This is a genomic window from Brevibacillus sp. HB1.1, assembly GCF_013332445.1.
Classification (GTDB): Bacteria; Bacillota; Bacilli; order Brevibacillales; family Brevibacillaceae; genus Brevibacillus; species Brevibacillus porteri.
Map to the genome: position 1 here is coordinate 115,344 of NZ_JABMIV010000007.1, position 194,680 is coordinate 310,023.

The 194,680-nt window shown below is 48.2% G+C and carries 177 protein-coding genes, 1 pseudogene, 1 riboswitch and 1 other annotated feature (1 of these 180 running past the window's edge); of the genes and pseudogenes, 132 read left to right on the forward strand and 46 right to left on the reverse strand.

Annotated features, from left to right (window positions below; genetic code table 11):
• Positions 1 to 239: the final stretch of an ATP-grasp domain-containing protein gene (locus HPY27_RS18760; RefSeq protein WP_174225684.1), read on the forward strand. Its footprint begins 781 nt before the window's first position; only the last 239 of its 1,020 coding nucleotides appear in the window; its start codon lies beyond the left edge, outside the window; its stop codon occupies positions 237 to 239.
• A gap of 300 nt (positions 240 to 539) precedes the next feature.
• Here the strand turns inward: HPY27_RS18760 and HPY27_RS18765 are convergent, their stop codons facing one another.
• Both HPY27_RS18765 and ytvI read right to left on the reverse strand, forming a co-directional pair.
• The gene (locus HPY27_RS18765) at positions 540 to 1,766 is read right to left on the reverse strand and encodes a pyridoxal-phosphate-dependent aminotransferase family protein (protein WP_174225685.1); all 1,227 of its coding nucleotides are present in this window, start codon (positions 1,764 to 1,766) and stop codon (positions 540 to 542) included.
• Positions 1,767 to 1,858: 92 nt separating this feature from the next.
• Positions 1,859 to 2,890, reverse strand: a complete 1,032-nt coding sequence (gene ytvI / locus HPY27_RS18770; RefSeq protein ID WP_017250927.1) for a sporulation integral membrane protein YtvI — start codon at positions 2,888 to 2,890, stop codon at positions 1,859 to 1,861.
• Between the two features lie 263 nt (positions 2,891 to 3,153).
• Between ytvI and HPY27_RS18775 the strand changes: the two genes are divergently transcribed.
• The 16 genes and pseudogenes from HPY27_RS18775 to ileS all read left to right on the forward strand — a co-directional run bounded on the left by HPY27_RS18775 (position 3,154) and on the right by ileS (position 18,214).
• Positions 3,154 to 4,428: a cation:dicarboxylate symporter family transporter gene (locus HPY27_RS18775; protein ID WP_017250928.1), complete on the forward strand. Its 1,275-nt coding sequence runs from the start codon at positions 3,154 to 3,156 to the stop codon at positions 4,426 to 4,428.
• A gap of 62 nt (positions 4,429 to 4,490) precedes the next feature.
• Positions 4,491 to 4,691, forward strand: a complete 201-nt coding sequence (locus HPY27_RS18780; RefSeq protein WP_174225686.1) for a hypothetical protein — start codon at positions 4,491 to 4,493, stop codon at positions 4,689 to 4,691.
• 264 nt (positions 4,692 to 4,955) lie between these two features.
• The gene (locus tag HPY27_RS18785) at positions 4,956 to 5,513 is read left to right on the forward strand and encodes a GNAT family N-acetyltransferase (protein WP_174225687.1); all 558 of its coding nucleotides are present in this window, start codon (positions 4,956 to 4,958) and stop codon (positions 5,511 to 5,513) included.
• 106 nt (positions 5,514 to 5,619) lie between these two features.
• Positions 5,620 to 5,912, forward strand: a pseudogene (locus HPY27_RS18790) (phosphoribulokinase); the annotation flags it as partial.
• 268 nt (positions 5,913 to 6,180) lie between these two features.
• The gene (locus HPY27_RS18795; protein WP_174225688.1) at positions 6,181 to 7,089 is read left to right on the forward strand and encodes an NUDIX hydrolase; all 909 of its coding nucleotides are present in this window, start codon (positions 6,181 to 6,183) and stop codon (positions 7,087 to 7,089) included.
• Positions 7,090 to 7,113: 24 nt separating this feature from the next.
• Positions 7,114 to 7,974: a TIGR02452 family protein gene (locus tag HPY27_RS18800; protein WP_174225689.1), complete on the forward strand. Its 861-nt coding sequence runs from the start codon at positions 7,114 to 7,116 to the stop codon at positions 7,972 to 7,974.
• Complete coding sequence (pnuC, locus tag HPY27_RS18805; RefSeq protein WP_017250932.1) at positions 7,971 to 8,684, forward strand: nicotinamide riboside transporter PnuC; 714 nt, start codon at positions 7,971 to 7,973, stop codon at positions 8,682 to 8,684. The genes HPY27_RS18800 and pnuC overlap by 4 nt, the downstream gene beginning before the upstream one ends.
• Positions 8,672 to 9,730 (forward strand): multifunctional transcriptional regulator/nicotinamide-nucleotide adenylyltransferase/ribosylnicotinamide kinase NadR, encoded by a 1,059-nt coding sequence (gene nadR / locus HPY27_RS18810; protein WP_174225690.1) that lies wholly within the window; start codon positions 8,672 to 8,674, stop codon positions 9,728 to 9,730. The genes pnuC and nadR overlap by 13 nt, the downstream gene beginning before the upstream one ends.
• 41 nt (positions 9,731 to 9,771) lie before the next feature.
• The gene (locus tag HPY27_RS18815) at positions 9,772 to 10,359 is read left to right on the forward strand and encodes a DUF1802 family protein (protein ID WP_174225691.1); all 588 of its coding nucleotides are present in this window, start codon (positions 9,772 to 9,774) and stop codon (positions 10,357 to 10,359) included.
• 32 nt (positions 10,360 to 10,391) lie between these two features.
• A complete protein-coding gene (locus tag HPY27_RS18820) occupies positions 10,392 to 11,372 on the forward strand; it encodes a quinone oxidoreductase family protein (RefSeq protein WP_017250935.1) in 981 nt (326 codons plus the stop codon).
• Between the two features lie 72 nt (positions 11,373 to 11,444).
• Positions 11,445 to 11,825 (forward strand): GNAT family N-acetyltransferase, encoded by a 381-nt coding sequence (locus tag HPY27_RS18825; RefSeq protein ID WP_371813449.1) that lies wholly within the window; start codon positions 11,445 to 11,447, stop codon positions 11,823 to 11,825.
• A 205-nt stretch (positions 11,826 to 12,030) separates the two neighbouring features.
• Entirely contained in the window at positions 12,031 to 12,468 is a 438-nt protein-coding gene (locus HPY27_RS18830) for an RrF2 family transcriptional regulator (protein WP_017250937.1), read from the forward strand.
• A 62-nt stretch (positions 12,469 to 12,530) separates the two neighbouring features.
• Positions 12,531 to 12,920, forward strand: coding sequence for an IDEAL domain-containing protein (locus HPY27_RS18835; RefSeq protein WP_069845729.1), 390 nt, complete (start codon positions 12,531 to 12,533; stop codon positions 12,918 to 12,920).
• 29 nt (positions 12,921 to 12,949) lie between these two features.
• Entirely contained in the window at positions 12,950 to 13,513 is a 564-nt protein-coding gene (locus HPY27_RS18840; protein WP_174225692.1) for a thioredoxin family protein, read from the forward strand.
• 31 nt (positions 13,514 to 13,544) lie between these two features.
• Positions 13,545 to 14,750, forward strand: a complete 1,206-nt coding sequence (locus HPY27_RS18845; protein ID WP_174225693.1) for an MFS transporter — start codon at positions 13,545 to 13,547, stop codon at positions 14,748 to 14,750.
• Between the two features lie 55 nt (positions 14,751 to 14,805).
• Positions 14,806 to 15,064 (forward strand) — a binding site (T-box leader).
• Positions 15,065 to 15,133: 69 nt separating this feature from the next.
• Positions 15,134 to 18,214, forward strand: coding sequence for an isoleucine--tRNA ligase (ileS, locus tag HPY27_RS18850; RefSeq protein ID WP_174225764.1), 3,081 nt, complete (start codon positions 15,134 to 15,136; stop codon positions 18,212 to 18,214).
• A gap of 118 nt (positions 18,215 to 18,332) precedes the next feature.
• Here ileS and HPY27_RS30735 read toward each other — a convergent pair whose 3' ends face one another.
• The 3 genes from HPY27_RS30735 to HPY27_RS18860 all read right to left on the reverse strand — a co-directional run bounded on the left by HPY27_RS30735 (position 18,333) and on the right by HPY27_RS18860 (position 20,408).
• Entirely contained in the window at positions 18,333 to 18,464 is a 132-nt protein-coding gene (locus tag HPY27_RS30735) for an immunity protein Imm33 domain-containing protein (RefSeq protein ID WP_483296516.1), read from the reverse strand.
• On the reverse strand, positions 18,428 to 19,708 hold the full coding sequence (locus HPY27_RS18855) for an MFS transporter (RefSeq protein ID WP_174225694.1): 1,281 nt from the start codon (positions 19,706 to 19,708) through the stop codon (positions 18,428 to 18,430). The genes HPY27_RS30735 and HPY27_RS18855 overlap by 37 nt, the downstream gene beginning before the upstream one ends.
• A gap of 229 nt (positions 19,709 to 19,937) precedes the next feature.
• A complete protein-coding gene (locus tag HPY27_RS18860; protein ID WP_173624147.1) occupies positions 19,938 to 20,408 on the reverse strand; it encodes a DinB family protein in 471 nt (156 codons plus the stop codon).
• A gap of 416 nt (positions 20,409 to 20,824) precedes the next feature.
• Between HPY27_RS18860 and HPY27_RS18865 the strand changes: the two genes are divergently transcribed.
• The 8 genes from HPY27_RS18865 (at position 20,825) to HPY27_RS18900 (ending at position 31,828) form a co-directional block, all read left to right on the forward strand.
• Positions 20,825 to 21,376, forward strand: a complete 552-nt coding sequence (locus HPY27_RS18865; RefSeq protein ID WP_174225695.1) for a hypothetical protein — start codon at positions 20,825 to 20,827, stop codon at positions 21,374 to 21,376.
• A gap of 258 nt (positions 21,377 to 21,634) precedes the next feature.
• Positions 21,635 to 22,138 (forward strand): RNA polymerase sigma factor SigV, encoded by a 504-nt coding sequence (locus HPY27_RS18870; protein ID WP_017250946.1) that lies wholly within the window; start codon positions 21,635 to 21,637, stop codon positions 22,136 to 22,138.
• 1 nt (position 22,139) lies between these two features.
• Entirely contained in the window at positions 22,140 to 23,003 is an 864-nt protein-coding gene (gene rsiV / locus HPY27_RS18875) for an anti-sigma-V factor RsiV (protein WP_017250947.1), read from the forward strand.
• 357 nt (positions 23,004 to 23,360) lie between these two features.
• Positions 23,361 to 25,325 (forward strand): acyltransferase family protein, encoded by a 1,965-nt coding sequence (locus tag HPY27_RS18880; RefSeq protein ID WP_174225696.1) that lies wholly within the window; start codon positions 23,361 to 23,363, stop codon positions 25,323 to 25,325.
• Between the two features lie 428 nt (positions 25,326 to 25,753).
• Entirely contained in the window at positions 25,754 to 26,323 is a 570-nt protein-coding gene (locus HPY27_RS18885) for a TetR/AcrR family transcriptional regulator (protein WP_017250950.1), read from the forward strand.
• 94 nt (positions 26,324 to 26,417) lie between these two features.
• Positions 26,418 to 27,674 carry an efflux RND transporter periplasmic adaptor subunit gene (locus tag HPY27_RS18890; protein ID WP_173622330.1) on the forward strand — a complete coding sequence of 419 codons (1,257 nt, stop codon included), beginning with the start codon at positions 26,418 to 26,420 and terminating at the stop codon, positions 27,672 to 27,674.
• Positions 27,671 to 30,769 (forward strand): efflux RND transporter permease subunit, encoded by a 3,099-nt coding sequence (locus tag HPY27_RS18895; RefSeq protein ID WP_174225697.1) that lies wholly within the window; start codon positions 27,671 to 27,673, stop codon positions 30,767 to 30,769. The genes HPY27_RS18890 and HPY27_RS18895 overlap by 4 nt, the downstream gene beginning before the upstream one ends.
• Before the next feature lie 84 nt (positions 30,770 to 30,853).
• Entirely contained in the window at positions 30,854 to 31,828 is a 975-nt protein-coding gene (locus HPY27_RS18900; RefSeq protein WP_174225698.1) for a Gfo/Idh/MocA family protein, read from the forward strand.
• A gap of 78 nt (positions 31,829 to 31,906) precedes the next feature.
• Here the strand turns inward: HPY27_RS18900 and HPY27_RS18905 are convergent, their stop codons facing one another.
• The gene (locus HPY27_RS18905; RefSeq protein WP_174225699.1) at positions 31,907 to 32,497 is read right to left on the reverse strand and encodes a TetR/AcrR family transcriptional regulator; all 591 of its coding nucleotides are present in this window, start codon (positions 32,495 to 32,497) and stop codon (positions 31,907 to 31,909) included.
• A gap of 150 nt (positions 32,498 to 32,647) precedes the next feature.
• On the opposite strand from HPY27_RS18905, the gene HPY27_RS18910 reads away from it, so the two are divergent.
• Positions 32,648 to 33,286: a DUF2306 domain-containing protein gene (locus tag HPY27_RS18910; RefSeq protein WP_174225700.1), complete on the forward strand. Its 639-nt coding sequence runs from the start codon at positions 32,648 to 32,650 to the stop codon at positions 33,284 to 33,286.
• Between the two features lie 93 nt (positions 33,287 to 33,379).
• On the opposite strand, the gene HPY27_RS18915 is transcribed toward HPY27_RS18910, so the two are convergent.
• Positions 33,380 to 34,273 (reverse strand): LysR family transcriptional regulator, encoded by an 894-nt coding sequence (locus HPY27_RS18915; RefSeq protein ID WP_007716122.1) that lies wholly within the window; start codon positions 34,271 to 34,273, stop codon positions 33,380 to 33,382.
• Positions 34,274 to 34,469: 196 nt separating this feature from the next.
• Between HPY27_RS18915 and HPY27_RS18920 the strand changes: the two genes are divergently transcribed.
• The 9 genes from HPY27_RS18920 to HPY27_RS18960 all read left to right on the forward strand — a co-directional run bounded on the left by HPY27_RS18920 (position 34,470) and on the right by HPY27_RS18960 (position 45,455).
• Positions 34,470 to 35,405 carry a dipeptidase gene (locus HPY27_RS18920; RefSeq protein WP_174225701.1) on the forward strand — a complete coding sequence of 312 codons (936 nt, stop codon included), beginning with the start codon at positions 34,470 to 34,472 and terminating at the stop codon, positions 35,403 to 35,405.
• 35 nt (positions 35,406 to 35,440) lie between these two features.
• Complete coding sequence (locus HPY27_RS18925; RefSeq protein ID WP_174225702.1) at positions 35,441 to 36,499, forward strand: DmpA family aminopeptidase; 1,059 nt, start codon at positions 35,441 to 35,443, stop codon at positions 36,497 to 36,499.
• 72 nt (positions 36,500 to 36,571) lie between these two features.
• Positions 36,572 to 37,381 carry an alpha/beta fold hydrolase gene (locus HPY27_RS18930; RefSeq protein ID WP_017250958.1) on the forward strand — a complete coding sequence of 270 codons (810 nt, stop codon included), beginning with the start codon at positions 36,572 to 36,574 and terminating at the stop codon, positions 37,379 to 37,381.
• A 112-nt stretch (positions 37,382 to 37,493) separates the two neighbouring features.
• Positions 37,494 to 37,967 carry a hypothetical protein gene (locus tag HPY27_RS18935; protein ID WP_174225765.1) on the forward strand — a complete coding sequence of 158 codons (474 nt, stop codon included), beginning with the start codon at positions 37,494 to 37,496 and terminating at the stop codon, positions 37,965 to 37,967.
• Positions 37,964 to 38,488, forward strand: coding sequence for a hypothetical protein (locus tag HPY27_RS18940; RefSeq protein WP_017250960.1), 525 nt, complete (start codon positions 37,964 to 37,966; stop codon positions 38,486 to 38,488). The genes HPY27_RS18935 and HPY27_RS18940 overlap by 4 nt, the downstream gene beginning before the upstream one ends.
• A 415-nt stretch (positions 38,489 to 38,903) precedes the next feature.
• The gene (locus HPY27_RS18945; protein ID WP_017250961.1) at positions 38,904 to 40,001 is read left to right on the forward strand and encodes an NAD(P)-dependent alcohol dehydrogenase; all 1,098 of its coding nucleotides are present in this window, start codon (positions 38,904 to 38,906) and stop codon (positions 39,999 to 40,001) included.
• Positions 40,002 to 40,019: 18 nt separating this feature from the next.
• Positions 40,020 to 41,480 (forward strand): aldehyde dehydrogenase family protein, encoded by a 1,461-nt coding sequence (locus HPY27_RS18950; RefSeq protein ID WP_174225703.1) that lies wholly within the window; start codon positions 40,020 to 40,022, stop codon positions 41,478 to 41,480.
• A 632-nt stretch (positions 41,481 to 42,112) separates the two neighbouring features.
• Positions 42,113 to 44,050, forward strand: a complete 1,938-nt coding sequence (locus HPY27_RS18955; RefSeq protein WP_173622338.1) for a sigma-54-dependent Fis family transcriptional regulator — start codon at positions 42,113 to 42,115, stop codon at positions 44,048 to 44,050.
• Positions 44,051 to 44,138: 88 nt separating this feature from the next.
• Entirely contained in the window at positions 44,139 to 45,455 is a 1,317-nt protein-coding gene (locus tag HPY27_RS18960; RefSeq protein ID WP_174225704.1) for a serine hydrolase domain-containing protein, read from the forward strand.
• A gap of 111 nt (positions 45,456 to 45,566) precedes the next feature.
• Here HPY27_RS18960 and HPY27_RS18965 read toward each other — a convergent pair whose 3' ends face one another.
• Positions 45,567 to 45,902 carry a DoxX family protein gene (locus HPY27_RS18965; RefSeq protein WP_017250965.1) on the reverse strand — a complete coding sequence of 112 codons (336 nt, stop codon included), beginning with the start codon at positions 45,900 to 45,902 and terminating at the stop codon, positions 45,567 to 45,569.
• Between the two features lie 86 nt (positions 45,903 to 45,988).
• Positions 45,989 to 46,414 (reverse strand): MarR family winged helix-turn-helix transcriptional regulator, encoded by a 426-nt coding sequence (locus tag HPY27_RS18970; RefSeq protein ID WP_174225705.1) that lies wholly within the window; start codon positions 46,412 to 46,414, stop codon positions 45,989 to 45,991.
• Positions 46,415 to 46,623: 209 nt separating this feature from the next.
• Here HPY27_RS18970 and HPY27_RS18975 point away from each other — a divergent pair, with 209 nt between their 5' ends.
• Genes HPY27_RS18975 through HPY27_RS18985 form a run of 3 tightly spaced genes read left to right on the forward strand, consistent with a single transcriptional unit; the run spans position 46,624 to position 49,745 of the window.
• Positions 46,624 to 47,943, forward strand: coding sequence for an ABC transporter substrate-binding protein (locus HPY27_RS18975; RefSeq protein ID WP_174225706.1), 1,320 nt, complete (start codon positions 46,624 to 46,626; stop codon positions 47,941 to 47,943).
• Positions 47,944 to 47,961: 18 nt separating this feature from the next.
• Positions 47,962 to 48,912, forward strand: coding sequence for a carbohydrate ABC transporter permease (locus HPY27_RS18980; RefSeq protein WP_069845692.1), 951 nt, complete (start codon positions 47,962 to 47,964; stop codon positions 48,910 to 48,912).
• Positions 48,912 to 49,745, forward strand: coding sequence for a carbohydrate ABC transporter permease (locus tag HPY27_RS18985; protein WP_017250969.1), 834 nt, complete (start codon positions 48,912 to 48,914; stop codon positions 49,743 to 49,745). Before HPY27_RS18980 ends, HPY27_RS18985 begins: the two co-directional genes overlap by 1 nt.
• On the opposite strand, the gene HPY27_RS18990 is transcribed toward HPY27_RS18985, so the two are convergent.
• The 10 genes from HPY27_RS18990 to nikC form a co-directional block, all read right to left on the reverse strand.
• A complete protein-coding gene (locus HPY27_RS18990; protein WP_174225766.1) occupies positions 49,742 to 50,620 on the reverse strand; it encodes a phosphotransferase family protein in 879 nt (292 codons plus the stop codon). The two genes, HPY27_RS18985 and HPY27_RS18990, sit on opposite strands and share 4 nt — an antisense overlap.
• A gap of 72 nt (positions 50,621 to 50,692) precedes the next feature.
• The gene (locus tag HPY27_RS18995) at positions 50,693 to 51,139 is read right to left on the reverse strand and encodes a hypothetical protein (RefSeq protein WP_173622342.1); all 447 of its coding nucleotides are present in this window, start codon (positions 51,137 to 51,139) and stop codon (positions 50,693 to 50,695) included.
• A 134-nt stretch (positions 51,140 to 51,273) separates the two neighbouring features.
• Positions 51,274 to 52,167, reverse strand: a complete 894-nt coding sequence (locus HPY27_RS19000) for a DMT family transporter (protein WP_017250972.1) — start codon at positions 52,165 to 52,167, stop codon at positions 51,274 to 51,276.
• Between the two features lie 22 nt (positions 52,168 to 52,189).
• Positions 52,190 to 53,518, reverse strand: coding sequence for a sodium:solute symporter family transporter (locus HPY27_RS19005; protein ID WP_106654362.1), 1,329 nt, complete (start codon positions 53,516 to 53,518; stop codon positions 52,190 to 52,192).
• Positions 53,515 to 54,219 (reverse strand): response regulator transcription factor, encoded by a 705-nt coding sequence (locus HPY27_RS19010; RefSeq protein WP_017250974.1) that lies wholly within the window; start codon positions 54,217 to 54,219, stop codon positions 53,515 to 53,517. The genes HPY27_RS19005 and HPY27_RS19010 overlap by 4 nt, the downstream gene beginning before the upstream one ends.
• A 4-nt stretch (positions 54,220 to 54,223) precedes the next feature.
• Positions 54,224 to 55,012, reverse strand: a complete 789-nt coding sequence (locus tag HPY27_RS19015; protein ID WP_017250975.1) for a sensor histidine kinase — start codon at positions 55,010 to 55,012, stop codon at positions 54,224 to 54,226.
• A 277-nt stretch (positions 55,013 to 55,289) separates the two neighbouring features.
• Positions 55,290 to 56,279 (reverse strand): ABC transporter ATP-binding protein, encoded by a 990-nt coding sequence (locus HPY27_RS19020; RefSeq protein WP_254612938.1) that lies wholly within the window; start codon positions 56,277 to 56,279, stop codon positions 55,290 to 55,292.
• A 2-nt stretch (positions 56,280 to 56,281) separates the two neighbouring features.
• Positions 56,282 to 57,304, reverse strand: coding sequence for an ABC transporter ATP-binding protein (locus HPY27_RS19025; RefSeq protein WP_017250977.1), 1,023 nt, complete (start codon positions 57,302 to 57,304; stop codon positions 56,282 to 56,284).
• A gap of 12 nt (positions 57,305 to 57,316) precedes the next feature.
• Positions 57,317 to 58,237 (reverse strand): nickel ABC transporter permease, encoded by a 921-nt coding sequence (nikB, locus tag HPY27_RS19030; RefSeq protein ID WP_017250978.1) that lies wholly within the window; start codon positions 58,235 to 58,237, stop codon positions 57,317 to 57,319.
• 13 nt (positions 58,238 to 58,250) lie between these two features.
• Positions 58,251 to 59,150, reverse strand: a complete 900-nt coding sequence (nikC, locus tag HPY27_RS19035; RefSeq protein WP_017250979.1) for a nickel transporter permease — start codon at positions 59,148 to 59,150, stop codon at positions 58,251 to 58,253.
• Positions 59,151 to 59,330: 180 nt separating this feature from the next.
• On the opposite strand from nikC, the gene HPY27_RS19040 reads away from it, so the two are divergent.
• The 7 genes from HPY27_RS19040 to HPY27_RS19070 all read left to right on the forward strand — a co-directional run bounded on the left by HPY27_RS19040 (position 59,331) and on the right by HPY27_RS19070 (position 68,867).
• Positions 59,331 to 60,566: an amidohydrolase gene (locus HPY27_RS19040; protein WP_174225707.1), complete on the forward strand. Its 1,236-nt coding sequence runs from the start codon at positions 59,331 to 59,333 to the stop codon at positions 60,564 to 60,566.
• A gap of 15 nt (positions 60,567 to 60,581) precedes the next feature.
• Complete coding sequence (locus HPY27_RS19045; protein WP_174225708.1) at positions 60,582 to 61,805, forward strand: amidohydrolase; 1,224 nt, start codon at positions 60,582 to 60,584, stop codon at positions 61,803 to 61,805.
• 34 nt (positions 61,806 to 61,839) lie between these two features.
• The gene (locus HPY27_RS19050) at positions 61,840 to 63,057 is read left to right on the forward strand and encodes an amidohydrolase family protein (protein WP_069845671.1); all 1,218 of its coding nucleotides are present in this window, start codon (positions 61,840 to 61,842) and stop codon (positions 63,055 to 63,057) included.
• Positions 63,058 to 63,252: 195 nt separating this feature from the next.
• Positions 63,253 to 63,927: an ABC transporter ATP-binding protein gene (locus HPY27_RS19055; RefSeq protein WP_017250983.1), complete on the forward strand. Its 675-nt coding sequence runs from the start codon at positions 63,253 to 63,255 to the stop codon at positions 63,925 to 63,927.
• Positions 63,890 to 65,068 (forward strand): efflux RND transporter periplasmic adaptor subunit, encoded by a 1,179-nt coding sequence (locus HPY27_RS19060; protein ID WP_069845666.1) that lies wholly within the window; start codon positions 63,890 to 63,892, stop codon positions 65,066 to 65,068. Before HPY27_RS19055 ends, HPY27_RS19060 begins: the two co-directional genes overlap by 38 nt.
• A gap of 18 nt (positions 65,069 to 65,086) precedes the next feature.
• A complete protein-coding gene (locus HPY27_RS19065) occupies positions 65,087 to 67,975 on the forward strand; it encodes an ABC transporter permease (RefSeq protein WP_217438041.1) in 2,889 nt (962 codons plus the stop codon).
• A 4-nt stretch (positions 67,976 to 67,979) separates the two neighbouring features.
• Positions 67,980 to 68,867, forward strand: coding sequence for an ABC transporter ATP-binding protein (locus HPY27_RS19070; protein WP_017250986.1), 888 nt, complete (start codon positions 67,980 to 67,982; stop codon positions 68,865 to 68,867).
• 343 nt (positions 68,868 to 69,210) lie between these two features.
• Here the strand turns inward: HPY27_RS19070 and HPY27_RS19075 are convergent, their stop codons facing one another.
• Positions 69,211 to 70,098, reverse strand: a complete 888-nt coding sequence (locus tag HPY27_RS19075; RefSeq protein WP_174225710.1) for a LysR family transcriptional regulator — start codon at positions 70,096 to 70,098, stop codon at positions 69,211 to 69,213.
• Between the two features lie 112 nt (positions 70,099 to 70,210).
• Here HPY27_RS19075 and HPY27_RS19080 point away from each other — a divergent pair, with 112 nt between their 5' ends.
• Positions 70,211 to 71,593 (forward strand): MFS transporter, encoded by a 1,383-nt coding sequence (locus HPY27_RS19080; protein ID WP_017250988.1) that lies wholly within the window; start codon positions 70,211 to 70,213, stop codon positions 71,591 to 71,593.
• A 12-nt stretch (positions 71,594 to 71,605) separates the two neighbouring features.
• Here the strand turns inward: HPY27_RS19080 and HPY27_RS19085 are convergent, their stop codons facing one another.
• Positions 71,606 to 72,490, reverse strand: coding sequence for a LysR family transcriptional regulator (locus HPY27_RS19085; RefSeq protein ID WP_174225711.1), 885 nt, complete (start codon positions 72,488 to 72,490; stop codon positions 71,606 to 71,608).
• A gap of 133 nt (positions 72,491 to 72,623) precedes the next feature.
• Here HPY27_RS19085 and HPY27_RS19090 point away from each other — a divergent pair, with 133 nt between their 5' ends.
• Positions 72,624 to 73,844 (forward strand): MFS transporter, encoded by a 1,221-nt coding sequence (locus HPY27_RS19090; RefSeq protein WP_017250990.1) that lies wholly within the window; start codon positions 72,624 to 72,626, stop codon positions 73,842 to 73,844.
• Between the two features lie 52 nt (positions 73,845 to 73,896).
• Here HPY27_RS19090 and HPY27_RS19095 read toward each other — a convergent pair whose 3' ends face one another.
• A complete protein-coding gene (locus HPY27_RS19095) occupies positions 73,897 to 74,739 on the reverse strand; it encodes a DUF92 domain-containing protein (RefSeq protein WP_017250991.1) in 843 nt (280 codons plus the stop codon).
• Positions 74,740 to 74,893: 154 nt separating this feature from the next.
• Between HPY27_RS19095 and HPY27_RS19100 the strand changes: the two genes are divergently transcribed.
• Entirely contained in the window at positions 74,894 to 75,268 is a 375-nt protein-coding gene (locus tag HPY27_RS19100; RefSeq protein WP_017250992.1) for a nuclear transport factor 2 family protein, read from the forward strand.
• A gap of 35 nt (positions 75,269 to 75,303) precedes the next feature.
• Here HPY27_RS19100 and HPY27_RS19105 read toward each other — a convergent pair whose 3' ends face one another.
• Genes HPY27_RS19105 through HPY27_RS19115 form a run of 3 tightly spaced genes read right to left on the reverse strand, consistent with a single transcriptional unit; the run spans position 75,304 to position 77,327 of the window.
• Positions 75,304 to 76,014 (reverse strand): B3/B4 domain-containing protein, encoded by a 711-nt coding sequence (locus tag HPY27_RS19105; protein WP_173622349.1) that lies wholly within the window; start codon positions 76,012 to 76,014, stop codon positions 75,304 to 75,306.
• A 17-nt stretch (positions 76,015 to 76,031) separates the two neighbouring features.
• Positions 76,032 to 76,670 carry a LysE family translocator gene (locus HPY27_RS19110; RefSeq protein WP_174225712.1) on the reverse strand — a complete coding sequence of 213 codons (639 nt, stop codon included), beginning with the start codon at positions 76,668 to 76,670 and terminating at the stop codon, positions 76,032 to 76,034.
• A gap of 33 nt (positions 76,671 to 76,703) precedes the next feature.
• Positions 76,704 to 77,327: an FMN-binding negative transcriptional regulator gene (locus tag HPY27_RS19115; protein WP_174225713.1), complete on the reverse strand. Its 624-nt coding sequence runs from the start codon at positions 77,325 to 77,327 to the stop codon at positions 76,704 to 76,706.
• 102 nt (positions 77,328 to 77,429) lie between these two features.
• Here HPY27_RS19115 and pdxR point away from each other — a divergent pair, with 102 nt between their 5' ends.
• Positions 77,430 to 78,809: a MocR-like pyridoxine biosynthesis transcription factor PdxR gene (gene pdxR / locus HPY27_RS19120; protein ID WP_174225714.1), complete on the forward strand. Its 1,380-nt coding sequence runs from the start codon at positions 77,430 to 77,432 to the stop codon at positions 78,807 to 78,809.
• A gap of 320 nt (positions 78,810 to 79,129) precedes the next feature.
• On the opposite strand, the gene HPY27_RS19125 is transcribed toward pdxR, so the two are convergent.
• A complete protein-coding gene (locus HPY27_RS19125) occupies positions 79,130 to 80,371 on the reverse strand; it encodes an amidohydrolase family protein (protein WP_173622353.1) in 1,242 nt (413 codons plus the stop codon).
• A gap of 283 nt (positions 80,372 to 80,654) precedes the next feature.
• On the opposite strand from HPY27_RS19125, the gene HPY27_RS19130 reads away from it, so the two are divergent.
• Positions 80,655 to 82,124 (forward strand): amidohydrolase family protein, encoded by a 1,470-nt coding sequence (locus tag HPY27_RS19130; protein ID WP_174225716.1) that lies wholly within the window; start codon positions 80,655 to 80,657, stop codon positions 82,122 to 82,124.
• A gap of 50 nt (positions 82,125 to 82,174) precedes the next feature.
• On the opposite strand, the gene HPY27_RS19135 is transcribed toward HPY27_RS19130, so the two are convergent.
• Positions 82,175 to 82,957 (reverse strand): SDR family oxidoreductase, encoded by a 783-nt coding sequence (locus tag HPY27_RS19135; protein ID WP_174225719.1) that lies wholly within the window; start codon positions 82,955 to 82,957, stop codon positions 82,175 to 82,177.
• A gap of 231 nt (positions 82,958 to 83,188) precedes the next feature.
• Here HPY27_RS19135 and HPY27_RS19140 point away from each other — a divergent pair, with 231 nt between their 5' ends.
• From HPY27_RS19140 to HPY27_RS19205, 14 genes are all read left to right on the forward strand, one after another.
• Positions 83,189 to 84,262 (forward strand): branched-chain amino acid aminotransferase, encoded by a 1,074-nt coding sequence (locus HPY27_RS19140; RefSeq protein WP_069845630.1) that lies wholly within the window; start codon positions 83,189 to 83,191, stop codon positions 84,260 to 84,262.
• Positions 84,263 to 84,439: 177 nt separating this feature from the next.
• Complete coding sequence (locus HPY27_RS19145; protein ID WP_174225721.1) at positions 84,440 to 85,156, forward strand: GntR family transcriptional regulator; 717 nt, start codon at positions 84,440 to 84,442, stop codon at positions 85,154 to 85,156.
• A gap of 25 nt (positions 85,157 to 85,181) precedes the next feature.
• Entirely contained in the window at positions 85,182 to 85,814 is a 633-nt protein-coding gene (locus HPY27_RS19150) for a sterol desaturase family protein (protein ID WP_017251003.1), read from the forward strand.
• A gap of 521 nt (positions 85,815 to 86,335) precedes the next feature.
• Positions 86,336 to 87,940 (forward strand): glutathione ABC transporter substrate-binding protein, encoded by a 1,605-nt coding sequence (locus HPY27_RS19155; RefSeq protein WP_174225723.1) that lies wholly within the window; start codon positions 86,336 to 86,338, stop codon positions 87,938 to 87,940.
• A gap of 313 nt (positions 87,941 to 88,253) precedes the next feature.
• Positions 88,254 to 89,840, forward strand: coding sequence for a glutathione ABC transporter substrate-binding protein (locus tag HPY27_RS19160; protein ID WP_017251006.1), 1,587 nt, complete (start codon positions 88,254 to 88,256; stop codon positions 89,838 to 89,840).
• A 99-nt stretch (positions 89,841 to 89,939) separates the two neighbouring features.
• Positions 89,940 to 91,511, forward strand: coding sequence for a glutathione ABC transporter substrate-binding protein (locus HPY27_RS19165; protein ID WP_174225725.1), 1,572 nt, complete (start codon positions 89,940 to 89,942; stop codon positions 91,509 to 91,511).
• Between the two features lie 36 nt (positions 91,512 to 91,547).
• Positions 91,548 to 92,765, forward strand: a complete 1,218-nt coding sequence (locus HPY27_RS19170) for an amidohydrolase family protein (RefSeq protein ID WP_174225726.1) — start codon at positions 91,548 to 91,550, stop codon at positions 92,763 to 92,765.
• Between the two features lie 833 nt (positions 92,766 to 93,598).
• Positions 93,599 to 95,173: a glutathione ABC transporter substrate-binding protein gene (locus HPY27_RS19175; RefSeq protein ID WP_017251010.1), complete on the forward strand. Its 1,575-nt coding sequence runs from the start codon at positions 93,599 to 93,601 to the stop codon at positions 95,171 to 95,173.
• A gap of 127 nt (positions 95,174 to 95,300) precedes the next feature.
• On the forward strand, positions 95,301 to 95,930 hold the full coding sequence (locus HPY27_RS19180) for an NUDIX hydrolase (protein WP_017251011.1): 630 nt from the start codon (positions 95,301 to 95,303) through the stop codon (positions 95,928 to 95,930).
• A 155-nt stretch (positions 95,931 to 96,085) separates the two neighbouring features.
• A complete protein-coding gene (locus HPY27_RS19185) occupies positions 96,086 to 97,537 on the forward strand; it encodes an MDR family MFS transporter (RefSeq protein ID WP_017251012.1) in 1,452 nt (483 codons plus the stop codon).
• A gap of 148 nt (positions 97,538 to 97,685) precedes the next feature.
• Positions 97,686 to 98,936: a GNAT family N-acetyltransferase gene (locus tag HPY27_RS19190; protein WP_174225727.1), complete on the forward strand. Its 1,251-nt coding sequence runs from the start codon at positions 97,686 to 97,688 to the stop codon at positions 98,934 to 98,936.
• Positions 98,937 to 99,026: 90 nt separating this feature from the next.
• Positions 99,027 to 99,200, forward strand: coding sequence for a hypothetical protein (locus HPY27_RS19195; RefSeq protein ID WP_174225728.1), 174 nt, complete (start codon positions 99,027 to 99,029; stop codon positions 99,198 to 99,200).
• A 77-nt stretch (positions 99,201 to 99,277) separates the two neighbouring features.
• Positions 99,278 to 99,754, forward strand: a complete 477-nt coding sequence (locus tag HPY27_RS19200; protein ID WP_017251015.1) for a PilZ domain-containing protein — start codon at positions 99,278 to 99,280, stop codon at positions 99,752 to 99,754.
• 116 nt (positions 99,755 to 99,870) lie between these two features.
• A complete protein-coding gene (locus HPY27_RS19205) occupies positions 99,871 to 101,013 on the forward strand; it encodes a DUF2087 domain-containing protein (RefSeq protein ID WP_174225729.1) in 1,143 nt (380 codons plus the stop codon).
• On the opposite strand, the gene HPY27_RS19210 is transcribed toward HPY27_RS19205, so the two are convergent.
• From HPY27_RS19210 to HPY27_RS19220, 3 genes are all read right to left on the reverse strand, one after another.
• Positions 101,010 to 101,327, reverse strand: a complete 318-nt coding sequence (locus HPY27_RS19210) for a hypothetical protein (RefSeq protein ID WP_174225730.1) — start codon at positions 101,325 to 101,327, stop codon at positions 101,010 to 101,012. The two genes, HPY27_RS19205 and HPY27_RS19210, sit on opposite strands and share 4 nt — an antisense overlap.
• Before the next feature lie 126 nt (positions 101,328 to 101,453).
• Positions 101,454 to 101,906, reverse strand: a complete 453-nt coding sequence (gerQ, locus tag HPY27_RS19215; protein WP_017251018.1) for a spore coat protein GerQ — start codon at positions 101,904 to 101,906, stop codon at positions 101,454 to 101,456.
• Positions 101,907 to 101,938: 32 nt separating this feature from the next.
• On the reverse strand, positions 101,939 to 102,361 hold the full coding sequence (locus HPY27_RS19220; RefSeq protein WP_017251019.1) for a cell wall hydrolase: 423 nt from the start codon (positions 102,359 to 102,361) through the stop codon (positions 101,939 to 101,941).
• A 168-nt stretch (positions 102,362 to 102,529) separates the two neighbouring features.
• Between HPY27_RS19220 and HPY27_RS19225 the strand changes: the two genes are divergently transcribed.
• The 3 genes from HPY27_RS19225 to HPY27_RS19235 are packed head-to-tail and all read left to right on the forward strand — an operon-like array spanning position 102,530 to position 106,322.
• On the forward strand, positions 102,530 to 102,946 hold the full coding sequence (locus HPY27_RS19225) for a MerR family transcriptional regulator (RefSeq protein ID WP_069845597.1): 417 nt from the start codon (positions 102,530 to 102,532) through the stop codon (positions 102,944 to 102,946).
• Positions 102,943 to 104,514 (forward strand): class I adenylate-forming enzyme family protein, encoded by a 1,572-nt coding sequence (locus HPY27_RS19230; RefSeq protein ID WP_174225731.1) that lies wholly within the window; start codon positions 102,943 to 102,945, stop codon positions 104,512 to 104,514. Before HPY27_RS19225 ends, HPY27_RS19230 begins: the two co-directional genes overlap by 4 nt.
• Complete coding sequence (locus tag HPY27_RS19235) at positions 104,511 to 106,322, forward strand: acyl-CoA dehydrogenase family protein (protein ID WP_174225732.1); 1,812 nt, start codon at positions 104,511 to 104,513, stop codon at positions 106,320 to 106,322. The genes HPY27_RS19230 and HPY27_RS19235 overlap by 4 nt, the downstream gene beginning before the upstream one ends.
• 52 nt (positions 106,323 to 106,374) lie before the next feature.
• Here the strand turns inward: HPY27_RS19235 and HPY27_RS19240 are convergent, their stop codons facing one another.
• Positions 106,375 to 106,941: a YqaA family protein gene (locus HPY27_RS19240; protein ID WP_017251023.1), complete on the reverse strand. Its 567-nt coding sequence runs from the start codon at positions 106,939 to 106,941 to the stop codon at positions 106,375 to 106,377.
• A 188-nt stretch (positions 106,942 to 107,129) separates the two neighbouring features.
• On the opposite strand from HPY27_RS19240, the gene HPY27_RS19245 reads away from it, so the two are divergent.
• From HPY27_RS19245 to rplT, 10 genes are all read left to right on the forward strand, one after another.
• Positions 107,130 to 107,561 (forward strand): hypothetical protein, encoded by a 432-nt coding sequence (locus HPY27_RS19245; protein WP_174225733.1) that lies wholly within the window; start codon positions 107,130 to 107,132, stop codon positions 107,559 to 107,561.
• 123 nt (positions 107,562 to 107,684) lie between these two features.
• Positions 107,685 to 107,909, forward strand: a complete 225-nt coding sequence (locus tag HPY27_RS19250) for a hypothetical protein (protein WP_007728577.1) — start codon at positions 107,685 to 107,687, stop codon at positions 107,907 to 107,909.
• A gap of 146 nt (positions 107,910 to 108,055) precedes the next feature.
• Positions 108,056 to 109,162 (forward strand): cyclic dehypoxanthinyl futalosine synthase, encoded by a 1,107-nt coding sequence (mqnC, locus tag HPY27_RS19255; RefSeq protein ID WP_174225734.1) that lies wholly within the window; start codon positions 108,056 to 108,058, stop codon positions 109,160 to 109,162.
• A 180-nt stretch (positions 109,163 to 109,342) separates the two neighbouring features.
• A complete protein-coding gene (gene ytxC / locus HPY27_RS19260) occupies positions 109,343 to 110,263 on the forward strand; it encodes a putative sporulation protein YtxC (protein ID WP_017251026.1) in 921 nt (306 codons plus the stop codon).
• A 319-nt stretch (positions 110,264 to 110,582) separates the two neighbouring features.
• Positions 110,583 to 112,496, forward strand: a complete 1,914-nt coding sequence (thrS, locus tag HPY27_RS19265; RefSeq protein WP_017251027.1) for a threonine--tRNA ligase — start codon at positions 110,583 to 110,585, stop codon at positions 112,494 to 112,496.
• Positions 112,497 to 112,630: 134 nt separating this feature from the next.
• The gene (locus HPY27_RS19270) at positions 112,631 to 114,685 is read left to right on the forward strand and encodes a methyl-accepting chemotaxis protein (protein WP_174225735.1); all 2,055 of its coding nucleotides are present in this window, start codon (positions 112,631 to 112,633) and stop codon (positions 114,683 to 114,685) included.
• A 212-nt stretch (positions 114,686 to 114,897) separates the two neighbouring features.
• The gene (moaA, locus tag HPY27_RS19275; protein ID WP_174225736.1) at positions 114,898 to 115,917 is read left to right on the forward strand and encodes a GTP 3',8-cyclase MoaA; all 1,020 of its coding nucleotides are present in this window, start codon (positions 114,898 to 114,900) and stop codon (positions 115,915 to 115,917) included.
• 263 nt (positions 115,918 to 116,180) lie between these two features.
• Complete coding sequence (gene infC, locus HPY27_RS19280) at positions 116,181 to 116,684, forward strand: translation initiation factor IF-3 (RefSeq protein ID WP_035291699.1); 504 nt, start codon at positions 116,181 to 116,183, stop codon at positions 116,682 to 116,684.
• A gap of 30 nt (positions 116,685 to 116,714) precedes the next feature.
• Positions 116,715 to 116,912 (forward strand): 50S ribosomal protein L35, encoded by a 198-nt coding sequence (gene rpmI, locus HPY27_RS19285; RefSeq protein WP_017251031.1) that lies wholly within the window; start codon positions 116,715 to 116,717, stop codon positions 116,910 to 116,912.
• A 91-nt stretch (positions 116,913 to 117,003) separates the two neighbouring features.
• Entirely contained in the window at positions 117,004 to 117,363 is a 360-nt protein-coding gene (gene rplT / locus HPY27_RS19290) for a 50S ribosomal protein L20 (protein WP_007728568.1), read from the forward strand.
• A gap of 152 nt (positions 117,364 to 117,515) precedes the next feature.
• Here rplT and HPY27_RS19295 read toward each other — a convergent pair whose 3' ends face one another.
• Positions 117,516 to 118,202, reverse strand: coding sequence for a helix-turn-helix transcriptional regulator (locus tag HPY27_RS19295; protein WP_017251032.1), 687 nt, complete (start codon positions 118,200 to 118,202; stop codon positions 117,516 to 117,518).
• A 192-nt stretch (positions 118,203 to 118,394) separates the two neighbouring features.
• Between HPY27_RS19295 and HPY27_RS19300 the strand changes: the two genes are divergently transcribed.
• The 10 genes from HPY27_RS19300 (at position 118,395) to leuB (ending at position 128,983) form a co-directional block, all read left to right on the forward strand.
• Positions 118,395 to 119,309 (forward strand): R2-like ligand-binding oxidase, encoded by a 915-nt coding sequence (locus HPY27_RS19300; protein ID WP_256436652.1) that lies wholly within the window; start codon positions 118,395 to 118,397, stop codon positions 119,307 to 119,309.
• Positions 119,310 to 119,647: 338 nt separating this feature from the next.
• Positions 119,648 to 119,884 (forward strand): hypothetical protein, encoded by a 237-nt coding sequence (locus tag HPY27_RS19305; RefSeq protein WP_017251034.1) that lies wholly within the window; start codon positions 119,648 to 119,650, stop codon positions 119,882 to 119,884.
• Positions 119,885 to 120,046: 162 nt separating this feature from the next.
• Complete coding sequence (locus HPY27_RS19310; protein ID WP_174225737.1) at positions 120,047 to 120,289, forward strand: hypothetical protein; 243 nt, start codon at positions 120,047 to 120,049, stop codon at positions 120,287 to 120,289.
• A 184-nt stretch (positions 120,290 to 120,473) separates the two neighbouring features.
• A complete protein-coding gene (locus tag HPY27_RS19315; protein ID WP_174225738.1) occupies positions 120,474 to 121,175 on the forward strand; it encodes a phosphoadenylyl-sulfate reductase in 702 nt (233 codons plus the stop codon).
• Positions 121,157 to 122,296, forward strand: coding sequence for a sulfate adenylyltransferase (gene sat, locus HPY27_RS19320; protein ID WP_017251038.1), 1,140 nt, complete (start codon positions 121,157 to 121,159; stop codon positions 122,294 to 122,296). The genes HPY27_RS19315 and sat overlap by 19 nt, the downstream gene beginning before the upstream one ends.
• Before the next feature lie 597 nt (positions 122,297 to 122,893).
• The gene (gene ilvB / locus HPY27_RS19325) at positions 122,894 to 124,630 is read left to right on the forward strand and encodes a biosynthetic-type acetolactate synthase large subunit (protein ID WP_174225739.1); all 1,737 of its coding nucleotides are present in this window, start codon (positions 122,894 to 122,896) and stop codon (positions 124,628 to 124,630) included.
• Between the two features lies 1 nt (position 124,631).
• On the forward strand, positions 124,632 to 125,138 hold the full coding sequence (gene ilvN, locus HPY27_RS19330) for an acetolactate synthase small subunit (protein WP_017251040.1): 507 nt from the start codon (positions 124,632 to 124,634) through the stop codon (positions 125,136 to 125,138).
• 56 nt (positions 125,139 to 125,194) lie between these two features.
• Entirely contained in the window at positions 125,195 to 126,217 is a 1,023-nt protein-coding gene (ilvC, locus tag HPY27_RS19335) for a ketol-acid reductoisomerase (protein ID WP_007728552.1), read from the forward strand.
• Positions 126,218 to 126,273: 56 nt separating this feature from the next.
• Positions 126,274 to 127,812, forward strand: coding sequence for a 2-isopropylmalate synthase (locus HPY27_RS19340; protein WP_017251041.1), 1,539 nt, complete (start codon positions 126,274 to 126,276; stop codon positions 127,810 to 127,812).
• A gap of 76 nt (positions 127,813 to 127,888) precedes the next feature.
• The gene (gene leuB / locus HPY27_RS19345) at positions 127,889 to 128,983 is read left to right on the forward strand and encodes a 3-isopropylmalate dehydrogenase (RefSeq protein WP_174225740.1); all 1,095 of its coding nucleotides are present in this window, start codon (positions 127,889 to 127,891) and stop codon (positions 128,981 to 128,983) included.
• Positions 128,984 to 129,053: 70 nt separating this feature from the next.
• Here leuB and HPY27_RS19350 read toward each other — a convergent pair whose 3' ends face one another.
• Positions 129,054 to 130,400, reverse strand: a complete 1,347-nt coding sequence (locus HPY27_RS19350; protein ID WP_173622370.1) for a TrkH family potassium uptake protein — start codon at positions 130,398 to 130,400, stop codon at positions 129,054 to 129,056.
• Positions 130,401 to 130,486: 86 nt separating this feature from the next.
• Entirely contained in the window at positions 130,487 to 131,929 is a 1,443-nt protein-coding gene (locus HPY27_RS19355) for an aminotransferase-like domain-containing protein (protein WP_174225741.1), read from the reverse strand.
• 175 nt (positions 131,930 to 132,104) lie between these two features.
• Between HPY27_RS19355 and HPY27_RS19360 the strand changes: the two genes are divergently transcribed.
• From HPY27_RS19360 to HPY27_RS19405, 10 genes are all read left to right on the forward strand, one after another.
• Entirely contained in the window at positions 132,105 to 132,611 is a 507-nt protein-coding gene (locus HPY27_RS19360; protein ID WP_173622372.1) for a MogA/MoaB family molybdenum cofactor biosynthesis protein, read from the forward strand.
• A gap of 153 nt (positions 132,612 to 132,764) precedes the next feature.
• Positions 132,765 to 134,543 carry a B12-binding domain-containing radical SAM protein gene (locus tag HPY27_RS19365; protein WP_173622539.1) on the forward strand — a complete coding sequence of 593 codons (1,779 nt, stop codon included), beginning with the start codon at positions 132,765 to 132,767 and terminating at the stop codon, positions 134,541 to 134,543.
• 40 nt (positions 134,544 to 134,583) lie between these two features.
• Positions 134,584 to 135,252: a DNA alkylation repair protein gene (locus HPY27_RS19370; RefSeq protein ID WP_106833012.1), complete on the forward strand. Its 669-nt coding sequence runs from the start codon at positions 134,584 to 134,586 to the stop codon at positions 135,250 to 135,252.
• Positions 135,253 to 135,425: 173 nt separating this feature from the next.
• Entirely contained in the window at positions 135,426 to 136,043 is a 618-nt protein-coding gene (locus tag HPY27_RS19375; protein WP_069845570.1) for a DedA family protein, read from the forward strand.
• 3 nt (positions 136,044 to 136,046) lie between these two features.
• A complete protein-coding gene (locus HPY27_RS19380) occupies positions 136,047 to 136,430 on the forward strand; it encodes a DUF1294 domain-containing protein (RefSeq protein ID WP_069845569.1) in 384 nt (127 codons plus the stop codon).
• A gap of 95 nt (positions 136,431 to 136,525) precedes the next feature.
• The gene (gene kynU, locus HPY27_RS19385; protein WP_017251050.1) at positions 136,526 to 137,806 is read left to right on the forward strand and encodes a kynureninase; all 1,281 of its coding nucleotides are present in this window, start codon (positions 136,526 to 136,528) and stop codon (positions 137,804 to 137,806) included.
• 127 nt (positions 137,807 to 137,933) lie between these two features.
• Positions 137,934 to 139,475 (forward strand): spore germination protein, encoded by a 1,542-nt coding sequence (locus HPY27_RS19390; RefSeq protein ID WP_174225742.1) that lies wholly within the window; start codon positions 137,934 to 137,936, stop codon positions 139,473 to 139,475.
• Entirely contained in the window at positions 139,472 to 140,632 is a 1,161-nt protein-coding gene (locus HPY27_RS19395; RefSeq protein ID WP_174225743.1) for a GerAB/ArcD/ProY family transporter, read from the forward strand. Before HPY27_RS19390 ends, HPY27_RS19395 begins: the two co-directional genes overlap by 4 nt.
• The gene (locus HPY27_RS19400; RefSeq protein WP_173622375.1) at positions 140,625 to 141,755 is read left to right on the forward strand and encodes a Ger(x)C family spore germination protein; all 1,131 of its coding nucleotides are present in this window, start codon (positions 140,625 to 140,627) and stop codon (positions 141,753 to 141,755) included. The genes HPY27_RS19395 and HPY27_RS19400 overlap by 8 nt, the downstream gene beginning before the upstream one ends.
• Before the next feature lie 13 nt (positions 141,756 to 141,768).
• On the forward strand, positions 141,769 to 142,899 hold the full coding sequence (locus HPY27_RS19405; protein ID WP_174225744.1) for a GerAB/ArcD/ProY family transporter: 1,131 nt from the start codon (positions 141,769 to 141,771) through the stop codon (positions 142,897 to 142,899).
• Positions 142,900 to 142,942: 43 nt separating this feature from the next.
• On the opposite strand, the gene sspI is transcribed toward HPY27_RS19405, so the two are convergent.
• Positions 142,943 to 143,179: a small acid-soluble spore protein SspI gene (sspI, locus tag HPY27_RS19410; protein ID WP_007728525.1), complete on the reverse strand. Its 237-nt coding sequence runs from the start codon at positions 143,177 to 143,179 to the stop codon at positions 142,943 to 142,945.
• A gap of 171 nt (positions 143,180 to 143,350) precedes the next feature.
• Between sspI and HPY27_RS19415 the strand changes: the two genes are divergently transcribed.
• Positions 143,351 to 144,004 (forward strand): potassium channel family protein, encoded by a 654-nt coding sequence (locus HPY27_RS19415; protein WP_007728524.1) that lies wholly within the window; start codon positions 143,351 to 143,353, stop codon positions 144,002 to 144,004.
• Between the two features lie 4 nt (positions 144,005 to 144,008).
• Positions 144,009 to 144,836 carry a TrmH family RNA methyltransferase gene (locus HPY27_RS19420; protein WP_174225745.1) on the forward strand — a complete coding sequence of 276 codons (828 nt, stop codon included), beginning with the start codon at positions 144,009 to 144,011 and terminating at the stop codon, positions 144,834 to 144,836.
• On the opposite strand, the gene HPY27_RS19425 is transcribed toward HPY27_RS19420, so the two are convergent.
• Complete coding sequence (locus tag HPY27_RS19425) at positions 144,833 to 145,552, reverse strand: DUF2225 domain-containing protein (protein WP_174225746.1); 720 nt, start codon at positions 145,550 to 145,552, stop codon at positions 144,833 to 144,835. The genes HPY27_RS19420 and HPY27_RS19425 overlap by 4 nt on opposite strands.
• 483 nt (positions 145,553 to 146,035) lie before the next feature.
• Between HPY27_RS19425 and pheS the strand changes: the two genes are divergently transcribed.
• The 3 genes from pheS (at position 146,036) to zapA (ending at position 149,867) form a co-directional block, all read left to right on the forward strand.
• Positions 146,036 to 147,070 (forward strand): phenylalanine--tRNA ligase subunit alpha, encoded by a 1,035-nt coding sequence (pheS, locus tag HPY27_RS19430; RefSeq protein ID WP_174225747.1) that lies wholly within the window; start codon positions 146,036 to 146,038, stop codon positions 147,068 to 147,070.
• Between the two features lie 15 nt (positions 147,071 to 147,085).
• Positions 147,086 to 149,509, forward strand: a complete 2,424-nt coding sequence (pheT, locus tag HPY27_RS19435) for a phenylalanine--tRNA ligase subunit beta (RefSeq protein WP_017251058.1) — start codon at positions 147,086 to 147,088, stop codon at positions 149,507 to 149,509.
• An 82-nt stretch (positions 149,510 to 149,591) separates the two neighbouring features.
• Positions 149,592 to 149,867 (forward strand): cell division protein ZapA, encoded by a 276-nt coding sequence (gene zapA, locus HPY27_RS19440; protein WP_007728510.1) that lies wholly within the window; start codon positions 149,592 to 149,594, stop codon positions 149,865 to 149,867.
• A gap of 95 nt (positions 149,868 to 149,962) precedes the next feature.
• On the opposite strand, the gene HPY27_RS19445 is transcribed toward zapA, so the two are convergent.
• Complete coding sequence (locus tag HPY27_RS19445) at positions 149,963 to 150,337, reverse strand: phage holin family protein (RefSeq protein ID WP_017251059.1); 375 nt, start codon at positions 150,335 to 150,337, stop codon at positions 149,963 to 149,965.
• Between the two features lie 245 nt (positions 150,338 to 150,582).
• On the opposite strand from HPY27_RS19445, the gene HPY27_RS19450 reads away from it, so the two are divergent.
• The 6 genes from HPY27_RS19450 to HPY27_RS19475 all read left to right on the forward strand — a co-directional run bounded on the left by HPY27_RS19450 (position 150,583) and on the right by HPY27_RS19475 (position 156,735).
• A complete protein-coding gene (locus tag HPY27_RS19450; protein ID WP_174225748.1) occupies positions 150,583 to 152,940 on the forward strand; it encodes an endonuclease MutS2 in 2,358 nt (785 codons plus the stop codon).
• A gap of 17 nt (positions 152,941 to 152,957) precedes the next feature.
• Positions 152,958 to 153,368 carry a DUF350 domain-containing protein gene (locus HPY27_RS19455; RefSeq protein ID WP_017251061.1) on the forward strand — a complete coding sequence of 137 codons (411 nt, stop codon included), beginning with the start codon at positions 152,958 to 152,960 and terminating at the stop codon, positions 153,366 to 153,368.
• A 284-nt stretch (positions 153,369 to 153,652) separates the two neighbouring features.
• Positions 153,653 to 154,951 carry a nucleotide sugar dehydrogenase gene (locus HPY27_RS19460; RefSeq protein ID WP_174225749.1) on the forward strand — a complete coding sequence of 433 codons (1,299 nt, stop codon included), beginning with the start codon at positions 153,653 to 153,655 and terminating at the stop codon, positions 154,949 to 154,951.
• 148 nt (positions 154,952 to 155,099) lie between these two features.
• A complete protein-coding gene (locus HPY27_RS19465) occupies positions 155,100 to 155,687 on the forward strand; it encodes a sigma-70 family RNA polymerase sigma factor (protein WP_174225750.1) in 588 nt (195 codons plus the stop codon).
• A complete protein-coding gene (locus HPY27_RS19470) occupies positions 155,666 to 156,427 on the forward strand; it encodes a DUF4179 domain-containing protein (RefSeq protein WP_173622378.1) in 762 nt (253 codons plus the stop codon). Before HPY27_RS19465 ends, HPY27_RS19470 begins: the two co-directional genes overlap by 22 nt.
• Positions 156,428 to 156,534: 107 nt before the next feature.
• Entirely contained in the window at positions 156,535 to 156,735 is a 201-nt protein-coding gene (locus tag HPY27_RS19475) for a cold-shock protein (protein ID WP_007728493.1), read from the forward strand.
• Positions 156,736 to 156,920: 185 nt separating this feature from the next.
• Here the strand turns inward: HPY27_RS19475 and HPY27_RS19480 are convergent, their stop codons facing one another.
• Both HPY27_RS19480 and HPY27_RS19485 read right to left on the reverse strand, forming a co-directional pair.
• Complete coding sequence (locus HPY27_RS19480) at positions 156,921 to 157,748, reverse strand: M55 family metallopeptidase (protein WP_017251066.1); 828 nt, start codon at positions 157,746 to 157,748, stop codon at positions 156,921 to 156,923.
• A 163-nt stretch (positions 157,749 to 157,911) separates the two neighbouring features.
• Entirely contained in the window at positions 157,912 to 159,045 is a 1,134-nt protein-coding gene (locus tag HPY27_RS19485; RefSeq protein ID WP_174225751.1) for a glycosyltransferase, read from the reverse strand.
• A gap of 211 nt (positions 159,046 to 159,256) precedes the next feature.
• Here HPY27_RS19485 and HPY27_RS19490 point away from each other — a divergent pair, with 211 nt between their 5' ends.
• Positions 159,257 to 160,606 carry a glycosyltransferase family 4 protein gene (locus tag HPY27_RS19490; protein WP_174225752.1) on the forward strand — a complete coding sequence of 450 codons (1,350 nt, stop codon included), beginning with the start codon at positions 159,257 to 159,259 and terminating at the stop codon, positions 160,604 to 160,606.
• A 150-nt stretch (positions 160,607 to 160,756) separates the two neighbouring features.
• Here HPY27_RS19490 and HPY27_RS19495 read toward each other — a convergent pair whose 3' ends face one another.
• The 3 genes from HPY27_RS19495 to HPY27_RS19505 are packed head-to-tail and all read right to left on the reverse strand — an operon-like array spanning position 160,757 to position 164,463.
• Entirely contained in the window at positions 160,757 to 161,575 is an 819-nt protein-coding gene (locus tag HPY27_RS19495) for a hypothetical protein (protein ID WP_174225753.1), read from the reverse strand.
• Positions 161,568 to 163,196, reverse strand: a complete 1,629-nt coding sequence (locus HPY27_RS19500) for a hypothetical protein (protein WP_174225754.1) — start codon at positions 163,194 to 163,196, stop codon at positions 161,568 to 161,570. Before HPY27_RS19500 ends, HPY27_RS19495 begins: the two co-directional genes overlap by 8 nt.
• A gap of 4 nt (positions 163,197 to 163,200) precedes the next feature.
• A complete protein-coding gene (locus tag HPY27_RS19505) occupies positions 163,201 to 164,463 on the reverse strand; it encodes an O-antigen ligase family protein (RefSeq protein ID WP_017251071.1) in 1,263 nt (420 codons plus the stop codon).
• 188 nt (positions 164,464 to 164,651) lie between these two features.
• Here HPY27_RS19505 and murJ point away from each other — a divergent pair, with 188 nt between their 5' ends.
• The gene (gene murJ, locus HPY27_RS19510) at positions 164,652 to 166,178 is read left to right on the forward strand and encodes a murein biosynthesis integral membrane protein MurJ (RefSeq protein WP_017251072.1); all 1,527 of its coding nucleotides are present in this window, start codon (positions 164,652 to 164,654) and stop codon (positions 166,176 to 166,178) included.
• Here the strand turns inward: murJ and HPY27_RS19515 are convergent.
• Positions 166,153 to 167,529 carry a phenylacetate--CoA ligase family protein gene (locus tag HPY27_RS19515; RefSeq protein ID WP_174225755.1) on the reverse strand — a complete coding sequence of 459 codons (1,377 nt, stop codon included), beginning with the start codon at positions 167,527 to 167,529 and terminating at the stop codon, positions 166,153 to 166,155. The genes murJ and HPY27_RS19515 overlap by 26 nt on opposite strands.
• Before the next feature lie 246 nt (positions 167,530 to 167,775).
• Here HPY27_RS19515 and HPY27_RS19520 point away from each other — a divergent pair, with 246 nt between their 5' ends.
• Positions 167,776 to 169,428: a putative polysaccharide biosynthesis protein gene (locus HPY27_RS19520; RefSeq protein WP_173622384.1), complete on the forward strand. Its 1,653-nt coding sequence runs from the start codon at positions 167,776 to 167,778 to the stop codon at positions 169,426 to 169,428.
• Positions 169,429 to 169,485: 57 nt separating this feature from the next.
• On the opposite strand, the gene HPY27_RS19525 is transcribed toward HPY27_RS19520, so the two are convergent.
• Together HPY27_RS19525 and csaB are read right to left on the reverse strand one after the other, a co-directional pair.
• On the reverse strand, positions 169,486 to 170,337 hold the full coding sequence (locus HPY27_RS19525) for a class I SAM-dependent methyltransferase (RefSeq protein ID WP_069845548.1): 852 nt from the start codon (positions 170,335 to 170,337) through the stop codon (positions 169,486 to 169,488).
• Between the two features lie 24 nt (positions 170,338 to 170,361).
• The gene (csaB, locus tag HPY27_RS19530; protein ID WP_017251076.1) at positions 170,362 to 171,459 is read right to left on the reverse strand and encodes a polysaccharide pyruvyl transferase CsaB; all 1,098 of its coding nucleotides are present in this window, start codon (positions 171,457 to 171,459) and stop codon (positions 170,362 to 170,364) included.
• A 430-nt stretch (positions 171,460 to 171,889) separates the two neighbouring features.
• Here csaB and HPY27_RS19535 point away from each other — a divergent pair, with 430 nt between their 5' ends.
• The 18 genes from HPY27_RS19535 (at position 171,890) to HPY27_RS19620 (ending at position 190,134) form a co-directional block, all read left to right on the forward strand.
• Positions 171,890 to 172,837, forward strand: coding sequence for a 50S ribosomal protein L11 methyltransferase (locus tag HPY27_RS19535; RefSeq protein ID WP_173622385.1), 948 nt, complete (start codon positions 171,890 to 171,892; stop codon positions 172,835 to 172,837).
• A gap of 42 nt (positions 172,838 to 172,879) precedes the next feature.
• Complete coding sequence (locus HPY27_RS19540; RefSeq protein ID WP_174225756.1) at positions 172,880 to 174,055, forward strand: acetyl-CoA C-acetyltransferase; 1,176 nt, start codon at positions 172,880 to 172,882, stop codon at positions 174,053 to 174,055.
• Positions 174,056 to 174,108: 53 nt separating this feature from the next.
• Positions 174,109 to 175,098: an LCP family protein gene (locus tag HPY27_RS19545; RefSeq protein WP_174225757.1), complete on the forward strand. Its 990-nt coding sequence runs from the start codon at positions 174,109 to 174,111 to the stop codon at positions 175,096 to 175,098.
• A gap of 206 nt (positions 175,099 to 175,304) precedes the next feature.
• Entirely contained in the window at positions 175,305 to 177,005 is a 1,701-nt protein-coding gene (locus HPY27_RS19550) for an AMP-binding protein (protein ID WP_069845543.1), read from the forward strand.
• Positions 177,006 to 177,156: 151 nt separating this feature from the next.
• Complete coding sequence (locus HPY27_RS19555; protein ID WP_017251081.1) at positions 177,157 to 177,747, forward strand: fatty acid metabolism transcriptional regulator FadR; 591 nt, start codon at positions 177,157 to 177,159, stop codon at positions 177,745 to 177,747.
• 118 nt (positions 177,748 to 177,865) lie between these two features.
• Positions 177,866 to 178,639: an enoyl-CoA hydratase gene (locus HPY27_RS19560; RefSeq protein ID WP_173622389.1), complete on the forward strand. Its 774-nt coding sequence runs from the start codon at positions 177,866 to 177,868 to the stop codon at positions 178,637 to 178,639.
• Between the two features lie 52 nt (positions 178,640 to 178,691).
• On the forward strand, positions 178,692 to 179,459 hold the full coding sequence (locus HPY27_RS19565) for an electron transfer flavoprotein subunit beta/FixA family protein (protein WP_017251083.1): 768 nt from the start codon (positions 178,692 to 178,694) through the stop codon (positions 179,457 to 179,459).
• Positions 179,460 to 179,479: 20 nt separating this feature from the next.
• Complete coding sequence (locus HPY27_RS19570; protein ID WP_174225758.1) at positions 179,480 to 180,439, forward strand: electron transfer flavoprotein subunit alpha/FixB family protein; 960 nt, start codon at positions 179,480 to 179,482, stop codon at positions 180,437 to 180,439.
• A 108-nt stretch (positions 180,440 to 180,547) separates the two neighbouring features.
• Positions 180,548 to 180,784 (forward strand): hypothetical protein, encoded by a 237-nt coding sequence (locus HPY27_RS19575; RefSeq protein ID WP_254612940.1) that lies wholly within the window; start codon positions 180,548 to 180,550, stop codon positions 180,782 to 180,784.
• Positions 180,785 to 181,018: 234 nt separating this feature from the next.
• Positions 181,019 to 181,336, forward strand: coding sequence for a thioredoxin (trxA, locus tag HPY27_RS19580; RefSeq protein WP_007722428.1), 318 nt, complete (start codon positions 181,019 to 181,021; stop codon positions 181,334 to 181,336).
• Between the two features lie 181 nt (positions 181,337 to 181,517).
• On the forward strand, positions 181,518 to 182,705 hold the full coding sequence (locus HPY27_RS19585) for an ABC transporter substrate-binding protein (protein ID WP_174225759.1): 1,188 nt from the start codon (positions 181,518 to 181,520) through the stop codon (positions 182,703 to 182,705).
• Between the two features lie 148 nt (positions 182,706 to 182,853).
• The gene (locus tag HPY27_RS19590) at positions 182,854 to 183,720 is read left to right on the forward strand and encodes a branched-chain amino acid ABC transporter permease (protein WP_017251087.1); all 867 of its coding nucleotides are present in this window, start codon (positions 182,854 to 182,856) and stop codon (positions 183,718 to 183,720) included.
• Between the two features lie 14 nt (positions 183,721 to 183,734).
• Positions 183,735 to 184,697: a branched-chain amino acid ABC transporter permease gene (locus HPY27_RS19595; RefSeq protein ID WP_026043288.1), complete on the forward strand. Its 963-nt coding sequence runs from the start codon at positions 183,735 to 183,737 to the stop codon at positions 184,695 to 184,697.
• A 1-nt stretch (position 184,698) separates the two neighbouring features.
• Positions 184,699 to 185,460: an ABC transporter ATP-binding protein gene (locus HPY27_RS19600; RefSeq protein ID WP_017251089.1), complete on the forward strand. Its 762-nt coding sequence runs from the start codon at positions 184,699 to 184,701 to the stop codon at positions 185,458 to 185,460.
• 1 nt (position 185,461) lies between these two features.
• Positions 185,462 to 186,175 (forward strand): ABC transporter ATP-binding protein, encoded by a 714-nt coding sequence (locus HPY27_RS19605; protein ID WP_017251090.1) that lies wholly within the window; start codon positions 185,462 to 185,464, stop codon positions 186,173 to 186,175.
• 125 nt (positions 186,176 to 186,300) lie between these two features.
• On the forward strand, positions 186,301 to 186,552 hold the full coding sequence (locus HPY27_RS19610) for a DUF2164 domain-containing protein (RefSeq protein ID WP_106833037.1): 252 nt from the start codon (positions 186,301 to 186,303) through the stop codon (positions 186,550 to 186,552).
• Positions 186,553 to 186,590: 38 nt separating this feature from the next.
• Entirely contained in the window at positions 186,591 to 188,372 is a 1,782-nt protein-coding gene (uvrC, locus tag HPY27_RS19615; protein ID WP_069845536.1) for an excinuclease ABC subunit UvrC, read from the forward strand.
• A gap of 102 nt (positions 188,373 to 188,474) precedes the next feature.
• Positions 188,475 to 188,662: riboswitch (Lysine riboswitch) on the forward strand.
• 230 nt (positions 188,663 to 188,892) lie between these two features.
• Positions 188,893 to 190,134 carry an aspartate kinase gene (locus HPY27_RS19620; protein WP_017251093.1) on the forward strand — a complete coding sequence of 414 codons (1,242 nt, stop codon included), beginning with the start codon at positions 188,893 to 188,895 and terminating at the stop codon, positions 190,132 to 190,134.
• A gap of 49 nt (positions 190,135 to 190,183) precedes the next feature.
• Here HPY27_RS19620 and HPY27_RS19625 read toward each other — a convergent pair whose 3' ends face one another.
• On the reverse strand, positions 190,184 to 190,636 hold the full coding sequence (locus HPY27_RS19625) for a YslB family protein (RefSeq protein WP_017251094.1): 453 nt from the start codon (positions 190,634 to 190,636) through the stop codon (positions 190,184 to 190,186).
• A 429-nt stretch (positions 190,637 to 191,065) separates the two neighbouring features.
• Between HPY27_RS19625 and HPY27_RS19630 the strand changes: the two genes are divergently transcribed.
• Genes HPY27_RS19630 through sdhB form a run of 3 tightly spaced genes read left to right on the forward strand, consistent with a single transcriptional unit; the run spans position 191,066 to position 194,219 of the window.
• Positions 191,066 to 191,677 (forward strand): succinate dehydrogenase cytochrome b558 subunit, encoded by a 612-nt coding sequence (locus HPY27_RS19630; protein WP_007722458.1) that lies wholly within the window; start codon positions 191,066 to 191,068, stop codon positions 191,675 to 191,677.
• 19 nt (positions 191,678 to 191,696) lie between these two features.
• Positions 191,697 to 193,451, forward strand: coding sequence for a succinate dehydrogenase flavoprotein subunit (sdhA, locus tag HPY27_RS19635; protein WP_007722462.1), 1,755 nt, complete (start codon positions 191,697 to 191,699; stop codon positions 193,449 to 193,451).
• Positions 193,452 to 193,469: 18 nt separating this feature from the next.
• On the forward strand, positions 193,470 to 194,219 hold the full coding sequence (gene sdhB / locus HPY27_RS19640; protein WP_007722466.1) for a succinate dehydrogenase iron-sulfur subunit: 750 nt from the start codon (positions 193,470 to 193,472) through the stop codon (positions 194,217 to 194,219).
• Positions 194,220 to 194,680 lie beyond the last annotated feature (461 nt).

Genomic DNA, 194,680 nt, shown 5'->3' on the forward strand with positions numbered 1-194,680 from the left:
AGCTGCGACTTCCTTACCTTTTCAACGTTCAAGTAAAGTACAAAAATGGTGTGCCCAAATTATTAGAGATTAATCCGCGAGCGTCAGGCGGTTTGCATTCTTCATGCTTATCAGGTGTGAACTTCCCTTATCTTGCTGTGAAACTTCTACTGTCGGGGAAGGTTGAGGTAGCTGCACCAAAATTCGGGGTGTATGCGACTCATATTGAAAAAGAGATTGTATTACGACAATTGTTATAGAGAAAACTATCAAAGTGGAGAGTCAAAAAAATCAAGTTCCGTCCCATCCCTCAGTGGGGAACGTACCTTCGAAGGGAATGGGAGTACACAAATAAATTTGACCCGAACAAGATCGTAGACCGGGCAACATATGAGGCACCGATGCAGCAGCCAATGGGTATTCGACATGTGCTGGTCAACGGGAAGATCATCGTGTCAGATGGGCGTCTTACAAATGTGACTAGTGAACGGTAATTCGCAATCAGTTGTGAACATAATAAAAGCCGCTCGGGTATTATATTGACCCGGCGGCCTTTGTTTTTAGCTATGATAAATATCTAAAGCAGCTTGTACAGCCCGTCCTGCATGCACACGCGCTCCATGCCGGATGAGAACCGCTTCCAACGCCCCTAGCACATGCAAAATATTTTTCTTCCGGCAGCTGTAGCCCATTGTGCCAATCCGCCAGATTGTCCCTTTTAGCGGCCCGAAGGAACTGGCAATTTCAATATGAAAATCCTCGAGCAGCATAGCGCGGACTGACTCTCCGTCCAGTCCCTCAGGAATTTTGATGCAGGTCACGACGGGAAGCTTGCAAGCCGGATCGCCGTAGAGCTGCAATCCCATCGCCAATACACCAGCGACCAAGGCTTGTTCATGCAAGCGATGTCTGGCGAATCTCGCTGCCAGACCTTCCGTGAGGGCAATGCGCACTCCCTCGCGCAAGGCGTATAGCATCGTTGTCGCCTCCGTATGGTGGTTCAGCCGTGCAGGTCCCCAGTAATCCATGAGCTGGCTCAAGTCAAAATAGTTGCTGCGGATTGTTCGGGTTTGAGCAGATTTTGGAGTAGAGGGATCAGCGAGACCACGCTCGATCTTTTTCCGCTGGAGCAAGAGCGCTTCGACACGAGAATTAAACGTGATAGGAGCCATCCCAGAGGGGACAGACAAGCATTTTTGCGTGCCGCCAATACATGCGTCGATATACCAATCGTCTACCTTCACTTCTGTCCCGCCGATCGAAGCGACAGCATCGACGACAAATAGGACATCCATCCGGCGGCAAGCTTCTCCGATTTCCTTCAAAGGCTGAACGCATCCGGTGGATGTTTCGCCGTGAACCATTGCTACGATTTTGGGCTGAACTCGCTCGATTTCGGCAATGACGTCCTGCGGTTCAAAGACACTTCCCCAGCGCGTTTCCATCGTAATCACATCTGCTCCGTACCTTTCCGCAATCTCCGTGAGCAAGTGCCCGAAGCGTCCATAAATGGGCACAAGCACCCGATCGCCTGGTTCGATTATGCTACACAAAACGGCCTCAATGCCCGCCCGGGAAGTTCCGTCAATAGGGAATGCCCAATGATTGGATGTCTGAAACAATTTCCGAAGCATTTCCATTGTTTCGTTCATGATGTTCGTGAATTCTGGATCGAATTGTCCCAAAATGGGTGAACCCATCACGCGAAGAACACTAGGCTCGGCCTCGACAGGCCCTGGCGTCATGATCGTCCGTTGTAAAGTGGTCAGTTCTTTGTATGCACACATAAGCGCTCCCCCAGCTCTTTCTATATTAACGGCCGCTTTTCCGATTCATCACCGGAAAAAACGGCCATAGCACTACCTATCTTTTGTGCCCATCAAAAATCTATTTTGAAATTCAAGAATCCAGCTTTCCGCAGCGCCTCGTAGATGATGACGAGCGCTGGACCGAGTATCAGCCCGAAAAATCCCATCACCTGAAATCCAAGGAACAAGCTGACAAGAGCGGCAAGAGCACTAATTCCCAGATTAGATGCGAGTACCTTTGGCTCAATAATGCGGCGGACGACCGTAATCACGAGGAAGATGACGATCAGGCCGATTGCCAAATAAGAGTTGCCCATCAAGAAGTTGTATATGGCCCATGGAACGAGGAACGAGCCTGCGCCCAATATGGGGAGAATATCGACGAAAACAATCATGAGCGAAATGACGGCTGCATACTTGACCTGCAAAATGAGCAATCCCAAAAAGGACAGCGTGAACGTCATCAGGCTCAAGATGATTTGGGCACGTAGAAATCCAACGGTGGCACGGTTCAACTGAGAGATAACCACCTCAACCTTTTCACGAGCAGACACCGTGAACATTCTCATGAAGCCCGCACGCAATTTCGGTAAATCGAGACTGATTAAAAACAAGGCAACCAAGTAAATAATCGTGGAGATCAAAAAGCCCGGAACGATGGCTGCCACACCGAGAATGCCTTTGGCAACCGTGGAGGCTGAAGTAAGCGCCCAGCTCTTGAGACCAGCGAAGACACTCTGGATTTCCGAGACGGTTTCGGCAGGTAGCGACTCATAGTAAGTTTCCCAGCTCATCAAATAGGATTCGACCAACTCGAAAATATGCTGCGAAAAAGCTGGTAATCGCTGAGCCAAATCAATTCCCTGAATCACGATCTGCGTACCGATCCAGTACAGCACGATTCCAAAAGAAATGAGGAACAGGAAAAAGGATGCGATTACCGCACTCATCCGGTTCATTCGTAGCCTTTTGATAAGAAACAAGACGAGCGGCTCAACCAGAATTGCTGTTAACAATGCTAGCAAAAAGGGAACGGAGTAAGGTAAAAGAAACAACCCGACTGCCAGAACCAGTAGCAGGATGATCATTTTCCGAATCGTCATGACTGCGCTCCATTCTTAATGAAAAATCGCTGAAAATTGATTCCCTTATTTTATCATTTTTCCAGAAGCGAACACAATGAGCCCAGTAATATCGCGATTCGATAGCGTATTATCAGAAAAAATAAAGAAATGAAAAGAATATAAAAAAGGGGAAAACACAAAAAGTCATGATATGATTCTCACCTATATACCACTCAAGTTTGATGCGTGTAAGCATATCGACTTGAGAGTCACATCTTAATCTTTCATAGCGAGGTGTCAGAATGAAGCGGTTTGGATTAGCGATGCAGATTGTCGTCGGTCTCATTCTGGGTATCCTGGTGGGTGCTATTTTTTACGGCAACCCGGCAGTGGCGACCTATTTACAGCCTATCGGTGATATTTTTCTCCGATTGATTAAAATGATTGTCGTTCCGATCGTTGTTGCCACGCTTATTGTGGGCGTAGCAGGCGTAGGTGACATGAAGAAGCTGGGCAAAATCGGTGGTAAGACAATTCTGTATTTTGAAATCGTTACCACGATTGCCATTATCGTTGGTCTTTTGGCGGCGAACATTTTTCAACCAGGTGTCGGTGTGGATAGAACAGTTCTTACCAAAACCGATATCCACAAGTATGTAGACACGGCAGAAACGACACAAAGCCACGGCATGGTGGAAACATTCGTCAATATTGTGCCAACCAATGTGTTTGATTCACTGGCTCGTGGCGACATGTTAGCCATTATTTTCTTCTCCGTTCTGTTTGGACTTGGTGTAGCAGCAGCAGGGGAAAAAGGAAGGCCCGTTCTCAACTTCTTCAATGGGGTTGCAGACGCGATGTTCTGGGTTGTAAACACAATCATGCGTTTTGCTCCATTTGGTGTTTTTGCACTGATTGGTGTTACCGTTTCCAAGTTTGGATTGTCATCGCTCATTCCATTGGGCAAACTGGTTATTTTGGTTCACTTTGCCATGTTGTTCTTCATTTTGGTGGTATTGGGCACCATTGCACGTATCAGCGGAGTCAAAATCACTTCCATTCTGCGTGTACTGAAGGACGAGCTGTTGTTGGCTTACTCCACTTCCAGCTCCGAGACTGTACTGCCTAAAATTATGCAAAAAATGGAGAAGATGGGCTGTCCGAAGGCGATCACGTCTTTTGTTATTCCGACAGGCTACTCCTTCAACCTGGATGGTTCCACACTGTACCAAGCACTGGCTGCACTGTTCATTGCGCAAATGTATGGTATTCACATGCCAATTAGCACACAGATCACGCTGATGCTCGTACTGATGGTTACGTCCAAAGGGATCGCTGGTGTACCGGGAGTATCGTTCGTAGTACTGTTGGCTACGCTCGGCTCTGTAGGTCTCCCAGTAGAAGGTCTTGCTTTCATCGCCGGTGTAGACCGTTTGATGGATATGGCTCGTACAGTTGTTAACGTAGTAGGTAATGCGTTGGCAGCAATCGTGATCTCTCGTTGGGAAGGTCAGTTCGACAAAAAGAAAGCAGACGATTATGTTCAGGCAGTAAAAGCCGATCCGACTGCTGCTTAATATAAGCAACAAAAAGTCTTTAAGAAGCCTCCTGTCAGTGAATGAGCTGGCAGGGGGCTTTTTTGCATTTGGTTAAAAAAGTGGCTTTGGTGGTGGAAGAAGCGCATTTCCAGTCTACGCTTCGGCCTACGCCCCTCAAGGGGTATAAATGTCCGCTTCGTAATAAATGGCGAGATCGCTTCAAACTTGACCCGCCATTTATTCCTACGCTGGGGCGGGCTCCAGAGGCACTTGGTCTGGAAATGCGCTTCTTCTACGTGTAGAGAGATAACAAATTTTTAGACTGATTAATAGAGTATGAGACTAGCAGTTTAGAACAATGAACCAAAAAAGGGGAATTGAATATTTTACCGAATATCGAACATTTGGGGGAAACTACTTAAAAGGGGTATTTTATTGAAGAACTATGAAATTAAGAGAGCGACCTTGAAGAAATTATCTTAGGTGGTCTCAAGGAGGAATACATGAATGATATATGCTGTTAGACATGGACAAACAGAATTAATATAGAGAAGGGAGATTACACCATGTCGGATGATATCACAGTGCACCCCGTCACCTGGCCACCTGCCCCGATCAAGACCGAGCGGCTCGTGCTCCGCCAGTCCAAGGCCCGGGACCGAGCGGCGCTGATCGACCTCTTCGCCTCACCAGAGGTGGGCACCTACGTCGGCGGCTCCCGACCGCGTGACGAGCTCGAGCGCGCGCTGCCCGAAGTGCCCGGGCAGCGCTTCGGCTTCTTCGTGGTAGAGCTCAACGGAACAACGATCGGCATGATCACGCTCGATCGGCGCGACCCGGAGCGTAAGGGTCACATCCGTCCAGAGGGCGGGGAGCCCGAGCTCGGCTACATGTTCCTACCGCAGGCGTGGGGACACGGGTACGCCACCGAGGCGTGCGCAGCGGCGCTCGACTGGTTCGCCGACGCGCATCCCGGCGAGCCGGTGGTGCTCTCCACCCAGACCGCCAACGAGGCCTCGATGCGTGTCGCGGTGAAGCTGGGGTTCACCGAGGTGGAGCGGTTCGAGGACTACGGCGCCGAACAGTGGCTCGGCGTATGGTACCCGGGCACGCCGTCCGATTGAGCTCATGCCCGACAGCGCGACGGCTCGCCGAGGCCACCGATCGGCCGTCTTGCCCTGATCGAATGGCTAGCGTGGAGCTGTCGCAAGGACAGATCCTATTTGATGTAATGAAGTGAATTACATTAATACAGATTCGTATATTGTTAGTTCGAACATACGAAAGCATACAATTATCGACTATACATATCAAAACGAAAATCACCGTTATAAAATGACTGCTTGTCATCCATCAGCAGAAGAACCGATATCAACTATTTAAAGCAGTCACATGAAGAACGTCGGATTCAGTACGAAGTGTTTATGCATCCGTACAGTCAGCGGTTTGATATTATTATCAAAGCTTCTGATGAAGGATTATGTCTAGAAAAAAATACATTTGATTTTAAATTATTCAGCTAACGGGATCGATAGTTAAAATGAGTCAGTCTAAAACTAATTTTCAAATATCTAGTGATATAGAAGACCGGAACTCCTTGTACCATAAGGGGTTCCGGTCTAATACTTTATTTTCACTGAACACAACGTAGCTTTTTTGATAACAACCTACTCTGATTTTATTAGTTGACACCAAAAACAGGAAAGAGTAATATGATACCAACAACTTGATAATAACAATTTGTTAATAACAAAAAACAACAACAATTCAGCAGCTAAAAGAGGCGATTGCATGAACGATAAACCTTATGTCAATAAACGAGGTCAAACCGAACGGGAGTACTTGGAGGCTTATGATGTCAGCCAATTCGAGCGGCCGTCTGTGACAGTCGATATGCTGGTATTCACCGTGATGGATGAGCTGGAGGACAATTACCGCAAGCTCTCGCCCAAGTCGTTGAAAATATTGCTTGTGAAGCGTGGGGAGCATCCGTATATCGGCCAATGGGCGTTGCCAGGCGGGTTTGTTACACCTGGGGAGAGTCTGGAGGAGGCAGCCAGACGCGAGTTGCGTACGGAAACAAACGTAGACGACATTTACTTGGAGCAGCTCTACACCTGGGGAGATACGGGCAGAGATCCGCGGACATGGGTCATCAGCACGTCGTACATGGCCTTGGTAGATAGCTCGTCTTTACAGCTGCAAGCAGGGGATGATGCAGATGAAGCGGAGTGGTACCGCATCGAGGACAGGTGGCTGAAAGAAACGAAGACGGCGACATCGGACGGCTCCATTACTGAAAAATGGCTGGAGCTGCGCCTTGTGCACGAGAGTGAAGAGCTGTCTGCCACCATTAAGATCACCAAAACAGTAACGGGCCGTACCGTACGTGAGACCCGCGAAATTGTAGAGACGAACAACATTGCATTTGATCACGCCAAAATCATTCAATACGCACTGGAGCGATTGCGTAACAAGATTGAATACACGGACATCGCCTTTGCCTTAATGCCGGAGCTGTTCACGCTAAGCGATCTGCAACAGGTGTACGAGGTGGTTTTGGGACGTGAACTGTTGGCTGCGGCGTTTCGGAGGAAGGTAGCCGACAAAGTGCTGGAAACGAATCAATATCGAAAACACGCCGGGCACCGACCATCCAAGTATTTCCGCTTTAATCCGGAATGGATGGATCAGACGTAGCCCCGTACTAGGGAGGAAATCGCAATGAATCAGGGACACAATCGAAGCGTGCGCGTGCGAATCGCGCAAGAGACGCTGCAAATCATAGAGCAGGGCTATTACCTGAACAAAGCGGGAGAAAAGAAGAGCATTACGGAGGATCTAGCAGCTGCAATCAGCAAGTCGGTGCTGTATCGTCCAAATGATTTGGAAGCAGACACAGTGCAACTGCCATCGCATCAAACAACGGCTGCACAGCTGCGTGCCAAAGTCGAGGTTACCTCGGAATCCAGCCTGGATGCAGCCAAGCGCCTCGTCGTTCACGAGAAACGAGCAGATGCCGTATGCTTGAATTTTGCTTCCGCCAAAAATCCGGGCGGAGGATTCCTCGGGGGAAGCCAAGCGCAGGAAGAGAGCTTGGCGCGTTCCTCCGGGCTGTATCCTTGCATCGTGCAAATGCAGGAAATGTACACCTATCATCGCCAATTGAAAACCTGCTTTTATTCCGACTACATGATTTATTCACCGCTGGTCCCTGTGCTCCGCGACCAAAGCGACCAGCTTTTGCATGATCCATACCTCTTGTCTTTTGTTACGGCGCCTGCTGTGAATGCGGGGGTTGTTCGTGAGCGAGAGCCTGAAAATATCGCGAAGATTGGCCCTGTCATGAAGGAGCGCATCCGGAAAATTTTGCGGGCAGCAGCCATTCACAACCACCGGACGATCATTTTGGGAGCGTATGGCTGCGGAGTATTCCGCAACAAAGCGGAGGACGTAGCAGATTACTTTGCGACTGTTTTGATTGAGGAGCAGTATGCACAGCTTTTTGACCACATCGTTTTTGCCGTCTATGACAATTCTGCGCGCCAGGAAAACCTGCGAGCGTTCAAGGAGAGATTCGCATGAATGCGAAAAGCACCGGCTTTTTAGCAGACTGGAATTGGTTTGAAAAAATATGGCTCATCTCGTTTACACTCGTTACCCTCTACTTGTATTTCGCGCTGGATGATACATTAATCGGCTTGATCGCGTCTTTGACAGGGATGCTGAGTGTCGTGCTCGTCGCCAAAGGAAAGACGTGGAGTTACTACCCGGGTATCATCAATGTGGTTTTGTACGCATTCGTGGCGTATGGGCAAAAGTACTATGGTGAAGTAATGCTGAATCTTCTCTATTTTTTGCCGATGCAATTCATAGGTCTCTATCTGTGGCGCAAAAACCGCGTGTCCGAAGTCAAACAAAATGACGTCAAGATTACGATTTTGTCCAACCGAGCACGCATCTGGTGGACGATCTTGAGCATCATCACAACGATTGTCTACGGGTTTGTATTGAAGCAAATGGGCGGAGCCTTGCCTTTTGTCGATTCCTTGACGGCTGTTCTCTCCGTCATCGCGATGCTCTTTATGGTGAAGCGTTTGGTCGAGCAGTGGGTGGTCTGGATCATCATTGATTTGTTCACGATCTACATGTGGCTGGTAGCGTTTTTGAAGGACGGAAGTGATATCTCGATGCTGGTTATGTGGTCCGCTTATTTGGTAAATGCCATCTACGGCTTAATGAACTGGGTGAGACAGTACCGCAAGCAAAGGGAGGAGCAGACATGGGGGGCGTAGGCTTCATTGGCGGCAAATTTTTGCCACTGCATCAGGGACATGTATACGCGATTACACAGGCGGCCTGCCGCTGCGACGAACTGTACGTCGTTCTCTCGCATAGCTCGATTCGCGACCGAAAGCTGTGTGAGGAGGCAGGAATCAAGCCAATTCCCTATGAAGTGCGCTTGAGATGGCTGTCCACGCTGGTCAAGGACATGGAAAATGTCCGAGTGCTTGCAGTCGAGGATTGTGCGGATAGCGATGAGAACTACGAATGGGAGGCGGGAGCAGCGGACATCAAGCGCAAGATCGGGAAAAAAATCGATCTGGTCTTCAGCTCCGAGTCCGCCTACGATCCGATATTTCGCCGTTTATACCCGGAGGCATCGCACATCATTCTCGATGAATCACGCAGCCAAGTGCCGATCTCCGCTACCCAAATTCGCAACGAAGGTGTCTACACCCATTGGCAGCACATTCCTGCTGTTGTTCAGCCCTATTTCGTCAAAAAGGTAGTGGTGGTAGGAACAGAGAGCTGCGGGAAATCGACCTTGGCCCGTTATCTAGCGAAAATCTACAACACCGTGTTTGTCGAGGAATATGGACGCACAATCTGCGAAGAGGTCGGGGGCTGCGATACGATTTTGACACCGGAGTATTTTCCGCATATCGCGTACGGTCACAAAATGAAAGAGTACGAAGCGCGCCAGAAAGCCAACAAGCTCTTGTTCATCGATACCGAAGCGATTGTCACCCAGTTTTACTCCGAACTGTACACCGGGCAAACCTTCCCTGTTCTCGACCAGATTGCCAAAGAGCAAGCGTACGATTTGTGGCTGTTCATGGAGCCAGATGTCGCGTGGGTAGATGATGGACTGCGTGTGCACGGAGAGGAGCAAGTGCGCCTGCACAATCATGAAAAGCTGCGCCAGATGCTGGATGAGCGGGGAATTACGTACGTGACACTGCGAGGAAATTATGCCGAGAGACTGCAAGGAGCTATGCAGCATGTCGATCAACTGTTGAAGACGACTTCTCAACGAGCTGGAATTGGGCTAGACTAAAGTCATCAAACGATTCTGACAGTAGAAGGGAGCCGTGCTGCATGCAGTCGTTCGTACAGCCGCTATCCCCCCTTAGCTTGAAGGAATGGGCAGTCGCCGTCAAAGCACTTGGAGAAGGTGAGCAGATCATCACGATCCGCAAGGGTGGATTATACGAAGAAACACAAGAATTCCGCTTGGAAAACAATCAATTTTATTTGTATCCGACCTATGAGCACCAGAAGCGCGACATGGTAAAGGCAGACTACCAACACCTTTTGGACGCGACCCTTGAAGGCTGGACAATGGATAAGAAGACGGTGACGATCGAATATTTTGCCGAAGTAACCGACGATGTAGAGTTGATGGACGAAGCCAAACTGCGTGCGCTATCGCCCTTCCATATCTGGACGGATAATTTTGCAGATGTGCGTTTGCATTGGAAGAAAAAACAGCCGTTGCACATTTTGTTCGTGCGGATGTATCGATTAGAGCAGCCGATAGAAATCCCGATTGACGTTGCTTATCAAGGCTGCAAATCTTGGCATGATCTATTGGTGGACATTCCGCGAGCTGCGTTTACCCCTGTGCTTTCCGACGAGGAGTTCGCAGCGAAAAAAGCTGCGATCATGACCATTCTGCAAAACTAACATTCCATTATGATCTTGCCTGGAGGGTTCTCATGAAAGCGATCTTGGTAACGGAATTAGGCGGGCCGGAAACGATGAAGTATACGGAAGTCGAGATGCCGACCATGTCACCTACACAGGTCCTGATCCGCGTCGAGATGACCAGTGTCAATTTTGCCGATATCAAATCCAGATATGGAAAAAAGGGAGCAGCCAAGCTACCGTTTATTCCGGGACTCGATGCGACTGGCGTGATCGAACAGGTAGGGGCAGAGGTGCAAAGTCTGAAGGTGGGACAACGAGTCATCGCATTTCCGGCCAACGGATCTTACGCTGAGTATATTGTGGCGGATGAGAGCTTGACCTTTGCCTTGCCAGATCACATCAGCACGGAAACAGCAGCCGCTTGCCCAGTCGTGTCATTTACTTCGTATCAGCTGCTTGCGAAGGTTGCACGCATTGCCAAAGGGGAAACCGTACTGATTCACGCTGCGGCAGGCGGAATCGGGACGACGGCGATTCAATTGGCCAAGCTGCTTGGAGCAGGACGTGTCATCGGCACAGTTGGTAATGAAGCAAAGGCGAAACTTGCCTTGTCAGCCGGTGCCGACCATGTGATTTGCAATGATCGCGAAGATTTTGTGGAAAAGGTACGTGAGCTGACAGATGGTGCGGGAGCCGATGTCATTTTGGACTCGATTTCCGGAACGGTGAGCGAGCGTAGTCTCGAGTGTCTCGCATGGTACGGTCGACTCGTCCATTTCGGCAATGCTAGCGGCGAAATCGGTCAGATCAAGACCATCGACCTGCATGCCAGCTGCCGCTCTGTATTAGGCTTCAGCTTTGGTACGACACGTAAGCTGCGTCCAAACTTGTTGCAGGATACAGCGAAGCAAGTCTTGGAGTATTTGGCGAATGGCCAGCTCGACATCAAGATCGGTAAGCATTTTGCATTGGAAGACGCAGCGAGCGCCCATGCGTGGGTCGAGAGCAGGGCGAGCACGGGAAAAGTACTGCTGGATGTGCGCTCGTAATGATGTGGAGCCCTTGCTGACTCACAAGCAGGGGCTTTCTCTTTATCATTTTTGAGAGGTGAATGCTATGCAGTGAAGGGTGAAGATGGTGCAATCAACGGATTTATTTCCTATGTACTCGAAGATCAGGAATGTGAAATCATTTCCTTAGACAGCGTGATCGAAAACAAAGGAATCGGGACCGCCCTTCTCAATCGAGTAGAGCAGACCGCCAAAGAAAAAGGCTGCCACCTCATGAAGCTCGTCACCACCAACGATAACCTGCACGCCATGGGCTTTTATCAAAAAAGAGGCTATCAGCTTCACGAGCTGTACATCAATGCCGTGGACAAGGCCCGCCAAAGCAAACCAGAAATCCCCCTCATCGCAGACAACGGCATCCCCATCCGCGATGAAATCCTTTTTATTAAAAATCTCTTTCAAAAAAGAACCACAGAAGCAATAGCTGTCTGAAAAGCGCAGGTACATGTTTGGAAGGAGACCGCCCGAACGAAGTGAGGAAAAAGGCGACTGGAAAACATGTGCCTGCGCTTCCCCCCGACCACCGCAGATTAAAAACCTCTCGGTTTTAAAAAAAGTTTGCCCCCACACAATTGTTGACATTCGTAACTGTACGAATTATTATTACAGTACTCTTCGCAAGGAGGCCGTCTGTGACGTGAATAGTGAATTTACCATAGCTGTTCACAGCTTGGCTTTGTTGGCTCATATCCCAGAGCATATGGCAAGCAGTGAGCTCATCGCAAAAAATGTATGTACGAATCCTGCCAGAATCCGCAAAATTATGAGCATTCTGCGTAAGAACGGGTTTGTGAAGACCAAAGAGGGAATTGGCGGCGGTTATATACTCGCATGCGACCCGAATGAGGTCACCTTGGCCGAGATTTATTGCTCGATCTCGAACGGTACGCTTAAGCCGCACTGGTGTTCGGGAGATCCGCAAGAAGCGTGTCAGGTTTCTGCGAATATGCACGGAGTCATGGATCAGATTTTTACCGAAGCAGAGATGTACTTCACGAAGTATTTGGAACAAATCACGATCCAGACCGTATTAGATAAGGTCCGTCAAGGATGTCAGGAGAGTTCGCAACAGTAACGTTACAAATTTTTAACATGGAAACTGTAATTATTTCCGTTACAATTAGGAGGTGCACGGGAATGAATCGAGATGAGTTATTGGAAGTCGGAGAATGGGTATTGGGCAAAACCAAATTCGGCGAGTTAGTACAAGGCTTCGTCGAAACAGATGATTCATTGCGAGGTACCGCGAAAGTTTATGTGGTTCAATGCGACAACGAAGAGACGATCGGCAAGCAGGTGGTGATTCCAAGACAGTGGATGGAACGCATTCCAGTAGGTTCTTTTGATGATGAAGAACACATGCATGATTTGATCGACCTCGCCCTCGCAACCAAAGATAGAGAGTGGTTTATAGACCTGACTGCCAAGGCAAGCAACATGAAACAGACGTCAGGGAAAGAAGCCCGCCAAACAAGAAGCTCTTCCATTCGCAATCGCTTGGGAACTTCTGCTATTTGGGAGCAATAATTTTTCACTATACAGGAGGAGTACGGAGTATGTCTAACGTGAATCAGAACAGTTGGTTTGAAAAAGGAATGAGCTTTGCTGCGTACAAAGAAAGCATGAACGTCAACAAAGAAGAGCTGTCTCGCGTATACGATCAGCTCACATTTACAGACGAGGATCTGGCGTTCTTTGGTGATCTCTCCCAACGCAATTGGAAAGGGATCGTGTTGACCGCAGACTGGTGTGGGGATGCTTCCTTGTGCGTTCCTGTCATTCAGCGAATTGCCGAGGAAAGCAACATCGAATTGCGCTTTCTCATCCGCGACGAAAATCTGGAGTTGATGGATCAATACCTGACCAACGGCACAGCACGTGCGATCCCGATCTTTATCTTCCTCGACCAGGATGGCTACGAGGCAAGAGTTTGGGGCCCGCGCTCTCCAGAAGTGCAGGAAATGATTACGACTGCCCGTGCAGGATTGCCGGCTACAGACGCTCCAGATTTTGAGGAAAAGCAAAAGGAGTTGTACCGCAACTTCAAGCAAAAGATATCTACAGACCCTGCCATTTGGCGCACGGTGATTGAAAGTGTGAAAGCGAAACTGCAAGGCTAAAGAGAAAAATCTATAGGATAGGAATGGATAAATGAATATGAGTAAACAAGAGAATAGTCAGCGACCGATTCTCTTCCTAATGATCAACATGTTTATCGCCATGCTGGGAATTGGCTTGATTATTCCAATTTTGCCCGAATTTCTTAAAGAGTTCGGCGCGGGCGGGGAGACAGCCGGATACTTGGTGGCGGCCTTTGGTGTGACCCAATTTCTGTTTTCTCCGATTGCGGGGGAATGGTCAGATAAGTACGGTCGAAAAATCATGATTGTATCGGGACTCGTCCTGTTTACGATCTCCAATCTGGTCTTTGCCTTAGCTGAACAGACTTGGGTGCTCTACCTTTCTCGTCTGATCGGCGGAATCGGGGCAGCAGCGATGATTCCGTCCATGCTGGCGTATGTAGCAGACATCACGACAGAGGATAAACGTGGAAAAGGACTGGGGATGCTCGGAGCTGCCATGTCGCTCGGATTTGTTATCGGACCTGGTATTGGCGGGTTTTTGGCGGAGCTTGGCTTGCGTATGCCGTTCTACATTTCTGCGGCAGTTGGTGCGGTAGCCACACTTGGTTCCATCTTTTTCTTGTCAGAATCACTTCCGAAGGAAAAGCAGCTCGCGGCACGAAAAGGCAAAGAGAAGCAGGAAAACATCTTCGTACAACTCGGCAAATCGTTTCAATCGTCGTACTTCATCATGCTGGTGCTGATCTTTACGATGACATTTGGCTTGGCGAACTTCGAAGTTATCTTCCCGCTGTTCGTCGATGCGAAGTTCGCTTATACTCCGCGTGATATTTCTATCATTATCACAGTGGGAGCACTTGCTGGTACGATTGTGCAGGGAGCGCTAATCGGCAAGCTCATTACTCGTTTTGGCGAGAAGAAGCTCATTAACGTGACGTTCTTCTTGTCTGCTGTATCGATGGTGCTGATGCTGTTGTCTGGTAACTTCTGGTATATGCTGATTATGACAGTTATCTTCTTTACCCTAACGTCGATTATGCGTCCGGCAATCAACACGCTGATTTCCAAGCGAGCAGGGGATGAACAGGGCTTCGTAGCAGGGATGAACAATGCTTATATGAGTCTGGGGAATATTTTCGGCCCAGCAGTGGCAGGTACGCTGTACGGGGTTCATTTGAACGCACCGTATTTGTTCGGCGCGATTATCCTGATTCTCAGCTTGTTCTTGTCGCAGGTGGAAAGCCGTCGCAACGTGAAGCGCGTCGTGGCCTAACCCTTGACATTTTTTTGAAACCAGTGTAAAAAGTAAGGTAATAAACAAAACACCAACAAATTCATTGACGAGAAAGAGTAAGCTAATCCCCTTGTTCCCCAGAGAGTTGGCCCTAGCGCTGAAAGCCAACGTTCAAGACTTAGCCGAAAATCCTCTCCGAGAAGGAAAGCTGAAGCATTTGGAGTAAGCTGACCCGGAATCCCACCGTTACAAGGGACGCGTATGATGGTACGTAGTAGAGGTGCCGGAAAATCATGATTACATGAGCTTTTCGGAACAAGGGTGGTATCGCGAGATCAAATCTCGTCCCTTAGGGGGCGGGATTTTTTTGCGTTCTATGAACCTACACTTCTACGCAAACTACAGAAGAAGGAGTGTACATGATGAGGAAAGTAGACGTAAAAGAAAAAGCAAGGACACGAGAGTTACGTGTTCTGGATCAGTGGAGGAAAGACGATACATTCCGCAAGTCGATGGACAATCGGCTAGGTAAGCCTAATTTCGTTTTTTATGAAGGGCCTCCAACCGCTAACGGACAGCCGCATATCGGTCATGTGCTCGGACGGGTCATCAAGGATTTTATCGGACGCTACAAAACGATGTCTGGCTACCGCGTCGTCCGCAAAGCAGGCTGGGATACACACGGTCTTCCGGTAGAGCTCGGGGTGGAGAAGCGACTCGGCATTTCCGGCAAGCAGGAGATCGAAAACTACGGAGTGGCCAAGTTCATCGAGGAGTGCAAAAATAGCGTATTCGAGTACGAAAAACAATGGCGCGAGCTGACGGAAGGGATCGCTTATTGGACAGATATGGAGCATCCATATGTGACGTTGACCAACGACTACATCGAAAGCGTCTGGCACATCCTTTCAGAAATTCATAAAAAAGAACTGCTGTACAAAGGACATCGTGTCAGTCCGTATTGCCCGGATTGCCAGACGACGCTCAGCTCCCATGAAGTGGCGCAAGGCTATGAAGACGTGAAGGACTTGAGTGCGACGGTCAAATTCAAAAGCAAGACGAGCGATGACATCTTTCTCGCGTGGACGACGACACCATGGACACTTCCAGCAAACGTGGCTTTGGCTGTTAACAAAGAGCTCGATTACGTGCGGGTCAAGTACAAGGATGAAGTGTACGTCGTAGCAAAAAATCTGGCGGAGAAAGTGTTCAAGGAAGGCTACGAGGTTTTGTCCACGCACAAAGGTGCAGAATTCGTAGGGACCCAGTATGAGCCGCCTTTTGGCTATCTAAAGGTAAACCATGGGCATATTGTCGTCGATGCGGATTATGTCAGTGATACGAGCGGAACTGGGATCGTGCATACGGCACCAGCGCACGGGGAGGATGATTATCGCACGACCCGTCAGCATGGACTTGATTTCGTGAACGTCGTGAATTTGGCTGGCCGCTATACCGATCAAATCTCGGATTTCGCGGGTCGCTTCGTTAAGGACTGCGACGTCGATATCGTAAAAGACTTGTCGCATCGCGGTCTACTGTTTTCCAAGGAGCGCTACGAGCATAGCTATCCGTTTTGCTGGCGCTGCAAATCACCGCTGCTCTACTACGCGATGGAGAGCTGGTTCATCAAAACGACAGCGATTAAGGATCAGCTGATCGAAAACAATAGCAAGATCGAGTGGTATCCGGGCCACTTGCGCGAAGGGCGCTTTGGGAAATTCCTCGAAGAGCTTGTAGACTGGAATATCAGCCGCAATCGGTATTGGGGGACGCCGCTCAATCTATGGCTTTGTCAGGATTGTGGCTGCGAATATGCACCAGGCAGTGTAAAAGAGTTGCGTGAGAAATCTGTGGCACCACTCGAAGAGAATCTGGAGCTGCACAAGCCGTTTGTGGATGAGGTGAAGCTTCGCTGCTCCTGCGGCGGTACGATGGAGCGAACTCCTGAGGTCATTGATGTGTGGTTTGACAGTGGTTCGATGCCGTTTGCTCAGTACCATCATCCATTCGGCGACGAAAAGGTATTTCAGGAGCAATACCCTGCCGACATCATTTCGGAAGGAATCGATCAGACGCGGGGCTGGTTCTTCAGCTTGTTGGCGGTTTCTACTCTGTATAACGGAAAAGCGCCTTACAAGGCAGTCATCTCTACCGGCCACGTTTTGGATGAACACGGCCAGAAGATGTCCAAAAGTAAAGGAAACGGAATCGATCCGTGGGAGGTTATCGAAGAATTCGGAGCAGATGCGTTCCGCTGGGCGCTTTTGTCTGACAGTGCGCCGTGGAGCAGCAAGCGGTTCTCCAAGCGGATTGTCGCCGAGGCGAAGTACAAAGTGATCGATACGATCCATAACACGCATGCTTTTTATTCGTTATACGCCTTGATCGATTCGTTCAAACCAGAAGAGCATCTGCCGCAAGCGCCTGTAAACGAATTGGATCGTTGGATACTTTCCCGCTTGAATACCACCGTGCAGCACGTAGTCAAAGGTCTGGAAACCTACGATTTCATGAATCCGGCGGGGCATATCGAAGCATTCGTCGACGAGCTGAGCAACTGGTACATCCGTCGTTCGCGGGATCGTTTCTGGAGTAGTGGGGTGACACCTGACAAAGTGTCTGCTTACCAGACGCTGCGGGAAGTGTTGCTGACGCTGGCGAAGATGATCGCACCATACGCGCCGCTGATTGCTGAAGATATGTATGGCAATCTGGGGGGAGAAGTCAGTGTTCATTTGACTGACTATCCCGTGGTGAACACAGAAGCAATCGACGAAACCCTTGAGCGGGACATGGAAATGGCTCGACACATCGTGGAGCTGGCGCGAAATGTCCGCAACGAAACTGGACTCAAGACCAGACAGCCTCTGGCCGAGCTGATCGTATCGATGGAGCAGCCATTTAATCTCGAGCGTTTTGCTGGTATTATCCAAGACGAAATCAATGTCAAAGACATTCGAGTGGAGCAAAGCGACAGCAGCTTCGTGACGTATCATTTCAAGCTCAACCTGAAGGTAGCTGGGAAAAAATACGGCAAGCTCGTTGGGCCAATCCAAGGGTATTTAAAGGAATTGAACGATGCCGATGCAGAGAAAGCAGTGGACAATGGCTACTTGGATGTGGAGGTCGCAGGGGAGAGCGTGCGGCTTACGCTAGATGAGCTGCTCGTGGAAAAGCAAGGGAAGCAAGGCTTTGCTTCTGCATCTGGCTATCAGCTCCACGTGGCCTTGAATACGACACTCACAGAAGAGCTTGAGCAGGAAGGCTTGGTTCGTGAAGTCATCCGTGTTATTCAGGATGCACGCAAAAAGCTGGATTTGCCTATCGATAAACGAGTCCAGCTCGTACTGGATGTGGACGATGAGCTACGAGCCGCATTGGAGCGTTTTGATCATGTTTTGCGTGAGAGTGTACTCGTTTCGGGCGTGTCTTTTACGAAAATAGCAGATAGGGAGACCGTTTCGTTCGGAGACAAAACATTTGGTTTGTACATTGGGTAACGAAGCGGTTAGATAAGCAACAGCTAGGGAGCATGGTTGGTACACCGGTTCCCTAGCTGTTTTCTTCAGTCATGTAAGATCTCTGGGTCAAACCAAACGTCTTCATAATCGTCCGCAACTAAAATTCTCCAGCCCAAATATACCAACGAGTAGTGTCATGCTCCGGATGGATGCGAAGACCATTAAGAGGTAAAACACCCTCTCTTACATTCCTTAGCTTTCTATAGACACATCTTTTTCCAATGTTAATTCATGAAATGATTTCACACGTAGTTGTAAAAATGGGGTGAACAATAATGTACAAGCCGAAGCTAACAATCCAATGCCACCCACAAATAAAGCGAACCGTAACCCCATTGCCCCCGCTATCATCCCTCCAATTAACGAACCAAGCGGTAAAGAACCCCACGAGATAAATCGAAATGTAGCATTCACGCGACCTTGCAGGGCATCGGGTACAATTACTTGACGTAAACTGATGGTACTAATGCTAAACATGGAGACACCCATTCCGAAAAGAAGCTGTCCGAGCATCATAATCAACGCAATACTTAATTCTGATCCTACTGCTAATGGAGCAAGCAAACCGCCACTTGCTGCGATCGTAGCGGAACCCACAATTGTTGGACCTACTCCAAAACGACGTACAGCCCTTTGGGCAAGCAGAGAGCCAAATAGGTACCCTACTCCTAGCGTTCCATAAATGATGCCAAGAATGCTCGCACTGATTTTGAGTTCTTGCGATGCATATAGAACATAAATACTAAAAATAACATTCCAGGAAAGGTTAAAGACTGTTGAGCAGCGCACCACTCCCCACAGCAACGGTTTTGTGTAAACCGTATGCAGCCCTTCTTTAATTTCCAGCCACATGTTTTTTTGTTTTTTCGCATCTGTCACGACTGTTTCCAACTTGCGAATCCGGGCTATGTACACAGCGGATATAAAAAAGGATACCGACGTGAACAATATTGCAAAAGGAGCCGTGATTAACTGTTCCAGTCCACCTGATAAACCCGGCCCAGCAATTTGTGCGGTAGATTTACTTGTCTCTAGTTTGCTATTCCCATCAACAAGCTGCTCCTTGTTCACAATGGAAGGCAAAAAGGATGTATAGGCAACATCAAAAAAGACAGTACAGATACCTACTATGAAGGCTACCAAATATAGAACGGTCATATTCAGGAATCCAGTTAAGGCTGTCAGCGGCACAATGAGCAGTAATACACCCCTGAAAAAGTTAGCGGCGACAAGAATTGGTCGCCGGGGAAATCTGTCTATCCATACACCAGCGAGCAAACCGAAAATGATAAATGGCGCATACTCGGCAAAACCAAGCAACCCCATTTGCATGGGACTGGCCCCTAAATAGAGAGCTGCCACTAATGGCATTCCTAATAAGGCAACCTGGGTCCCAAACTGTGATGCAGTTTGCCCAATCCAGAGCCTGCGAAAATCTGTGTTAGTTAACAATCCTTCCACCTTGTTACTCATGTTCGTTCCCCCATTTTTCGTCACAACTAATTGCCATTTTTAGTATAGGGGAACTTACGTTTCAAGATCTTGCGTTTTCATTATCGCAAATGAACCTATATCAATTGCCCGCAAATTCTTCCATTATCCTACCGTTAACGTAGAAAAGGCAGCCGGTTAATTCGACTGCCTTTCCATATTGTTATTGAACTATCGACCCCGTTAGTTTAATCACAACTAGCATGTAGTGTTATATCTTATCCTCCTGATATGCCTGCCTTACCCGCTCAATCTGGGCGAGGTGGTCACGGACATGCCGGACGCGAAATTCCAGCAGCTCTTTGAACGTGAACCGCGCTCCATCCGGATATTGCCCGACGCGTTCAAGCTGCTCGGGAGTCAGATTTACCAGAAGCGGCAGCATGCTGGCCCGCAGCATTTGGAACAGGAGCAGATGCTGCTCGCAGTCCAACCGTTCATATCCTAGGTTATCCGCCCAGGCTTCCTGATCAAATGATAGTAGAAGCGGTTCTTCCTCCGCCAAGACTTTTCTCAGCCGATGTGTCGACAGGACTTCGCTATCGGTCACATGGATCACAATCTGATGGATGCTCCATTTGTCCTGTGCAGGTTGGAAACGCAGCTCTTCCTCAGACAATCCTTCGACGGCTTCTCGCAGCAGCGCATAGTCTTGGCTATACTCCTCGATCAACTTTTCCATCCGATCCTCTCCTTCATTATTATTTTTGTGGGAGGGTGCATTCGATAATAATTATTATTCTTCGTTATAGAACAAGTACCTTCTGGGTTTTAGCCAACAATAAGTCACCCTTAAGTGATTTCTTCGAAAAGTCCCAAAATGTTTATTCCACTATTGGGACTTTAGAGATTAAGCAAAACTGCCCGTTAGCGTAATACCCCATGTCAGTCTAATACTATATTTTCTCAGTCTGGGTTTGATATCTTCTTACGCCTTCATATTCAGCAGCATCAGCCAACTATCCCGTCGAGAGCACATGTAATAAAAATGGCATTAGCCCGGTGGCTTTCCATGATTAAACGAAAAACAAACTTTTTAGGGTATCTCATACGTCGTTCATATGTAAGGCAAGCAAATGATAAATGGAGGTTAAAAATATGAAAAATCAACACGTAAAGAAACTTTCTTTTTTGGTACTCGCAGGTTTTATTTGTGCAGCAGGAGTGGGAAAACTCCAAGTTGCTTCTGCAGAACAGACAGCTCAAGCCCCAAAAGTGGAAATTGGTCAAAAATTTATAGCGCCCGAACTTAAACTAAAAGAAAATACGTATGTACTTGATTACAAAATGGCCGATGTGAACGGTGATTCTGTTGAAGACAAAGTGATATTGGTTGGAACAAAAGAAATGATTGATGGAACATTAGATGCTTATGCCGACAATTTATCTATTGTAGTGCAGGATGGAAAAACCCAAGGATACGTAAAACATGATTGGGTGAACAAAGGGACAGATGGAACATTGGATGAGCAGTTTGGAAGAGAACCAAACCTAATTATTGGTGACTATACGGGTGATAAGGTGAACGATATTATTGTAACGGCTCCACAAGGAGGAAATGGTGGATACGTGGATCATCTTGTCTTAGCTTTGGAAGAAAGTAAACTGAAAATGGTTTTTTCTGATAACCAAAGCACTGTAAAACAATAAAACGATTAGTGATACACATTCCCAGCAAACTTACAATTATTCAACAAGAAACTCGATTTCCTTAAAGGGGCATCGAGTTTCTTGTTGATTCAAACTCTTCGTTCGTTAATCCCCCTTTCACTCGAAAATACATTGCGGGTGATTTCAGGGACTCTCATATTTCCCATTTTTGAAAAACAAACTTTTTGGTTAGCTCAGTCGTCTTTTACAGGTAAGGAAAGCAAATGATACGGCGCGTATCAAGGGGAGAATCTTTAAATGGATAGAAAATTGGAAAAATTACTTATCCGTTTTATTACGGAAAATAAACAGAATGTGTATCAGTTAGCTTTCAGTTATGTAAAGAATGCAGATAACGCACTGGATATTGTTCAGGACTCTATCCACAAGGCGTTGTCATCTTCACACACCTTAAAATCCGAAGGTTCGATGAAAGCTTGGTTTTACAGAATCGTGGTGAATACATCTCTCGATTTCCTTAGAAAACAAAAGAGGATTCAACTAGTAGATGATCAGACGTTGGAATTACACGGCCCCATATGTGAAGACGCCTACCATGACATCGATCTGGAGAAGGCTTTGGAGCAATTGCCTCAAGCCTTTCGAACTGTGGTTGTACTTAGATATTTTGAGGATTTAAAAATTGAAGAAATTGCGGAAGTGATGAACGAAAACATCAACACGATAAAAACTCGATTGTATCAATCACTCCGCAAACTTCGAATTCAAATGAGCGACGAAATTTTACAGGAGGTAAAGTAATATGAGCGAACAACTGGAACAATTGAAAAGAAAATATAAGAATACGCCTATCCCCGATGAATTGGATTTCGTTGTGAAGAAAGCTCTTAAACAAAGCAAGAAAAAACATGCGAACAAGAGGACGAAGAGTCTCGTTGGTGTTGGGGCAGCGGCTATTATATTTATAACAGGGATTAATGCTAGCCCCACATTTGCAAATGCCTTATCGGAAGTACCGTTGATTAGCTCGCTCGTCAAGGTACTAACTTTTACAGAATTTAAAGTAGATGAAGAAACGGCCAAAGCCGATATAAAAGTACCTGCCATTACAAACATGGAAAACAAAACCTTAGAAGCCACCTTGAACAACAAATACCTGGAAGAAAGTAAAAAACTGTATAACGATTTCACGGCTGAGATGGAGGAATTAAAGAAAAATGGCGGAGGTCATGTAGGTGTAAAAAGCGGTTATGATGTCAAAACCGACAATGATCAGATCCTTGCTTTAGGTAGATATGTTGTAAGCACGGTTAATGGTTTATCAAAATATACTTACGACACGATAGACAAGAAAAATCAGCTTTTGATTACCTTGCCGAGTTTATTTAAAGATGAAAGTTATATAAGCCTAATCAACGAAAATATAAAAGAACAGATGAGACAGCAGATGAAAGCAGATCCCGAAAAGGTTTATTGGTTAGATGAGAAGGGAGGCAACTTTGAAACCATTGCTAAAGATCAAAGCTTCTATATTAATAATGATGGCAAACTTGTCATCTGCTTTGAAAAATACGAGGTCGCACCCGGATTTATGGGCGTGCGTGAGTTTATCATACCAACCAATGTCATTACCGATGCATTAGTAAGTAACGAATATATAAAATAAAAATCGAAATCGAGTCATAGGTTCCATCGCGTATCCTGTGAAAACGAATCTAATGACTACATTGCCGCGGCTAACTGCATTACCTACGAAGGTCGTGCTGACAGCACCGTATGAAGTCTGGTATTCACTTCGGACCCGAAGTACATATATCGGGTTCGTCGTACATGTATTCTATTAGTTACTCGTCAGCTTAGTTGAAACCTAATTATTGTGATTGAAAGGGTAGAATACAGATGCATAGCATGAAACGAATGAAACAGAACTGTAGTAGCCGACTCGCGGTGGAGAACGGCATGATAAACGAACAACTCCCGCCATTCGCGGCAAACGTCGATATAGATGGGAAGGGCAGCCGGTATGCCTAAGCCGCTGAACGACAATGGCCGCTACATGCCTGGGCTTGACGGATTGAGGGCGCTTGCTGTATTAGCCGTCATCGTCTATCACCTCAATGGCAACTGGGCTCCTGGAGGGTTACTAGGTGTCGGCGTGTTTTTCGTATTGTCCGGGTACCTTATCACGGACATCCTCATTGCACAATGGAAAAGAGACGGGAAGATTGATTGGAAAGACTTCTGGTTAAGACGGGTACGGCGGCTGATGCCCGCGCTGCTCGTCACAATTGCGGTCGTCATGGTATGGATTACGTTACTCGATCGCTCCCAACTGGCACCGCTTCGTGGGGAGGTCCTGTCGACGCTGCTCTATGTCAACAACTGGTGGCGTATCTTTCACGAGGTTTCGTATTTTTCGAGCTTCGGTCCGCCTTCACCGTTTGGTCATTTCTGGTCGCTCGCCGTGGAGGAGCAGTTCTACCTACTGTGGCCGCTGCTTCTTGTTATCGGTCTCCACTTTTCACCGCGGAGATGGCGGCTTCTCGGGTTGACTTTCGGTCTCGCGCTTATTTCGGTGCTAGCGATGGCGTTGCTTTACGAGCCAGGTACTGACCCGAGCCGGGTCTACTACGGAACAGATACGAGAGCGTTCGCCCTGCTCATCGGCGCCGCGCTCGCAATGATATGGCCGAGCCGCAATCTCTCCGTAAAAGCTGCGCCTCAAGCACGTTTACTCATTGATTGCTTCGGGGCGGCTGGTCTGGTCACAATTGTGGTCATGATCTGGCAAACCGATCCGTACGACAGCTTTCTTTACCGAGGAGGATTTGTGCTGCTGTCCGTCGCAACGGCCGTAGTGGTAGCGGCGCTCGTCCATCCGGTCAGCCGACTGGGAAAAGTGTTGGGGTGGAAACCGCTGCGGTGGTTTGGCGTTCGCTCTTACGGTATTTATCTTTGGCATTATCCGGTTATCGTCCTGACAAGTCCTGTGGTCAACACCGGCGGGACCAGTATTGTGCGCAGCATATTGCAGGTAATAGCGAGTGTTGTACTTGCCGCGCTATCGTGGCGGTTTATCGAGGAGCCGATTCGCAACGGCGGTTTGGGTAAAATATGGATGCAGATGAGTGATCGGAAAATGCGGAGGAATCGGGTATCGATCGGTCGCAACATGGCTTCGGTGTGTAAGCTACTCGTACCTATGCTTTTTTTAATCAGTATAACTAGCTGTGCTTATAGCGCGACGACGAGTTCAGTTTCACAAGGCGCCAGCAACCTTCAAACGGATGGGACAGCGTCGCCGAACTCTCAGCAAGAATTCGCTACAGCACTCGACAGCAAAGAACATTCGGGACTTGATGGCTCATTGCCACCGGACCATCCTGCCCGACCGGACGACTATACGAGGCCGGACGACAAACTTATTTCGGAGCCAAACGACTCAAAACAGCCCGTTGAGACTCCGAAGCCGGATACGGGCCAGGGAGTGACCGCGATCGGCGACTCGGTCATGCTCGACATTGCTCCTTATCTGAAAACTCTTCTTCCTGGAAGCACAATCAACGGCAAAGTGGGCCGGCAGTTGTCTGAGGCGCAGGACGTAGTCGATCAACTCAAGACCAACGGCAAGCTAGGCGACGTAGTCATTATCGAGCTCGGCACGAACGGACCATTCTCGGAGAAGACACTTGTTAATCTAATGAATTCGCTCAAAGACGTTCGGCAAATTGTACTTGTAAATACACGAGTGCCGCGTAATTGGGAACAAGTCGTCAACTCAGAACTGGAGGAGGCAGCTAATCAGTTCTCCAATGTGACACTCGTCGACTGGTACGCGGCCAGCGTCAACAAAGATTCGTATTTCGCACGGGACGGCGTGCATCTTGTCGAGGAAGGCGCCAAGGTATATGTTTCTCTGGTAGTGGAAGCGATCAAACCGCAACAAAACGGCGATACCGGAAGCCGCACAACTGTAACCGACCGTTAATTGCGAAAGCTGCCGAGACAAAGAGAAAGTCAGTGACATTCTATATACAGTCTAATACTATATTTTCATCGAACAGTTGAGTTATGTTCAAAAAGGATCTTTCCCTTCGCATCAATAGCTTCATCGCAAGGAAACCGAAACATAGGATAACCGCCTAAGTTAGCAAGATTGTTTAAAGCCGTTAGGATTTCCTCCATTTGCTGTTTACCAGTCGAAATTTGTTCTTTAGCTTTTGCGAGCTCGGATAAATTTTGTTTCTTGACTCAACTGCTCGATTTTCAAGAGAGGCCACTTTTGGCATTTCAACATCTATGTAGCTTACCTAGTCCATTTTACATCTGCACACGGGCCATTTGACACTCCAGTAAAATATATACTATAATTCCTACCAGAATGAAAATTCATTCCGCACGAAAGGAGTCATGACCTTGTCTGAAACCAAGCGCGAAATAATCTTGGAAGCAGCGCTCGTTCTGTTTGTAGAGCGCGGTTTTGATGGAACGACCGTCCCGATGATTTCCGAAAAAGCAGGAGTCGGTGCCGGTACCATCTATCGTTATTTTGAAAACAAAGAAGCGCTCGTTAATACGTTGTTCCAAGAAAGTGTGGGGGAGTTTCTTGAGACACTCCAAGATGGCTATCCTCGTACAAGTGACGACTTACGTGAGCAATTTCGGCATATTGCGAAGCAGACGATTCGCTACTCCAAAAAGAATTTGAACGCCTTGTTGTTTCTGGATTCCCACACAAATGGTCACTACCTGGACGAAGCCAGCCGAGCTGCATACATGAAGCTGCGCACATTTTTATTCGAGTTCATTGAACAGGGGCAAAAAAAGAAGGTCATTCGTCCGTTGCCAGCGGATGCATTGATTGCAATTGTCGACGGTGCATACATCGCATTGAACAAGTGCATCATGGCTGGCGAAATCGAAGAAACCCCCGAATTGCTTGCAGGCGTAGAGGAAGCTTGTTGGGATGCGATCAGAATTCATTAATTCTGATCCTTCTTTTGAACAATACGGAATGAATGTTCATTCCGAATATCTTTATCACAGAAAAAGAGAAGAAACGTATAGGAGTGAGTCGCTTATGGATAAGTCGATCAGAAAAAGTATGGGGCTTCTGGTGCTGGTCTCCCTTGCAGTAATGACGACGGCTTGCACGAACAATCACGATATGACCTCGTCTGCTGGGAGTATAGCCCAAGCTGAGGCCAAATTCGTAGAAGCGCATCTGATTCAGCTGAAAAGCTTTCAATCGACTAGTGAACTGTCGGGGACACTTGCGCCCATGGAAGAAACGACGGTTTCGTTTGAAGTAGCTGGTGAAATCAAGTCGTTGCCGTACAAGGAAGGAGACACAGTCAAAAAAGGAGATGTGCTGGCCCGTCTCCATTCTACTGACTACTCCCTCCAGCTCGCATTAGCAAACGCCAATGTGCATGGCGCAAACGCACAGCTTTCAAAAGTAAAAAATGGTGCGCGCGAACAAGAGGTCCAGCAAGCAAAAGTAGCGGTCGAAGCGAAGAAAATCTCACGGGATCAAGCACAGAAAGATTATCAGCGCATGGAACAGCTCTATAAAAACGGGGCGATTTCCGAAACCGAATTTGAAAGTGCCAAGCATGCGTTTGAACTAGCCGAAAAAGATTACGCCCAGGTGCAAGAGACCTATTCATTGGTGAAAGCAGGCGCTCGTACGGAGGATATCAGTGCCACAAACGCCAGCTACCAGGGAGCCATGGTGACCCGAGATCAGGCAGCAGCTACTTTGGCAAAAACCGAGGTGAAAGCACCTATTCAGGGAACTGTGCTGGCAAAATTGGCTGATGTAGGGCAGTTGGCAAATCCAGGTGCTCCTGTCTACCGAATCGGCAATATCCATCAGCTGAAAACAATCTTGCCTGTACCTGACAAGGACATCTCATCGTGGAAGGTAGGAGATGAAGTCGAGATTCGCTTGTACGAGGAGAAACGAAAAGGAAAGGTAACCAATATATATCCGGCCACGAACGAACAGACGGGCACGATTAGCGTGGAAGTAGTCATCGATAACACCAAGAAAGACTGGTTTGCTGGGCAAGTTGTCACTGTAAAGCGAACCCTGTCGCAAAAGAAAGGGATTTTTGTCCCTGCGGAGGCAGTTTTTAGCCGAGGCTCGGAACCCTATGTCTTCTTGCTAACAGATGGAAAAGCGACCAAAACGACTGTCACGATTGGTCAGTATGTGGACAATCATTTTGAAGTTACTTCTGGCTTGCAGGAAGGGGACATGTTGATTATGAAAGGTGCTGATCGCTTGCTTAACGGGGACTCTGTTACCGTAAAAGGAGGCAATCAGCCATGATCGAGTTTTTCATCCAGAAGCGCAAAATCACCCTCGTTTTCTTTACGATGCTCGTGCTGATCGGTTTGTCCATTACGGTTTCACTGCCGCAACAGGAGCAGCCAGACATCATTGTCAGCATGGCGACCATCACCACCGTGTATCCGGGAGCGACTCCGGAGAAGGTGGAGCAGACGGTCACGAAGAAGCTGGAAGAAAAAATCAACGAAGTACATGGCATTAAATCGATTAGCTCCGAGTCCCGTTCGGGCGTCTCGATTATCCATTTGAAAACCGAGAATGACGTTGTGCCGAAAAAGGTGTTTGAAGATGTACGGAAAAAAGTGAAGGATGCGGAGGCCGACTTACCGGATGAAGCAGAACAGCCTATCATCAATGATGACTTGAGTCGTACGTTCATCCAAACATTTCAAGTCACAACCGATTCTTTTGAAGAGGTTCTCCAATTACGCGATACACTGGATCTGTGGAAGGATCAGCTACGAACCGTTCCGGGCGTTTCCGATGTCACGATTCAAGGATTGCCAGAGCAAGAGGTGAAAATCGCTGTCGATGCCAAAAAGCTGCAACAGTACGGCATTTCCTGGGCGCAAGTAATGAATGCTGTGCAAACCAAAAATGAAACAACGCCGCTCGGTGATGTCAACATGGATACGCGGAAATACCAGCTCACATTACCTGTCAGCACCGATGTGGGGACCTTTGAAAAGGTAGTCGTAACACGTACGCAGGAGGGCATGCCCGTCTATTTGAAGGATATTGCCACCATTTCCGACAGTACCAAACGGGTGGAGTACCGGACGTACTATAACGGGAAGCCTGCTGCGACGATTAGCATCAATGCCGAGCTGGGAAGCGACGTTCCAAAGGTACATAAAGCAGTCAATGAGAAGCTCGCGGCGCTGGAAAAGAGTCTACCGTCATGGGCGAACAGAGAACCCGTGTTTGCGCAGGTGGATCAAATTGACAGTGTTTTTACTGAATTGTACGTGGAGATGATCATTGCCATCGTAGCGGTTCTTTTCATTTGTATGCTTGGATTGAATTTGACGACATCCTTGATGGTCGCATTGGCAATTCCAATCTCGCTGGCCGCAGGGATGGTGATCCTGCCGTTCTTTGGCATTACGCTCAATCAGATGACCGTATTCGGGCTCATCATTGTTCTTGGTATTTTGGTTGACGACGCAGTCGTAGTGAATGACAACATTGAGCGAAGGCTATCTGTATTGGGAGAGGACCCGTATACCGCTGCTGTAGCAGGGACGAAGGAGGTTGCGGTCTCCATCATTACGGCTACCCTGGCTACTATCTCAGCGTTTGGACCGATCATGTTTCTCCCAGGTGATGCAGGCCAGTTTATTTTTCCGGTACCACTCATTATCATCTTTACGATGGGGGCCTCGATGTTCATGTCCCTCACCATTATTCCGATTTACCGGGAATGGAACGAGCGAAGGAACAAGAAGCGGAGCAAAACAGAGACAGACTATCGGAAGCCAGCTGGCTTGCTGGGCAAACAAATCGATACACTGACGAATTGGTATGGCGATCGTGTTCTGAAAGTGATGTTAAAAAAGCCGCTGAAAACAGGAATGAGCGGGGTACTGATTGCTACTGCGGCCTATGGACTCGTTATGTTCGTCCCAGTACAGCTCTTTCCGGATGCTGACAGGCCACAGATGGTTGTGAATATAACGACGCCAGTTGGCGGTAATTTACAGGAAACGGATCGGATTGTTCTTGGTGTTTCCGAATGGATTTCGCAGCAGGCGCATATTCAAAAAGTCTCGTCTTTTGTAGGGGGCAACGCACCACAGATGCTGCCCTCTGCGCCGCCAGTTGGAACCGGAGAAAATGTCGCGCAATTGATCGTCACATTTGACCATAACAAAATGGATGCGCGAAAAGTGCTTGCGCCGTGGTCCGAGCAGTTTAAGATGATGTATCCAGAAGCGAATATCATTCCTTACAGTGCGAAGGATGGTATGTATACGGGAAGTCCGGTAGGGATTCGGGTGTACGGGGATGATTTGCAGGAGCTATACACGATTTCTGAGCAAATCAAGAAGCTCATCATGGAGATCGAGGGAACTTACAACACCAACGACACGCTGGGAAATGAACAGTATTCCCTCCAGTTCCAAGTGAATCAGGGAAAGATGGATAAGGAGCTGATCAATGAAGCGGATTTGACCAGAACATTGCGATTGATCAGCCAAGGCATTCCAATGGGGCAATTTGACAATGGGAAAAACTTGGTCGATATTACGCTGATAGCCGATCAGTCGGGAATGACGACAGAGCAAGTCTTCGCTCAACTCACGGTTCCAAATGCGCGTGGGCAGCTCATTCCGGTTTCACAAATAGCCGAAATGAAGCCAGACTTATCGATGCAGAGTATTCCTCGTTACAATATGTCCCGCAGTGTCACCATCACGAGTGATGTCCGAGATCGGACGGCCGCTGATGTGATGAGCGAAGTGAACGCGAAAATGAAGCAGCTGGAACTGCCGGACGGGTATGCTTGGAATGTGACAGGTGAAACAGAAGAGGAATCGGAAGTATTGCTCGATTTGGGAGTGCTTGCGGTTATTGCGGTCTTCCTTATCTTTTTGCTGATCGTCGTGCAGTTTAATTCCTTGTCTATTCCTGTTTTGGTGATGAGTACGGTATACCTCGCGATCGCGGGCAGCTTGATCGGACTATTCATCACGTCGACACCGATTGGATTCATGACGGTGGCGGGTTTTATCGCATTGGCAGGCATCGTCGTCCGAAACGGGATTGTCTTAATCGAATTCATCGAGGAGGCGAGGCATGAAGGCGTCGCTCTGCACGATGCGGTGATTGGAGCAGGGAAAGCCCGTTTGCGGCCGATTTTACTTACGACCTTCGCCGCAGTAGCAGGTTTGTCACCGATGGCGATTAAGGGGAGTGTGTTGTTTCAGCCGCTCGCCATTACAATCATTTCTGGCTTGCTGTTCTCGATGCTGCTCACGCTGATCGTCGTTCCTTCTCTCTATACAGTTGTAGCCATCCAAAAAGAGAAGAAGCGGGTAAAAAAGGAAGCGCAGAATCAGCTGTCAATCTAAGCTATTCAGGAGGAATGTTCAGACAAATGGAGAAAGGGGTAGAGGCACGAAGACGAACATTCACCAGGAAGCGAGGAAATACAGATGGACCAAGTGAAATGGAACGTTGGGGTTATTGGCGCAGGCGTCATGGGCGAGCGCATGATGAACGCGATCCGTACCCACGAAAAATTTCGAGTAGCCGCAGTGAGTGATGTATCTGCGGAAAGAGCACAGGAAGCCGCGCAAAAGTCCGGCGATGTGCCTTGGTACACAGATTATAAGGAATTATTGAAAAAAATAGAGCTGGACGTCATCTATTTGGCTGTCCCTCCCAAATTCCATCACGCCATTGCGCTTGATGTACTGGCGCACAAAAAGCATTTGCTCTGCGAAAAGCCGTTGGCCAATTCGTTGACAGAAGCGCAAGAAATGCTGGAAGCAGCAAATGACGCAGGGGTTGTCCATGCGATGAACTTCCCGCTCTACTATCAAGGCGTTTTTCCTGAGCTCTCCCGCAGACTCGAAGAAATCGGAGATATCCGCCGCATCGATATCCTGACACATTTTCACCAGTGGCCGCGTCCATGGCAACAAACACCTTGGCTGGCTGGTCGCGAGCAAGGCGGTTTCATCCGTGAAGTGCTACCGCATTTCACTCACCTGACTTACGAGCTCTTCGGAGACCTGCATGTAGTCCGCTCAGAGGTAGATTATCCAGCAGATCATGACCTATGCGAGACAGGTGTATCGGCCTTCCTGCGTCTGACAGATGGTACTCCGGTTACGATCAATGGCTTAGCAGGTATCGCACATGAGGAGCATTTGGATTATCGCGTGTACGGGTCAAAAGGGACATTGAGTGTCGTGAACTGGAGCAATCTGTTTGTGGGTGGACACGGCGAAACGCTCGTTCCGGCTGAAGTTCCACAGCAAGACCGTCTCTCCCTGCTGTTGGATGAGCTGTCCATTGCGATTAACGGTGGAGATGCCCGACTGGTTACGTTTGAGACAGGCGTGAAAGTACAGCAAGTGCTGGAAGCATTGCTTGGACATGAAAAAGTACACTACATCAAATAGAAATTAGCAGGAAAAGTCCACGAAAAAAGAGCAGGTAGGCAGGGGTATCACATCCTGGCGACTGCTCTTTTCTGTTTGTTATGGCTTGTATGTCTGTAAAAGCTGCTCAATATGCTTGATGGCAAAATGGACATGCTTGTTATCGTGTGTGAGTCTGCTTGCCATTATGGCCCCTTCAATCGAAGAGAAGATAACCGAAGCGACGGCTTCTGCGTCCATTGCGGAACGAAATTCTCCCTCGGCGATTCCTTCTTCCAGCAAGCCCTGCATGAACGATATGGTCTCTTGGTAAGCGGCGAGGGCATACTCGCGAAGTACAGGGAACGAGTGGTCACTTTCAACGGCTGTGTTGAGAAGCGGGCAGCCACCTTGGAGCGGGGGATTGTTTACCGCATCAGAATATACCTTTGCCATGGCTACGAGTTTTGCAGTGGCCGTGTCCTGTTTTTCCAGTGCAGTTGAAAAATGCGCATGTAACACTTCACCCGCATATTTGAAGGCCTCTATAGCGATTTCATCTTTACTGGCAAAACCCCGGTAGAGTGCGCCTTTGGTAAGTCCCGTTGCATCCATGATGTCTTGCATGGAGGTTCCAGTATAACCGTTTTGATTAAACAGCTCTGCTGACTTCTGGATAATATGCAGCTTTGTTTTTTCGCCTTTGCGCATCGCGATAGTCCTTTCATTCGGCCAACACGGTCTATATTCGTCCAAGTTATTGTAACATTTCTCGCATGTACGAAAGAAGGCAATCAAGTAAAATCAAAAAGAGACCGAACCGTTCGGTCTCAAAAATCGAACTAAGGGTTGTGTGGCAGGATGAACCGTATCAAACCGTATTCGATTGTTATTTTCGTCGCTTGTATGGCGATCACGTATGCATTCGTGCAAAACTTTATCATCGATCCAGAAGCGAAAGGCTTCCTCAGTCACAAATCTGATTACAACAAAGAGCGAATGAACACATCGATCTGGCTTACGGTCATGTATATCCATTTGTTTTTCGCCCTGATTGCTCTGGTCTGTGGAGTGGCTAACTTTTCGGACAAGCTGCTCGCAGAGAACCGCAAGCTACATAAAGTAACAGGCTATGTCTATCTTTTTAGTGTGTTGGTTGTGGTAGTCACATCCGGATATATGGCCCCTTATGTAACGGGCGGAAAAGTGGCGAGTTGGCCCTTCCATTTATTGAACATTATCTGGCCGGCTATCACCATTACGGCGCTCGTCAAAATTAAAAAGCGTCAAGTCATGAAGCATAAGGAATGGATGGTCAGGAGCTTTGTCTTCTTGTTCACCAACATGCTGATTCATCTATTAAAGCTGATCTTTGAAAAGGTGGTAGGTTTGCCGTATGAGATCAGCTACACAATCGGCGTCTATGTCGCCATGATTGGGCTTGTCTTGACGGCAGAGATGATCATTCGTACGAAACTGCGCGCACCGAAAAAAGCATGAGTGAGACTCAGCGTTTCCTAAAAAGCTTCGCATCAACCAGTTTCATTGGTTCAGATGTGAAGCTTTTTTAGGAGGTAAGCCCATGGTTCTTTCCTACTGCTGCAAAGCCTTGCTCTGCATCAAAAAATCGATAAACGTACGCATAATCCCGTGAACAGGTGTATCCTTGAGGTAAATCAGCTCGAAGTTCCGGTTGATTTGCGGCAGATTCAGGACGTCTACTTCCTGCAGCTCGCCTTCGCTTAAATCTTTGGAGATGGCAAAGCGAGGCAAAAAGGCGATGCCCAGCCGTTGTTTGACCATCCGCTTCACGACCTCGATGTTGTCAGCCTCCATGACGACATTGTTTTGTAGCTGAAAATGGCTGAACGCATTGTTGATCAGCTTCCAGTCGAGCGAACCCCGATTGAACAAGATCAGTCGTTCACGTGCGACTTCTTCAATGGAAACCTGATGGCGGAATCCAAACGGATGATCGGGATAAATCGCTAAGACCATGTCATCCGGCATCAGCTGAATCCGGTTAATCTGTGGATGGGTAACGGCACGAGCAATTCCGAATGACACCTCGTGGTTCAGAACCATATCGAGCACCTGATGGGAATGCCCAGTAAGGATCGTCAGTTTGATTTTGGGGTACAACTGCTGGAATTGCTGGACGAGGTCAGGCAAAATGTAAAAGGCGGAGACAAAAACGGTGGAGATGGTCAATTCTCCCTCTACATCGCCTTGCGATCGTTGAATCGCTTGCTGACCCTCTTGCAGCATATGCATGATGTTTTTCGCATAAGGAAGGAACAGATCGCCTTCTTTTGTAAGAGAAATGGTATGACCCGTACGCTGAAACAGCTTGCAGCCCATAGTCGTCTCGAGTGCTTTGATCCGCATGCTGACCGTGGGCTGTGACAAATAGAGCAAATCAGCTGTTTTGCTGAAGCTCCCGGTCAGGGCGACAAAGATGAATGCTTCAATTTGCTCCATATTCATGAGTAGTGGCTCCATTGTGTGAATTTTTAAACTTTCCGCAAAAAGGCGGTCGCTCCTCCTCGAATAAGCCTCGATAATGTTTTCTTAAGTGACTTATAGCAATAATTTATTGGATTCGCTCTCCAAAATACATTACCTTAACATTAACAGAATAGGTAGTGTTCTCAAAGGAAATTAGCACAAGGGATGGATACAAATGGTCAAAATGCCGATTATCGATTTGCACTGTGATGCACTGCTGAAAATTTGGGAGAAAAATGGGGCTTTGTCCTTTGCGGATGCGGACGAGCTGGATGTCAACAGGAAACGGCTACACGATGGCGGGGTAAAGCTACAGTGCTATGCCATCTGGACATCCCCTGAATTGTCCACGGAGCAACGTTTTCAAAAAGCTTTGGATCAAATTCATTACTTTTATACAGAAGTTCTCGGGAAACATCCAGAAATGAAACAAATCCGTGATTGGAGCGATCTCGACCATTTGCAAGAGGGAGAGATCGGGGCGTTGCTGACATTGGAGGGTGTTGAGCCAATCGGCAACGATTTGAAGAAGCTGCACATTTTGTATCAGTTGGGGGTACGCTCTGTGGGCCTCACCTGGAACTTCGCGAATCTCGCTGCGGATGGTGCGCTGGAACCGAGGAATGCCGGATTGACGACCTTTGGCAAGGAAATCATTCAGTTCCACAATGAGCATAAAATGTTGACGGACGTCTCGCATCTAGGAGAGGGCAGCTTCTGGGATACGATTGAGCTCGCTACATACCCGATCGCGAGTCATTCAAATGCACGAGCGATTTGCGACCATCCACGCAATCTGACGGATGAACAGGCAAAAGCGTTATTTGCCAAAGGCGCGAATGTACATGTCGTTTACTGCACCCAGTTTATCAATGAAACGACACCAACTACGATAGATGATCTGATCAAGCACATCGATCATTTTTGTTCACTCGGTGGCGTGCGACATATTGGGCTCGGCTCTGACTTCGACGGCATTACCGCGAAGGTCGTGGGCTTGGAGCATGCGGGGCAGAGCCAAAACCTGATCAACGAGCTACTCAAGCATTATAAGGAAGAAGAAGTGCGCGGGTTTGCCTATGAGAACTTTCTGCGCAATCGTCCCGTGTAAGCGTTCGGCATAGCCTTACGAAAGGAATGGAATGCATGACGAAAAAAATTCGGCAGCTCGGTGCGACAATCGGGAGACTGCCGGTCGGTGAGAAAAATGACATAACGGATGTAGCCGGAGTCCGAGTAGGACATGTAACGATTCAGCATGAGCTGGACAACGAGGATTATGCATGCACGGGTGTGACAGCCATTTTGCCACATGGCGGTAGCTTGTTTCGTGAAAAGGTAACCGCAGCCAGCTATGTGATCAATGGCTTCGGCAAAACGACGGGACTCGTGCAAGTAAATGAGCTGGGTGTATTGGAATCGCCGATCATGCTCACCAATACGTTTTCCGTTCCAGCGGTTACACAAGGGACTCTGCAATACATGCTGGATACGAACGAAGAGATCGGGGACACGACCGGGACGATCAATATTGTTGTGGGCGAATGCAACGATGGTCATCTCAATTCCATTCGCCGCTGTGTCGTGCGCCCGGAGGATGCGAGAGTAGCGATTCAGAACGCAACGGACCAGGCTGTAGAAGAAGGCGCTGTTGGGGCAGGGACGGGGATGATTGCTTTTGGCTACAAAGGTGGGATCGGTTCGTCTTCTCGTATCGTAGTGGCTGAGGAGCAATCGTATACATTGGGGGCTTTGGTACTCAGTAACTTTGGCAACAAGAATGATTTCTTGGGAGCGAATCTGTTCACAAGCTGCAAAAACAATGAAAACGCAGTAGAGAAGTCCGAGGATGGCTCCATCATCATTGTACTTGCGACAGATGCTCCATTGAGTGATCGCCAACTGCTTCGGGTAGCGAAGCGCGCAGGAATCGGCTTGGGACGCACGGGGAGCCATTTTGGGCATGGGAGCGGCGACATCGTCATCGCTTTTTCCACCGCGCAAACGATTCCACACCAGACAACAGCCGTTACAGAAACACGCGTGCAACTACGTGAGGATCACCCGATCATGAACGAACTGTTTGCTGCTGCGGCAGAAGCGACTGAGGAAGCCATCTACCATTCTCTTGCGCAAGCAGTCACGACTATGGGAAGAAAAGGACGCATCGTTCATGCGTATCCGAGTCAGGACATTGGAGAGTAGTAACATAACCCTACAACTGTTGACATACCTTGAGTGTAAAGAGGTGCATGGTGTGAAACAGGAGGTAGGGTTATGTACATTGAAGTCGAAAAGGGTGTCACGGTTTTTGTGGAAGACCTCAATCCTGGCCCGAATAGCAAAACGATTTTTTTCGTTCACGGCTGGCCGCTCAACCATAACATGTTTTCCTACCAATTCAACGTACTGCCCCAGCAGGGGTTCCGCTGTGTTGCCATGGACATACGCGGCAACGGCCAATCAGACAAACCGTGGAACGGCTATACGTATGATCGCTTAGCAGATGACATCTATGTCGTTTTGGAAGCACTGAAGATACGGGATGCCGTCTTGCTAGGTTTTTCGGTGGGTGGAGCCATTTCGATTCGGTATATGTCTCGTTATGAGGGGCGTCATATTTCCAAATTAGCGTTAGTGGATGCAGTTTCTCCTTCCTTTGTGAAAATGCCGGGTTCTCCATACGGCGTCCCGAAGGAGCAAGCAGATGGGCTGATCAGTCAGATGTACGCCAATTTGCCTGAGTTATTAAACACGGTTTCTTTGCAGTTTTTCAATCGAAATTTAGGGACGGCTACACTCCAGTGGTTTGTCAAAATGGGGCTGGACTCCGCATCCTATGCGCTCATCAAAATCATGCAAGCCGCAGCGAGAGAGAATGTAATCAATGACTTGGGTCAAATCCGTGTGCCAACCGGAATTTTTCATGGGATTCACGATCAATTGATTCCATTCAAAAGCGCCGAGCTCACCCAGCAGCAAATCAAAGGGTCGAAGCTGTTTCCGTTTGAAAACAGTGGGCACGGCATGCCGATTTGTCAGGCGGATGATTTTAATAAGAAGCTGGTGGAGTTTATTAACTCTTGAATGAGTCGAGTTAGAAGGCCAATATTTCTGCCTTGGTGCAGGATATTGGCTATTTTTTATTGAATTTACTAATATATGGTTTTCAATATATATGAAAAAACAACGATTAAGGATGGGGAAATTGAAGAAGAAACTGTGGATTTTTGTACTACTTATAGCAATATTTATGGGAGGTTTTTATTTTCTTGTGAAAGGTAATCCGCCATTGGATATTGGTACCCTTGCTTCAAGCAATGATCATAAATCTGTTGTTGTGGGAATTGGTAATAAGGGTTTTGGTGAAGTGGAAATATTGGGTGTTTCAGTCAATAACGATGAAAAACCATCAAAAACAAAAGTACAAGTTAGTAATGCTTTACAAGGATTCATCGTAACTGACAATTATGATAATAAGGAATCAATACCCTATGGATTTCAGAATATTGAGGATATAGCGATGAAAGCTGGCACATCTACGAAAAACGATGAAATTTATGGACTGAGTGTTATTTATCATGAAGCAATAAACAGAGTGAATATAAAATACAGCTATCTTGGGATTACATTTGATGAAATGGTGTTCTTTAAAGCGGAGGTAAATCGATGAGCCAAATGAAAGTTGTACCTGTCGGAGTTCCTTGGATGATCAGTCCCTCACATGATTTTGCGAGTTTTACTGGTTATGAGGATCGGGAAGTAAGCGTGGAAGTGATGTGTGGATATAATAAAAAGCGCTACGACGAGGTTATGACTAAGCTACACGAGCAATACGGGGATGACATTCCAGACGACGAATACAATAAAGCAGGTAATGCTATGATCAAAATTACATTCAAGGCGATCGGTCTTTTTACGAAATACGGTAAAATGTACGGTTACGAACGATATGATTTCAGCATGCTTGATCCGTACTATGACGGAAGCTTATCTATCAGTGGTGAATGGAACGAAACGGATGTTTGCCCAAATCCTGGATTCTATGAGGTTGTGGAATCTAACGTGAAAGAAGCATTTGGTTTTACATCCCCCAGAGTCAAGCATTGGGTATTATGCGCGCATGACTCATGTATCGATGTGTTGGCCTATTCATTTGAATGGGAAGAGATCGAATGGGGGAAAGCAATGTAAGGGTATCTCTCGGCTGGAAATAATGAGAAAAAATCAAAAGGCATTGCCCGTTCTTGCAAACAAGAGGGCAATGCCTTTGTTTTTCGTCCTGAAATTGAACAATTTGTTCAACATGAGCTAAACGATTTGTTCAAATCGTTCAAAGGCAATCGAACAATGTACGCATAGAAAAAGTACGGAATTCGTTCATTTTCAGTTGAAAAATATGATTGGCATGAAAATTGCTAATAGAATAATCCTCGGAGAAGAGAAACTATATTTTACTCTCGACGCACAACACTCGATTGGATTTTTCTTCATTTCCTACAGCAAGTTGTCATATTCATGTGTCTTTACGAAATTATAAATGAATCTGGTAGGGTAATCCTCGAAAAATGATCGAGTGGTGCGAAGAAATCACCGGAGGGGATATATTATGCAAATGAAAGCTGCTGTTACTCACGCAAAAGGTGAAGAATTTCATATTGAAACGATTCAACTCGATGAACCTAAGAGCGGAGAAGTTCTGATTCGCGTCGTAGCTTCTGGAATTTGCCACACAGATATGATTGCGCGCGATCAAGAATATCCAGTTCCACTTCCAGCGGTTCTGGGCCATGAAGGTGCGGGTGTAGTTGAAAAGGTAGGCGAGGGTGTTACTTATGTACAGCCTGGCGATCATGTGGTGCTCGGTTTTGCCCATTGCGGAAAATGCCATTATTGCTTGAGCGGACGTCCGTATGTATGTGAAAGATTTTTCGAGTTGAACTTCCTAGGAAACATGGAAGATGGGACAAAAAGACACCACTGCGAAGAGAAAGGGTTGTCCAACTTTTTCGGTCAGTCCTCTTTCGGAACGTACACGATTGTAAACGAGCGCAATCTGGTGAAAGTAGATAAAGATGTAGATTTGGCTCTTTTGGGACCGCTTGGCTGCGGTATTCAAACAGGTAGTGGTACGGTCATAAACAAGCTGAAGCCAGAGGCAGGATCAAGCATTGCCGTATTTGGTGCAGGAGCGGTTGGGCTTAGCGCGATCATGGCTGCGAATGCAATCGGCTGCGGTACGATCATTGCGGTCGATGTGCATGATAACCGTCTTGAGTTGGCGAAAGAACTGGGTGCGACCCATGTCATTAATGCGCGAAACGTTGATCCGGTGGAAGAGATCAAGAAGATTACGAATGGCGGCGTAAACTATGCTGCAGAAACTGCTGGTCGACCAGGCGTATTGCGTCAAGCTGTGGATGCCCTCACTTTCTGCGGAGTCGTAGCGCAAATCGGGGCACCGCCACTCGGAACTGATGAGAAAATCGATACGAACGACTTGCTCTTGCTCAACAAAACCATTACTGGCGTAGTAGAAGGGGCTTGCGTACCACGCATTTTCATTCCACAGTTGATCAATTTGTACAAACAAGGGAAATTCCCGATGGACAAGCTGGTGAAATTCTATCGTTTCGATGATATCAACCAAGCGGTGGCCGATTCTCATAGCGGTAAAACAATCAAAGCAATCATCAAGATGGACTAAGCTAGGAGGACACTTCATATGAGCAACATTTTCAGCGAATACACAAAACAATACATGGATGGAGAATGGCAAGAAGGAAAGAGTCAGAATAGCTATACCAACCGCAACCCATACGATCAATCCGAGCTGGTGAGCATCAAGCTGGCTACGGTTGAGGATGTAGAGCAGGCGTATCAATCTGCAAAAGCAGCACAAAAAGAGTGGGCAAAAACAAATGCATACGTTCGCTCTGGCATCATTCACAAAATCGCAGAAGTGGTAGAAAAAAATCGTGAGCTGCTCGTGAGTATTTTAGTATCCGAGACAGGCAGCACATTTGCAAAAGCGAATGCGGAAGTTGATTTTGTGGTCGGCGATATCAAGGAATACGCGTCCTTGCCATTACGAATGAAAGGTGAAATCCTGCCTTCCTTCATTCCAGGCAAAGAAAACCGCGTCTACCATCTGCCAGTTGGGGTCGTAGGTGTAATCAGCCCGTTTAACTTCCCGCTGTACTTGTCTATCCGCGCCATTATCCCTGCTCTGGCTACTGGTAACGGCGTTGTGGTCAAGCCGGATCTGCAAACATACATCTCCGGTGGATTGGTCATCGCAAAACTGCTCGAAGAAGTCGGCCTGCCAAAAGGCTTGTTTAACGTAGTCGTTGCAGATATTGCGGAAATCGGCGATGCCATGATCGAAAATCCGATTCCAAAAGTGATTTCCTTCACAGGCTCTTCCACTGCTGGTCGTCGAATCGGCGAAATCTGCGGCAAAAACTTGAAGAAAGCTTCCCTCGAATTAGGCGGAAACAACGTGATGATCGTCCTGGAAGATGCGGATGTCGAGCAAGCAGCAAGTGCGGCTGTCTTCGGGAAGTTCCTCCACCAAGGACAAGTTTGCATGGCGTTGAACCGCATTATCGTCCATCGCAAAATCTATGATCAATTCGTTGACGCCTTTGCGAAAAAGACTTCCATGATCCAAGCTGGAAATCCACAAGATCCGAACACATTTGTGGGTCCACTCATTAACGAAAGACAAGTGGAAAAAATCCAAGGCTTGATCGATCAAGCAATCGCGGAAGGTGCGCGTGTCGTTAAACGAGGTGAAGTACATGGTACATTGATGAAGCCTGTCATTCTTGCAGATGTCACCAATGATATGGCTACTGCGAAAAATGAAGTGTTCGGTCCTGTCGCTAACATTATACCGGTAGATAGTGAAGAGGAAGCAATCCGCATTGCAAACGAAACTGATTTTGGCTTGAGTGGATCTTTGTTTACACGCGATTTGGAGCATGGCGTAGAAGTCGCTCTGCAAATCGAAACGGGTATGATGCATATCAACGATCAAAGCATCAACACCGAGCCGAACGTACCATTTGGCGGAGAAAAATCATCTGGCTTGGGACGCCATGGCAGCGACTGGTCGCTGCATGAGTTTACATCTCCACGCTGGGTATCCGTTCAGAAGGAAACTCGTCCGTTTCCGTTTTAATAGATAGGAGCCAAATCCCTTCCGTTCAAAAAAACGAAGGGATTTGTTTTTTGTTTGAGGTGCTGTAGTGGGGGGAAGAAGCGCATTTCCAGTCTACGCTTCGGCCTACGCCCCGTATGGGGGATTGACTGTCCGCTCCGGAATAAATGGCGGGAGCGCTTCAAACGTAGAAGTTTCGAGGAAGAGTTCCATAAGTGAAGCTTAAATTCCCCGCCATTTATTCCTACGCTGGGTTGGGCTCCAGAGGCGCTTGGACTGGAAATGCGCTTCTTCTACGCAGCTTCTGTCAAATTCCTCGTTAGTTCATTCATGAGGGAATGCAATAATCTTATAAGTCAGTACAACCACTCAGGCTGGTAAGAGAAAAAAGAAGAAATAAGCGAAAGTCTTTGGGATACCAACCGAAGCGTAATGGAAAAAAGGAAACCTGTCTTTAGCGTCCACCTCTGAAACGCTCCTTTGATGCGCGACTTTGGACGCGGGTTTCGTTTTTTACATGGAGCTGGGCAGGGATGACCCCCTAGCAGGTAGCCCAAGAACTTGAGCGTTTTCTTCTTTTTGCTCTCCACCACTATAGCCCGACATAGAGGTATAATAAAATAAGGAGAGATAACTAGATGGGAGGGTAGGCTATGTACAAAAATCGGATGAACGCCAGAGATACGTTTCTCTCTGCTGGACAGGTAAAAGCTGATGTTCCCGTCAGTATTTCAGAGTCATGGAGCAGGAGCCTGTCCCATAAAATCGATCCGAATTTGCGAAAAACGCCTGAAGTACTCAACCAAATGGATGTCCACATGCTACAGGAATCCAGCTTGTTATACCATGCGTATCAATCGATTATTCCAAAAATCCAATCATTCATTCATACAAAATATTCCATCATACTAGCAGATCATAAAGCGAGATTACTCCATGTCAATGCCGACCACCAATTGATGGAGCTGTTGACCAGCTTCAATGCAGTTCCAGGTGGAGTGTGGAGCGAGGAACTGTGTGGAACGACTGCATTTGGCACTACCCTGGTGGCTGGACAGCCAGTCGTCATCCACGATGCCCAACACTTTTGTGAGAGCTGGCAAAACATTTCTTGTGCGGGTGTGCCGATTTTTCATCCGATTACCAAACAGGTCATTGGCGTATTGGATTTGACGAGCTTTGCAGAGGATTTTCCTGCCCATGCCTTGGTCTTAACGCAAACGGTTGCGAAAAGTATGGAGATGGAGATTTTCAATCAGCTACAGATTCATCGGCTTTATCTGGAAAATACATTTCTCGAAAAAGAGCTAGCCATTTCCAATGATTTACTAGTGGCTATTGATTTGGATGGTCAGATCGTGCGGAGCAATGACCCGGCTACGACAGATCAACAAGAATGGTGCAACCGATTCGAGTGGCTCCACTACTTCCAATCCTGTCAGGAGCAATCCGATCTATCCCTCTTATCCACCATCGTTTCGACTGAGCGGCCTTTGCCTTTTTCACCCGATCCTGCTACAGGCAGACTTCAGCTCGTATCTTACAAAAATCGGCTGATCGGTGCGCTTGTTCAAATGCGCCGTCAACCCTCACGTTCTGCGAAAATCGTTGAAATTGCCGACATTCCATCCCAAAACAGTGGACTGCCGCGCAAGGAAGCTGCGAAAGAAATGGTGGGAGAGTCACCACAGTGGCTTGGCTTGCTGCAAAAATTGGACAAGGTCGCTGGGCGTGATATGTCTGTGCTTTTAATTGGGGAAAGCGGAACGGGGAAAGAAGTGCTATCCCAGTACATTCACGACCATAGCTTGCGAAGACATAAGCCTTTTGTCGCGGTAAACTGTGCAGCCTTTGCCCATGATCTGGTTGCGAGCGAGTTGTTTGGCTATGCACCGGGGACGTTTACGGGCGGCTTGAAGGAAGGAAAAGTGGGGCTGTTTGAAGTTGCAGACGGAGGCACCTTGTTTCTGGATGAAATCGCGGAGCTCCCATTACCCATTCAGGCGATGCTACTGCGCGTATTGCAGGAGAAGCAAGTGACCCGCATCGGAGAATACAAGGCTCGCCCTTTAGATATTCGGATCGTCGCTGCCAGCAATAAGGATCTGAAAAAAATGGCTGACGTCGGACAATTCCGTTTGGATCTTTACTACCGGTTGAATTCAATAGAACTAAAAGTCCCTCCACTGCGCGAGCGAAAAGAAGATATCGTCCCAATGGCCGAACACTTTTTGGGCGCACACAGGCACGGATCTTTTGCATACCGCTTGATGCCGGACACGATGGACGCATTGCGACTGTACGATTGGCCGGGGAATGTCCGAGAGCTGAAAAATGCGATCGAGCATGCTGTCGTCTTTGCGGAGGATGACCGAATCTTCCCATGGCATATACCAGATATGATCCAGGAGTCAACAGGGACAACCGAAGACAGCAAACGGCTTTTGCAGTCCACGCCGCTAGATAATGAACGTGCGCAAATCGTGGAAGCATTGAACGACAGCCGCTACAACTACACAAAGGCAGCCAAGCTGTTGGGGATTTCCCGGGGCACGCTGTACAATAAAATGAAAAAATATGAGATTACGTAGAAAAGGAGTGTTCCTAGAGCATGTTGAATGGCTTTTGGAACACTCTTTTTGCTAACTAGAATCTTAGAGCCAAAGGCAGGGGAATGGAATGGACCACGCATGCGTTTCAGCACTGGAAGCATTTGTGAAGCAGTTCATGGAAAAGGAAAAGGTGCCGGGGCTCTCCATTGGCATCTCCCGGGATGGGGAGACCATCTATCAAAAAGGCTTTGGTGTCACCGATCTGGAGACGAATCAGCCAGTAACACCTGATACCATTTTCGGCATTGCTTCGGTTACCAAATCGTTTACGGCTGCAACCATCATGCAGCTCGTGGCAGAAGGCAAGCTGACTGTTGACGACTCGATTCGCAACTATTTGCCTGATTTACAAGTAAAGGGGGACATACAAACTGACAACATCACGATTCACCATTTGCTCTCTCACACTTCAGGTGTTCCGCCGCTGCTGCGCCGTGAAGAGCTGACGAGACTGCCCGAGCATATTGCCTATTTAAACGAAGTCCAATTTGCCCCCCTTGGTGTGCCGGGTGAATATATCAGTTACAGTAACGACATGTTTCTCCTCCTGGGAGCGATTATCGAGCGTGTCACTGGGCAACGCTATCGTACCTATGTAACAGAACAGCTGCTAGCGCCACTCGAAATGAGTCGCTCGACCTTTAACCTGGAAGAAGTCGCTCGCTTTGCCGATGTCTCCGTCCCTTATATCAAAGGGGAGGATCAGCAATTGAAAAAGGTAACGTGGCCCACGCTCGGCAACTATGAAGTGGGGGGAGGCATCCGATCTTGCGTCGTTGATTTGCTGAAATACGGACAGCTCTATATTAATGCTGGGCGCTATAAAGAGAAGCAGGTAGCAGATGGAGCCTCGCTTAGCGCCATGTGGCAGCCAGTTCATCGAGTGACAAAGGACGCGTGGTATGGCTATGCGCTCAAAACAACTCCCCATTATGCAGGAGTAACGCTAGTTGAGCATGGGGGCGGCCAGCCCGGGGTATCGTCGAACTTCGGGTTTGTACCGGAAAAAGGGCTAGTCGTCAGCGTTCTTTCTAATCTGGAAAACGTGCCGATCCGCAACGTCTGGCTGGCTGTTGTGAATGCTGCCCTTGGTTTACCGCTTGCATACAAAGAAGACGAAGCTCCGCTCTATACGCCAACGAGAGAAGAGCTAGAGAAGCTCGTCGGGACGTACACGTCAGGGGAAGGCGGAAGATTGCGACTCTTCCTTCGAGATGATGCTCCTGTTGCAGAGGTAGCTGGTATTGAGTACGAGTTACGGGCCAGCAGCCACGATACGCTGATCGATGTACAAAACGGTCAACCGCTACGCTTCTTTTTCAAAAAACAGCAGCAAGCATGGGCGGTCCTCATGGGGCTGAGGATGCTTTGTAGGAGCGAGTAGGCTATGTATTTTGTTGACATACCAGCGGCGACCTAAGACATGATAATAAAATCTTTGACTCGCCACTGGTATGACTGTATCCTCAGTTTGGTTGGTATTCCCCTCCCTAGACTAAAAATGATACGTCGAGATTAAAAAGGAGAGACAGCAAAGAACGAGCGCCGGTATTGCTTTCGGAAAAGGATCTCTAGCAATCACAAGTAGGATGAAGGCAGCTACCAACATGGTCACGCCTAAAAGCAATCCTGATAGTAATGCAACGGTCGAAAACCATATGCCAATAATCAAGCCTATGGAACTGATGATTTCAATAAAGCCAGTTAAGAAGTTAAAGAGGGGAGGGAGTCCAAATCGATCAAATTCATTCGCCATTTTACCGGAAATAATTTTTGTACCTGTAAACATAAAGAAGATCGCAACGATGACTTGCAAAATAATTATGGTCATGACGGCTTCCTCACTTTCGTTATTCAGTATCAAATTTAATATATGCTATAGCATGTATTTGATGGAGAAAGTATCTGCCTCTCCATTTATTCATCCTTTACTACTTGATAGAGTTTATCGAGCAAAGCATGCAATTCCGCAATCTCTACATCGGTAAGTTTTTGCGTGACATGATTATGCGCTTCGGTAACGACGGGTATAAGCATTGATTTTAGCTCCATCCCTTTGTCACTCAGCAACAAATTATGAGAGCGTCTATCCTCGTCATTTAAAGTGCGAATGACGATTCCCTTTTTTTCAAGCGAGTAAATCATTCTGACGACGGTGGTTTGATCTCGGTCAATAGCATCCGAAAGTTCCTTTTGTGTTATCGCTCTTTCTCCATCCATTACACTAAGAATTCCCCATTGCTCTGGCGTGATCTCAAATTGTTTTAACCTCTTCTTAAAATAGTTCGTCATTTTCATATCTGTGCGGTGAAGAAGAAATCCGGTCAGATTGAATAATTCCATAGAAAATCCAAGCTCCTTTATTTACATGCTATAGCATATAAAATGCTAGCTTATTTATTCCAGTTAGTCAAATAAAATAGTGTCGGGAAAGCCTCAGTGAAAAAAGAGTAAAGAAAACGAAAAAACTGGTAAAGATATTAAAACTTATAATTCAGAATATTTAATATAATACGAACTATCTCACAAAAAGATCATGAGGGGGTTCGTGTATGGGATTTCGTTCCTGGATTTCTGTGGCGCTCCAATTAACGATGGCGACAGCATTGCTTGTAGGCTGTAGTCAGCCGGCGGCCACTCCTGACTCAGCATCGCCGTCAGGTGCGAATGGCGTCACGCTAAAAATGGTCGAGAGCATTACTAGCCCACAACGAACTGCGCTGTTAAAAGAAATGCTAGCCCAGTTTGAAGCAAAGAATCCGGGGATCAAAGTCGATTTGATTTCACCTCCCTTTGAAGGAGCCGATCAGAAGATCACACAGATGCTGATGGCAAAAGAAGAGCTGGACGTACTGGAGGTTCGTGAATTCAATGCCAAGCAGTTTTCGATGAATGGCTTTATTGAAAATTTGAAGCCCTACACAGACAAATGGAAAAATTACGATCAACTGACCGACGTCGCTAAACGTCGAGCCACTTGGGTGGACAAAACACCTTATTACATTCCGAATGGACTGTACCAGCGCGTCTTATATTATCGGACGGATTGGTTTAAGGAAGCTGGGATCGAGGTGCCGAAGACGTGGGATGAGCTCTTGGTCGCAGCCAAAAAGCTGACGGACCCAGCCAAAAACCGCTACGGATACAGCTTCCGGGGAGGGGCGACTGGGTGGGATTACGCGCTGATCACCATGTGGGCCTACAACGGGACAGAGGTCGACCCTGACTCTGCCTTTTTCATGAAGGATGGACGCACGCTCTTCTCCACGCCGCAATCACTAGAAGCGATGCAGTATTACAAACAGCTTTACAAGGAAGGCTCTCCAAAAGATTCGGTAAGCTGGGGCTTTCAGGAGATGGTACAGGGGTTTGTAGCGGGTTCGACTGCCATGCTGATTCAAGACCCTGACGTCATCGATGGAGCCAAGGAGAAGATGCAGGAAGGGACGTGGGCGACCGCTCCGATTCCGATTGGTCCTTCGGGCGTCGCTCAACAAGTAGTCGGTGGGCCGGGTTGGGGAATGACGTCGTACTCGAAGCACAAGGAAGAGGCGTGGAAGCTAATTGAATTCCTCTCTGATCCAGAACAGAGCACTCATTTTGCGAAAAAGACTTCCACGATTCCTGTCGTGAAAAGCGCGGCAGAAGATGAATTTTACAAGACAGGTTACTACCAGCCGTTTATTGAGATGAGCCAGCAGCCGACGAAGTTCCTCGATGTTTCACGTCCTGTGGACTACAAAGGCTGGGGAGCTTGGCAAAGCACGGCGGATAAAGATATTCAGAGCTTTTTGCTCGATCAGCTCACCGCAGAGGACCTGCTGAAAAAATGGGATCAATACTGGACGAAAGAAAAAGCCGAACGAAAGTAGACGTGGGGGGATGGTAGCTTGGACACACAAAAACCCATCGTCATGACGACGAAGCAGGTTGTGCCGGAAGGGAAGAAATCGTTCCGGATTTCCAAAGAAGGTCGCTTCATATTTTTGTGCCTCTTGCCCGCCATTTTGTTTGTTTCGGTCTTTACGTATTATCCACTCGTGCGTGGAATCATCATGTCTTTTCAGAACTACACGCTCTTTGACTTGATGAATATTCAGTTCATCGGGCTGGACAACTTTGTGAACGTACTGACAAGTCCAGACTTCCCGCGAGTTGCTATGAACAGCTTTTACTGGGTGTTTTTCTCCCTCGTCTTTCAATTGCTGTTTGGCTTTATGCTGGCCCTCTTGATGCGTAAAAAATTTCGCGGAAGAGGGATTTACCAGGCATTTGTCTTTTTCCCGTGGGCGATGTCCGGCTTTCTGATTGGGCTGATTTGGCGGTGGATGTTCAATGCCCAGTTTGGCGTCATTAATGATTTGCTCTTGAAAACGGGTCTGATCGATGCGCCGATTTCCTTTTTGGCGGATGGCACTTGGGCGATGGCTGCCGTCATTATCGCGAATATTTGGTATGGCGTCGCGTTTTTTGCCATCATGATTCTGGCTGCCCTGCAATCGATCCCGGAGGAGCTGTACGAAGCGGCGGCAATGGATGGAGCGGGGCGGATTCAGCAGTTGTGGAGTGTAACACTGCCGTATATCATGCCTACGATGCTGGTGACAATCCTGTTGCGGGTCATCTGGATTCTCAACTTCCCAGATATTATTTATGCGATGACAAATGGAGCTCCTGCAGGCTCCACGCATATTTTCGCTACCTACATGATCGATAAAGTCATCTTTGGACAAGACTACGGGCAAGCCTCGGCAGTAGGTGTCATCATCGTGCTGATTTTGATGTTGTTCACGATCTTTTACGTGAAAGCGACCAAAGTAGAGAAGGGAGGGGACTTCTGATGCACCGTGAACATCTAGGGTGGAGGACTGGCAGAGCGATTGTATTGACCCTGTTTCTTGCTTTTGCGATTTTCCCGCTGTATTGGATTATCATTACGTCGCTCAAAGGTCAAAAGGAAATCTTTTCGCTCCCGATTCAATATTGGCCGGAACAGGTGACGTTGATCAACTACTTGGAGATCTTTCAGATTTCCCACTTTCAGGTGTATATCTGGAACAGCTTTCTCGTTTCCTTGGTCGCTTCGGCTATGGTCGTATTCATTGCAATGCTCGGTGGTTACGTGTTGGCCCGCTTTTCGTTTAAAGGAAAGCGGCAGGTAATGTTCGGATTTCTCGTCACCCAAATGATCCCGATGTTCATTGGCATGGCGCCGTTGTATATGATGATGTCCAAGATGCACATCTTAAACAGCCTGTTTTCGTTGATGCTCATCTACACGGTCATGCTGATTCCATTTTGTACGATCATCATGTCTGGCTTTTTCCAACGGATACCCAACGCCTTGGAGGAAGCGGCGATGATGGACGGCTGTTCCCGGTTGAGCGCCCTGTTTCGCGTCATCGTGCCGATCATGCTCCCCGGAATTGCAGCCACGTTTATTTTCGCGTTCGTCCAATGCTGGAACGAGCTGATTATGGCAGTTCTGTTCATTGATGAAGAGTCAGTCAAAACGATTCCCGTCGCGATGAATGCCTTCATCAAAAAGTACGATATCGAATGGGGAGCGATGTCGGCAGCTACGGTGCTGTCAGTCATCCCGACGATGCTGCTGTTTGCGTTTTGTCAAAAGTACTTGGTGGAAGGGCTCACACAGGGTGCCGTAAAAGGCTAGAAGTAGTCACGCATGCCAGCTTGATACGCTGTCTCATCGTCGTTTTCCAGACCAAACAGCGCTTCTTCCAAGGCAAATGTACTACGGTAAAATCGCATCCTTGTCATCACCTGCTCAAGCTGGGGGTACACCGGAGTGAAGTACTGCAAAAACGGTTCCCCGTAGCTCGCGCAGAGTCCCGCGAGGTCGTATGCCGGATCGCCCACACCCGAGCCGCCAAAGTCAATGATGCCTGTGATGCACTGTTTTATCGGGGAGTACAAGATATTCCCTGTGCCAAAATCTCCGTGAGTCAAGCAAGGCTGAAAATCAAAGTGGGCAGGGTTTGCCAGGTACGATTCGAACCGCTCTGCTACATCCTTTTTCGCTTGCTCACGCATAGCTGGGAACAAGTGCGAAACAATCTGTTCATACAGCTCAGTCAACTGCTTGGCCATGTCAAAATCGCCAGGGATGAGCTCTGGGAGTAAGGAGGAGACGGGAAGCTGGTGCAGTTCATGAAGAAATTGTGCCAGTTGGGCAGCGACAGTCGGTACCGAATTTTGACGAGAGACTACTTGAAAAGCTTCTCGGGTAAAAGGATCACCTTCGAGTAGCGGATATCCGGCAAACACCCGCCCAGGTATTTCCTCGGCAAAGGACAAATAGATCGGAGCCGGAATCGGCAGGGAGAGGTATGGTTTTACCGTGCGTAAAATGTTCGTTTCGACCTTCAGTTGCTCGATTCCGGCGGTATATTTCGGGAAGCGAAACACGTACGCGTCATTGACGATGAGCACATCATTGTTTTGGCCCATCTCGTTAAAGTAGGCGGAAGTGATGGCCAATTCCGGATACGTTGCTTGAATGTGTTGGATATACGCTTGCGTTGTCATCATGGTTCTCCTTCCAATACCCCGCATTTCGAAAAAAGAGCACTCTCCCCTAAGGAAAGTGCTCTTTCGTATTTACGATGCTGCCAGTTCAAATCTGACGAGCGTTTCTTTGGTGTCTGCGAGCTTTTCTAGTTCAACAATTCGCCAGTTATGGGAGATTGTCCTGCGCATCCACGCCAATGCATCGTCTGGTAAGCGAACGTGGTGCAGCGCTGTTTCCTCAACGTGATAATCGTGCTCTGCTTGGATGTTGTAGCGTTTGTTTAGCAAAAACTTAATCCCGTTAAAAGTGGTGAACTTGATCTGGTAGCCTTCGCGAATCGCAGCCTCCAGCGTAGAGGGATCATTTTTGGACAGTTCAAAGAGATGGGTGTAATCGTACTTGCCGCCCTCCACGTCCGAAAAAGGCGTAGGGTCACCTGTTCTCAGCTTGTGGATGATTTCCTCATCGACGAATCCATGGGCACGGGCTGCCTCTAAGAGCATCGTTTCCCACTGGGATAGTTTTACGGTAGACATGGACTGTCCCCTCCTCTTATCACGATGTAACGGTACAGACTCGCCCGCTTTCTCCTAGTATAAAGCAACGAAATTGTACTTCTCAACTACAATTCCGACTGTTTTAGTGTGAAAAGTGCGGCGAACTGCTTTGATTAGGATGAAAGCGAGGAGAGCTTCTTCTTTTCACGCGGCTCCTTTGAGGTTGTGGTCAAGGTCACGCCTGCGATGATGAGAACCGCTCCGAAAAACTGTACAGCCGTTACAGGCTTTGCCAGCAATAGTAAGCCAAACAGCATGGCAATAAACGGTTCCAGATTGGCAAACATCGCGGCTTTGGCAGCGCCTACCTTCTGTAGTTGACTGTTCCAGATTAGGGTCACAATACCGTGCATGATGACAGCGGTGACAAACAAGAGAATCCAGGATGAGAGGCTGGTGCTTACCGTGGCCGTAGGGATGCTGATCAGGACAAAAGGCAGCATCGATCCGAAGCCGATCAAATTGGATACGAGCGTCGTCACGAGTGGAGGGAGTCGATGTCCCAACAACCTGACGAGTATGATCGAGGTCGCGAATGTCAGCATCGTCAATACAATCCAAAGGATACCTACATCAAAATGCAGCTCTGCCCCTGTATAAATGACGAATAAAACGCCTGATGTACCGATCACCGAACCGATTGCCATGCGGCCAGTCAGTGATTCTTTCAAGAACAAGGCAGCCAAGAGAGCGGTTGTAATCGGCGTCAGCGCCAGGATCAGAGCAGAGGTGGTCGGATCAGCCGTTACGAGCCCTTTGTAAAAGGACCACTGGTTGATGAATACGCCGACAACTCCCAGTACCGCGAGCAAGAACCAGTCCGTACGAGTGAGCTTTGGCATTTTCAGACGCCCTCTGGACCAAATGAGCAGAAACAGCACGATAAACAAGAGACGCATAGCCGACAAAAAGAGCGGAGAAAACTCTGCGACGAGCATTTTCCCGAAGACGAAATTGCTGCCCCAAGCGGTTACGCAAAAAATGAGCAGCAAGTAGGAGCGTAGCATAGGATTCGTTCCTTCCTGTGGGTCAGCGAGTGTGATCCGGCGTTCGGATGTACCGTTTCCATAGCCAGGTCATGCACAAGTAGGCCGTTAAGACCAGAGCTGTACATAAGGAGGCAATCCAGATTGCCATCATCGGATCGACGTACATCCGGCTGCTATAGCCTGCGACGAATCCCATAACTGCGCTGATCAAAATGAAAGTAGGTGCCTTCCCCTTCGTCAACACGATGACGACGACAGGCAAAAACAGCGAGGCATACATAATGCCAAAGAAGAACAGCAAATCCAGCAAGGTCGGCTGGAAGTAGATCGTCAAACCATACGAAAGCGCACCGATAGCAATGGCAAGGATGTAGCCCAAACGGATTTTTTGCCGTTCTGAAGCGTCTGGGCGGAACAGCTGATAGACGTTGTTGACCATCAGACTGATCATGGAATGAAGACCTGCACCAAAAGCGGACATGATCGCACCGAAGGCACAGAGGACAAATAATACAAGCAATATCATCGTGTCAATCTTGCGTACGAGATCAAACAACAGCGAGTAAATATCATCAAAGCCGCCCGTAAAAAGAACGATGATGATCAGCGAGGAAAACGCCAGTGGTACGGTGGCAAAAATGAGTCCGGACACCAGAAAGGTAGGGACGATCTTTTTTTCTTCCATCATATAGAGACGCTGCCACGATGCCTGATCGACAAACACTTGACCAAACCCAATCAACAGCCCGGTAATGATAAAAAAAAGACCCTCGTTGTTGTTGAGCACCAGAAGGTAAGGATGGTAAAGACGCAGTCCGTTATAGACATGCTCGACGCCTTTACCGACGAAAAAGTAGACGGGAATCAGGATGATGGCCGCAAACGTAATGACAATTTGCACGATGGCAAAACGATGGATCGAGCGAATACCTCCGATGCCTGCAAACAGCACACAAAATCCAAAAAAGCAGAGCAAGCCGAGCGGGATCGGTAAACCAAACAAGATGTTCAGCAATACGCCCCCAGCCATTCCCTGGACGAACATCGCTTCAATCGTGGTAATCAAAAGGATGATGATCATTAGCCAGTAACCAAACGGATGTAGCTTGTCCCGCATGTAATCCCCAATAGTCATCCCTTCTGATAACTCACGGCGGACCTTACGCCCAAGCAGTCCAAACATACTAAGGGCAAATGCTCCCATCAAAGCGAAGCCGATCCCGCCAAATATCCCGTATTTGACGAGTGCTTCTGGTGAACCGAATATTGTGTTTCCGGTCACCCAGCGGGCGAGGATCGAGACGACGCCAAGCCCAATGCCGATCTTTGCTGCGCCTACCACGTATTCGCGAAAGGATAAGTAGGTCAAGATGCATTCCCCTTGTCCCGGTATTCTTTCGGGGTTTTCCCCACTACCTTGCGAAAAATGGTGCTGAAATAGTGTTGGCTGTTGAAGCCAGTCCGCTCGGCAACCGTCGATATGCTCCAATCAGGATGAGCGATCAGGAACTTCTTCGACATTTGAATGCGGTACTGCATTAAATACTCGGAAAAGGAGACACCCACTTCTTCATGAAAGCGGCGACTCAAATAGGTAGGATTGATATGGACCTCTGCGGCAAGATCAGCTAGATTCAGCTTCTCCGCGAATTTTTGATGAATGATGTTCATCGCATCGGAAATAATTCGGGTGTAAGCGGAGAGGGCAGGGCTCTTCTGATATTTTTTCAGAATGTCGACCAGCTCGCTCTCAATGACGGGCTTCGTGATGTAATCCACGACACCGAGGCGGATCGATTGCTTGGCATAATGAAAATCTTGATAAGCCGTGACAATGATGAGCTCGATGTCTTTGTGCTGGGCTCTCAGCTCTTCGCCAAGCACCAGCCCGGATTTCCCCGGAAGATTAATGTCCAGAAAGGCGAGATGAAGAGGAACCTTCTGGCTGATCGCCATGGCTTGACTGCCATCTGCGGCCTTGTAGAATTTCCACAAGGGGAACATGGGCTGAATCAAATACTCGAGCTGGTCCAGCTCCAATGGTTCGTCATCCACGAGTAGTACGTTCATCTTCTCACCTCAGATCGATTTGTTCATAAGTACAGGGCCACCTGACAGACACAAGAGTTCCTCCCTCAGATATCGGAGCAAGCTCCAGATGTGCATGATCACCAAAACAAAGGTGGAGCCGCCTGCGGATGTTGTCCAACCCGTGACCGCTCTTCTCATGTGGCTGTTCCGTTTCGATCTCACTTTCATTCTGGAAGGCTGTGAGTCCGGAAGAACCGTTGTCGATGACCGTAAGCAGGACATCGTCATCTTTTCGGCTTATGCGGATGTCTAAGATAGCTTCGCCCATTTTCCGTTCCAATCCATGCTTAAATGCGTTTTCCACAATCGTCTGCAAGACGAAAGGGGGAATGGATGCTTGCAAGAGATCATCTGCACAATCAAGTTGAATCCGGAGCCGATCGCCGAAACGCAGCTTTTGAATCTCCAAATATTGCTCCGTGTACGTAATCTCCCGCGCCAATGAAATCAATGGCTCTGTGGATTTATATTTGAATTTGAGAAACTGGGAGAGGACTTCGAGCGCTCTCACCAGTTCCTTCGTTCGGTTCAATCGCGCCAGACTCAGAATGACATTTAGCGTATTAAACAAGAAGTGAGGCTGGATTTGTTGATTCAACTGATTGTAAAGCGCTTGCTGCAACTCTTTTTCCAGCTCGATCTTCAGATTTTTGTTTTCTAACAGATCAATCCGCTTCTCGAAAATGAACAGAAACAATAAAGCAATAGCTCCTATGATAGGAGCCAAAATAAACAGCAGAATGAGCAATGTGAAACCTTCGAAGCTTATCATGAGATCCCTTCTGTTATGGATAGATTTTGCAGTTACCATCATATCATGCTGCTTCGTGATCTCTTGCGATTTTAGAAAATTTTAATCTCTTTACTGTAAAGTTCAAAAAGTCGACTTTTCAGCACCGAGAAAGTGGCGAGAACCTGAAGAAGGAGGAGTGGAGTGTAGTGTAGGAAACCTACATGAGCACCGGACTTCAAAGGTGAACGCCAGTTTCGATGCCGAATTCGCTTACAGAATTGCTTCGTGATCAAAAGTCGATTTTTTGAACAATCGCTTAGATGATGTGGCAGGCTACTTGATGTGTATCGTGTAAACTCGTGAGTCCTGGCACTTCTGTTTTGCAGCGATCAATCGCATACGGGCAACGCGTATGGAAGCGGCAGCCCTGCGGAGGATTGATCGGAGAAGGTACATCGCCGCGCAGAATGATCCGCTCCTGCTTTTTGCTTACGTCCGGTACCGGGATCGCAGACAGGAGTGCCTGCGTGTAAGGATGCTGCGGATTGTCGAACAGCGACTTTTTATCCGCGATCTCTACCACTTTACCGAGGTACATCACCATGACGCGATCCGAGATGTGACGAACGACGCCAAGGTCATGAGAGATAAACAAATACGTCAGTTTGAACTGCCTTTGCAATGATTTCAGGAGATTCAGCACTTGAGCCTGAATGGATACGTCGAGTGCCGATACGGCTTCGTCACAAATGATCAGCTTCGGTTGCATCGCGAGTGCACGGGCAATCCCGATCCGTTGGCGTTGTCCGCCGCTGAATTCATGCGGGAAGCGGTCAATTTGATCCGGACGCAAACCTACATAGCCGAGCAGCTCGATTATACGCTCGCGGCGTTGATGCGCAGGAACGATATTTTGGATCGCCAACGCTTCCCCGAGAATAGCGGATACCGATTGGCGCGGGTTGAGTGAAGCAAATGGGTCCTGGAAAATGACCTGCAAATGCTTGCGCATGTCGCGCATTTGCTTCTTGGACATCGCCAGCAGATCTTGTCCTTCGAATAGTACCGTTCCGCTCGTCGGTTCATCCAGACGGAGGATGGCACGACCGGTAGTGGATTTTCCACAACCGGATTCGCCTACAATACTCAGTGTTTCACCTTCATGGATCGTGAAGCTAATGTCATCCACGGCTTTTACGTGGTTGACGGTACGGCCTAAAATGCCGCCTTTGATCGGGAAGTGCTGCTTGAGATTTTTTACTTCGAGTAGTGGTTTTTTCGTTGGATTCGCTTGTGTCGTCATCATGGTCATACCCCCACTTCCGTAGCAGTCTTGGTGTCGCCGTCCCACTCAGACGTATACATCCAGCAGCGTACTTTGCTTCCGTCTGCATACTCCAAGAGCTCAGGAAGCTTCGTATTGCACAGCTCTGTTGCATGCGGGCAACGTGGAGCGAATCGGCATCCAACTGGCATGTTGAACGGACTTGGTACATTTCCTTTAATCGCTTGCAGCTCTTCCACGTCCTCATCCAGACGGGGGAGGGAGTTCATTAGCCCCACTGTATAGGGATGGCGTGGATTCGAAAACAAGTTTTGTGCAGTCGTGTACTCCACGACTTTTCCTGCGTACATGACTGCAACGCGATCGCATGTTTCAGCAACAACGCCCAGATCGTGGGTAATCATGATAATGCTCATGCCCATTTCGACTTGCAGCTTTTTCATCAGCTCGAGAATCTGAGCCTGAATCGTAACGTCCAAAGCGGTTGTCGGTTCATCCGCGATCAAAATTTCCGGGCGGCAGGCGAGAGCCATCGCGATCATGACGCGTTGGCGCATACCCCCAGACAATTCATGCGGCTCTTGAGTCGCGCGTTTTTCCGGGGAAGGAATACCGACCAGACGCAGCATGTCTACTGCTTTGTCCCATGCTTCCTTACGTCCCATGTTTTGGTGCAGGCGCAATACCTCTGCGATTTGTTCCCCAACCGAATAAACCGGATTAAGCGAGGTCATTGGCTCTTGGAAAATCATCGAAATCTCGTTGCCGCGGATCGCGCGCATGTCTGCTTCTGATTTTTTCGTCAGGTCTTGCCCTTTGAAAAGGATTTCTCCTCCTACAATTTTTCCCGGAGGACTGGCAATCAAACGGAGGATCGAGAGGGAAGTGATACTTTTTCCACAGCCCGATTCTCCTACCAGACCTAGTGTCTCTCCTCTATTTAGAGAGAAATCAACGCCGTCCACTGCTTTACTGACGCCATCGTCTGTGAAAAAATGCGTTTGCAGATTGCGAACGTCCAGGATGATATCTCGTTGTTCCGGCATGGTGATCCCTCCTTAGTTCAGATCAATTCGTTTATTAAAGTAGCGATACAATACATCGACGAGTAGGTTCACGAATACGAAGATAATGGAAGCGATCAGTACGCCGCCTTGTACGACAGGCAAATCACGCATGCGGATCGCATCGACAATTAGACGACCCAAGCCGTTGATGGCAAATACAGATTCTACGAGAACCGTACCACCCAAAAGGAATCCGAACTGCAAGCCAACGACCGTAATAATCGGGATCAACGCGTTTTTCAAAGCATGTTTGTAAATGATGACTGTTTCACGCAGGCCTTTTGCTTTCGCTGTGCGGATGTAGTCTTGACGCACGACGTCGAGCATACTGGAGCGAGTCATACGAGCAACGATGGCAGCCCCAGCGGTACCGAGTGTGATCGCTGGCAAAATCATGTGCTTCCAGGTGCCCCAGCCTGCAACAGGGAAGAGTTGCAGCTTGACGGAGAACGTGTAGATTAAGCTCAAGCCGAGCCAAAAGCTTGGCAAGGATACACCGAGCAAGGCAATAACCATGATCGTAATATCAGCAGCAGAGTATTGCTTGGTAGCAGAGACGATACCTGCGATCATACCGAGTACAACGGTTACAAAAATACTGGCGAGTGCGAGTTCGATGGTAGCAGGCAATCGCGCCATAATCTCATCCCACACGGGAAGATTAGAGCGAAGTGACGTACCTAGATCACCTTGGAACACGTTAAAGACATATTGCGCGTACTGAACCATGATGGGTTGATCCAAGCCGAGTTGTGTTCGCATTTTTGCAATCGTTTCTGCAGAAGCGCCTTCACCGGCGAGCAATACAGCCGGGTCGCCAGGAACCATTTGCATGATCAAAAACACGACCAGAATGACACCGAGCAGGACGGGAATCATCTGCAGCAGGCGACGGATAATGTAAACAAACATGAAGATTTCCCTCCTATTGTTTCATTCGTGGATCGAGAGCGTCCCTGAGGCCGTCCCCAAAGATGTTGAAGCCGAGAACAAGAGTTGCAATAGCGAAACCAGGGAACATGGCTAGATGCGGAGCGGTAAACAAGAAGTCGCGTCCGTTACTGAGCATGGCGCCCCACTCCGGCAGAGGAGGCTGTGCTCCCAGTCCGAGGAACGACAGGCCAGCGGCGGATAGAATCGCGGTAGCTAGGCGCATCGTTGCCTGTACGATAATAGGAGACAAAATGTTTGGAAAAATGTGTCTAAAGATAATCGTGAAGTCATTGGCACCGAGTGAGCGGATCGCATCGATGTACTCCAGTTTTTTCACGGTCAAAGTAGAGCCGCGGACGATCCGTGCAAATACAGGAATCGAGAAGATACCAACGGCGATCATAACGTTAAAGAGACTTGGCCCTAAGGCACTGACAATGGCCAGAGATAGCAGGATTCCCGGGAAGGCGAGCAAAACATCGATGATACGGGAGATGACCGTATCTACCCAGCCTCCGTAGTAACCGGATAATAAGCCAAGAATAATTCCGAAAAATGCACCAATAAAGACGGCGACGAATCCGACGGACATCGAGAGCTGCGTTCCGTATAAAAGACGGCTCATTACATCCCGACCTTTGTCATCGGTACCCATCCAGTGCTCAGCAGATGGTGGCTTCAATTTGTTAACCAAATCAATCTCATAGGGATCGTAAGGAGCGATGAATGGTGCCAACAGGGCAATCGCGATGTAAAAAATCACGATACAGCCGCCTACCATGGCGAGTTTGTTTTTTCGTAGTTTCCTGTAAAAAGTCCGCCATCTGCTAGGGCGTGCAGCCGCTGCTTTCGGCGGAAGAGCTTGATTAGTTGGTGCAATCTCAACCTTCATGGTGTAACCCCTCCTTTGCTTACGTCAAAGTTATCAGAAAAATGTACGAAGTAAAGGCAATTTGAACAAGTCGTAAAAATAGTGAAAATAGACGTAAAGATTGTGCAAATCAAGTCTTCCGGCTTCCTAGATAATGGGGGAGAAAGGAATGGAGAGAGACAAAGAGAGGGTGGATAATGGATGGGCGTTACCTATTGGTTGACCAATGTTCGTTTGGAGACGGGCTACCGTCGGGAAAACGGTGTCGTCACGGGGACAGAGGCATCCTTGTTTCACATTTTGGTAAAAGACGGAAAATTCGCGCGTATTGTACCAGCGACAGAGAAGCTTACAGACGGTATTTTGCAAAAGGATGCAAAAGGCTTATTGGCACTCCCATCTTTCGTAGAGAAGCATGTTCATTTGGACAAAACGCTTCTGGGAGAACCATGGCGGGCAGTCATTCCTGTGTCCAATATTATTGAGCGTTGCGAGATTGAGAAGCGCACACTGCCAGGATTGCCGACAACCACACAAGAGCGTGCGGAGAATCTGTTGGAGATCCTCTTGTCTTATGGATCGACACACGTACGTACACATGTGGACATTTACCCAGAAGTGGGAATCTCCAATTTGGAATCAGTAAAAGCAGCATTAGCAACCTACGCGGATCGAGTCACCCATGAGATCGTCGCATTCCCGCAGCATGGCTTGTTGCGTACAGACGCAAAAGCACTCTTGCGTGAGGCATTGCGCCAAGGTGCGACTCATGTCGGAGGCGTAGACCCAGCTAATGTGGATGGCGATATAGAAGAATCTTTGCACCAGATGATGGAGCTGGCGGTAGAAGCAAACGCAGGTGTGGACTTGCATTTGCATGACCCGGGACATTTGGGAACCTACACAATGAAGCGACTAGCAGCAATGACCGTAGACGCTGGCTGGCAAGGCCGCGTAGCAATTAGCCATGCGTTTGCGCTCGGAGACATCCCTGTGCAGGAAGCAGAAGAGATGGCGACGATCCTGCGGGAAGCGGGCATTACGATCATCACCAGTGTGCCATTTAGCCGCGTTATTCCACCTGTGCAGCTGTTGCACCAAAATGGCGTCGACGTTGCGGTCGGCTGCGACAACATTTTTGACACGTGGCAGCCATACGGAAATGGCGATGTGCTGGAGCGCCTCTGGCGACTTGCTGAACGCAATCGTTGGCTGGACGAGTTGTCTCTGTCACAATCGCTGCGTTTTATCACAGGTGGCAAAACGACGCTGGATGCCAACGGAACACAGCTGTGGCCTGCACAAGGTGAAGACGCTAGCCTGATCCTCGTGGACGCGACCTGCTCGGCAGAAGCGATCGCGCGCCGTGCCGATCGACACGCTGTATTTTTCAAAGGCACTCTCGCTTCTGGTCAAGTGGAAGAAGTGAACGTTTAAGAGGGGGAAAAGCCGGTGAAATCTTCTCCTTATTGGATCGTCAACGCGCGATTGGAAAACGGGTATGAGTGGGAAGAAGGCGTGATCAGTGGAACGCGGACAGAGCTGTGCGATTTGCTCATTGAGCATGGGAAAATTACGCGGATTGTCCCTTCCAGTGAGATTTTGGAGGATGGGCTACCTAAAAAGGACGCGAAAGGCTTACTGATTTTGCCGTCTATGGCTGAGAAGCACATTCATCTAGAAAAAACGTATTACGGCGGTCCGTGGAAGGCAACAACTCCCGTAAAAAACTTGTTCGAACGCCACGCTGAGGACAGAGGGCTGTTGCCAATGTACCTCAAACAGGCTCAGACAGGAGCAGAAAATATTCTCTCGCTGCTGGTGGAAACAGGAGTTACACATGTAAGAACACATTGTCATGTAGACCCACAGGTTGGTCTTGGGTTCTTGGAAGGAATGAAGAAGGCGTTCGAGACGTATGCAGACCGTGTCTCCTACGAAATCGTTGCTTTCCCGCATTATGGCATGCTGCGTACACAAGCGCGAGACATGGTACGTGAGGCACTGCGTCAAGGCGCCACTCATGTAGGCGGCGTCGATCCAGGTGGAGTAGACGGAGACATCGAGCGTTCTCTGCAAACGATGCTAGAGTTGGCAGTCGAAGCGGATGCCGACATTGACATGCATTTGCATGATCCGGGGCATCTCGGCGTATTTACGATGAAGCGCCTCGCTGATCTGACGGAAGAGGCAGGCTGGCAAGGACGTGTCACGATTAGTCACGCGATGGGGTTAGGCGATGTTTCACAGGAAGAAGCCAGAGAGATGGCACAACGACTCGCCTCCCTTGGTATCTCGGTTGCATCGACCGTGCCGATCAATCGCCTGACCATTCCGATTCCGTTGCTGCATCAAGAAGGGGTTGCCGTCATGCTTGGAAACGACAGCTTGACCGACAACTGGACACCTTTTGGCAGTGGAGACTTGTTGGAAAAAGCAGGACGACTGGCTGAACGCTTTCGCTTGACGGATGAAAGATCGTTAGGCGTAGCACTCGGCTTCGTGACAGAAGGGCGGATCACTCTCGATGAAACCGGAAATCGCCTGTGGCCATTGGTTGGAGATGAGGCGAGCCTGATGGCGGTCGAAGCGACATGTTCAGCAGAAGCTGTTGCGAGACGTGCCAAGCGCAAGGTCGTTCTTTTCCAAGGCAACCGGGTAGCGGGTGAGTGGTAGTACTACTTTTAAATAGAAAGGATGTCATGGATAGATGTCTACAGCCTATTGGATTACCAACCTCCGCTTGGAGAGCGGATACCGCAAAGAAAACGACAAGGTGGTTGCTACAGATACTGAAGTGGCGCATCTATTAATCGAAGACGGACGAATTGCACAGATCGTGAGTGGAGCTGCTCCACAAACCGAGCTGCCAACGAAGGATGCCAGCGGTCTGTTGGCACTGCCGTCATTTAGGGATATGCACATCCACATCGATAAAACGTACTATGGCGGTCCTTGGAAAGCCGTGACACCAGTGAAAAACATCTTGGGTCGACTGGAAGAAGAGAGCCAGCTCATGCCGAAGCTGTTGCCAACAGCACAAGAGCGCGCAGAAAAAATGCTGGAATTGCTGCTGTCCGCAGGCTCCACCCATATTCGCTCCCATTGTAATATCGATCCGTACATCGGACTTAAAAACCTGGAAGCGACTATGGCAGCCCTGGAGACCTTCAGCGGCAGATTGCAGTGCGAGGTCGTTGCCTTCCCGCAGCAAGGTCTTCTGCGAAGCAACCAAGTGGAGAACATCCGCCAAGCCTTGAAAATGGGCGCAACCTACGTTGGGGGTGTAGACCCGGCGACAGTGGATCAAAACATCGAGAAATCGCTCGCTACCATTTTTGAGCTGGCAGTCGAAGCGAATGCTCCAATCGACGTTCACTTGCATGACCCGGATCATCTCGGGGTGTTTACATTCAAGCGTCTGGCTAAAATGACCGAAGAAGCAGGATGGCAAGGTCGCGTTACGATCAGCCATGCCAATTCCCTTGCTGACATCAGTCTGGAAGAAGCAGGCGACGTAGCTGAAATGCTCGCTGGATTGGGCATTTCGATCACTTCCACCGTACCGGTGAACAGAGGGACGATTCCCATTCCATTGCTACATGAAAAAGGTGTCTCCGTCTCTCTCGGAGACGACAGTATTACCGATCACTGGTCGCCATTTGGACAAGGCGATAGCTTAGAAAAAGCAGGTCGCTTGGCAGAGCGCTTCCGCATGCAGGATGAGCGTTCACTGTCCCAAGCACTGGGCTTTATTACAGGCGGGAAGACGCCGCTGGATAAAGAGGGCAACCGCATGTGGCCGAATGTTGGCGACGAGGCGGATATCGTATTCGTTCACGCATCCTCGGCAGCAGAAGCAGTTGCACGCCGCGCGAAGCGTCAAGCGGTCATGTACCGTGGTAATGTTGTTTCCGGGGCTTTGTAAAATCGAAAAGGAAAGAATAAAAAGGCAGAACCACAGGGTTTTGCCTTTTTTCTTTTGGTAAGTGTCTATAGTGGCCATAACGTGGAATTTATTTTCGTTTATATTGGTTTATTCCAATTTTATTAAACAATGGATTTTATTTGAGTTACTATTAGTAAAACTCATATTTTTCAGACATGTTTTGGGGGTGTCATTTTGTCGTTCATTGCAGAGACAAAAAACGTAGAACGCACGTTTGGTAGAGGGGCAACTGCCGTCAGAGCGCTTGCGGGGGTAAAAATACGTGTAGAATCAGGACGATTGCTCGTACTAAAAGGCAGATCAGGATCAGGAAAAACGACTCTATTAAACCTTTTGGGTGGTCTCGATCGTCCGACGGCAGGAAGCGTGTACTTTCAGGGAAGAGAAATCGGCCAGCTATCGGATCATGAGCGAACGAAGATCAGGCAAAAGAACATGGCGTTTATTTTCCAGTCGTTTGGCCTGCTTCCGCTGATGTCAGCCGCTGAAAACGTCGAGTTTGGACTCCGCCTGTCAGGGGTGCCTGCTGCCGAATGGAGGGAGCGTGTTCGCGAATCGCTGGATATCGTTGGTTTGTCCAAACGGGCGCATCATCGGCCGTTTGAGATGTCCGGTGGAGAACAGCAACGCTGTGCGATTGCCAGAGCTGTTGCGAACAGGCCGACACTACTATTGGCGGATGAGCCGACAGCTGAGCTGGATAGTAAAACGGGTCTGCAAATTAGCCGTTTGTTTCGCCAACTGGTCGATGAAGGTGCTATGAGCATTGTCATGACGACACATGATCCTGGTGTAATGGAGGTGGCGGACGATGTCTATGAATTGGAGGACGGTCGTATCAAGGAATAGCAAAATAAAATGGGCGTACTTGAGCGTTTTCCTTTTATTGACGGGCTGTTCCCTATTCCCTAAGGAAGAGGAGGTTCTGGCTCCGCCATTAGTGGAGCCGTCGCCTATCAAATACGAGGTGGCAGAAGTTTTACAAGGGCCGATCGTAAAAAGTGTGAAAGGAAACGCCTCCTTCACGACCGTGAAAACGGCGGAGCTCTCTTTCCCAGAGACGAAGGGACTGCGGCTGAAGTCGTTCTCTGTCCAAGGCGGCGATCAGGTGAAAAAAGGACAGGTACTTGCTGAATTGGATGCGGCTGAAATGGAGAGGTCGATCGAGTCGGCCCGGTATGAACTGGAGAAGGCAAAGCTGGAGCTGCTTGAAGCCCAGCAGGATAATCACTACGAAGTCGAATCCGCCAAGCTGGACGTTTTGAAGGCAGAGATGAACGCTAAGGTAGACGAGACCAAGCTAGCCAAGATCGAATTGGAAAAGGTTAAGCTAGACTTGGCGAAATTGCAGGATCCCAAGAAGCAGCAGTACGTGGTGGAGCGTGCCAGGCTGAACGTGAAGCAAAAAGAGATGGACTTGAAGAATCTGCAACAGCGTTGGGCTGAGACCAAGCTGATCTCGCCTTTTGACGGAATCGTGCTTTTCGTAAGCAATCAACAGGTAGGGGATGAGGTGGAGGCGCATCAAAAGTTGGTAACGATAGGCGATCCGAACAAGCTGTTCGTGGTGTATACCGCTCCCGAGAAAGAGGCGCTGCAAGATGTTAGGGAAGGGATGAAAGTGATTCTCTCGGGCAAAGACGGCGAAAAAGGCGAGGGGACAGTTGTTCAGACGCCCCTGCATGTCCCTTCCAATTTACCAGAGGATTTGACGAAGCTGTATCAGAGAAGTCTACTCATTACACCGAAAATCCCTCCAAAGGGCTTAGAGATCGGGACAGGAGTCAGTATTGAAGTGATTGTGGACAAGGAGGATCAGACGCTTTTTATACCGAGAAAAGCACTTCATGAATTATCAGGCAGGAAGTACGTTCGGGTGCTCGACGGGAATAGCAAGAAGGAAGTGGACGTGGAGACTGGTATCATGACCCAGACGGAGGTTGAGATTCGCAAAGGTCTTTCGGCAGGCCAACTGGTTATTTTGGAATAGGGGGACAATGTCGTGGCGATGCTGCAAATGATCTTGCGGAAAATGATGAATAACCGCTGGCTGGTCGGCAGTCTGTTGATTGGTCTAATCGTCGCTGTCGGATTGGTATCGAGTATACCGGCATTCACGTCAGGGGTACTCCAACGCATGTTGACCAAGGATATGGAGGAATACCAGAAGAATGTGAACCGCTTCCCCGGTGGCTTGCTGATCGCGGTCAATCAAAACAAACTGGGAAAGAATGGGGCGGTACTTGTAGACGAAATGACCGCTCATCTACAAAACGAAGTAATCGCTGAACTGGATGTTCCGGTGTATGCAGGAGTGACAGTTTTACGGACCATTCCGTTTCAAGCCATTCAGGAAAACATACAGCCGAAGAGCTTGCTCAGTTCCGACAGTTCGCGGATCTATTCGCTGAGCGGACTTGCGCAGCATATGACGCTTGTCGACGGTCGCCTACCTGCTGCAACACCCGTTGATGGCGTGTACGAAGCACTGGTAACAGAAAAAGCGTTAAAGGACCGCCGGATGGTGCTAGGCAGTTTGTATGAGCTGACCACGAACCAGGTAGAAGGACTCAAGGTGCGAATCAAGCCGGTCGGTGTTTTCAAGGAAAAAGAGGGGAACGATCCGTATTGGTTTGCTTCGACCAGTGAATACTCCAGTGGCTTCGTATTGGATGAACGACTTTTTCGGAGTGTGTTTTTGGAAGAGAAAAATCTGGTCATTTCCACCGAGATGTATACGGCCTTTCACTACCAATCTTTTCGGATCAGCGATACAGAGAAGCTGAATTCATTGGTGGCCGGAATCGAAGGGAAGCTGCAACAGCATGGATTGAAAAAAGCGGAGATCAACGTTCAGTTTCCGGCGGCTAGTCTCGTGGGCAAGTACAATGAGCAAGAGAAGCAATTCAAAACCATTCTCTGGTCACTCTACATCCCCATTTTCATTATGCTGGGCCTTTATCTCGTGATGGTTTCGGGATTAATTGTGGAAAGGCAACGAACGGAAATCGCAGTGCTGGGCAGCAGGGGAGCCAGCAGAATGCAGGTTTTTTCCATTTATTTCATGGAGATCGCCATTCTTGGGGGATGTGCTTTTCTGATCGGTCCCTTAGTGGGGATTCAGCTCAGTAAGATCCTTGGCGTCTCGAATGGATTTCTCGAATTTGTCGATCGCAAAGGTTTGGATGTCACGATCAGTCCGGAAGTATTCGTGTATGCTGCGTGGATGGTGGTTGCTTGTATTACACTTGTTTTGATTTCTGTGTTTCTGGCAACCAGGCAAAATATCGTCACGCACAAGCAAAACATGGCGAGAATGAGTGGATCCGCCATTTGGCACCGGCTGTTTTTCGACGTATTGCTGCTTGCGATATCGTGGTATGGATGGTATTCCTATCAAAACGCCGCCGAAACCGCAGCAAAAACGAGCGAAGGAGCTACGGCGATCTCGATCGATTTCCTTCTCTTTTTTGTGCCCGTTCTGTTTTCGCTCGGTTTTGGCCTGTTGCTTCTCCGGTTGTACCCGTGGCTCCTGCGTCTGATGTCTTGGGCAGGACGCTCCTTCTTCCCGCTTTCTCTGCATACGACGCTGGTTCAGGTAGGGAGAGCTTCACGTCAGTATCATTTTCTCATGCTGTTTGTGACGATTACGGTCGCAGTAGGAATGTTCAGTGCAAGCATGGCACGGACGATCAATCAAAATGCAGAAGAGAGAATCCGTTACCAAATCGGCGCGGATATTCGTTTGAAGGCAGAGTGGCAGAGCGACAAACCGGAAGTAACGGTCTATCGGGGAGGAAGAAATGCGGAAGAAGGTGAGGAAGCAGAAGTGGAACAAGCGCCTGCAGCTCCTCCCGTTCAGTATGTAGAGCCGGATTTCGAAGTGTACAGTCGATTACCTGAGGTTGAGCATGCAACAAAAGTCTTTGTGAACGGCCTGGCGGAGGCTTCTTTTCGGGGCGATCCTGTGAAGGACGTCACCTTGATGGGGATCGAGCCCAAAGAGTTTGCTAAGACCGCTTGGATGAAGTCTGACTTGCTGCCGCATCACTTCCACGATTATTTGAATTTGATAGCAAAAGAACCGCGCGCCCTATTGCTGTCTCGCAGCCTCGCTGACAAGCTGCACGTGGTGGAGGGACAAACCATCCTGCTCGGCTGGGGGGATTCTCGCAGGGTTGAAATGATTGTGTATGCTATCGTGGATTACTGGCCGGGATGGAATCCTGCGCCTGTAAAAAGTACATATGGAAGCAGTATGGAAGAACAGTATTTGGCAGTCGCCAATCTCCCGTTTGTGCAAGACAAGATGCGTCTGGAGCCTTATGAGGTTTGGATTAAGATGAAAGAGGGAGCCTCTTCTGAATCGCTGTACAAGGGTCTGTCACAAGAGGGAGTCAAGCTCGCCATGCTGAATAATGCCAAACAGCAAGTGATCCAGATGAAAAACAGCGCATTTTATTTGGGGCTGAACGGATCGCTGACGCTTGGGTTCCTGCTTTCCATGCTGGTCACCTTTATCGGCTATGTGTTGTACTGGGTGCTTACACTTGGAGCCAGAAAATTGCAATACGGCGTGTTCCGCGCGATGGGAATGCCATTCAGACAGCTTCTTGCCATTCTTGCGTGGGAGCAGCTCTTGACGTTTGGTGTCGCTTTTGCGATGGGAATGACAGCGGGCAAGCTGGCAAATAGCCTGTTTTTGCCTGCACTTAGTCTCTATTTACATGCCGATAAGCAAGTTCCTCCCTTTACCGTTATTTCGATGCTGCAAGATGAACAAATCATTTATACGTTCATTGCCGTGACACTGGTGATCGGAATCGGGATCGGGATCGTTGGTATTCTGCTATCACGGATGCAGATCCATCAAGCCGTAAAGCTGGGGGAGGACTAATCAGATGATCGTATGCGAAAATTTGGTGAAAATCTACAAGGCAAATGATCTGGAAGTGGTCGCGCTGCAAGGGTTGGATTTGCGTGTAGAGACCGGAGAGCTGATGGGGATCATTGGGAATAGCGGCAGCGGCAAATCAACGCTTTTGAACATGCTGGGAGGGCTGGACCGTCCCTCGGCAGGAAAACTTTCCGTCGCGGGAGCTGATTTATTTCGATTGACGACTTCCGAGCTGGTTCAGTATCGCTTGCAGACCGTAGGCTTTGTCTGGCAGAACAACGCCCGCAATCTGATCCCGTATCTATCCGCACTGCAAAATGTGGAGATGCCAATGCTTTTGCGGGGCAAGCGAAAAAGGGAACGCGCCCACGAGTTGTTGGAACTGGTGGGACTGGGCCACCGAAAAAAGAACAAGCTGAGCGAACTTTCCGGCGGGGAGCAACAGCGGGTAGCCATCGCGATCGCGTTGGCGAACGAGCCCAAGCTGCTTTTGGCAGATGAGCCGACTGGCAGTGTAGATACTCGAACGGCAGCTATCATTCTCGATTTGTTTCAAGAGCTGAACCGTTCGTTTGGGCTAACCGTCGTCATCGTGACTCATGATTTGGAGCTGGCGCGCAAAGTAGATCGTGTCGTAGCCATTAGGGATGGGAAAACGTCCAGCGAGTTGTTGCGGCGAAAAGGAACAGAAGAAAACACTTCCGAGTCTTCGGATGAGTCAGCTAACGAGGACACTCATGAGGAATTGGCGGTGCTTGATCAGGTGGGGAGGCTGCAGATCCCAATGGAGTACCTCCAGGCGATCCAGGCGGACGGCAAGCTCCGAATTGAGCTGGAAGAAGATCGAATTATCCTAAAGGCGCCTGTAGCCTCCACCAAAACAGACACGTGAATGTGACGTGTCTGTTTTTTGTTCAGCTAGTGGGATATGCCTGTACCTAAAATGCATGGCACCAGCATAAAGGATCATCTCCCCCACAATGAGGGCAACAACCTCCTGTATATCGAAGGCGAATTTGATCTGAATGGAGCACACCATAGTCGGTAATCGGTTCGACGCCCGGGATTGGTTCGTCTGGGATCTCGCGCACTTTCATGTCCGACCACTTTCCGCTCCAGGAACATATCCTGCACGTTAATCTCTCAGCTGTAGGGTGCAGCGCGTTCTCGATGACGACCATACATTCTTGACTGTTGGTATGACAAGTAGGACAATCGTGAAGCTTCATGATTCATCACCTCTCAAGTTTGCATACATCCCCAAAATAATCGACAACGACATCACGGAAGTCTTGGGCAGCTCGCGAAATGTACCGACTCTTGTGCCATAATAAAGCGATTTCCCGTACCAATTCGTGATTCTCTACTCGAAGATACTTGATTTGTTCACGAGAATCTCTTGCCGTGCTTGGTATGAAGGCTATGCCAATTTCTGATTCCACTAGCTGGATTAGCCTTGCAGGTTCATCTCCCTCATACACATATTTAGGTGTGAATCCAACCGACTTGCATATAGAGTCTACGAAATCGCGTGTCCCGTACCCTTTCTTTACACCGACGAACCATTCATCCTTTAGATCTGTCAAAGATACGATGCTTCGGTCTGCTAATCGATGTCCCCTTGGAACAGCTACGAGAATAGGGTCAATGAAGACGATTTGACATTCAATGCCATCCTCTTGGATAGGAGGGGAGGACAAGCAAAAATCGATCTCTCCTCTATGGAGAAGCGTAACCATTTCCAGCGTGGTGAGCATTTGTACATGAAACTGGATATCGGGTCGCTTTTTCCGAAACTCTCGAAGGATATTGGGTAGTGTGCTTGCCGTAGTCACCGCCAATTCAAGCGTGCCATGTTCCGGGTTGGACAAATCGCGAAGCTCCAGCTTCCCCTGTTCCAATTCAAACAAAGCTCTATCCACCCGGCAGAGGAATTTGCTTCCGAACTCATTCAGACGCAGCTTTCTCCCTTTTCGATCAAACAGCGGGACTCCCAGATCCTCCTCCAATCGTTGAATCGTTTTGCTTAGGGACGATTGGGTCACATGCAGACTTCGTGCAGCTTCGGTCACGTGTTCCATCCGAGCTACCGTGAGAAAGTATTGCAGTTGAAGAAGCTCCATTCAGCACCCTCCATTCATTCCTTCCAATCAATGAAATTATAACGTGAAATGCGTTGGAGTAAATGTTTGATTTCCAGTACGATATCATCAGAACGCTTAAGGGGGCTAAAAAATGGGGGCTCACAGCAGGTGGTTGATGATTTCCGTTGGACTGGGGATATTATTGAACCCATTAAATTCTTCGATGATTTCGGTTGCGATTCCAAGGCTGCAAGATGTGTATCGTCTTGACTTCACGGTTGTCTCGTGGATCATTTTCTCTTTCTACATTGCGAGTGCGATCGCTCAACCTGTTATGGGAAAAGCAAGCGATTTGTTCGGCCGCAAGAAGATATTTCTTACCGGGCTTGTCGTATCCTTCGTAGCCTCAATATTGGCTCCATTATCACCAAACTTTGGATGGCTCATTGTGTTCCGAATTGTGCAATCGATCGGAACCAGCATGATGGTTGCGGTTGGAATGGCTATCGTACGAATTCATATTACGGAGAAACAAGCGACTGCGCTTTCCGTACTGTCCATATTCCTATCCGGAGCAGCAGCGATTGGACCTTTTGTTGGCGGGGTCTTGCTTCATTATTGGGACTGGTCTGCGATCTTTCTCATTAATATTCCGTTCGTGGTGGCGAGCTTGCTAGTAGCCTGGAGGATGATTCCAAAGGATGAATCGGCAGCATCTGCTGCACATAACATGTCCTTTCGAAAATGGTTGGATTTGATAGATGCAACAGGGATCGTGCTCTTCGCAGTGGGTCTGGTTGCATCGCTCGTTGGATTACTGTCAGCAAAATCATCGGGGCATGTCTCATGGTGGCATATCATGGTTGGAGGGATCGGCCTCATTACACTGGGGGCTTTCGTACGACATGAGTTAAAAACGACTTCTCCGTTTATACCTCTACGGACATTCGCCAAGTATCCTGCGATGACATGGGTCAATATCGAATTCATGCTCGTGAACGTCCTTTTTTATTCGCTTTTTTTCGGGCTTCCGTCCTACTTGCAAATGGTTCGTCATGTCAGCGAGTTTCATACAGGAATTCTCATGCTCAGCTTAGGTTTATGCTCACTTGTGGTGTCTCCACTAGCAGGAAGATGGATTGATCAATCAGGACCTCGGCCTGCATTGCTCGTATCCGCCATTCTTATGACATTTGGGTCATTGTGGCTCGTGACGTTCAATCAAGATTCACATGTGATTAGTGTATGTGTGGCGTTAGCAGCATTCGGTATTAGCAACGGGTTAAACAATGTAGGAATGCAAGCAGCCTTGTTCAAAAGTTCTCCAAAAGAAATCATCGGAGTAGCATCCGGATTATTTCAAACCTCCAGATACTTGGGAACCATTCTCTCCTCGTTGTTGATCGGCATTGTAATGGGAGATAAGTTTAGCGCCGAGGGGTTGCAAGCGCTTGGCATTATCCTCACGACAATCGCATTGTCTTTGGTACTGATGAGTTGGCGACGGGAATCAAGGCAAAGGGGGGAGTCGTAGGTTCACCCATCCCTATTCAAAATTGCAGGCATGATTCATCACAAATTGTTTAAATTTTTCAGTGGCAGGTGATAAATATCGCCCTTCTACCCAAGCAATGCCAATGGTACGTTGGCACTTCGGGCTTTTGACAGGGATTTGTGTGATCTTACTCTGGTCCGTTCCCTTTAAATTGGGCAAAAGGGAGATTCCCAGTCCAGCAGCGACTAGTCCTGCAACGGTATCTGCTTCCTCTCCTTCAAATGTAATCGGAGGTGTAATGCCCGCTTCTTGAAACAATTGCTCGACGGTAATACGAAGGGAGTACCCTGCTTTTAAATGGATAAATGATTCATCTGCAATCTCTTCCAACGTAATCGAGGTGCGATTTGCATATTTGTGGTCTTTCGGGACAATCACAAAAAGCTCTTCATTCCAAAGCGGCTTCCATACAAAGGGAGATTTCATATCCATAGGAGCTAGTAGACAAAGATCAAATTCTCCTCCTTGCAACTGATTCATAAGCGTATGGGAGGGACCTTGTCCGAGTCGAAAATGAATGTTTGGGTAGTGGGAGCGAAAAGAAGCCAGTAAATCAGGGATACGACTGGTACTTAACGTGTGCAGAAACCCAAGAGACACTTCACCCTTATCTGGATCAAGTAAATCCATGATTTCTTGTTTTCCTTCATGGAATTCCTTCATCATATTTTCGACTCGCTTTAAAAAGAGATGACCATATTTATTGAGCCGAATCGAACGTCCCTGACGGTCAAATAAGGGCACGCCTACTTCATCCTCAAATCGGGCAATCGAACGACTGAGGGCAGACTGGGAAATCGAGAGAGCTTTGGCAGCATGTGTCACGTGTTGGATTCTTGCCAGTGTCTGAAAATATTCAAACTGTTGCCATTCCATTCGAAAGCACCACTTTCCGTTCGGGTTTTTCATTACATAAATGCATGAAAAACATGATTATAATGAATTATACATCATAGATAAATGGTGATACCATGAAACCATAATCATCCTGAAATGATATGGTGATCACATGATACAACAAGGCACGCCACTCTTCCGCAAAACCAGCTTTGCTTTCTTTGCCGCTGGTTTCAATACGTTTGCTATTCTTTACTGCGTACAGCCTTTATTGCCGGAATTTTCAAAAGAATTTGCGGTTAGTCCAACGACAGCAAGCCTTTCCCTCTCGATTACAACAATGGTTCTTGCCGTCAGTATGCTCATTTTTGGTTCGTTGTCTGAAGTATGGGGACGCAAGCCAATCATGATCGTTTCCATGCTCGCTTCCTCTGTGTTTTGTATTCTCACAGCATTCAGTTCGAATTTTCATGTTCTCCTCGTATTTCGAACGATTGAAGGAATTTCATTGGCCGGTTTACCCTCCATAGCGATGGCGTATCTTGGAGAAGAAATCGAATCCAAAAGTCTGGGAGCGGCTATGGGTCTCTATATATGCGGCAATTCAATTGGGGCTGTGTTTGGCAGGGTTTTCTCAGGAATGATGAGTGACTACTTCGGCTGGCAGATCGCAATAGGGGGAATTGGTCTCATAAGTTTAGCTGCCACACTGATTTTTTGGAACACCTTACCACCTTCACAACATTTCAAAGCACGCCCATTCGTCATTAGAAAGTTAGGTCTGTCTTTAATAGACCATCTAAAGGCTCCACGTCTCATTTGTTTATTTGTCATCGGCTTTTTACTTTTAGGTAGTAATGTAGCGTTGTTCAATTACATCGGTTATGTATTGCTCGAAAAACCCTATTCACTCAGCCAAACCTTTATAAGCTGGACGTTTTTAATTATGATCATCGGAATGTTCAGCTCTGTCTGGACAGGAAAATTAATCGATCGTCACGGTAAGCAAAGGCTGTTATTCATTAGCTTATTCCTTGCATTAATCGGCGTCTGTTTGACCTGGGAAGCGAATCTCCTTATGAAGATAGTAGGGCTTGGGTTTTTTACTTTTGGATTTTTTGGAGCTCATGCCGTTGCAAGCAGCTGGGTGGGACAGCTTGCTTTACAGAACAAAGCACAGGCCTCTTCCTTGTACTTGTTTTTCTACTATACGGGTTCAAGTGTAGGAGGAACACTCGGAGGATTGTTTTGGTCCGCATACGGATGGGGAGGCGTCATCAGCATGAATGTCGGCTTTCTCCTAGTTGGCTTCATACTTTGGGCGTGCGTCTCAAAAATGGTACACAATGCGAAGAAAGTGACGAAAATAGCCAACACATGTGCCCCAAAATAAAGAAACGGAAAAACTCAGTATCGTTTTTGTGATACGAAGTCTTTCCGTTTCTTTATAGGTCAAAAGATAAGCCGATTGCCAGCGCCAATAAGACGGCGAAAGCACCACCTGTAAGCGATCCAGCGACATTGACGGCATCGTTGTTCCAACCAGCGCGACCGCGGATTCGCACGGATGGCTTGCCGCAGTGACGAGCCTGCTCGATTTCACGACCGCAAGCGCCGCAACGGTACATTTGCTGCCAAGTCGCACCGATCCATGAATCAACCAGTGACCCTATCATGCCCGCTAGTCCTGCTATGCCGATCCAAGCTACCAGTCTAAGGGGAGGGGTGATCACATCCGGCGCGGTTTGGCTGGGTAGCGCAAGCAGCAACCACGCTGCACCGCCGATAAATAGGCCACCAGCCAGCGAAGCACCCATGCCCAGGCCAGAAATACCGCCAGAAGTGCCGGGTGGAACACGCTGACCCGTCTTGATCGATCGCGGAGGCTTGCGGCTTAAACCGCCGATTTCTGTTGCCCATGTATCGGCTGTGACCGCCGCCATCACGCCGAGGAACGCGTACCACCAAAGCGGATGCGGCCACGCCCAATTTGCTACACATATCAGGAGTCCGAGCCCGCCGTTTGCTAGCACCTGGCCGGCATCGCGTCTCCCTGTTTTCTCATAACCGCTCTCGGCCTCTTGCTTTTTATGCTTTTTCCACTTGGACAATAAGGTGGACGAGACAAAAAAAGCGATGAGAGAGCCGAACCAGATAGGGCTACCGAGTGCGTACATCACGGTGCCCAGTATCACTGCCGCCAAAAAGCCGGAGCCGGACAGCGACCGTTTTACATAAGCCGCCCCCGCAATCCCAGCGCTACAGGCCAGACCGATTAACCACTCCACAGGTTCCCGCCCCCTTTGCTTTGAACTATTATACCTCAACGCAGCAGGCAAAATGAGGGAGTTTATTGCTAGAACGTTACAACATGCAAAAAGTTGGGCATAGATAGACGTGTTGTACGATCAGGTATCTTATTTAGAGAAAGGGTGATTTGTTATGAAGACTTCTCTCAAAGAGAATGCGGTGTCGTTTTTGCAACTGGTAGCGTCGGGGAATGTGCGAGAAGCATACCAAAGATACACAGGTCCGAATTTCCACCATCATAATCCCTTTTTCCGTGGCGATGCTCATTCTCTTATGCTCGCAATGGAAGAGAACGCCGCAAAGAATCCTCATAAGATTCTCGAAGTGAAACGGTCCATTGAAGAGGGGGATATCGTTGCGGTCCATTCCCATGTGAAGCAAAACCAAGAGGATCTTGGGGGAGCTGTGGTCCATATCTTCCGTTTTCATAACGACCAGATCGTCGAATTCTGGGATGTAGGCCAGGCCATACCGGATGATTCCCCCAATGAGAATGGAATGTTTTAAGAACGGCAGCCAATGCATTTGGCTACCGTTTGACCTTACTCAAAGATGGTCATTTCCTTCTGATTGATATCTAACACTTCCATCTTCACCATACCACCAAGATGATGTGGCACTAAATCAGACAATTCTTTTAGCGCCATATGGAATTCATCACTTCTTGATTCATCTATTAATTCAATACAGAGGAATGCATTTTTCGTGTTTTCTGTTAGCATTGTCCTCTGAGCTTCACGCCAATTCCAGCATCTGCATATGGCACCGTCATCATCTTTATAAACAATTTCCCCTTCATAGGGCGGAGCATTTTCATCCTGTCCCAATGGGAGAAACGGTTCGTTGCCATTTGCCTGCGTCAGGCGAATATCGCCTACAAAAGTGTCGATATCTTCTCCACCACACGGAAGTCCATAACGCAATGAAATGGAATTATAGATGTCAACAAGCGGGTTTATTGTTCCGATGGGGTTGCCATTTTTGACTCTTTTTAATAAAGCTTCAATCGAACACCTTGCGCCTTTCTTTGTCTTGAATTTCTGAAAAGCTTCTCGCCAAACGGAAATGACAGGATTACTACTGAATTCCTCTAGACTTAAGAATTTATGCGCGTCTTTCTCGGCTTCCTTTAGCAGCTTTTCGTAGATTTCAACGTCCCTCATTGAATTATCAATTCCCTGGCAAATCACGATACCTATTTTCGCATGCGGAAATAACGACCAAAAATCATCTTCAATGATAAATCTAGGCATATCCTATCTCTCCATTCTTATGTTTTGGAGGGGCTCGCAAAGGCGGAGAAAATCCCTAGCGCAATATAAAAATAACCAGTTATCTGATTCACTACCTTTGAACTCGCCGTACTACTCACAATCCGCTTTCTCATACTTGCTGCGAGAACGGCATACAGACCATCGCTAACAAAAGCTAGGATAATAAATATCGTTCCTAAAAGCAAAAATTGAACGGTGACTGACCCAGCAGTAGGTGATATGAATTGCGGAAAGAAGGCTAAAAAGAAGAGGGCTGTCTTAGGATTCATTACCTCTACAAGCGCTGATTCGTAAAATATCTTTCGTAATTTTTTGCGAGGGGCTTTTGGAATTTCGGAATCTGTTCTATCAGCTTTAGAAAATAAAGTCTTACACCCCAGATAGATAAGATAAGCAGCACCCAAGTATTTCACGATATGAAAGGCTGTTGTTGATGTCATAAGGATCGCAGAAACTCCAATTGCTCCAGCTAAAACGTGAACAGAACCACCAAGAGACACTCCTAGAACTGATACCAGACCCGCTTTCTTCCCTTGATCGATACTTCTAGCCATAATATAGAACACGGCTGGTCCAGGTATGATTAACAATGTAGAAGCGGCAATGACAAATAGCCAAATAGTTGAAAATTCCATAAGAAGCAACTCCTTGTTGTATCTATAGGCTGATCATTTAAATAACTCTTTCCGTTGCCCACGCATCCACTGAGCAACCTGAATTTCCCCTTGTTCATTTGATTTTTCAAGCTCTGCCACAATCGATTGATAATCGGTGTTGTTGCGATTTTGGCTCATTTTGGCTGCCCCTTGAATAGAGGTGATTTCAATCTCAAAACCAACGATTCCTTTCATTTCTCTCTCAAGCAGCTCAGGATCAAACGTCTCCCAGAGCCGACCATTTTCCCGGTGAGATTCATAGTGGGTAAGCATCGAATCCAAAGCAGATTTCAGTTCATCCTTCGTAAGGATACGCGCTGTCCCATACGCATGTACAGCGAGATAGTCCCATGTGGGAACCTGTTCACTCTCATACCAGCTTGACGAAATATAAGCGTGCGGTCCTTGAAAAATAAGCAAAACATCCCTATCGTTATCCAAGGTTTTCTTCTGCATGTTTCCGTATGCGATGTGCCCAGTCGCATAGATTTTCCCTTCCTCTTCACGAATTTCCAACGGAATGTGCGTAGCCAACGGGCGGTGTTGATCAACCGTAATCAATAAAGCAAACGGGTTAGACTTCATCATTTGAACTGCCTCATCATGTTTCATCTGATATTGCTTAGGAATGTACACAGTAACCACCCTTTCAACGTGTATTTGAACCAAGCGTATGATACAAACTGACATAAAAAAAGATACAATAACAAATAAATATACATGTCAGGAGGGGTGGTAATGAAAAATACCATTTTTACATTCAAAGATCATTCTCCTAAATACAAACAAATCTATGAGAAATTTAAATCATTTATTGAACAAGGCGATATAAAGGCGGATGAGCTATTGCCCTCCATTCGTCAACTTGCAGATTCCTTACATGTAAGCCGTAATACAACATTAATGGCGTATGAACAACTTGTTGCGGAAGGATATATTCGTGGAGAGGGCCGAAAAGGTTATTTTGTAAATGAGTTAGAGCCTGTTTTATTTCAAGAGGCTCGCCGTTCTTTTACTCACAAACAAACAGAGCAGGTATCACCTGTTCGTATAGATTTTCGCGCAGACGTCGTCGATCAATCGCATTTCCCTTTAAAAACATGGCGGAGGATTTCGAATCAAGTATTAACGGCAAAGGACAGTTTTCGGTACGGGGAACCTTTTGGTGAATGGAGCTTACGTGAGCAAATCGCAGCATATTTACTCCAGTCTCGTGGAGTGAAAACAGAACCAGATGCAATTATTATCGGAAGTAGTACCCAACAAATGCTTGTGTATCTCGGTCTTGTCCTGAAACATGATTTTTCTAGCGTGATTGTGGAGGATCCTGGTTATGATGGCGCTAGGGGAGCTTTTCAATTAAATAGTTTTGCACTGGAAACAGTACCCGTTTATGAGACAGGTGCTGATTTCTCACACTTGGAACAAATGAAATCACGATTGATTTATGTGGCGCCGTCCCATCACAGTCCATATGGGGTAAGCATGTCCATTCAACAAAGGCATACCCTTATCCATTGGGCAAAAAATAGGCAAGGATATATTATCGAAGACGATTATGATAGTGAATATCGCTATACTCAACAACCATTTCCGGCTCTCGCTTCCATCGATTCAACGAGGGTGATTTATCTCGGGAATTTCTCGAAGTGCTTTCTGCCAGGAATTCGTTTAAGTTATATGGTGTTGCCACAGCCGCTTATCAACCTTTATAAAAATCAATTCGCACATTTCGAGAGCACCACTTCACTACTTAGCCAATTCGCAATGGCGAAATTTATGGAAGAAGGGGAATGGAATCGCCATATTAAACGCATGCGCCTTGTTTATAAACGAAAAATGCAGCACTTCGTTTGTGAATTAAGGAAGCATTTCAAACAACATATTTCTATCATTGGCGAGCAGTCTGGATTGTACTTATTAGTCAAAGTACACGTGGAGCGTTCAGAAGAATGGCTCATTCAACAAGCTTCCCTTCAGGGAGTGAAAGTCTATCCTACTTCACTCTTCTTCATTAAAAACAAAACCGATGAACCAATCATTAAACTTGGCTTCAGTAATTTATCAAGTGATGAAATCCAACGTGGTGTAAAGCTCTTAAAAAAGGCTTGGTTATAAAAAAGCTTTTAAGCGGGGACAAACACCTAAGCTGGTAAGAGAAAAAAGAAGAAATAAGCGAAAGCCTTTGGGATACCAACCGAAGCGCAATGGAAAAAAAGAAACCTGCCTTTAGCGTCCACCTCTGAAATACTTCGCAGAGGCGCGACTTTGGACGCGGGTTTCTTTTTTTCATGGAGCTGGGCAGGGATGACCCCTTAGGAAGTAGCCCAAGAACTTGAGCGTTTTCTTCTTTTTTCTCCCCACCACCAAAGGCTCGATTTAGACCAAAACAATAAAGGCTTCACTGAAAAATCAGCGAAGCCTTCGTATCCACATGACTACTTTGTTTCTTCCATTCTCTCCAAAGCACCATGCACAATGTTCCCTTTAAACATAACAGCAGCCCGACGAGATTTTCTCGCAATCGCTTCCGCAGAGCAGGAGCTTTCTGCAAACACGATGCTTGCATCGTCGCCAATCATTGGCCATGCACGGTTGCCATCTTTATCGAGCGTTGTTTTTCCTCCGGTGATGAAGTACAACGATTGCACCAATGATTTCTCATCGACCCAACGGTAGCGCTCGACCAGACGGTTTAGCTTATCCAGCATATCGCCTGTTCCATATGGCGACCACGAATCGTAGAATCCATCGTAACCAAGTGCGACATGTACGCCTTTGGCATGAAGCATCGGAACAGGTGGCATGGCACGATTAATCGGAACTGTTGTCATAATCATCGTTCCCAGCTGGGACAATCGGTCTGCCATGTCCGAGCTTTCCTCCATCGACACGTCTCCGAGCGCAAAGGCATGACTGATCGCCATACGGTTCTGCCAGCCAGCTTCTTCAGTCAAATCGAGCAGTCTTTTGATCGTATAGAAGCCGAGTGTCCCCGGATCATGCAGGTGAATATCGACATCCGCATCTGCTTCCACCGCAATGTCCATCATTTCACGCAAGGAGCCTTCCAATTCATTGTCAATCCCAGCCGGGTCCAATCCCCCAACCAATGTAGCGCCTTCCTTCATCGCTTGTCTCATCAAGGAGCTTGCTTGTGTGCGCAGGAGCCCCTGCTGCGGGAAAGCGACGATTTCATACGTCAGACGATCGCTGTACTCTTCCAGGGCTGCACGCACACCCTCCAGGTTTTTCAGCCCGATGTATGGATCGATGTTGACGTGTGTGCGCACATGTGTGGCACCGCCTTTGATATGCCACTGGAGCATTGCTTGTGCGCGTTCTTTGGTCGTCCCAGTCATCAGCGGCATTTCTTTTGCTTCGAACTCCAAGCGATCGATCAATTTTTTCGGAGGGAGGCAAGATTTCCAGGTTGCGCCCGCATACGTTTTATCCAGATGGTTATGCTTCTCGACAAAAGAGGGGAGGGCCAATAAACCTTTTGCATCTTCTTGCGGTAAAGTGGTGTCGAGTGGTTCGCTCGCCGATACGATCTCTGCGATTTTGCCGTCTTCGATCTTCAAATGACAGATTTCTGAGATTGTGTGAAAGACGCCGTCGTCACCTGTTTCAAATCCTTTATCGAGACGAACGTTGGTTAACCAAAAAGCTTGCATCACTAGAAATCAGCCCTTTCTCTATATTGCATGTAGTGGATGAGAGTCCAGTCTAGCTGTCTATGTTAATTGTAGTGAATATTTCGAACAAGGTTGTTCATCTTTTTTACTAGTTTTTGCATGATTTTTACGTATTGCTTGGAATCTTGCCTGTTTTCGAAAAGGAGTAAAGATTGTGCAAATACACGTAAAAGTTTTGAAACAAATTTTACAGAATATTTCCTATAATAACGAAGGATACAATGGAGTGAAAAGGCCGGAACGAGAAAGAGTAGGGAGGATCATCATGAAAAAGAAAATAACCGCAAAATATGTCATCGGTTTTGACGGCGAAGATCATGTGATTATCACAGATGGGGAAGTCGTTTACGAGAATGACACCATTGTGTATGTGGGGCACCATTTTGATGGCGAGGTAGATGAAGTGATCGATGCTGGCAATGCAGTAGTCAGTCCGGGCTTCATTGACCTGAATGCGTTGGGGGACATTGATCACGACATCGTACATCTGGAGCAAGCTTCTGCTAGAAACAAAAACATGCTTTGGTCAGAAGACTACTACCGCAAAGGCTACCATGAGGTAATGACCCCTGAGGAAGAGGCGTTCAAATCTCTTTACGCTTACAGCCAATTGATTCTAAACGGGGTAACGACAGCGATGCCGATTACATCGGTCTTCTACAAGCGCTGGGCGGAAACGTATGAGGAGCTGGCAGCCGCAGCCGATCATGCAGGACGCTTGGGATTGCGTATGTACATGGGGCCGAGCTATCAATCCGGCATGCGTGTCGTGAAGGCAAATGGAGAGATCGAAGTACTGTGGAACGAAGCAGAAGGACAAGCAGGTCTGGAGCGAGCTGTACAATTTGTCAAAGATTTCGATGGGGCTCACAACGGACTCATCCGTGGAATGCTGGCGCCAGAGCGAATCGAGTCACAGTCTGTAGAGAACTTGATCAACACAAAGCGCTACAGCGAGGAGCTCGGATGTCCTATCCGTCTGCATGCTGCACAAGGTCTCTATGAATATACGGAAATCCATCGTCGTCACAACCAATCACCGATTCAGTTCCTGAATAAGATCGGCTTCCTTGGAAAGAAAACGGCAATTCCGCACGCACATTTCATTCCAGGCTTTAGTAAAGCGAAATTCGGAGAGGGAGACGATTTGGCGATCCTACAAGAGACAGGTACGACCGTGATTCACTGCCCGCTTGTAGTTAGTCGTCATGGCGAGGCACTCGAATCGTTTGCCCGTTACAAGCGTCGTGGCGTCAACATCGCGATTGGAACCGATACGTTCCCGCCTGATTTCATCCAAAACATTCGCACAGCCAGCATGCTTTCCCGCTTGGTGGAAGGCGATGTCGCAGATTCCAGCTATGCGGATATTTACCGTGCAGCGACATTGGGCGGAGCACGTTTCCTCGGCAGAGATGATCTGGGCCGATTAGCGCCGGGGGCAAAAGCAGATATCATTGCCATCGATTTGGACGGTTTCCACATGGGTGCGGTTGATGATCCAATCCGTACGATTATCACGTGTGGCTCAGGTCGTGATGTGAAGCTCTCCATCATCGCTGGACGCACCGTAATGAAAGACCGCCTCTTGCCAGGAGTTGATCTGGAAGAGATCAAAGCAAAGGGACAGCGCTACTTTGACAAAATGCGTCTGGGCTACGTCGAGCGCGACTATCAACAGCTGGGCGAAAAAGAGCTGTTCAAGCCTTCTTTCCCAATCGTGAGCAAACGATAGCCTGAACAGAAGCACAATCTGCTAGAAACGGCGGATTGTGCTTTTTTCACTTACCGGATGAACCCGCCTTCGGAATGAAGAATCTGTCCGGTAATCCACTCCGCTTCGTCACTTGCCAGAAAAGCGACAAGACGCGCTGCATCCTCGGGCTGTCCAATCCGTCCCAAAGGAAATCGTTGCAAAATGTTTTGCTTGATTTCGTCGTTCATCCAGCCTGAGTCGGTAGGCCCGGGATTTACAGCGTTGACCGTAATCCCTCGCGTAGCTACTTCGGCAGCAAGTGTCGTCGTCAGGGCATCCACGGCTCCTTTTGTTGCGGCATACGCGATCTCACCGACCATCGCGCCTTTGGACTGACCAGATGTCATGTTGATGATTCGGCCTCCGCGTTGTTGAGAGAAGCGACGTGCAAATTCCACACTGAGCATTGTGGTTGCCCGCACATTGATGGCATAATGTGCGTCCAAACTAGCGATATCCAGTGCCTCGTAGCCGTCACTTGTGGAGTAGCAAGCGTTGTTGACGAGGATGCTTGGTTCGCCCAGTTGTGCTGTAGCTGCGTCGAGCACCTTCTTGTGGGCATCAGGCAGTGACAGGTCGATCTCGATTCCCGCACATCTGACTCCGTAGCGTCTGATCTCTTCCTGCAAGATGGCGGGTTCATCCTTTTGAATCCCATGCGCCATGGATTGGTCATAGGCGGTCCAATACGTATGGAAAATATCGGCGCCGTGTGAGGCCAGCATTTTGCAGATAGCAGCCCCAATCCCTTGAAGGCGGCTGGCTCCTGTTACGATGGCAATTTTTCCGTGTAAGCGAAGATGTGTGGTCATACATATCCCTCCTCATTCTGTCCCTATCCATTCTTTTCGGGGTACCTATTCCTTTCATCCTGCCTACGAAGAAAAAAATCGATCACGAAAATTTTGCGAAGTTTTCGCTAAATAACCATAAATTGTAGGGGTAGCAGAAACTTACGCTGGAAATCATGCAAAATTGTTGCTATTTTGTATATATAGGAAGTTGTTCAAATAGTGGATTTAATACTAAGGGAGATGTAGAAGATGGAGTGTCAGTTAACAATTACCCGGACAGAACAGAAAAAAGAGAAACCAGCTTCTGACAAGCTGGGGTTCGGTGTTCATTTTACCGATCATATGTTCACCATGGATTATACAGAAGGTAAAGGATGGCATGATCCACAAATCGTCCCATACTCTCCGCTGACATTGGACCCGGCAGCAATGGTTTTCCATTACGGGCAAGCTGTATTTGAGGGCTTAAAAGCTTATCGTAATGAAGAGGGCAAGGTTAGCTTGTTCCGACCTGATCAAAATTTCAAGCGTATGAACCGTTCACTGGAGCGTATGAGCATGCCGTTGATCGACGAGGATTTCATGGTCGAGGCATTGAAACAGCTGGTAGCGGTAGATAAAGAATGGATTCCAACAGAAAGCGGACAGTCTCTCTACATTCGTCCCTTCGTAATTGCGACAGAGCCATGCTTTGGTGTGCGCGCTTCGCATACGTACAAATTGGTGATCGTGTTGTCGCCAGTTGGAGCGTACTATGCGGGTGGCATGAAGCCTGTGAAAATTTACGTAGAAAACAACTACGTTCGTGCGGTAAGAGGGGGAACAGGAAACGCAAAAGTGGCAGGTAACTACGCAGGCGGTCTGAAAGCACAAGTAGAAGCAAAAGAAAAAGGCTATGAGCAAGTGCTGTGGCTCGATGGTGTAGAGAATAAATATATTGAAGAAGTAGGCAGTATGAACGTGTTCTTCAAGGTAAAAGGGGAAGTGTGGACCCCAGCATTGAACGGCAGTATTCTCGAGGGTATCACGAGAGATTCGACCATCCAATTGCTTAAGGACTGGGGAATTCCAGTCGTAGAGAAACGGATTTCTATGGAAGACCTGCATACCGCTTACGTCAACGGTGAGCTGGAAGAAGCATTCGGTACCGGAACAGCGGCTGTTATTTCCCCAGTCGGTGATCTGAACTGGAACGGACATCAGATGATCATTAACGGTGAAAAAACCGGGGAATTGACAACGAGACTGTACGATGAGATGACAGGAATCCAGTACGGTGAGCGTGAAGACAAGTTTGGCTGGTCGGTAGAAGTGACAGAATAATCACGCCAGTAACACAAGAGGCATAGCCTTCTCTTTATCAGAAGAGGGCTATGCCTTTTTTGATCGTGTAGGAAAGTTCAATCACTTCATCTCTTGACAGGGAAGAGTGTAAAATACTACCATTTGTGGTAATACCATGAAAAGTGGTTGTAGGACCATCATTACAGGGAGGCGACAATGACAGCGAAGAAAAAAGGGGGAAAGAAAGAACGCTCGTCGGATCAAATTGAGATGAAATTAATCAAGGCAATTTTGACTCGAGAGTATCCTACAGGAGGTACGCTGCGGCCGGAACGGGAGTTGGCAGAATACTACGGGGTAGGTCGGCCAACCGTTAGAGAAGCACTGCAACGCTTGGAAAGAGATGGCTGGATCACTGTGCGGAAAGGACATCCGGCAATTGTCAACGATTATTGGCATCAAGGCAATATAATGACCCTTGTCCATATCATTCAAAACCAAGACGATGTTACAGATGAGTTTATTTCGCACTTGCTGGAACTGCGGATATCGTTGGCGCCTGTTTACATTCGTAACGCAGTTGCTGCTCATCAGCCGAAGGTAGTCGCATTGCTTGCCAATCTTGATCAACTGAAACCTGATGCTGATTCTTATGCAGCGTTTGACTGGGAGCTGCAGAAAAAGCTGACGAGACTTTCCCCAAATCCTATCTATTTACTGATTGTAAACAGTTTTGATTCCTTTTACCTAAATATGGCGCGAAAGTATTTTTCTATCCCAGAACACCGCGAGGCATCTTGGCACTATTACCATGAACTGTTGAACGTCGCTTTACAGGGAGATTTCATCGAAGCAGAGCGTGTAGCCAAAAAGGCAATGGAAAAAAGTTTGGAGCTGTGGAGAAACCGAACCGTGATGGAACAAGGTAAGTGAAGGAACACAAGAGGAGGGCGTTCTGTTGAAGGCAAAGTTTCTGAAAGAATTCTTTACGTTTCCAGATATCCTCATCATGAGCATCCTATTCCTGATTAGCTTGTCTTTCACTATTTCTGAATGGTACGTGTTGGAAACATGGGTGGCACTTGTGGCGGGAATGATTGGATATGCGGCAAGCGAATACTTGATTCATCGATTTCTCTTTCACCTCAAACCGCCTCGAAATCCATTTTTTCTCCAATTGTTAAAGCGCTTACATTACGATCATCATGCCGATCCGAACAACTTGCACCTGTTGTTCTTGCCCGTGTGGTATAGCTTGCCGCTCATTGTAGGAACCGGAGCCATTTGTTTTCTGCTTACTTCCGACTTGATTGTGACCAATGCCTTTGTTACAGGCGTGATAGGATTTCTGCTATTTTATGAATGGAAGCACTATATCGCCCATCGACCGGTTCAACCCATATCTCCATGGGGGCGCTGGATGAAAAAGCTCCATCTATGGCATCACTTCAAAAATGAACATTATTGGTACGGTGTTACCAGCCCTGTTTTTGACGTCATCCTGGGAACTTACAAGAATGAACAGGATGTCGAGAAAAGTTCGACGGTGAGGGATCTGGAAAGACGCTGGGACAAAGATGTTGAACTGTAAATGTTCTTTTCTTTGCCCGTCATTTGTATTCGTATAGAAGAGCACATTCCATCATCTTTTGCACGCCCACCCTTTTTTGAGGGATGGGTTTTTTCTTTCTAAGTTTTAGAAGGTATCGAAAACCGCCAAAGCTAGTGAGAAGAAAAAGCACAGGGCTCGCAGACCTTGACAATGCCTACCCAGTCGGAACTTAAAAAAGGGGACCACGCTTGTCGAACACTTCTTCTTTGAGAAACGTCCGCCCGTAGGGTGGCTTTGGCTCGACGGGCCCCTTTTTAAAGTGGAGACGGCCAGTGAATCCCCCTTGCGGGCATGTCAGAGTCGAAGAGACCTGTGCTTTTTCTTCTCCTCCATTATGTAGCTAGCTTCAATAGAGTTATTTTGAACATTCAAAAACCACATGGTAAAGAAAATGAAAAGAAAGGTAAAGATAATGAAAAGATTAATAGTAAGAAAATTAGTAATATTTAGTCATGTCATATTCTTTTCATTCTATCATCCAGAATAAGGGGGCATTCACAGTGAAGAAGAAGCACATGCTAGGATCTATTCTTGCCCTGTCTGTCTTGCTTTCCACAGTTTTGGCAGGCTGTGGTGGCGGTCAGACATCCAGTGGGACGAATTCCGCGTCCAACTCCAATCAAGCTTCGACTAGCCCCGCGTCTTCATCGGCCGCAGCGGGTGGAGGCGGTACCTTGATTATTGCGCGCTTGTCCGATGCGAATAATCTGGACCCGCATTTCAGTACCCAGATTAATTCCATGGCAGTGACGCAGCACAAGCTCTATGAAGGTCTGGTCATGATGGATCGGAATAGTGAGTACAAACCTCTTTTGGCAAAGGAATGGAAGCAAAAAGACGATGTTACCTGGGAATTTACACTGCGTGACGGTGTTACCTTCCATGATGGGGAACCCTTCAATGCGGAAGCTGTGAAAAAGACAATCGACCGTATTTTGGACAAAGACAATCCGACTCCGAAAGCAAACATGTTTGGCATGATTAAAGAAGTGAAGGTCATCGATCCATTGAAGGTAGATATTATTTTACATTATCCGTTCGCAGGGCTCTTGTCCGTACTAGCGAGTGCAGAGGGTGGCATCATCAGTCCGAAGGCGATGAAGGAATTTGGCAAAGAGTTGTCCAAGAAACCAGTAGGAACGGGGCCGTTCATCTTTGAATCATGGACGCCTGGACAAGAAATCGTCATGGTGAAAAACGAGAAGTATTGGGGCAACCAACCGAAGCTAGAAAAAGTCGTTTTCAAGACCATTCCTGAGGATGCGACACGTGTAGCCATGGTGGAGACAGGTGAAGCTCATGTCGCAGAACAACTACCGGTCACTGAACTGGAAAGGGTACAGAACTCGCAGAGCATGTCTTTAGGCCGGTTCGAATCATTCGCAGTTGACCACATCGGGATGAACGTCAAGCAAAAGCCTTTTGACGATGTTCGCGTCCGTCAGGCCATTGCCCATGCGATCGATAAGGAAGCGATTATTAAAGGGGTTTATAACAATGTCGGAAAAGTAGCCATCTCGTCATTAGGGCCAAAAGTCATCGGCTACAGCCCAAATATTAAAACGCCGGAATACGATTTGAACAAAGCGAAGCAATTGCTCACCGAAGCAGGCTACGCCAACGGATTCAAGGCAACGATCTATCTCAATGACAACAAGGCACGGATCAATGTGGCAGAAGTGCTGCAATCCCAGCTGAAGGGAATCGGCATCGACTTGCAGATTCAAGTGATGGAGTTCGGTGCGTACCTGGAATTGGCGGCAAAAGGTGAAGCGCAAATGTTCATTAGTGGCTGGGGTAATGCGACCGGGGATGCAGATTACAACCAGTACAACCTCTTCCACAGCACGTCAGCAGGTGTGCCAGGCAACCATTCCTTCTATAATAATCCGAAAGTCGATGCGTTAATTGAAGCGGGTCGTAAGGAGAAAGATCCAGAGAAGCGCAAGGAAGTCTACGCAGAAGCACAGCAAATCGAGATGGAGGAGGTGCCATTGCTGCCATTCCGCAGCAGTGAAAACCTCGCGGCCATTGCGAAAAATGTACAGGGAGTGTATATCAGTCCGTCCGGGTACATTGACGTGAGCCAAGTGACGATTCAATAGCAGGAGCTTGAGACCTTCTCAAAAAGAGAGGGTCTTTTTTAGTGGTTGTTCCAAAAGTCGACTTTTTGAACACGCACTGTTCGCATAAAAGTAGAAAAAGTGAAAAAAAGAGTAAAGAAAGTGAAAATACAAGTAAAGAGAGTGAAAATGAAATGACAGAATAGTGGGTAAAATGAGATATGCGCGAATGGTCAAAATATTCAAGTGCATCTGGCGCAAAAAACGGTCACGACCGTTTTTTTGACCGCAAGCGGTCACATCAACATTTATGAAAAACGTCGAGACGTTTTTCACAAAAGAGGGGGATCACTACATGAAAAAGACGCGCTTTTTCCAGACGCTGCTTGCCATGACCGTTGCGGTTTCTACAGCGTTGGCAGGCTGCTCACAAGCACCTGAAGCAGGAGGGAGTACCAATTCTTCAGGGCAAACCAATGCTTCTGCACCAGTCGGCAAAGAAGGCGGGACACTCGTCATCGCCCGTTTGTCTGATGCGAACAACCTTGACCCGCATTTTCTAACGCAAATCAACTCTGCTGCCATCATTCATCACAAGGTATACGAGGGTCTTGTTCGGATGGACAAAGAAAGCAAATATGTAGGCTCACTCGCTTCCGAATGGAAGCAGCTCGATGATGTGACATGGGAATTCAAGCTTCGCTCTGGTGTGACGTTCCACGATGGCACGCCATTCAATGCGGAAGCTGTGAAAAAGACGATTGCTCGTGTCCAGGACCCGGCCGTAGGCTCTAACCGCGCCAATTTGTTTGAAGCCATCAAAGAAGTAAAGGTCGTGGATGATACAACGGTTCAATTCATCCTGCACTATCCATACGCACCACTCCTGTCCGTACTCGCCAGTGCAGAGGGTGGCATTTTGTCACCAAAAGCGATCGAACAGTATGGGAAAGAGTTGACCAAGCATCCAACGGGAACAGGGCCTTACAAATTCGAATCATGGACACCTGGTCAAGAAGTCGTCCTGGTGAAAAATGATAGTTATTGGGGCGACAAACCGAATTTGGACAAGGTCGTCTTCAAGACTGTTCCAGAGGATACGACCAGACTCGCGATGGTCGAGACAGGAGAAGCGCATATAGCTGAGCAATTGCCAGTGACAGAAGTCGATCGGGTGAAAAATTCTCCGAGTATGGCACTTGGTCGTTACCCTGCATTCGCTAGCGATCATATCGGAATTAACAACTCGAAGAAGCCATTCGATGATGTACGCGTTCGTCAAGCGATTGCACATGCGATCGATAAGAAAACCATCATTCAAGGGGTCTACAACGATGTCGGAACGGTTGCTCATTCTTCCATTACCCCGTCCATGGTTGGTTACAGCCCGAATGTAAAAGACTTGCCTTACGATCTGGAAAAATCCAAAAAGCTGTTGGCGGAAGCTGGATACGCGAACGGTTTCAAAGCAACCATTTACTTAAATGATAACAAGGCACGGATTAGCTTGGCAGAAGTGCTGCAGCAACAGCTGAAACAAATCAATATCGATTTGGAAGTGAAAGTGCTAGAGTTCGGTGCTTATATTGAAGCAGCTAACAAAGGCGAAACAGAATTGTTCCTCAGTGGTTGGGGCAATGCCACAGGAGATGCAGACTACAACCAATACAATCTGTTCCACACGAAGTCGCAAGGGGCAGCCGGTAACCACGCTTTCTACAGCAATCCGGAAGTGGACAAGCTGATCGATGAGGGCCGCAAAGAGAAAGACGAAGAAAAACGGAAGCAAATCTACGAAAAAGCACAGCAAATCGAAATGGACGAAGCGGCAATGGTACCGTATCGCTTCTCAGAAAACCTCGCAGCGATTCAAAAAGGTGTAGAAGGAGTTTGGATTAGCCCAGCAGGACACATTGAGATCGACAATATATCATTGCCATAATTTTCAGCAAAAAATGCTTCATGATCAGCATAGCTTCGCCCACTGGGAACGAGCTATGCTGATTGATTATACAAAGAAGAAGTAAATGGGGGCGAGTCTATGAAAAAACAAAAAATGCTAGGTTCAATGCTGGCAGGTATCCTGAGCGTTGGCCTCGTGCTTACAGGCTGTTCATCGGGTACAGAGCAAGGTGCGGCAGGAACTCCGACTGCGAAGGAAGCTCCAGCAACAGATCAGACGCTGGTGATTGCGCGCCAGTCAGACGCAAACAATCTAGACCCGCACTTTATTTCAGCGATCAATGCAGCGAGTGTCGTTCATCACAAAGTGTACGAAGGTCTTGTCCAGCGAGATGATAACATGGCATTCAAACCGATGCTAGCCACGGAATGGAAGCAGTTGGACGATGTCACCTGGGAGTTCAAGCTGCGTCAGGGAGTTCATTTCCACGATGGTACGCCGTTTAACGCCGAGGCGGTGAAAGCAACATTCGCACGCGTCCTCGATGAAAAGGTCGCCTCTCCACGCGCGTCTCAGTTCAAGATGGTATCGGAAGTCAAGGTAGTGGATGATTACACCGTACATTTCAAGCTAGCCTACCCGTATTCCCCATTACTGTCGATCCTCGCCAACCACGAAGGCAGTATCATTAGTCCAAAAGCAATTGAGCAATACGGCAAGGACCTGAGCAAACATCCCGTCGGTACAGGGCCGTTCGTATTCGAATCATGGACACCTGGCCAAGAGATCGTACTCGTGAAAAATGACAACTACTGGGGAGAAAAGGTAAAATTCAACAAGGCCGTCTTCAAAGTCGTACCAGAGGACACGACACGCGTAGCCATGGTCGAGACGGGAGAGGCGCATATCGCTGAACCATTGCCGGTGACAGAAATTGACCGTGTCAGTAATTCCCCTCAAATGAGCTTGTACCGGACAGAGGGCTTGGGGACAGATTTCATCGGGTTCAATACCAAGAAAAAACCGTTTGACGACGTCCGTGTTCGCCAGGCGATCAACTATGCGATTGAGACCGATGCGATCATCAAAGGTGTGTACAACGATGTCGGAACGAAAGCGAATTCTGCAATGAGTCCGAAGGTTCTGGGATACGATGAGGCGTTAAAGGGATACGAATTTGATCCGAACAAGGCGAAGGCCCTGTTGAAAGAAGCAGGTTATCCGGACGGCTTCAAGACAACCTTGTGGACAGGCGATCGCAAGGAACGAATTAATGCCGCGGAAGTGATCCAGTCCCAGTTAAAGGGGATCGGCATCGAAGTAGAGGTAAAAGTGCTTGAGTACGGAGCTTATTTAGATGCAGAAGACAACGGTGAAACAGAACTGTTCATCAGTGGCTGGGGCAATGCCACTGGCGACGCTGACTACAACCAGTACAATCTGTTCCACTCCAGCTCTTTGGGCAAAGGCGGAAACACAACATTCTACGTGAATAAAGAAGTGGACAAGCTGATCGAAGAGGGGCGCCGCGAGCAGGATACGGAAAAGCGCAAGCAAATCTATGCAAAGGCGTTGGAGATTGAAAAGCAAGAAGCACCAATCGTCCCAATCCGCAATCTTGAGCATGTCGCTGCAATCAGCAAAAACATCAAAGGCTTCTGGATCAGCCCTTCTGGGTACATGATGATCAATAGCATTACGATTGAGTAACGCAAATATTTAGAGAGGAAAGGATGGAGACGGAGCATGAACGAAAGCTTGTGGATCAAAAATGCGAGTCTGGAATGTGGTTATACAGAGGCGAATGGCATCGTGACGGGAACAAAGACGGAGCGTTTTCATGTCTTGCTCGCGGACGGTCGCGTGGAGAAAATCGTACCTGCTTCGTTGGATATACCTGATGGGGTATCTGTATGGGATGCACAAGGTCTACTGATGCTTCCTTCTTTCCGGGAAATGCACATTCATTTGGACAAAACATTTTATGGAGGTCCGTGGCAAGCTGTTCTTCCTGCTCCCAATCGTTTTTTTCGAATCGAACAAGAGCAGGAACTGTTGCCTCGGCAGCTTCCCGTCGCCCGTGAGCGTGCAGAAAAGCTGCTGGAGTTAGTGCAATCGCACGGTGCTACCCACGTACGAACCCATTGCAACATTGACCCGGTCATTGGGCTGAAAAACCTGGAAGCCACATTGGAGGCATTGGCAACTTATCGTGAAAAACTTTCCTGGGAAATTGTCGCGTTTCCCCAACATGGGTTGCTGCGCAGTGATTCTGTTTCCCTCGTTCGCGAGGCGATGAAGCATGGAGCTGGTCTCGTCGGTGGTGTCGATCCTGCCACGTTTGACGATGATATCGAGAAATCTCTTGATAAGATGATGGACATAGCGGTAGAAGCGAATGCGGATGTTGACCTGCACTTGCACGAGCCTGGACATTTGGGTGTTTATATTATGAAAAAACTGGCTGCTATGACGAAGGATGCGGGGTGGCAAGGTCGAGTCACTGTCAGTCATGCTTACGGGCTAGGAGAGGTTCCGACTGCTGTGGGAGAAGAGGTTGCGGAGCTTTTTGCCGAGCAGCAAATCGCTGTCATGTCAGCTGTGCCCATTGATATGCCGACCATCCCGATTCCATTGCTTCATGCCAAAGGCGTCCATGTTGGATTGGGCAATGACAACATCACCGATCACTGGGACCCATTTGGAACCGGAGATATGCTGCAAAAAGCAAACCGTTTGGCTGAACGGTTCCGTTGGATCGATGAGCGATCTCTATCGCAAGCACTGGGATTCGTTACAGGTGGCGTGACTCCACTGGACCAAGCTGGGAATCAGGTTTGGCCGAAAGTCGGAGATGAGGCAAATGCGGTTTTCGTCCGTGCCAAATGCTCCGCCGAGGCTGTGGCTAGACTATCTCCGAAGGAAGCGGTGGTTTTCTCGGGCAAGATGGTTTGGCAGAAATAATAAAATTTAAGAAATGTGATCCGATCTTCATAGGGAGGTCGGATTTTTCATTTGTTAGTAATAGTAGCCGTAGTGAAGGAAGAAGTGCATTTCCAGTCTACGCTTCGGCCTCCGCCCCGCAAGGGGTAAAGAAGACTGTCCGCTTCGGAATGAATGGCGGGAGCGCTTCAAACGTAGATAATTTCAAAGAAGTATCTCATAAGTGAAGCTGAAATTCCCCGCCATTCATTCCTACGCTGGGTTGGGCTCCAGAGGCGCTTGGACTGGAAATGCACTTCTTCCAACGTAGTTTTTGTAACATCTTGAAAGGCAGGCAATACAAGATGATAAAAGATTACTTAACGAACTATAAATGATTTTAAAACAAATCCATTCATTAGAATGAGGACAATCATCAAGAACCCTCAATCATTTTCTTATGGCCTTTCATATACAGATCGGAAAATCAGTAAAAGCTACGTCCATGAAGCGTGTTTCCAGTCAGAGCGCCTCTGGAGCCCGACCAAGCGGAGGGATGAATGATGGGAGCGTATTTAGCTTCAACGTGCGAATACATCATCGAGGCTACCACTTTTGAAGCGGCTCCCGTCATTCATACCGGAGCGGACAGTCCTCCCCCTTGCGGGGCGTAGGCCGAAGCGTAGACTGGAAACACGCTTCTCCACCGAAGCTACGAATCCAAGTATCTTTCCATCTGTACGAAATTAAATAAAAGTAAAAATATTATAAATTGATGTAAAGATGCTGAAAGGTTCGATTGAAAATCTACCGTATAATGCAAATAAGAAATACATTCAGAATTTTCGACAGTATTCTACAGGGGGTAGACACAAATGAAGAAAACACGCATGGTCGGTTCCTTGTTGGCTCTGACATTGACGGTTAGTGTTGCGCTGACTGGATGTGGTGGTGCGAGCTCGGAGCAATCCGGTTCGACAAATACAACTGCTGCAGAAGCTCCGAAAGAAGGGGGAACCCTGATTGTAGCCCGCAAAGCAGACGCCAACAATCTGGACCCGCATTTCATCTCCAATATTCCTTCGGCAAACTATGTGTATGGAAAAGTATATGAGAGCTTGGTTTCTCGCGATAAAAACGGCGAGTACAAGCCTACACTCGCAACTGAATGGAAACAGCTCGACGACCTGACATGGGAGTTTAAGCTTCGTGAAGGCGTTACGTTCCACGATGGTACACCGTTTACAGCAGACGCTGTGAAAAAGACGTTCGAACGTGTACTCGATCCAAAGGTTGCATCACCGCGTGCATCCAACTTCTCCATGATCAAAGAAATCAAGATTGTGGATGACAAGACTGTACATTTCGTGCTGGAGTATCCTTTTGCACCGCTGCTCTCCATCTTGGCTAGCTCAGAAGGAAGTATCATCAGCCCGAAAGCAATCGCAGAGCATTCCGATACATTGGCGAAGCAGCCTGTGGGAACCGGGCCTTTCAAATTCGCATCGTGGGCACCGGGCCAAGATATGAAACTCGCAAAAAATGATACCTACTGGGGTGAAAAGCCAAAGGTAGATGAAGTATTGTACAAGGTCGTTCCAGAAGATACGACCCGTGTAGCGATGATCGAAGCAGGCGAAGCGCACATCGGCGACCAGCTTCCTGTGACAGAAGTAGAGCGCGCACAGGCATCTCCTGGCATGAACATGGTACGTGCAGAAGGCTTGGGTGTGGATTATATCGGCTTTAACGTGCAGAAGAAGCCATTTGATGATGTACGCGTACGTCAAGCTGTCGCACATGCTATCGAAAAGCAAGCCATTGTACAAGGGGTATACAACAATGTAGGAACACAAGCGGTTTCCTCGATGTCGCCAAAAGTTATTGGCTACAACCCGAATCTCCAGGATTACTCGTATGACGTCAATGCTGCAAAAGCACTGCTTGCAGAAGCAGGTTACCCGAACGGCTTCAAAACGTCCATCGTGACAGATGACCGTAAAGAGCGCATGAACGTAGCAGAAGTCATCCAGTCACAGTTGAAAGGTATCGGCATTGATTTGGAGATCAAAGTCATGGAATACGGTGCGTATCTGGAGCACACAGACAATGGTGAGCATGCGATGTTCATCGGGGGCTGGGGCAATGCAACAGGGGATGGCGACTACAACCAGTACAACGTCTTCCACAGCACTTCGAAAGGCAGCGCAGGTAACATGGCGTTCTACAACAACCCAGAGGTAGACAAGCTGATTGAAGAAGGACGTCGCGAAAAAGATACGCAAAAACGTAATGAAATTTACGCAAAGCTGCAAGAAATCGAGCTGAAGGAAGTACCGATCCTTCCCATCCGCACGATTGACCATGTGGCGGTTACATCCAAGAATGTAAATGGCTTCTGGCTGAGCCCTGTTGGCTACTTGATGCTAGATGAAGTATCGATCAACTAATGGTGATAGAAGGGATGGCGTTTGTCGCTGTCCCTTCTTTCGTCCATAGAGAGGAATTCACGATCTGGACCGGGAATGTAACTTGGGGAAAAGAAAAGCGCAAGAGACAAGTCATGGGGTGGAAAACATGCAGGAAGAGCAACTAGACATATTTGACGAAGCAGGACAGCACATCGGGGTTGAAGCGCGTAGCGAAGTACACCGCTTGGGGCTGTGGCACCAAACCTTTCACTGCTGGATTTACCGTGTAGTAGATGAACAGATCGAATTGTTGTTCCAAAAAAGACATCCACAAAAGGATACTTGTCCGAACTTGCTCGACATTACCTCTGCCGGTCATCTTCTCGCTTCGGAACAGCCATGTGACGGCGTGCGGGAATTGGAGGAGGAGCTGGGCTTGTCCGTGGGCTTTGAGGAATTGGACAAGCTAGGCGTGATTCGTGATGTAACGGTTGCCCCCTCCATCATTGATAAGGAAATGTGCCATACCTTTTTGTATGAATGCGATCAACCCTTACGTGCGTACCGTGTACAGGAAGAAGAAGTCACGGGGCTCTTTTGGGTCAATCTGCAAGAGCTCGAGCGGTTGTTTGCGAACGAAATCGGGCAGATAACGGTGATTGGATTTTTGCTATTGGAAAATGGTGAGCAAAAAGATACAGCGATGATCGCGGCAAAACCTGACTTTGTTCCACATGAAGTGTATTATTACCAGCAGGTGTTTGCAGCAGTGAAACTACGCGCAGCCAATCGATAACCCTGATCGGAAAAACAATGCCTCGCTTGTCATCGACAAGACGAGGTTTTTCGTTGGGCGAGAAAGATTGGCGAAGACACGTTCTCTAATGTGATATACTAAACAATGCTTTTTCACTGCTCGCAATCATGCGTAGATAGAGAGAGGAGATCGAGATGAGACTACAGATTATGATTGCCCTAATGCTCTCGACATTCCTTGCTGCGATGGAAGGAACGATTGTGAGTACAGCCGTACCACGCATTACGAGTGATTTGGCAGGCTTTGAACAGGTGAGCTGGGTATACGCCATCTACATGCTTGCCACTGCCGTATCTGCTCCCATTTACGGCAAGCTGGCTGATTTATTTGGCCGAAAAAACGTATTGTTAATCGGTATCGGTATCTTTTTGTTAGGTTCCACGCTCTGTGGAGTGGCGACGTCGATGTGGCAGCTCATTGTTTTCCGTGCCATTCAAGGCTTGGGTGCAGGTTCAGTCATGCCGATTACGATGACTATCATCGGAGATTTGTACACCGAGCAGACTGCCAGAGCAAAAGCGCAGGGCTGGATTAGTGCTGTATGGGGACTTTCCGGTGTGGCAGGTCCGTTGGTCGGAGGATTTTTGGTCGATACTCTGACGTGGCGTTATATCTTTTTTCTTAACTTGCCTTTTGGCCTCGTATCGTTTTTCATGCTCGTCTTTATGTATAAGGAAAAGCTTGCCGTCAAAGAAAAGCGTCATATCGATTATCCGGGCGCGCTTATTTTTTCGGTCGGGACCATCGCTTTGTTGTATGCCTTGTTAACAGGTAGCCAAAATCAATCCTGGACCAGTCCGGTGACGATTTCCTTGATCGTATTTGCATTGGTGAGCTATCTAATCTTTGTATCAGTGGAAAAGAAATCGCCTGAGCCGCTGATTCCGCTTTCGCTTTTTACCAATCGAAACGTGACCATGATCAATTTGCTGACACTCTTGACCAATGGAATTGTCATCAGCATGGTGGTTTACTTGCCGATCTGGAGCCAGGGAGTCTTGGGAGAAAGTGCGACAATGGCTGGCTTTGTCCTGACACCGATGCCGGTTTGCTGGACGATCGGCTCTATCCTTGCAGGGAACTTGTTAGGCAAGCTGCGAGCTGAACAGTTGTTTGTCGCAGGAACTGCCGTTCTGACGGTAGCGACAACATTGTTGAGCTTCCTGTCCGCTCAGTCAGCGGGATACCTCATTTATGTGGCTGTAGGCTTAATTGGTTTGGGAATGGGGCTCATTTCTCCGATCATCATGGTAAAAATTCAATCGTCCGTTGCAGTAGACAAGAGGGGCACAGCGGTTGCCCTCAATACGTTCACGGGTACATTTAGCCAAACCTTCGGGGCAGCTGTATTCGGAATGTTGTTCAACATGGTGACTGTAGCAAGTGGTCATGCGAATTTAGGGGCCTCGTTTGAACACGGATCGATTCCAGTGGCACAGCTGGCACAGATCCGAGACTTGTTGGCTAGTGGTGTTCATGTAGTCTTCACAGGCACCTTAGTGCTTGCGATAGCCAGCTTTGTTCTGACGCTTGTGATCGCAAAAGGAAACCGAGTCAAACAAAACCGAGTCAAACAGACACACTAAATTCAAAGACGTCCGCCGAGTGCGGGCGTTTTTCAAATAATTGGTTACAGTTTTCCAAAAAATACAAACTACATATTGCCAGTTGGTACATTCATCGATACTATTTTCCTAGATGCCCAAATTCTTGCGGACAGGAGTGTATGGGACGATGGAGGAGATTCGACCAGTTTCCATTGACGATATCGATGAGGTCGTTAGGATTGCAGCGATGAGCTACCCTGGAAGCAATCTACTGGTTGCAGAAAGCAGACAGCGATTTGCCGAACGCGTAAGGGAGACGATCGAAAACGACCCACATGTCAGCTACCACGGATGCTACCGTGATGGACGACTAGTGGGGATTATGAAATGGTACGATTTTCCTATGAATGTTCACGGCACACCGCTTTTGACTGGCGGGATTGGGCTGGTCGCCGTAGACCTTTTGCATAAAAAGGAAAAAGTGGCCATGTCGATGTTGCGAGGTTTTCTTTCGAGCTATCGGGAGCGGGGAATCTCGCTGGTCTCTCTCTATCCGTTTCGTGTTGATTTTTACAAGCAAATGGGTTTTGGAGTAGGGACCAAGGTTCATCAATACAAGTTCAAGCCGTCCAGCCTGCCGTTTGTAGGCAAGGACAAAATCGTCTATATAGGAAAAGAGGACAAAGAAGAACTGTCTGCTTGTTATCATCGAATCGCCCGTCAAACACATGGCATGATTAAGCGAACAGAGCGGGACTGGGACAGACTCCTCGATGTTCCAGAAATGATTGTCGTCGGCTACAAAAAGGAAGGAAGGTTAGAAGGCTATCTCGCTTTCCAGTTCCAGGGCACCCATGAAAAAAACAAACTCTTCAACAACATAGAAGTAAGAGAGCTTCAGTATGAGAACCGCGAAGCACTCGCGCAATTGCTCTCTTTCCTTCGTAGTCAAGCCGATCAGATTCAACGGATTGAGTTCACGACGCCGGATGAAGACTTTCACTTGTTGTTATCTGATCCGGGTAATGGAACGGATACAATGTTGTGGAGCATATATCATGAGAGTCATGCATCTGGAGTCGGTCTGATGTATCGGATCATTGATGTGCCGGGATTTTTCCGTCAGCTGTCCCACCACCATTTTGGTTCGGAAACGGTAAATGTGAAGCTGACGATCCGCGATTCGTTTCTGCCTGAGAATGCAGGAACATGGCTCATCAAGTTTATCGATGGTAGTCCGGAACTAAGGGAGGCAGTGGAGCCTGACGTTGCGGTGCAGCTAGATATTTCGGATTTTTCTTCACTCGTGATGGGGGTAGTAACTGCCCACAAGCTGTATCAATACGGCCAATTGGAGCTGGATGCTCCAGAAAAGCTTCCGATTTTGGATAGGCTGTTTGGTGTTCCCGAGAAGCCGCGATGTGTGACTACCTTCTAAACAAGAGGATTTGTCACGTTTTTGACACATTTGGTTATCTTATTTTGCTTCCTCCCATATGTTGTTAGTAAATGGGAGGAGGCAGGTTATATGATCTTTCTTACACTGGTTATCTTTTTTGCGTTTCTTTTGATTGTTTGGGTGGTCGTTAGACTCCTCTTCCGGCTGGAAAGGCATGATTCCATCACACATGATGAGAGAGAATTATGGAATCGCTTTCAGGTGAAAGAGAAGGAGATCAAATACCGAAAGCCCAAAAAATAAAAAGAAAGGCGCCAAGGTGACAGGCGCTCTTTCTTTTGCGTATTACCCACTATGAGAAGAGAAAGAAGGAGAAGACAATGCCAGGTAGATCAGAGGGGCATCAACGTGAATTTTTTCGCTTACGTCTAGAATACGCCCTCTGTGCAGACATGACTATTGTGCTGATCAAAGGGAAAACCATGGAGATTGGGAGCACACAGGTATTGATCGAGGATATCGGAGCAGGTGGACTTCGATTTCTCTCTCATCTCAAAATGCCAGCCAATGACCAGCTCGTTCTGCAGTTTGCGACGGAATTGTGCGGACAGGCTCTGAAAATGTACGGCCACGTCGTTCGCACGATTCCGTGGGAAACGGACTATTACGAATACGCCGTACGTTTTACAATGGAAGAGGAACAGCATCTGGAGATCAATCGTATGGTAAACCGCTTGGCGATCCGCTATCGGCAAAACCGGACATCAACAGAGGGGCGTTTCTATAAAGGCGATCGCCTGGTATTTTTAAAAGAGCTGGCCCAAGCAAGTCTTGCGATGCGAGCCAGTGAAGCATAGACAAAGAGGCTTTCTGTTGTGCAAATACACAACAGGGAGCTTTTTTGTTTGACACAAAACAAACGCAGTGATAAGTTATCTATAATAAATCAAACGATTAAAGGTTGTGTTTATATATGAGTCTTCATGAAGCATTTTGGAGCGCTTCCCTTCAAGAATGGAAGCAAGGTTACATCGAACAAGACGAACATTATATGTGTTTGCTCTGTGGGGAACAGGTGGAGAAAGGAATTATTTATCCAGTGGAGGGTGCCCTGTACGAAGCGTCCCGCTTTATGCGCCATCACATCGAGGCTGTGCACGGTTCTGTCTTTACTCACTTGAGCCAGTTGGATAAACGATTGACGGGCTTGTCTGATCATCAGGTTAATTTGCTTCGCCTCTTTTACCAGGGCAAGACAGACGCCGAGGTTCAAAATGAAATGGGGATCGGCAGTGCATCGACGATTCGTAATCACCGCTTTGCACTCAAGGAAAAAGAACGTCAGGCCAAGGTGTTCCTGGTCATGATGGAGTTATTGCATGAAACGGATAAACATCAAACGACCAACGATGCCAAATCAAGCAAGCAAAAGAATACCTCGAAAGATGGCGATGCCGCAGAGTATGCCGCGATCGTAAAGAAACTCTTGCCGAATGGACTATCTGGTCGATTAGAACGATTCCCGCGCAAGCACAAGCATAAACTCATCTTACTCGAAGAGATTTCCAAAAAATTTGAGCTCGATCGTTTCTACACGGAGCGGGAAGTGAATGAGATTTTGGAAGGTCTCTACGACGATTATGTGACCTTGCGGAGATATTTAGTCGATGTTGGTTTGATGGATAGACAGGCTGACGGCAGTCAATATTGGCGGATCGCAGTGGAAAATGAGGGAGAGGAACGAGGGGCGCAACAGATGAATCGCAAGCAAGAGCTCAAGCAGATGTACAAGGAAGTAGAAACCGATGCAGGCGTTTATCAAATTAAGAACAAGCAAAATGACAAAGTGTTCATCGCCAGCACGAATAACCTAAAAACGATCAACGGTAGAAAGTTCATGCTTCAGCATGGCTCACATCCTAATCGTGAGCTGCAAAAAGACTGGGATAAATACGGTCCGGACGCTTTTGAAATCGAGGTATTAGAGAAGGTTGAGAAGAAAGACCATCCGTATTTTGATGGAAAGGATGCACTGGAAAAACTCGAAGATAAATGGATGAAAAAGCTGGCGCCATATGGTGATCGAGGCTATCACGTGCAAAAAGATCCGTCCTAGTCTCGTCCATCATCCAACATACAGAAGCGCTCCAAGTGATCCCACAGACCTTCCTTATGCAAAATCTGAATTTGTTTTTCACCAAGTAAATCAAAATGTGGGAAGGGTGCTCGGTTATGAATGTAGACAGGATCGAGCCCGTTGGCAAGGCACCAGTCTGTCAGTAACGAATAATTGGCACAGCCTACTTTTGTAACGGTTTTGATTCCAGGAAACCGTGGGTCCAGCCAATAGTGGGTGAGAAATGCCAATTCGCCTCGACTAACGGCTTGCTTCCAACGGTTCAGTTCCTCTCGTGTAATCCCAAATGCCACTCTTCCTCATCCTTTGCAAAGCGGTCGTGTTTCTCACTCATTAATAGCATGGAATGGTGTAAACGTCAAAAAGACAGTTCTCCCCCGGGGATAGCCGATGGAAACTGTCTTTTTGTGCTTGGTTGCTTACCGAACTCCTGTTGGAAGCTGAGGCGGAATGTAATTCAACTCTTCGTCCGCAGTGATGTAATCGGTGTTGACCATGAGGAGCAAATAGCGTTTGCCGGTTTGCGGATCGCTGATAATGATGTGGTCGCGGCCAGCTGTTTCGAGGACACCACGGAAAATTTTGGCGTTCCATTGGCTGTTGTTTTCAAACGTTTGGTACACCGTAATGACTTTGCCTCGATTCAGGCGAAGGATGTTTTCGATGTACGATTCTTCCATCACTTGCCCAGGAGTAATGGGCATTCCAGGAATCAAGGATCCGCTTGGCTGCATCGGAACCAGTTGAGGTTGCTGCTGCTGAATCATCTGCTGCTGTTGCTGAGGCATACCGTATGGATACTGGGCGGATGGGTACATGTCGTAGCCGTATTGTTGTTGAGGGAAACCAGTGTAAGGCATTTGTTGACTCATGATGAACTCGCTCCTTTATCTATCTAATTCTTTTAATAGACGCGTGGACAATCTGCTGGTGTTGGAACGAAGAAGCAGTGTGCCTTATAGCGACCGGAGTTTTGTTGATCCCACCAGGTAGGAGGACAGTTTCCGGCAGGACGGTAGAACCACAATGCGTTGCTCGCCGGGCGGGTTTTCTCTCCATTGACTGCACGCTGTGCCAGTCGTTTGTCTCTTTCCCTGGCACGTTGATAGAAATACGGCTTCTGGACCGCTTCGAATCCTCCCGGAGATTGATAGACCATGTCACGCATGCTGCGAATGTTTTTGAAGTCAAGGCAGTTCCCTAAAATCCGATTTACCCCAACGTTGCCAACCATCAACATGCCCAACTCACCTTCACCCTCAGCCTCAGCCCGAATCAGTCTGGCAAGCATATCGACATCACTGGAGTTCGCTTTAATGACGGCCATTGCTTCACCTCCTTCCACAAAAATCACAATAACAATATATGGGCGAATAATAGATTGGTGATTGGCCCGATAAATTTTTCATCAAGTTGACGTTTACGTAAACGGCAGTTACAATCATTTTATTCGGTAAATTTAGAATTTTATAAATGTAAGTGAGGGGCGCTGGACATGAGCAGAGAAGGAATACAGAAGGATGAATCGTGGACCATCTCTGATCTCGCTCAACAATTAGACGTAAGCACCCGAACGATTCGGTACTACGAAGAGCTCGGCTTGATTTTCCCCAGTCGGACAGAGAAGGGAAGCAGGTACTACAACCGAAAGGATCGTGCCAGGCTACGACTCATTCTGCGAGGAAAGCGATTCGGATTTTCGTTGGATCAGATTCGCGAGATGATTGAGCTGTTCGACGAGGACCGTACAGGTCGTGCGCAGCTTTTGCGAACGATTGAGTACGGCAACCAAAAGCTGGCTGAGATCGACGAGAAAATCATGGAACTCCGACAACTGAGAGAAGACATTCTCGTCTACAAGCAAAACTTTGAACAAAAATTGCTTGAAGAAAACGAGGAGGAGAAACGATGAATGTATCAGCTCTGCTCGCAGCAAACGGAAGGAAATACCCTGACAAGTCCGCGCTGATTGCAGGAGATGTAGAGGTTAGCTTTTCCCAGTGGGACACACGTTCTACTCAGTGGGCTTGCCATTTGCAAGAGCTTGGCATCGAGCAAGGGGATCGGGTTGTCATGTTGATGCCCAATTGCCCGGAGTTTGCCATTTTTTACGTCGCCGTCATTCGCAGTGGTGCCCTCGTCGTACCGATCAATGCGCGCTCAACCCAAGAAGAAGTACGACATATATGTGAACATGCCGGAGCAAAGGCACTTCTTGTTCACGATGCCCTCGTGCCTATCGTAAATGAGTGGGTCCTGCAAACATCACAGCTTGTGGCAATTAAAACAGGTGCGAGCCAAGGGAATTGGCATGGAATCGCTGACTGGGATGCCAGTGACGTGTCTTTCGAAAAAATGAATACGCTTTCTTCACAGCCGTATTTGGCGAACATGAACGAAGATAGCGAGGTTAGCATCCTGTATACATCTGGCACGACTGGACGCCCTAAAGGGGTGCTCTATACACATAGAAGCTTGTTGACTGTCGCGAAGATGATGTCGATTGAACTGACGATGACACATCGTTCGCGAATTTTGCATTTGATGCCGCTGAGTCATTCGGCTCCCCTCCATCTCTTTTTCATTGCAGGGCTCATGCTTGGCGCCACCCAGGTAATGGCCCTGACCTTCTCGCCGCAGCTTCTCTTGGATTTGGTGCAGCAGCATCGAATTACGCATTTCTTCGGAGCGCCAGTGGCGTATTTGCTGACGATGAAGCACCCAGAGTTTACGGCGTACGATTTGTCTTCCATCGAATTTTGGATGTATGGCGGGGCTCCGTTGTCCAAAGAGATGGCTTCGCTTATGGAAGAAGCATATGGACGCGATAAACTGGCGTGCGTCTACGGCTTGACGGAGGCAGGGCCGACTGGAATGTGCCTCTTACACCGAGAGCATCCGGACAAAATCGGCAGTATAGGAAATCGTGGTGTATTGTTCGTCGAAATGGAGGTTGTTGACGAGCGAGGAGAGCAATGCGCCAGTGGAGAAGCGGGCGAAATTCGCTTGCGCGGAGAAGGGACAATGAAAAGATACTATAACAATCCGGAGGCGACAGCAGAAACCATAAGGGATGGTTGGGTGTACACAGGCGATATTGCACGCGTGGATGAGGATGGATTTCTGTGGATGATTGATCGCAAAAAAGACGTGATGATTACGGGCGGGGTAAACGTCTACCCCAAGGAAATCGAGCAATTGTTAGAGCGTCATCCGTCGATTGGTGAGGTAGCTGTTGTAGGTTTGCCGCATCCTGAGTGGGGTGAGACGGTTACGGTCTATGTGGTACTGAAACCAGGAGTCGATACCAATCGAGAGTGGCTAAAAGAAATCCAAGGCTCTTTGCGTGGTCATCTCGCCGATTACAAGCTCCCGCGACAGGTGAATATCGTTCCTTCATTGCCGCGGAACACGAGCGGAAAAGTCCTGAAGCATGTACTACGTGATGTCAGTTCCCAAAAGGAAGTGGAACTGCGATGAGTGATTTGCAAACGAGCATTGATCAGCGAACATACAGCGATAACATCCCGCACCCGCGTACGCCACAGGCACAAAACTTTTTCAAAGCAGATCCTAACCTCGATTACTTGCTACAACGCTATCTCCCTGCTTCCATGCATGAATGGGCCAGACAGCAGTTGAGCTGGCTAGGGGCGCAAGTGGCAGGCCCCATCGATGAGCGTGCCGCCTATACAGACAGAGAAGGCAAGCCGAGATTGCGCAAGTACAATCGGCTGGGTGAGGATATTTCTGAGATCATTACCAATGAAGGCTACAAGGAAACAGTAGCAGAAGTTTACGGAGCAGGCATCGTCAGCTACTTGTATCAAGACATTCCTGAGTTGGGGAGAAAAGCGCCGTACAGCTATTCCTTTTTCATGGGCTATCTCGTGAGTCAGTCTGAGCCGGGTTTCTATTGCCCTGTCACCTTGTCGATGTCAGCTGCTTATTTGATTGATCGTTACGGCAGCGAAGAACAGAAGGAGCAGTACCTGACAGGACTGACCTCTCGCGATCGTACTCGCTTGTATGAAGGAGCTACTTGGCTGACAGAGAGACAGGGCGGTTCGGATGTCGGTGCGAATTTGACTGTAGCAGAGCCAGTAGCAGACCGGCCGGGTGTGTACCGATTGACAGGAGAAAAGTTTTTTGCGAGCAATGCTGGCGCATTTGTTGCCACTGTTTTGGCGAGAATCGATGAAGAGAAAACGGGGACAAAAGGGCTCGGACTGTTTTTGGTGCCTTGGATAAAGCCTGACAACGAACGCAATCACATTCAGGTCCGCCGCCTAAAAGATAAGCTGGGCGTTAACGCCGTACCATCTGCGGAGATACTGTTGAACGGGGCAGAGGGCTATTTGATCGGGGAGCCGGAGAACGGCTTCAAGTACATGGCAGAAGCCCTGAACCTCTCTCGCATTTGCAACGCGATTGCTTCGATTGGGATCATGCGTCGAGCTTTTTATGAAGCGAGGTATTATGCCGAGCAACGTCGTGCATTCGGGAAGCCAATCGATCAGTACCCGATGGTAAAAGAAATGCTGGTGAGCCTCTTATTGGATACGGAGGTGAGCACGGGTGCGGTGTTTGATATGATTGCTGTTTATGATCGCTTGCAGTCTAATTCCGTTAGCAAAGAGGATAACGCGCTTGCTCGCCTGCTGATTCCTTTGCTGAAATACCGCACAGGGGAAGAGGCTGTCGAATCGACCCATACCGCAATTGAAATTCATGGCGGTAACGGTTATATCGAGGAGTACGTGACGCCGCGTCTATTGCGTGATGCGCAAGTTTTGACCGTATGGGAAGGCACCTCGAATATACTTGCACTCGATATTTTGCGTGTGATGCAAAAAGAAAACAGCCACGAAGTGTTTTGCAGATTGCTTCGGGAGCGCATAGCTGGCTGGAAGCATGCCTTTTCGCAGCCGTACGCCGAGTTGATTCGGACAGAACTGGCCATCCTGGAGGAGAATATCGCCTATCTCATGCAACAGACCCACGATTATTTGACGTACAAATTAAAAACGCTCGCGGATCATATGGTAGATTTGTACACCTTATCATGCATCGTCGGTGAAGCAGAGGATCAGGTGACCGGGGAGGGAAATGCGCGAAAATACATTTTGGCAAAGCTGTATGCCGAAAAGCATTTCCATTCACAAGAAAAACGGGGGATTCAAGCCGATTCTTTGCTGGATGTACAGTTCTTTACCCAACTGATGGAGTATCAGTCTGTCAGCGTAGAAGAGTGGACCCAACAGTCCGCTATTGTTCCGACCCGATAATCAAAAAGCGCCTTTAGACCACTTGTTGAGGTGGCGAAGGCGCTTTTGATTTTTACGCATACCGCTTGCGGCGCATACTCCAAATGAACCAGATCGCAGCAACCCCTGTTGCGACCGCCAGCAGAGTGATCTCAAAGTATTCATCGATCAGAACCTTGGCGTGTTTTCCATATAAATAAAACAAGGTGCCAATCAAATAAAACTTCAATCCCCGCCCGATGATCGCATAAAACATGAGCTTGGTCAGCGAGTAATTGAATACGCCGGAGAGCACAGTGAAAACCTTGAAAGGAATGGGGGTAAAAGCTCCGATCAGTACGGCAGCATCCCCGTTTTTTGCGAATTTTTCCGTCGCTACGATCACCCATTTTTCAGGGAGAAGCTTGTGCAAAAGTGGTTTTCCTAGCCATCTCCCCAACAAAAATCCGATGGGAGCGCCGAGGACGGAAGCAGTAAAGGCTACTGTTGCAAACTGAATCGCTGAGCCTGGATCGAGCAGACTCATCGCAATTTGCATAAAAAACGGAGGAATCGGACTAATAAATGAGTCCAAAAATGCCATGGCAACAAGTCCCCACATCCCATATTGCATGAATAGCTGTGTGATATGTTCGAGCATGAGCATCTCCTTAGAAGGTTTTTTCTATTGTAGCTATCCTATGCCAGTTTGTCCAAAGAAAGACCACAACTGAAGGTGGATGTCGAGAGGGAAATTAAGGAAATAGGAAGATTGGCCCATCAATCGGTTTCCAAAATATCCCGAAGATAAGTTGGTATGGAAGTCATTACGAAAGGGATATCTTTTACATGAAAATGCCATTATCAATCAAAGTTATTCAAGGGTTAATGCTGTTGCAAGTCATCGTATTGGGGGGACTATATTTTGTGGTTTCACAGGTAGATCCGATGAACTTGAATCACTGGGCCAGTAAAATGGTTTTCAGCGTTGTGACTATGCCAGAAGATATGTTAGATCAAAGCTATGTGTTAGGAAGAATGCAAGGAAGATTAATGCTTCCGCTGATCATCACGACATTATTGTTCATCTTCATACAGATGAGGTTTCTCAAGTCGGCGATTGTCTGCATAAGTCTGGCGATTTTACTGGATATAAGCAACGGAACTTTCTTGATCGTAATCGTGTATGTAACTCTTCTTTTGGTTGTGACCCACAACAAACAATCGAAGGCATATTTTAATCGGAATCATCATCAAGTTACCCAGACGGTTTCAAAATGAGTGGTCCAATGAGCTTATCCTAGGGTCGAATATTGATAATGAAGTCCTTGTTTTTTCATTGACGCTAGGAAAGATTATCCACTAAAATGTAGGGAAACAGGACAAACATCATGGGAGGAACCAATGAAAACATTGGGTTCGGGAAAAGTCGTTTTCTATGCGCCAAACGGGACTAACTTGCAATTGTCAGGGGAAATTGACGTACGTGGTGATCGGGTATCCATAACAGAAATCATTTATTTTAATGGCCAACCAAACGGAGCGCGCGAAACGAATTTGCCACTCGCGCAAACGGTGATTTACTGGGAGCCAGAAGTATACGAACAGATCGGATATGAAGAACAATAAGAATAATGGCGATTCCAAGCCCTGTCTCTAGCAGGGTTTTTTCGCGTATGGCAGCGAATCTGCCAGCACCTCGGGCTATAGCCGATGTCCCGGTATTGTGATATGATGTGGGATGGAATTTACGTATGGTACAAGGAGTGATCCTTATGATCGATTCTATATTGGAACGTGCTCTCGCAGGTGAACGACTGGGTCTTGAAGATGGTCTGGCTTTGTTTGCGAGCAATGAAATCGAAAAGATCGGACATTACGCCAATCTGGTCATGCAAAAGCATCATCCAGAACCGATTACGACTTTTGTTATTAGTCGCAACGTCAATTACACGAACGTATGTGACACCTATTGCCGATTTTGTGCTTTTTATCGAGCGCCAGGCTCTTCGGAAGGATACGTTCTACCCAGAGAAACTATTTTCGAAAAAATTCAAGAGACCGTAGACGTAGGCGGTACGGAAATCTTGATGCAAGGCGGTACCAATCCGGATCTGAAGCTGGATTATTACACCGACCTGTTGCGCGCGATCAAGCAGCGCTTCCCGCAGATTACGATGCACTCTCTGTCTGTAGCGGAAGTGATGAAAATCGCGGAAGTTTCCAATATGTCTGTCGAGGAAGTGCTGAAAGAGCTGAAGGCAGCGGGTCTCGATTCCTTGCCAGGAGCGGGTGGCGAAATCCTCGACGATCGTACACGTCGGAAGATTTCCCGATTGAAAGGCTCTTGGACTGAATGGATTGACACTCAAAAAGCCGCACACCGTGCAGGGTTGCCTGGTACTGCTACCATGGTAATCGGTTTTGGGGAAGAGATGGAGGAGCGCGTACTGTCCCTTTTGCGCATTCGTGATGCCCAAGATGAGACAGGCGGATTCAAAGCGTTCATCGTCTGGACATTCCAACCGGACAACACCAATATGAAGGCAGTCAACAACACGCCAGAGGAATACTTGAAAACACTGGCAATCAGCCGCCTCATGCTGGATAATATTGAAAACTTCCAATCTTCTTGGGTGACGATGGGCCCACATTACGGTCAGCTTTCCCTCTCTTACGGAGCGAACGATTTCGGCCAAACAATGATGGAAGAAAACGTGGTTTCCGCAGCGGCATGTACGTACAAGGTCAACACGAACCAAATTTTGGAGCTCATTCGCGGCGCAGGCAAAATCCCTGCACAGCGCAACACAAAGTATGACATTCTGCGCGTTTTCAAAGACGGCGAGATGTCAGAACGTGATTTTGTCATGCAAAACTAAATAACCTCCAAACGCTTCTCTGCCCCCTCCTAACAAAGGGAAACCGGCAGGGGAGCGTTTTTTGGTTTTTAATTCAGGAATTTTTTACCTGCAACCTTCCCTGAGTTTCCAACCGTTTAAAAGTATATCGCTCCTGACGGGACATATACTGTAACTACAATGGCGGTTGGGGGGATGGTTATGCAGACGTTTCGCGTATTGCTGGAGAATGTCCCTGAGCATTGTGACACGTATCGGGCTATCGTAAATGAGATGACGGAGCGGGTCAACACTGCACCGGTGCGCATTACATACAGGGAGCAAGAAGAGAATGGATACCTCTTGTTCTACTTTCAAAGCTGGTGTGAGACTGAGTATGACGCGCAGACCATCGAGTGGGCGAGAGCCTTCGTTGCTCTTACATTAGCCGAATGGGTCATTCAGGTGAAGGAACCGAAAATTATGGAAGAAATGGCCGCTGACTTACTCGCTGCCGAACAGATGGAGAACGAGTGGGCAGAGATTTTTCCTTATATTCAACGCATGTGCCAAGAAGTCGAGCTTGATGGTAGGGAACTGTTAACAGCTACGACACGCAAGGCAAACGTATATCGCAAAGTTTTCACCTATCTGGAGTGGGAGAGAACGATCAACGTCTTGGGCTTCGTCCGGTTTCGACTGCAGGAGCATTGGAACGAGCTATTCGAGCTCGTGGAAACTGGCATTGATGAATATCTGGAAGACAAGCAATACCAAGAGTTTGTCGAGTTGTTGCGCTATTTCATCGCTGTACAGGAAACGAAGCAGGAAGTCGTTCATGTCGTTCCTAGTGTGGACAAACCTTTCCATCTTTATGACAAAAAAGGGGATCGTCTTTGGCTTGAACAGTTGGATACCGTTCTGAACATGGATGAACAAAAATGCAGGGACGAGGATTATTTGGTCAGTGCTTTGGTTACACTGGCTCCTGAGAGTATCGTGCTCCATATGGCTTCGGAAAAGCCTGGGCTTGCACAGACGATCCGCAGTATTTTTGACAGTCGGCTCGTTACTTGCCACTCTTGTTCGCTTTGCCTATCCGAGCGACGTGTACTTGACGGGAATAATCCCTCTAAACTATAATAGCAACAACAACTTTACATCGCTTATAAATACGATGAGAAGGACACGGACAATAGTAAGGACGCTCTAGAGAGGCGGGCCACAGGCTGGAAGCTCGCTGCGAACTGTTATTGATCTACCACCTTCGAGTAGCTGCCGGGAACGAAGCGTAGGCTTTTACTATCGGTATGCCGGTTAAATACCGTTACATGGAATGAGGAGTCTTTTTTTGTGAACAGACTTGAAGTAGGGTGGTACCGCGAGAACACACTCGTCCCTTTTTGGGATGAGTGTTTTTTTATTTTCTCAACCAAAAAGATACAGGAAGGAAGAATCCGCAGTGGCACAAATTCATGTTACTTTCCCAGATGGAGCCGTTCGTCAATACGACGCTGGGATTACTATCGAAGACATCGCAGGCTCCATTAGCTCTAGCCTGAAGAAAAAGGCAGTAGCTGGTAAAAAAGACGGCAAGGTTGTCGATCTGTACACAGAACTCACAGATGACGCAGCGATTGAAATCGTTACCCTCGATTCTGCTGACGGGTTGGAAGTATACCGCCACAGTACAGCTCACTTGCTCGCTCAAGCGGTAAAACGCATTTACGGCGCTGAAGTGAAATTCGGAATCGGTCCTGTAATCGAAGATGGCTTTTACTACGACATGGATATTCCGGTCTCCCTTTCCCCAGAGGATTTGGGCAAAATCGAAGCGGAAATGGAAAAAATCGTGAAGGAAGACCTGCCGATTCGCCGCAAAGTCGTAAGCCGCGAAGAAGCAACTACGATTTTCCAAGAACTGAACGATCACCTGAAGTTGGAGCTGATTCGCGACCTGCCAGAGGATGCGACTATCACGCTGTATGAGCAAGGCGAATTTTTCGACCTCTGTCGTGGTCCGCACTTGCCGTCTACTGGCTTCATCAAAGCATTCAAGCTGATGAGCGTAGCAGGTGCATACTGGCGCGGTAAAGCAGAAAACCAAGTTCTGCAACGCGTATACGGTACAGCTTGGCCGAAAAAAGCAGACATGGATGAATATCTGCACTTCATCGAAGAAGCGAAAAAGCGCGATCACCGCAAATTGGGTAAAGAACTGGGACTGTTCATGTTCTCCGAGGAAGCGCCAGGCATGCCGTTCTACCTGCCAAAAGGCTTCACTGTTCGCAACGAGCTGGAGCAATTCTCCCGCCGTCTGCAACAATTGGCACAATACACAGAAGTTCGCTCTCCGTTCCTCATGAACGAGCGTCTCTGGAAAGAATCCGGTCACTGGGATCACTACAAAGAGAACATGTACTTCTCTGAAGTAGACAACGCGACTTACGCCTTGAAGCCAATGAACTGCCCGGGTCACATGCTGATCTATAAAAACGAGATGCACTCCTACCGCGACCTGCCGATCCGTTACTCCGAGTTCGGGCAAGTTCACCGCCATGAGTACTCCGGGGCATTGAACGGAATGCTGCGGGTGCGCACCTTCTGCCAGGATGACGCGCACGTATTTGTCCGTCCTGATCAGATCGCGAGCGAAATCAAAGGCATGATCACTTTGATTGACAGCATCTACAAGGTATTTGGCTTCGAATACAGTGTGGCTCTGTCCACTCGTCCGGAAGATTCCATGGGCTCTGATGAGCTGTGGGAAGCAGCAGAAAGCTCTCTGAAAACAGTGTTGGATGAGCTCGGTATGGCCTATGAAATCAAAGACGGAGACGGTGCGTTCTACGGACCGAAGATCGATTTCCAAATTACCGACGCGCTGAAACGCCGTCACCAATGCGGAACGATCCAGTTGGACTTCCAAATGCCTGAGAAATTCGACCTGACTTATGTTGGTCAAGACAACGAGAAGCATCGTCCAGTTGTCTTGCACCGTGCGATGTACGGCTCCATGGAGCGCTTCATTGGTATCCTGATCGAGCACTACGCAGGTGCATTCCCGATTTGGCTGACTCCAATTCAAGCACGCATCATGAACATCAGCGAAGTGCACATGCCATACGCAGAACAAGTAAGAGAAAAGCTGCAACAAGCTGGCATTCGCGTAGAGTTGGATGGCCGCAATGAGAAAATCGGCTACAAAATCCGTGAAGCACAAGTTGAAAAAATCCCTTACATGCTGGTCATTGGTGAAAAAGAGGTGGCTGACGGTACATTGTCCGTCCGCAAACGCGGAGTGGGCGATGAAGGCGCGATGACAGTGGATGCGTTTGTAGAGAAAATCCGCGCTGAAATCAATGAAATGAAGTAATAGCGTATAGGAGTAGAGCCGCCCAGAAGTTTCGGGCGGCTTTTTTCATTATACGTTTACTTGGAAAAAAGAACGGGAAAAGGATGTAGGGTAATTATAGATATGGACATCAAGAAGAACTGCGGGGGATACGTATGCGGGTAAGCATCAAGCAAAGACTGATAGCAGCATTTCTTGCCATTATTTTAATCCCGATTGGAGTGATTAGCTCATTTGTCTATGTCAAAATGGAGGAGCGAATCCAGACTTATTTTATTGAATCCACGACAAAAGAAGTGGCTCAAGTAGACAATGCGATTAACTTGCATTTCGACTCGATTCGTGAAAACGTAAACCTGATAGCAGGCAGTCCCTTATTAAAAAGTGCAGATAACACCATTACGACGTATATGGACAAACCAACCAAAACCAAGCATACGCCACTGCAAAATGGCGGAGTAGAGGCGGCCATTTTTCAAGATTTCCTGCGATTCGTCGATTCTCATCCGAATACTGCATTTATTTATTTAGCGACCAAATACGGAGGATACATACAGTGGCCGACAGATGATGTCATTCCGAATTACGATCCGCGTACAAGAGATTGGTACAAAAACCCAATGGGGAATCCCGGAAAAGTGATCACGACAGATCCGTATCTCTATTTGGGCGATAACAGTCTCGTGATCAGTAACGTGACGATGCTTGCGGATGACAAGGGTGAACCACTGGGCGTTGTTGGACTGGATGTGAATTTAAAAGGGCTAACCGATATTTTGAAAGACATTAAGATCGGAAAAACGGGTTATCTCATGCTGGTTGGCAAAGACGGAACGATTTTGGCTAATCCCAAGAACCCCGAGCTCAATTCGAAGAACCTGAAAGATACGCAAATTCCTGAATTGGCTGCTATCGCAGAGAATACCGCAAGCAGCTTTTCGGTCACGATGAACGATACCGAGTATTTGGCTAACGTCTTTACTTCAGACAAAACTGGCTGGAAATATATTTCGTTTATTGAAAAAGCTGAGCTCTCTGCTGAAGCCAATCAAATCGGTTTCATCATCGGGGCATTGAGTCTTTTGTTTGCCTTATTAGCGGTTATCGCTTCCGTTCTTTTCTCGCACAAATTCACCAAGCCATTGCTTGCTATCGTTGACCAGATTGCGCAGATCGGACGTGGTGACTTTACCGGTGAATTGCCCAAAAACCTTTTGGAAAGAAAAGACGAAATCGGCATGCTTGGTCAGAGCATTCAGGTGATGCAAGTATCCATCCAAGGACTCATTCGGGAAGTCCAAAAAGCGGTTAACACCCTCTCTACTTCGTCAGACAACATATCGGTTCGCTTGGCAGACAATATAGACACTACGAACAAGATTTCTACCACGATACAGGAAGTAGCGAGCGGGGCGCAAAATCAGCTCAGAGGTGCGGAAGAATCCGCAAGAGCGATGGAAGAAATGTCGATCGGCATCCAACGCGTGGCGGAAACAACCTCCATCATCTCAGAATCATCTACATGTACGGCGGATGAAGCGCAGCTAGGAAACCAGTCCATCCAAAAAGCTATCCAGCAAATGGACTCCATCCGTGGCTCTGTGGAACATTCCGTATCCGTCGTCAAGCAATTGGGTGAGCGATCCAAAGAAATTGTGCAAATCATTGACGTGATTACAGGAATTGCTTCCCAAACGAATCTGCTTGCTCTCAATGCAGCCATCGAAGCTGCCCGTGCGGGAGAGCATGGACGAGGTTTTGCTGTCGTAGCAAATGAAGTAAGAAAACTCGCTGAACAATCGGATGAGTCTGCTCGGCAAATCGCCAACCTCATTCAGGAGATACAAACAGATACGACCATGGCGGTCAACTCGATGGATTCTGTCAATCAAGATGTTCAGGATGGATTGTCTACTGTACTGGAGTCAGGGGAAGCCTTCCGACGCATCTTACAAGAAATTCGACAAATAACGGATCAAATTCAGGAGGTATCTGCTGTCTCTGAGCAAATGTCTGCCGGATCGGAACAAGTAGCAGCATCTGTGGACGAGACTGCCCAAATTGCAAGGATTTCAGCGCACAATGCTGAAAATCTGGCTGCTTCCTCCAATGGTCAATTGGCCACTATGGAAGAGTTTGCCGTTTCATTTGAATCCTTGAATCAGATGGCTCGTGAACTGGAAAGAATGATCAGTAAGTTTAAAATATAAGAATGCATAACGGAAAGAGTACGAATGTCGGGAGGTATTCGTACTCTTTTTTTGCAAAAGTGGTCCCATTTATGACACAATGTGCTGTTTGCGTTTGAAAATTTGGCTATTTCGATTTATGATAATAGACTGGTACTAAGTCGAAATGCGATATGATAGTAATGATGAAGGGAAAAAGTCGTCCTATATAGATAAAAGGAGAGTGAACAGCTATGCCAGAAAAAGTGCTTGATTTACGGAACCGTCCTCTCCGAGATTTACGAATATCTGTCACCGATAAATGTAATTTTCGTTGTCGTTATTGCATGCCTGCCGAAATTTTTGGACCGGATTTTGAGTTTTTGCCGCAAAGCAAGTTGCTGACCTTTGAGGAAATTACCCGTTTGACCCAGATCTTTACTTCACTTGGGGTTGGGAAAATCCGCATTACCGGCGGAGAGCCATTAATGCGCAGAAATCTGCCTGAGTTGATTCGAATGATACGTGAAGTAGATGGCGTTCAAGATATTGCCATGACGACCAACGGTTCTCTCTTGTCCCGCCATGCGCAAGCACTAAAAGAAGCAGGTCTGGATCGGGTGACGGTCAGCCTGGATAGCTTGGATAATGAGCGCTTTGGGGTGTTGAACGGAAGAGGCTATCAGGTAGATGCCGTGCTGGAAGGGATTCGCGCAGCGGCAGATGCCGGGCTTTCGATCAAGATAAACATGGTGGTACAACGCGGAGTCAATGATCAAGATATTTTGCCGATGGCACGGTACTTCCGTGAGCAGGGGCACACCCTTCGATTTATTGAATTCATGGATGTGGGAAACAGTAACGGGTGGCGGCTGGATCAAGTCGTTCCTTCCCGTGAAATTGTGCGCATGATCCATACAGAGATGCCGTTGGTAGCGACTGAAGCGAACTACTATGGAGAGGTAGCTTCTCGCTATCGCTATGAGGGATCGGACCAGGAGATCGGGTTGATCTCATCGGTGACCCAAGCTTTTTGCTCCACTTGTACGCGAGCTCGCTTGTCGGCAGAAGGGAAATTGTACAACTGTCTCTTTGCTTCATCTGGAGATGATTTGCGCGAACCAGTCCGCGATGGACGCACGGATGAAGAGATTCGCGAGCTGATACGTGCAATCTGGGAGCGGCGTGACGTGCGCTACTCGGAGGAACGACTAAGTGAAACGCCTGGTCTCGCCCAGCGTGAAAAGGTCGAAATGTCCCATATCGGGGGATAATTAGGTATGAGCCTTGACAAAACCCAAGCTACCTTGTAATATAAATTGCGTGTATAAACACTTCATACTTCGAGAACAAGCAGAGGCGCCCAGCTTCTCACCTGGGTCGACGTCGTATACGACTGTTGACAGGTAACTCTTACGCAAAGATCCTCGGATCTGATGAAATTGCTTAGGTGAGATATGTGCGGGCGCAGAATGCGTTCGCACATTTTTGTTCCTTCTCGAAATTGACGGGGGTGGCAAGTATTAGCAAGGATCAAATGTTAATTAACGAAGCGATCCGTGCCCGTGAAGTCCGTTTAATCGGTGCTGACGGGAGCCAATTGGGAGTCGTACCTTTTAGGGAAGCATTGCGCATTGCCCAGGAAGCTGAATTGGATCTGGTAAACGTTGCTCCTACAGCCAAGCCGCCTGTATGCCGTATCATGGACTATGGAAAGTTCAAATACGAGCAGGCGAAAAAGGAAAAAGAAGCACGTAAAAACCAGAAGATCATCGAGCTGAAAGAAGTGCGTTTTTCTTCTAACATCGAGGAACACGATTTTCAAACAAAGCTTCGCAACGTCCGCAAGTTCTTGGAGGATCAACACAAGGTGAAGTGTACGATCCGTTTCCGTGGACGTGAAATCACCCACTCCGAAATTGGACTAGGCGTTATGGAACGTGTAGCTGCCCAGTGTGAAGATCTCGCTACGCCTGAGCGCAAGCCGAAGATCGAGGGCCGCAGCATGATCATGATTCTGGCTCCGAAAGCGGAAAAGTAAGATAGTAGTTTAGACAGGAGGATTTTTCAGATGCCTAAAATGAAAACCAACAAGGCTGCTGCGAAACGTTTCAAAAAGACTGGAAGCGGCCAATTGAAGCGCGACCGCGCATTTGGTAGCCACTTGTTCGCTAACAAAACGACTAAAGCAAAACGCCACCTGCGTAAAGCTGCACTCGTTTCCAAAGGCGATCAAAAACGCATTGAGCAAATGCTCACTTACCTGTAAGTTATTTTTTATTACACACCATTACGCAGCATGAGCTCCCTAAGCGCCTAGCAGTAGGCCGCCATGCTGGAAAGACCAGGAGGAGTTTAGTATGCCAAGAGTAAAAGGTGGCATTGTTACACGCCGTCGTCATAAGAAAATCCTGAAGCTGGCGAAAGGATACTTCGGTTCCAAACATCGCCTGTTTAAATCCGCTAATGCGCAGGTAATGAAATCCCTGCTGTATGCATACCGTGACCGTCGTCAAAAGAAACGTGATTTCCGCAAACTGTGGATCACTCGTATCAACGCGCAAGCTCGCATGAACGGTCTGTCCTACAGCCGTTTGATGCACGGCCTGAAAGTTGCTGGCATCGAAGTTAACCGCAAAATGCTGGCTGACTTGGCTGTTAACGACAAAGCTGCGTTCAACGAACTGGCAACAGTTGCAAAAAGCAAACTGAACGCTTAATTTTTGAATAGAAGAGCCGATCTTTCCGATTGAGGGAAGGGCGGCTTTTTTGTTGTGGTCTAGATGGTGGTAGAAATCAGAACGTAGATAGGGAAATTTGAGTCAAAGAAAAAACAACCGAAAACACATTCGGTTGTTTTTTCTATTTTTATTCAACAAATGATTCGCTGTCGAATGGCGTCCGCCACACCTTGTGCGCGATTTTGCACACCGAGCTTTTTTAAGGCGGACTTGATGTAATCCTGCACGGTAAACTCACTAATTCCCATCCAGTCCGCCATCTCCTTAACGCTTTCGCCCCATGAAATCCGCTGCATGACTTCGACTTCTCGGCGTGAGAGCTTGACGGTTTTAGGGCGATGGGAGTCGGTTGCCAATACTTTGCCCAGCATCAGACAGTATGCGCTCAAAGATTGTACCAATTGTTGGTTGATGCCAGAACAGCCATCCTGATGCCAGGAGATACCGGCGTAGCCGAGTACGTTAGGCCCGTAGCTGATAGGGAGAATGAGCGCATAAGGGGCGCCGTACACTAAATTGGGCGGGAATTGACGGATCGCCTCAGAATCAAGCAGTACGGCTCTCTGTTCACGGATCGCATGCTGGATAAGGGGCATGTTGCGCATGTCCACCCGTATATCGCGGATGGAGCATAACTCTTGGTCAAGGATCGACCATAGTCCCTCACCCATTTGACTGAGTGTCGAGTAATTGCACAGAATGGCTCCCATGAAAGGAAAGAGATCCACGAAGCCACGTACAGCAAGCACCAGTTTCTCCTCGTAAAATGCCGTTTCTTCGATTCGATCGATGTACATGTTCAGCTCTGGACTGACCATGGAGTGATTGCCACCTCCATTTGAGTGATGAACACCCCCTGATTTTTGGGGATATGAACGACCGTTCAGCCTGACCTATAATCAACCTATAGCGCCTTCATTTTATCAAATGGCTGATCTGAGCGTAAAGAATGGAATTGGTATAAATTAACAATATCATGACTTCTTTCATTCATTCGAAATAGAAGGCGTATGAGAAAAAAGAAAGGTTGGATGGGGATGAGGAATGGTTTTGTTTCGACCAGCCAAAAAGGATTGAATCAGGAGCTGCTACCGTACCAATTGTATCAAAAAGCGAAGAGATACGGCATTTGGAACCCGCAGGACATTGATTTTACGCAAGACCGCGAAGATTACGCGAATATGAATCTGGAGCAGAAGGAAGAAACTTTGGGACGGATTGCTGGTTTTCTGGGTGGGGAAGAGGCAGTCACCCTTGACCTTTTGCCTTTGATCATGGTTATTGCCGAGGAAGGGCGATTGGAGGAAGAAATGTATTTGACGACCTTCCTCTTTGAAGAGGCCAAGCACACAGAGTTTTTCCGGTTGGTTCTCGACAACATCGGTGAGTCAGGAGACTTGCATCATTTTCACGATGATGTGTACAAGCGAATATTCCATGAGATCTTGCCAAATGCCCTCAATCGTCTGCTGACAGATAAATCCCCAGAAGCCATCGCAGAGGCTTCTACTGTCTACAACATGTTTGTGGAAGGCGTGCTCGCAGAGACAGGCTACTATGCGTTTTACGAAGCACTCAGCAAAACGGGGCTCATGCCTGGTTTAATGCAAGGAATTGGGTATTTGAAGACAGACGAATCGCGGCACATTAGCTACGGAACATTTCTGCTGCAGCGATTGATCTGTGAGCATCCCCATATTTACGATGTCATTGCCAAAAAGATGGATGAGCTGGCTCCAATGGCAAGTCATCTGTACGACTGGATGGATGACCTACAAGGGGTGAGTGCATTCGGAGTGAAGGTCGCTGATTTGCAACAGTTTGCGAAAAAGCAATTGAGTGTACGCATGGAGGTACTTGCCCGAGCAAAAGGGCAGACGATGGAAGAACTGTATAAGCATACAAGAACAATGATCGATGTGTAAGAAAAAAGCGATCGAACGTATTCGACGGCGAAAGCATCCACAACGGGTGCTTTTTTTCATGCCTATAGATCCACTTTGACTTGGATTGGGGCATCGATAAATGGTTGACCAACAACTTCGAAAGTGGTTGTCTGTATTGACGGTTGGTTCTGAGGCTGCCCGAACTCGGCTTATTCGTTTTGAGGCGAGTCGTTGCTTACAGAACTGGGCCCTGGTCCTAAAGCAGAATCCGCCCGAGGTCTGAGCAAAAAACAACCTCCCGTCCGTGTTATATAGCTTGGCTGATCCCTTAAAATAAGGCCATAAGAGGAAAACATTGGATAGGGAGAGAGATCAAAATGAGAAAACAAAAGTGGATGATGATGGGAATTACAGCAGTTGTTTGTTCAGCGATGTTCGTGCCAGGGGCGTTTGCCAAAGACAAAGATGACTCATATTCCGTGACGTCTTCTATCTTCGCGCCTGGTCCGTACTCGGCTCCAGTGGTCCAGAAAACAGATGCGGTAGCAGGCAAGCAAACAGCAGGAAGTGCGTTTACTTTCGCTCCAATTGTAAACGAAAAAGAAGAAAACTAATGGGCTTTAAGCATCCGTACAGGATGCTTTTTGTTTGGAATAAAATGGATGTAATCCTCAAGTCTGAGAAAAAAACAATCTTTCGTCCGTGTCGAGCAGACTCCCCAATGCCATACAATAAAAAGCGTTACAGGAAAACATTGGATAGGGAGAGAGACATAGATGAGAAAACAAAAATGGATGATGATGGGTGTAACAGCGATAGTCTGTTCAGCGATGTTCGTGCCAGGAGCGTTTGCGAAAGACAAGGATGATTCTTACTCGGTGCCGCCTTCCTTCGTAAGCCCTGGTTCATATGCGATACCAACCGTTCAAACGGTTCAAGTAACCGATGCCAAAAAGACGCAACAAATCGGCCCTGCGTTTATTTTCGCCCCGGCTGTAAACGAAAAAGATGAAAAATAAAGCAGCAGAAAGCTGTCAGACCCTGTCTGGCGGCTTTTTTTCTGTGAAAAACGCCTCGACGTTTTTCATAAAAGTGGATGTGACCGTTTGGTTTGGGCGAGTTGGATATAGGTGGACGATGCGCCACTTCCAGTCACTAGGCATATGATGGTGGGTGAATCCTAGCAAGAGAGGAGTTTCGCTGATGAGCAATCGCCAGAAAATGGCGGATGAGGAAATACAGGAATGGGCAAGCCGACTGGAAGGTCAAGCGCCGCAGGACGTGCTTGTGAACGCAGTGGAAAACTATGCAGCCAGTCTAATCCTAGCTGCCAGCTTTGGCGCTGAAGATGTCATTTTAATCGACATGCTGCACAAATTAGCTCCCACTATTCCTGTATTTTACCTCGATACCAACATTCATTTTGCTGAAACGTATGATACGCGTGACAAGCTGCAAGCCAGATACGGCACGACATTTATTCAAGTGCAGCCACAGTTGACGTTAGCCGAGCAGGCAGAAAAACACGGAGACAAACTGTGGGAGAGGGAACCGAATCTTTGCTGCGAGATTCGGAAGGTAGAGCCGTTAAAGCGCGTCCTGTCCAACTATCAGGCGTGGATTACGGGCATTCGCCGCGAGCAATCACCTACCCGAGCAAATACCAAAAAAGTGGAGTGGGACGAAAAATTCAACCTGGTTAAATTCAATCCGCTAGCAGATTGGACGGAGGCCCAGGTGTGGGAATATATCCATGCGCATGATGTCCCTTACAATCCATTGCACGACCGAAACTATCCAAGCATTGGCTGCCGAGTATGCACGCGCGCTGTCATGCCTGGCCAAGATTCTCGGTCGGGACGGTGGGCTGGCTTCGAAAAGACCGAATGCGGTCTGCACAAATGAACAGTGCAGGAGGGAAAGATGTGAAGCAAACCATCTTGCCGCACGGGATCAAAAAGGCCATTATCGTGGACAAATGGACCCTGTCGGACATCGAATGTCTTGCTATCGGAGCATTTTCGCCGCTGGCTGGATTCATGGAAGAGGCGGATTACCACACGGTCGTGGAAACGATGCGTCTAGCCAATGGAACGGTTTGGCCGTTGCCAGTGACATTGGCTGTCGATGCAGATGAGCACGACGATCTTGTACCCGGGGACAGTATTCTGTTACGTGGGGAAGATGGAGTGGACTATGCGATTTTGCAGGTGAAAAGCTGCTTTGTGCCAGATAAAATGCGTGAGGCAGAGCTCGTTTTTCGCACGGTGGATCTCGCTCACCCTGGTGTGAAAAAGCTGTTTGAAAAGCCAAACCTATACGTGGGTGGGCCTGTAGAAATACTGCAAAAGCCTAAGCCTGAGCGCTTCTCTGATTTGTATTTGACGCCGGCAGAAACGAGAGAAAGATTTCGAGAAAATGGCTGGCAAACGGTGGTTGGTTTCCAAACGCGCAATCCCGTTCACCGGGCGCATGAATATATTCAAAAGGCGGCATTAGAGATTGTCGATGGTCTTTTTCTCAACCCATTGATGGGGGAAACGAAATCAGACGATGTTCCTGCACAAGTACGAATGAAAAGCTATCTCGCCCTTCTCGAAAATTACTATCCGCACAACCGTGTATTGCTCGGCGCTTTTCCGGCTGCCATGCGATATGCAGGTCCGCGTGAAGCGGTCTTCCACGCATTGGTACGAAAAAATTACGGTTGTACACACTTTATCGTCGGCCGCGATCACGCAGGGGTAGGTGATTACTACGGCACGTATGATGCGCAACACATCTTTTCCGAGTTTGTCCCAGGTGAGCTCGGTATCCAGCTGCTCTTTTTTGAGCACAGCTTTTACTGCAAGGCATGCCAAGGGATGGCAACGACCAAAACGTGCCCGCATGACAAAGAATCTCATATGACCTTATCGGGAACAAAAGTGAGGGAAATGTTGAGAAACGGGATCACGCCACCTCTGGAATTTACACGTCCGGAAGTCGCAACGATTTTGATAGAGGGATTGAAATCCCCGCAATAAAACGGAACCGAAAAAGCAGGAGAGGGACGGCAATGCCGTTCTTTTTCCGATGCAAAAACAGGACGAGTTTTCTTTTTCTTGTATCCGCTTTCACGCAAAAACCGCGCTGTAAAGCCATTTCCAACTGAGCATTCGTTCGGACGAAAGTCCAGTAAAATCTTTTTGTTTTCGTTGACACCCCCTAGGTGCCTAGCTATAATCAGACGTAACACTTTATTCTGACAACAACAATATTGAAAATATTGTTTTAATAGTAGGCCATGACGAGGATGGTGCGCGTTACCCCTTTTACAGAGAGCCCTGATGCTGAGAAACGGGTATAGGGTATGTCGCATTGCTCACCTCTGAGCCGTTTTGCTGAAACTTGCCTTGCAGGTAGTAGGCCAAACCGCTTAACACCCGTTAACGTGTTACAGTCCACATTTGCTGTGACTGGCTGAGATCGGCTGACCGTGAGGCGCCGATAAAGTTGGGTGGTACCGCGAACCCTTTCGCCCCAAAAGACATGGAAATAAAACCGTGTCGGGGCGAAAGGGTTTTTCTATGTGTCTATAGTTATTTTCAATACCTGTTGAGAATTGGGAGGAGGAGAGGTCAATGAGTGTTGAAATGGCCGAATTGCAGAAAAAGAACGGCATTCCACCGATTCAGTTCGGGGAAGAAGTGACAGGAGCAGAAACGCTGCTGCGCTGTTTGATCCTGGAGCAGGTCGAATACATTTTCGGCTATCCAGGCGGGGCGGTTCTCCCCATTTATGACTCCCTGTACGGGAGCTACTTCAAGCACATTTTGACTCGCCACGAGCAAGGCGCTATCCACGCTGCTGATGGATATGCCCGAGCGACAGGCAAACCGGGTGTATGTATCGCTACGTCCGGTCCGGGAGCAACGAACCTCGTAACGGGGATTGCAACCGCTCAGATGGACTCGGTTCCGCTGGTCTGCATCACAGGTAACGTGGCACAGTCGCTGATTGGTACCGACGCGTTCCAAGAAGCGAATATTACGGGAATTACCATCCCGATTACCAAGCACAGCTACTTTGTCCGCGACATTCGCGATCTTCCACGGATGGTGAAGGAAGCTTTCCACATCGCGACAACCGGTCGTCCGGGCCCAGTATTGATCGACATTCCTAAAGACGTCGCCAATGCGAAGGCACCATTTACCTACCCGGATCAAGTGGAGATTCGCGGCTACCGCGCTTCACTCGTACCAAGCGACGAAGAAGTACAAGAGTTTGTCAAAGCCGTTAGCGAAGCGAAGCGTCCAGTCATTTTGGCGGGTGGGGGAATCATTGCAGCTCAAGCAGAGAAAGAATTGCGCGACTTTGCAGAAAAAACACGCATCCCGGTGATCAACACCTTCATGGGATTGGGTGGTTTCCCTGGAACACACGAGTTGTCGCTGGCAATGCCAGGTATGCACGGAAATTACACAGCGAACCAAGCGCTCTTGAATGCGGATTGTGTGATTGGTCTGGGAGCACGCTTTGATGATCGGATCACGATGGGACGCACGAAGGAGTTCGCACCAAAAGCACGCATCGTACATGTCGACATCGATCCAGCAGAGCTGGGGAAAAACGTTGAGACAGCCGTCACAGTAGCGGGCGACGTGAAGAGCACGCTGGAAAAAGCAATTCCGCTCGCAAAAGCTTGTGATTCGGAAGCGTGGATCAGCCAGTTGAAAGAGTGGCGAGAACAATATCCGTACAAGTACAAAAAAGATGGCGACGTATTGAAGCCACAAGCAGTCATTGAACTCTTGTACAACTCCACAGATGGGGAAGCGATCGTCACAACAGACGTTGGACAACACCAGATGTGGACAGCTCAATACTATAAGTTCAAGCACCCGCGCTCCTTTATTTCTTCCGGTGGTCTCGGCACGATGGGCTTTGGCTTTCCGGCAGCAATTGGCGCACAGATCGCTCACCCGGATCGCACGGTAATCTCCGTCGTTGGGGATGGCGGATTCCAGATGACCAACCAGGAGCTGGCAATCGTCTCCCAATACAACATTCCGGTCAAAGTAGCGATTGTAAACAACCAGTGCTTGGGAATGGTTCGTCAATGGCAGGAGCTCTTCTACGATAATCGCTACAGCCAAATCGATCTGACCTGCAGCCCAGATTTTGTCAAGCTGGCGGAAGCATATGGCGTAAAAGGCTTGCGAGCAAGCACGCCGGAAGAAGCCGAAGCAGTTTGGGCAGAAGCGCTTGCGCATGATGGACCAGTCGTGGTGGACTTCCGCGTTGCACAGGAAGAAAACGTATATCCGATGGTTGCATCAGGCAACACACTAGATCAGATGGAATTGGGGGACGATTAGGATGCAGCGACATACCATTTCCGTACTCGTCAACGACCAACCAGGCGTTTTGACCAGAGTGGCGACACTGTTCGGCCAGCGTGGCTTCAACATCGACAGCATTACGGTGGGAGGCACGGAAGAACAGGGGCTGTCCCGGATGATCATTACAACCGGAGGAGATGACCGCCAAATCAATCAGCTCATGAAGCAATTGCACAAGCTGATCGATGTCATCTCCGTCACGAATCTCAGTGAGAACCCTTTTGTATCACGGGAACTGGCGCTGATTAAAGTGACGGCATCGCCTAGCCAGCTGGCAGAGTTAAACGGAATTGTCGAGCCGTTCCGTGCCGCGATCGTTGATGTGGGTCCTAGCTCACTGATCGTGCAAGTAACGGGTGACACCGAAAAGATTGATGCGCTGCTCGTTCTATTACAAAGCTACGGCGTTATTGAACTGACAAGAACGGGTTCAGTAGCGATGGCGCGCAGTATTGTTCCAGCAACAGCCGCAGCAACGGTTTAAATTGCCAAATTTCAGAATAAAAATTCAAACTAAACATTTTTAGGGAGGCTATACAAATGGTAAAAATGTATTATGAAGCAGACGTAAAACAAGAGGTACTGCGTGGAAAAACAATTGCAATCATCGGCTACGGTAGCCAAGGTCATGCACAAGCACAAAACCTGCGCGACAGCGGTTATAAAGTAGTTGTTGGTCTTCGTCCAGGTAAATCTTGGGATGTAGCAGCAAAAGACGGTTTTGAAGTTTTGACTGTAGCAGAAGCAACCAAACGCGCTGACGTGGTTCAAATCCTGATGCCAGATGAGCGTCAAGCACAAGTATACCGCGACGAGATCGCGCCAAACCTGAAATCCGGCGCTGCCCTGTGCTTCTCTCACGGATTCAACATCCACTACGCGCAAATCGTGCCACCAGCTGATGTCGACGTAATCATGGCAGCTCCAAAAAGCCCGGGTCACCTCGTTCGCCGCGTATACCAAGAAGGCTTTGGCGTACCTGGTCTGATCGCGATCTACCAAGATGCTACTGGCAATGCGAAGGACCTTGCACTCGCCTATTCCAGCGGTATCGGTTGCACAAAAGCAGGCGTAATCGAAACATCTTTCCGTGAAGAGACAGAAACAGACCTGTTCGGTGAGCAAGCAGTATTGTGCGGTGGCGCAAGTGAGCTGGTAAAAGCAGGCTTCGATACATTGGTGGAAGCAGGTTATGCTCCTGAGATCGCCTACTTCGAGTGCTTGCATGAGCTGAAGCTGATCGTTGACCTGATGTACGAGGGTGGTTTGGCTCGTATGCGCTACTCCATCAGTGACACTGCTGAGTACGGTGACTACAGCACAGGTCGTCGCATCATCACAGATGAAACTCGCAAAGAAATGAAAAAAGTACTGGCTGAAATCCAAGACGGTACATTCGCTCGCAATTGGATCTTGGAAAACCAAGCAAACCGTCCTGGCTTCACTTCCCGTCGTCGTCTGGAATCCGAGCATGGCATCGAGGTAGTAGGAGAGCAGCTGCGTGGCATGATGTCTTGGATCAACAAAGACACGAAAAAAGAAGAAGCGAAAATCGGCCAATAATTGCCGTATACAAAATCTATATATAATGTAGGGAAAAATGTGGAGGTGAAAAGTTCATGCGGACCATTGAGATTTTTGATACGACACTGCGTGATGGGGAGCAGTCTCCGGGCGTCAATATTAGCACGAACGAAAAGGTGGAGATCGCCCTTCAACTCGAGAAGCTGGGCGTAAACAGAATTGAGGCGGGCTTCGCTGCTGCCTCCCCTGGTGACCAAAAGTCTGTGGCCGAAGTTGCAAAACGGGTGAAGAATGCAACCGTCGTCAGTCTGGCTCGTGCCGTAAAAGACGACATGGATAAGGCATACGAAGCGCTTCGCAACGCACAAAACGCTTCCCTCCACGTCTTTCTCGCAACATCTCCGATTCACCGTCAGTTCAAGCTGAACATGAGCAAGGAAGAAGTCCTTGCTCGGGCGGTGGAGGCAGTTACTTATGCGAAAAAGTACTTTACGGAAGTTCAGTTTTCCGCAGAGGATGCGGCGCGTACCGAGATCGACTTTTTGGCAGAGGTTGTAGAGGCGGTCATCAAGGCAGGGGCTACTACGGTAAATATTCCAGATACGGTTGGCTACATGACGCCGTATCAGTACGGAAACATTTTCCGTGAGCTGAAAAAACGCGTGCCTTCTACCGATCTGATTCGTCTGAGCTGCCATTGCCACGATGACCTCGGGATGGCAGTCGCCAACAGTCTCGCTGCAGTCGAGGGTGGAGCTACGCAGGTCGAGGGCACCATCAATGGAATCGGAGAGCGCGCTGGAAATGCTGCTCTGGAAGAAGTGGCGCTTGCATTGGAGACGCGCAAGGATTACTACCAGGCGACGACCAAGCTGAATTTGAAAGAAATCGCACGGACCAGCCAGCTAGTGAGCCGTTTGACAGGGATGATCGTGCCAGGGAATAAAGCAGTCGTGGGGGCAAATGCTTTTGCGCACGAGTCCGGTATTCACCAGGATGGTGTGTTAAAAGAAGTCACCACGTACGAAATTATCCGTCCGGAATCGGTCGGCTTCAAGTCAAACAAACTGGTTCTTGGCAAGCACTCTGGGCGTCATGCTTTCAAGGAAAAGCTGGTTGATCTGGGCTATCACTTGGAGCAAGAAGAGGTAAATGTAGCGTTTGCAGCGTTCAAAGTATTGTGCGACAAGAAGAAAGAAATCACGGATGACGACATTCTCGCTCTGGTAGACTCCAAAATGGTTCGCGGACCAGAAGCATTCCAGCTGGAATCCGTACAGCTCGCTTACGGCAACATTTCCGTTCCGACAGCGAGTGTGCGACTGGTTCGTGCCGACGGATCAGTATGCGAAGAAGCCGCATGTGGAAATGGATCGGTTGATTCCATCTACAAAGCGATTGACCGCGCTACTGGAGAAGAAGTCTCCCTCGTCGATTACAAAATCCTTTCTGTTACTCACGGACAAGATGCGCTGGGTGAGGTGTTCGTTCGTCTACAGCAAGGCGATCTGATCGTTACCGGCCGCGGCGTGAGCACAGATGTGCTAGAAGCGAGCGCGATCGCCTACGTACGGGCAGTGAACAAGATCATGGAGCGTCGTGGCGAACCTACGCCCGTCAGTGCAACGATATAAAGATAGGTCAAATGTGGATAGGATCATAGGAACCAGCAGCGTTCGGAAACCATTACGTATAGAAAAGGGATAAACGATGAAGAAAAACTATCGCATCGCCGTTCTTCCTGGAGACGGTATTGGACCAGAAATCATGCAGGAAGCGGTCAAAGTCCTTACACTCGTAGGGGAACTTGAAGGAGTCACTTTTACATGTGAAGAAGGCCGGATCGGTGGTATCGCAATCGATACGGATGGAACACCGTTGCCAGAAGAAACGGTAACGCTGGCTAAGCAAGCGGATGCTGTGCTCTTAGGAGCTGTTGGCGGACCGAAGTGGGACCAGAATCCTGGGAATCTTCGCCCAGAAACAGGGCTGCTCGGTATTCGCAAAGCACTCGGTTTGTTTGCGAACATTCGCCCAGCTACCATGCACAGCTCTCTGGTCGATGCTTCCTCCCTCAAACCAGAAGTCGTTTCTGGCGTTGACTTGATCGTTGTACGTGAACTGACCGGGGGGATTTATTTCGGTGAGAAAAAACGCTATGACGGTCCAAACGGTGAAGTCGCAGAAGATCAGTGCATCTATCATGAAGCAGAAGTCGAGCGAATCATTCGAGTCGGTTTCGACATTGCGCGCAAACGCCAAAAGCGTCTCGTATCTGTAGATAAGGCGAACGTCCTCGAAAGCTCCCGCCTCTGGCGCAAGGTAGCCGAGCGAGTAGCGGCGGACTATCCAGATGTAGAGCTGTCTCACCAGTTGGTAGACTCCTGCGCGATGCAACTCGTACGTGAACCAAAGCAGTTTGACGTCATCGTGACGGAAAACATGTTCGGCGACATCTTGAGCGATCAGGCAGCGATGCTGACGGGTTCGATTGGGATGCTGTCCTCGGCGAGTTTGGCAGCAGGCAGTTTTGGCCTGTATGAACCGGTTCATGGCTCTGCCCCTGACATTGCTGGAAAAGGCATTGCCAATCCGCTGGCAACCATTTTGTCCGTAGCGATGATGCTTCGTCTCTCGCTCGGTATGGATGAAGCGGCAGCAGCAGTGGAAAACGCAGTTTGGTCCGTACTGGAAGCAGGACATCGCACTGGCGATATCGCGGCAGACAGAAGCAAAGCGATTGGTACAATCGAGATGGGCCAACTGGTTCGCGACGAGCTGTCCACACAGTGGCAAAAACAATAAATCATACAAAACGAAACCCTGCCAAAGTCCTTCGGGTGCTTTGGCAGGGTTTTCTCCATTTTTATACGGTTTATCCGATCGTGATCTTCCCTTTCGGATAGCGGAAGTATTCCTTTTGTTTGCGCTGTGCGAGGGCAAAGGCAATCGTGAGTGGTCCCACCCGACCAGCAAACATCGTCAATACGATCAGCGTTTTTCCGATCGGAGTCAGATGAGGGGTCAGCCCCATGGATAGTCCAGTCGTAGCAAACGCGGAAGTGACCTCGAACAGGATCATTTCGAATCGGGCGGTTGTCTCCGTAATCGAGAGCACCATCGTCATGACAAGTACAATGGACAGAGCGATCATGGTCAGCGTCAGTGATTTGTAGACCATGTGAGGCAGGATGCGTTGGCGGAAGAAAATGACATCTTCCTTTCCTTTAATTTGGGCGATAACAGCACCAAGCAGTGTGGCAAAGGTTGTCGTCTTGATTCCGCCTCCCGTTGAGCCCGGAGATGCACCGATGAACATCAGGATAATAATGAGGAAAAGTGAAGACTGATACATATCCCCGATATTCAATGTGTTCGAACCTGCCGTACGAGGTGTAACTGACTGATAAAAGGAGCCAAGCACTTTGCCCATCATGGAAAGGGGCTGCAAGGTCTTCGGATTGTTGTACTCCAAAATGAAGATAAGCACGGTCCCAGCCGTAATCAAGAGACCGGTTGTTGCCAATACCACTTTCGTATGTAAAGACAGGCGACGGGTTTGACGATAATCGTATAACTCACTCACAACAATGAAACCAATACCACCAAGAATGATCATCAAACAGACGACGAGATTGACGAGCAGATCATCTACATAAGCTGTTAAGCTGGCGAAATCGCCCATCAGGTCAAATCCAGCGTTATTAAAATTAGAAATCGCATGGAAAAAGCCGAAGTAGATCGCCTTTGACAGAGGAAAGTCAAAGGCAAAACGAATAGAGAGAAGCACTCCACCTATAAACTCAGTGACGGCAGTAAAAATCAAAATCATTTTAGCTAAACGTACGACCCCTTCTATCGATATCTGATTCAGTGATTCTTGAAGGATGAGCCGTTCACGCAATGAGATTTTTTTACGCATAATCAGTGCGAAAAAGGTAGCGAATGTCATAAAGCCAAGTCCGCCAATTTGAATGAGCGACAAAATGACGAGCTGACCAAAGGTAGTGAAGGTCGTTCCAGTATCGACGACAACTAAGCCTGTTACGCACGTAGCAGAGGTGGCCGTAAACAGAGCATCAAGCCAATACAGGCCAAGTCCATCAACGGTAGAGACCGGGAGTGTCAAAAGCAGCGTACCCAGGAAAATAATCAAGGCAAACCCAAGTACAAGCGTTTTTGGTGGATCAAGGTGAAGCTTTTCTACGATTTTTTTAATCATAGCAGGTTATACCTCGGCTTTTTTCGAGTCTTGTGTATGAGAAGAAGGGAAACCCATCTCTTAGTATGGCATTTCCCTTGGAAAACTTACCGAAGAAGAGCAGCGCCCAATCGGTGAAGCCAATGTTTCAACTCTCGCTCTTCCAATGGAGCAAGCGGGAAACGGACAGCCGGGCAGCGCAGAATATCGTCAGGCTCATCCGCTACGCGAAAGGCATGGCCGCCTGTCAACTCGAGACCTTCCTCCCGCAGAATAGCGACGACTCTCTCTTCCTGTTCGGTTGCTCTTGCGGTTGGCGTGCCCCATTTGATCCATGTATTTAAGCCGCCTGTGATGGGGAACATCCGCGCATGATCGGGGAGTGCTTGCCGTCTTTCTTGCCAGAGTCGCAGGAAGCGGGCCTGGAATAGGGAACGTCGATCTGCAAGAAACTCTTCATAAAACCAAGGATCATCAAGGAGTTGAACGGCTGCTTCTACGACGAGCAGAGAAGGTTCCGCTCCGGTCATGGAAACAAGCTGGCTGTAGCGCTCCAATTCATCATCCGATAAATCAGAGGGAAGCATCAACACGCCCAATTGCAGGTCGCGAGCCAGTGTTTTGGACAAAGAATGCAAATAGTAGACCTCAATAGAGTTTTTTGCCTGCGCAGCCATGTGGTACAGTGGAACGCTCGGCTCTTCAAACCAGAGGTCGCCATAATGGTCGTTTTCAATCAGACGTACGTTATGATTATGTGCCCATTCGAGCAGATCTTCCTTTCGTTTCAATGAATAGCTGATGCCCGTTGGGAATTGGTAATGCGGGTTAATCAACAGCCAATTGGCGGGGTAATGCTCCTGCTCTTCATTGAGGGCTTGAATACAGACGCCTTCTTCATCCATGCGAATCGGGCGAACCGTAATACCGCACTGGCTCAGTAAGCGCAGGAATACGGGATAGCTATACTCCTCCACATAGACGACATCGCGCGCATTCATGATGCGCTGTGCTAAAAAGGCGAAGCCGCTCGTGCTTCTGTTAAAAAGCAGAAGTCGTTCAGGTGAGTGTGGCAGTCCTCTGCGGCTGAGATGATCAGCGAAAACTTTGGCAGCCTGCGTTCGCATGATTTTCTTCTTCGCGGACGGTTCATCCAATACGGTCAGGCTCTCATAAAAAGCACCACGCAAACGCTTCACCAGCTCTTCGCTTGGACGAGGGGAGGAATCAGCTAGGGAAGCAATCGGAATATCTGTGAGCGGGAGGCGATTTTCCAAACGAGCTTCTTTGGCAAGCTGCGTCAAGTAATAGCCTTTACCGTGCACAGCTTCCAGCCAGCCTTCCAGCGCAAGATGATCGTATGCTTTTTTGACTGTCTCCAACGAGCACCCGCTAATGGTCTTCATATCTCGCAGTGATATCAATTGTTGTCCATCTACAAGAAAGGCACCACGCAGAATCGCTGTTTTTAATTGTTCAGCGAGTTGTACATAGATTGGTGTGTGCGATTGTTTGTGGAAATGAAAAGAAAAATAAGGTCGCTCTGGCATTCGCGCACGCCTCCTTGTCTGTCGAAAAAATAGCAGTCATCAGCATTATATAGGAAAGCGAAGCATCTCGGGTATAGGGAGTGAAGAAATTGTTGCCGGAACGACGAGGGTATTGGAAACTCGAACATGGTATCATGAGAAAAAGATATATATTGAAGAAATGAGGAAATTACGGATGAGTACGCAGGAACACAAGGCGCTAGCGCCCAAGCAAGTCACATGCATGGTCATTACCGTTTCCGATACTCGGACAGAGGATACAGATAAAAGCGGTCAGTTAATGAAGCAGCTTCTGACTGAAGCCGGTCACAGCGTTGCTCTTTATCAAATGGTAAAGGACGAGCCTGAACAGGTCATTGCGGCGATTGAAGCGGGAATCGCACATGGCGACGTTCAAGTCATTCTTCTCAATGGCGGTACTGGCATTTCGCCAAGAGACAATACCTTTGAGGCTGTTTCTGGCTTGCTTGATAAGGAAATGCCGGGATTTGGCGAGCTGTTTCGGATGTTGAGCTTTACAGAAGACATCGGTTCCGCAGCGATGCTCAGTCGTGCGATTGCAGGGACACGGAAAGGGAAGATGATTTTTTCCACACCAGGCTCGACAGGTGCGGTGCGATTGGCGATGAATCGGTTGATCGTGCCAGAGCTGGGGCATGTGGTGCGCGAATTAAATCGGTAACCATTCGGGTTCAACAATCTTGTAAGCGGATGGATTTGCCGTTAGTAGTCTCGTATGGTACTGTTACGAAAGGATAAAGATCGGTCAGACCATGAACCATCGATTGCAGATGGTTTTTTGGTGCCGAATTTTGCAAGGAGAGTAGGCCCATCCATGAAGATTTTACTATCGACCTTAAACGCCAAGTTTATTCACTCCTCACTTGCTTTGCGCTATTTGCGAAGCTATGCCCAGGAAGCATTTCCTTCGATTGAGGTGGTGGAGTATACCATCAACGATGTAACGTTAAATATAGTAGCAGATATACACAAGCGCAAGCCGGATGTCGTTGCATTTTCCTGTTATATCTGGAACATTCGCGAGACCCTCAGTGTCATGCGCACGCTGAAAAAGATTTGCCCGGATGTTCCGATTATCCTCGGGGGACCAGAAGTGACCTACGATGCGGATGAATGGATGAAGAAGCATCCTGAAATCGATGTCATCTGCATTGGTGAAGGGGAGCAGACCTTCTTGGAGCTTTTGCAGGTGTATCAGGAATCCTTGCAAACCAAGCAGCCTCCACGCCTGCGTGATGTAGCCGGGATCGCTTATCGCGAAGAGGAGTACGTGCGTTTTTCCATGCCGCGTGCGCAAGTGGAAGAGATGGACAGCATTCCTTCCCCATACGCGGACCATCTGGACGAGCTGAACAACCGCGTCGTCTATTTTGAGGCGTCCCGTGGGTGTCCGTTCAAATGCCAATACTGTCTGTCTTCGATTGAAGACGGCGTACGCTATTTCAGTCTGGAACGAGTGAAAGAAGATCTCATGCGCTTGATCAATCACGGGGTCAAAACGATCAAGTTCGTGGATCGCACGTTTAACATCAATAAAAAATATGCGTTGGAAATCTTTCAGTTTTTGATCGACAACCACAATGGCACAGTCTTTCAATTCGAGATCACGGCAGACATTTTGCGCGCGGACGTACTCGACTTCTTGACCGAGAATGCACCTCCAGGCATTTTCCGCTTCGAGATTGGGGTTCAGTCCACAAATGATGAAACGAACCGCCTTGTTCAGCGGATTCAGCGTTTCGATCGTCTTGCGCGGACAGTGACACAGATCAAGGATTCGAAAAAAATCGATCAGCATCTGGACTTGATCGCTGGTTTGCCTGAGGAAGATTATGCATCCTTCCGCAAAACCTTTAATGACGTGTTTGGTTTACGCCCGGAAGAGCTTCAGCTCGGCTTTTTGAAAATGCTGCGAGGGACAGGTGTTCGTGCGCGTGCGGCTAATCACGGCTATGTTTTTATGGATGAGGCTCCTTACGAAATTTTGGGGAACAATGTCCTTTCCTTTGATGACATGCAAAAAATCAAGCGTGTAGAAGACATTCTAGAAAAGTACTGGAATGCGCACCGGATGGACTATACAGTGGAGTGGCTGTTGGCGAATCAATTTGAAACAGCTTTTGACTTCTTCCAGACATTTGGCGACTATTGGGAAAATCAAGGCTGGAGCCGTATCGGTCATCAATTAGAGGATTTGTTCGTGCGTTTGCAGAAGTTTTTGCAAATCCAGCAAGTGGACGGTATGGGGCATGTGCTCAGCATGATGAAATTCGATTTCCTGCGAAATCAGAAGCATCGCCCGCGCAAGCTGTGGTGGGAGGATGTCATGGACAAGGAAGAGATGCAACAGACGTTCGCTGTCCTAACCGAGCAGCGTGAGCGACTCCGCGATGATTTTGCGGCACATGCTGCGTTGGAAAAAGATTACTTCAAGCACACGCTGACTGCCAAAGTGACCTTTGACATTGAAAGATGGATGGAGACCGGTGAGTTTGTCGAGGGAGATTTTACACTCGTTGTGTATTATCCGTACAAAGATGAAGAGCAAAATGCTTTTGCTGTCGTCAAGCAGGACGTCCAAGTAGCAGGCTAATCCACCGGATGATGAGATGAGTGGAAGGGGGGAGACGCAGATGAACGCAAGCGAGTATACGGAGGCTGTCGAGGAACTGTTGCGTGCACATGGTGATTCGATTGTGGCTGGCCCAATGGAGCAGTATATGAAAAATCATTTTCCTTTTCTGGGGATAAAATCACCACAGCGCAAAGAACTGACTAAACAAATCTTTCGAGATTATGGCGTACCCGAAAATTGGGAGCAGGTCGTTAGTTCCTTGTGGGCTTTGTCAGCGCGCGAGTACCAGTATGTAGCGCTTGACGTACTCGAGAAGTCCAAAAAGCGTCTCACCCCTGACCATCTCCCGTTCGTAGTCGAACTGATCACAACAAAATCGTGGTGGGATACCGTGGATTATTTGGCTTCCCATACAACGGGCAGATTGTTTGCCTTGCATCCCGAACTGATCGAACCGAATACGACAGCCTGGATGAATGGAACCAACATGTGGCTGCAACGAACGGCGATTTTATTTCAGTTGTCATACAAAGACAAGACAGATCAGCGGCTGCTCTTTTCCTTGGTGGAGAGATGCGCGGATTCCAAAGAGTTTTTTATTCAGAAGGCAATCGGCTGGGCGTTGAGAGAGTATGCGAAAACAAATCCCGACGCCGTACGTGAATTTGTAGAAGCGACGCCACTCGCGAGTTTGTCCAGACGTGAAGCGCTCAAACATCTGTCATGATAGAGTCGTCTGGCGTATCTGTGCTTGATAAAATACGTAAATCTATTGCAAAATAAACAAGTACCTTTTTTGAGGTTCATACGTAATACATAGAGTCAGATATCGTGCGATGCCATAGCTGCTAGTATGTCAAGAAATGACCGCACTGTGGCAAGGATAGGGGATTTTGCCTCATGGAAGTCGACCTGCTGATGTCAATCATAGAGCAATACGGTTACGTGGCGATTTTTTTCCTGCTCTGGCTGGGGATTGTCGGTTTGCCGATTCCCGATGAGCTGGTTGTCGCCACAGGAGGATTTCTTGCCTCCATCGGCGTGCTAAACCCATGGTATTCTTTTTTGGCGGGATATTTAGGGGTTGCCTCCGGATTGACGATTGGCTTTTTACTTGGAAAGTATTTTGGGAAACCGATATTGCAATGGCTATGTAAAACCGAGAAAATGAGGAACGCTGTGAATCGATCAACGGGCTTGCTAGAGAAGTACGGTACTACTGCTCTTTGCATCAGCTACTTATTTCCGGTTGTCCGTCATGTCGTCCCTTATTTGGTCGGACTGGGCGGTATGACGTTCCGACGTTATGCGATGCTGTCTTATCCGATTGGGTTGGTTTGGACCGTTGCTTTCTACTTTCTCGGCCATGTATTTGGTAATAATGTAGAAGCGATTATCGAAGTCATCCGTAAATACGGTTTTTATGCTTTGCTGGTGATCGTGGTTGTTTTAGGTGTGGTATTCTTCGTACGCAAGCAGTTTATGGGAAATCGGGCATATCGGGCAAAAGGAGAATAAGAAATGTACCATCAACAATTAGCTGCCCATCGCCGCAATTTCGTGCTGATGCTCGTCATAAGCTGGGTCCTCCTGTTGGCAGGATACTTCAATTCGAATGTCTGGGTGCTGGCTGCGGGAGCTTTACTGCTAAATGGTTATGCTTATTACCTGATGCAGACAGACAAGCGTCTGGCGAAAGAAAAAGGTTTTCGGGTTCCAGAACTGAGCCTTTTGTTAGTCGCATTTTTAGGAGGAGGGATCGGTGCGCTTGAGGGCATGCTTATTCAACGGCATAAGACCAAGCATATGTCTTTTCTCATCCTGCTCCCGCTCTTTTGCATCGCGCAAATCTTGCTAGTCATTTGGTTGACGCAGCTATACTTGGATAAAAGTCTCGTGTCGTAGGTGGCACGGGATTTTCTTTTTACGAATGGGATTCCGCTGTTTGAAAATTCAGCCTATAATAGAGGGGAACGATAGAACAAGCTGAGGAGGTAGCTATGTCTCAATCAAGCCCCCTAACGAAAACGGACGCACAGCAATTGGATGCACAGGATGAACTCGCGAGCTATCGCGAAGAGTTTTATCTGCTTCCGAGCCTGTATTTGGATGGCAACTCGCTTGGCCTCATGTCAAAAAGAGCGGAAAAGAGTGTCATGGATATGATGCAGTCTTGGAAGGAGCTGGGTGTGGAAGGCTGGACAACGGGTAACCATCCGTGGTTTTTCTTCTCGGAGAAATTGGGAGAGATGAGCGCAGCACTTGTAGGGGCAAGCCCCGAGGAAGTGATCGTAACGGGTTCTACGACGATTAACCTCCATCAGCTGGCAGCTACCTTCTATCATCCGGTTGGGAAAAGGACGAAGGTCGTTGCCACTGAGCTGGATTTCCCTACCGATATATACGCACTCCAGAGTCAAATGAAGCTCCATGGGCTGGACCCGGAAGAGCATTTGGTTCGGGTAGCGTCAAGAGATGGCCGTCTGATCGAGGAAGAGGACATTATCGATGCGATGACTGATGAAGTAGCATTGGTAGTCCTCCCGACGGTCCTGTATCGCAGCGGCCAGCTGCTCGATATCGAACGGTTGACAGCAGCTGCACATGAGAGAGGTATTCTGATTGGTTTTGACGGATGTCATTCTGTAGGCGCGATCCCGCATTCCTTCAGCAAATGGGGAGTGGACTTTGCATATTGGTGCAACTACAAATACGTAAATGCAGGGCCCGGAAGCGTGGGCAGCCTATATGTCAACCGCAAGCATTTTGGCAGGGCTCCGGGATTGGCCGGGTGGTTCAGTTCGAAAAAGGATAAGCAATTTGACATGGAACATACACTGGATGCATGCGAAAATGCGGGCGCTTACCAGATTGGTACCCCCCATATGCTGAGCCTCGCACCACTGTTTGGTTCCTTGGAAATGTTCCAGGAGGCATCCGTGGAGAAGCTTCGTACCAAGTCGCTCGGCTTAACGCGGTTCATGATGGATTTGATCGAGGTGGAGTTGGCAGACATGGGTTTTACGATTGCGAACCCACAGCAGGATGATCGCCGAGGTGGGCATGTCAGCCTTGAACACGATGAGGCCATACGTATATGCAAGGCTTTGAAGGAAGCGGGCATTATTCCTGACTTCCGTGCACCGAACATCATCCGATTAGCCCCCGTTGCTTTCTATACAACTTATACAGAGGTTTGGGAAAGTGTCCAGATCTTAAAGACGATCATGCAAGAGAAGAGCTACGAGAAATTTGAGAACAAGCGCGAGGTAGTTGCTTAACAGGTCCGACTTAGGTTGGACCTGTTTTTCTTTTTGAATACGCCTTTTACGGGATTTCCTTTCCATGTATTGGGCACACTATCCGTACCTGTAGGCAGGATACATTCCATGGATAAGGGTGAGCAGCTTGAACCAGTTTTTTCAAGCATGGCAAAAAAGAAAAGAAGCCCTCCAGTCAAAAGGGTTGGATCAGCACTCCAACAAGAGCATGGAAAGCGTATTGGATGTTTCGCTCACGACAAATGTGGAAGAAAACATCCAATTGATTCAAGCGCAGTTTGGAAAGTGTGACGATCTCGTCGTTCGTCGTTTTCAAACAAAGTCGAAGGCTCAAGCCGCTATCGTTTTTATAGATGGCATGGTGGATCGCAATGTCATCAGTGATTTTATTATTCGCTATATGACGACTCCCGATATCACCTATCAAGATCCGGCGACAAATGAGCTGGATTTGACAGACAAACTGAGGCAGATCGTCCGAAATATTTTGTCTGGATGTGCGGTACTGATCATCGATGGGTGTCAAAATGCTTACTTGAATAACACGAGAGGTTGGGACAGGCGTTCAGTGGAAGAGCCTCAGACGGAATCAGTCGTACGAGGGCCACGCGATGGTTTTTGTGAAACGTTGTGCGTGAATGCAGCGCTGATCCGCTTCCGCTTGAAGGACCCCAATCTCAGAGTGCGTCATATGGTTGTCGGGGAACGAACACAGACTGACATTTACGTCATGTACATCGACGGCATTGCGCATCCCCCGATGGTCGAGGAAGTGATTGCGCGAATAGAGAGCAGTGTTCGTGTGGATTCTGTGCTGGAGAGCGGTTACATCGAACAATTGATCCAGGATCGGAGATGGTCCCCATTCCCGCAGATTCAAAATACGGAGCGCCCTGACAAAGTAGTGGCCAATCTTTTGGAAGGGAAGGTAGGCATTCTGGTAGATGGGACTCCGTTCGGTTTGATTGCTCCCGCTGTATTTTCGCAGTTTTATCAGAGTCCCGAGGATTATTACGAGCGATTTTATATCGCGACCTTGATTCGGTTCATTCGGATTATTAGTATCAGCATTGCCTTGCTGTTGCCGTCTCTTTATATCGCTTTTAGCGCGTTCCATCCTGAGATGATCCCTTCTCGACTGGTCATTGCGATGGCGGCAGGACGATCTACGGTTCCATTCCCTTCTTTAATCGAAGCCCTGTTTATGGAGCTGGCCATTGAGATATTGAGGGAAGCAAGCGTGAGGCTACCGGGGCCAATCGGTCCTACGATCGGGATTGTTGGAGCACTTGTGGTCGGAGAAGCAGCGGTAACGGCCGGGCTTGTCAGTCCTGTCATGGTGATCATCGTAGCTGTGACGACAATCGGCTCGTTCGCATCCCCGAGTTACAGTGCTGCGATTGCCATTCGCATGCTCCGCTTCCCGGTGATGATCTTGGCAGGGATGTTTGGTCTTTACGGTATTATGCTGTTTTTGATCGTCATCCTCATTCACTTGTCTTCACTGAAATCGTTCGGCGTACCCTATATGAGCCCGCTTAGTCCTCTCAACCTGAATGGAATGAAGGATTTGTTCGTACGGGCCCCCCATCATCTGATGAAAGCAAGACCGATGATGTTTCATGTTCAAGATAAAATCCGGATCAGAGAGGAGGATAACCAGAAATGAACAGGAGGGAGGGGCACAGCTGGCACCAGGCTCTATCGATGTGGCAGCAAATTTGTCTCATCACAAGTACCTTAATTGGTGTCGGCGTATTGACCCTTCCTCGCACAACCAGCTCGAAATTATTTGAGGCAGGTTGGATCGCTCCTCTGATTGGCTCAGCAGGTGCGTATGTCTCCTTATGGTTAATTGTCAAATTGAGCAGGCGTTATCCGGGGGAAACCTTTATTGAATACAGTCACAAGGTATGGGGATCTGTCAGAAGGCCTTGGGTGGGCAAAGTATTCAGCCTCCCTTGGATTTGTATCTACTTGGTATACCTGTATTTTTCCACGGCAGTTGTATCGCGTGTATTTGGTGAAGTGGTTGTGACTTCCGTTCTTTTGCAGACTCCGCTGGAAGTTGTGCTTATCACAATGTTTTTGCTGGTACTATTTTTGTGCATGCATGAGGTGGAAGTAGTAGCGCGAGTGAACGAGCTGCTGTTTCCTTTTATTATCTTGCCACTTCTTTTTATCGCGATTGCTTCGTTCCAAAAAGCGGAATTTGGGAATCTCCTGCCGATTACTCATGTGTCGTTCCATTCAATGGTAGAGGGGGTATACGAAGGAATTTATTCTTATTCCGGTTTTGAAATTATGTTTATCTTTTTCGCCTATGCACAACAAAATACGAACAGGGAATTGGCGGGATTTTACAGTCTGTTAATTGCAGCGTTGCTCTACATGTTAATTGTGGTGGCTGGCATTTCAGTGTTTGGGTACGAAGAGCTGCAGAGGGTGACGTGGCCGACACTTGAATTGGTCAAGACGACGCAAGTGCCTGGATTGATCTTGGAACGATTGGAGTCCGCTTTTTTGGCCGTGTGGGTGTCGGCTGTTTTTACTACGGTAGCCAATGCGTATTACGTTGTTGTGTATTCACTGAGACAGTTGTTTCGCAAGGGAATCAGGTTTCAAAGAATCGTGGCTTCTGCCCTTTTCGTCCCTTTATTCTTCTTTTCCCTCATTCCCCAAAACATAACAGAAGTATTTAAGTGGGCGTCGTTGCTGGGGTTGTCTAGCCTGGTTATTAATTTGCTGTTTCCCGTCGTTTACTGGGTAGCAATCCTCATCCGTGACATGGTGACCCGACGAGAGGGGCGGAATATCGATGGGTAAGTCTTTTAGATACTTCGCTTTGCTGATCTTCTGTACAATCTTGCTGACGGGGTGCTGGGACAGACGGGAATTGGAGGAACGCGCATCGGTATTGGCTATTGCGATTGATCAGGATGAAAAGAATGAAAATCTGTACAAAATGACCGTCCAAATTCCGATTCCCATTAAAATCGCGGGGAGTAGCGGGAAAGGTGGAGGAAATGATGCGAATGCCGTGAAAATCATGAGCGTGACAGGAAAAACGGTGACAGATGCTTCCAACAACCTGCAAATGCGGCTGAACCAGCGAGTGTTTCTTGGGCATACGCGTATTCTTGCAGTAAGCGAGGAGGTCGCTAGAAAGGGAATCCAAGACATCATGGACAGCTTTCGTCGCGAGCCGCAAATAAGGCGACTCCTGTGGCCGATCGTCGTGAGAGGCAAAGCGTCTACCTTGCTGGAAATCAAACCGAGGATCGAGCCGATTCCAGTCGTCTTTTTGATGGGGCTGATCGAAAATGGCATGAAATTAGGAAGGATTCCGGACCAAACGTTGGGCGACTATTTCAATCAGACCTCTAATCTAACCATGGAGCCGTTTTTGAATTATGTTGAGGCAAGTAAGAATGAGGTGAGCTGGAAAGGGGTTGCTGTTTTTCGCGGGCACAAGATGGTGGGGATACTTGATCACATGCAGACATGGGTATTGCTCCAACTGCGCAATGAAAAACCGGGTGGAGACATTCTGATTCCGTTGCCGAAGACCAAGAACGGATATGTTAGTTTTCGTCCGCATTTTGTAAAAAAAAAGGTGATCATTCACAAATCCTCTTCCGCTACCTATCATTGCGAGCTCCAAGGAGATATTGTCGAACTTACAGAAGACCTGAAAATTCCAGCAGAGCAATTCGTCCTACAAATGCAAGCGCTTATCCAAAAAGAAATGGAAAAGCGCGCCAAGAAGTTACTGCAGCAAGTACAAAAGCAGTACAATAGTGACATTTTGAAGCTGGGCCTTACACTGCGTGCGAAGCATTACCAAGACTACTGGAAAACGCACAACTGGAAGGAAGATTTCAGGGATTTTCCGGTTCGCGTTACATACACAATCAAGCTGCGCCGTCTCGGTATGGAAATGCAATAGGAGAGCGATCACTGTGGAGAATCAGCAACGTAATTTTGGTACCTGGCAACTGACAAGCATTATGATCAGTTCGATGATCGGGGTGGGTATTCTCATCATCCCGAGAACGGCAACCGAACTTCTTCATCAAATGGGATGGTTGGGACCCATTGCAGGTGCTTTCGTAGCATCTGTGGCTGTGGCGGCCATCGTTTATTTAGGTAACCAGTTTCCTGGCCTTACCTTTGTTGAATTTATGCCGAGAATATTTGGGGTTGCCATCGGTACCCTGTGTGTGTTTCTTTTCATCCTCTATCAATTCCTCAATGCGGGAATCACAGCCAGATTGTTCGGGGAAGTCGTCGTGACCTCCGTATTACCGCAAACGCCACTGGAAGTAATTATCATCACGTTGCTATTGTTGGTCATGTTTCTTTGTTGTCATGAGATTGAAGTTGTGGCGAGAGTGAATGAGCTGTTGATTCCTTTCCTCCTGTTTCCGTCTCTCTTGATTCCGCTCGTCTCCTTCATGAACGCAGATTGGTACAATTTATTGCCATTCCAAGTAGAGTCATGGAAACAGGTCATGAAAACGGGTCTGAATACGTATACGCTCTATACCGGGTATGAGCTGTTAATGGTTTACTTTGCCTTCGCTATTCCCGGGGCAAGGCTAGGGGTGGCCAGCATGACAGGTATGAGCTTTGCTCTTGTCGTTTATTTGCTCACAGTTGTCGCAGGCATTACTGTATTTGGCTATGAAGAATTGCAGAGGCTGGTTTGGCCTACGCTTGAACTGGTCAAGGTAACGCAGAGAACTGGTTGGTTTTTGGAGCGTTTTGAGTCCGCCTTTCTTGCCATTTGGGTTGCTTCTGTATTTACAACGATCGGCAATATGCTTTACGCGACGATTTTTTCATTGCGGCGCTGGTTTCGCAAAGGAATTCGTTTTCAGCAAATCACCGCGATTGTAATCATGGTGCCACTATTTTTCCTAACATTACTGCCGCAAAATATAGTCGAATTGTTTTCTTATACACAGCATTTGACTGCCGTGGGATTTTTGATCACCATCATCATTCCCATTTTGCTGGCAATCACCCAAATCATGCGCAATCAGTTCAACAAAGGTCGGGAAGTGAACAATGAAAAGGGAGGGACATAAGAGTCCCTCCCTTTGTAGCTTGCTTTTTTCAAAGAAGATGTGGTTAGATCGGTTTTTCGGCTTGCTCAGGCAAGTGTTCCGCGATCGTCGTAATCATGGATTGTCGTGAGGAAGCATCGCTGTTTTGCCACAGCACTTCAAACAAAACGCCTAAACCCGGGAGCGTCTTCTCCTGACCGCTCGAGATGGCATCACTGATGGTTTCTTCGACTGCGTTTGGATCTGAGCCTTGCATTTTGTACATGATCGCTTGACGTAAGTTGAGTGAGGCAATATTCATGACCGTGCTTACACCTCTCTTGTGAGAATGAATTCAAGAAATAGTATTTGTAAACGCTGATTTGTGCATACCATGCTTTTCGAACAAAACGTTCATGACCGTTTTGTGGCGGATGTTTTGGATGTGCTATAATGCTTGATATTGGTAAGTTCCGTAAAGGAGAAGATTAACATGTCCAAGCAATTTGCCATTATCGGGATGGGACGTTTTGGTTCTAGCGTGGCGAGAACGCTGTACGAGATGGATTATGAAGTCATGGGAATAGATGAGAACGAGGAGCGTATTAACGAAAATATTCAGTACGTAACGCACGCGGTAGCGGCTGATTCTACGGATGAACGGGCCTTGAAGGAAATCGGCATACGCAATTTTGACGTAGTCGTCGTGGCCATTGGGGTCGATATTCAGGCGAGCATCCTGACAGTATTGACACTGAAAGACTTGGGTGTCAAAAAGATCGTGGCAAAAGCACAGAATGAGCGTCATGGACAAGTATTGTACAAGGTAGGAGCTGACCGTGTCGTATTCCCTGAGCGCGACATGGGGGTGCGGGTTGCCCACAATCTGATCTCCTCTAACGTTCTTGACTTTATTGAGCTGGCAGAGGACTACAGCGTGGCGGAGGTCGTCGTGTCGTCCAAGCTGGTCGGTCAAAACTTGCGGCAACTGGATATTCGGAAAAAATACGAGGTCAACGTTATTGCCATCAAAAGCGGAGATAAATTCAACATCGCTCCTAGCCCGGATGAAGTCATCCAATACGGCGACGTGCTTGTGGTGATCGGGAACAACAAAGACTTACGCGAATTTGAGGAGCGGGCATAGGTTTATGACAAATGAAATCATTACTTCGGTACAAAACCCTCTGGTAAAGCGATTGCACCAGTTGCTGTCACGGAAAGGACGGGAAGAGCAGCAGCATTTTCTCGTGGAAGGGGCGCATCTGGTAGAGGAGGCGTTAAAAAGCGGGGCGGAGGTAGTCACGGTTATTTATGATCAGCAGCGTGACATGGACCCTGCCTGCCAACGTGCTCTGGCTAATCATCCGGAAGCTGTTCAGGTCATTGCGGCATCAGAGACAGTGCTGGCGAAGCTGTCCGAAACCAAGTCACCACAAGGAATTGTGGCCGAAGTGAAAAAAACAGCAGCAGATTGGGCAAAATGGGTAGATAAGAAGAGAGAGGAACAAGACAGTTTGTTGCTTCTCTTTTTGGACGAAATACAAGACCCGGGCAACCTCGGCACGATTTTGCGTACAGCAGAGGCGGCAGCAGTCGATGGTGTCGTACTTGGAAGTGGCAGTGTCGATATTTACAATGGAAAAGTGGTACGTGCCACAATGGGGGCACTGTTCCGCATCCCAGTCTTTACACAGTCGTTAGTCGAGACAGCAGATGAATGGAAGGCAAAGGGAGGGCGAGTTCTGATCTCTTCCTTGGAGCAAAACAGTGTTTCCTATGACGAGGCTGATTATGCTGGTCTGACAGCAATGGTCATCGGAAATGAAGGAAGAGGCGTCTCTAAAGAGATGTTTGCCAGGGCAGACCAATTCGTTCACATCCCGCTTTATGGCGGCGCAGAGTCATTGAATGCAGCTGTCGCGGCAGGAATTTTTGTATACGAGGCACAGCGCAAAAGAAAAGATCGGCATACTTAGCCGATCTTTTGCTCACTTTTTTTCTCTTTATACTCTTCGCGCGCGAGTTGCCATTGATCTTGCGCCATCCGGATAATACCGCTCTCAATGGTGTGGTTGCGAAAAGCCAGTGCCTTACCGAAATACTTGATGGCTAAGTCAAACTTTTCGAGTCTGCGGTAGAGCTCACCAATCAAGTACAGCAAGCGAACTTCGGTCATTTCTTTGTCGCCACGTGTATAGTCGGAATGAATATACGATTGTTCATATTCTTCCACGGCCATATCGATAAAGCGCATTTCCTCCGAGACATTTGTCTGGAATCGATAAAGCCATGCGAGGCGCAAATACAGACCCGCTTTTACGGAATGGGGCTGATCCGTTAGTTCAGCTGCGTAAATGGCCAGCTTGTAGCTGACAATGGATTCTGGTATATGACGAACCTTGCCAAAATCTTTTGGCTTCCATTTCGAGGAGATTTGTTCATCCACAATCTGCTTTTGCCAGGGGGCGAGCTTGTCCCGGAATTGATCCGTAAAGGCGAAGCCGCATTCAGGGCAGACATTGACGGTATATATAATGGGATTTAAAGATTGCTCTTTAAAAGTGGTATAAAAATCGCTGTCGCGATTGACCATCGTCAACGTGCCGCTTCTGATCCTTTTGGTCGAAAAGGTCGCTTGACAATGGCGGCAGTTGATTGTCTTATCGTAAAGGGCGGAAACATTATCAATCATGTCAAAATCCCCTTTCGAATGGTAACATACACATGAAAACACTCTCTTGATATGTAACATTTGTAGAATTGAAAGTTCTCTCTTGTTGCGCTATAATTTTCCTTACATCACAATTATAACGTAAAGCGATGACGGAGACTAGTACGCAGGACCTATCTGTTTTTTCAGGGAGAAGATGTCACAGACTGCGAGCATCTTTAACATGATAGCTGCTGAATTCACTCCAAAGCCGCACTCTGAACCGCTTTTCGCGCAGTAGGAGCAGCCGGGTCATACCCGTTACCAATGATCTGAAGTGAGACAAATGTCTCTTTCCACTAGTGATATTGTCATGGATTTGTCACAGGGTGGAAGCGAATTGTCTAACAAGGGTGGTACCGCGAGAAAAAAGTAACTCGTCCCTTTTTTGGGGCGGGTTTTTCTTTTTTTTTACGTTAGCCTTGATAGAGGTTATTTTATCAAACGAAAAAGGAGCGATTCGAAGTGCAAACTCGGTTGCAAGAAATGAAAGAGTCCGCACTGGGCCAAATCAGCCAAGTGACAGAAGCCGCACAACTTCAGGATTTGCGCGTCAAATACCTGGGGAAAAAGGGCGAGTTGACAGAACTGCTGCGCGGAATGGGTGGCCTGTCCCCAGAAGAGCGTCCAGTTGTCGGTCAGCTGGTGAATGAGGTAAGGGAAGCGCTGGAAGCAGCGTTCTCCGGTAAACAAATAGCTTTTGAAGAAGCGGCTCTGAATGCCAAGCTTTCTTCTCAAACGATCGATGTGACACTGCCAGGACGTCCAGTACCAGCAGGCACCATGCACCCGCTCTCTCGGATTATTGAAGAGATCGAAGACATTTTCATTGGCCTGGGCTTTGAGGTGGCAGAAGGTCCTGAGGTTGAAATGGACCACTTCAACTTCGAGATGCTGAACCTGCCGAAAGATCACCCGGCACGCGATATGCAAGATACGTTCTACGTCACAGAAGAGCTGTTGCTCCGTACGCAGACATCTCCTGTGCAAGCACGTACGATGCTGAAAAAAGAAGGCAAGACCCCACTCAAAATGATCTGCCCGGGTAAAGTGTACCGCCGCGATGATGACGATGCGACACACTCCCACCAATTCACGCAGATCGAGGGTCTCGTCATTGATAAAAAAATCGGGATGAGTGATTTGAAAGGTACCCTCTTGACGTTTGCCCGTCAAATGTTCGGGGAAAACCAGCAAATTCGTCTGCGCCCGAGCTTCTTCCCGTTCACGGAGCCTTCCGTAGAAGTAGACCTGCAATGCTTCAACTGTGGCGGTCATGGCTGCCGTGTATGTAAGCAAACAGGCTGGATCGAGATTTTGGGTGCTGGTATGGTTCACCCGCGTGTACTGGAAATGGCCGGCTACAACCCTGAGGAAGTCAGCGGCTTTGCATTCGGTATGGGTGTAGAACGAATTGCGATGCTCAAATACGCGGTGGAGGACATCCGCCATTTTTATACCAACGACGTTCGTTTCCTGCGTCAATTCAATCGAGGTTAGAGAGGAGAGGCAAAGATGAAGGTATCGTACCAATGGTTATCTGAATATGTCGATCTGAGTGGAACGACGCCCCAGGAGCTGGCTGAAAAGCTGACTCGCAGCGGGATTGAAGTAGACGCAGTTGAATCGCGCAACGCAGGTGTATCCGGTGTTGTGATCGGTTATGTAAAAGAACGCAGCAAGCACCCGGATGCAGACCGTCTCAACGTATGCGTCGTTGATGCAGGACAAGGGGAAGACCTGCAAATCGTTTGTGGAGCAGCGAACGTAGACAAGGGACAAAAAGTTCTCGTTGCCCTGATCGGTGCGAAGCTCCCAGATGGTTTGAATATCAAGCGTTCCAAGCTGCGCGGTGTAGAATCCCAAGGGATGATCTGCTCGGCAAAAGAATTGGGCTTAAACGACAAGCTTCTGGCAAAAGATCAGCAAGAAGGCATTATGGTCTTGCCAGCGGATGCGGAAATCGGAATGGATGCTATTTCGTACCTCGGCTTGGATGACTATGTGCTGGAATTGGGACTGACGCCGAACCGTTCGGATTGCTTGAGCATGCTGGGGGTTGCTTACGAGGTAGCCGCTATTTTGGGCAAAGAAGTGGTATTCCCACAAATCGAGCTGACCGAAAACGGTGGCGACAACCCGATCCAAGTCAAGATCGAAGCGACGAATGAAAGTTATCAATACCACGGTCGTCACTTCACCAACGCCAAAATCGCGACATCTCCGCAATGGATGAAAAATCGCCTGATGGCAGCGGGAATTCGTCCGATCAACAACGTGGTAGACGTGACCAACTACGTCCTGCTCGAGTACGGTCAGCCGCTGCATGCTTTTGATGCGACACAGGTAGCTGATCGCTCTATTGTCGTTCGACTGGCAAACGAAGGCGAAAAGCTCGTGACATTGGACGATCAAGAGCGCACGCTGGATGAGCAAACCTTGCTGATTGCCGACCAGACCAAAGGCTTGGCGATCGCAGGTGTAATGGGCGGGGCTAACTCAGAAATCACAGGCGAGACGAGCGAAATCATTCTTGAAGCAGCTTGGTTCACGCCAAAAACAGTACGCCGTACAGCTCGAATGCTCGGCATGCGTACAGAAGGCTGCGTACGTTGGGAAAAAGGCGTTGACCAAGCACGTGTGCAGGAAGCGGGAGAGCGCGCTGCTGCTCTGATTCAGCAATTGTCTGGGGCAACGGTATCCAAAGGAATCAGCTCTGCTGTTGTAAGCGAAGCTACGCCTGCCGTTGTTTCTGTTACGCTTGCAAAAATTAATCAGCATCTCGGAACCGACATGGCGGCTTCTGAGGTATCGCCGATTTTCGAGCGTCTGCAATTCCCATATGAAGTAGCGGGCGAAAAATGGACGGTCACGGTTCCAACAAGACGTGGCGACATTACGCTGCCAGAGGATTTGGTGGAAGAGGTTGCACGTCTGTACGGCTACGACAACATTCCGACCAGCTTGCCTTCCGGTTCGACCACACAGGGACAGTTGACAAAAGAACAGCAATTGCGTCGTACCATCCGTCATCACCTGATCGGTACTGGCATGAATGAAGCGATTTCCTATGCACTGGTTCATCCAGATCGTGTCGAGGCAGTAGCCGGTCTGCATCAGGAGAAAGTAAACCCTGTTGCCCTCATGATGCCAATGAGTGAAGACCATAGCGTTCTGCGCACGAGCTTGATTCCAAGCCTCTTGGAAACAGTTGCTTACAATAAAAACCGCCAAAACCACGATGTCGCGATTTTTGAGTTGGGCCGTGTGTTCTTGACGAAAGAAGAAACACTCACGCAGCTTCCAGAAGAGCGTCTGTATGTAGCGGGTGCATTGACTGGACAACTGCTCACACAAAACTGGATGGGCGCTAAGCAGCCTGTTGATTTCTTCCAAACCAAAGGGATTGTGGAATCACTCTTCGCTCGTTTGGGTATCCAAGCTGCTGAATACAAAGCTGTACAGGACATCGCGGGTATGCACCCAGGACGTACTGCTGAAGTATGGGTAGGAGAAAAACGACTGGGCTATTTGGGGCAAGTTCATCCGGGTACAGAAAAAGCGTATGATCTGTCCGAAACGTACGTATTCCAGCTGGATGTAGCTACTTTGATTGATGTAGCTGCCGAGGTAGGACATTACAATCAGTTGCCGAAGTCCCCAGCGGTAACGCGTGACTTGGCTCTCGTTGTGGATCGCAGTGTAGCTGCTGGTGCATTGGAAGCAACGATTCGTAAAGCGGCAGGCGAGCTGCTCGAGTCCGTAACCCTGTTCGATGTATACATGGGTGAGCGTATTGCCCAAGATAAGAAGAGCATGGCATTTGCCCTTGTATTCCGTCACGCAGAGCGTACCTTGCAGGACGAAGAGATTCAACAAGTGACCACTGCTGTCGTCGAAGCCTTGAAAAACAACACAGGCGCTGAACTGCGCATGTAAGATTGCTTGACGAAATCTGACATTTTCAGTAACCTAAAAAAGGATAAAGTAGAGCAAAGGTCGCAGTAGGGAGGTACCTCTCGTGCAAGGTGATGGGAAAAATCGTTTGACGGTGGACATCTTTGGCCAACAATACCGGCTCAGTGGCAAGGCAAGTGTCAATCACATACGCATGGTGGCCGGTTTCGTTGATGACAAGATGAACGAAATCGCAAACGGCAACCATCGACTGGATACTGCCAAAATTGCCGTACTTTCTGCAGTCAATATCGCGGATGAATACTTCCGCTTGCGTCAGGAGTACGAAGAACTGCTGAAAATCATTCAGGAAGAGGCAAAGGCTAAACCGATAGATTAAGGAAAAGAGGGGCGGAATGCCTCTCTTTTCACGTTGTGGGTAAAAGGAGAAGAGCCACCCCGTCTTTGATGGGATGGCTCTTTGTCGCATTTTGCCTATGTCTCCTGCTTGTTCCCGGCATCTCCATTACGCATATCCATATGGGTTTTGATCGGGATAAACAAGTCGATGATCCCGATCACCAAGGAAGCGAGAAGCGCTCCAAGAATCGTGACGCGGAAGCCAGAGACGATGAACTGAGTGAGATAAATCACGACGGCACTGACCAAGAAGCCGATAATACCACGATTGTACGGCGAAATTCGATCTCCGAAAATGGCTTCTACGGCCCAGCCAATCAGTGCGATGACAACGGCCGCGAACAGAGCTGTCCAAAAACTGCTAACCGAAAAGCCGGGGACCAGAAAGCCGACAAACATCAGGACTACGGCAGCGACGATAAAGCGGACGATATGGCGCATGATCGTCAAGTGTACTCCTCCTTTAGGGTTGTTTCACCTTTCATTCTCTCACGCAAAGAGTAGAACTATGCCAAACGAAAACGTGTAAAATTATCCTTCGCCGGCGGTGCCTGTCCGAAGCTATCCGTAGCCCAAGTTTTCTAAGCTCCGCTGCCATGCTATAATGGGGAGATATCGTAATGATTGCCGGTATAGACCGTCGCTCCCGCCCGCACGGTACAACGGTCGCCGCTGGATAAAGAAGGAGGAGCACAGTGGAACAACGGGTTTTAAGGACGTTAGAATACGATAAAATAGTCGCCCTGTTGATTGACAAGGCATCTTGCACATATGGAAAAGAAAAAGCATCAGAGCTGATTCCTTTTTTACGCTTGGATGAAGTCATAACCGCTCAGCAAGGGACAGAACAAGCAGCAACCGTGTTACGCCTAAAAGGCAGCGTGCCTCTCGGTGGCATTCGCGATATCCGCGGTCCCGTACAGCGCGCCAGATTGAACGCCATGCTCGCCCCGATGGAATTGCTGGATATCGCCAGCACCGTTATGGCCGGACGCAGGCTCAAAACGTTTTTGCTCGATATGTGTGAGGATCACGAGCTGCCATTATTGCAACAGGAGGCAGAGCGTATTGAGGGCCTGCGCGAGTTGGAAACCGAAATTCGCCGCTGTATTGATGAAAATGGCGATATATTGGATAGCGCGAGTCTTGAATTGCGACAGGTACGTCAAGAGATCAGACAACTCGAGTCGCGCATTCGCGAAAAGCTCGATCAAATGACACGCTCGTCTACTTACCAAAAAATGCTGATGGAAAATATCGTTACGATTCGTGGCGATCGTTTCGTTATTCCGGTGAAGCAGGAGTATCGCTCTGTATTTGGCGGAATTGTCCACGACCAGTCGGCATCTGGGGCGACGCTCTTTATCGAACCGGAAGTAATCGTTGAGATGAACAACAAGCTTCGCGAACTACGCCTGCGCGAGGAACGTGAAGTGGAGCGCATTCTGTATGTGTTGACGGAGCAGGTATCCTTTGCGGTAGAAGCTTTGATCGAGAACACAGAAGCGCTGACAGAGCTCGATTTCATGTTTGCCAAGGCTCAGCTTGCCTGGAGCATGAAGGCGATCTGTCCACGCATCAATGATCGCGGATACGTAAACATGCGAAAAGCGCGTCATCCACTCATTCCACGGGAAGTTGTCGTTCCTGTAGATGTGGAGCTAGGTGGAGAGTATCAGGCGATTGTTGTGACAGGACCGAATACAGGCGGAAAAACCGTTTCCCTCAAAACAATCGGACTGCTGTCCTTGATGACCATGGCAGGCTTGCATATTCCGGCAGAGGAAGAGAGCGAGATGACTGTATTCTCCTCCGTTTTTGCCGATATCGGGGATGAGCAATCCATCGAGCAGAGCCTGTCTACATTCTCAAGCCATATGACCAATATTATTCAAATCTTGGCGAAAATGGATGACAAGAGCTTGGTACTGTTTGACGAGCTAGGGGCAGGAACAGACCCGACAGAGGGTGCTGCTCTGGCCATGTCCATTATCGACCATGTGATTGATTCCGGTGCGAGATTGGTCGCAACGACACACTACAGTGAATTGAAGGCGTATGCCTACGATAGACCCGAGGTCATCAACGCCAGCGTAGAATTTGACGTACAGACGCTACGTCCTACTTATCGCTTGCTCATCGGGGTGCCAGGTAGGTCCAACGCGTTTGCCATCGCAAGACGTCTGGGATTGCCAGAACACATCATTGATGTAGCGCGCGGCTCGATCAGTGAGGAAGACAATCAGGTCGAGAGCATGATCGCTTCGTTGGAGCGTAATCGCAAGTCGGCGGAAGCAGACAGGTTGGCGGCAAAAGCGGCACGCGAGGAATCGGAAGAGCTGCGTAGACAGCTGGAAGAAGAGCGCGCGCAATTTGCTGAAGAGAAAAACAAGCGAATGGAGCGAGCAGAGGACGAAGCGCGAATTGCGGTCCAACTCGCAAAAGAAGAAGCGGAAACAATCATTCGCGAGCTGCGCGAGATGATGGCAGAAGGCATGGAAATCAAGGAGCATCGTCTCATCGATGCGAAGAAGCGCTTGCGCAATGCCGTCCTTGAGCTGGAGAAGGAAAAGGTGAAGAAGCCTGCGAAAGCCGTTCGTGCCACACAGATCAAGGTGGGCGACGAGGTAATGGTGACGAGCTTCGGACAAAAAGGAACCGTGCTGGAAAAAGTAAACAATGAAGAATTCCTCGTGCAGATCGGGATCATGAAAATGAAGGTGAAGCGCGATGATATGCATGTACAAAACTCCATCCAGCAAAAACCGCAAGCGGCACCGTACACCTCTGTGAAGCGTCGCAGTGACAATATCAAGATGGATCTTGACCTGCGTGGCTACAACGTTGAGGACAGCATTCGGGAAATCGATCAGTTTTTAGATGATGCGCTGTTGGCAGGCTTGCACTCGGTCTCCATTATTCACGGACACGGGACAGGGGTACTGCGCAAAGGCGTGCACGAGTATTTGAGAAGTCATCGTAATGTAAAATCCTTCCGCTTAGGTGGTCAAGGAGAAGGCGGCGTAGGTGCTACCATTGCCGAATTGAAATAAGAGGTCGGGAGGGACATATGGAAAGCCTTCTACACAATCCATATTTTGCAACTGCAGCTTATTTTACTGTGTCTGGACTGGCGATGGTGTTATTCTTAGCCATTTTTGAACTGGTAACGCGTTATCGTGTTTGGGAAGAATTGAAGCGCGGGAACATGGCAGTAGCAATGGCAACAGGCGGGAAAATTTTTGGGATCGCGAACATTTTCCGTTATTCCATTCAGGCGCATTTTTCTTTGGGAGAAGCGTTGATTTGGGCGACATTCGGATTTTTCCTGTTGTTGTCTGCGTACTTCATTTTTGAATTCATGACCCCTACCTTTAATGTCGATCAGGAAATTGCAAAAGATAACAGGGCTATTGGTTTTATTGCGATGGTCCTGTCCATCGGATTTTCGTATATCATAGGGGCATCCTTGCCTCGTTAGACGGGTTGAACGATATTTCAAACGAGAGTATAATTTGATTTGGCGAAAGAGTACCAAACTATTCTGCCCAATCAAAGTCCTTTTTACGAAAAAGAGGACAAGCCAAGATTGTATGGGGGAGGAACAGCCTTGGAAACGTTGTACAAGGTCCTCATCGGATTGTGTGTGCTTTTTATCGCTGCAGGTGTTTACTACCTGTCCTAAAAATATGCGCAAGTTGGCCGCCTGACTTCTTCTACAGTCATACGGACCTTACTTGGAGAATGTGAAAGAGGAGATACGCAATGACTCAACCTGTACGCGTAGCTGTTGTGGGATTGGGGTTTGTAGGCTTGCCGTTGGCGCTTACCTATGCCATGAAAGGAGCAAACGTCATCGGTATTGACGCCTTACCGCATGTCGTCGATGAGATCAATGCGGCACATTCCCATCACCTGGAGTCCTATCAGGGAAAAACGTTGCCAGAGATCCTCAAAGAGCAGATTGAAGCAAAACGTTTCCGTGCAACGACCTCCTACGAGGAAGCTGCTGCGGAAGTCCATAACTATATTGTAACAGTCGGATTGCCTGTTCATAACGGTGATCCTGATCTCGGACCGCTGAAAAGCTGTGCACAATCGCTCGGTCGCGTACTGAAAAAAGGCGATACCATCATGATCCGCAGCACCGTCGTACCAGGAACGACAGAAGACGTGATTCTGCCGATTTTGGAGGAAACAAGTGGTCTTGTTGCTGGTGTCGATTTCTTCCTGACATACTGCTCAGAGAGAATTGCAGAGGGTCGTGCTTTTGAAGAGTTCATCCATATGCCGCTCGTTCTGGGTGGCATCAATGAACAAAGCGCTGAAAAAGGAAAAGAGTTGCTGTCCTTCATCAGCGAGACGGACATCACGATCTCGGATATCCGCGTAGTCGAGACAGCAAAAGTCATCGAGAACATCCAGCGTGATGTAAACATTGCGATGGTACAGGAATTTGCTCGTTTCTCTGAGGCATTCGGCATCGATACGTTCGAGCTGATCAAGGTTGCCAATACGCACACGCGTGTAAACATGTTATCGCCAGGACCGGGTGTAGGCGGCTTCTGCTTGCCGAATGCGCTGTACTACTTGCAGCCTAAGGCACGTGAATTGGAAGTAAACCTCCCGATTCTGCAACTGGCCCGCAATACGAATGATGCAGTCCCTGAAGTGTTGATCAGCATGCTTGAGCAAGCCCTGAAGAATAACGGCAAGACATTGGCAGGAAGTCGCGTAGCTGTATTGGGGATGGCGATGAAAGACTTTTCCAATGACGACCGCGTAAGCCCTGTCCACGACCTGATCAAGAAGCTCATAGTAAAAGGAGTAGACGTTCGTTCCTACGATCCAGCTGTTCCGACTGTGTATGATCACAAGGTTGACAGTTTGGAGAAAGCAGTGAATGGAGCAGATGCGTTGTTCCTGACTGCTGTGCAAAAGGAATTTGCTGAGGCGGATTGGGCCAATGTGGCTGAAAAGATGGCTGACGCGCCGATTCTCTTCGATACGAAGAACCGCATCCCGCGTGACCTTGTCAGCAAGGCTACTGTGGTGCGCATTTAATTCTTGAACAAGAGTACCATTGATTCATAGGAGAAAACCTCTCTAAACGCACGTAGAAGCGTTTGGCGAGGTTTTTTTTCATAAAGTAGTGAACCATATTGAACGAGAGAGCCAATACAAGGTGTATACAATTTCAGGGGGCCCTCCGATGAATGATCAAATGTTAGAACTGTGGCTGGACCGTTTGCTTGATGGAGATCAAGAAGCTTTTGAGGTGGTCTACAGCATGACACGGACAAAAGTTTACGGGACCGTATCAGCCATGGTCACGAATAAAGAAGATGTTCACGATATTGTGAGCGAAGTTTACTATCAGCTATGGAGATCACTGCCTGGCTATGATCGCAAGCGTCCTTTTCTTTTCTGGGTGAATGGGATTGTCATTAGACAGGTGAAAAACTGGCGTAGACAGATTTGGAGAAGATTCCGTCTGATAGAACGAAAACAGAGCTTGGAAGAAAAGCAACATGTCGAAACGCCGGATGAGCCAATGCTTGCGATGGAGTCTGCCACAGAGATGCAGCAAGCAATCCAAAAGCTGCCGTTCAAGCTGCGGATCGTCGTGATTTATCGGTATTACTACGATTATACGTACGATCAGATTGCCGAACTGTTGCAAATACCAGTGGGGACAGCAAAATCGAGAAATCATCTGGCATTAAAGCGAATCCGAGAGTCGTTTGACGTCGAGTGGAATGAGGAGGACCTCCAAGCATGTCTATCGAGAAAATCATAAAACAGTCACTCACCAAACAAATTGACGAGACCATGATTCCTGGTGAAGTAGACCAGCGAGTCAGGCAGTCCTTTCAACGCTATCACAAAAAAAAGGAGACTGTACCGATGAAGAAAAAATTGGTTATGATGGGATTAGTTGCTGCTATTATACTGCCGACTGGAGTATATGCGGCTTTAAATGGAACCTCTTATTTTGCAGACAATCCAAAAGACTTGAACAGTTTGGTGGGTGAAGAGGTTAAGCGAGCAGCGGAAAAAGGGTTGTCCATTCCGATCGATCAAAAAATTACCGATCAGGGGATTACGATACATTTTACGGAAGTGTATGCGGAAGATAGCAAGGTTCTGCTGCACTATCGCATTGAACAACAAAATGGAGAACTGGTGCCTTTCGAATTCGATACGACAGGTTTAAATGTGGTAGGCGAAGCAAATGGCAATCCTGTGTACCAGGATAAAGGCTTGGAAGGTACAAGTGTCCTAAACTTTATCGGGACCAAAGAGGATACTATGCCTTTCTACTTAACAGACGAGTCCGGTAAGGAAGTAGAGGTGGGAATAGCCGATCATGACAAGCCAGAGGGCGTTCTTGCCTTCGCCTCGCATGGATTCAAGCTACCACAGCCACTCACCTTAAACATCGATGTGAACCGGATCGGCAAAACAAAGGGCAACTGGAAGGGACAATTTATTGTGGACCAGAGCAAAGCCAAAGAAGCAACAGAGGCTGCGAAATAGGAGAAAAAAATTCGGTCACGTATAAGAAGCCTCGTAAATGGCAATAGTAACCGGGGTAAGACAATATTTCAAATGTCATGTAAGGGTTACATGCTAGGAGGCAAAAAATGGAACGTGGAAGAGTAAAGTGGTTTAACAGCGAAAAAGGTTTCGGTTTTATCGAGCGTGATGGTGGAGATGACGTATTCGTTCACTTCTCCGCTATTCAAGGCGAAGGGTACAAATCCTTGGACGAAGGGCAAGAGGTTGAGTTTGACGTAGAAAACGGTCAACGCGGTCCTCAAGCGACGAACGTTCGGAGACTATAAAAGCTGAAACGACAAGCAGACTCAGGTGATGGGTCTGCTTTTTTATTTGGATTAGGAGTAGCTGCAGTGGTGGAAAGAAGTGGCTTGGGCTTTGTAAAAGCAAATAAAAAATGAAAAAAGAGGCGAAAAAACAGAAATAGAGAACGGAAGAACTGATATCAGTCTTCCGTTCTCTCCTCACCTGTTTAGAAAAACTCTGCACCCGACGCCAGGTTCAGCATAGCCCGCATCGTTTTGTACATATCCTGCGGATTGGCTGCATTGTAATAAACCATGTTTGTAGCTGTTTCATAGCGCGTGCCCGGGACAATCGCGGCCATCTCGGCTTGTCCTGCATGGGAGAATTCCATCGCCAGCTCTACAGGTACAGCTGTACGGAATGGCTGGATGTTGTTCCGATTGCGCAAGGCATTGGTCGTCTTGCGCTTCAGTTCAGCGGTCGCTTCTTCACGCGAGAGACAGATAGCAGCTGTGCGGGATACAGCTTCCTTCACGATCGCTGTCTGAATACCTGGAATCAGTTCCTGGGCTTCGACGGCAATGAGATTATCACCAGACACCATGACAACAGGAACGTTGTGCATGCCTGCAATCGCGGCGTTAAAGCCGAACTCACCCACGACTTGTCCGTTGATATACATATTGTGAACCACACCGGACATCGTATGGCTGAGCACGCCAGGAATCCCTTGGCGGGTATGATAGCCGATAAACATTGCTGCATCAAAGCTCTCATCGAGTCCCTGCATCATGGATGAATCGCGTGGAGAACCTGCCAACAGTCTCGCTTTAGGATGGAGCTTTTCCCAGAGAATGTTGTTCATCGTGTTGTGACTGTCTGCTACAACAATTTCCGTTACGCCAGACTCAAGTGCAGCCTCAATAACCGCATTGGCATCGTCCGTCATAAACTGGCGGCCACGCTGATAGTTAACCCCCGAATCCGGGTTAATATAGCTCGTATCCACAATGCCTGAAATACCTTCCATGTCTACCGAAAGAAATAGTTTCATCTCATTTTCACCCTTTCTGTCTGGTACAGCTTGCTATACAAAATAGTTCCAATTCATATGTAACCAGATTGATCATAAGTAGGCAACCACAAAAACAGATTCTTCAAACAAATCATATGAAAAAAGCACGATGCCCGCTGTTCGCGTTTCACCGTGCTTTTCGTCATTTCAGTAACGTACGATAAAGAGCAACAATTTGTTTGGTCATGAGTTGAATGGTAAAAGTGGATTCTACTTTATTCAGAGCGTGTTGCACCATGGTCTCACGCAACTGTGGTGAAGTCCATAACCGTTCCATTGCTTGCGCCAACAAAGTGGGATTTCCCGGTTCGACGATCAGCCCCGTCTCGCCATCGAAAACAAACTCTTTCACGCCGCCGACATTGCTTGCTACGACAGGAACCTCCGAAGCCATTGCCTCGATGATCGTATAGCCTAGCCCTTCGTACAGAGAAGAGTGGACAAAGCCATCTAAGGCATGCAAGCACGCAGGAATATCTTGCCGAAATCCTGCAAAGCGAACACGCGATTCCAGGCCCAATTCTTTCACCTTAGCTTCGAGCGCAGCACGTTCAGAGCCGTCTCCGATCAACACGAGATAAGGGACCTCTTTCTTGTCCGCCATAAGCGTATGGAAAGCATCGAGCAGAATCGGGAGACCTTTTACGGGAACAAAGCGAGCTGCTGTCCCGAATAAAAAGGCGTCCTCTGGTATGTTCCATTCCGCACGCAGTCGATTGCGGTCATTCTCCCGTAAATGGTTTTGCCGATAAGGCTTCATGTCCATTCCGTTATAAATCACGCTAATGTCAGACGAGCGAACACCCTGCCCCCGCAAAATATCGGCAATCGCACCACTGATCGCGATATAGTGACGGTTCCAATGTCTCGTGCTCATTTCCATCATGCTGACAATGGCGTAGGCCAAGGAGCTTGTATAATCATAACGGAGTGAGCTGTGAACAGTGGTCAGTAAAGGCACCTTCATACCGCGAGCTGCCAGTCGAGAAAAGAAATTGGCTTTAATCCCATGCGTATGGATAATCGCTGGTTGGAATGTGGAAAAGGCATTCCGCAGAGCCTGCAGCAATCGTAAGTCAAAACGTCCGAATTGATTCAGAGTAATGACTTGGATGCCTGATTCCCGCAATTTACTCGCGAAGAGAGAATCATAGAAGCATACGACTGCGACATCTACTTCGTCGACTGGAAAAGTAGTGACCAAATTGAGAATATGTTGTTCAGCACCGCCAAATTCCCCCCCGCCAATCACGTGGAGGACTCGTAATTTGCTCATCTGAATTCACCCGAATCGTAATTAAAAAACAACCTCTACCGAGGTATGTACATGGAGGCACGACCCAATACAGGCGGTGTGCCGAAAATGAAGGATAATTTGTAAACAAAGCCATTCTCACTATAGCAGATGCCTGCTAGATTCGCAATAAGACAGCACTTATGGTATCGTTGATGATGGAAAATTGAAATGGAGAAGGACGGTTACGTAAATGAATACGCACAATGTGTTGATCATATGCTACATATTTCCTCCAATTGGTGGAGGCGGCGTGCCAAGACCGTTGAAAATGGCCAAATATTTAGGGGAGTTTGGCTGGAATGTCCATGTGCTGACAGTAGATCCTGCTTATCATGCGACGCTCGATCCATCCCTTTTGACACAGCTGCCGAGTGATGTCACCATTCACCGTGCGAAGGAATGGCAGCTGCTGCCGAATCGAGGGGGACAAGCCGCATCAGCAAGTGCCAATACAACGTCCACACCATCACAGCCTTCGTTCAAAGCGAAGGTAAAAAAACAGATCCTCAATGTGCTGAAAAAAGTAAAGCCATACTTATTGATTCCAGACGACCAAATCCTGTGGATGCCGAATGCGCTCAAGCTAGGGCGGGAAATTATGCGCCGTGAAAAGATCGACGTGATTTTTTCTACATCGGGACCGGTTACGAACCATTTGATTGCGAAAAAGCTTTCCCGTGAGTTTGGCTGCAAATGGGTGGCGGATTTCCGAGATCCGTGGACGCAAAATATGCACACCTCTGGCATCGAATGGCGAGAGCGTATGGAAGAGCGAATGGAGGAGGCCGTGATGTCCCAAGCGGATGCGATCACGACCGTTACCGCGACCTTCGCCTATAATTTTCGCGAGAAGCACCAGGATCGCATCAAGCGGATGGAACTGATCTACAATGGGTTTGATCAGGCTGATTTTCAAGGGTTGGCTCCTAGTCATGCTGCTCCGGACAAATTTCATGCGGTGTACGCAGGTATTTTGTATCAAAAGCGCAACCCACGCCTACTCCTGCAAGCCATCCGGGAACTCATCGATGAAAAAGCAGTAGACCGAAATGATCTCTTACTCAGCTTTGCAGGGGTGTTCGATTATCCGGGTTATTCCGAAAATCGCGACTGTGTAGAAGCATTGGGGCTGGGGGACATCGTTAGCGTGTTGGGGAATCTGCCGCATAAAGAAGCACTCGGACTAATGAAAGGTGCGAATGCCCTGTTGCTGATTGGGGATGTGTCTGCTGACGCTGGAGCGTATATTCCGGGTAAGCTCTACGAATACATGGGGATCGGCAACCCGATTCTTGCTCTGAATAAAAGAGGCGAAGCGACGGAGATTATTGAAGATTTCCGTCTCGGACAAGTAGCCGATCCAGAGCAAAAAGACGAGATCAAGCAAGCGTATCTGAAGCTGTATCAGGAGTGGAAAGCGCAAGGACAAACGGGTAGCGAGAAACGCGGAGCGGATTTTGCAGAACGTGTGAAACCGTACGAACGTCGTGAACAGGCGAAGCAACTGGCGAACGTGATGGATGAACTGGTAAAAAAATAGGACAGCATAGCCCCGGAGCCAATGAAGGCTGCGGGGTTTTCTTCATGACAGACATACTTCTTCTGCTTCAAAATAAAAGGACCTGACGATAATCGCCAGGCCCTGATTCGTACCGATTAGTCTGCTACCACGCAAATGTAGCAGGCTTTTTTAGTACAGCAAATATTTTTCTACTTCTTCCGGTTCTTTGATGTGAATGCCACCCGTATCGTCGTATTTAAACAGGTTGAACATCACTTGCTGGTCCATCGTTCCGGCTTCAGGCAGCGGCAGAATGATCCACGTCTCGTACTGGTGGATCAGACGGTCTTCCTTGCCGAACCAAATCGTTGTTTTGATCGTGGATTCCTTCAAGATGTAATCCAGATCAGGACGTTCGCCCAATTGCTTTTTCAATGGTTCAAACAGTGGACTTTGGCTATTTTTCAGCCATTCTGCTCCTGTCATTTTCAATTGGAACGGAACGCTGACGACGCCAATTACTTTTTCCTCAGGCAATTGGACGGCCTTGTCCATGAAAGGCAGCCAGTCCTCGAAGCCTTTCAATACATCAAACGCCAGCGGCTCATCCGGAGCGGTTACAAACTGCTCGTTTGCCTTGATGTAGCGTTTGTCGTGAATGCGATAGTACGAATAGGGTTGGGCTGCGATGCGTGCATCGACATTGTAGCCTTTCCCGTTAATGACGGCACCATTGAACATACTCGTCGTGGTACGTGACAAGATGGTGTTTTTCACATGGCCCTTGTACCAGTAGGTCTGTGCCTCTTTATCCGTCTTGCCTTTTTCCAGGGCTGTTTTCAGCCACTCCGCACCTGACTCGGTTTGGACCGTGGTCGTCTGATCCGGCTTCTGGTCAAAATTGGTGGTGGCAAAAGCTTTCGTTCCTGATTCATACGTGCAGCCACCGAGCAGGGAGGCTGTGCAGATGGCAGCGAGTAATGCCCATGCTTTCGTCGCTTTACGCATGGCGAAACCTCCTTACGACTCCGTATCCCAAGAGTCCCACGAATATCGCGATCGTGAGTCCGAATACCGGAATGTTGTGCTGCTTAAACACGAGAATGCGATGCGTATTGTACATGTTGGCCACGATTTCGTTTTGCTTGTCGCCATCGATGTCGCCGATTTGAACATTGATTAGTGGCAAGTAAATACGCCAGTTTTGTTTCAAACCTTCAGGTGTGTAGTCATAGCCAGACAAATAGCGGGAATCCGTTGTGCTTACCCAGCTCTTAGCCTTTGCTACGATCTCAGGCTTGTCGCTGTTACCGAGCGTAGCGAAGTTGGAGAAGCGGAAGCTCTTGTCGCGGTCACCGCTAGCCCACAATATTTCCCACGTACCATCTGGTTTTGGTTTCAAGATGTACGAAGGCTTGCCTGCTACGAGCAGCTCGTCGACCTTGTCGTTGTCGATATCGGCAGGAATGAACTCGCCAGTTGCCAATTCAGCTTCTTTGCGAGTCAAGGTATAGGCTTCCGTCAGTGTGCCATCAGAATCGACGGTCAGTACACTCAGATGTTCACCCATGACAATGAGTCCTTCGCGTCCATCTGGGAGCATCATGGTGGTCAACAGCTTGGTGGATTTGGTCATCCCGCCAAAAGGCTTGCCGTCGTAGTTTCCTGTCAGCATACCATCCTTGATGTGTAGATCCGTGTACTTGGAGCCCAACGTTTGTCGTACGTCCATACTGCCTTCGTTTTCTGCCAGTTGATTTGCGATGTTTTCCATATCAAGCATCAACGCACGATATGGTGCCGTTCCGATTTGCATCATGCCTTCCGCATACGGTTGGCGTTGTACATTCGGTACCAATTGACCGTCTTTCATCGTGTAATACGGGAAGCCCGGGTAGTCGGTTGGCAATTTTTCCTTGATGATCTCCATGGTATCTGCCGGAATTTGATCATTCGGCATCCGCACCATTTGGCCGTCTTTCCAGGTCAGGACGTAAAGAGAAACAGGTTCAGCCTGCAAATGGCGCAGCTTCTCCGCCATTGCTTTTTTCTCTTCTTCCGTCTCTGGCTTTTCAATTTCTTCAGGCAGTGGAAGCTCCTCGGCATTGCCGTACGTGATGATCTCCATGCTGCCATCGCCATTGACGTCATGCAGTGTGACCGGGAAGTAATCCACCCAATCTCCGTTGTACAGACGGTCAGATTCGTATTTCACAGTAAAGTGACTGAGTGCAGTCAATGTATCTCGGTTGAACGTGACATTCGCCAAGAGGGCGATCAAAACCAACGAGCCGACTGCACGCCAGTTGAGGCGCCCGTACCATTTCACGAGCAGCGCAATCACGATGATCGCGATGGCTCCACCGATCAACAGAGCAGCGGTCGTTTTCACATCGACACGTGTCAGTGCCCGATCCAGGAGCAAGAAGCCGATGGTAAACACAAGCACTTGACGACGTTCCGACGGATGGACCACGAAGTAGCAAAATGCTAGCAGTGGCAGGAAAATGAGTACAGCAATCCACGTTAAATCAAGGAAAGCTGGTTTCACGAGCAAATGGTAAATCAGAAACAGGGCAATGGCGTACAGCGCCCAGTTTATCGTTTCGAGAATAGGATTCCGGCGCATGCCCTCACCACCTTTTATTTTGTGTCTGGTCGACGAATAATGCGCACAGGAAGCCGCCAAACAGCCAGAAATAGAGGGCCATGAACGGCACCTCGAAAATGTTTTCCACGAGGTTATGGGTAGCTACGGCTATTAAACCGCCCAATAGGCCGAGTATCGCAAAAAAGTGCGGCGAGCCTTGGAGGTTGCGGATAAGCCCAGCTCCGTATTTGAACATGGTGATCACGGTTCCGATTAACAGGATGATCCCGATCAGACCGTATTCCGCTAGACTTTTGAAGAAATAGCTGTCTGAATAAATCGTTCCGAAATGGCGAGTCGCTACTGCACCGCCATGATGGCCGAGCCCAACACCGAACAATGGCTCGATACGCATTTTGTCATAGGCTTCGCCCCAGCGACCAATACGCCCGCCTTGGCTGCTAGATTCGAAGTATTCAGGTGTAAACAGCGTGAAAATGCGATCTTTTACTTTTCCGACAAGCGGAACAGAATCAGGAACGAAGAACAGGGCTACAATCCCGATAATCCCTGCGATCACCAAGTATCCTGCGACTCGTTTGTTCCATATGTAGAAGCAAACAAATGCAGCAAAGGCAAGGGCAAACCAAGAACCGCGGGAACTTGTTAACAGCATGGCGAGCAAAGTCGTCAGCGCAACGATGGCCCAAATCCATTTTTGCTTGCGATCCTTCGCTGTCATGAAAAGACCAGCGGCAATCGGTGTAATCAACGCCATATAGCTGCCCAATACGTTCGGGCTCGTTACGAAGGAGAATGCACGCGTGGTAACTGCTTCCCCTTCCTGCACCCATGATTCAGGTGTTTTGACGCCTACGATGACTTGCAAGACACCATACAGTGCCGCTATGAAACCAACCAGCACAAGTCCCTTCATGAACTTGTCTAGGTCTTCCATCGACTTCAATAAATAGAAGCCCATGAAAAAGGCGAGGATGTACTGGTAGACGGAACGGAATCCTTCTACGCTCGCTTCCCAGTTCGCCATGTCTGTCACCATGATGGCAACTCCGAGGACGAAAAGGGCTCCAAGCCAATGTTTGATTCCAGGCATCGTCCGATTTGACTGTAAAAACGCAACGAATGTAAACAGCATCAAGACGATGAGCAGTCCTTCATCCCACAAAGAAGATATGACTGGAATCGGTAGAATCTGTCGCAAGACGTAATCGATTACTGGATAGGCCAACAGCAAATACAACCACGTAGATGATTGGCTTCCCCACTTCAACACGGTTTCTCTCATTTTTATTGTAGTCCTCCTACAGGTAGGGATTAACTTACCTATTATAATGAATCTGACAACCCAGTAGCAAGCCGGGGGGAAAGAGGTTGGTAGGAAAGGTAGAAATAAGATATGATAACTAGGTAGTTTGAGCGTTAGAACCAAGCCTGGAACGTAGGGTTTCGAATAGGGATAGGAGAAAAGTGGACATGAGTTTGTTAAAAATCGCTTCCATGATTGTCGTGCTGACTCTCGTTGGAAGGCTTCTAGGCTTTTTTCGCAGTGTGTATGTATCGAGTTTGTACGGTACTGGGATGGAGGCAGATGCGTTTAATATAGCGGCAACGATCCCGCTGACGCTGTTCTTGGTCATACCGGGAGCGGTCAATGCTGTACTGATTCCGACGATGCGCGGCATGATGGAAAAAGGAGAGCGGACGACTGATTTGTATCAGAAGATGCTCACGATCATTTTGGGCGTATTCGTTGCTCTCTCTGTCTTAGGAGTTGTCTTTTCTTACGAGCTTGCTGGGATGTTTGGGCTGACAGGTGAGAAGTTGGAACTCACGGCTAATATGCTGCAATGGATGTGGCCATCAGCTATTTTCATCGGGTTAACCGGACTGTGGTCGAGTATTTGCAATGCTCACCAGCATTTCTTTACACCGACGCTTGGCACGGTAGTCAATGGAGCTTTGGTGATTGTCAGCATGTATGTGCTCGTTCCGATGTATGGTCCCATTGGATTGGCGATGGCTACGACAATCGGTTACTTGGCGGCACTGTTGCCGATTCTCCCGACTTTGCGCGGATTCGGCTACCAGCACCGCTTCTCATTTTCTTGGCGTGAGGACGCTTCTCTCAAAGGCATGGGCGAGCGCGTCATTCCGATTTTGATTGGTGCGGTTGTAGCCCAGGCCACTACCTTTTTGGAGCGCGGCTTCGCAGAAGGACTCGGAACGGGTGTCGTTTCCGCTCTCGCCAATGCGAACCAGATCATGCAATTGCCTCTGGCTATTTTTGTCGGGGCGTTTACGTTGCCGTTATTCCCACTGTTGGCTAGTCATGTCAAGCGGGGGGAAATGACGGAGATGAAGCAAATCCTGCAAAAAGGACTTGCCTATCTCCTCATTTTGCTGCTGCCCGTGACGGTTGGACTTGCGTTATATGCAGAGCCTATCATCCGACTAGCTTTTGAGCGCGGAGCGTTCGATGAGCATTCTGTAGCTTTGACAGCGTGGGCACTGCCGTTTTATGGCGTAGGACTTTTCTTTTTAGCGTCAAGAGACTTGCTGACTCGCGCCTTTTATGCACTGGAAAACACGAAGACACCCGTTATGATCGGGGCGATCGGGATCGTTGTGTATGCCCTTGCCAACTGGTTGCTCATTCCACTGCTTGGTCATGGCGGAATTGCCCTAGCTAATGCAGTTTCGGCTATCAGTCAAGCACTCCTGCTGTTTGTTTTGCTATGGAGGGCGGTAGGCAGCCCTGTACGGGCGAATTTCCTCATGACTGCCGGGAAAACCATTTTGGGCTGCGCAGTCATGGCCGGTGCTATTTTACTCATCGATCCATGGTTATCCGCATGGCCTGTCTGGCTGTACTTGCCGTTAGGAATTATCGGTGCAGCGCTTTTATATCTCGTGGTGCTCATTTTGGTTCGCGAGCCACTCGTATCAGAGCTACTGCAAAAAGTACGCAAGCGGTCTACTCCAGCGGGAGGGCGATCGTAAGCGGGAATTCCCGGATTGCATAACGAGTCTTACCCGAGCTTGCGGGGGGAATGGTCTCCACGTAAGAAACTTGGATGCTTACTTGACCTAACGCCGAGCGAATTCCTGCCAAAAGCTTTGCTTCATCGGCAGGTAAAAAATGTTCAGGCTCCTTCACCAGTCTCAGGCTTAGTCGCTCTGGCTCATGCTGGACGATCTGGAAGGTGCGGAAGCTGTCCATATTGCGCACGATGTGATTAAAATAATGTCCGTGCACGTACCGTCCATTTAGCGCTAGGAACATGTCGTCTTCTCTGCCGTCGATCGAAGCAAGAAGTGGAAAAGGGAGATTGCATGAGCAGGCTGAATCAGAAAGCGCGACGACATCTCCTATTTGGTAGCGCAGGCGAGGCATGACGGTATTGTGCAGGTCTGTGACAAGCAGTGCTCCTGGGTGTCCTTTGTAGACGGGAATATGCGTAATTGGATCGACGACCTCCAAATAACAGTTCCCAGAAAAGGCATGCATGCTTCCAGACTTGCATTGGTAGGCGATGATTCCGCCGTCACGGGCGCCGTATTCATTCACAACAGGCGCATCAAAAGCCTGGGCAATCGTTTGTCGCTGGTGTTCGTGCAGGCTTTCTGCTGTAGAGACCACGGCTTTGAGCGGGATTCCTAGTGTCATGCCGCGTCGTAGCATCATCGTGGCGAGCGCATGAAGTGCGGAAGTGTACCCGTATAAATAGGCTGGTTGGAAATCCCGGATGAGGCGCAGGTTTGCTTCCAATTGTCTTTCGTCCAGTTCATAGGCAGAAATCATCATGCGGTTTTTCAACCAGCGCTCCTTCCAGCGGTAGCGACGAGCTTGCTGGGCGTTTAATTCGAGAGGAGAGCCCCAGATCATTACACATGGTTCACCTATGCGAATGCCGTACCAGGATAACCCCAACCAGCGCGCAGCTTCATATCGCTCGACAGTTGGACGATCGAGATAAAAATGGGTAGGTTCACCTGTGGAGCCTCCCGTACGATTTGCAATGAGGCTTTTGGTTTGTAGTCCTTGGCTCATATATTGATCAGCGTTTTGCCGAAAGTGTGCTTTGGTCAGAACGGGAATACGCTGCAAAAAACGTTCAGGCATCTCGCGCATTTTGCTCCAGTCTGGGGCGAGGGCAGTGTAGGCTGGTACGTTTTGTATCGCATGATCGAGTAGCTTCACCAGCTTTTCTCGCTGCTGCACGTTAAGCGCTTCGGCAGATAGATGCTCGGCTGCTTGCAATTCTTTCATGTAAGGACGAATGCGATTTCCTTTCAAAGCCTCCATTAACGGCCACTGTACATGTCGGATCAAAAATCCGGTTGTGGGCATAATATCCCCTCCTACTCACAGATCACACAGGCAGACCGCAAGCGGTCACATTCTGTCTAATGAAAAACGTCGAGACGTTTTTCACAAAAATCAATGGAATCTGTTTTTTACCAGTATTGCTGCGAAATTCCATCGATATACCTGTTTGCTGGAAGAGGGAAATGATAGTAGGATAGAGAGTGGGTTCATGTCGATTGGTACTGCCCCACGGGTATCCAGTCAAAGAGACGAATAAAGGAGTTACCCATGTTGAAAAAAAGTCATTTTCTCGCGGGAGCATTGATCTTAGCCATAGCGGGGATTTTGTCAAAAGTTATCGGGATGTTTTATCGGATTCCGCTTCAGGAGATAGTGGGCGACAGAGGTCTCGGACTCTATCAGGAAGTATATCCTCTCTACCTGACCTTCCTCATATTGGCGACAGCAGGTGTGCCAGTAGCGTTGTCGAGGGTGATTGCAGAGGCATTGGCTGAAGGGAAACAAGGCTCTATTGGACAAATTTTGGCCCGTAGCATGGTCATGATGGGCGGGATCGGACTTGTCTTGTTTGCGCTCCTGTACGCCAGCTCTCCACTGATCGCAAAGCTCATGGGGAATCCGCATTTGATTGAGCCGATTCGGGCGATTTCCATGTCGCTGCTGTTCGTTCCCTTGATTGCGGTTATTCGCGGCTTTTTCTACGGCCATCAAAAAATGTTGTTTGTCGGGCTCTCGCAAATCGTAGAGCAGACGTTGCGTGTCGTATTTATTTTGGTAGCTTCCCTGTATCTCGTGTCACTCGGTGAAGATACGGACACCGTGATTACCGGGGTCAACTTCGGTACGATGATCAGTACATTTTTAAGTCTCGGGTTTCTAGCGTTGCTCATGTGGCTCCACAATCGGAAAAATTCCGTATTTAGCGGGGCAGAGTGGGGGCGTCTTACTTGGTGGTATGATCGTGCCTTCTTCGCCTCGATGTGGCGAATTGCCTGGCCGATTTGTATCAGCGCCTTGGTTATCCCGATTTTTAGCCTGACGGATTCCTTCCTGGCGATTAACATCTTCCGCTACATTTGGAACGTGGATGGATTGACGGCGGATACGTGGTTTGGCATTTACAGCAGGGGAGGACCACTTCTGCAAATGGCGAGCTTGTTCGGATCGTCGATTGCCCTCTCGATCGTGCCTGCCATTGCCGAAGCGATCAGACAAAAGGATCAGGAACGGATTACGACCTTGACCAAACTCTCGCTGCGCTTTGCTTGGCTAATCGGTCTACCTGCCGGTCTTGGACTGACAGCTGTAGCTGAAGGGGCGAATCTCGCGTTGTATGGTGATATGGAAGGCACGCGTGCAATGGCGATTTTAGGCATCACAGCGATTCCGCTTTCCTTGTTGCTTGCTACAAATGGTATTTTGCAAGGAATCGGTAAAGAAAAAATCCCTGCGCGTCATCTGCTGTATGGTGTCATTGTAAAAGTACTGGCGACACTCGTGTTTACCTCGATGTTCGGTATGGACGGCTTGTCCCTGTCATGGCTGGTTGCGACTGCATTTGTCTGCGTACTGAATATGCGCGTCATCAACCATTATGTATCGATTCCGATTAACTGGCGCTTTGATACCGTTTATCCGTTACTGGTGGCTAACCTCATGCTGATTCTGGCTTGGGGAGCGACAGAGGCAGTTGATTTCCTGTTCAGGGGAAGAGAACCAGTGCGCATTTTGGGAGCGATAGAGACCGTCGCTGGAGTCGGTGTAGGACTCGTTGTTTACCTGGGACTGCTGATCCTCATTCCACTCATTGAGGATAAGGAGCTGGACTGGCTGCCAGGAGGAAACAAGCTGCGCGCCTTTATCCAATTCATTCGGAAGAAGCAGGCTTCCTCGTTAAAGTCCAATACAAATAACGACTAATAGAATCGAAAAACCCCTTTCTCCAAAAACGGAGGAAGGGGTTTTATGTGATCTTACTTATTTTGCTTTTTGATAAACACATACAACCATTTTTACGAAAAATTCACGGGTAGCAGATAATTTCGCCAAGGACTGCAACTGATTGCGCAACGGAATCTCTCGCTGGTAAACCGCAGGCTGCACCACGCCTTGTTGAATTTTTCGAAACCGTTTGATCGTCATGCGATTAATGTACGAGATCGTATCTCTGCCATCAGGAAGCTTGTCGAAACGAAAAGCAATCCGGTCAGAACCGTCTGGCAAGTCACGGACTAGCTTTTTATAGGCATCAATCAAGGCTTGCTCCGAGAAGAGAGCATGCACCCAAGGAATGCCGATCGCATCTGACAAATGGGCACCGAATGGATGATAATACGGCGGAAAATTGATGTAGAGATGCCCGCCAGGCTTCAATACCCGAAAGCATTCCTCCAGCGTCTTTTCCGGTTCGCCTACGTGCTCCATCGCGTCATTCATGATGATCGTATCGAACGTGTTGTCCGGGAAGTCCATTCTCGCGGCATCACCAGTCATGAAGGAGACAAGATGATCCAGCCCTTTTTTCTTCGCGAATTCATTTCCTTCCTCCGCATAGTGGGGGACGATATCGATGCCGATCATTTTTTTCGGGCCAAACGTGGCGTAATAGCAGGTTTTTCCCCCGCCGCCACAGCCGATGTCCAAAACGGTTTTGTCATGGAACATTTGCTCCTGTGAATGGAAGGGGAGGAAAAACTGAATGGTTTGATCCCCTTTTTGAAATTGCCATTCGGTATAGCTCATTTCCCCGTTGTTTGCCAGATTGAAAGGGTGAACGGGGAGAGGAAATAATCGATTTAAACCTAGTAACACTTGTGAAGAAAAGGACATGATGTCCTCCTTTCCAGGTCAGCCTTATTTACGCAGCGCTTGCAGAACAAGTTCACTGCTTTTGGAAGCTTCGATTGCTAACAGATGGGAATGCTTCGTTACCACATCAATTTCGTGATCGAGGTTGTCCAGTTTTTCAGCGAGCAAGGTCAAAAGTGTAGTTTCATCGAGTTCAGTAATGTGACCAGCATTAGGCATTCCAGCTCGTTCGACGAATCGATCGATTTTCGGATCGTAGGAGATGCCGATAAAAGGGATTCGCAGCATGCACGCAAGAATAAGCGAGTGAAGCCGCATTCCAACGACGTAGTTGCATTGCTTCAGTACCGACATAATGTCATGAAAAGTTACAGGCGCATCGAGAAGACGTGCTCCTGGTTGGCTCATCTGGTCCATGATTTCCTGGGACGGTGCCAAATCGCTAGGGACATGCATCGGCAGGAAGAGAACATTCCATCCGCGCATGATAAACCAATCGGCTGCTCGGGCTATCTTCTGTTTGAATGGTTGTTCCTGCTTCCAGTCCCGGACAGAGATGGCGACCAAAGGCTTGGAAGGATCATCAAACATACCATGGAGCAGCTCTTTTCCCCGTTGATCTGCAATATCGTCTGGGGATATCGTCAGAGCAGGGTCAGCTGTTATATAGATAGGGGCTTTTTTTACGCCGCAGGCTTTAAAGTCCTCTCCTGATTCGTAGTCGCGAACCGTGATAATGTTGACGTGATTGACCACGCGTTTGATCATCGTGCGACTGAGCGATTTGAGGATGGGGCCAAATCCTTGTGCGTAAAAGACCACGGGTTTACCTAAAAGCTTGGCAATGGTGACGATGCCCAAATAGTAGAGGACACTGCGCGGACTGGTTACATCCTGCATCAGTGTACCGCCGCCCATCACCAGCATGTCACTTCGCGAAAGCTCGCGGACGATGGTTCCAAAGCTCCAGCGGTTATAGGCTTCAATCCCGAACAGTTCCGCAGTCCGATCAGGCTGATTGGACAGAACGGCGAGAGAGATATTTGGTTGTTCCCGCTTAAGAGAGCTGATGATGCCGTACAGGACCACATCGTCTCCGGCATTATTAAAGCCGTAGTACCCGGAGATGAGAATTCGCGACATGGAGTGAACCTTCTTTCTATATCAAACGTACAGGAAAAATACATTCTCAAGTATAATCGAGTAAACAAGCGGAAGTAAAGCAACCACAGTAGAAAACTTCACGCCCCAATTGTTTGGACAGATACAGTGGGTGCAGCGCCGTTCGTAGGGTATAATGATGTTGTTCCGACTTACGAGAACATATAGAGGAAACCCATACCGAACATGCCGATGCCAAGAACGATGAGGGCAATCATGACGATGAACAGCCCCTTATTTTTGCGGCGACGGTAAAAAAATTCGTCAAACATGGTAAGCCTCCCTGCGGTTGTGATAGTCCATTCTACTATCATACCATGTTCTCTATCATCCTTGCCATCCACATATGAGTGAATAGATGTCCGCAAGAATAGGGGCGAATGACAGCAGAAGGGAAGGAGCATTTTTCATCATGGAAAGCATGTGGCTCAAATACACATTACTAGTGGAACCAGAGATTGAGGATTTGTTTGTGGCAGAGGTTTTGACCAGCTCCTACACGCTTGGCTGGATCGAACCGCAAATCGAAGTGCTGACAACGGAAAATGGATATGATTACGCAGAAAATACGGAAGGTCCACTTGTTGGCTATTTGTTTGAACCCCAGCATGATCGTGAAGAGGAGCATGTAGACCGCCTAAAGAGCTACATTCAACGCTGGAATGGACAAGTCACGATAAAAGAAGTAGAACTTGTAGCTGAAGAAAATGAATCGTGGAAAGAGGAGTTCCGGGAAGTCAAGATAGGCGACTGGTGGGTAGCACCAACGTGGACGGACCCCGCAGCGTTGGAGTCGGCTCGGCATATCCTATGGATTGATCCAGGTGCAGCTTTCGGAACCGGCTATCATGGAACGACGCAGGACATTCTATTGTTTTTGCAAGAAATGAATCTGGAGGGTAAGCAAGTCATTGATGTAGGAGCTGGCTCAGGAATTCTCTCTTTGTACTGTGCTTTGAATGGAGCGAAGCATCCTGTATGGGCTGTGGATATTAATCCGCAAAGCGAGTATCAGGTTCTCGTCAATGCGACGAATAACCACCTTCCTGACCACGCTGTACAAGTCGTGATTGGGGATGCGTGTGAGGACGCAGTTAAGTCCCAATTGCCTGACCAAGCTGATGTCATTCTGGTCAACATCGGAGGCGATGAAAATGTCGCGATGCTTCCGATGATTACGGAGCGAATGGCTCCTGAAGGAATTTTGATTCTCTCGGGAATTGTTGAATGGAATCGGGAAGCTGTCATTGCCACATTTGAACAGGCAGGCTTCCAAGTAGAGAAAGAAAGTCAACAAGACGAATGGGTCACCGTTGTATTGAAAAACATTGCTGGGAACCGCCCTGTAACTTCCGTGTGAGACAATAAAGAAAATAGGGTACTCAAATGGAGGGGAAAATCAATGGAGCAGGTTGTCATTGCTGCTGCTGGACGTACGCCAATCGGTACGTTTGGTGGCGTCCTGAAAGATGTAAGCGCTCGCAAGCTGGGAGAAACCGTCATTCGTGGTGTCATGGCTAGATCTGGTTTGGAAGCTTCTCTGATCGATGAAGTCATTTTAGGGAATTGCATTCAGCGTACAGACGAACCAAACATAGCGCGGGTGGCAGCATTGGATGCGGGCTTGGGAAAAGAAGTGACGGGCTACACGATTCAACGTCAATGTGCATCCGGCATGCAAGCGATTGTGAGCGGCGCTTCCCAAATTCTTTTAGGTGACAGTGAAATCGTCTTGGCAGGCGGCGTAGAGAGCATGAGCAACGCCCCGTATGTCCTGAAAAATGCGCGCTGGGGCAAACGCTTGACACATGGGGAAATGACCGACGCGATGTGGGATTTGTTAACAGACCCTCACCATCAAATCCTGATGGGCGAGACGGCAGAACGTCTGGTCGATCGTTATGGGATCACGCGCGAGGAGTCGGATGAGATTGCCTTGCGCAGTCAGCAAAATGCGATCCGAGCCATAGACAGCGGCTTGTTTGCCGAGGAAATCATCGGGGTCCCCATTAAAAAGCGCACCGAAGAAATCGTCGTAACGGAAGACGAATTCCCTCGCAGGGGAGTGACCTTGGAAAGTCTCGCGAAGCTAAGACCCAGTTTTCGTGACAATGGTACAGTGACGCCAGGCAATTCCTCCGGTCTCAACGATGGAGCGTCCGCAGCCGTTTTGATGAAAGAAGGCAAAGCGAGAGAGCTCGGGATCGAACCACTCGGCAGAATTGTCTCGTGGGCGGTAGCGGGGGTAGAGCCTGATTTGATGGGATATGGACCCGTTCCAGCAGTAAAGCGTGCATTGGCAAAAGCCAGTTTGACGCTCGCGGATATCGAACTGATCGAAGTAAATGAAGCCTTTGCTGCGCAATACCTCGCCGTGGAAAAACTGCTGGAGCTGCCACGGGAAATAACGAATGTGAACGGAAGCGGCATCGCGTTGGGTCACCCTGTCGGTTCTACTGGCTGCCGAATTGTCGTAACCTTGCTGCACGAAATGAAGCGACGACAGCTGAAACGAGGCATGGCTGCCCTTTGTGTTGGCGGTGGGATGGGGATGGCAATGGTTGTCGAACGCCCATAGGTTTAAACGAAGTCTCCCCTGTTAAAAATGGAAGCAAAGGGGGAGGCTTTGTCATGTTTATATGGTCATTTTTCAAGCGACATGGAAAACAGATTGCGTTTCATACCTTATCCTGTTTGGCGATCGGGGCGTTGCTGCTGGTTGCCTACAGTGCCTATCAATATAAGCAAATGACAAATCAGTGGTATGCTCCGATTGATGGAGCCAAAGGGAGCGCAAAACAGGCAGCTGCTTCCCTTCCACCACGTGATCTTTTGACAGGAACAGAACCGTTGAAGCCTTTCGTCGCCCTGCTTCTTGGTGTGGATAGTCGAGACGGGGAAAGTGCACGTTCAGATACAATGATGCTTGCGGCGATTCATCCCGGGAAGCAATCCGTCTACCTTTTGGCGATTCCGCGTGACAGCTACATGGAGCTCCCGGGAAAAGGATACGACAAAGTGAACCATGCAATGGCTTTTGGTGGTCCAAAAATGGTGAAAGAGTCGCTGGAAAAATATTTACAAATAAAAATTGATCGGTATATCTCCGTAGATTTCGATGGCTTCCGTCAAATTGTAGACGAGCTGGGAGGTGTCACTGTCGATGTGAAGAAACGAATGAAGTACAGCGATCCGAGCGACGACACGTACATCGACATTCAACCAGGGCTACAGACTTTATCAGGTGAGCAGGCATTGGATTACGCACGTTATCGAAAAAGTGATTTGGGCAAGGAAGACAGTGATTACATGCGGATTGACCGACAGCAGGAGATTCTCAAAGCATTAGCTTCAAAAGGCACCTCGCTTCAAGTGTATACGAAGGCATTTTCACTCATGGAAATACTGGGTCAGCATGTGAAAACGGACCTCACTGAGCAGGAAATCGCCTCTCTGTTATTGTCCTATGGCGATGGCACTCCGAACTCCATTCAAGCTGATACATTGGTCGGGCAGGATGAGCGCATTTGGCATAATGGAATCGTTGGCTGGTATCATCTCGTTCCTACATCTGAACGGGAAAGGGCACGACAGCAACTTGTCAAGGAAGTTACACCGTAAAACACGAAGAGCATAAGGGCAAAGGACACGGCTTTCATCATGGGCTTTGTCCTTTTTTCGTTGAATAGTCTTGTCCCAAAAAAAGGAAAATATATGATTTTAGTTGGAAAATTGAATATGTTTCGAATACAATAGTCATTAGGAAGAGATTATGAATGTAGATCATAGGGAGAGGCAAGGCCATTTAAGGGATGGAGGGAATGACCATGTCAAATGCCAAGCCTTGGATTGCCAATTACCCGCCCGAAACTGCGCCGTCATTGGATTACCCCCGTGTTCCTTTGACGCATTTTCTGGAGCAGTCTGCAGCTATGTATCCAGACAGTAACGCGATCTATTTCATGGGAAAAAGCATTACGTATCGAGAGCTTTTGCAGTTGTCATACCAATTTGCCAATGCATTGATCAAGCGCGGTGTAAAGAAAGGTGACCGCGTGGCGATTATGCTGCCAAATACTCCTCAAGCCGTCATCAGCTACTACGGGGCGCTTTTTGCAGGCGCGATCGTGGTCATGACCAACCCGCTGTATACCGAGCGAGAATTGATTCACCAAATGAACGATTCAGGCGCCGAGACCATCATCACACTGGATTTGTTGTACAAACGTGTTACCCAAGTCCGTGCATCTACCTCACTTCAACGAATCATCATCACAAGCATTGGCGATTTCCTTCCCTTATTGAAAAAATGGCTATATCCGTTCGTGCAGAAGAAACAAGGACAAAATCCGCAGGTTACATACAGCGCAGATATTGAACCTTTTCTTTCCGTCTTAAAAGAAAGCGCTACCAAGCCTGTAGAAGTACCAGTCGATCCGACCCAGGATATCGCACTCCTCCAATATACAGGGGGGACAACAGGTGTTGCCAAAGGCGTCATGCTGACGCACGCCAATCTCATTGCGAATGCAGTCCAGTGCCAAGCGGTCCTTTACAAGCTGAAAATGGGAAAGGAACGGATTCTGTGTGTGCTCCCACTGTTCCACGTGTATGGGATGACTACCGTGATGAACAAAGGCATTTGTATCGCAGCAGAAATTATTCTCGTTCCCAAATTCGACGTGAAACAAATATTTGAAATGATCGACAAGCGAAAGCCTACTCTTTTCCCAGGGGCACCAACCATGTATATCGGTTTAATCAACCACCCGGACTTGAAGAAGCATGATCTTTCTTCCATCGACGCATGTGTCAGTGGATCAGCTCCGTTGCCGATCGAAGTCAAGCTCAAATTTGAAGAGTTGACGGGCGGCAAGCTGGTCGAGGGTTATGGGATGACGGAGGCTTCTCCCGTCACACATTCCAATCCCATTTGGGAAAAAGGCATTACCGGAAGCATCGGAATGCCGTGGCCAGATACGGATTGCCGGATTGTGGATACGGCAACGGGAGATGAGATGCCCCAAGGCGAGGTCGGGGAGTTGGCTGTAAAAGGGCCTCAAGTCATGCTCGGCTATTGGAATCGCCCAGAGGATACCGCTGCCGTATTGAAGGATGGCTGGTTTTTGACGGGAGATATGGGCTATATGGACGAAAACGGCTATTTTTATATCGTCGATCGTAAAAAAGACATGATTATAGCTGGTGGCTTCAATATTTATCCGCGCGAAGTAGAAGAAGTGCTGTTTGAGCATCCCGCCATCCAGGAAGCAGCAGTCATCGGTGTCCCAGATCCGTACCGGGGCGAAACAGTCAAAGCATTCGTCGTTTTCAAGGATGGACAGCTCGCGAATGAAGCAGATCTGGAAGCGCATTGCAGACAGAGACTCGCCGCCTATAAGATTCCGAGACAATACGAGATTCGTACAGATTTGCCCAAAACCATGGTCGGAAAAGTATTGCGTCGCCAATTACAAGAAGAAGATAAGAAGAAAAGAGAAGCCCAGGAAGAAATCAAAACGAGCTAGTAGCTGATGTTTTGAGGCTTGCGATCCCAGGCGGAAAGCGGCCTTTTTTGCTGACCTCTTGCGATTGACAGAGGAGTGGCCCTGTATTACACTAATTATGAATGAGTGATCATTCATTTCGTCATCAATGTTAGTAAACATGGAGGTAGTTATGGCAAAGAAAACGGGGGAAAAGTATCAAGCCATTATTGATGCTGCTGTTCGAGTAATCGCCAGACAGGGCTATTACAGTGCCCAGGTATCGAAAATTGCGAAAGAGGCGAAGGTAGCAGACGGCACCATATACCTCTATTTTGAAAACAAGGATGATATTTTGATTTCACTGTTTAACGAAAAGATGGGCCTGTTTGTGGAGACAAACCGCAAACGCATTTCGGAAGCGACGACCATTGAGCAAAAGCTGTATGTACTCATTCATGCACACTTGAGCCAGCTATCCAAGGACCATGATCTGGCAAAAGTGACTCAAATCGAGCTGCGCCAATCCAGTCCGATCATTAGTGAAGGAATCGGCAACGTGATGAAGCAGTATTTTAACCTCATTGACGAAGTGATCGTAGCGGGTATGGAACAGGGTGTATTCCGATCCGATCTCGAGGTGCGGATTACGCGCAAAATGATTTTTGGAACGCTGGACGAAGTGACGACATCTTGGGTGATGAAACAGTGCAAGTACGACCTTGTCTCTTATGTTGATTCCATTCATAACCTCTTCCTGCTTGGTATGAAGGGAAAAGAATGAAAAGAAAAGCTTTTTTTGCATGAAAACGTTTGTTACAATGGAAACAGTAAGACTGAGCGATCGCTCGGAATGAAATAGTAGCTGTTTTTATATATGGGGAGAGTTTGGGGGGAGAGGAATGGCGTCGCATTGGAATGTAGAAATCGTTGATCGCGTTGCTACGGTTACGATTAGCAACCCGCCTGCTAACGCACTCAGTCAAGCAGTGCTCGGTCAATTGAGTGAACTTTTGGACCAGTGGGAAAATAACGATGAGATCAAAGCAATCGTTTTGACTGGCGAAGGTCGGTTTTTCATTGCAGGAGCGGACATCAAAGAATTTACCCAACTGAATCGGGATAATGCGGAAGAACTGGCGAAGAAGGGTCAAGCATTGTTCAATCGCTTGGAAACGTTCCCGAAGCCAATCATTGCAGCAATTAACGGTGCTTGCCTTGGCGGAGGATTGGAGCTTGCTTTGGCATGCCATATCCGCTTCGCAGCACCTGAGGCCAAGCTTGGGCTGCCTGAGTTGAATCTCGGACTCATTCCTGGCTACGGTGGTACGCAACGTCTACCGCGTCTGGTTGGCCGTGGCAAAGCGACACAAATGATTCTTACATCAGAGATGATCGGTGGCGAGGAAGCTTTGCGCATCGGTCTTGTGGAAGCGGTTTATCCCGTAGAGCAGTTGCTTGCAGAAGCACAAAAGCTGGCAGCTGTTTTCGCAAGTAAGAGTGCGATTACCCTGAAGTTTGCGCTAGTGTCCATCCATAACACAACGGAGCTTTCGTTATCACAGGGCTTGGAGCAGGAAGCAAAGCTATTTGGCGATGCATTCGCGACGGAGGACGTAAAAGAAGGCGTGACTGCTTTTCTGGAAAAGCGCAAGCCGCAATTCGCAGATCGGTAGTTAAGCATATAGCTTCACAAGTATGAGGTACCACTAAGGAGGAGGCATTCTGATGAATATCGTGGTTGTGTTGAAACAGACGTTTGACACAGAAGAAAAAATCGTCATCCAAAACGGACAAATTTCCGAAGATGGCGTTGAATTCATCATTAATCCCTACGATGAGTACGCTGTAGAGGAGGCAATCAAGCTCAAGGAAGATCATGGCGGGGAAGTAACCGTAATCAGCGTCGGCCCAGACCGTGCTGAAAGTGCGCTGCGCACGGCTTTGGCAATGGGCGCAGACAAGGCTGTTTTGGTGGATGACGAGTCTCTGTTCGGAGACGAATTCACGATTGCCAAAGTATTGGCTGCCGTAGCGAAAAAGGTTGGCTACGATATCATCATTGGTGGACAAATGGCTGTAGACTCCGGGGCTGGCCAAGGCGGTCCTCGTCTAGCAGAAGAACTGGGAATTAACCATGTATCGACTGCTGTGAAGCTAGAGGTGGACGGGACGAACGTACGCGTAGAGCGCGATGTAGAAGGTGACCTGGAAGTCGTGGAGACGAGCCTACCTGTTTTGATTACGGCTCAGCAAGGACTCAACGAGCCGCGCTATCCTTCTCTCCCAGGTATCATGAAAGCGAAGAAAAAACCATTGGATAGACTCGGCGCAGACGATTTGGGCATTACTGCGGATGAGGTAAAAGCAAAGACAGAAATCGTCGATCAGACATTGCCTCCGAAAAAACAGGCGGGTCGCATTCTCTCTGGCGAATTGGCAGCTCAAACGTCGGAATTGGTGCAACTGTTGCGCAATGAAGCGAAAGTGATCTAAGCGAGAGGGAGAGGATATCCATGAAAAAAGTACTTGTATTGGCAGAAGTACGTGACGGACAACTTCGCAACGTGTCGCTGGAAGCATTGACTGCAGCACAAGCATTGGCTGAGGGCGGCGAAATTGTAGCAGGTGTATTCGGGGCAAATGCAGCAACGCATGCAGTGTCATTGGGTCAGCATGGTGCGAGCACGGTGTATACGGCTGATCATACAGCGTTAGCACAGTACACGCCAGATGCGTATGTGCAGGCACTCACGCAGTTGATTGAGCTAGCTTCTCCAGATGCAGTTGTTTTGGGTCACACCGCGATCGGTCGTGACATCGCACCTCGCGTAGCAGCGCGACTCGGTTACGGTCTGGTTTCAGACGTAACAAGTGTAGAAGCGGGCCCTGTCTTCATTCGCCCGATCTATGCAGGAAAAGCGACGCAAACGCGTAAATTCGTTGATGGAACAACATTTATTACGATTCGTCCAAACAACATTGCCATCGGCGCTGCGGACCCTTCGAAAACGGCAGTGGTGGTACCAGTTGAATTGGAAATTAAGGATTTGCGCACGATTGTAAAAGAAGTTGTAAGAAAAACAAGCGGCAAAGTAGACCTTTCCGAAGCAAAAGTCGTGATTTCCGGTGGACGCGGAGTGAAGAGTGCAGAAGGCTTCCAGCCATTGAACGATCTGGCAGAAGTACTCGGTGCGGCTGTTGGTGCATCTCGTGGCGCTTGCGACGCAGACTATTGCGATTACTCCATGCAGATTGGACAGACAGGTAAGGTTGTTACACCTGATCTATATATCGCATGCGGGATTTCGGGAGCGATTCAGCACTTGGCTGGTATGTCCAGCTCGAAAATCATTGTTGCCATCAACAAAGATCCGGAAGCGCCAATCTTCCAAGTGGCTGATTACGGTATCGTAGGTGACTTGTTCGAAGTGCTGCCATTGCTGACGGCTGAGTTTAAAAAAGTGTTGGTATAACAGAAAAACGGTAACAAGGCGCTCCTATTGGGGCGCTTTTTTTGTCCGCAAGGCTTACTTCATGCTTTCCTTGCTTGGTATAATAGGTAGTAAGGAGAGGGGATCGGGATGAGCGAACAGCTTTTGCAACAACTGATACACATGGTGGCGGAGAATAACCGATTGGTTAAAGAAACGCAGGAGGAGCTACGCGAGTTTAAGAAAGAAATGTATGATTTTCGGAATGAGATGTATGATTTTCGGAATGAAATGTATGCGTTTCGTGACGAGATGTATGCGTTTCGTGATGAAATGTACGAATTCCGTGATGATGCTACGCGCCGATTAGACAGACTGAAACGCTAAAACAAGCACATCGATGCAGACCTTGATCTAGTGCATCGGAAAGTCAGTGATCACGAACGGGAGATCAACCGGCTAAAACAAGTCGGGCAATAAGGTGCAGCCAGACTGGACAAACTAAAGTGAGAAGTGCAGGGCAAAGTGTGGAGCGGCGTAGTCAATTTGGTGTTTGAATGATATACTGATAACCGTTAGGAACCTTTATTTAGCAATTGAAATTCAAGGAGGTAACTTCTCATGGCAATTGTAAATGCTACTGACCAAAACTTTTCCCAGGAAGTAGAGCAAGGCGGTACAGTCCTGGTTGACTTCTGGGCTCCATGGTGCGGCCCTTGCAAAATGATCGCTCCTGTACTGGAGCAAATCGACGGTGAAGTGGGCTCCCAGCTCAAAATCGTCAAAGTAAACGTGGATGACAACCCAGATTCTGCTGGTCGTTTTGGCGTAATGTCCATCCCAACGCTGATCGTATTCAAAGACGGTCAACCAGTTGACAAAGTGATCGGCTTCCAACCAAAAGAAGCGCTCATGGCAACTGTAGGCAAACATCTGTAATCGCAAAGCAACGAGTGAAGCGGCATAGCAATATGCCGCTTTTTTATGTTTGGATACGGAATTCTGAACGATCGTTTGTCAAAAAATTAAGTTTACTTGAGCGAAAATAATTGCGTTTTTAGAATACTTTGATTAAACTTCATATATTCAATTTATTTCGATAATAGAGGGGGCTTTTCTAATGAAGGGATTTCATTTGATGCGCTCGCTGGCGGCGATCTCGCTAGGGGCGGTATTGATGGTCGGATGTTCGAGCGGAGGAAATACAAGTGCTCCTGCAGCAGGAGAAGGTGGCTCCGGGCAAGCCGCTAGCACTGACGGACAAGAGATTCAGGCACAAATCGGTGTGGTTGGTTTCCTCTCTGGTTCTGGGGCAGCTTATGGAGAAGCGCAAAAAGCAGGATTGGAGCTGGCGTTGGGCGAGCTGAATGAAGCGAACAAAGGCAAGCTCAAGATCGAACTGAAGTTTGAAGACTCCGCCGGAGAAAAAGAAGGCGCGATTAATGCGGTAAATAAACTGATTAATCAGGATAATGTCGTGGCGATCATCGGACCGACACTTTCCGGTGAAATGTTTGCTGCAGGACCAGTTGCAAACGAGGCCGAAACTCCGATTTTTGGTATCTCCAACACATCAGAAGGAATCAATGATATCGGGGAGTATGTGTTCCGAAATTCTTTGCCTGAATCCATTGCGATCCCGACAGCTATGAAAGCAGCTGTGGAGAAAAATGGCTTGAAAAAAGTAGCACTTATCCACGCTTCTAACGATGACTTCTCCGTGAATGGTTACAAAGTCATGAAAGCAACCGCTGAAAAGCTGGGCTTGGAGATTACCAGTGAAGCGACTTTCGCAAATGGTGATGTGGACTTCTCGGCACAATTGACCAAGCTGAAACAAACAAACCCAGACGCTTTGCTTGTGTCGGCTTTGTACAAAGAAGGCTCTATGGTTGTGAAAAAAGCACGTGAGTTGGGCTTTACAGGGACAATTCTTGGTGGAAATGGTTTTAATAATCCGAAAGTTTTTGAAATTGCAGGTCAAGCTGCTGAGGGCTTGATCGTTGCGACTCCATTCAGCCCTGAAAAGAAAGATGATAAAGTACAAGCCTTCGTAAAAGCATTCGAAGCTAAATACAACAAAAAGCCTGACCAGTTCGCAGCCCAAGCATACGACTCGCTGTACATCATGTCGCAGTCACTGCTTGCCGCAGGAAAAGCAGATCGCGAAGAGTTGCGCGGACAATTGGCTCAGCTGAAAGACTTCACAGGTGTATCCGGCAAACTGTCTTTTGACGAGAAACGTAATCCGATTGGTGATGCGGTTGTCGTTGTCGCAAAAGAAGGCAAATTCGTCCCGTTTGAATAGGATTGTGCCCGGGGTCGCTCCGGGCTTCTTTTTCTATCCGTTATCTCGCTGGATCAGTAAGTACCAGATCATGTTCTTCGCTTGCTGATCCAGCGAGAATAACTTAATCATCGTTGGATAGTAACCACTTAACAGTGAGGTGAGGCAATTGTTTTGGCAGCAATTAGTCAACGGTTTGACAGTTGGTAGCACTTATTCATTGATTGCATTGGGCTATACGCTCATTTTTGGTGTCTTAGGAATCATTAATATGGCACACGGCCAAATTTTTATTTTTGGATCACTGGTTGGCTTGGTATTGATGACCAGCCTGAATATGCCTTTAGGGGTAGCGCTGATTGTGGCGATCGTGATATCGGCCATTTTGGGTCTTGTGCTGGAGTATACAGCACTTCGCCCACTTCGTAAAAAAAATGTACCCCATCTGGCATCCTTGATCAGTACGATCGGATTTGCCATTTTGATGGAGGAAGCCATGCACAAGTTTTTCGGTGCTGACTCCCGTGCGTTCCCACAATCCTTTGGGGATACCACTTTTGACTTGGGGCTCATTCAAATTCGCAGCGTCGATCTCGTTATTTTGGGGATTTCTGTGTTGCTGATGTTCGTCCTGCATTTTTGGATACAAAAAACGAAAATGGGAAAAGCCATTCGCGCGACGGCTGAAAATACGGATACAGCAAATATTTTGGGGATTAACACGAATATGGTCATTGTCGTGACCGTCATGCTTGCGTCGGCACTGGGAGGTGTCGCCGGCATATTGATCGGGATGGCGTACTCTGCTCTCATTCCGACGATGGGGATGACGCTTGGCTTCAAAGGTTTGGCTGTTTTGATTTTAGGCGGGGTAGGCAGCATTCCTGGGGCCATGGTGTGCGGCGTATTGCTCGGGATTATCGAGGTGTTTACCGTCGCATACGGAGACTCGTCGTATCGAGATGCGGTTGCTTTTGGCTTGATCATTCTCATTTTGCTCTTGAAGCCGGAAGGACTATTTGGACGCAAAGCGTAAGGGAGGTGCAGACAATGGACATTCTCAATCCATATAACTTACAGGTACTGACTTTTATCTTGTTAAACAGTATTTTGGCGATCAGTATTTACATTACACTCTCGACAGGCCAGCTTTCTTTGGGACATGCGGGCTTTATGAGCATTGGTGCTTTTACGGCGAGTATTTTGACAAAGCAAGCGGACATGCCTCTGTTTATCGCCATCATAATCGGGGGACTTGCGGCAGGGCTAATTGCACTGTTGATCGGTGCTCCGACATTGAAGCTCCACGGCTTGTACCTGGCCATTGCTACGCTTGGCTTTGGTGAAGTGATCCGCGTTATTTTTCTCAATATGGAAATTACAAATGGCGCCCTCGGACTGACCGGACTTCAATCGATTGGCAATTACTTATACGATTTTGAAAAAGCAATGGGGTTAAAAGCGCAAACCTTTGGCATTTCGGTCATGCAAATGAAGTCATTATCGACCTTTGTGTTTATGCTGCTCCTGTTTGCCTTCGTTCTTTTCCTGACGCTGCGTCTGAACCGTTCTCGTCTCGGGCGAGCTTTTGAAGCGATCAAAGCAGACGAAACGGCGGCACGAGCGATGGGATTGCAAGTCAACTATTATAAGATGCTTGCTTTTGTGATCGGTTCCATTTTGGCTGGTGTATGTGGAGGATTGTTCGCCCACATTACGACGACCATTACGCCAGATGATTTTAACTATCATAAAGTCGTAGAGATTCTGTCTTATGCCGTGATCGGCGGCAGCGAAGTGGTATGGGGGCCGCTGTTTGGTGCCTTGGTTTTGACAGCACTGCCGGAGGTACTACGTGGTTTGGCCGAGTACAAAATGCTCATGTACGGTTTGATCATGGTCGGTGTAATGGCGTTCCGTCCGCATGGCTTGATTGGTGCCGATACGTTCCAAAAGCTGTTCAAGCGTCGTCGGGGCAAGCCATCGGACAAGGAAGCGAAGGGGGGAGTATAAGATGTTGCTGGAACTTGCGAACGTAGGAAAAAGCTTTGGCGGCATCACCGCTCTTCGTGACGTTTCTTTTACGGTCGGAGAGGGCGAAATTGTCGGCTTGATTGGTCCGAATGGTGCGGGCAAAACGACCATTTTCAATATGGCAACGGGCATATTCGAACCAACTACGGGCACCTTTTCTTTTGCCGGACAAAAGCTAAATGGGGTGGCGCCTAACAAAATTACCGAAATGGGGATTGCAAGGACGTTCCAAAATATTCGCCTCTTCGGTCACATGAGTGCGCTGGACAATGTGAAGGTAGGATGTCATTCGCGCATGAAGGCGGGCTTCTGGGCTTCCCTTTTGAAAACCCCCGGACAACGTGCGGAAGAAAAGGCTGTTACCAAAAAAGCAGAGGAGCTCCTCGAATTCGTGGGCTTGTCTGACATTGCTGATGTTCGCTCGGATACATTGGCTTACGGTCAACAACGGCGTCTGGAGATTGCGCGGGCACTGGCTACTGAGCCAAAGCTTTTGCTTTTGGACGAGCCTGCTGCGGGAATGATCGAGACCGAGACAAAAGCGCTCATGGAGCTGGTCAAAAAAATTCGCGATGACGGGACGACTGTCCTGTTGGTCGAACACGATATGGGATTGGTCATGAACCTGTGTGAAAAGGTTGTATGTATCAACTTTGGGGTCAAAATTGCTGACGGCACCCCGGCAGAGGTACAAAACAATCCAGATGTGATTGAAGCTTACCTCGGCAAGGAGGACGAATAAGATGCTGAATATACAAAACTTGACGACCTCCTACGGTCAAATCAAGGCAATTCGTGGGATAACGCTGGAAGTGCCTGAGGGAAAAATCGTCTCGCTGATCGGGGCGAACGGAGCGGGAAAAACCACAACCATGCGTACGATTGCAGGTCAACTGAAGCCTGAAGCAGGGACGATTACGTTTTGTGGTCAACGCATAGAGGGTTCGAGACCCCATCAGATCGTAAAAGCCGGATTGGCGTTGGTACCAGAAGGGCGTGCGATCCTCGGGAAGATGACCGTGCTGGAAAACCTGGAAATGGGCGCATTCCAGCGCAACGATGCACAAGGCATCAAGGACGACATGGAAAAGATGATGACCTGGTTCCCCATCCTGAAGGAACGGCTTTCCCAATTGGGAGGGACGATGTCTGGCGGTCAACAGCAAATGCTAGCCATTGCTCGCGCATTGATGTCTCGACCGAAGCTGCTGCTTTTGGACGAGCCGTCGATGGGCTTGGCTCCCATCGTGGTGTCGGACATTTTCAAGGTGATCAAAGAAATCAATGCGGAAGGTACAACCGTCCTCATCGTGGAGCAAAATGTCAAACAAGCCCTCAAAATCGCTGATTACGGGTATGTACTGGAGGCAGGGCAAATCGTGTTGGACGGCACAGGAGAAGCGTTGTTAAACGACGAGCGTGTAAAAGAAGCATATTTGGGTGGTCGCAAGCACTAGTCTGCCTGTAAAAAACTGTCGCCATGGAATGAGGCGGCAGTTTTTTTCGTCATCATTCCATGGTACTATAAAGGATAGAACGTATATTCTCTTATGATGCGAAATAGGGAAGGAAGCCGGATACGATGCCAGCCAAATTGACGAGAGAGCAAATGGAATATCTTGTTCATCAAGTACAACGCTATTTTAAAGAAGAACGGTCGGAGACACTCGGCAATTTGGAGACGGAAGAGTTGATTGCCTTTTTCTCAAAAGAGCTCGGCCCCTTCTATTACAATCAAGGGGTGCAAGACAGCCGCAAGCTGCTGATGGAACGGATGAGTTCCTTAGAAGATGAACTGTATGTATTGGAAAAACCAATTCACAAGAACAAATAGATGCATGGCAGATATAGAGCAAAGAGGAGGGAGCAGCCATGAACAGCTCCTTAAAAGATAAGCTGGCCGTCCTGCCAGATAAGCCAGGCTGCTACCTGATGAAAAATGCGAGCGGGGAAATCATTTACGTAGGAAAAGCCAAGGTACTGAAAAACCGCGTCCGCTCTTATTTTACAGGCAGTCATAACGGGAAGACGCAGCTGTTGGTCAGTGAAATCGTGGACTTTGAGTACATTGTGGTATCCTCCGCGATTGAGGCGCTCATCCTCGAGTGCAACCTGATCAAGGAGCACGATCCGCGTTACAATGTCATGCTCCGCGACGACAAGACGTATCCGTACATCAAAATTACGAATGAGGCGCAGCCACGCCTGGAGATTACCCGTAAGGTATTAAAAGATAAAGCCAAGTATTTCGGTCCGTATCCGAATGCCGGAGATGCCTCCGAGGTGAAGAAGCTGCTGGATCGCCTCTATCCGTTGCGCAAGTGCCGCAATATGCCCAAGCAGGTTTGTCTTTACTACCATTTGGGACAATGTTTAGCGCCCTGTGTGTACGAGGTATCGGCAGAGGAAAATCAGCGTTTGGTGGATGAAATCAGCCGGTTCCTCGATGGTGGCCACGAGGAAATGAAGCAAACTCTCACGGAAAAAATGCTGCAAGCCGCTGAAAACATGGAGTTCGAACGAGCCAAGGAATATCGCGATCAGATCAAGAGCATCGAAGCGGTGATGGAGAAGCAGAAGATCACGTTCACGGATACGGTAGACCGCGACATTATCGGATTTGCTGTGGAAAAAGGCTGGATGTGCATTCAGGTGTTCTACATGCGAAAAGGGAAGATGATCGAGCGTCAGACAACTTCTTTTCCATACTATGGAAGCGAAACCGAGGACTTTATGTCTTATGTGAGCCAGTTCTACTACGATAAACAAAATGCGCTACCAAAAGAAATTTTGCTCCCGCAAGAGAGTGAACCGGAGCTTTTGGGTGAGTGGCTGGGCATCAAAGTCCATGCTCCGAAAAGAGGCAAAAAGCATGAGCTCGTGAAGATGGCTTCCGAGAACGCCCGTATTGCTTTGCAGGAGAAGTTCGCGCTGATGTCCAAGGACGATGCTCGTACAGTCCAAGCGGTACACAATCTTGGTCACATTTTAGGGATTCCGGTTCCTCATCGAATTGAAGCGTTTGACAACTCCAACATTCAGGGAACAGAGCCTGTGTCTGCAATGATTGTGTTTACAGATGGTCGCCCTGACAAAAAGGAATACCGCAAATTCAAGATCAAAACCGTCGAGGGGCCAGATGATTACGGCTCCATGCGCGAAGTGGTTCGCCGTCGTTACTCACGCCTGCTGAAAGAAAACCAGCCGATGCCTGACCTGATAGTGATCGATGGTGGAAAAGGCCAAATCAGTGCGGCTATGGACGTGCTGGAAAACGAGCTGGGTCTCTATATTCCCGTCTGTGGACTTGCGAAGGACGAGAAGCACCGTACCGCTCAGCTCATGTACGGAGATCCGCCAGAGCCTGTGAATCTTAGACGTGATAGCTATGAGTTTTATTTGTTGCAGCGCATCCAAGATGAAGTCCACCGTTTTGTTATTACATTCCACAGACAATCCCGGACAAAAACGATGCTCTCCTCGCAGTTAGATGAGATCCCGGGTATCGGTGAGAAGCGACGCAAGCTGTTGTTCTCTCATTTTGGCTCGTTGAAAAAAATGCGAGAGGCGACCGTTGAAGACTTCCGCCAATTAGGGATCGGTGACAAGCTGGCAAAAGAAATCATCGGGCATCTGCGCAAGCTGGACACATAGCACATGTAACTTTTTGAACAACCTCTAAAAAGGAATTGATCCATTTTTAGACTCATGATATAATCCGATTCAAACAGAATAGTTAGCCTCACTTCCATTATGGAGTGAGGTAGAGGCGCGAAAACCAAGAGTACCACCCTGAGATCGGGAATCTGTGAAGGGGACGGGAAAGGGGAATTCGCCGAAGTGTGGAGGGAAACCCGCTTTTCTCCATGCTGGGTCTGCGTTGAACAAATGCAGGACTGTCATCTGCACAATGACCAATTGTCAGATGGAGAGCTATCTCACGGTGTGTCAATGTGAGTTTTGATGGTGATGACTGTCAATCTTCGTTGTCCGCGTGTATTGGGAGGGAGGAACCGGTATGTCGAAACAGTAGGCAGCGGCAGGTCTTATTCCTTGTCGGTGCCTTTTTTGTAAAATAAAATGCAAGATTTTTCCTTATAGAGAGAATAGTGAAAAACCATACGATACGAGATAAATACCAATATTGGATATGAGAAAAAGGGAGAGAAGCCGCATGGGGTTGATCGTGCAGAAATATGGAGGCACCTCTGTAGGTACCATTGAGCGAATTTTACGAGTTGCGGATCGAATTGTCAGCTACAAAGAGGAAGGGCATGATGTGGTAGTCGTTGTTTCTGCAATGGGCAAATCTACTGACGTGTTGGTAGATATGGCCAAGCAGATTAGCGCATACCCATCCGAGCGTGAAATGGATATGCTGCTGACCACGGGGGAGCAGGTATCGATCGCGCTTTTGTCGATGGCCTTGCATACAAAAGGCTACGACGCCATTTCTCTTACGGGCTGGCAGGCTGGAATCACCACGGAGGCGATTCACGGAAGAGCACGGATCAAGCAGATTGATCCAGAGCGGATTCAATCCGAGCTCGGCCGTGGTCGTGTGGTGATCGTGGCAGGATTCCAAGGGATCAGTGACGAAGGTGAAATTACGACGCTCGGCCGCGGTGGATCGGATACATCTGCGGTTACACTCGCAGCGAGCTTGAACGCTGAGAAATGCGAAATCTTTACAGACGTGTCCGGGGTGTATACAGCTGATCCGCGAGTGGTTCCAGCTGCGAGCAAGCTGGATACGATCTCGTATGATGAGATGCTGGAGTTGGCGAACCTCGGTGCAGGGGTTCTTCATCCAAGGTCAGTAGAGGCTGCGAAAAAATACAAGGTAAGGCTGGTCGTCCGCTCCAGCTTTACTGCCGAAGATGGTACGTACGTTGAGGAGGTTGCCAACATGGAAACAGGAAGAGTAGTAAGTGGAGTTGCACACGATGAAGATGTAGCCAAAATCACGGTTGTCGGCATGCCTGCCAAGGTCGGGACGCTCTCCCGTCTGTTCAATACGCTGGCGGACAATCAGGTGAACGTCGATATCATTATCCAAAGCTCTTATGATGCGTCTGTTACGAATATTTCTTTTACAATTGCAGCGGATGACCTGAAAAAAGCACTGGATACGCTGGACAGAAACAAAAACGAGCTTGGCTTTGAAAAAGTCGATTTCGAGGAAGGCTTGACTAAGGTATCGATTGTTGGCTCAGGCATGATCAATAATCCAGGGGTAGCTGCCGAAATGTTCCGTGTCCTGGCAGAAAAAGAAATTTCTATTAAAATGGTATCTACGTCTGATATCAAGGTTTCTTGCGTCATTCCAGCAGCCTTGACGGAGCTGGCTGTTCGCAGTCTTCATTCGGCATATGGTCTGGATGTCGAGGAAACTGCGGTCGTGCACGGAGTATAAAACATGGATGCTCCCTCTCCCTTTGTTATAGGTAGAGGGGGCATTTTCTTCATGACGCCACTTGTACAGATATACGTATGTCAGAGGAGCTTTCCATTTCGATTTTGCTGAACGCTTCTCTTTCTTTCCATTGCTCAATCATACCAGCAATGATCCCAGCCTCAAAAGAAAGACTGCATCCTAGTCTTTCGATAGACTGGTAGCTAAAAATGGAATGAGTAAGCGAATAGACAATAGTTTGCCCGGACTCCTCCACGACGTCGAGCTGGCCTAATCCGAGCCGAATAAAAGGCATAATCGGGCCTGTTGCAGATTGAATGGGGATTTGGCGGCCCATATTTTTTCCAATCCAATAGAGAATATGGTTTTCACTATCGCCTAGCAGGGTGCTAGTCAGCGTTTCGCGTAGAAGATGATAGCCAAGATAGGGCATATTCATTCGTTCCGCATAGGGAATGGTCTCTGGCGGCAACAGTGCTGCAAGCTGATCCTTCTCTTTCATATGTGCTTCCCTCCTGTCTGTACTAGATTATGAGGAGGGACTCGCATTCATGACATCTTAATAGAAAAAATAGCTGGACTAAACAAAGTTATTCTATCAATGTATTTAGTACATTGATTGTCTTGACGCTATGTGTCGACAAGAGTACAATTGGATTTGGTCAAAGTTTTGCCCAACTTTTTCTCGAATTTTGACACATTCCGACAAATTCATGTGATCTAGCGAACGCAGTCTTTTTGTGAACAGCGTCAAGACGCTCTTCATAAAATGATCGTGGCGGTTTTGCTATGTCTAATGGGTGAGGCAATGGGTTAGGATATTGGGGAAAGGTCTATCAAAACGGCCGAAAACCGTTTTGGACTGCTTGCGGTGACGCTTGACGTTTTTCACAGAATTGAGAGTTACATACATTGAAAGGGGGACCATTGTATGGCGAAAGGCCATAGCTTTCTCAGTCACAAGCTACACTCACTTCTTGGTTTGTTTCCGATCGGGCTCTTCCTCGTGTTCCACTTGACAGCCAACTATCAAGCGACTCGTGGGCCTGAAGCTTTCAACCAGGCCGTAGGCTTCATTGAAAGCCTTCCATTTCTGTTAGTACTTGAATTTGCCTTGATCTACCTCCCGATCCTGTTTCACGCTGTTTACGGTCTCTACATCGCGTTCCAAGCGAAGCATAACGTAGGGAACTTCGGTTACTTCCGAAATCAAATGTTCTTGTGGCAACGCGTTACAGGAGTCATTACCCTCATTTTTATTGTTTGGCACGTTTGGGAAACTCGTATCCAAAAAGCACTGGGTGCACACGTGGATTATGACATGATGGCAAACATTTTGAGCAGTCCTGCAATGATCGTATTCTACACAATCGGGATTATTAGCACGACTTTCCACTTCTCCAACGGACTGTGGTCGTTCCTGGTTCACTGGGGAATTACAGTTGGGCCGCGTTCCCAACGCATTGCAACATTCCTGACTTTGGGCGTATTCGTAATTGTAACCTTCATCGGCTTGCGTGCGATGTCGGCTTTCATTTTGTAGGGATAGGGGGACTAAACTCATGGCAAAAGGTAAACTGATCATTGTCGGTGGAGGTTTGGCCGGCTTGATGGCTACCATCAAAGCAGCAGAAAAAGGCGTTCCTGTTCAGCTGTTCTCCCTGGTTCCGGTAAAACGTTCCCACTCTGTCTGTGCGCAGGGCGGTATTAACGGTGCGGTAAATACCAAAGGGGAAGGCGACTCCACATGGGAGCACTTCGACGATACAGTATATGGCGGAGACTTCTTGGCAAACCAACCGCCAGTTAAAGCAATGTGCGATGCAGCACCTGGCATTATCTATATGTTGGACCGTATGGGTGTTATGTTTAACCGTACGCCAGAAGGTTTGTTGGACTTCCGTCGTTTCGGAGGAACCAAACATCACCGTACCGCTTTTGCGGGTGCGACAACTGGACAACAGCTCTTGTACGCATTGGACGAACAAGTACGCCGTTATGAAGCTGAAGGTCTGGTAACCAAGTACGAATATTGGGATTTCCTCGGAGCCGTTTTGGACGATACAGGAACCTGTCGCGGGATTACTGCGCAAAACATGCGTTCCGGTGAAATTCAATCCTTCCGTGCGGATGCCGTTATTTTGGCAACAGGCGGACCTGGTATCATCTTCGGTAAATCGACGAACTCGATTATCAATACAGGTACAGCAGCGTCTGCGGCGTATCAACAAGGGGTTATTTACTCCAATGGTGAGATGATCCAAATTCACCCAACTGCAATCCCTGGAGACGACAAGCTGCGTCTGATGTCCGAGTCTGCTCGTGGTGAGGGTGGCCGTGTATGGACGTACAGAGACGGTAAGCCTTGGTACTTCCTGGAAGATAAATACCCTGCATACGGAAACCTGGTTCCGCGTGACATCGCGACTCGCGAAATCTTCTCCGTTTGCGTAGATATGAAGCTGGGTATCAACGGCGAAAACATGGTATACCTCGACCTGTCCCACAAAGATCCAAAAGAACTGGATGTAAAATTGGGCGGTATTATCGAGATTTACGAAAAATTCGTTGGGGATGACCCACGTAAAGTTCCAATGAAGATTTTCCCTGCGGTTCACTACTCCATGGGCGGTATGTGGGTAGACTACAATCAAATGACCAATATCCCTGGTTTGTTTGCAGCAGGTGAGTGCGATTACTCTCAGCACGGTGCAAACCGTTTGGGTGCGAACTCCCTCCTGTCCGCTATCTATGGCGGTATGGTAGCAGGTCCAAAAGCAATCGAGTACATCAAAGGCTTGAACAAATCCTCTGATGATCTGTCTTCCACGCTCTTCGACGGTTTTGCTAGCCAAGAGCAAGCGAAATACGACAGCATCCTGAAAATGGACGGAACAGAAAATGCTTACCTGATCCACAAGGAACTGGGTGAGTGGATGACTGACAACGTAACGGTAGTACGTTACAACGACCGTCTGCAAAAAACGGATGATAAGATCGTTGAACTGATGGAACGCTACAAGAAAATCAACATCAACGATACGAATAAATGGAGCAACTCCGGTGCGGCGTTTACCCGTCATCTGTGGAACATGCTCGCACTGTCCCGTGCGATCACGATCGGTGCGCTCAAGCGCGACGAGAGCCGCGGTGCTCACTACAAGCCTGATTTCCCAGAGCGTGATGACGAGAACTTCATGAAGACGACAATGGCGAAGTACAATGCTGAAACGACTGCGCCTGAAATCTACTATGAAGACATCGACGTATCCCTGATCGCACCACGTAAGCGTGACTATACGTCTGACAAGAAATAAGAGAGGAGGAAACTGATCATGGCAGAAAAATTGATTCATTTGATTATCACTCGTCAAGATAGCCCTGACAGCACTCCGTACAAGGAAGAGTTCAAGATTCCTTACCGTCCTGGTATGAACGTGATCAGTGCTTTGATGGAGATTCAACGTAATCCACTCAACGCACAAGGTCAAAAAACGTCTCCAGTAAACTGGGAATCGAACTGCTTGGAAGAAGTATGCGGTGCGTGCTCGATGGTTATTAACGGAAGACCGCGCCAAGCTTGCTCGGCACTGGTAGATAAGCTGGAACAGCCGATTCGTCTTGAGCCAATGAGCACCTTCCCTGTACAACGTGACTTGTCGATTGACCGCAGCCGCATGTTCGATGCGCTGAAACGCGTAAAAGCGTGGGTTCCAATCGATGGTACGCATGATCTGGGACCAGGTCCTCGCATGCCGGAAGTTGAGCGTCAATGGGCGTACGAGCTTTCGAAGTGCATGACGTGCGGTGTTTGCTTGGAAGCTTGCCCGAACGTGAATGCGAAGGCTGAGTTCATCGGTCCGTTCGCGATTTCGCAGGTTCGTTTGTTCAACCAGCATCCAACGGGTATGATGAACAAGCATGAGCGTCTGGAAGCCCTGATGGAAGATGGCGGTATCGGTGATTGCGGTAACTCGCAAAACTGCGTACAAGCATGTCCAAAAGGTATTCCGCTCACAACTTCGATCGCTCACATGAACAAAGAAACAACCAAACATGCAGTGAAGAAGTTCTTCTTCTCTTAATTGTTTGCAATAGAAAAGGCGTGCACCGGTGATCCGGAATGCACGCCTTTTTTTAGTTTAGGAAAGTTTGTTTAAGTGCTTACTGTATATGTCGCTGTAGTGGAGAGAAGAATATTTCCAGGCTAGGCTCCAGGCTCCGTCCTGCTGGGGGATAAGAATGTCCGCTCCGAAGGGATTTGCGGGGAAACGCAAAAGTGGTAGCCGCTTCGTAGCACGGGCACGTTGCGTTTCTTTTGCCCGCAAATCCCTTCTCCGCTCGGTAGGACTCCACAAGTCGCTACGCCTGGAAATATTCTTCTCTGTCGTAACAGATGAGGTATTTCATTCTTTGAAGGATTTAAAAAAGCGGATCACATGGAAAGATCGTAGAGGAAACAGGAGAAATAAGCGAAGATCTTAGGGACACCGACCGAGACGCAATGCAAAAAGCGAAACACGCTCTTAAGCGTCCACCTCTGAAA

What these genes read in the sequence shown, in the direction of transcription:
- HPY27_RS18765 (WP_174225685.1), bottom strand. Translation starts at nt 1,766, where the DNA reads ATGTGTGCATACAAAGAACTGACCACTTTACAACGGACGATCATGACG.
- ytvI (WP_017250927.1), bottom strand. Translation starts at nt 2,890, where the DNA reads ATGACGATTCGGAAAATGATCATCCTGCTACTGGTTCTGGCAGTCGGG.
- HPY27_RS18775 (WP_017250928.1), top strand. Translation starts at nt 3,154, where the DNA reads ATGAAGCGGTTTGGATTAGCGATGCAGATTGTCGTCGGTCTCATTCTG.
- HPY27_RS18785 (WP_174225687.1), top strand. Translation starts at nt 4,956, where the DNA reads ATGTCGGATGATATCACAGTGCACCCCGTCACCTGGCCACCTGCCCCG.
- HPY27_RS18795 (WP_174225688.1), top strand. Translation starts at nt 6,181, where the DNA reads ATGAACGATAAACCTTATGTCAATAAACGAGGTCAAACCGAACGGGAG.
- HPY27_RS18800 (WP_174225689.1), top strand. Translation starts at nt 7,114, where the DNA reads ATGAATCAGGGACACAATCGAAGCGTGCGCGTGCGAATCGCGCAAGAG.
- pnuC (WP_017250932.1), top strand. Translation starts at nt 7,971, where the DNA reads ATGAATGCGAAAAGCACCGGCTTTTTAGCAGACTGGAATTGGTTTGAA.
- nadR (WP_174225690.1), top strand. Translation starts at nt 8,672, where the DNA reads ATGGGGGGCGTAGGCTTCATTGGCGGCAAATTTTTGCCACTGCATCAG.
- HPY27_RS18815 (WP_174225691.1), top strand. Translation starts at nt 9,772, where the DNA reads ATGCAGTCGTTCGTACAGCCGCTATCCCCCCTTAGCTTGAAGGAATGG.
- HPY27_RS18820 (WP_017250935.1), top strand. Translation starts at nt 10,392, where the DNA reads ATGAAAGCGATCTTGGTAACGGAATTAGGCGGGCCGGAAACGATGAAG.
- HPY27_RS18835 (WP_069845729.1), top strand. Translation starts at nt 12,531, where the DNA reads ATGAATCGAGATGAGTTATTGGAAGTCGGAGAATGGGTATTGGGCAAA.
- HPY27_RS18840 (WP_174225692.1), top strand. Translation starts at nt 12,950, where the DNA reads ATGTCTAACGTGAATCAGAACAGTTGGTTTGAAAAAGGAATGAGCTTT.
- HPY27_RS18845 (WP_174225693.1), top strand. Translation starts at nt 13,545, where the DNA reads ATGAATATGAGTAAACAAGAGAATAGTCAGCGACCGATTCTCTTCCTA.
- ileS (WP_174225764.1), top strand. Translation starts at nt 15,134, where the DNA reads ATGAGGAAAGTAGACGTAAAAGAAAAAGCAAGGACACGAGAGTTACGT.
- HPY27_RS18855 (WP_174225694.1), bottom strand. Translation starts at nt 19,708, where the DNA reads ATGAGTAACAAGGTGGAAGGATTGTTAACTAACACAGATTTTCGCAGG.
- HPY27_RS18860 (WP_173624147.1), bottom strand. Translation starts at nt 20,408, where the DNA reads ATGGAAAAGTTGATCGAGGAGTATAGCCAAGACTATGCGCTGCTGCGA.
- HPY27_RS18865 (WP_174225695.1), top strand. Translation starts at nt 20,825, where the DNA reads ATGAAAAATCAACACGTAAAGAAACTTTCTTTTTTGGTACTCGCAGGT.
- HPY27_RS18870 (WP_017250946.1), top strand. Translation starts at nt 21,635, where the DNA reads ATGGATAGAAAATTGGAAAAATTACTTATCCGTTTTATTACGGAAAAT.
- rsiV (WP_017250947.1), top strand. Translation starts at nt 22,140, where the DNA reads ATGAGCGAACAACTGGAACAATTGAAAAGAAAATATAAGAATACGCCT.
- HPY27_RS18880 (WP_174225696.1), top strand. Translation starts at nt 23,361, where the DNA reads ATGCCTAAGCCGCTGAACGACAATGGCCGCTACATGCCTGGGCTTGAC.
- HPY27_RS18890 (WP_173622330.1), top strand. Translation starts at nt 26,418, where the DNA reads ATGGATAAGTCGATCAGAAAAAGTATGGGGCTTCTGGTGCTGGTCTCC.
- HPY27_RS18895 (WP_174225697.1), top strand. Translation starts at nt 27,671, where the DNA reads ATGATCGAGTTTTTCATCCAGAAGCGCAAAATCACCCTCGTTTTCTTT.
- HPY27_RS18900 (WP_174225698.1), top strand. Translation starts at nt 30,854, where the DNA reads ATGGACCAAGTGAAATGGAACGTTGGGGTTATTGGCGCAGGCGTCATG.
- HPY27_RS18905 (WP_174225699.1), bottom strand. Translation starts at nt 32,497, where the DNA reads ATGCGCAAAGGCGAAAAAACAAAGCTGCATATTATCCAGAAGTCAGCA.
- HPY27_RS18910 (WP_174225700.1), top strand. Translation starts at nt 32,648, where the DNA reads ATGAACCGTATCAAACCGTATTCGATTGTTATTTTCGTCGCTTGTATG.
- HPY27_RS18915 (WP_007716122.1), bottom strand. Translation starts at nt 34,273, where the DNA reads ATGAATATGGAGCAAATTGAAGCATTCATCTTTGTCGCCCTGACCGGG.
- HPY27_RS18920 (WP_174225701.1), top strand. Translation starts at nt 34,470, where the DNA reads ATGGTCAAAATGCCGATTATCGATTTGCACTGTGATGCACTGCTGAAA.
- HPY27_RS18925 (WP_174225702.1), top strand. Translation starts at nt 35,441, where the DNA reads ATGACGAAAAAAATTCGGCAGCTCGGTGCGACAATCGGGAGACTGCCG.
- HPY27_RS18930 (WP_017250958.1), top strand. Translation starts at nt 36,572, where the DNA reads ATGTACATTGAAGTCGAAAAGGGTGTCACGGTTTTTGTGGAAGACCTC.
- HPY27_RS18935 (WP_174225765.1), top strand. Translation starts at nt 37,494, where the DNA reads ATGGGGAAATTGAAGAAGAAACTGTGGATTTTTGTACTACTTATAGCA.
- HPY27_RS18940 (WP_017250960.1), top strand. Translation starts at nt 37,964, where the DNA reads ATGAGCCAAATGAAAGTTGTACCTGTCGGAGTTCCTTGGATGATCAGT.
- HPY27_RS18945 (WP_017250961.1), top strand. Translation starts at nt 38,904, where the DNA reads ATGCAAATGAAAGCTGCTGTTACTCACGCAAAAGGTGAAGAATTTCAT.
- HPY27_RS18950 (WP_174225703.1), top strand. Translation starts at nt 40,020, where the DNA reads ATGAGCAACATTTTCAGCGAATACACAAAACAATACATGGATGGAGAA.
- HPY27_RS18955 (WP_173622338.1), top strand. Translation starts at nt 42,113, where the DNA reads ATGTACAAAAATCGGATGAACGCCAGAGATACGTTTCTCTCTGCTGGA.
- HPY27_RS18960 (WP_174225704.1), top strand. Translation starts at nt 44,139, where the DNA reads ATGGACCACGCATGCGTTTCAGCACTGGAAGCATTTGTGAAGCAGTTC.
- HPY27_RS18965 (WP_017250965.1), bottom strand. Translation starts at nt 45,902, where the DNA reads ATGACCATAATTATTTTGCAAGTCATCGTTGCGATCTTCTTTATGTTT.
- HPY27_RS18970 (WP_174225705.1), bottom strand. Translation starts at nt 46,414, where the DNA reads ATGGAATTATTCAATCTGACCGGATTTCTTCTTCACCGCACAGATATG.
- HPY27_RS18975 (WP_174225706.1), top strand. Translation starts at nt 46,624, where the DNA reads ATGGGATTTCGTTCCTGGATTTCTGTGGCGCTCCAATTAACGATGGCG.
- HPY27_RS18985 (WP_017250969.1), top strand. Translation starts at nt 48,912, where the DNA reads ATGCACCGTGAACATCTAGGGTGGAGGACTGGCAGAGCGATTGTATTG.
- HPY27_RS18990 (WP_174225766.1), bottom strand. Translation starts at nt 50,620, where the DNA reads ATGACAACGCAAGCGTATATCCAACACATTCAAGCAACGTATCCGGAA.
- HPY27_RS18995 (WP_173622342.1), bottom strand. Translation starts at nt 51,139, where the DNA reads ATGTCTACCGTAAAACTATCCCAGTGGGAAACGATGCTCTTAGAGGCA.
- HPY27_RS19000 (WP_017250972.1), bottom strand. Translation starts at nt 52,167, where the DNA reads ATGCTACGCTCCTACTTGCTGCTCATTTTTTGCGTAACCGCTTGGGGC.
- HPY27_RS19010 (WP_017250974.1), bottom strand. Translation starts at nt 54,219, where the DNA reads ATGAACGTACTACTCGTGGATGACGAACCATTGGAGCTGGACCAGCTC.
- HPY27_RS19015 (WP_017250975.1), bottom strand. Translation starts at nt 55,012, where the DNA reads ATGATAAGCTTCGAAGGTTTCACATTGCTCATTCTGCTGTTTATTTTG.
- HPY27_RS19020 (WP_254612938.1), bottom strand. Translation starts at nt 56,279, where the DNA reads ATGATGACGACACAAGCGAATCCAACGAAAAAACCACTACTCGAAGTA.
- HPY27_RS19025 (WP_017250977.1), bottom strand. Translation starts at nt 57,304, where the DNA reads ATGCCGGAACAACGAGATATCATCCTGGACGTTCGCAATCTGCAAACG.
- nikB (WP_017250978.1), bottom strand. Translation starts at nt 58,237, where the DNA reads ATGTTTGTTTACATTATCCGTCGCCTGCTGCAGATGATTCCCGTCCTG.
- nikC (WP_017250979.1), bottom strand. Translation starts at nt 59,150, where the DNA reads ATGAAGGTTGAGATTGCACCAACTAATCAAGCTCTTCCGCCGAAAGCA.
- HPY27_RS19040 (WP_174225707.1), top strand. Translation starts at nt 59,331, where the DNA reads ATGGGCGTTACCTATTGGTTGACCAATGTTCGTTTGGAGACGGGCTAC.
- HPY27_RS19050 (WP_069845671.1), top strand. Translation starts at nt 61,840, where the DNA reads ATGTCTACAGCCTATTGGATTACCAACCTCCGCTTGGAGAGCGGATAC.
- HPY27_RS19060 (WP_069845666.1), top strand. Translation starts at nt 63,890, where the DNA reads ATGTCTATGAATTGGAGGACGGTCGTATCAAGGAATAGCAAAATAAAA.
- HPY27_RS19065 (WP_217438041.1), top strand. Translation starts at nt 65,087, where the DNA reads ATGCTGCAAATGATCTTGCGGAAAATGATGAATAACCGCTGGCTGGTC.
- HPY27_RS19070 (WP_017250986.1), top strand. Translation starts at nt 67,980, where the DNA reads ATGATCGTATGCGAAAATTTGGTGAAAATCTACAAGGCAAATGATCTG.
- HPY27_RS19075 (WP_174225710.1), bottom strand. Translation starts at nt 70,098, where the DNA reads ATGGAGCTTCTTCAACTGCAATACTTTCTCACGGTAGCTCGGATGGAA.
- HPY27_RS19080 (WP_017250988.1), top strand. Translation starts at nt 70,211, where the DNA reads ATGGGGGCTCACAGCAGGTGGTTGATGATTTCCGTTGGACTGGGGATA.
- HPY27_RS19085 (WP_174225711.1), bottom strand. Translation starts at nt 72,490, where the DNA reads ATGGAATGGCAACAGTTTGAATATTTTCAGACACTGGCAAGAATCCAA.
- HPY27_RS19090 (WP_017250990.1), top strand. Translation starts at nt 72,624, where the DNA reads ATGATACAACAAGGCACGCCACTCTTCCGCAAAACCAGCTTTGCTTTC.
- HPY27_RS19100 (WP_017250992.1), top strand. Translation starts at nt 74,894, where the DNA reads ATGAAGACTTCTCTCAAAGAGAATGCGGTGTCGTTTTTGCAACTGGTA.
- HPY27_RS19105 (WP_173622349.1), bottom strand. Translation starts at nt 76,014, where the DNA reads ATGCCTAGATTTATCATTGAAGATGATTTTTGGTCGTTATTTCCGCAT.
- HPY27_RS19110 (WP_174225712.1), bottom strand. Translation starts at nt 76,670, where the DNA reads ATGGAATTTTCAACTATTTGGCTATTTGTCATTGCCGCTTCTACATTG.
- pdxR (WP_174225714.1), top strand. Translation starts at nt 77,430, where the DNA reads ATGAAAAATACCATTTTTACATTCAAAGATCATTCTCCTAAATACAAA.
- HPY27_RS19130 (WP_174225716.1), top strand. Translation starts at nt 80,655, where the DNA reads ATGAAAAAGAAAATAACCGCAAAATATGTCATCGGTTTTGACGGCGAA.
- HPY27_RS19135 (WP_174225719.1), bottom strand. Translation starts at nt 82,957, where the DNA reads ATGACCACACATCTTCGCTTACACGGAAAAATTGCCATCGTAACAGGA.
- HPY27_RS19140 (WP_069845630.1), top strand. Translation starts at nt 83,189, where the DNA reads ATGGAGTGTCAGTTAACAATTACCCGGACAGAACAGAAAAAAGAGAAA.
- HPY27_RS19145 (WP_174225721.1), top strand. Translation starts at nt 84,440, where the DNA reads ATGACAGCGAAGAAAAAAGGGGGAAAGAAAGAACGCTCGTCGGATCAA.
- HPY27_RS19160 (WP_017251006.1), top strand. Translation starts at nt 88,254, where the DNA reads ATGAAAAAGACGCGCTTTTTCCAGACGCTGCTTGCCATGACCGTTGCG.
- HPY27_RS19165 (WP_174225725.1), top strand. Translation starts at nt 89,940, where the DNA reads ATGAAAAAACAAAAAATGCTAGGTTCAATGCTGGCAGGTATCCTGAGC.
- HPY27_RS19170 (WP_174225726.1), top strand. Translation starts at nt 91,548, where the DNA reads ATGAACGAAAGCTTGTGGATCAAAAATGCGAGTCTGGAATGTGGTTAT.
- HPY27_RS19175 (WP_017251010.1), top strand. Translation starts at nt 93,599, where the DNA reads ATGAAGAAAACACGCATGGTCGGTTCCTTGTTGGCTCTGACATTGACG.
- HPY27_RS19180 (WP_017251011.1), top strand. Translation starts at nt 95,301, where the DNA reads ATGCAGGAAGAGCAACTAGACATATTTGACGAAGCAGGACAGCACATC.
- HPY27_RS19185 (WP_017251012.1), top strand. Translation starts at nt 96,086, where the DNA reads ATGAGACTACAGATTATGATTGCCCTAATGCTCTCGACATTCCTTGCT.
- HPY27_RS19190 (WP_174225727.1), top strand. Translation starts at nt 97,686, where the DNA reads ATGGAGGAGATTCGACCAGTTTCCATTGACGATATCGATGAGGTCGTT.
- HPY27_RS19195 (WP_174225728.1), top strand. Translation starts at nt 99,027, where the DNA reads ATGATCTTTCTTACACTGGTTATCTTTTTTGCGTTTCTTTTGATTGTT.
- HPY27_RS19200 (WP_017251015.1), top strand. Translation starts at nt 99,278, where the DNA reads ATGCCAGGTAGATCAGAGGGGCATCAACGTGAATTTTTTCGCTTACGT.
- HPY27_RS19205 (WP_174225729.1), top strand. Translation starts at nt 99,871, where the DNA reads ATGAGTCTTCATGAAGCATTTTGGAGCGCTTCCCTTCAAGAATGGAAG.
- gerQ (WP_017251018.1), bottom strand. Translation starts at nt 101,906, where the DNA reads ATGAGTCAACAAATGCCTTACACTGGTTTCCCTCAACAACAATACGGC.
- HPY27_RS19220 (WP_017251019.1), bottom strand. Translation starts at nt 102,361, where the DNA reads ATGGCCGTCATTAAAGCGAACTCCAGTGATGTCGATATGCTTGCCAGA.
- HPY27_RS19225 (WP_069845597.1), top strand. Translation starts at nt 102,530, where the DNA reads ATGAGCAGAGAAGGAATACAGAAGGATGAATCGTGGACCATCTCTGAT.
- HPY27_RS19230 (WP_174225731.1), top strand. Translation starts at nt 102,943, where the DNA reads ATGAATGTATCAGCTCTGCTCGCAGCAAACGGAAGGAAATACCCTGAC.
- HPY27_RS19235 (WP_174225732.1), top strand. Translation starts at nt 104,511, where the DNA reads ATGAGTGATTTGCAAACGAGCATTGATCAGCGAACATACAGCGATAAC.
- HPY27_RS19240 (WP_017251023.1), bottom strand. Translation starts at nt 106,941, where the DNA reads ATGCTCGAACATATCACACAGCTATTCATGCAATATGGGATGTGGGGA.
- HPY27_RS19245 (WP_174225733.1), top strand. Translation starts at nt 107,130, where the DNA reads ATGAAAATGCCATTATCAATCAAAGTTATTCAAGGGTTAATGCTGTTG.
- HPY27_RS19250 (WP_007728577.1), top strand. Translation starts at nt 107,685, where the DNA reads ATGAAAACATTGGGTTCGGGAAAAGTCGTTTTCTATGCGCCAAACGGG.
- mqnC (WP_174225734.1), top strand. Translation starts at nt 108,056, where the DNA reads ATGATCGATTCTATATTGGAACGTGCTCTCGCAGGTGAACGACTGGGT.
- ytxC (WP_017251026.1), top strand. Translation starts at nt 109,343, where the DNA reads ATGCAGACGTTTCGCGTATTGCTGGAGAATGTCCCTGAGCATTGTGAC.
- HPY27_RS19270 (WP_174225735.1), top strand. Translation starts at nt 112,631, where the DNA reads ATGCGGGTAAGCATCAAGCAAAGACTGATAGCAGCATTTCTTGCCATT.
- moaA (WP_174225736.1), top strand. Translation starts at nt 114,898, where the DNA reads ATGCCAGAAAAAGTGCTTGATTTACGGAACCGTCCTCTCCGAGATTTA.
- infC (WP_035291699.1), top strand. Translation starts at nt 116,181, where the DNA reads ATGTTAATTAACGAAGCGATCCGTGCCCGTGAAGTCCGTTTAATCGGT.
- rpmI (WP_017251031.1), top strand. Translation starts at nt 116,715, where the DNA reads ATGCCTAAAATGAAAACCAACAAGGCTGCTGCGAAACGTTTCAAAAAG.
- rplT (WP_007728568.1), top strand. Translation starts at nt 117,004, where the DNA reads ATGCCAAGAGTAAAAGGTGGCATTGTTACACGCCGTCGTCATAAGAAA.
- HPY27_RS19295 (WP_017251032.1), bottom strand. Translation starts at nt 118,202, where the DNA reads ATGGTCAGTCCAGAGCTGAACATGTACATCGATCGAATCGAAGAAACG.
- HPY27_RS19300 (WP_256436652.1), top strand. Translation starts at nt 118,395, where the DNA reads ATGAGAAAAAAGAAAGGTTGGATGGGGATGAGGAATGGTTTTGTTTCG.
- HPY27_RS19305 (WP_017251034.1), top strand. Translation starts at nt 119,648, where the DNA reads ATGAGAAAACAAAAGTGGATGATGATGGGAATTACAGCAGTTGTTTGT.
- HPY27_RS19310 (WP_174225737.1), top strand. Translation starts at nt 120,047, where the DNA reads ATGAGAAAACAAAAATGGATGATGATGGGTGTAACAGCGATAGTCTGT.
- HPY27_RS19315 (WP_174225738.1), top strand. Translation starts at nt 120,474, where the DNA reads ATGAGCAATCGCCAGAAAATGGCGGATGAGGAAATACAGGAATGGGCA.
- sat (WP_017251038.1), top strand. Translation starts at nt 121,157, where the DNA reads ATGCGGTCTGCACAAATGAACAGTGCAGGAGGGAAAGATGTGAAGCAA.
- ilvB (WP_174225739.1), top strand. Translation starts at nt 122,894, where the DNA reads ATGAGTGTTGAAATGGCCGAATTGCAGAAAAAGAACGGCATTCCACCG.
- ilvN (WP_017251040.1), top strand. Translation starts at nt 124,632, where the DNA reads ATGCAGCGACATACCATTTCCGTACTCGTCAACGACCAACCAGGCGTT.
- ilvC (WP_007728552.1), top strand. Translation starts at nt 125,195, where the DNA reads ATGGTAAAAATGTATTATGAAGCAGACGTAAAACAAGAGGTACTGCGT.
- HPY27_RS19340 (WP_017251041.1), top strand. Translation starts at nt 126,274, where the DNA reads ATGCGGACCATTGAGATTTTTGATACGACACTGCGTGATGGGGAGCAG.
- leuB (WP_174225740.1), top strand. Translation starts at nt 127,889, where the DNA reads ATGAAGAAAAACTATCGCATCGCCGTTCTTCCTGGAGACGGTATTGGA.
- HPY27_RS19350 (WP_173622370.1), bottom strand. Translation starts at nt 130,400, where the DNA reads ATGATTAAAAAAATCGTAGAAAAGCTTCACCTTGATCCACCAAAAACG.
- HPY27_RS19355 (WP_174225741.1), bottom strand. Translation starts at nt 131,929, where the DNA reads ATGCCAGAGCGACCTTATTTTTCTTTTCATTTCCACAAACAATCGCAC.
- HPY27_RS19360 (WP_173622372.1), top strand. Translation starts at nt 132,105, where the DNA reads ATGAGTACGCAGGAACACAAGGCGCTAGCGCCCAAGCAAGTCACATGC.
- HPY27_RS19365 (WP_173622539.1), top strand. Translation starts at nt 132,765, where the DNA reads ATGAAGATTTTACTATCGACCTTAAACGCCAAGTTTATTCACTCCTCA.
- HPY27_RS19370 (WP_106833012.1), top strand. Translation starts at nt 134,584, where the DNA reads ATGAACGCAAGCGAGTATACGGAGGCTGTCGAGGAACTGTTGCGTGCA.
- HPY27_RS19375 (WP_069845570.1), top strand. Translation starts at nt 135,426, where the DNA reads ATGGAAGTCGACCTGCTGATGTCAATCATAGAGCAATACGGTTACGTG.
- HPY27_RS19380 (WP_069845569.1), top strand. Translation starts at nt 136,047, where the DNA reads ATGTACCATCAACAATTAGCTGCCCATCGCCGCAATTTCGTGCTGATG.
- kynU (WP_017251050.1), top strand. Translation starts at nt 136,526, where the DNA reads ATGTCTCAATCAAGCCCCCTAACGAAAACGGACGCACAGCAATTGGAT.
- HPY27_RS19395 (WP_174225743.1), top strand. Translation starts at nt 139,472, where the DNA reads ATGAACAGGAGGGAGGGGCACAGCTGGCACCAGGCTCTATCGATGTGG.
- HPY27_RS19400 (WP_173622375.1), top strand. Translation starts at nt 140,625, where the DNA reads ATGGGTAAGTCTTTTAGATACTTCGCTTTGCTGATCTTCTGTACAATC.
- sspI (WP_007728525.1), bottom strand. Translation starts at nt 143,179, where the DNA reads ATGAATATTGCCTCACTCAACTTACGTCAAGCGATCATGTACAAAATG.
- HPY27_RS19415 (WP_007728524.1), top strand. Translation starts at nt 143,351, where the DNA reads ATGTCCAAGCAATTTGCCATTATCGGGATGGGACGTTTTGGTTCTAGC.
- HPY27_RS19420 (WP_174225745.1), top strand. Translation starts at nt 144,009, where the DNA reads ATGACAAATGAAATCATTACTTCGGTACAAAACCCTCTGGTAAAGCGA.
- HPY27_RS19425 (WP_174225746.1), bottom strand. Translation starts at nt 145,552, where the DNA reads ATGATTGATAATGTTTCCGCCCTTTACGATAAGACAATCAACTGCCGC.
- pheT (WP_017251058.1), top strand. Translation starts at nt 147,086, where the DNA reads ATGAAGGTATCGTACCAATGGTTATCTGAATATGTCGATCTGAGTGGA.
- HPY27_RS19455 (WP_017251061.1), top strand. Translation starts at nt 152,958, where the DNA reads ATGGAAAGCCTTCTACACAATCCATATTTTGCAACTGCAGCTTATTTT.
- HPY27_RS19460 (WP_174225749.1), top strand. Translation starts at nt 153,653, where the DNA reads ATGACTCAACCTGTACGCGTAGCTGTTGTGGGATTGGGGTTTGTAGGC.
- HPY27_RS19465 (WP_174225750.1), top strand. Translation starts at nt 155,100, where the DNA reads ATGAATGATCAAATGTTAGAACTGTGGCTGGACCGTTTGCTTGATGGA.
- HPY27_RS19470 (WP_173622378.1), top strand. Translation starts at nt 155,666, where the DNA reads ATGTCTATCGAGAAAATCATAAAACAGTCACTCACCAAACAAATTGAC.
- HPY27_RS19475 (WP_007728493.1), top strand. Translation starts at nt 156,535, where the DNA reads ATGGAACGTGGAAGAGTAAAGTGGTTTAACAGCGAAAAAGGTTTCGGT.
- HPY27_RS19480 (WP_017251066.1), bottom strand. Translation starts at nt 157,748, where the DNA reads ATGAAACTATTTCTTTCGGTAGACATGGAAGGTATTTCAGGCATTGTG.
- HPY27_RS19485 (WP_174225751.1), bottom strand. Translation starts at nt 159,045, where the DNA reads ATGAGCAAATTACGAGTCCTCCACGTGATTGGCGGGGGGGAATTTGGC.
- HPY27_RS19490 (WP_174225752.1), top strand. Translation starts at nt 159,257, where the DNA reads ATGAATACGCACAATGTGTTGATCATATGCTACATATTTCCTCCAATT.
- HPY27_RS19495 (WP_174225753.1), bottom strand. Translation starts at nt 161,575, where the DNA reads ATGCGTAAAGCGACGAAAGCATGGGCATTACTCGCTGCCATCTGCACA.
- HPY27_RS19500 (WP_174225754.1), bottom strand. Translation starts at nt 163,196, where the DNA reads ATGCGCCGGAATCCTATTCTCGAAACGATAAACTGGGCGCTGTACGCC.
- HPY27_RS19505 (WP_017251071.1), bottom strand. Translation starts at nt 164,463, where the DNA reads ATGAGAGAAACCGTGTTGAAGTGGGGAAGCCAATCATCTACGTGGTTG.
- murJ (WP_017251072.1), top strand. Translation starts at nt 164,652, where the DNA reads ATGAGTTTGTTAAAAATCGCTTCCATGATTGTCGTGCTGACTCTCGTT.
- HPY27_RS19515 (WP_174225755.1), bottom strand. Translation starts at nt 167,529, where the DNA reads ATGCCCACAACCGGATTTTTGATCCGACATGTACAGTGGCCGTTAATG.
- HPY27_RS19520 (WP_173622384.1), top strand. Translation starts at nt 167,776, where the DNA reads ATGTTGAAAAAAAGTCATTTTCTCGCGGGAGCATTGATCTTAGCCATA.
- HPY27_RS19525 (WP_069845548.1), bottom strand. Translation starts at nt 170,337, where the DNA reads ATGTCCTTTTCTTCACAAGTGTTACTAGGTTTAAATCGATTATTTCCT.
- csaB (WP_017251076.1), bottom strand. Translation starts at nt 171,459, where the DNA reads ATGTCGCGAATTCTCATCTCCGGGTACTACGGCTTTAATAATGCCGGA.
- HPY27_RS19535 (WP_173622385.1), top strand. Translation starts at nt 171,890, where the DNA reads ATGGAAAGCATGTGGCTCAAATACACATTACTAGTGGAACCAGAGATT.
- HPY27_RS19540 (WP_174225756.1), top strand. Translation starts at nt 172,880, where the DNA reads ATGGAGCAGGTTGTCATTGCTGCTGCTGGACGTACGCCAATCGGTACG.
- HPY27_RS19545 (WP_174225757.1), top strand. Translation starts at nt 174,109, where the DNA reads ATGTTTATATGGTCATTTTTCAAGCGACATGGAAAACAGATTGCGTTT.
- HPY27_RS19550 (WP_069845543.1), top strand. Translation starts at nt 175,305, where the DNA reads ATGTCAAATGCCAAGCCTTGGATTGCCAATTACCCGCCCGAAACTGCG.
- HPY27_RS19555 (WP_017251081.1), top strand. Translation starts at nt 177,157, where the DNA reads ATGGCAAAGAAAACGGGGGAAAAGTATCAAGCCATTATTGATGCTGCT.
- HPY27_RS19560 (WP_173622389.1), top strand. Translation starts at nt 177,866, where the DNA reads ATGGCGTCGCATTGGAATGTAGAAATCGTTGATCGCGTTGCTACGGTT.
- HPY27_RS19565 (WP_017251083.1), top strand. Translation starts at nt 178,692, where the DNA reads ATGAATATCGTGGTTGTGTTGAAACAGACGTTTGACACAGAAGAAAAA.
- HPY27_RS19570 (WP_174225758.1), top strand. Translation starts at nt 179,480, where the DNA reads ATGAAAAAAGTACTTGTATTGGCAGAAGTACGTGACGGACAACTTCGC.
- HPY27_RS19575 (WP_254612940.1), top strand. Translation starts at nt 180,548, where the DNA reads ATGAGCGAACAGCTTTTGCAACAACTGATACACATGGTGGCGGAGAAT.
- trxA (WP_007722428.1), top strand. Translation starts at nt 181,019, where the DNA reads ATGGCAATTGTAAATGCTACTGACCAAAACTTTTCCCAGGAAGTAGAG.
- HPY27_RS19585 (WP_174225759.1), top strand. Translation starts at nt 181,518, where the DNA reads ATGAAGGGATTTCATTTGATGCGCTCGCTGGCGGCGATCTCGCTAGGG.
- HPY27_RS19595 (WP_026043288.1), top strand. Translation starts at nt 183,735, where the DNA reads ATGGACATTCTCAATCCATATAACTTACAGGTACTGACTTTTATCTTG.
- HPY27_RS19600 (WP_017251089.1), top strand. Translation starts at nt 184,699, where the DNA reads ATGTTGCTGGAACTTGCGAACGTAGGAAAAAGCTTTGGCGGCATCACC.
- HPY27_RS19605 (WP_017251090.1), top strand. Translation starts at nt 185,462, where the DNA reads ATGCTGAATATACAAAACTTGACGACCTCCTACGGTCAAATCAAGGCA.
- HPY27_RS19610 (WP_106833037.1), top strand. Translation starts at nt 186,301, where the DNA reads ATGCCAGCCAAATTGACGAGAGAGCAAATGGAATATCTTGTTCATCAA.
- uvrC (WP_069845536.1), top strand. Translation starts at nt 186,591, where the DNA reads ATGAACAGCTCCTTAAAAGATAAGCTGGCCGTCCTGCCAGATAAGCCA.
- HPY27_RS19620 (WP_017251093.1), top strand. Translation starts at nt 188,893, where the DNA reads ATGGGGTTGATCGTGCAGAAATATGGAGGCACCTCTGTAGGTACCATT.
- HPY27_RS19625 (WP_017251094.1), bottom strand. Translation starts at nt 190,636, where the DNA reads ATGAAAGAGAAGGATCAGCTTGCAGCACTGTTGCCGCCAGAGACCATT.
- HPY27_RS19630 (WP_007722458.1), top strand. Translation starts at nt 191,066, where the DNA reads ATGGCGAAAGGCCATAGCTTTCTCAGTCACAAGCTACACTCACTTCTT.
- sdhA (WP_007722462.1), top strand. Translation starts at nt 191,697, where the DNA reads ATGGCAAAAGGTAAACTGATCATTGTCGGTGGAGGTTTGGCCGGCTTG.
- sdhB (WP_007722466.1), top strand. Translation starts at nt 193,470, where the DNA reads ATGGCAGAAAAATTGATTCATTTGATTATCACTCGTCAAGATAGCCCT.